At 64.5% G+C, this 215267-nt stretch carries 186 protein-coding genes, 2 tRNA genes, 4 pseudogenes and 1 riboswitch; of the genes and pseudogenes, 113 read left to right on the forward strand and 79 right to left on the reverse strand.

Annotation, left to right across the window (positions count from 1 at the left end; all coding sequences use genetic code 11):
- The 8 genes and pseudogenes from ACMUOY_RS02250 to ACMUOY_RS02285 all read right to left on the reverse strand — a co-directional run.
- Positions 1 to 166 (reverse strand): annotated as a pseudogene (locus ACMUOY_RS02250) (ribonuclease E/G); the annotation flags it as partial.
- 76 nt (positions 167 to 242) lie between these two features.
- Positions 243 to 845, reverse strand: coding sequence for a Maf family protein (locus ACMUOY_RS02255; RefSeq protein ID WP_413890662.1), 603 nt, complete (start codon positions 843 to 845; stop codon positions 243 to 245).
- A 1-nt stretch (position 846) separates the two neighbouring features.
- On the reverse strand, positions 847 to 1314 hold the full coding sequence (gene rlmH / locus ACMUOY_RS02260) for a 23S rRNA (pseudouridine(1915)-N(3))-methyltransferase RlmH (protein WP_413890664.1): 468 nt from the start codon (positions 1312 to 1314) through the stop codon (positions 847 to 849).
- A 12-nt stretch (positions 1315 to 1326) separates the two neighbouring features.
- A complete protein-coding gene (gene rsfS, locus ACMUOY_RS02265; RefSeq protein ID WP_413890666.1) occupies positions 1327 to 2064 on the reverse strand; it encodes a ribosome silencing factor in 738 nt (245 codons plus the stop codon).
- Positions 2061 to 2681, reverse strand: coding sequence for a nicotinate (nicotinamide) nucleotide adenylyltransferase (nadD, locus tag ACMUOY_RS02270; protein ID WP_413890668.1), 621 nt, complete (start codon positions 2679 to 2681; stop codon positions 2061 to 2063). The genes rsfS and nadD overlap by 4 nt, the downstream gene beginning before the upstream one ends.
- Positions 2678 to 3592: an oxygen-dependent coproporphyrinogen oxidase gene (gene hemF, locus ACMUOY_RS02275; protein WP_413890670.1), complete on the reverse strand. Its 915-nt coding sequence runs from the start codon at positions 3590 to 3592 to the stop codon at positions 2678 to 2680. Before hemF ends, nadD begins: the two co-directional genes overlap by 4 nt.
- Positions 3589 to 4884: a phosphoribosylamine--glycine ligase gene (gene purD, locus ACMUOY_RS02280; protein WP_413890672.1), complete on the reverse strand. Its 1296-nt coding sequence runs from the start codon at positions 4882 to 4884 to the stop codon at positions 3589 to 3591. The genes hemF and purD overlap by 4 nt, the downstream gene beginning before the upstream one ends.
- The gene (locus ACMUOY_RS02285; protein ID WP_413890674.1) at positions 4881 to 5606 is read right to left on the reverse strand and encodes a YebC/PmpR family DNA-binding transcriptional regulator; all 726 of its coding nucleotides are present in this window, start codon (positions 5604 to 5606) and stop codon (positions 4881 to 4883) included. The genes purD and ACMUOY_RS02285 overlap by 4 nt, the downstream gene beginning before the upstream one ends.
- Before the next feature lie 72 nt (positions 5607 to 5678).
- Here ACMUOY_RS02285 and ACMUOY_RS02290 point away from each other — a divergent pair, with 72 nt between their 5' ends.
- The 4 genes from ACMUOY_RS02290 to ACMUOY_RS02305 all read left to right on the forward strand — a co-directional run bounded on the left by ACMUOY_RS02290 (position 5679) and on the right by ACMUOY_RS02305 (position 10106).
- Positions 5679 to 7208 carry a helicase HerA-like domain-containing protein gene (locus tag ACMUOY_RS02290; protein WP_413890676.1) on the forward strand — a complete coding sequence of 510 codons (1530 nt, stop codon included), beginning with the start codon at positions 5679 to 5681 and terminating at the stop codon, positions 7206 to 7208.
- 16 nt (positions 7209 to 7224) lie between these two features.
- A complete protein-coding gene (gene upp / locus ACMUOY_RS02295; RefSeq protein ID WP_413890678.1) occupies positions 7225 to 7854 on the forward strand; it encodes a uracil phosphoribosyltransferase in 630 nt (209 codons plus the stop codon).
- 71 nt (positions 7855 to 7925) lie between these two features.
- On the forward strand, positions 7926 to 8822 hold the full coding sequence (locus tag ACMUOY_RS02300) for a 5'-methylthioadenosine/S-adenosylhomocysteine nucleosidase (RefSeq protein ID WP_413891014.1): 897 nt from the start codon (positions 7926 to 7928) through the stop codon (positions 8820 to 8822).
- 21 nt (positions 8823 to 8843) lie between these two features.
- Entirely contained in the window at positions 8844 to 10106 is a 1263-nt protein-coding gene (locus ACMUOY_RS02305) for an amidohydrolase family protein (RefSeq protein WP_413890680.1), read from the forward strand.
- 27 nt (positions 10107 to 10133) lie between these two features.
- Here ACMUOY_RS02305 and ACMUOY_RS02310 read toward each other — a convergent pair whose 3' ends face one another.
- Positions 10134 to 10850 carry a 2-phosphosulfolactate phosphatase gene (locus ACMUOY_RS02310; RefSeq protein ID WP_413890682.1) on the reverse strand — a complete coding sequence of 239 codons (717 nt, stop codon included), beginning with the start codon at positions 10848 to 10850 and terminating at the stop codon, positions 10134 to 10136.
- Positions 10851 to 11138: 288 nt separating this feature from the next.
- On the opposite strand from ACMUOY_RS02310, the gene ACMUOY_RS02315 reads away from it, so the two are divergent.
- The gene (locus ACMUOY_RS02315; RefSeq protein ID WP_413890684.1) at positions 11139 to 11477 is read left to right on the forward strand and encodes a zinc ribbon domain-containing protein YjdM; all 339 of its coding nucleotides are present in this window, start codon (positions 11139 to 11141) and stop codon (positions 11475 to 11477) included.
- 25 nt (positions 11478 to 11502) lie between these two features.
- On the opposite strand, the gene ACMUOY_RS02320 is transcribed toward ACMUOY_RS02315, so the two are convergent.
- Positions 11503 to 11997: a hypothetical protein gene (locus ACMUOY_RS02320; protein ID WP_413890686.1), complete on the reverse strand. Its 495-nt coding sequence runs from the start codon at positions 11995 to 11997 to the stop codon at positions 11503 to 11505.
- A gap of 93 nt (positions 11998 to 12090) precedes the next feature.
- On the opposite strand from ACMUOY_RS02320, the gene ACMUOY_RS02325 reads away from it, so the two are divergent.
- The 3 genes from ACMUOY_RS02325 to ACMUOY_RS02335 are packed head-to-tail and all read left to right on the forward strand — an operon-like array spanning position 12091 to position 13839.
- Positions 12091 to 12801, forward strand: a complete 711-nt coding sequence (locus ACMUOY_RS02325; protein WP_413890688.1) for a YebC/PmpR family DNA-binding transcriptional regulator — start codon at positions 12091 to 12093, stop codon at positions 12799 to 12801.
- Positions 12802 to 12820: 19 nt separating this feature from the next.
- Entirely contained in the window at positions 12821 to 13303 is a 483-nt protein-coding gene (locus ACMUOY_RS02330) for an EVE domain-containing protein (RefSeq protein WP_413890690.1), read from the forward strand.
- Positions 13300 to 13839: a DUF1499 domain-containing protein gene (locus tag ACMUOY_RS02335; protein WP_413890692.1), complete on the forward strand. Its 540-nt coding sequence runs from the start codon at positions 13300 to 13302 to the stop codon at positions 13837 to 13839. Before ACMUOY_RS02330 ends, ACMUOY_RS02335 begins: the two co-directional genes overlap by 4 nt.
- Positions 13840 to 13960: 121 nt before the next feature.
- Here the strand turns inward: ACMUOY_RS02335 and ACMUOY_RS02340 are convergent, their stop codons facing one another.
- The 6 genes from ACMUOY_RS02340 to icd all read right to left on the reverse strand — a co-directional run bounded on the left by ACMUOY_RS02340 (position 13961) and on the right by icd (position 20807).
- Complete coding sequence (locus ACMUOY_RS02340; RefSeq protein ID WP_413890694.1) at positions 13961 to 14302, reverse strand: YciI family protein; 342 nt, start codon at positions 14300 to 14302, stop codon at positions 13961 to 13963.
- A gap of 81 nt (positions 14303 to 14383) precedes the next feature.
- A complete protein-coding gene (locus ACMUOY_RS02345) occupies positions 14384 to 14764 on the reverse strand; it encodes a hypothetical protein (RefSeq protein ID WP_413890696.1) in 381 nt (126 codons plus the stop codon).
- Between the two features lie 148 nt (positions 14765 to 14912).
- The gene (sbcB, locus tag ACMUOY_RS02350) at positions 14913 to 16403 is read right to left on the reverse strand and encodes an exodeoxyribonuclease I (RefSeq protein WP_413890698.1); all 1491 of its coding nucleotides are present in this window, start codon (positions 16401 to 16403) and stop codon (positions 14913 to 14915) included.
- Between the two features lie 202 nt (positions 16404 to 16605).
- Complete coding sequence (gene clpA, locus ACMUOY_RS02355) at positions 16606 to 18939, reverse strand: ATP-dependent Clp protease ATP-binding subunit ClpA (RefSeq protein ID WP_413890700.1); 2334 nt, start codon at positions 18937 to 18939, stop codon at positions 16606 to 16608.
- Positions 18940 to 19002: 63 nt separating this feature from the next.
- Positions 19003 to 19371 carry an ATP-dependent Clp protease adaptor ClpS gene (gene clpS, locus ACMUOY_RS02360; RefSeq protein ID WP_413890702.1) on the reverse strand — a complete coding sequence of 123 codons (369 nt, stop codon included), beginning with the start codon at positions 19369 to 19371 and terminating at the stop codon, positions 19003 to 19005.
- A 176-nt stretch (positions 19372 to 19547) separates the two neighbouring features.
- Positions 19548 to 20807 (reverse strand): NADP-dependent isocitrate dehydrogenase, encoded by a 1260-nt coding sequence (icd, locus tag ACMUOY_RS02365; protein ID WP_413890704.1) that lies wholly within the window; start codon positions 20805 to 20807, stop codon positions 19548 to 19550.
- A gap of 181 nt (positions 20808 to 20988) precedes the next feature.
- On the opposite strand from icd, the gene ACMUOY_RS02370 reads away from it, so the two are divergent.
- A complete protein-coding gene (locus ACMUOY_RS02370) occupies positions 20989 to 21222 on the forward strand; it encodes a hypothetical protein (RefSeq protein ID WP_413890706.1) in 234 nt (77 codons plus the stop codon).
- 92 nt (positions 21223 to 21314) lie between these two features.
- A complete protein-coding gene (locus tag ACMUOY_RS02375; RefSeq protein ID WP_413890708.1) occupies positions 21315 to 21797 on the forward strand; it encodes a DUF192 domain-containing protein in 483 nt (160 codons plus the stop codon).
- A 133-nt stretch (positions 21798 to 21930) separates the two neighbouring features.
- Here the strand turns inward: ACMUOY_RS02375 and ACMUOY_RS02380 are convergent, their stop codons facing one another.
- Together ACMUOY_RS02380 and xseA are read right to left on the reverse strand one after the other, a co-directional pair.
- Positions 21931 to 22512: a superoxide dismutase gene (locus ACMUOY_RS02380; RefSeq protein ID WP_413890710.1), complete on the reverse strand. Its 582-nt coding sequence runs from the start codon at positions 22510 to 22512 to the stop codon at positions 21931 to 21933.
- A 57-nt stretch (positions 22513 to 22569) separates the two neighbouring features.
- Positions 22570 to 23913, reverse strand: a complete 1344-nt coding sequence (gene xseA / locus ACMUOY_RS02385) for an exodeoxyribonuclease VII large subunit (protein ID WP_413891016.1) — start codon at positions 23911 to 23913, stop codon at positions 22570 to 22572.
- A 320-nt stretch (positions 23914 to 24233) separates the two neighbouring features.
- Between xseA and ACMUOY_RS02390 the strand changes: the two genes are divergently transcribed.
- The 6 genes from ACMUOY_RS02390 to adk all read left to right on the forward strand — a co-directional run bounded on the left by ACMUOY_RS02390 (position 24234) and on the right by adk (position 28160).
- Entirely contained in the window at positions 24234 to 24872 is a 639-nt protein-coding gene (locus ACMUOY_RS02390; protein ID WP_413890712.1) for a MotA/TolQ/ExbB proton channel family protein, read from the forward strand.
- A gap of 7 nt (positions 24873 to 24879) precedes the next feature.
- Positions 24880 to 25308, forward strand: coding sequence for an ExbD/TolR family protein (locus ACMUOY_RS02395; RefSeq protein WP_413890714.1), 429 nt, complete (start codon positions 24880 to 24882; stop codon positions 25306 to 25308).
- 32 nt (positions 25309 to 25340) lie between these two features.
- A complete protein-coding gene (lpxK, locus tag ACMUOY_RS02400; protein WP_413890716.1) occupies positions 25341 to 26372 on the forward strand; it encodes a tetraacyldisaccharide 4'-kinase in 1032 nt (343 codons plus the stop codon).
- Positions 26353 to 26562 (forward strand): Trm112 family protein, encoded by a 210-nt coding sequence (locus tag ACMUOY_RS02405; protein WP_413890718.1) that lies wholly within the window; start codon positions 26353 to 26355, stop codon positions 26560 to 26562. Before lpxK ends, ACMUOY_RS02405 begins: the two co-directional genes overlap by 20 nt.
- A gap of 7 nt (positions 26563 to 26569) precedes the next feature.
- Entirely contained in the window at positions 26570 to 27373 is an 804-nt protein-coding gene (gene kdsB, locus ACMUOY_RS02410; protein WP_413890720.1) for a 3-deoxy-manno-octulosonate cytidylyltransferase, read from the forward strand.
- Positions 27374 to 27503: 130 nt separating this feature from the next.
- A complete protein-coding gene (adk, locus tag ACMUOY_RS02415; RefSeq protein ID WP_413890722.1) occupies positions 27504 to 28160 on the forward strand; it encodes an adenylate kinase in 657 nt (218 codons plus the stop codon).
- A gap of 48 nt (positions 28161 to 28208) precedes the next feature.
- On the opposite strand, the gene ACMUOY_RS02420 is transcribed toward adk, so the two are convergent.
- The 3 genes from ACMUOY_RS02420 to ACMUOY_RS02430 are packed head-to-tail and all read right to left on the reverse strand — an operon-like array spanning position 28209 to position 30118.
- A complete protein-coding gene (locus ACMUOY_RS02420) occupies positions 28209 to 28688 on the reverse strand; it encodes a DUF6152 family protein (protein WP_413890724.1) in 480 nt (159 codons plus the stop codon).
- Between the two features lie 16 nt (positions 28689 to 28704).
- Positions 28705 to 29124, reverse strand: coding sequence for a hypothetical protein (locus ACMUOY_RS02425; RefSeq protein WP_413890726.1), 420 nt, complete (start codon positions 29122 to 29124; stop codon positions 28705 to 28707).
- A gap of 4 nt (positions 29125 to 29128) precedes the next feature.
- Entirely contained in the window at positions 29129 to 30118 is a 990-nt protein-coding gene (locus ACMUOY_RS02430; RefSeq protein ID WP_413890728.1) for an asparaginase, read from the reverse strand.
- A gap of 91 nt (positions 30119 to 30209) precedes the next feature.
- Between ACMUOY_RS02430 and lexA the strand changes: the two genes are divergently transcribed.
- The 3 genes from lexA to ACMUOY_RS02445 all read left to right on the forward strand — a co-directional run bounded on the left by lexA (position 30210) and on the right by ACMUOY_RS02445 (position 32550).
- On the forward strand, positions 30210 to 30887 hold the full coding sequence (lexA, locus tag ACMUOY_RS02435) for a transcriptional repressor LexA (protein WP_413891018.1): 678 nt from the start codon (positions 30210 to 30212) through the stop codon (positions 30885 to 30887).
- Between the two features lie 141 nt (positions 30888 to 31028).
- Positions 31029 to 31412: a hypothetical protein gene (locus ACMUOY_RS02440; protein WP_413890730.1), complete on the forward strand. Its 384-nt coding sequence runs from the start codon at positions 31029 to 31031 to the stop codon at positions 31410 to 31412.
- 130 nt (positions 31413 to 31542) lie between these two features.
- A complete protein-coding gene (locus ACMUOY_RS02445; RefSeq protein WP_413890732.1) occupies positions 31543 to 32550 on the forward strand; it encodes a D-2-hydroxyacid dehydrogenase family protein in 1008 nt (335 codons plus the stop codon).
- Positions 32551 to 33332: 782 nt separating this feature from the next.
- On the opposite strand, the gene ACMUOY_RS02450 is transcribed toward ACMUOY_RS02445, so the two are convergent.
- Entirely contained in the window at positions 33333 to 34046 is a 714-nt protein-coding gene (locus ACMUOY_RS02450) for a class I SAM-dependent methyltransferase (RefSeq protein WP_413890734.1), read from the reverse strand.
- Positions 34047 to 34160: 114 nt separating this feature from the next.
- Here ACMUOY_RS02450 and ACMUOY_RS02455 point away from each other — a divergent pair, with 114 nt between their 5' ends.
- Entirely contained in the window at positions 34161 to 34835 is a 675-nt protein-coding gene (locus ACMUOY_RS02455) for a cupin domain-containing protein (RefSeq protein ID WP_413891020.1), read from the forward strand.
- Positions 34836 to 34874: 39 nt separating this feature from the next.
- Here ACMUOY_RS02455 and ACMUOY_RS02460 read toward each other — a convergent pair whose 3' ends face one another.
- The 5 genes and pseudogenes from ACMUOY_RS02460 to ACMUOY_RS02480 all read right to left on the reverse strand — a co-directional run bounded on the left by ACMUOY_RS02460 (position 34875) and on the right by ACMUOY_RS02480 (position 40553).
- Positions 34875 to 36050: a saccharopine dehydrogenase family protein gene (locus tag ACMUOY_RS02460; protein WP_413890736.1), complete on the reverse strand. Its 1176-nt coding sequence runs from the start codon at positions 36048 to 36050 to the stop codon at positions 34875 to 34877.
- A 187-nt stretch (positions 36051 to 36237) separates the two neighbouring features.
- Positions 36238 to 37407, reverse strand: a complete 1170-nt coding sequence (locus ACMUOY_RS02465) for an ABC transporter permease (protein WP_413890738.1) — start codon at positions 37405 to 37407, stop codon at positions 36238 to 36240.
- Positions 37408 to 37498: 91 nt separating this feature from the next.
- Positions 37499 to 38659, reverse strand: a complete 1161-nt coding sequence (locus tag ACMUOY_RS02470) for an ABC transporter permease (RefSeq protein WP_413890740.1) — start codon at positions 38657 to 38659, stop codon at positions 37499 to 37501.
- A gap of 17 nt (positions 38660 to 38676) precedes the next feature.
- Positions 38677 to 39267 (reverse strand): annotated as a pseudogene (locus tag ACMUOY_RS02475) (ABC transporter ATP-binding protein); the annotation flags it as partial.
- A gap of 116 nt (positions 39268 to 39383) precedes the next feature.
- A complete protein-coding gene (locus tag ACMUOY_RS02480; protein ID WP_413890742.1) occupies positions 39384 to 40553 on the reverse strand; it encodes an efflux RND transporter periplasmic adaptor subunit in 1170 nt (389 codons plus the stop codon).
- A gap of 201 nt (positions 40554 to 40754) precedes the next feature.
- Here ACMUOY_RS02480 and ACMUOY_RS02485 point away from each other — a divergent pair, with 201 nt between their 5' ends.
- Both ACMUOY_RS02485 and ACMUOY_RS02490 read left to right on the forward strand, forming a co-directional pair.
- Positions 40755 to 40904 carry a hypothetical protein gene (locus tag ACMUOY_RS02485; protein ID WP_413890744.1) on the forward strand — a complete coding sequence of 50 codons (150 nt, stop codon included), beginning with the start codon at positions 40755 to 40757 and terminating at the stop codon, positions 40902 to 40904.
- On the forward strand, positions 40901 to 41716 hold the full coding sequence (locus ACMUOY_RS02490) for a MipA/OmpV family protein (RefSeq protein ID WP_413890746.1): 816 nt from the start codon (positions 40901 to 40903) through the stop codon (positions 41714 to 41716). Before ACMUOY_RS02485 ends, ACMUOY_RS02490 begins: the two co-directional genes overlap by 4 nt.
- Here the strand turns inward: ACMUOY_RS02490 and ACMUOY_RS02495 are convergent.
- Entirely contained in the window at positions 41704 to 43242 is a 1539-nt protein-coding gene (locus ACMUOY_RS02495) for a wax ester/triacylglycerol synthase family O-acyltransferase (RefSeq protein WP_413890748.1), read from the reverse strand. The two genes, ACMUOY_RS02490 and ACMUOY_RS02495, sit on opposite strands and share 13 nt — an antisense overlap.
- A 209-nt stretch (positions 43243 to 43451) precedes the next feature.
- Between ACMUOY_RS02495 and ACMUOY_RS02500 the strand changes: the two genes are divergently transcribed.
- The gene (locus ACMUOY_RS02500; RefSeq protein ID WP_413890750.1) at positions 43452 to 44852 is read left to right on the forward strand and encodes an NYN domain-containing protein; all 1401 of its coding nucleotides are present in this window, start codon (positions 43452 to 43454) and stop codon (positions 44850 to 44852) included.
- A 44-nt stretch (positions 44853 to 44896) separates the two neighbouring features.
- On the opposite strand, the gene ACMUOY_RS02505 is transcribed toward ACMUOY_RS02500, so the two are convergent.
- The 7 genes from ACMUOY_RS02505 to ACMUOY_RS02535 form a co-directional block, all read right to left on the reverse strand.
- Entirely contained in the window at positions 44897 to 45982 is a 1086-nt protein-coding gene (locus tag ACMUOY_RS02505) for a sodium:calcium antiporter (protein WP_413890752.1), read from the reverse strand.
- 163 nt (positions 45983 to 46145) lie between these two features.
- On the reverse strand, positions 46146 to 46607 hold the full coding sequence (locus ACMUOY_RS02510) for a hypothetical protein (protein ID WP_413890754.1): 462 nt from the start codon (positions 46605 to 46607) through the stop codon (positions 46146 to 46148).
- A 139-nt stretch (positions 46608 to 46746) separates the two neighbouring features.
- On the reverse strand, positions 46747 to 47127 hold the full coding sequence (locus ACMUOY_RS02515) for a hypothetical protein (RefSeq protein WP_413890756.1): 381 nt from the start codon (positions 47125 to 47127) through the stop codon (positions 46747 to 46749).
- A gap of 412 nt (positions 47128 to 47539) precedes the next feature.
- Entirely contained in the window at positions 47540 to 47836 is a 297-nt protein-coding gene (locus tag ACMUOY_RS02520) for a hypothetical protein (RefSeq protein WP_413890758.1), read from the reverse strand.
- 33 nt (positions 47837 to 47869) lie between these two features.
- Positions 47870 to 48070: a hypothetical protein gene (locus tag ACMUOY_RS02525; RefSeq protein WP_413890760.1), complete on the reverse strand. Its 201-nt coding sequence runs from the start codon at positions 48068 to 48070 to the stop codon at positions 47870 to 47872.
- 51 nt (positions 48071 to 48121) lie between these two features.
- Entirely contained in the window at positions 48122 to 49168 is a 1047-nt protein-coding gene (locus ACMUOY_RS02530) for a dienelactone hydrolase family protein (protein WP_413890762.1), read from the reverse strand.
- Between the two features lie 207 nt (positions 49169 to 49375).
- Complete coding sequence (locus tag ACMUOY_RS02535) at positions 49376 to 50587, reverse strand: MFS transporter (RefSeq protein WP_413890764.1); 1212 nt, start codon at positions 50585 to 50587, stop codon at positions 49376 to 49378.
- Between the two features lie 308 nt (positions 50588 to 50895).
- On the opposite strand from ACMUOY_RS02535, the gene gltS reads away from it, so the two are divergent.
- The 3 genes from gltS (at position 50896) to ACMUOY_RS02550 (ending at position 54564) form a co-directional block, all read left to right on the forward strand.
- Positions 50896 to 52098 (forward strand): sodium/glutamate symporter, encoded by a 1203-nt coding sequence (gltS, locus tag ACMUOY_RS02540; protein ID WP_413890766.1) that lies wholly within the window; start codon positions 50896 to 50898, stop codon positions 52096 to 52098.
- A gap of 40 nt (positions 52099 to 52138) precedes the next feature.
- On the forward strand, positions 52139 to 53611 hold the full coding sequence (locus tag ACMUOY_RS02545) for a DASS family sodium-coupled anion symporter (RefSeq protein WP_413890768.1): 1473 nt from the start codon (positions 52139 to 52141) through the stop codon (positions 53609 to 53611).
- Between the two features lie 68 nt (positions 53612 to 53679).
- Positions 53680 to 54564 carry an NUDIX hydrolase gene (locus tag ACMUOY_RS02550; protein WP_413890770.1) on the forward strand — a complete coding sequence of 295 codons (885 nt, stop codon included), beginning with the start codon at positions 53680 to 53682 and terminating at the stop codon, positions 54562 to 54564.
- Between the two features lie 72 nt (positions 54565 to 54636).
- On the opposite strand, the gene ACMUOY_RS02555 is transcribed toward ACMUOY_RS02550, so the two are convergent.
- Positions 54637 to 55635: a glycerophosphodiester phosphodiesterase gene (locus tag ACMUOY_RS02555; protein ID WP_413890772.1), complete on the reverse strand. Its 999-nt coding sequence runs from the start codon at positions 55633 to 55635 to the stop codon at positions 54637 to 54639.
- A 140-nt stretch (positions 55636 to 55775) separates the two neighbouring features.
- Here ACMUOY_RS02555 and ACMUOY_RS02560 point away from each other — a divergent pair, with 140 nt between their 5' ends.
- Positions 55776 to 57362 carry a WS/DGAT/MGAT family O-acyltransferase gene (locus ACMUOY_RS02560; protein ID WP_413890774.1) on the forward strand — a complete coding sequence of 529 codons (1587 nt, stop codon included), beginning with the start codon at positions 55776 to 55778 and terminating at the stop codon, positions 57360 to 57362.
- Positions 57363 to 57366: 4 nt separating this feature from the next.
- On the opposite strand, the gene ACMUOY_RS02565 is transcribed toward ACMUOY_RS02560, so the two are convergent.
- Both ACMUOY_RS02565 and ACMUOY_RS02570 read right to left on the reverse strand, forming a co-directional pair.
- Positions 57367 to 58221 (reverse strand): esterase/lipase family protein, encoded by an 855-nt coding sequence (locus ACMUOY_RS02565; protein ID WP_413890776.1) that lies wholly within the window; start codon positions 58219 to 58221, stop codon positions 57367 to 57369.
- Positions 58222 to 58336: 115 nt separating this feature from the next.
- On the reverse strand, positions 58337 to 59488 hold the full coding sequence (locus ACMUOY_RS02570) for a BamA/TamA family outer membrane protein (RefSeq protein WP_413890778.1): 1152 nt from the start codon (positions 59486 to 59488) through the stop codon (positions 58337 to 58339).
- A 112-nt stretch (positions 59489 to 59600) separates the two neighbouring features.
- Between ACMUOY_RS02570 and ydiK the strand changes: the two genes are divergently transcribed.
- Together ydiK and ACMUOY_RS02580 are read left to right on the forward strand one after the other, a co-directional pair.
- On the forward strand, positions 59601 to 60680 hold the full coding sequence (ydiK, locus tag ACMUOY_RS02575) for an AI-2E family transporter YdiK (RefSeq protein WP_413890780.1): 1080 nt from the start codon (positions 59601 to 59603) through the stop codon (positions 60678 to 60680).
- 4 nt (positions 60681 to 60684) lie between these two features.
- Complete coding sequence (locus ACMUOY_RS02580; RefSeq protein ID WP_413890782.1) at positions 60685 to 60903, forward strand: SlyX family protein; 219 nt, start codon at positions 60685 to 60687, stop codon at positions 60901 to 60903.
- Positions 60904 to 60951: 48 nt separating this feature from the next.
- Here ACMUOY_RS02580 and ACMUOY_RS02585 read toward each other — a convergent pair whose 3' ends face one another.
- Complete coding sequence (locus ACMUOY_RS02585; RefSeq protein WP_413890784.1) at positions 60952 to 61500, reverse strand: hypothetical protein; 549 nt, start codon at positions 61498 to 61500, stop codon at positions 60952 to 60954.
- Positions 61472 to 62212 carry a hypothetical protein gene (locus tag ACMUOY_RS02590; RefSeq protein ID WP_413890785.1) on the reverse strand — a complete coding sequence of 247 codons (741 nt, stop codon included), beginning with the start codon at positions 62210 to 62212 and terminating at the stop codon, positions 61472 to 61474. The genes ACMUOY_RS02585 and ACMUOY_RS02590 overlap by 29 nt, the downstream gene beginning before the upstream one ends.
- Positions 62213 to 62369: 157 nt before the next feature.
- On the opposite strand from ACMUOY_RS02590, the gene ACMUOY_RS02595 reads away from it, so the two are divergent.
- On the forward strand, positions 62370 to 63140 hold the full coding sequence (locus tag ACMUOY_RS02595; RefSeq protein WP_413890787.1) for an alpha/beta fold hydrolase: 771 nt from the start codon (positions 62370 to 62372) through the stop codon (positions 63138 to 63140).
- Between the two features lie 10 nt (positions 63141 to 63150).
- Here the strand turns inward: ACMUOY_RS02595 and ACMUOY_RS02600 are convergent, their stop codons facing one another.
- Positions 63151 to 64608: a pyridoxal phosphate-dependent decarboxylase family protein gene (locus ACMUOY_RS02600; protein WP_413890789.1), complete on the reverse strand. Its 1458-nt coding sequence runs from the start codon at positions 64606 to 64608 to the stop codon at positions 63151 to 63153.
- Positions 64598 to 65227: a DedA family protein gene (locus ACMUOY_RS02605; RefSeq protein WP_413890791.1), complete on the reverse strand. Its 630-nt coding sequence runs from the start codon at positions 65225 to 65227 to the stop codon at positions 64598 to 64600. Before ACMUOY_RS02605 ends, ACMUOY_RS02600 begins: the two co-directional genes overlap by 11 nt.
- Positions 65228 to 65340: 113 nt before the next feature.
- Between ACMUOY_RS02605 and ACMUOY_RS02610 the strand changes: the two genes are divergently transcribed.
- The 5 genes from ACMUOY_RS02610 to ACMUOY_RS02630 all read left to right on the forward strand — a co-directional run bounded on the left by ACMUOY_RS02610 (position 65341) and on the right by ACMUOY_RS02630 (position 72866).
- Positions 65341 to 66756: a bacteriohemerythrin gene (locus ACMUOY_RS02610; protein WP_413890793.1), complete on the forward strand. Its 1416-nt coding sequence runs from the start codon at positions 65341 to 65343 to the stop codon at positions 66754 to 66756.
- Between the two features lie 281 nt (positions 66757 to 67037).
- Positions 67038 to 68660, forward strand: a complete 1623-nt coding sequence (gene ipdC, locus ACMUOY_RS02615; RefSeq protein ID WP_413890795.1) for an indolepyruvate/phenylpyruvate decarboxylase — start codon at positions 67038 to 67040, stop codon at positions 68658 to 68660.
- Between the two features lie 72 nt (positions 68661 to 68732).
- The gene (locus ACMUOY_RS02620; RefSeq protein WP_413890797.1) at positions 68733 to 70232 is read left to right on the forward strand and encodes a sensor histidine kinase; all 1500 of its coding nucleotides are present in this window, start codon (positions 68733 to 68735) and stop codon (positions 70230 to 70232) included.
- Positions 70229 to 70915: a response regulator gene (locus ACMUOY_RS02625; protein ID WP_413890799.1), complete on the forward strand. Its 687-nt coding sequence runs from the start codon at positions 70229 to 70231 to the stop codon at positions 70913 to 70915. Before ACMUOY_RS02620 ends, ACMUOY_RS02625 begins: the two co-directional genes overlap by 4 nt.
- A gap of 73 nt (positions 70916 to 70988) precedes the next feature.
- Positions 70989 to 72866 (forward strand): potassium transporter Kup, encoded by a 1878-nt coding sequence (locus ACMUOY_RS02630; protein ID WP_413890801.1) that lies wholly within the window; start codon positions 70989 to 70991, stop codon positions 72864 to 72866.
- A 12-nt stretch (positions 72867 to 72878) separates the two neighbouring features.
- On the opposite strand, the gene ACMUOY_RS02635 is transcribed toward ACMUOY_RS02630, so the two are convergent.
- Entirely contained in the window at positions 72879 to 74255 is a 1377-nt protein-coding gene (locus ACMUOY_RS02635) for a tryptophanase (protein ID WP_413890803.1), read from the reverse strand.
- 149 nt (positions 74256 to 74404) lie between these two features.
- Between ACMUOY_RS02635 and ACMUOY_RS02640 the strand changes: the two genes are divergently transcribed.
- The gene (locus ACMUOY_RS02640; RefSeq protein WP_413890805.1) at positions 74405 to 76759 is read left to right on the forward strand and encodes a penicillin acylase family protein; all 2355 of its coding nucleotides are present in this window, start codon (positions 74405 to 74407) and stop codon (positions 76757 to 76759) included.
- Between the two features lie 6 nt (positions 76760 to 76765).
- Positions 76766 to 77923: an AI-2E family transporter gene (locus ACMUOY_RS02645; protein WP_413890807.1), complete on the forward strand. Its 1158-nt coding sequence runs from the start codon at positions 76766 to 76768 to the stop codon at positions 77921 to 77923.
- Here the strand turns inward: ACMUOY_RS02645 and ACMUOY_RS02650 are convergent.
- The 8 genes from ACMUOY_RS02650 to ACMUOY_RS02685 form a co-directional block, all read right to left on the reverse strand.
- Positions 77906 to 79162: a beta-ketoacyl-[acyl-carrier-protein] synthase family protein gene (locus tag ACMUOY_RS02650; RefSeq protein ID WP_413890809.1), complete on the reverse strand. Its 1257-nt coding sequence runs from the start codon at positions 79160 to 79162 to the stop codon at positions 77906 to 77908. The two genes, ACMUOY_RS02645 and ACMUOY_RS02650, sit on opposite strands and share 18 nt — an antisense overlap.
- Positions 79159 to 79449, reverse strand: a complete 291-nt coding sequence (locus ACMUOY_RS02655) for an acyl carrier protein (protein ID WP_413890811.1) — start codon at positions 79447 to 79449, stop codon at positions 79159 to 79161. The genes ACMUOY_RS02650 and ACMUOY_RS02655 overlap by 4 nt, the downstream gene beginning before the upstream one ends.
- On the reverse strand, positions 79446 to 80696 hold the full coding sequence (locus ACMUOY_RS02660; protein WP_413890813.1) for an NAD(P)/FAD-dependent oxidoreductase: 1251 nt from the start codon (positions 80694 to 80696) through the stop codon (positions 79446 to 79448). Before ACMUOY_RS02660 ends, ACMUOY_RS02655 begins: the two co-directional genes overlap by 4 nt.
- On the reverse strand, positions 80696 to 81433 hold the full coding sequence (locus ACMUOY_RS02665) for a hypothetical protein (protein ID WP_413890815.1): 738 nt from the start codon (positions 81431 to 81433) through the stop codon (positions 80696 to 80698). The genes ACMUOY_RS02660 and ACMUOY_RS02665 overlap by 1 nt, the downstream gene beginning before the upstream one ends.
- On the reverse strand, positions 81433 to 82539 hold the full coding sequence (locus ACMUOY_RS02670; protein WP_413890817.1) for a 3-oxoacyl-[acyl-carrier-protein] synthase III C-terminal domain-containing protein: 1107 nt from the start codon (positions 82537 to 82539) through the stop codon (positions 81433 to 81435). Before ACMUOY_RS02670 ends, ACMUOY_RS02665 begins: the two co-directional genes overlap by 1 nt.
- Positions 82540 to 82639: 100 nt before the next feature.
- Positions 82640 to 83188: a hypothetical protein gene (locus ACMUOY_RS02675; RefSeq protein WP_413890819.1), complete on the reverse strand. Its 549-nt coding sequence runs from the start codon at positions 83186 to 83188 to the stop codon at positions 82640 to 82642.
- A gap of 210 nt (positions 83189 to 83398) precedes the next feature.
- The gene (locus tag ACMUOY_RS02680) at positions 83399 to 84304 is read right to left on the reverse strand and encodes a YihY/virulence factor BrkB family protein (RefSeq protein WP_413891022.1); all 906 of its coding nucleotides are present in this window, start codon (positions 84302 to 84304) and stop codon (positions 83399 to 83401) included.
- 37 nt (positions 84305 to 84341) lie between these two features.
- Positions 84342 to 84893 (reverse strand): NADPH-dependent FMN reductase, encoded by a 552-nt coding sequence (locus ACMUOY_RS02685; RefSeq protein WP_413890821.1) that lies wholly within the window; start codon positions 84891 to 84893, stop codon positions 84342 to 84344.
- Between the two features lie 399 nt (positions 84894 to 85292).
- Here ACMUOY_RS02685 and ACMUOY_RS02690 point away from each other — a divergent pair, with 399 nt between their 5' ends.
- The 14 genes and pseudogenes from ACMUOY_RS02690 (at position 85293) to ACMUOY_RS02755 (ending at position 98758) form a co-directional block, all read left to right on the forward strand.
- Entirely contained in the window at positions 85293 to 86678 is a 1386-nt protein-coding gene (locus ACMUOY_RS02690; RefSeq protein WP_413890823.1) for a PQQ-dependent sugar dehydrogenase, read from the forward strand.
- A 59-nt stretch (positions 86679 to 86737) separates the two neighbouring features.
- Positions 86738 to 87559, forward strand: coding sequence for an alpha/beta fold hydrolase (locus tag ACMUOY_RS02695; RefSeq protein WP_413890825.1), 822 nt, complete (start codon positions 86738 to 86740; stop codon positions 87557 to 87559).
- Between the two features lie 74 nt (positions 87560 to 87633).
- Positions 87634 to 89829 carry a catalase/peroxidase HPI gene (gene katG / locus ACMUOY_RS02700; protein WP_413890827.1) on the forward strand — a complete coding sequence of 732 codons (2196 nt, stop codon included), beginning with the start codon at positions 87634 to 87636 and terminating at the stop codon, positions 89827 to 89829.
- 53 nt (positions 89830 to 89882) lie between these two features.
- Positions 89883 to 90855, forward strand: a pseudogene (locus ACMUOY_RS02705) (IS5 family transposase).
- 290 nt (positions 90856 to 91145) lie between these two features.
- A tRNA-Pro gene (locus tag ACMUOY_RS02710) sits at positions 91146 to 91222 on the forward strand.
- 40 nt (positions 91223 to 91262) lie between these two features.
- A tRNA-Arg gene (locus ACMUOY_RS02715) sits at positions 91263 to 91339 on the forward strand.
- A gap of 127 nt (positions 91340 to 91466) precedes the next feature.
- The gene (locus ACMUOY_RS02720) at positions 91467 to 91823 is read left to right on the forward strand and encodes a PsiF family protein (RefSeq protein WP_413890829.1); all 357 of its coding nucleotides are present in this window, start codon (positions 91467 to 91469) and stop codon (positions 91821 to 91823) included.
- Positions 91824 to 91932: 109 nt separating this feature from the next.
- Positions 91933 to 93768, forward strand: coding sequence for a PhoX family protein (locus tag ACMUOY_RS02725; RefSeq protein WP_413890831.1), 1836 nt, complete (start codon positions 91933 to 91935; stop codon positions 93766 to 93768).
- A gap of 138 nt (positions 93769 to 93906) precedes the next feature.
- The gene (locus ACMUOY_RS02730; RefSeq protein ID WP_413890833.1) at positions 93907 to 94089 is read left to right on the forward strand and encodes a hypothetical protein; all 183 of its coding nucleotides are present in this window, start codon (positions 93907 to 93909) and stop codon (positions 94087 to 94089) included.
- Between the two features lie 58 nt (positions 94090 to 94147).
- Entirely contained in the window at positions 94148 to 95338 is a 1191-nt protein-coding gene (locus tag ACMUOY_RS02735; protein WP_413890835.1) for an ABC transporter substrate-binding protein, read from the forward strand.
- Positions 95339 to 95406: 68 nt separating this feature from the next.
- On the forward strand, positions 95407 to 96270 hold the full coding sequence (locus tag ACMUOY_RS02740) for a branched-chain amino acid ABC transporter permease (protein WP_413890837.1): 864 nt from the start codon (positions 95407 to 95409) through the stop codon (positions 96268 to 96270).
- Positions 96271 to 96280: 10 nt separating this feature from the next.
- Complete coding sequence (locus ACMUOY_RS02745; protein WP_413890839.1) at positions 96281 to 97279, forward strand: branched-chain amino acid ABC transporter permease; 999 nt, start codon at positions 96281 to 96283, stop codon at positions 97277 to 97279.
- Positions 97272 to 98033, forward strand: a complete 762-nt coding sequence (locus ACMUOY_RS02750; protein WP_413890841.1) for an ABC transporter ATP-binding protein — start codon at positions 97272 to 97274, stop codon at positions 98031 to 98033. The genes ACMUOY_RS02745 and ACMUOY_RS02750 overlap by 8 nt, the downstream gene beginning before the upstream one ends.
- Entirely contained in the window at positions 98033 to 98758 is a 726-nt protein-coding gene (locus ACMUOY_RS02755) for an ABC transporter ATP-binding protein (protein ID WP_413890843.1), read from the forward strand. The genes ACMUOY_RS02750 and ACMUOY_RS02755 overlap by 1 nt, the downstream gene beginning before the upstream one ends.
- 22 nt (positions 98759 to 98780) lie before the next feature.
- Here ACMUOY_RS02755 and ACMUOY_RS02760 read toward each other — a convergent pair whose 3' ends face one another.
- Entirely contained in the window at positions 98781 to 99551 is a 771-nt protein-coding gene (locus ACMUOY_RS02760) for an IclR family transcriptional regulator C-terminal domain-containing protein (protein WP_413890845.1), read from the reverse strand.
- 142 nt (positions 99552 to 99693) lie between these two features.
- Here ACMUOY_RS02760 and pobA point away from each other — a divergent pair, with 142 nt between their 5' ends.
- The 4 genes from pobA to ACMUOY_RS02780 all read left to right on the forward strand — a co-directional run bounded on the left by pobA (position 99694) and on the right by ACMUOY_RS02780 (position 103342).
- The gene (gene pobA / locus ACMUOY_RS02765; RefSeq protein ID WP_413890847.1) at positions 99694 to 100866 is read left to right on the forward strand and encodes a 4-hydroxybenzoate 3-monooxygenase; all 1173 of its coding nucleotides are present in this window, start codon (positions 99694 to 99696) and stop codon (positions 100864 to 100866) included.
- A gap of 146 nt (positions 100867 to 101012) precedes the next feature.
- Positions 101013 to 101951 carry a CoA transferase gene (locus ACMUOY_RS02770; RefSeq protein ID WP_413890849.1) on the forward strand — a complete coding sequence of 313 codons (939 nt, stop codon included), beginning with the start codon at positions 101013 to 101015 and terminating at the stop codon, positions 101949 to 101951.
- Between the two features lie 56 nt (positions 101952 to 102007).
- Positions 102008 to 102637, forward strand: a complete 630-nt coding sequence (locus ACMUOY_RS02775) for a hypothetical protein (RefSeq protein WP_413890851.1) — start codon at positions 102008 to 102010, stop codon at positions 102635 to 102637.
- A 252-nt stretch (positions 102638 to 102889) separates the two neighbouring features.
- Positions 102890 to 103342 carry a hypothetical protein gene (locus ACMUOY_RS02780; RefSeq protein WP_413890853.1) on the forward strand — a complete coding sequence of 151 codons (453 nt, stop codon included), beginning with the start codon at positions 102890 to 102892 and terminating at the stop codon, positions 103340 to 103342.
- A 152-nt stretch (positions 103343 to 103494) separates the two neighbouring features.
- Here ACMUOY_RS02780 and ACMUOY_RS02785 read toward each other — a convergent pair whose 3' ends face one another.
- The 4 genes from ACMUOY_RS02785 to ACMUOY_RS02800 all read right to left on the reverse strand — a co-directional run bounded on the left by ACMUOY_RS02785 (position 103495) and on the right by ACMUOY_RS02800 (position 108842).
- Positions 103495 to 105870, reverse strand: a complete 2376-nt coding sequence (locus tag ACMUOY_RS02785; protein WP_413890855.1) for a YgiQ family radical SAM protein — start codon at positions 105868 to 105870, stop codon at positions 103495 to 103497.
- Positions 105871 to 105949: 79 nt separating this feature from the next.
- Positions 105950 to 106141, reverse strand: a complete 192-nt coding sequence (locus ACMUOY_RS02790; RefSeq protein ID WP_413890857.1) for a DUF2783 domain-containing protein — start codon at positions 106139 to 106141, stop codon at positions 105950 to 105952.
- A gap of 2 nt (positions 106142 to 106143) precedes the next feature.
- Positions 106144 to 107871 carry an FAD-dependent monooxygenase gene (locus ACMUOY_RS02795; RefSeq protein WP_413890859.1) on the reverse strand — a complete coding sequence of 576 codons (1728 nt, stop codon included), beginning with the start codon at positions 107869 to 107871 and terminating at the stop codon, positions 106144 to 106146.
- Between the two features lie 131 nt (positions 107872 to 108002).
- Positions 108003 to 108842: a helix-turn-helix transcriptional regulator gene (locus tag ACMUOY_RS02800; protein ID WP_413890861.1), complete on the reverse strand. Its 840-nt coding sequence runs from the start codon at positions 108840 to 108842 to the stop codon at positions 108003 to 108005.
- Between the two features lie 32 nt (positions 108843 to 108874).
- On the opposite strand from ACMUOY_RS02800, the gene ACMUOY_RS02805 reads away from it, so the two are divergent.
- The gene (locus tag ACMUOY_RS02805; protein WP_413890863.1) at positions 108875 to 109462 is read left to right on the forward strand and encodes a lysophospholipid acyltransferase family protein; all 588 of its coding nucleotides are present in this window, start codon (positions 108875 to 108877) and stop codon (positions 109460 to 109462) included.
- Positions 109463 to 109520: 58 nt separating this feature from the next.
- On the opposite strand, the gene ACMUOY_RS02810 is transcribed toward ACMUOY_RS02805, so the two are convergent.
- Positions 109521 to 110462, reverse strand: a complete 942-nt coding sequence (locus tag ACMUOY_RS02810) for an adenylate/guanylate cyclase domain-containing protein (protein ID WP_413890865.1) — start codon at positions 110460 to 110462, stop codon at positions 109521 to 109523.
- A 219-nt stretch (positions 110463 to 110681) separates the two neighbouring features.
- Here ACMUOY_RS02810 and ACMUOY_RS02815 point away from each other — a divergent pair, with 219 nt between their 5' ends.
- Entirely contained in the window at positions 110682 to 111068 is a 387-nt protein-coding gene (locus ACMUOY_RS02815; protein ID WP_413890867.1) for a hypothetical protein, read from the forward strand.
- Between the two features lie 29 nt (positions 111069 to 111097).
- Here the strand turns inward: ACMUOY_RS02815 and ACMUOY_RS02820 are convergent, their stop codons facing one another.
- The 10 genes and pseudogenes from ACMUOY_RS02820 to ACMUOY_RS02865 all read right to left on the reverse strand — a co-directional run bounded on the left by ACMUOY_RS02820 (position 111098) and on the right by ACMUOY_RS02865 (position 119655).
- Positions 111098 to 112054: an LD-carboxypeptidase gene (locus ACMUOY_RS02820; RefSeq protein ID WP_413890869.1), complete on the reverse strand. Its 957-nt coding sequence runs from the start codon at positions 112052 to 112054 to the stop codon at positions 111098 to 111100.
- Between the two features lie 20 nt (positions 112055 to 112074).
- On the reverse strand, positions 112075 to 113487 hold the full coding sequence (gene tadA / locus ACMUOY_RS02825) for a tRNA adenosine(34) deaminase TadA (protein WP_413890871.1): 1413 nt from the start codon (positions 113485 to 113487) through the stop codon (positions 112075 to 112077).
- Positions 113474 to 113854, reverse strand: a complete 381-nt coding sequence (locus ACMUOY_RS02830) for a hypothetical protein (protein WP_413890873.1) — start codon at positions 113852 to 113854, stop codon at positions 113474 to 113476. Before ACMUOY_RS02830 ends, tadA begins: the two co-directional genes overlap by 14 nt.
- A 96-nt stretch (positions 113855 to 113950) precedes the next feature.
- A complete protein-coding gene (locus ACMUOY_RS02835) occupies positions 113951 to 114193 on the reverse strand; it encodes a hypothetical protein (protein WP_413890875.1) in 243 nt (80 codons plus the stop codon).
- The gene (locus ACMUOY_RS02840; protein WP_413890876.1) at positions 114190 to 114831 is read right to left on the reverse strand and encodes an FMN-binding negative transcriptional regulator; all 642 of its coding nucleotides are present in this window, start codon (positions 114829 to 114831) and stop codon (positions 114190 to 114192) included. Before ACMUOY_RS02840 ends, ACMUOY_RS02835 begins: the two co-directional genes overlap by 4 nt.
- Positions 114832 to 114836: 5 nt before the next feature.
- Entirely contained in the window at positions 114837 to 115214 is a 378-nt protein-coding gene (locus tag ACMUOY_RS02845) for a VOC family protein (RefSeq protein ID WP_413890878.1), read from the reverse strand.
- A gap of 135 nt (positions 115215 to 115349) precedes the next feature.
- Positions 115350 to 115697: pseudogene (locus tag ACMUOY_RS02850) on the reverse strand (phosphoribosyltransferase); the annotation flags it as partial.
- A gap of 352 nt (positions 115698 to 116049) precedes the next feature.
- Positions 116050 to 116382, reverse strand: a complete 333-nt coding sequence (locus ACMUOY_RS02855) for a helix-turn-helix domain-containing protein (protein WP_413890880.1) — start codon at positions 116380 to 116382, stop codon at positions 116050 to 116052.
- Complete coding sequence (locus ACMUOY_RS02860; RefSeq protein WP_413890882.1) at positions 116357 to 116638, reverse strand: BrnT family toxin; 282 nt, start codon at positions 116636 to 116638, stop codon at positions 116357 to 116359. Before ACMUOY_RS02860 ends, ACMUOY_RS02855 begins: the two co-directional genes overlap by 26 nt.
- Positions 116639 to 118998: 2360 nt before the next feature.
- Complete coding sequence (locus ACMUOY_RS02865) at positions 118999 to 119655, reverse strand: hypothetical protein (RefSeq protein ID WP_413891030.1); 657 nt, start codon at positions 119653 to 119655, stop codon at positions 118999 to 119001.
- Here ACMUOY_RS02865 and ACMUOY_RS02870 point away from each other — a divergent pair.
- The 4 genes from ACMUOY_RS02870 (at position 119592) to ACMUOY_RS02885 (ending at position 122933) form a co-directional block, all read left to right on the forward strand.
- A complete protein-coding gene (locus ACMUOY_RS02870) occupies positions 119592 to 119936 on the forward strand; it encodes a DUF5372 family protein (protein WP_413890884.1) in 345 nt (114 codons plus the stop codon). The genes ACMUOY_RS02865 and ACMUOY_RS02870 overlap by 64 nt on opposite strands.
- 180 nt (positions 119937 to 120116) lie before the next feature.
- Positions 120117 to 120569 carry a helix-turn-helix domain-containing protein gene (locus ACMUOY_RS02875; RefSeq protein WP_413890886.1) on the forward strand — a complete coding sequence of 151 codons (453 nt, stop codon included), beginning with the start codon at positions 120117 to 120119 and terminating at the stop codon, positions 120567 to 120569.
- An 11-nt stretch (positions 120570 to 120580) separates the two neighbouring features.
- A complete protein-coding gene (locus ACMUOY_RS02880) occupies positions 120581 to 120856 on the forward strand; it encodes a hypothetical protein (protein ID WP_413890888.1) in 276 nt (91 codons plus the stop codon).
- Complete coding sequence (locus tag ACMUOY_RS02885; protein ID WP_413890890.1) at positions 120846 to 122933, forward strand: recombinase family protein; 2088 nt, start codon at positions 120846 to 120848, stop codon at positions 122931 to 122933. Before ACMUOY_RS02880 ends, ACMUOY_RS02885 begins: the two co-directional genes overlap by 11 nt.
- On the opposite strand, the gene ACMUOY_RS02890 is transcribed toward ACMUOY_RS02885, so the two are convergent.
- Positions 122928 to 123665, reverse strand: coding sequence for an ISNCY family transposase (locus tag ACMUOY_RS02890; RefSeq protein WP_413890892.1), 738 nt, complete (start codon positions 123663 to 123665; stop codon positions 122928 to 122930). The genes ACMUOY_RS02885 and ACMUOY_RS02890 overlap by 6 nt on opposite strands.
- Positions 123666 to 125137: 1472 nt before the next feature.
- Between ACMUOY_RS02890 and ACMUOY_RS02895 the strand changes: the two genes are divergently transcribed.
- The 4 genes from ACMUOY_RS02895 (at position 125138) to ACMUOY_RS02910 (ending at position 131207) form a co-directional block, all read left to right on the forward strand.
- A complete protein-coding gene (locus ACMUOY_RS02895; RefSeq protein ID WP_413890894.1) occupies positions 125138 to 127411 on the forward strand; it encodes a TOMM precursor leader peptide-binding protein in 2274 nt (757 codons plus the stop codon).
- Positions 127412 to 127549: 138 nt separating this feature from the next.
- Positions 127550 to 128815 (forward strand): SagB family peptide dehydrogenase, encoded by a 1266-nt coding sequence (locus tag ACMUOY_RS02900; RefSeq protein WP_413890896.1) that lies wholly within the window; start codon positions 127550 to 127552, stop codon positions 128813 to 128815.
- A 24-nt stretch (positions 128816 to 128839) separates the two neighbouring features.
- The gene (locus ACMUOY_RS02905) at positions 128840 to 130480 is read left to right on the forward strand and encodes a S41 family peptidase (protein ID WP_413890898.1); all 1641 of its coding nucleotides are present in this window, start codon (positions 128840 to 128842) and stop codon (positions 130478 to 130480) included.
- Positions 130481 to 130772: 292 nt separating this feature from the next.
- The gene (locus ACMUOY_RS02910; protein ID WP_413890900.1) at positions 130773 to 131207 is read left to right on the forward strand and encodes a hypothetical protein; all 435 of its coding nucleotides are present in this window, start codon (positions 130773 to 130775) and stop codon (positions 131205 to 131207) included.
- A gap of 166 nt (positions 131208 to 131373) precedes the next feature.
- Here the strand turns inward: ACMUOY_RS02910 and ACMUOY_RS02915 are convergent, their stop codons facing one another.
- From ACMUOY_RS02915 to ACMUOY_RS02940, 6 genes are all read right to left on the reverse strand, one after another.
- On the reverse strand, positions 131374 to 133638 hold the full coding sequence (locus ACMUOY_RS02915) for a hypothetical protein (RefSeq protein ID WP_413890902.1): 2265 nt from the start codon (positions 133636 to 133638) through the stop codon (positions 131374 to 131376).
- 42 nt (positions 133639 to 133680) lie between these two features.
- Positions 133681 to 136323 carry a DEAD/DEAH box helicase gene (locus ACMUOY_RS02920; RefSeq protein ID WP_413890904.1) on the reverse strand — a complete coding sequence of 881 codons (2643 nt, stop codon included), beginning with the start codon at positions 136321 to 136323 and terminating at the stop codon, positions 133681 to 133683.
- Positions 136320 to 143876 carry a sacsin N-terminal ATP-binding-like domain-containing protein gene (locus tag ACMUOY_RS02925; RefSeq protein ID WP_413890906.1) on the reverse strand — a complete coding sequence of 2519 codons (7557 nt, stop codon included), beginning with the start codon at positions 143874 to 143876 and terminating at the stop codon, positions 136320 to 136322. The genes ACMUOY_RS02920 and ACMUOY_RS02925 overlap by 4 nt, the downstream gene beginning before the upstream one ends.
- A gap of 124 nt (positions 143877 to 144000) precedes the next feature.
- On the reverse strand, positions 144001 to 144615 hold the full coding sequence (locus tag ACMUOY_RS02930) for a hypothetical protein (protein WP_413890908.1): 615 nt from the start codon (positions 144613 to 144615) through the stop codon (positions 144001 to 144003).
- Positions 144594 to 144869, reverse strand: coding sequence for a hypothetical protein (locus tag ACMUOY_RS02935; RefSeq protein WP_413890910.1), 276 nt, complete (start codon positions 144867 to 144869; stop codon positions 144594 to 144596). The genes ACMUOY_RS02930 and ACMUOY_RS02935 overlap by 22 nt, the downstream gene beginning before the upstream one ends.
- Complete coding sequence (locus tag ACMUOY_RS02940) at positions 144869 to 145933, reverse strand: hypothetical protein (RefSeq protein WP_413890912.1); 1065 nt, start codon at positions 145931 to 145933, stop codon at positions 144869 to 144871. Before ACMUOY_RS02940 ends, ACMUOY_RS02935 begins: the two co-directional genes overlap by 1 nt.
- A 183-nt stretch (positions 145934 to 146116) precedes the next feature.
- On the opposite strand from ACMUOY_RS02940, the gene ACMUOY_RS02945 reads away from it, so the two are divergent.
- The 3 genes from ACMUOY_RS02945 to ACMUOY_RS02955 are packed head-to-tail and all read left to right on the forward strand — an operon-like array spanning position 146117 to position 149051.
- The gene (locus ACMUOY_RS02945) at positions 146117 to 146734 is read left to right on the forward strand and encodes a hypothetical protein (protein WP_413890914.1); all 618 of its coding nucleotides are present in this window, start codon (positions 146117 to 146119) and stop codon (positions 146732 to 146734) included.
- Between the two features lie 43 nt (positions 146735 to 146777).
- Positions 146778 to 147107 carry a hypothetical protein gene (locus tag ACMUOY_RS02950; protein ID WP_413890916.1) on the forward strand — a complete coding sequence of 110 codons (330 nt, stop codon included), beginning with the start codon at positions 146778 to 146780 and terminating at the stop codon, positions 147105 to 147107.
- Positions 147108 to 147167: 60 nt separating this feature from the next.
- Positions 147168 to 149051, forward strand: coding sequence for a DUF262 domain-containing protein (locus ACMUOY_RS02955; RefSeq protein WP_413890918.1), 1884 nt, complete (start codon positions 147168 to 147170; stop codon positions 149049 to 149051).
- A 15-nt stretch (positions 149052 to 149066) separates the two neighbouring features.
- Here the strand turns inward: ACMUOY_RS02955 and ACMUOY_RS02960 are convergent, their stop codons facing one another.
- From ACMUOY_RS02960 to ACMUOY_RS02975, 4 genes are all read right to left on the reverse strand, one after another.
- Positions 149067 to 149990 (reverse strand): DUF1810 domain-containing protein, encoded by a 924-nt coding sequence (locus ACMUOY_RS02960; RefSeq protein WP_413890920.1) that lies wholly within the window; start codon positions 149988 to 149990, stop codon positions 149067 to 149069.
- A 95-nt stretch (positions 149991 to 150085) separates the two neighbouring features.
- Positions 150086 to 150799 carry a DUF4400 domain-containing protein gene (locus ACMUOY_RS02965; protein WP_413890922.1) on the reverse strand — a complete coding sequence of 238 codons (714 nt, stop codon included), beginning with the start codon at positions 150797 to 150799 and terminating at the stop codon, positions 150086 to 150088.
- Entirely contained in the window at positions 150789 to 152801 is a 2013-nt protein-coding gene (gene traD, locus ACMUOY_RS02970; protein ID WP_413890924.1) for a type IV conjugative transfer system coupling protein TraD, read from the reverse strand. The genes ACMUOY_RS02965 and traD overlap by 11 nt, the downstream gene beginning before the upstream one ends.
- Entirely contained in the window at positions 152801 to 154108 is a 1308-nt protein-coding gene (locus ACMUOY_RS02975; protein WP_413890926.1) for a TraI domain-containing protein, read from the reverse strand. The genes traD and ACMUOY_RS02975 overlap by 1 nt, the downstream gene beginning before the upstream one ends.
- A gap of 302 nt (positions 154109 to 154410) precedes the next feature.
- Here ACMUOY_RS02975 and ACMUOY_RS02980 point away from each other — a divergent pair, with 302 nt between their 5' ends.
- The 45 genes from ACMUOY_RS02980 to ACMUOY_RS03200 all read left to right on the forward strand — a co-directional run bounded on the left by ACMUOY_RS02980 (position 154411) and on the right by ACMUOY_RS03200 (position 214431).
- Positions 154411 to 154923 carry a lytic transglycosylase domain-containing protein gene (locus ACMUOY_RS02980; RefSeq protein ID WP_413890928.1) on the forward strand — a complete coding sequence of 171 codons (513 nt, stop codon included), beginning with the start codon at positions 154411 to 154413 and terminating at the stop codon, positions 154921 to 154923.
- A gap of 74 nt (positions 154924 to 154997) precedes the next feature.
- Positions 154998 to 155294 carry a TraA family conjugative transfer protein gene (gene traA, locus ACMUOY_RS02985; protein ID WP_413890930.1) on the forward strand — a complete coding sequence of 99 codons (297 nt, stop codon included), beginning with the start codon at positions 154998 to 155000 and terminating at the stop codon, positions 155292 to 155294.
- Positions 155295 to 155306: 12 nt separating this feature from the next.
- On the forward strand, positions 155307 to 155597 hold the full coding sequence (gene traL / locus ACMUOY_RS02990; RefSeq protein WP_413890932.1) for a type IV conjugative transfer system protein TraL: 291 nt from the start codon (positions 155307 to 155309) through the stop codon (positions 155595 to 155597).
- Positions 155594 to 156211: a type IV conjugative transfer system protein TraE gene (gene traE / locus ACMUOY_RS02995; protein WP_413890934.1), complete on the forward strand. Its 618-nt coding sequence runs from the start codon at positions 155594 to 155596 to the stop codon at positions 156209 to 156211. Before traL ends, traE begins: the two co-directional genes overlap by 4 nt.
- Positions 156150 to 156869, forward strand: a complete 720-nt coding sequence (locus ACMUOY_RS03000; protein ID WP_413890936.1) for a type-F conjugative transfer system secretin TraK — start codon at positions 156150 to 156152, stop codon at positions 156867 to 156869. Before traE ends, ACMUOY_RS03000 begins: the two co-directional genes overlap by 62 nt.
- Complete coding sequence (locus ACMUOY_RS03005; RefSeq protein WP_413890938.1) at positions 156862 to 158196, forward strand: TrbI/VirB10 family protein; 1335 nt, start codon at positions 156862 to 156864, stop codon at positions 158194 to 158196. Before ACMUOY_RS03000 ends, ACMUOY_RS03005 begins: the two co-directional genes overlap by 8 nt.
- Positions 158189 to 159052 (forward strand): DsbC family protein, encoded by an 864-nt coding sequence (locus tag ACMUOY_RS03010; RefSeq protein ID WP_413890940.1) that lies wholly within the window; start codon positions 158189 to 158191, stop codon positions 159050 to 159052. Before ACMUOY_RS03005 ends, ACMUOY_RS03010 begins: the two co-directional genes overlap by 8 nt.
- A 41-nt stretch (positions 159053 to 159093) precedes the next feature.
- The gene (gene traV / locus ACMUOY_RS03015; RefSeq protein ID WP_413891024.1) at positions 159094 to 159696 is read left to right on the forward strand and encodes a type IV conjugative transfer system lipoprotein TraV; all 603 of its coding nucleotides are present in this window, start codon (positions 159094 to 159096) and stop codon (positions 159694 to 159696) included.
- Positions 159697 to 159698: 2 nt separating this feature from the next.
- Positions 159699 to 162320: a type IV secretion system protein TraC gene (traC, locus tag ACMUOY_RS03020; protein WP_413890942.1), complete on the forward strand. Its 2622-nt coding sequence runs from the start codon at positions 159699 to 159701 to the stop codon at positions 162318 to 162320.
- The gene (locus ACMUOY_RS03025) at positions 162317 to 162703 is read left to right on the forward strand and encodes a hypothetical protein (protein WP_413890944.1); all 387 of its coding nucleotides are present in this window, start codon (positions 162317 to 162319) and stop codon (positions 162701 to 162703) included. Before traC ends, ACMUOY_RS03025 begins: the two co-directional genes overlap by 4 nt.
- Positions 162700 to 163290 carry a S26 family signal peptidase gene (locus ACMUOY_RS03030; protein ID WP_413890946.1) on the forward strand — a complete coding sequence of 197 codons (591 nt, stop codon included), beginning with the start codon at positions 162700 to 162702 and terminating at the stop codon, positions 163288 to 163290. Before ACMUOY_RS03025 ends, ACMUOY_RS03030 begins: the two co-directional genes overlap by 4 nt.
- 4 nt (positions 163291 to 163294) lie before the next feature.
- Positions 163295 to 163972 carry a type-F conjugative transfer system protein TraW gene (gene traW, locus ACMUOY_RS03035; protein WP_413890948.1) on the forward strand — a complete coding sequence of 226 codons (678 nt, stop codon included), beginning with the start codon at positions 163295 to 163297 and terminating at the stop codon, positions 163970 to 163972.
- Positions 163959 to 164996 carry a TraU family protein gene (traU, locus tag ACMUOY_RS03040; RefSeq protein WP_413890950.1) on the forward strand — a complete coding sequence of 346 codons (1038 nt, stop codon included), beginning with the start codon at positions 163959 to 163961 and terminating at the stop codon, positions 164994 to 164996. Before traW ends, traU begins: the two co-directional genes overlap by 14 nt.
- Before the next feature lie 304 nt (positions 164997 to 165300).
- On the forward strand, positions 165301 to 165837 hold the full coding sequence (gene trbC, locus ACMUOY_RS03045; RefSeq protein ID WP_413890952.1) for a type-F conjugative transfer system pilin assembly protein TrbC: 537 nt from the start codon (positions 165301 to 165303) through the stop codon (positions 165835 to 165837).
- A complete protein-coding gene (locus ACMUOY_RS03050; protein WP_413890954.1) occupies positions 165834 to 166805 on the forward strand; it encodes a hypothetical protein in 972 nt (323 codons plus the stop codon). The genes trbC and ACMUOY_RS03050 overlap by 4 nt, the downstream gene beginning before the upstream one ends.
- A complete protein-coding gene (locus ACMUOY_RS03055) occupies positions 166802 to 168046 on the forward strand; it encodes a conjugal transfer protein TraN (protein WP_413890956.1) in 1245 nt (414 codons plus the stop codon). Before ACMUOY_RS03050 ends, ACMUOY_RS03055 begins: the two co-directional genes overlap by 4 nt.
- A gap of 14 nt (positions 168047 to 168060) precedes the next feature.
- Complete coding sequence (locus tag ACMUOY_RS03060) at positions 168061 to 168456, forward strand: hypothetical protein (RefSeq protein WP_413890958.1); 396 nt, start codon at positions 168061 to 168063, stop codon at positions 168454 to 168456.
- Positions 168457 to 168459: 3 nt separating this feature from the next.
- Positions 168460 to 169371, forward strand: a complete 912-nt coding sequence (gene traF, locus ACMUOY_RS03065; protein WP_413890960.1) for a conjugal transfer protein TraF — start codon at positions 168460 to 168462, stop codon at positions 169369 to 169371.
- The gene (locus ACMUOY_RS03070) at positions 169368 to 170813 is read left to right on the forward strand and encodes a conjugal transfer protein TraH (protein ID WP_413890962.1); all 1446 of its coding nucleotides are present in this window, start codon (positions 169368 to 169370) and stop codon (positions 170811 to 170813) included. The genes traF and ACMUOY_RS03070 overlap by 4 nt, the downstream gene beginning before the upstream one ends.
- Positions 170814 to 170876: 63 nt before the next feature.
- A complete protein-coding gene (locus ACMUOY_RS03075; protein WP_413890964.1) occupies positions 170877 to 173783 on the forward strand; it encodes a conjugal transfer protein TraG N-terminal domain-containing protein in 2907 nt (968 codons plus the stop codon).
- A 404-nt stretch (positions 173784 to 174187) separates the two neighbouring features.
- Positions 174188 to 174409: a helix-turn-helix domain-containing protein gene (locus ACMUOY_RS03080; protein ID WP_413891026.1), complete on the forward strand. Its 222-nt coding sequence runs from the start codon at positions 174188 to 174190 to the stop codon at positions 174407 to 174409.
- Positions 174406 to 178692, forward strand: coding sequence for a BREX system serine/threonine kinase PglW (pglW, locus tag ACMUOY_RS03085; RefSeq protein ID WP_413890966.1), 4287 nt, complete (start codon positions 174406 to 174408; stop codon positions 178690 to 178692). The genes ACMUOY_RS03080 and pglW overlap by 4 nt, the downstream gene beginning before the upstream one ends.
- On the forward strand, positions 178689 to 182282 hold the full coding sequence (gene pglX / locus ACMUOY_RS03090) for a BREX-2 system adenine-specific DNA-methyltransferase PglX (RefSeq protein WP_413890968.1): 3594 nt from the start codon (positions 178689 to 178691) through the stop codon (positions 182280 to 182282). The genes pglW and pglX overlap by 4 nt, the downstream gene beginning before the upstream one ends.
- On the forward strand, positions 182279 to 183394 hold the full coding sequence (locus ACMUOY_RS03095) for a hypothetical protein (RefSeq protein WP_413890970.1): 1116 nt from the start codon (positions 182279 to 182281) through the stop codon (positions 183392 to 183394). Before pglX ends, ACMUOY_RS03095 begins: the two co-directional genes overlap by 4 nt.
- Positions 183395 to 183648: 254 nt before the next feature.
- The gene (locus ACMUOY_RS03100; protein WP_413890972.1) at positions 183649 to 184086 is read left to right on the forward strand and encodes a hypothetical protein; all 438 of its coding nucleotides are present in this window, start codon (positions 183649 to 183651) and stop codon (positions 184084 to 184086) included.
- Positions 184087 to 184103: 17 nt separating this feature from the next.
- A complete protein-coding gene (locus ACMUOY_RS03105) occupies positions 184104 to 184772 on the forward strand; it encodes a type II TA system antitoxin MqsA family protein (protein ID WP_413890974.1) in 669 nt (222 codons plus the stop codon).
- Entirely contained in the window at positions 184769 to 185323 is a 555-nt protein-coding gene (locus ACMUOY_RS03110; RefSeq protein WP_413890976.1) for a hypothetical protein, read from the forward strand. Before ACMUOY_RS03105 ends, ACMUOY_RS03110 begins: the two co-directional genes overlap by 4 nt.
- Before the next feature lie 110 nt (positions 185324 to 185433).
- Positions 185434 to 189153, forward strand: a complete 3720-nt coding sequence (locus tag ACMUOY_RS03115) for a phage resistance protein (protein WP_413890978.1) — start codon at positions 185434 to 185436, stop codon at positions 189151 to 189153.
- 73 nt (positions 189154 to 189226) lie between these two features.
- Positions 189227 to 191932 carry a BREX-2 system phosphatase PglZ gene (gene pglZ / locus ACMUOY_RS03120; protein WP_413890980.1) on the forward strand — a complete coding sequence of 902 codons (2706 nt, stop codon included), beginning with the start codon at positions 189227 to 189229 and terminating at the stop codon, positions 191930 to 191932.
- Positions 191929 to 193239 (forward strand): BREX system ATP-binding protein BrxD, encoded by a 1311-nt coding sequence (gene brxD / locus ACMUOY_RS03125; RefSeq protein WP_413890982.1) that lies wholly within the window; start codon positions 191929 to 191931, stop codon positions 193237 to 193239. Before pglZ ends, brxD begins: the two co-directional genes overlap by 4 nt.
- Positions 193236 to 195269: a DEAD/DEAH box helicase gene (locus tag ACMUOY_RS03130; protein ID WP_413890984.1), complete on the forward strand. Its 2034-nt coding sequence runs from the start codon at positions 193236 to 193238 to the stop codon at positions 195267 to 195269. Before brxD ends, ACMUOY_RS03130 begins: the two co-directional genes overlap by 4 nt.
- Positions 195266 to 196240 (forward strand): hypothetical protein, encoded by a 975-nt coding sequence (locus tag ACMUOY_RS03135; protein ID WP_413890986.1) that lies wholly within the window; start codon positions 195266 to 195268, stop codon positions 196238 to 196240. Before ACMUOY_RS03130 ends, ACMUOY_RS03135 begins: the two co-directional genes overlap by 4 nt.
- Positions 196237 to 197217 carry a hypothetical protein gene (locus ACMUOY_RS03140; protein WP_413890988.1) on the forward strand — a complete coding sequence of 327 codons (981 nt, stop codon included), beginning with the start codon at positions 196237 to 196239 and terminating at the stop codon, positions 197215 to 197217. Before ACMUOY_RS03135 ends, ACMUOY_RS03140 begins: the two co-directional genes overlap by 4 nt.
- A 75-nt stretch (positions 197218 to 197292) precedes the next feature.
- Positions 197293 to 197399, forward strand: a riboswitch (SAM-I-IV-variant riboswitch).
- 28 nt (positions 197400 to 197427) lie between these two features.
- The gene (locus tag ACMUOY_RS03145) at positions 197428 to 197856 is read left to right on the forward strand and encodes a DUF3293 domain-containing protein (RefSeq protein ID WP_413890990.1); all 429 of its coding nucleotides are present in this window, start codon (positions 197428 to 197430) and stop codon (positions 197854 to 197856) included.
- Between the two features lie 102 nt (positions 197857 to 197958).
- Positions 197959 to 198180, forward strand: coding sequence for a hypothetical protein (locus ACMUOY_RS03150; RefSeq protein WP_413890992.1), 222 nt, complete (start codon positions 197959 to 197961; stop codon positions 198178 to 198180).
- A 129-nt stretch (positions 198181 to 198309) separates the two neighbouring features.
- On the forward strand, positions 198310 to 199401 hold the full coding sequence (locus ACMUOY_RS03155; protein WP_413890994.1) for an N-formylglutamate amidohydrolase: 1092 nt from the start codon (positions 198310 to 198312) through the stop codon (positions 199399 to 199401).
- Positions 199402 to 199412: 11 nt separating this feature from the next.
- A complete protein-coding gene (locus ACMUOY_RS03160) occupies positions 199413 to 200084 on the forward strand; it encodes a hypothetical protein (RefSeq protein ID WP_413890996.1) in 672 nt (223 codons plus the stop codon).
- 62 nt (positions 200085 to 200146) lie between these two features.
- Complete coding sequence (locus ACMUOY_RS03165; protein ID WP_413890998.1) at positions 200147 to 200695, forward strand: HD domain-containing protein; 549 nt, start codon at positions 200147 to 200149, stop codon at positions 200693 to 200695.
- A 140-nt stretch (positions 200696 to 200835) separates the two neighbouring features.
- A complete protein-coding gene (locus ACMUOY_RS03170; RefSeq protein WP_413891000.1) occupies positions 200836 to 201315 on the forward strand; it encodes a hypothetical protein in 480 nt (159 codons plus the stop codon).
- Between the two features lie 31 nt (positions 201316 to 201346).
- Positions 201347 to 201655, forward strand: coding sequence for a hypothetical protein (locus ACMUOY_RS03175; protein WP_413891002.1), 309 nt, complete (start codon positions 201347 to 201349; stop codon positions 201653 to 201655).
- 17 nt (positions 201656 to 201672) lie between these two features.
- Positions 201673 to 203094, forward strand: a complete 1422-nt coding sequence (locus ACMUOY_RS03180; RefSeq protein ID WP_413891028.1) for a DUF6880 family protein — start codon at positions 201673 to 201675, stop codon at positions 203092 to 203094.
- Positions 203095 to 203274: 180 nt separating this feature from the next.
- Positions 203275 to 203694, forward strand: a complete 420-nt coding sequence (locus ACMUOY_RS03185) for a MerR family transcriptional regulator (RefSeq protein ID WP_413891004.1) — start codon at positions 203275 to 203277, stop codon at positions 203692 to 203694.
- Positions 203691 to 206051 (forward strand): VIT and vWA domain-containing protein, encoded by a 2361-nt coding sequence (locus ACMUOY_RS03190; protein ID WP_413891006.1) that lies wholly within the window; start codon positions 203691 to 203693, stop codon positions 206049 to 206051. Before ACMUOY_RS03185 ends, ACMUOY_RS03190 begins: the two co-directional genes overlap by 4 nt.
- A 974-nt stretch (positions 206052 to 207025) precedes the next feature.
- On the forward strand, positions 207026 to 207892 hold the full coding sequence (locus tag ACMUOY_RS03195; protein ID WP_413891008.1) for a phage integrase N-terminal domain-containing protein: 867 nt from the start codon (positions 207026 to 207028) through the stop codon (positions 207890 to 207892).
- A gap of 485 nt (positions 207893 to 208377) precedes the next feature.
- The gene (locus tag ACMUOY_RS03200) at positions 208378 to 214431 is read left to right on the forward strand and encodes an AAA family ATPase (RefSeq protein ID WP_413891010.1); all 6054 of its coding nucleotides are present in this window, start codon (positions 208378 to 208380) and stop codon (positions 214429 to 214431) included.
- Between the two features lie 197 nt (positions 214432 to 214628).
- Here the strand turns inward: ACMUOY_RS03200 and ACMUOY_RS03205 are convergent, their stop codons facing one another.
- Complete coding sequence (locus ACMUOY_RS03205; protein ID WP_413891012.1) at positions 214629 to 215177, reverse strand: hypothetical protein; 549 nt, start codon at positions 215175 to 215177, stop codon at positions 214629 to 214631.
- Between the last annotated feature and the right edge of the window lie 90 nt (positions 215178 to 215267).

A 215267-nucleotide genomic window follows, 5' to 3' on the forward strand; every position in this document is an offset into this window, starting at 1 on the left:
ACTGCATGCCGGGCAGCACGCGCACAACCTTGCCGAGGTAGACGTTGCCCACCAGCCCGCGCTCCAGCGCGCGCTCGACATGCAGCTCCTGCACCGCACCATGCTCGACCACGGCCACGCGGGTTTCCTGCGGCGACCAATTGATCAGAATTTCCTGCTGAGTCACACGTTGCCCCTGAAAAAGTATCCGGCGCAGATGCGGCGCAACCGCACGGCCAGGTCCGCGCCCGGTTCAAGCCGGATCAGCAATTGAAACCCACCTCACGCAGCAGCGCTGCGGTCTCGAACACCGGCAGCCCCATGATGCCCGAGTAGCTGCCTGAGATCCGCTCGATGAAGGTGGCCGCCCGTCCCTGCACGCCATACGCACCCGCCTTGCCCAGAGGTTCGCCGGTATCGACGTAGGCACGAATCCGTGACGGCGTGAGCGTGCTGAAACGCACCCGGGAATCGCTCAGCGCCTGCCTTCGCTTGCGCCCTGCTTGCACCGCCACCGCCGTCAGCACCCGATGCGTCTTGCCTGAAAGGGCCTGCAACATGTGGCGTGCCTCGGAGGCATCGCCCGGTTTGCCCAGAATGATGCGGCCCAGCGCCACGGTCGTGTCTGAACACAGCACCGGTGCAGGCGCGAGGCCGCGGCGCTTCATCCGTGCCACGGCAGCGTCGAGCTTCAGCGCCGTCACGCGGGCGACGTAGGCCACCGGGCTCTCGCCCGGGTGGACGAGCTCGAGCGCCTCGGCGTCCTCATCTGCGTCGGGCAACAGCAGTTCGTGCTTCACGCCGATCTGCTCCAGCAACTGCCGCCGACGCGGGCTTTGCGACGCAAGATAGATGAAATCGCTCATGTCACTCACGATGGTAGGGATGGCTGGCATTGATTGACCATGCCCGGTACAACTGCTCGATCAGCAGCACACGGGCCATGGCATGGGGCAGCGTCAGGTCCGACAACCGGATGCGTTCGTGGGCCACCTGGCGAAAGGAGGGATCCAGGCCATCCGGGCCGCCGATCACGAGGGCTACATCGTCGGCGCCGAGCTGCCAGGCCTTGAGTTTTGCGGCCAGCGCCACCGTGGTGAGCGCGGTGCCGCGCTCGTCCAGCGCCACGACCCGCGCGCCCCGTGGAATCACCGACTCGATGCGCGCGCGCTCGGCGGCGTACAGCGTTTCGAGGGTCTTGGAGCCGCGGGGCTCGGTCTTGACCGCCTTGAGCTCAACTTTCAACTCGGGCGGGAAGCGCTTGGCGTAATCATCCCAGGCTGTCTGCGCCCAATCGGGCACGCGCTGCCCGACGGCCACGATCAGCAGCTTCATGGTGCGTGAGGATCAGGCCTTGCCGGAAGCTGGCTTCCTAGCGGGAGCCCGCTTGGCCGCAACGTTCTTGGCCGGGGCCTTCTTGGCCGACGCGCGCTTGGCGGCAGCCGGGACCACCACTTTGGTGACTGCTGTTTTTGTAGCAACCGATGGCCGTTTGGCGCTGGGCTTAGCCGCTTTATCTCCGGATTTCACGGTTTCGGGCGCTTTGCGTCGAGTGGAGGCCCCCTCGCCGGCGGTTCGCCGGGCGGCGGGCTTCGCGGGCGCCTTGGCCGGGGTCTTTCCAGCCACTTCTTCCGACGCAGGCGCACCGGTGCGGGCGGTGCGGGTCGCAGCTTTCTTCGGCGCCGGCACTTCGGCCTTGACCAGCGGCCTGGCGGCGCCGAATTTCAGACGCACCGGCTTGTCGCCCCAGATCTCCTCCAGGTTGTAGTAGGTGCGAATGGTGGGCTGCATGACGTGCGCCACCGCGGCACCGCAGTCGACGATGATCCACTCCCCGTTTTCCTCGCCCTCGATGCGCGGCTTGGGAAAGCCGGCCTCGCGGACCTTGTCGCGCACGCTGGCCGCCAGAGCCTTGGTCTGCCGGTTGGACGTTCCGGACGCCACGATGACCCGCTCGAACAAGGGCGAAAGGTGCTCGGTGTCAAACACCTTGATGTCCTGGGCCTTCACGTCCTCCAGCCCATCGACGATGGCGCGCTGCAGTTTCTGGATGTCTTTTTTGCCGGAGGTGCTTGTTTCAGTCATGGAGCGAGGTAGAGGTGGTGTTGGTCAATATAGCGTGCAACGGCTTCGGGAACCAGATGGTCAATCCCGAGGCCGGCCGCGACACGGGCGCGCACGTCGGTGGCGCTGAGGTTCATGAGGGGCAGCCGGAGCGGCTGGAAATGGCCATTTTCAACGGCCGAAACCGGAAATTCTGTGCCAGATTGGACGCTTCCCAGCGTCGATGGGTCACGGGAAGCTATGGAAATTATAGCGGTTTCCAGGATCTCGCGCCAACGGTGCCAGGACGGCAGCGCGGCGGCCTGGTCGCCCCCCACGATCAGGAACAACTGCGCACCGGGGCTTTCGGCCTGCACCTCGGTCAACGTGTCGACGGTGTAGGTGGGGCCGGGGCGCTGCATCTCGCGGGCATCCACCTCGACCCGGTCCATGCCTTCGAACGCCAGCCTGGCCATCGCCAGCCGGTGTGCGGGCTCGCTGAGCACCCGCGCCTTGTGCCAGGCCTGCCCGGTCGGAAAGATCAGCAGCCGGTCCAGCGCCAGCTGCTCCAGCGCCGCCTTCACCAGCGCCACATGGGCGTTGTGCGGCGGATCGAACGCGCTGCCGAAAATGCCGATGCGCGGCCCAGCCCCCGTCAAATCCAGTCCTTGCGCACCAGGAATTGGCGGTACAGGGCGTCCTCGGGCGTTCCGGGCGCGGGGGTGCGGTTGTACGCCCAACTCACCAGCGGCGGCATCGACAGCAGGATGGACTCGCTGCGACCGCCCGATTGCAGGCCAAAGTGCGTACCACGGTCCCAGACCAGGTTGAACTCCACGTAGCGGCCGCGCCGGTACAGCTGGAACTCGCGCTCCCGCTCGCCAGATGCGGTGCCCTGGCGCCGTGCGACGATCGGCAGGTAGGCATCCAGAAACGCGTCGCCGACCGAGCGGATCATGGCAAAACCGCTCTCGAAGCCGCCCTCGGAAAAGTCGTCGAAGAACACGCCACCGATGCCGCGCTGCTCGCCCCGGTGCTTGAGGAAGAAGTACTCGTCGCACCAGGTCTTGAAACGGGGGTATTTGTCCGCGCCGAACGGCGTCAGCGCGTCCCGGCACACGGTGTGGAAATGCACCGCGTCTTCCTCGAAGCCGTAGTAGGGCGTGAGGTCCATGCCCCCACCGAACCAGCACACCGGCGCCTGCCCGCTGGCGGTGGCCGCGATCATGCGCACGTTCATGTGCACCGTGGGCACGTAGGGGTTGCGCGGGTGGAACACCAGCGACACGCCCATGGCCTCGAAGGGTGCGCCCGCGAGCTCCGGGCGGTGCTGCGTGGCCGAAGGCGGCAATCGGGGGCCGCTCACATGCGAGAACCCGCAACCGGCGCGCTCGAACACCGGCCCGCCCTCCAGGATGCGGGTGATGCCGTTGCCTTGCAGCGCCTCGCCCGGGGCCTTGGTCCAGGCATCCTGCACAAATGGCGTGCCGTCGATGGCCTCGATGGCGGTGGTGATGCGGGTCTGCAAGTCCTGCAGGTAGGCCCGTACCGAATCAGTCTGTGTGGTCATTCGTTGCGCCCCATCGCCTTGATGGCCCGATACCCGATGTCTCGTCGGTACTGCATGCCGTCGAAATGAATGCCGCGCGCCACGTCATAGGCCCGCTGCTGCGCCTGCTTCACCGAATCCGCCAGTGCCGTCACGCAGAGCACGCGGCCGCCAGCGCTCAGGATCACGCCGTCTTTCTCCACCGTGCCGGCATGGAACACCATCGCGTCGTCGCTGTCCTTGGGCAGCCCGGTGATGGCGTCGCCCTTGCGCGGGTTCATCGGATAGCCCGCGGCGGCGATCACCACGCCCAGCGCCGGGCGACGGTCCCACTCCAGCTCCATGGTGTCCAACTGGCCGGCGGTCGCCGCCAGCATCACCTCCAGCAGGTCGGTCTTGAGCCGCATCATGATCGGCTGCGTTTCCGGGTCGCCCATGCGGCAGTTGAACTCCAGCGTCTTCGGGTGTCCGGCCGCATCGATCATCAGGCCGGCATACAGGAAGCCGGTGAAGGGGATGCCGTCTTTTTCCATGCCGCGGATCGTCGGCAGGATGATTTCGCGCATGGCGCGTGCGTGCACCTCGGCGGTCACCACCGGTGCGGGCGAATAGGCGCCCATGCCGCCCGTGTTGGGGCCTTCGTCGCCATCGAGCAGGCGCTTGTGGTCCTGGCTGGTGGCCATCGTTGCCACATTCTTGCCGTCGCACATCACGATGAAGCTGGCCTCCTCGCCCTGCAGGAACTCCTCGATCACCACGCGCGCGCCGCCCTCGTTGTGGCTCACGCCCAGGGTGTTGTCTACCAGCATGAAATCGATCGCCTCGTGGGCTTCGGCCAGCGACATCGCGACCACGACACCTTTGCCGGCCGCCAGGCCATCGGCCTTGACCACGATGGGCGCCCCCACGCGATCCACATAGGCATGGGCCGCCGCCGGGTCGGTGAAGGTCTCGTACGCCGCAGTCGGAATGCCGTGGCGCTTCATGAAGGCCTTGGAGAAAGCCTTGGAGCTTTCCAGCTGCGCCGCCGCCTTCGTGGGGCCGAAGATGCGCAGGCCGTGGGCGCGGAACTCGTCCACGATGCCGGCGGCCAGCGGCCCTTCCGGTCCGACCACGGTGACGCCGATCTTTTCGGCCTGCGCCCAGGCCCGAAGAGCCGGGATGTCGGTGATCGGCAGGTTCACCAGATTCGGATCGCGAGCGGTGCCGCCATTGCCGGGGGCCACATAGACCTGCTGGACCTTGTCGGACTGGGCCAGCTTCCAGGCCAGCGCGTGCTCGCGCCCGCCGCCGCCCACCACCAAGACTTTCATTCTGCTATCTCGGCGTTATGGAAGACCTCCTGGACGTCGTCCAGGTCCTCGATCACGTCGATCAGCTTCTGCATGCGTGCCGCATCGTCACCGGTGAGTTCGATCGTGTTTTCCGGGCGCATCGTGACCTCGGCCAGTTCGGGATTGAGGCCCGCGGCTTCCAGGGCGTTCTTGACCGCCTCGAAATCGGCTGGCGACGTCAGCACCTCGATGGCCCCCTCTTCGTCGGCAATCACATCCTCCGCCCCAGCTTCGAGCGCCACGTCCATCACCTTGTCCTCGTCCGTGCCCGGCGCAAAGACCAACTGGCCGCAATGCTTGAACTGGAACGCCACAGAGCCCTCGGTGCCCATGTTGCCGCCGTACTTGCTGAAGGCGTGGCGCACCTCAGCCACGGTGCGCACCCGGTTGTCGGTCATGGTGTCGATGATGATCGCCGCGCCGCCGATGCCGTAGCCCTCGTAGCGGATCTCCTCGTAGCTCACGCCTTCCAGGTTGCCGGTGGCCTTGTCGATGTTGCGCTTGATGGTGTCAGCCGGCATGTTGGCGGCCTTGGCCTTCTCGATCGCCAGGCGCAGCCGGGGGTTGGCCGAGGGGTCGCCGCCGCCGGTGCGGGCCGCCACCATGATTTCACGCACCACGCGGGTCCAGACACGCTGTCGTTTTTCATCCTGTCTGCCCTTGCGATGCTGAATATTTGCCCATTTGCTGTGGCCGGCCATCGGAAATCCTTGTCTATTGATTTAATCTGTCGGCTCTGATTTTACTTTTCCACCCTCAGGAACCCTCCCACCATGGCCGAACCGATGCTGATCGCCAAGAACGCCTCCGCTGAATGCCACCTGCTGCCCGCCCTGGCGAACCGCCATGGCCTGATCACCGGGGCCACCGGCACGGGCAAAACCGTCACCCTGCAGACCTTGGCCGAGAATTTTTCGAAGATCGGGGTGCCGGTGTTCATGGCCGACGTCAAGGGCGACCTGACCGGCATCAGCCAGGCCGGCGCCATCGGCGAAAAGATGGCCGCCATCCTCAAGGATCGCGCGCTGGATACGCCCGAATGCATCGCCTGCCCCGTCACTTTGTGGGATGTGTTTGGCGAGCAGGGCCATCCGGTGCGGGCAACGGTCTCCGACATGGGCCCGTTGCTGCTGGGCCGCATGCTGAACCTCAATGAGACTCAGGCCGGTGTGCTGAATCTGGTCTTCAAGATCGCCGACGACAACGGCCTGCTGCTGCTCGACCTGAAGGACCTGCGCGCCATGTTGCAGTACGTGGGCGACAACGCCTCCGACTTCACCACCCAGTATGGCAACGTGAGCGCCGCCAGCGTCGGCGCGATCCAGCGCGGGCTGTTGCAGATCGAAACCCAGGGCGGCGAGAAGTTCTTCGGCGAGCCGATGCTGAACATCAGCGATTTCATGCAGACCGACAGCAACGGCCATGGCGTGATCAACATCCTGGCCGCCGACAAGCTCATGCACTCGCCGCGCCTGTATGCCACCTTCCTGCTGTGGATGCTGTCCGAACTGTTCGAACAGTTGCCCGAGATCGGCGACCCCGAGAAGCCCAAACTGGTGTTTTTCTTCGACGAGGCCCACCTGCTTTTCACCGACGCGCCCAAGGCGCTGGTCGAGCGCATCGAACTGGTGGTGCGGCTGGTACGCTCCAAGGGCGTGGGCGTGTATTTCGTCACGCAGAACCCGCTGGACATTCCGGACAGCGTCCTGGCGCAGCTGGGCAACCGGGTACAGCACGCCCTGCGCGCCTATACGCCGCGTGACCAGAAGGCCGTCAAGGCGACAGCCGAAACCATGCGGCAAAAGCCCGGCCTGGACATCGCCACCGCCATCACCGAACTGGCCGTGGGCGAGGCCCTGGTGAGCCTGCTGGACACCAAAGGGCGCCCCGGCATCACCGAGCGCGTCTATGTGCTGCCGCCGGGCAGCCAGATCGGGCCGATCACCCCGGCCCAGCGCCAGGAACTGATCGCCGGATCGCTGGTGGCCGGTGTCTACGAGAAGGCCGTGGACCGCGATTCCGCCTATGAAAAACTCAACGCGCGGGCCGCCGCGACCACCGCGGCCCCTGACAACGCGGCACAGGGAATGCCGGGCTCAGCCGGCAAGGCCGACAGCGAAGGCGGCGGCCTGCTGGGCGGCTTGAACGACGTGCTGTTCGGCTCCACCGGCCCGCGCGGCGGACGGCACGACGGGCTGGCCCAGTCCATGGCCAAGTCGGCGGTGCGCACCATGGGCTCCACAGTCGGCCGCGAAATCATCCGCGGGGTGCTGGGCAGCCTCTTCGGCGGCAAGAAACGTTGATCAGGAGAAACCATCGATGAACCATGTTCACCACATCACCCACCCGCTGGTGCAGCACAAGCTGACGCTGATGCGCAAGAAGGACGCGAGCACGAACACCTTTCGCACGCTGCTGAACGAGCTCAGCACCCTGATGGCCTACGAGGTCACCCGCGACATGCCGCTGCACGCCGTGCAGATCGAGACGCCGCTGGAGGCGATGACCAGCCCGATGATCGACGGCAAGAAGCTGGTCTTCGTGCCCATCCTGCGCGCCGGCCTGGGCATCCTGGACGGCATGCTCAACGTCGTGCCGGGTGCGCGCGTGGGCCACATCGGCCTGTACCGCGACCCCGCCACGCTACAGGCCGTGCAGTACTACTTCAAGATGCCCTCCGACATGCACGAGCGTGACGTCATCGTGCTGGACCCGATGCTGGCCACCGGCAATTCGGCCGTGGCCGCGCTGGACCGGATCAGGGCGCTGAAGCCCCGCTCGGTCAAGTTCGTCTGCCTGCTGACCTGCCCCGAAGGCATTGCCACCGTGCACAAGGCGCACCCTGACGTGCCGATCTACACCGCCGCCATCGACCGCGAGCTCAACGACCACGGCTACATCCTGCCCGGCCTGGGCGATGCCGGCGACCGCATCTTCGGCACCACCTGATACCGCCCGCTATCCGAAAGCCCACCATGTCCCCACGGATCCTGCACCGTCTGGCTCGAACGCTGCGCGCCATGGCCGCCGCCTGCTTCCTGGCGCTGTTCCAGGCGGCCGCCTGGGCCGCCCCCTGGCTGGATGAGTTGCCGCGCATCGCCATCATCTCGGCCTTCCCCGCGGAGATGAACCTGCTGCTGGCGCGCGTGCAGGCGCCCCAGCGGCACAGCGTCAACGGGGTGACCTTCACCACGGGGCAGCTGCAAGGCAAGCCTGTGGTGCTGCTGCACAGCGGCATCAGCATGACCAATGCCGCAATGAACACCCAGCTGGTGCTGGACCGGTTCAAGGTCACGCACATCGTCTACAGCGGCATTGCCGGCGGCGTGAATCCCGCGCTGCACATCGGCGACGTGACCGTGCCGCAGCGCTGGGGCCAGTACCTGGAGGTGCTGGTGGCCCGCGAGACGGCGCCGGGCACTTTCACGCCCCCGGTCTGGATGGACGACGTGAAACTGCCGCGCTTTGGCGCCAACCACCCCCGTCCGGTGGAAGTGCGCTCGGCCGCGCAGCCGAAGGAACACAAGAAGTTCTGGTTCGAGGTCGATCCGGCCCTGCTGGCTCTGGCGCGCAGCATCCAGGGCACCGCCCTGGCCGATTGCGACCCGGAGCGCAAGTGCCTGGGCCACAAACCCACCGTGGTGGTCGGCGGCAACGGCGTGTCCGGCCCGGCCTTCGTGGACAACGCCGCGTTTCGCGACTACACCTTCAAGACCTTCGAGGCCAACGTGCTCGACATGGAAACGGCCGCCACGGCCCAGGTCGCCTACAGCAATGGCGTGCCGTATATCGCTTTCCGATCGCTGAGTGATCTGGCCGGCGGCGGCCCGGGCGAGAACGAACTGGAGACTTTCTTCAAGATCGCCGCCGACAACTCGGCGACGGTGCTGTTGGCCTTCCTGGCCGCCTGGAAATAAGCCGAAGCCACAAGGGGCCCCATGCTCGACCTGCTGATCACCCGAGCCAGCCTGCCCGACGGCCGCACCAACATGAGCATCGGCGTGCAGGACGGGCGAATTGCGGATGTGGTCGAGGGCCTGAGCGCCCCCGCACACGAGGTGGTGGATGCCGCCGGCTACCTGCTGAGCCCGCCGTTCTGCGACCCGCACTTCCACATGGACGCCTGCTTGAGCTACGGCCTGCCGCGCGTCAACGAAAGTGGCACCCTGCTCGAAGGCATCGCGCTGTGGGGCGAGCTCAAACCCTTGCTGACCGCCGACGCCCTCATCGAGCGTGCATTGACCTATTGCGACTGGGCGGTGGCCAAGGGCCTGCTGGCCATCCGCAGCCATGTGGACACCAGCGACCCCAGCCTGCTGCCAGTGGAGGCGCTGCTGGAGGTCAAGCGCCGCGTGGCGCCCTACCTCGACCTGCAACTGGTTGCGTTCCCGCAGGATGGGGTGTTGAGAGCCAAGGGCGGCGTCGACAATCTCAAGCGCGCGCTGGCCCTGGGCGTGGACGTGGTGGGCGGCATCCCGCACTTCGAGCGCACCATGAGCGAAGGCGCTGCCAGCGTCAGGCTGCTGTGCGAGCTGGCGGCTGAACAGGGCAAGCTGGTCGACATGCACTGCGACGAGAGCGACGACCCGCTCTCGCGCCATATCGAGACCCTGGCCTTCGAGACGCAGCGCCTGGGCCTGCAGGGCAGGGTCAACGGTTCGCACCTGACCTCCATGCACAGCATGGACAACTACTACGTGAGCAAGCTCATCCCGCTGATCGCCGAAGCGGGGGTGAGCGCCGTGGCCAACCCGCTCATCAACATCACCTTGCAGGGCCGGCACGACAGCTATCCCAAGCGGCGCGGCATGACGCGCGTGCCCGAGCTCCTGGCCGCCGGTGTGACCGTGGCGTTCGGCCACGACTGCGTGATGGACCCTTGGTACAGCCTGGGCAGCGGCGACATGCTGGAGGTGGCGCACATGGGCTTGCACGTGGCCCAGATGACCAGCCAGCAAGGCATGCGCGAATGCTTCAGCGCCGTCACCACCCACGCCGCCAAGGTGATGCACCTGCCAGGCTACGGCCTGGCGCCCGGCAACGACGCGAGCTTTGTGCTGCTGCAGGCCAGGGACCCTATCGAGGCCATCCGTCTGCGGGCGAACCGGCTGAAGGTGTGGCGCAAGGGCAAGCTGCTGGCCGAGACGGCCAAGGTGACGACACGGCTGCAGCTGGCCGGGCGCCCGACATCCACAGGCTGACGGCCCGACGGCGCGTCCATCTGGGCTTCAGCGATCCGGCCGCGGCTCGGGGATTTGCGCGCGGATGACCAGCCTTTCGGCCTCGCGGTGCACCGGCATCGCAAAGCCGAACAGATCGGCCTGGGCCACGAGGTCCAGATCCGCTGTCGGAAGATCAGGCCAGGTGCCGAGTGCAAAACGTTGACCGAAGTCGGACTGCCGAACCCGCTGCGCGAAGGCTTCCGGTCCGGGAGAATCGCCGCCGAGCAAGGCCTGCAGGTAGTCGGCGCAGGCCACGTCTTCGTCGCCGTCGCGATCCGCCCATTCACCCGTGACGACGAAACAGACGTGTCCACCTCCACCTGCGCGAATGGCCTCGGCGGTGGCCCTGGCGCAGACCAGGCTGGCCGCAAAAAGCCGTGGTGCCTCGCGAAAAAGATGAAGGCCCCGCACCCCGGCGGCCGTGCTGAGCACGACGTTCTTTCCCGACAGGTCCGCGCGTGCAAGGGCCGAAGGCGAATTGCCAAAGTCAAAGCCCGGCACCGGCGCACCACCCGCCACCGCCCCCACGGCAACAGCCGGCTCCAGCGCATCGCGCACCGCCCTGCCGGATTCGGGATCCTGCACCGGGTACACCGCCAAAGCCCCCCGCGCCAGCGCGACCGCCGAGGTGGTGAACGAGCGCAGCACATCGATCACCACCACGGTCTCGGCCACCTCGGGCGGACGTTCCAGGCGGTTCAGGAACAGGCGGGAAAAGCGCATGGCCGCAGCATAACGACGGCGGTCAATTCCGTCACGGCTTCCCCGCATCCGGACGCGTAGGACATTCACCTATCGGGGGGCCAAAGCACCTCTTGGGATTTCGGCACTGCATCGGCGAGGAGTGATCCATGGGCAATTTCAGCCGGACGGCCATCATGAGCATCGGTTCACCAGGGCCTGGGCCACGCCCCAAACCGCCTGGCGAGCCCAGGGCCTGCGCCCTGGAACAGCGTCCGCTGCCGCAATAGCCGACAATCCCCCGGCCCGTCCGAACCGGAACCATCGCCCATGTCCACGCTGCCCCCCTGCCCCCAATGCCACTGTGAATACACCTACGAGGACGGTGGCCTCCTGATCTGTCCCGAATGCGCCCACGAATGGGCCCCGGAGGCCGCCCCCGCGCCGCAAGAGGCCCGCGTGTGGAAAGACGCGCATGGCAACGTCCTGCAGGATGGCGATGCGGTCACCCTGGTCAAGGACCTGAAGATCAAGGGCTCCTCGGCCGTGGTGAAGGTGGGCACCAAGGTCAAGAACATCCGCCTGGTTGACGGCGACCACGACATCGACTGCAAGATCGATGGCTTTGGCGCCATGCAGCTCAAGTCGGAATTCGTCAAGAAGGCCTGAGCGGCTGGGGCGCCGCCCCCCGGCGCTAGCGGCGCACCGCCTGCACGCCGAAGCCGGACTCGGCCCAGGTCCCGGCGCTGGCTCGGGTGAGCTTGAACGAGGGCGCCACGCGCGCCTCGGCCAGCAGCGCGCCGGCCGCATCCCAGGCGCGCAGCAGGGCACTGGGGTGCTCGTCATCGGGCTCGATGTCCAGCGTCACACGCAGGCGCTGGCCGTCATCCTGCGCCAGCTCGATCTGCTGGTGCAGCGTGGCGTGCAGCTGCTGCTCGCTTCGCCGCACGAACTCCCGGGCCGTCTTGACCAGGGTGTTGAAGGCGGCGCCATCCAGCGGCTTGGGGTTCTTCTTGTCGCGTCCCATGGTCCAAGGGCCCACCAGAGCCGGCTCGGCCTGGCCGTGCGCGGTCATGGCCACGGCCCAGCCATCGTCGTCCTCGTTCTTGATCACGCGTGCGGTCCAGCCGTTGTCGCGCCACAGGCGAGGCTCGGTGGTCTTTTCTTCGGAGTCTTCAAGGTCGGTCATGCGGTTTCCGGGGGACAAGGCAGCGGGCAGTTTACGATCGATGCCTTCGCGCCGGTCCGCAGGCGCGCATCAACCACTCAAGGAGCCTCCCTCATGGGCGCGCAATGGAAAGCAAAAGGCAAGGCCGCAGCCGCGGATGCCCGGGGCAAACTCTTCGGCCGCCTGGCCAAGGACATCATGGTGGCCGCGCGCGGTGGGGCCGACCCGGCGTCCAACTCGCGGCTTCGGCTGGTGGTGGAGCAGGCGCGCAAGGTCTCCATGCCCAAGGAGACGCTGGAGCGCGCCATCAAGAAGGGTGCCGGCCTCACGGGTGAGACGGTGCACTTCGAGCATGTGATGTACGAAGGCTTTGCCCCGCACCAGGTGCCGCTGATGGTGGAATGCCTGACTGACAACGTCAAACGCACCGCGCCCGAGATGCGCGTGCTGTTCCGCAAGGGCCAGCTCGGTGCCTCGGGCTCCGTGGCGTGGGACTTTGACCATGTCGGCATGATCGAGGCCGAGCCCGCCACCCCGGATGTCGACGCCGAAACCGCCGCCATCGAGGCCGGCGCGCAGGACGTGGAGCCGGCCGACGACGGCGCCACCCTGTTTCTCACCGCGCCGACCGACCTGGACCTCGTCAGCCGCGCCCTGCCCGCCCACGGGTTCACGGTGCTGAGCGCCAAGCTCGGCTACAAGCCGAAGAACCCGGTGGACCCGGCCAACCTGAGCGCCGAGCAGCTCGAAGAGGTCGAAAGCTTCCTGGCCGCCATCGACGCGCACGACGACGTGCAGAACGTCTTCGTGGGCCTGGCCGGATAGGCTCACGGTAGACCCCACCGTGACGAGCTACTGGCTCATGAAGTCCGAGCCCGCCGAGTGCTCGGTGGACGACGCACTGGCCGCGCCGCGCGCCACCGTGCCCTGGGTGGGCGTGCGCAACTACCAGGCGCGCAACTTCATGCGCGACGCGATGCAGCTGGGCGACGGCGTGCTGTTCTACCACTCCAGCTGCGCCGAGCCCGGCATCGTGGGCCTCGCTCAGGTGGCCTCTGCGCCCTACCCCGACCCGACCCAGTTCGACCCCACGTCGCCCTATTTCGATGCCGCTTCCAAGGTCGAGGCCCCCCGCTGGCTGCTGGTGGACGTGCAGGTGCGCCGCAAGACCCGCAACCTCACCCTGCCCGAGCTGCGCGCCACGCCCGGGCTGGAGGAGCTGCTGGTGCTGCGCAAAGGCAACCGGCTGTCGATCACGCCAGTGGAGGCGCGCCACTGGCGGCTGATCCTGCAGCGCCTGGACCTGGACCAGGACGCCGCGCCGTGAAGCCCCGCCTGAGAACCTGGCTGCTGCGGCTGCTGGCCGCGCTGGTGCTGCTGCCCGCGCTGGTGATCGCGGCCGGACAGATGGGCGCCTTGGGCGGCACGCCTCCGACCGACCTGGGTGTAAAGAACGGCCGCCTGAAGCCGCCCTCTGCCACGCCCAACAGCGTCACCAGCCAGGCCGCGCTGTGGCCCGACCACCCCCAGGCCGCCCGCGCCGCCATCGAGCCCCTGCGCTACCGCGGCGACGGCCCCGCCGCCCTGCGCACGTTGGCCACCATCCTGCGTGGCATGGAGCGCACCACCGTCGTCACCGAACGGCCCGGCTACCTCTACGCCCAGGCCCGCACACGCCTGCTGCGCTTCACCGACGACGTGGAATTCAGCCTGGACGAAGCCGCCGGCGTGATCCATGTGCGCTCGGCCAGCCGCATCGGCCATGGCGACCGCGGCGTGAACCGGGCCCGGGTGGAGGCCATCCGCAGCGCCTTCATGGCAAGCCCCGCAGGGCTGCCGGCTGGCGCCGGAGCGGCCCGATAGCTCTATTGAATTGATAGCTTTAACTGACCATTCCACGCTGGGGAATGGCCGATTTGATTCAGTTTTCTGAGCGCTAACACCTGAATCAGGCCGCACGGGCCCCGCCATTTCCGTGCGGCCCTCAGGACTGCGGGTCGAACCCGAAGACGCGCAGTTCCTGGTCACAGCGACAAGCCTTGGCGATGCGCGCCGCCCAGGCGATGGCCTCTTCGCGCGAAGGCAGTTCCAGCACGGTGAAACCGCCGTTGAGCGCGGGTGCCCAAGGATAGCCGCCCATCACAACGGTGCCGTCAGCAGCGACGCGTACAGGCGGAACGGACTCGTCGATTCCACCGGCGTAGACGTAAACACCGGCGGCTTTGGCCTCATCGATCACAGCGCGTGCGTCGCGGCCCACCGCTTCCAATTCGCCATCGGGCACCACCATCGCCGCGCTCGGGAAAGAGATCAGGTACTTGGCCATGGTGCTCCTTTAGCGAAATTGGACTCTGACCGCGATTTCCCCCAAATTGGACTCTGACCCCGATTTCCCCCAATCCTGGCCTCACTGCTGCGGCCTGGGCTTGACACAACGTTGCGGCGTGGCTGCCACGCACTCGCCAGCACAGACCGCGTTGCCGTAACGGTCCACAGATGCTGCACCGCGCAGTTGGTTGGAACAGAAGATGTCACCGCGAAGGTCTTTGGCACAGTAACCAGGACCACAGACCGGGTCTCCGTAGCGATTCAGTTCGATCCCGCCACCGGCGGTGGAGCAGATGATCTCTCCCGTTCGATCCGCCTTGCAGGACGCATCGGGCGCGGGACAAACCATCGTTCCTTCCCGGTTGGGCGTGCAGGTCCTGTCGTTGGCCTGTGTCGGCACGCCGCACAAGACCAGCAGGGAAAGCGAGATCGTCTGAATGAGGGTGCGTCGAGCAAACATGGTCTCCTCTCAAAGGCTTCGAGTTGGGCGGGCGGGTCGCAGGTGGCGGCGTTGCAGGGGACGGCGGCGGCGAAATTGGATTCTGACCCCGAATTCCTCGCCAAAAACAGCCCTTTGAGGCCTTCCCCTGGCCTCCCCAGCCCCCCGCTCACCCCAAATCCGCCCCCAGATGCTCCGCCCAGTCCGCCAGGGCGCTCAGTATGGCTTCCGCGCGCTCGTCGCCGCGCTCCATGGCATCGTCGGCCAGGGTGTCCAGGCGCTCCTGCAGCTGCGCCAGGGTGCGGACGCCGCCCTCACCGGCCAGCAGGCGGGCTTCGCGGTGCTGCTGCCACTGCGCGGCCTCCTCGGAGCTCAGGGTGTCGGGGTGGTTGCGGGCGCGCCAGCGCAGCAGCAGCTCCTGCAACCGCGGGTCGTCAAAGCCGGTGCGCGCGCGGGCCAGCGCCGCAGGGTCCAGGGCGCGCAACTGGGTCAGACGGCGGCGGTCGGCGTTGCCGACGAAGCCGCCGTACAGGTCGTGCTCCGGGTCCACCGGCGCATCCGCCTCGGGGCGGCGGAAGACTTCGGGCCAGATGGCGCTCATGTCGGGCAGGTCGCGGGCGGTGGCGGCGTGGCGCAGGGCCTGCTCCAGGTCCAGCCCCCAGCGTGCTTGCAGCGCGGGCGTCAGCACCTTGAGGTTGCCGACGACCACGGGCGACTTGTTCAGGTGCACGGTTTTCACGGGCAGGCGCGCCACGCCCTCGGGCAGGTCGGCGCTGCGGGTGAACAGGCGCTGGCGCAGCGTGGCCACGTCCAGGCTGGCCAGCTCGGCAGGGTCATGGGCCAGGTCCCAGGCAATCAGCTCGTTCTTGTTGCTGGGGTGGCTGGCCAGCGGCCACATCACGGCCAGGCAGCCGCGCTCCACGCCAAACATGCCCGAGACGTGCAAGAACGGTCTGGCATGCGCTGGGGCGCAGGGCAGGCCCAGCTCCTGGGCCACTCGGTCCTTGCGGTGCAGCGCGAAGCAGAAGTCGAACAGCTTGGGCTGCTTCTCGCGGATCAGGTGAGCCAGCGCCAGTGTGGCCCGCACGTCGGACAACGCATCGTGCGCGCTCTCATGCGCCAGGCCGTTGGCGGCGGTGAGGTGCTCCAGCTTGAAGCTGGGGCCGCCGCCGTCCGGGCGCTGCGGCCAGGTGATGCCCTCGGGGCGCAGCGCCCAGGTGGCGCGAACGAGGTCCAGGATGTCCCACCGGCCGCAGCCGTTTTGCCACTCGCGGGCGTAGGGGTCGATCAGGTTGCGCCAGAACAGGAAGCGCGTGACCTCGTCATCGAAGCGGATGGTGTTGTAGCCCACGCCGATGGTGCCGGGCTCGGCCAGCAGGCGCTCGATGCGCGCGGCAAAGGCGGCCTCGCTCTCGCCTTTGGCCAGGCATTCCTGCGGCGTGATGCCGGTGATGAGGCAGGCGTCGGGGTCTGGCAGGTAGTCGGTGGCGGGCTGGCAATAGGCCATCACCGGCTCGCCGATTTCGCGCAGCTCGGCATCGGTGCGGATGGCCGCAAACTGGGCGGGTCGGTCGCGCCGCACGTCGGTGCCAAAGGTCTCGTAGTCGTGCCAGACGAAGGTGTGGGTGGCGGGGACGGGCTCTGGGTGGGCTGGATTCATGGGTCGGGGGCGGTTGCGCGGCTACTGTAGCCGCAAAACGGGGTCTGCTGGCCATTTCAGGCATCAGATGGGCCATTCCCCAGCGTGGAATAGTCACAAACAGCTATCGTTTCAGGAGTTCATCCGCAGCGCAAAACCCATAAAAAAGGCCGGCAGCGTCACGCTACCGGCCTTCTGGAGGGGATGGCGCCGTGGGCGGCGGTCAGCCCGCCGTGGCCTGCTCGGGCTCGGCAGGCTCCTGGCGGGTGCCCTTGCCTTCTTTCTTGGGCAGCGGATGAATGTCGAGCTGCACCTCGTCCTTGTCGTCGATGTCCACCGTCAGGCGTCCGCCATCGGTGAGGCGGCCGAACAGCAGCTCGTCGGCCAGGGCGCGGCGGATGGTGTCCTGGATCAGGCGCTGCATCGGGCGCGCGCCCATCAGCGGATCGAAGCCCTTCTTGGCCAGGTGCTTGCGCAGCTTGTCGGTGAAGGTGACGTCGACCTTCTTCTCGGCGAGCTGCGTCTCCAGCTGCAGCAGGAACTTGTCGACCACGCGCATGATGACCACTTCGTCCAGCGCCTTGAAGCTCACCATGGCGTCCAGACGGTTGCGGAACTCGGGCGTGAACAGGCGCTTGATGTCGCCCATCTCATCGCCGGCCACGCGCGGGTTGGTAAAGCCGATGGTGGCCTTGTTCATGGTCTCGGCGCCCGCGTTCGTCGTCATGATGATGATGATGTTGCGGAAGTCTGCCTTGCGCCCGTTGTTGTCGGTCAGCGTGCCATGGTCCATCACCTGCAGCAGCACGTTGAAGATGTCCGGATGCGCCTTTTCGATTTCATCGAGGAGCAGCACGGCGTGCGGCTTCTTGGTCACAGCCTCGGTCAGCAGGCCCCCTTGGTCGAAGCCCACGTAGCCGGGCGGCGCGCCAATCAGGCGGCTGACGGCGTGGCGCTCCATGTATTCCGACATGTCGAAGCGCATCAGCTCGATGCCCATGATGTAGGCGAGCTGCTTGGCGGCTTCGGTCTTGCCCACGCCGGTGGGGCCGGAAAACAGGAAGGAGCCGATCGGCTTGTCGGCACGGCCCAGGCCCGAGCGCGCCATCTTGACGGCGCTGGCCAGCACTTCCAGGGCCTTGTCCTGGCCGAAGACGACGCTCTTGAGGTCGCGCTCCAGCGTCTGCAGCTTGCCGCGGTCGTCGTTGGAGACGTTGGCCGGCGGGATGCGGGCGATCTTGGCCACGATCTCTTCGATCTCCGCCTTGCCGATGGTCTTCTTGCGCTTGGACGCGACCAGGATGCGCTGCGCAGCGCCCGCCTCGTCGATGACGTCGATGGCCTTGTCGGGCAAGTGCCGGTCGTTGATGTACTTGGCGCTCAGTTCGGCGGCCGCCTGCAGCGCCGCGTTGGCGTACTTGACGCTGTGGTGCTCCTCGAAGCGCGACTTCAGGCCCTTGAGGATTTCAATGGTCTCGGGCACGGTCGGCTCGACCACGTCCACTTTCTGGAAGCGGCGCGACAGGGCGGCGTCTTTTTCGAAGATGCCGCGGTACTCGGTGAAGGTGGTGGCACCGATGCACTTGAGCGCGCCCGAGCTCAGGGCCGGCTTGAGCAGGTTGGAGGCATCCAGCGTGCCGCCCGAGGCCGCGCCGGCGCCGATCAGCGTATGGATCTCGTCGATGAACAGGATGGCATTGGGCTTGTCCTTGAGGCTCTTGAGCACGCCCTTGAGGCGCTGCTCGAAGTCGCCGCGGTACTTGGTGCCCGCCAGCAGCGCGCCCATGTCGAGCGAAAACACATTGGAATCGGCCAGGATCTCCGGCACGTCCTTCTGCGTGATGCGCCAGGCCAGGCCCTCGGCGATCGCGGTCTTGCCCACGCCGGCCTCACCGACCAGCAACGGGTTGTTCTTGCGGCGGCGGCACAGGATCTGGATCACGCGCTCGACCTCGTACTCGCGCCCGATCAGCGGATCGATCTTGCCGTCCTTGGCCAGCTGGTTCAGGTTCTGGGTGAACTGCTCCAGCGGCGAGGCTTTTTCATTCTTCTCGCCACCGCCCTCCTCGCCCTCGCTGGAAGGCGCAGACTCGGCGCCCTTGGGGGCCTCGGGCGGGTCGCTTTTCTTGATGCCGTGCGCGATGAAGTTCACCACGTCCAGGCGGGTCACTCCCTGCTGGTGCAGGTAATACACGGCATGCGAGTCCTTCTCGCCGAAGATGGCCACCAGCACGTTGGCGCCGGTGACTTCCTTCTTGCCGTTGCCGGTGGACTGCACGTGCATGATGGCGCGCTGGATCACGCGCTGGAAACCCAGCGTGGGCTGGGTGTCCACGTCATCGGTGCCGGCGACCTGGGGCGTGTTGTCCTTGATGAAATTCGTCAGGGACTTGCGCAGGTCGTCGATGTTGGCCGAGCAGGCCCGCAGCACCTCGGCGGCGCTGGGGTTGTCGAGCAAGGCGAGCAGCAGGTGCTCCACGGTGATGAACTCATGGCGCTGCTGGCGAGCCTCCACGAAGGCCATGTGCAAGCTGACTTCCAATTCCTGGGCAATCATGAGATTTCCTTTTGCCTTGCTGTAAAAAAAAGTGATGACCTGGTAATTCGGGATTAAAAACGTTTATTCAACCGGTTCGCTGACACATTGCAGCGGATGACCATGCTGTTTGGCCGCCTCCAGCACCTGATCGACCTTGGTCGCGGCCACATCCCTTGAATAAACGCCGCAGACGCCTTTGCCGTCCAGGTGGATCTTGAGCATGATCTGGGTGGCCGTTTCGCGGTCCTTGCTGAAAAACTCCTGGATCACCAGCACCACGAACTCCATCGGGGTGAAATCGTCGTTGAGCATCACGACCTGGTACATCTTGGGCGGTTTGACCTTCTGGGTGCGCCGCTCCAGCACCACCGAATTGCCGCTGTCCCCCTCGCGCACGGGCGTGGTCGGCGCGGTCGGAAGGGAAGGTTTTTTCGTTGCCATGAAAACCATTCTATAGAGGCGGGGGGCCCGACTGTCGCGCGGGGAAATAGGCAGCGGTTGCCAGCGTGGCGGCTTGTGCCGACGGCTGGCCCGTGAAATGCACAAAGCCCGGGCAAACCGGGCTTTTCGGGGACGGGTGGTTCAACGGCCACCGGGGGCCTTCGGGGCGCAAGGCCCCGCGGGGCTTACATGTGGTCGATCATGACCTGCCCGAATCCCGAGCAGCTGACCTGCGTGGCGCCGTCCATCAGGCGGGCAAAGTCGTAGGTGACTTTCTTGCTGGCAATGGACTTTTCCATCGAGCTGATGATGAGGTCCGCCGCTTCCTTCCAGCCCATGTGGCGCAGCATCATTTCTGCCGACAGGATCTCGGAACCGGGGTTCACATAGTCCTTGCCGGCATACTTCGGCGCCGTGCCGTGGGTGGCCTCGAAACAGGCTACCGAATCGGACAAGTTGGCACCCGGCGCGATGCCGATGCCGCCCACCTGGGCCGCCAGCGCGTCGGAGATGTAGTCGCCGTTCAGGTTCAGCGTAGCGATCACGCTGTATTCGGCGGGCCGCAGCAGGATCTGCTGCAGGAACGCGTCGGCGATCGAGTCCTTGATCGTGATCTCCCTGCCCGTCTTGGGATTGCGGAAACGGCACCACGGGCCGCCATCGATGGGCTCGGCACCGAACTCCTTCTGCGCCAGCGCGTAGGCCCAGTCGCGGAATGCGCCTTCGGTGTATTTCATGATGTTGCCCTTGTGGACGATCGTCACGTTCGGTTTGTCGTTGTCGATGGCGTACTGGATGGCCTTGCGCACCAGGCGCTCGGTGCCCTCCCGCGAGACCGGCTTGATACCAATGCCCGAGGTGGCCGGAAAACGGATCTTGGTCACGCCCATCTCTTCCATCAGGAACTTGATGAGCTTTTTCGCCTTGTCGGACTCCGCCTCGTACTCGATGCCGGCGTAGATATCCTCCGAGTTCTCCCTGAAGATAACCATGTTGGTCTTGTGCGGTTCCTTGACCGGGGACGGCACGCCTTCGAAGTACTGCACCGGGCGCAGGCAGACGTAAAGATCGAGTTCCTGGCGCAGCGCCACGTTCAGGGAACGGATGCCGCCGCCGACCGGCGTGGTCAGCGGACCCTTGATGGACACCACGTATTCACGCAGGGCCGCCAGGGTCTCCTCGGGCAGCCAGACGTCCGGGCCGTACACCTGGGTGGACTTCTCCCCGGCATACACCTCCATCCAGTGGATCCGGCGCTTGCCGCCATAGGCCTTGGCGACCGCGGCATCGACCACCTTGAGCATCACCGGCGTGATGTCCAGCCCCGTGCCGTCGCCCTCGATATAGGGAATGACCGGCTCGTCGGGGACGTTAAGCGACATGTCGGCGTTGACAGTGATCTTCTGGCCCGCCGCGGGCACTTTGATGTGTTGGTACATGGACAATGTCTCCGGACTGGACTGGAACGCCCGCCTGCGAGCGGGCTTTATGAAACTTTGACAATTTTAGCGGCAGAGTTTTTTTTCAAATGGCTGTCAACCGCCTGCCCGATGCCTCCGTTACGGAGGAGTCCTTCCTGGAAATGGGAGGAAAAAAAACTTAATCCAAACTTCCCAAGGAATTGACATGAACAAAGTTCTCGCCGCCCTGATCGCTGGTCTGTTCGCCGCTGGCGCCTTCGCCCAAGCCGCTGCTCCTGCAGCTGCCCCGGCCGCTCCGGCTGCCAAGGCTGCTCCCGCCGCTGATGCCAAGGCTGACGCCAAGCCGGCTGCCAAGGCTGACGCTCCGAAGAAAGAAAAGAAAGCCAAGAAGGAAAAGAAAGCCAAGGCTCCGAAGGCTTCCGCCTCCGCCGCCAAGTAATCTTTCCGGATTGCTTCAAAATGCCCGCCTTGGCGGGCATTTTTCGTTTTCGGGCCTCGCCACGAATGTCCTTTTGATCCGGAGCCTCTGCCATGTCCAACGTCTCACTGTCCCGCCCGCGCACCTTCACCCGATTGTTTGGCGCCCTCGCGCTGGGTCTGGCGCTTGGCACCCCCGCGCTGGCCCAGGATACGCCGCAGCTGAATTTAACCCGGGTGAAACTCGGAGCCGGTATGCACCAGATTGATGCCCAGGTGGCACAGACGCCGGCCCAGCGCCAGACCGGCCTGATGTTCCGCCGCGAGATGCCGCAGCACGAAGGCATGTTGTTCGTGTTCGAGCAACCCGCAACCCAGTGTTTCTGGATGAAGAACACCTTGCTGCCGCTGACGGCGGCCTTCGTCGCGGACGACGGCACCATCGTCAACCTGGCCGACATGAAGCCGCAGACCGAGGATTCGCACTGTTCGACCAAGCCGGTGCGCTATGTGCTGGAAATGAACCAGGGCTGGTTTGCGAAAAAGAACCTCAAGGCCGGCGCCAAGCTGGCCGGCCCCCCTTTCGAGACGCGATAGTCCGCAGCACTCCTGTTTCGCTACAGGTTCCATAGCTGGGAATGACCGTCCGGCGCTGGGACAGTGCCATTTTTCTCCTGATTTCATGAAAAAAGCCGGCTCACGCCGGCTTTTTCCTGCTGCGGCCTTTGCCTCAGGCGAAATTGGCTTCAGCAAATCCCCAGTTGACCAGCTTGTCGAGGAAGGTTTCGACGAACTTCTGGCGCAGGTTGCGGTAGTCGATGTAGTAGGCGTGCTCCCAGACGTCGACGGTCAGCAGGGCCTTGTCGGCGGTCGTCAGCGGCGTGCCCGCCGCGCCGGTGTTGACGATGTCCACGCTGCCATCGGCTTTCTTGACCAGCCAGGTCCAGCCCGAGCCGAAGTTGCCGACGGCCGACTTCACGAAGGCTTCCTTGAACGCGGCGTAGCTGCCCCATTTGGCATTGATCGCAGCGGCCAGGGCGCCGGTGGGCTCGCCGCCGCCTGCGGGCTTCATGCAGTTCCAGAAGAAGGTGTGGTTCCAGATCTGGGCCGAGTTGTTGTAGATGCCGCCGCTGGACGTCTTGATGATCTCTTCGAGGGTCTTGCTCTCGAACTCGGTGCCCTTTTGCAGGTTGTTCAGGTTGACCACGTAGGCGTTGTGGTGCTTGCCGTGGTGAAACTCCAGGGTCTCGCGCGAATAGTGCGGCGCCAGGGCGTCGATCGCATAAGGCAGTGCAGGCAGGGTGTGTTCCATGATGTCCTCGGGGGTTGGATGGTGGCAAAAATCAGCTCAGGGCGCGATTGTAGGAACTTACAGCAGCCGCTGCTGCGTGACGGTCAGATCAACCGTGCCGTCGGAAAGGGTGGCCCGGACCGGCTGCCCGGCAAGCAAGCCCTGCGCGCTGGTGATGGCATGACCTTCGGTGTCGCTGAGCCAGGCATAGCCGCGGCGCAGCACCCGATGCGGATCCACCGTCTGCAAGCGCAGCTCAGCGCGGTCCAGCCGCTCACGCTCGCTCTGCAGATGCCGTTGCACCTTCTGCGGGAATTCCGCCGAGACCCAACGCCAGCTGGCGTTGGTCTGTTCCATTCGGGTGAGCACCGCATGACGCAATTGCTGCGCGTGGCGGCTGAGCTCCAGCCGCTGGCGCGCCACCCGAGTGGACGGCCGGCCCAGCCGGGTCACGGCGAAATCCAGACGCTGGCTTTGTTTGTCGAGCACGCGCTGGCTGGCGCTGGCCATGCGCTCACCGATGAGCGTCAGGGCACCCAGCCAGGTCTCTCGGGGTTGCGCCACCAGTTCTGCGGCCGCAGTGGGTGTGGGCGCCCGCAGGTCCGCCACGAAGTCCGCAATGGTGAAATCGGTCTCGTGCCCAACGCCGCAGACCACAGGGACCGGGCTCTGCGCCAGCGTACGCGCGAGTTGTTCGTCGTTGAAGGCCCATAGGTCTTCGATCGAGCCGCCGCCGCGCACCATCAGGATCACATCGACCGCAGGCGTTGGCGCTGCAACACCGTCCGACCCGCTCGCTCCACCGAGCCGGTACAAAGCCGTCAGCGCGCGCACCAGGTCCGCTGGCGCCCCGGCGCCTTGCACGGCGGCCGGCGACAGCACCACGGGGATGTGTGGCACCCGCCGTTGCAGGGCGGTGACCACATCGTGCAGCGCCGCCGCACCCAGCGAGGTGACCAGGCCGATCGCGCGCGGCATCACCGGCAACGGCCGCTTGCGGCCCGCCTCGAACAGGCCTTCCGCTTCGAGCCGTGCCTTCAGGCGCAGGAATTGTTCGAACAGCGCGCCCTGCCCGGCGCGCTGCAGGCTTTCGACGATCATTTGCAGGTCACCACGCGCCTCATAGACGCCCAGCCGTCCCCGCACCTCGACCAGTTCGCCATCGCGCGGTACAAAGTCGAGCAGGCTGGCGGCCCGGCGGAACATTGCGCAACGGATCTGGCCGGTGTCATCCTTGATCGAAAAATAGCAGTGCCCGCTGGCGGCACGTGAGAAGCCCGAGATTTCGCCGCGAACCGCCACCGGATTGAACCGGGCGTCCAGTGCGTCGGCAACGGCGCGGCACAGCGCGCCAACCTGCCAGATTCGCAGCGCCAAAGCAGGAGTTTCAGGCCCGGACATCAGATTCCATGCGCCCTGCAGGCCAGCGACGTGACCGAACTACTCCACAGAAGCCCGGCAAGGCATCAGCGAATCGGCGGAGCCCCGCAAACGCAGATTTTCCGTAGCAAGTCATTGATTTCAAACGATTATTCACTGCCCAATTTGTGACCAATCCGTGACAAGGACCGATTTCAGCGGCCTCACAAGCCCTCTCGGCCTCGTTCTTCACAAAGTTATCCACAGAAATTGTGGAAGAAAGCAAGGGATGCGTGGACCATTCTGTGTCGTCTGACGCCGGCCTATGGTGGGCCATAATCCGGGCTTCTGGCGAACAGCCTCACACCCGCGGAGAGAGACTCTTGCTTTCGATCATACAAGCTGCAGGCTGGCCCATCTGGCCCCTCGTCGCCTGCTCCATTTTGGCGCTGGCGCTCATCATCGAACGCTTCGTGAGCCTGAAGACCGCGCGCATCGCACCGCCCAAGCTGCTCGATGAAGCACTCGCCGTCTCACGCACCAGCGTGCCGCCCGCCGACGTGGTCAACCAGCTCGAACAGAATTCGGCCCTTGGCGAGGTGCTGGCCAGCGGATTTCGGGCGCTGAATGGCAACCCGCGCTGCAGCGAGGCCGATCTGCGCGCGATCATGGAGGCGTCGGGCCGCACCGTGGCGCACCGGCTGGAGCGCTACCTGGCCGCGCTGGCCACCATTGCCTCGGCGGCGCCCTTGCTGGGCCTGCTGGGCACCGTGATTGGCATGATCGAAATCTTCGGCGCGCAGGCGCCGTCGGCCGGCGCCACGATGGGCGGTGCCAACCCGGTGCAGCTCGCCCACGGCATCTCGGTGGCGCTATACAACACCGCGTTCGGCCTGATCGTGGCGATCCCGTCCCTGATTTTCTGGCGCTACTTCCGGGCCCGCGTGGACGGCTACCTGCTGACCATGGAGCTGGCCTCGGAGCGCTTCGTGCGCCACCTGGAAACGCTGCGCAACCGCTAGGTCCGCCATGAACTTCCGCCCACGGATGAGAGAAGAGCCGGAGATCAACCTGATCCCGTTCATCGATGTGTTGCTGGTGGTGCTGATTTTCCTGATGCTCACCACCACCTACAGCAAGTTCACCGAAATGCAGCTGCGCCTGCCGGTGGCCGACGCCCAGGCGCAGCGCGACTACCCGAAGGAGGTCATCGTGGCGGTCAGCAGCGATGGCCGCTACATGGTCAACAAGGTCGCCGTCGAGGGCCGCAGTGTGGATGCGGTGGCCGGCGCGCTGAACGATGCCGCGCGCGCCGGGCGCGACAGCGTGGTCATCATCAGCGCGGATGCCGCCACCCCGCACCAGAGCGTGATCACCGTCATGGAAGCGGCCCGGCGCTCGGGCCTGTCCCAGATCACCTTTGCGACCCAGTCCTCGGCGCAGGCGGGCGCCCGCTAGCGCACCCGGCCCCGCGTCTGGCGGCCCTTTCGATGTCCAGTCACCGGCCCCCGACGGGTTCCCGCCTGCAGCAGGCGTGGTTGCACCGCGGACCGATGGCCTGGCTGCTGTGGCCGATTTCCCTGCTGATGCGCCTGATCGTCGCCTTGCGCCGGCACGCCTTTGCCTGGGGCCTGCTGCGTTCGGAGCATCCCGGCGTGCCGGTGATCGTGGTGGGCAATGTCGTGGCCGGTGGGGCCGGCAAGACGCCCACCGTGATTGCCGTGGTGCGCCACCTACAGGAATGCGGTCTGCGTCCCGGCGTCATCTCGCGAGGCTACGGCCGCGTCCGCGATGACTGCCGTGAGGTGACCCCGGACAGCACGCCGGAACAGTCCGGTGATGAGCCCCTGCTGGTGCGCCGTTCCACGGCCGCACCGGTCTTCGTCGCACCACAGCGCATGGAGGCCGCCCAGGCGCTGCGCCAGACCTACCCCGAAACGGACGTGATCGTCTGCGACGACGGCCTGCAGCACCTGGCGCTGCGCCGCGATATCGAAATCTGCGTGTTCGACGAGCGCGGTGCGGGCAACGGCTTCCTTTTGCCTGCAGGCCCTTTGCGCGAGCCTTGGCCGCGCCCGGTGGACCTGGTACTCAACACCTTCACGCCGCAGGGCACTGCCCCGCTCGTCCCCGGCTTCACGGCCAGCCGCTCGCTGTCCACTGACGTGCAGCGAGCCGATGGCAAGCGCTTGCCGCTGCACAATCTGCGCGGTCGCCGGTTGGTGGCCGTGGCCGGCATCGCCCGGCCACACGCCTTCTTTGCGATGTTGCGGGCCAGCGGGCTGGAACTCGAGGCGACTGAGGCTCTGCCCGATCACTTTGATTTCAATAGCTGGATTCGACCTTCCGGCGCTGGGATTGAGGTGATTTGCACCGAAAAAGACGCGGTCAAGCTCTGGGCAGCCCATCCGCAGGTCTGGGCGGCGCCGCTGGTACTGACGCCCGAGCCGGCGTTCTTCCAGGCGCTCGATGCGCAACTGGAGGCAAAGCTATCATCGCGCCATGGACACCAAACTTCTTGAACTGCTGGTCTGCCCCGTCACCAAAGGCCCTCTGGACTTCGACCGCGAAAAGCAGGAACTGATTTCCCGCAGCGCCCGTCTGGCCTACCCGGTGCGTGACGGCATCCCCGTGATGCTGGAAAACGAAGCCCGCGTTCTCGGCGACGAGGAACTGGCCGCCCTTCCAGCGCGTACGCCGCTGGTGAGCTGATTCAGCCATGAGTCGGCTGGAGACGAATCGCGACGGTTCGGACACAGAGGCAGAACAGGGTTTCACCGTCCTGATCCCGGCGCGCCTGGCCTCAACGCGGCTGCCTGACAAGCCGCTGGCCGACCTCGGCGGGGCGCCGATGGTCGTGCGTGTGGCGCAGCGCGCGCGACTCAGCGCGGCACGGCGCTGTGTGGTGGCCGCAGACAGCATCGCCATCATCGAGGCCTGCCACCAGCACGGGATTGAGGCGGTACAGACCCGCCCCGACCACCCGTCCGGCAGCGACCGCCTGGCCGAGGCCTGCGAACTGCTGCGCCTGGACGACGACGCCATCGTCGTCAACGTGCAGGGCGACGAACCCCTGATTGAACCCGCGCTGATCGACGCGGTGGCCCGACTGCTGGCGGAGCGCCCAGATGCCAGCATGGGCACTGCGGCCCATCCGATCGCCAGTGTGGCCGACTTCACCAACCCGAATGTCGTGAAGGTGGTTCTGGATGCCCGCCAGCTGGCGCTGTACTTCAGCCGTGCCCCCATTCCGTGGTGGCGCGACGGCTTTGCCCAGGGCATTGCCACCCTGCCCCAACCCGCGCCCCTGCGTCACATTGGCATCTATGCCTACCGGGCCGGTTTTCTGCGGCAGTTCCCGGCATTGCCGCAGGCGCCGATCGAAACGGGAGAAGCACTCGAACAATTACGGGTCTTGTGGCATGGCCACCGCATTGCCGTGCACGTGACCGAGGTGGCCCCGGGGGCGGGCGTGGACACGCCGGCCGATCTGGAGCGGGTGCGCCGCTTTTTCGCCAGCTGAGCGCAGCCTGCGGCCATGGCACCGCCGCGTAAGCCTGAACGAATCCCGTGCGTGCTATTCTCCGCATGAAAAAGCATGGTCAATGGGTCTGTGGCCGTGCCAACGATTTCCAATCTATTCGAGGATTTCCATGAGACTGATTCTGCTGGGCGCGCCGGGCGCGGGCAAAGGCACCCAAGCCACTTTCATCTGCCAGAAATACGGCATTCCCCAGATCTCCACGGGTGACATGCTGCGTGCAGCCGTCAAGGCCGGCACGCCTTTGGGGCTGCAGGCCAAAGCGGTGATGGAATCGGGCGGACTGGTCAGCGATGATCTGATCATCAACCTGGTCAAAGAACGCATCGCCCAGCCCGACTGTGCCAACGGCTTCCTGTTCGACGGGTTCCCACGCACCATTCCCCAGGCCGACGCGATGAAGGCCGCCGGTGTCAAACTGGACTACGTGCTCGAGATCGACGTCCCGTTCGAGGCCATCATCGAACGCATGAGCGGCCGTCGCTCGCACCCGGCCAGCGGCCGGACCTACCATGTCAAGTTCAACCCGCCGAAAACTGCCGGCATGGACGACGTGACCGGCGAGCCGCTGGTGCAACGGCCCGATGACCAGGAAGAAACGGTGAAGAAGCGCCTGGACGTGTACAGTGCCCAGACCCGCCCGCTGGTCGACTACTACGGAAACTGGGCCAAGGCCGAGCCGGCCGCAGCCCCGAAATACCGCGCCATCAGCGGCACCGGCAGCGTGGAAGACATCACCGCCCGGGCGTTCGCTGCACTGGCCAGCTGAGGCCTTCGGCCTTGCGATTGAAAAAGGCCCGAGAGGGCCTTTTCTGCTTCATGCGGGGCTGGAGCGCAGCCCATACGCCCGATCGCCGATGAACAGATACTCGGCGCGCAGGATGGGTTCTCCCTTCTCCTCCTTGAAGATGAAGCCCACGACGGAAAGGGTGTCCCCTACCTTGATTTCGGCCACGTTCCATGCGTTCATGCGCGTGAGCGGCGCCAGTTCGATTTCCCATTTCCGGTCCTTGCGGTTGGGCACTACGGCCTTGGCCAACAACGCCTTGCCATCGACAGGCGCGGTCTGCGCGGGGATGGCACGTTGAGCCAGACCGGCAGGCACCTTCAGCCCGGCGGGAATTTCGAGCTCCAGTTCTGCGTGCGGGTTCTGCCATCGGGACCTGGTGACGCGGCCTTCAAGGTAAATCGGGCGGTCCTGGTCGAAACTGCCCCAGCCGTGATGCGCACGCGCCAACAGGGGCAAGCCCAGTGCGGGTGCCGTCAGCGCGGCGAGCATGAGTTCACGTCGTTTCATGATTGACTCCGATTCATCAATAGGCGATCCAGCGACCCAGCACAATGATGGCGACCCAGATCACGGTGGATACGAACATCTGCAGCCGCGCGAACCCGTCCAATTTATCAAGCGACTGACGCGCATGGAACCAGGCCGCATTGGAACCCGCAACGAATAGCAACAGCATCTTGAGGGTAAATGTGCGATTGGCCAACAGATCCCCGGGCTGGGTGGCAAACATGACAGTGCCCGATAGTGCCGCCAGCGAGAAGCCGATCGCCACAAGGGTCAGGCTCAGGCGGGCCAGCTCCGGCACCGGCAGCGCGGAGCCGCGGCCGAACACGCGCAACTCCAGCAAGACCAGGTTACCGAGCAGCAGTCCGATGCCGATGATGTGGATCACCTCCAAGGCCGGATAGGCCCACGGCCAGGGAAGCGTGATGCCGGTGAACACGGGCTCAGACCGGACTTGCGGCCTGCAGACCCAGCAGCGCCAGCATCAATGTCACGCGCGCCTTTACGGGACTCAGACCGTGTGAATCCGCGATCCGGTCGCCAGAATGGGACAAGACCCGGCCTTTTGCACAACGGGACGCCCGCACGACCTTAACGCCTGCCATCTGGGCGCGGATCAAAGCCGCTTCAAGATCCTGGTGCAGGCTGCCATTGCCCGTGCCCGCGGCCACCAGCCCCTGCACCCCATCGCGGACCAGCATGTCGACCATCGCGCCACTGGCCCCCGCGTAATTCATGACGATCTCGACGCGCGGCCAAGGCATGGAATCGACTATCGATTCAATAGCAAAGAAAGAGCTATCGACGCTGAGATAGGTCGCTTTTTCATCGAATTTCACCCACCGGACCGCATTTTCCTCCACGAAGCCCAGCGGCCCGGCGTCTCCGGAGGAAAACGCGTCCAGGCGGTAGGGGTGGTCCTTCTGGACATCGCGCGCACTGTGGACGACACCGGCGCACACGGCGACGACGCCCATTGCCAGCGGATCGAGCGCAACCGTGACCGCATCCAGGATGTTCTGGGGTCCATCCGGCGCCAGCGCGGTCGCGGGGCGCATGGCGCAGGTGAGGACCACCGGCTTGCCCGGCTGCAGCACCGACTGCAGGAACCAGGCCGTCTCCTCCAGCGTATCGGTCCCGTGGGTGATGACGATGCCTTTGACGGTGCGATCCGCCAGCCAATGGGCGCATCGCAGCGCGAGTTCGCGCCAAATGGCAAAACCCATGTCCTTGCTGTCGACTTGAGCCACCTGCTCGGTCACCAGATTGCCTTCGCCCAGCACCGATGACAAGCTTGCGACCGAGCGGATCAACTGGTCCACACCCACCTGCGCGGCGCGGTAACCGATGTTGTCGCCGGCTTGCGCCGCGGTTCCGGCAATGGTGCCGCCCGTTCCCAGAATCACGATCTTCGAATTGTCCAGCTGCACCATGACTTGCAAACTTTCAAAAACTGGTTAAAAATACAGGTACTGTCTATCCAGACAGCATCGGCCCCGGACTCCAGGAGTTGCCATGATCGACATGTCACCGTTTCCCGCCAAGCTCACCGCCCGCCAGCAGCAGATTCTGGACCTGATCCAGAGCGCCATCGCACGCACCGGTGCGCCCCCCACCCGTGCCGAGATCGCCACCGAACTCGGTTTCAAGTCCGCCAATGCCGCCGAAGAACACCTGCAGGCCCTGGCCCGCAAAGGCGTGATCGAGCTGGTCAGTGGCACCTCTCGCGGCATCCGGCTCAGGAGCGACGCCCTGCGGTCGATCAATGAATCGCGCATGAAACAGTTCTCCCTGCCCCTGCCCAGCCTGGCCCAACTGGCCCTGCCGCTCGTCGGACGGGTTGCCGCCGGTTCGCCGATTCTCGCGCAGGAGCATGTGGACCAGACCTATTACGTGGAAAGCAGCCTGTTCCAGCGTCAGCCCGATTACCTGCTCAAGGTGCGCGGCATGTCCATGCGCGACGCAGGCATCATGGACGGTGACCTGCTGGCGGTGCAGACCACCAAGGAAGCCAAGAATGGGCAGATCGTCGTCGCCCGCATCGGCGACGAGGTCACGGTCAAGCGCTTCCGGCGCAACAAGCACCTGATCGAGCTGCATGCCGAGAACCCGGATTTCGCCACCATCGTGGTGGAGCCTGGCGAGCCTTTCGAGATCGAGGGCCTCGCGGTCGGGCTGATCCGCAACACCATGTTGATGTAGGGCCCGGGCACCGGACCCTACAACCCACACGCCGAGGAAGGTGGCGGGCGTTTGGCACATCTTGCGGTGCCATAACCCTTCAACGGCGCGTTCTCCGCAAATCCTGCCTGTGTTCGACCTCCAACCCTTGAAAGGTTTCACATGGGAATCGCCCTCTTCACCATTTCTGCCCTGTTTGCCCCTTTTCAGGCTTTTTCTACCCGCCTGGCGCCGGCCCGTCGTCGGCCGGCACAGACCGTCGCGCGGCACCCCGCGCATATGGGGATCACTGCACGCCAACCTGCAAACCGGGCATTGCACGCCCTGCCAGTTGCCAGCGACCCGGTGCGCTCGCCCAGCCGAGGCGCCGAACCGGGCGGCCCGGCACTCTGCGCACCTGTCTTGCGCGTGGTGCGCAACATCGAATCAGGCATTCCCGTCGGCAGCACCGGGCGCATGGTGATCTCAGGCCGGATGGCGGATGTCTGTGCCGAGCTCGACCGGCTGGCGGCCATCGAGTCCTCCCGTCTGACCACATTACGCTAGCCCTTTCGACACGCACGCGCCCCGCAGTGCCGGCTCGAATGGCGGCGCGTGCCATCCCGCATCGGTTGTGGACCATCGAATCTGGGGTTGCGCTCCAGATTGAGCGTCTGTCCACGGGCACAATGGCGGCATGAACATTGTGATTCTCGACGACTATCAGGATGCCGTGCGCAAGCTCAAGTGCGCGTCTCGGCTGGACGCCTTTCCGGCCAAGGTCTATACCAACACCGTCAAGGGTATCGGGCAGCTGTCCGTTCGCCTGAAGGATGCGGATGTGATCGTGTTGATTCGCGAGCGCACCGCCATCACTCGCCAACTGGTCGACAAGCTGCCCCGCCTCAAACTCATCGTCCAGACCGGCCGCGTCGGCGCTCACATCGACGTTGCTGCATGCACGGAAAGGGGCATCGCCGTCGCCGAGGGAACGGGCTCACCGGTTGCGCCCGCGGAATTGACCTGGGCCCTGATCATGGCGGCCATGCGCCGCCTGCCCCAGTACATCGGCAATCTCAAACACGGCGCCTGGCAGCAGTCCGGACTGAAGTCGGCTGCGATGCCGCCGAATTTTTCGCTTGGCCAGGTTCTCCGAGGCAAGGTGCTCGGCATCTGGGGTTATGGAAAAATTGGGCAGCTCGTTGCCGGCTACGGCAAGGCTTTCGGCATGCACGTCATGATCTGGGGCAGCGAGACCTCGCGCCTGAAGGCGGCTGGCGACGGGTTTGTACCGGCCGCCACACGTGAGGCCTTTTTTGAGGAATCCGACGTGCTGTCGCTGCACCTTCGCCTGCACGAGGCCACCCAGGGGATCGTCACACTCGACGACCTCTCCCGCATGAAGCCCACCTCCTTGTTCGTCAATACGTCGCGCGCGGAACTGCTGCAGCCCGACGTGCTCATCAGCGCCCTGAACCGGGGACGACCGGGACTGGCCGCCGTTGACGTCTTCGAGACGGAACCGATCCTCCAAGGCCATGCGCTGCTGCGGCTGGAAAGCTGCATCTGCACCCCCCACATCGGCTACGTGGAGCAGGACAGCTACGAGTTGTACTTTGGCGCAGCCTTCGACAACGTCGTGAACTTCATCAAAGGCACTCCCACCAACATCGTCAATCCTGGCGCGCTGCAGGTCCGACGCTGAGATGGCGCACACCCGCCTGCCGGCTGTGCTGCGGCCGCTTATGGCCGGCAACCTGGTGATAGGAACTGGAGCGCAATGGCGATCATTTTGCCTTCTTGGGTTTTGTTGGTGCCGGGCATGCCCCTGGGCCTGTCTGATGGCGAACTGGTTGGGGGCGGTTGGCCCTCGGCATTGTCGGCCTGCTGTTCCTGCTGAGCGCCACGTCGGCTTGGCAGTCCATAACAACAGGCGACAAGCCATGCGTTTTTTTCACAGTCAACAGCGGACCATACCACCCTGTCCCGCGATCTGATGCTCTGCGTCCTCGTTGCAGTCTTACATTCGGCCGGCGCGTTCATTCTGTAGTCATGCTTTGCGGCCTCCGTCAAGTCACGTCTCGGCCTGACTCTGGTACAACTCCGGCTCCTGTTTGCATGGCTGGGCCCGTTCGAGTTTCTTGGTAACGTCTGCTTGTCGTGCAAAATCGACCATGCGTTTGGTCTAGGCTGAGCGATCCGAGCGTGGCCTACATGGTCGATTTCACCCTAACCGCACACCAGGCGATCTTGTCGGTAGGCACCGATACAAAGTAGTCCATCGTCCGCCCCGATAGGCTCTGGCTGTGCTGAACCTTTCAAGGGCAACAGTAACAAGCGAATTCGGCGGCCGGTGCAGCCGTTCCGCCAGGAAGATGTCAAGAAGGCACGGGTGGGCGCGGTGCTGCAGCTGACCAGATCGCAACGCCCGTCGCTGGTTGCAGGCACCGGATCGGTCATTTTCTTCGATAGCAAAGAATGTCTATCCTACGAGGAAAAAGAGCCGAAGTGCCGCTTCCGAAAAAGGTTGACCCGCATCGGCCGCACAAAGTGGGCGCCGTCGGCCGTCATGTGCGGCTCGAAGCGCGCGCGCACGGCGGCCAGGGTGGAGTCGTCGAGGCGGTGATCGAGGTAGGTCACGCCGATCATGCGCTGCTCAAATTCGGCGAAGTCGCGGTAGTGCACCGGCACGTCGAAGAAGGTTTCGTTCACCTGCTCCCACGCGCCCGAGGCGACCGCCCGCTGCAGCGCGGCCAGCGCCGCCGCACGCACCACCTCCTCGTCGTGGAACAGCCGCATTACCTCGTTCAGCGCGCCGGAAAACACCGGCTCAGACACGTACAGCAGCCCGTCCGGGCGCAGCACGCGATGCGCCTCGGCCAGCGCCACGTCCAGGAGATCCAGCGGTACGTGGTGCAGCGACTTCAGCATCAGCGCCAGGTCGAAGCGGCCGGCCTCGAATGGGATCGCCTGCGCGCCTGCCGCCACGAAGTTCAGCCGCGCCTGCGGGTTGGCGAGGTTCTTGGCATGCTGGCGCTCGTCCACCTCCAGCGCGGTGACTTCGCTGGCCGCGAAGCGCTCCAGCAGCTTGCGCGACAGCTGCGCCGCGCCGCAGCCGAGTTCGATGACGCGCGGGTGCTGCGCCAGGTCGACCAGGCCGTCCAGCAGTTCAAGTTCATCAGTGATCCGGGGAATGAACATGGGTTGGGGTTCTCTCTCTGTGGGAGTATCAGGGGACGAATCAGGGGCTTTCGACGGCATCCGCCGGGTGCCAGGCGGGGGCTGTAGGATGCCTTGATGCAAATGGTAGCGCCCCTGAACCTGAATGACGATTTTTCCCGGCGGGTGGTCGCCCCCGTCAGCGACGCCGCATGGGCGCCCTCGCCCCAGCCCGGCGTTGAGCGCCGCATGTTGGACCGCGTCGGCGGCGAAGTGGCGCGCGCCACCAGCGTGGTGCGCTATGCGCCGAACTCGCGCTTCGAGCGGCACGTTCACGGCGGCGGCGAAGAAATCCTGGTGCTCGAAGGCGTGTTTTCGGACGAGGCCGGTGACTACCCGGCAGGCACCTATCTGCGCAACCCGCCCGGCAGCGCGCACGCCCCGTTCTCCCGCGAAGGCTGCGTGCTGTTCGTCAAGCTCTGGCAGTTCGCCCAGGGCGACCTTCAGACCGTGCGCATCGACACCCTGAGCGAGCCCTGGCGCGCCGGCCTGGTCCCGGGGCTCTCCGTGATGCCCCTGCACGAATTCGACGGCGTCAGCACGGCCCTGGTGCGCTGGGCGCCGCAGACGCGCTTCAATACGCACACGCATCCCGGCGGCGAGGAAATCTTCGTGCTGGATGGCCTGTTCCAGGACGAGGCCGGCAACTATCCGGCCGGCACCTGGCTGCGCAGCCCGCGCTGGAGCCGCCACACGCCGTTCACTGGCGCGCAGGGCGCGCTCATCTATGTCAAGGTGGGGCACCTCGGTGCCAAGTTCCTGACCCCCTAGGCAACCACAGCCAAATACCGGTCGGCCGGTGCGCCACCTTCAGGCTGGCTCGACCGAAAAGCTTAGGCCGGCGTTGGCCTGGAGCCGCTCGATCAGGCGCTGGCCCATCGCGGCGGCCGGGGTCCAGATGCCGCCGGGTGTGTCGGCGCATTCCTGCAGCAGGCACACGGCGGCTTCGGTGATCATCTTCGAGGTGGAGCCGTAGCCGGGGTCGCGGTCGCCGGTGACGCCCACGCGCAGCTGGTGGCCGGCGGCGTCTTCGCCCAGGAACAGCACGTCGTAGAAGCCCGCCTCGCGCTCCTCGCGCGAGGGGCCTTCGCCGGGCTTTGGGCCGCCCTCAGCCCCAAGCGATTTGTCGGCCGCCACGGCCTTGGCGAACGCCTCGCCCTTCTCGCCAGCGCCGGTGATGAGCATCTCGTCGTAGACGAAGTCCGCCCCATAGGCCTGGCCCAGCAGGAAGTTGGAGCGGTGCACGTTGCGGGTATTGATGGCTGCCATCACGAAAGGCGCAACCCACAGGCCCAGCGCCTCGTCCAGCATGGGCTTGGCGCCCGAAGGCTGGCGCGGGCCTTCGAAGCCGGGCGTCAGCGAGAACGGGTTGCGCAGCAGGTCCAGCACGTGGGGGTTGGTGGCAGCGGCGGCCATCGTCGCCTTCAGGCTGGCGGCGGTGCCCCCGGAGAAGGTGCCTTTCATCTTGCGCACCCGCCCCCGCACGCGGCTGGCCGGATGGCCGAAGCGGGCCTTCATCTCGTTCTGGAGCATGAACACCCCGAGGTCGAACGGGATCGAATCGAAGCCGCACGAGAACACGATGCGCGCACCGCTGGCCTTGGCCTGTGCCTCGTGGGCGTCGATCATCTGGCGCATCCAGGCCGGCTCGCCGCAGAGGTCGACGTAGTCGACGCCGCTGGCGGCGCAGGCGGCCACCAGCTCGTTGCCATAGAGCTGGTAGGGGCCCACGGTGGTCAGCACCAGGCGGGTCTGCGCCGTCAGCGCCTGCAGGCTGGCCGCGTCGGCGCTGTCGGTGACGACCAGCGGCGTGTCTGCTGGGGCGCCCACTTCGTCGCGCACGGCAGCCAGCTTGGCGGCGCTGCGCCCGCCCATGGCCCAGCGCAGGCCGGAGCCCGCGGGGTAGCGCTGCAGCAGGTACTCCACCACCAGCCGGCCGGTGAAGCCGGTTGCGCCATGGACGACGAGGTCATACGGTTTGGTCATCAGAAAATTCCTTTGTCGGTGGATGCGCCAGCGTTCAGGACGTGCGGGCAGCGGGTCAAGCGGCGCATTGTGGGCCCGCCAACCGTCTCGCCCTTGTCGCCTCGGTAACGACCCAGCCGGCAACGCGGACAAGCGCCGTTGCACCCCAGGCACCGATCGGCCCGCGCCGCAGAACGTTTGCCCCGCCTCAAGCCGCCCGCAGGCCGTCGACGATCTTCAGCCGCGCCGCCCGCCAGGCCGGGATGAAGCCGCCGACGAAGCCCATGGCCAGTGCAAACAGCAGCGTCTGTGCTGCGATCGCCGGGGTCAGGCGGAACTGGAAGGCAATCTCGCTGAAGGTCTGGAAGTTGGTGGTCGAGATGTCCACGGCCTGCATGCCGGAGGCCGCCGCCAGGCCCACCACGCCCCCCACCAGCGACAGCAGCAACGACTCCGCCAGAAAGGCCACCAGCACCGCCCCGCGCCGAAAACCCAGCGCGCGCAGGGTGCCGATCTCGCCCACGCGCTGCGCCACCGCGGCAAACATGGTGATCATGGCTCCGACGATGGCCCCGATCGAAAAGATCACTGACAGGCTCAAGCCCAGGATGCGGATGAAGGTGGCCAGCGCCTCGCTCTGTTCGGCGTAGAACTGGGTCTCGGGCTTGACGTCGAGCTGCAGGCGCGGGTCAGCCTCGATCGCGGCCTTGAGCCCAGCCAGCGCCTCGCGCTGGTTCAGGCGCAGCACCAGCGTCGAATAGACCGGGCGGCGGAAGGCCGCCATCATCTGCTCGGCGTCGCCCCAAATCTCGCTGTCGAAGGCGGTCTTTTTCGAGTCGAACACGCCCACCACCACCCAGTCGCGCTGGGCAAAGCGCAGCGTCTCGCCCAGGGCCGCGCCACGAAAGCCGCTGGCCACGGAGCGCCCCGCGATGATCTCCGAGGTGCCGGGGCGGAACATGCGGCCCTCGATCACGCGCACCTGCGGGCGCAGCTCGAGCCCCAGCGCGGAGGTGCCGCGCACCGTGACGTTGCTGGGCTTGCCGTTGCTGCGCTTGGGCAGATTGATCAGCACCACCGGCTCCTTGCTCACCAGGCGCCGGCCCTCGCCGTTGGTGGCGATGCCGTCCAGGCTCTCCACCATCGCGGCCTTGGCCCGTTCGATGCCGCTGTTGATCTCGGCACCCGCCCCCTTGCGCAGCAGCAGCACGTTGTCGGGCTGCCCGGTGGCCACCAGCGTGGCGCGGATGCCCTCGCCCATCATCAGCACGGTGGCGAACACGAACACCACCAGCGCCATGCCGCCGGCGGTCAGCAGCGTGGTGACGCGGCGCACCCAGAGGTTGCGGGCGATATACGACAACGGTATCGCTTTCATAGACGATCAGTCGCCGCCGGGCCGCCCCAAGGCGACTGCGGCCCCCTTGGGGGGCAGCGATTACACGAAGTGACGAGCGTGGGGGCCATATTCATGCGACGTGACGCAGCCCGTTGACGATGCTGATGCGACTCATCTTCCAGGCCGGCCAGGCGGCGGCCACCAGGCCCACCACGACGCTGGCGGCCAGCTGCAGCGCCATCGTGAGGTCCGACACCAGGAACACCGGAAACAGCGTGCCCACCGACTTCGCAAAGGCCGCCGCGATCGGCAGCGTCAAAGCCATGCCCAGCCCGCCGCCCAGCAGCGCGATCACCAGGCTCTCGCCGAACAGCAGCTTCACGATGAAACCCGGCGGAAAGCCCAGCGCCTTCAGCGTGGCGTATTCCGACAGGCGCTCACGCGCGGTCATGCTCATGGTGTTGGCCATGACGGCCATGATGATGACCACGATCACCAGGCTGACCGCGCTGATCGCCACCAGGATGGTCTCGCTCATCGAGACAAAGCCGAGCTGGAAGGCCTTTTCCGTCTCGGTGAGCGTCTCGCCGAGCGAGTTCTTGAACAGGGTGTCGATGCGCTCCGACACGAGCGGCGCGTTGTCGGGCTGGTCGATGCGCACCACGTAGACCCCCACGTAGTCGACCATGCTGCGGCCCAGGCGCTTGCGCGCGGTCTCCGACAGGTACTGCCAGTGCATCAGCAGCTGCGACTCGTCGGTCTTGGCGTCCACCCCGTCCCAGATGCCGCGCAGGTTGAAGACCCAGGTGCCGGGGTAGATGGTGCCGCGCAGCGGAATCTGGTCGCCCACCTTCCAGGCGTAGGTGTCGGCCAGCTTGCGCCCGACGATCACGCCCTGGCGGTCCAGCAGGAAGGCTTTCTTCTCGTCGTCCTTCAGCACGTACTCGGGGTACAGCGCCAGGTAACTGGGGGCGTCCACCGCAAACTGGGGAAAGAAGTTGCGCTCGGTGATGTACACCCCGCCGAACCAGTTCGACCAGCTGACGCCGGTGACGCCCTCGACGCTGCGCAGCCGGTCGGCATAGCTCAGCGGCAGCGGGAAGGTCAGCGAAATGGAGTTGCGTGTGATCAGCCGCGTGCTGGACGTGCCTTCCACGCCCGCGTACCAGGCGTCGATGATGGTGCGCAGCAGGCCAAAGGCGCAGATCGCCACCACCAGACCGACCATCGTCAGCACCGTGCGCAGCCGGTGGCGAAACGCGTTCTTGAACAGCAGGCGCAGCAGGAACATGGCGCGGGGCTGGCGGTTCAGTGCGGATCGGCCGCCACTTCGGCGTCCGGCACCAGCACCCCTTTTTCAAGGTGGATCAGGCGCCCGGCGCGTGCGGCGGCCTTGGGGTCGTGCGTGACCATCACGATGGTCTTGCCGAGTTCGCGGTGCAGCTCGTCCAGCAGGTCCAGCACCTCGGCGGCGGTCACGCGGTCGAGGTCGCCGGTGGGCTCGTCGGCGACGATCAGCGTCGGGTCGGTCACCAGTGCGCGGGCAATGGCCACGCGCTGCTGCTGGCCGCCGGAGAGCTCGTTGGGGTAATGGTCCATGCGGTCGGTCAGGCGGACCATGGCCAGCGCCGCTTCCACATGGCGGCGGCGCTCGGCGCGGCCCAGCGAGGTCAGCAGCAGCGGCAGCTCGACGTTCTCGAAGGCCGTCAGCACCGGCATCAGGTTGTAGAACTGGAAGATGAAGCCCACGTGCGCGGCGCGCCAGTCGGCCAGTTCACCCTCGCGCAGCTGCGCGATGTTCACGCCGCCGATCTCGATGGTGCCGCCGGTGGGCTGGTCGATGCCGGCGATCAGGTTCAGCAAGGTGCTCTTGCCCGAGCCGCTGGGGCCCATGAGGGCGATGAATTCGGCTTCGTTGACATCGAGGTCCACACCCTCCAGAACGGGAATGAACTGCTCACCGCGCTGGTAGGACTTGCTCAGCGCGCGGATGCGGATGACCGGCGGCGCGGCCGTCATTTGGCAGCAACCGCGATCTTCATGCCACCCGCCAACTTGTCCGGCGGCGACAGCACCACCTTGTCGCCCGACTTCAGCGCGCCGGTGATCTCCAGGTTGTCGCCGATGCGCCGCCCGGGCGTGACGTCCACCGCCTCCACCGTGTCGTCCTTCACGCGCAGCACCTGCTTGCGGCCGTCGCGCTCCACCACCGCCTTGGGGTTGACCGCCAGCAGCGGCTTCTGGTCGGCGTCGGTGGCCGGCTGCGACAGGATGGTGACCTTGGCGCTCATCTCGGGCAGGATGCGCGGGTCGAGCTTCTCGAATCGGATCTTGGTCATCACCGTGGCCTTGGCGCGGTCCACGGTGGGCACGATGCCCACCACGCTGCCGCGAAAACGCGCATCGGGCAGCGCATCGAGCGTGATCTCCACCGGCTGGCCGATCTTCGCCTTCGCCAGGTTGCTCTCCGACACATCGGCTTCCACCTCCAGCGTGCCCATGTCGGCCATGGTGACCACCGCGCCCTGGGCGCCGGCCGCGCTGGAGAACGGCGTGATGATGTCGCCCACATTGGCGCTCTTCACCAGCACCACGCCATCGAAAGGCGCGCGGATCTCGGTGTAGTCCAGGTTCACCTGCTGCACCTTGAGCTGGGCGCGGGCCACGGCCACCGCCGCTTCGGCCGTGGCCATCGCCGCTTGGGTGGCGTTGACGCGGGTCATCGCGGTCTCCACCGTCTGCGGCGACACAAACCCCTTGGCCTGCAGGGCCTGCTGGCGTTTGAGGTCGGCCTCGGCCTGGGTGCGCTCCACCCCCGCCTGCGCCAGCGCCGCGCGCACATCGCTGGCATCGAGCCGCGCCAGCACATCGCCCTGCTTCACCAGGCTGCCTTCGCGCACGTTGAGCACTTCGAGCCGCCCTGTGGCCTTGCTGGCCACGGCGGCCCGGCGCTGCGCCACCACGTAGCCCGAGGCCGTGAGCTGGGCGTACTGCTGCGACGGATACGTGGTGACCACCGAGGTCACCTGCACCTCGGTCTTGCCCGGTCGCAGCACGAAGGCGCCCACCGCCACCACGGCCAGCGCGGCACCCACCCACAGACCCCAGCGCCGCCGCTTGGGCCCGCCAGGCGCGGTGCGCTGGATGCTGAGTTGCTTGAGAGAGGGGGTTGAGGTGTCGGTCATGGGGTGCGTTTGAAGAAGACAGCCAGCACAGGAAAGGCGCATTCCGGTGCCAAGGTGCGATTATGAAGTTCCCCTTCCGCGCCGGTGGCCCGTGCGGTATTGCCAAAGTCCTCCTCCACCGCAGGACAAAGGGTTCGGAATAACTTCCATTTTGATAGCTAATTGCGACCAATTGGCGCTGGGCAAATGCAGAAACGGACCATGAACCAGGCCGTAGCCGCCTTCCGAATGAAAAAAGGCACCGTCGTGGGCGCTGCTCAGCTTCGCAATTGGCCGTTTATGATCGCCATCGCGCCTGACGCCTCCGCCGCGGGGTGCGTTCCCCTTTCCATCACCGAGCCACCAAGATGAAACCAGCGTTTGCCCCCCGCCGTCTGCTCCCGTCCGCCGCCCTGCTCGCCTGTCTGGCTGCTGCGACACCCGCCGCCTTCGGGCAGGCCTTCGATGTGGTGCGCAATTTCGGCGCCGCGCCCGGTGAAGATGGCCGCTGGGTCGGCATCGCCTTCGTGGCCGGACGGGCCTACCAGGGCTCGGAGGAAGCCCGCAACCTGCTGTTGCCGCAGCTGGAATACCAATGGGCCAATGGCTGGTTTGCCGGCACCTCCAACGGCATCGGCTACAACTTCTCGAAAGACCAGGCCATCGACTATGGCCTGCGTGCCACGCTGGATTTCGGTCGCAGCGAGAGCCGCTCGCCCGCACTGGCGGGCATGGGCGACGTCAACCTGCGAGGCGAGTTGGGCGCGTTCTTCAACTACTCGTTCAGCCGCGAACTCGTGGCCACGTCATCGCTTCGCTATGGCGCCGGCAACTCCAGCAACGGGGCCTTGCTGAACCTGGGCGCGACCTACTCGACCGCCGTTGCCCCCAACTGGCGCATGGGTGCTGGTGTCTCGGGCACCTGGGCGAACCAGGCCTACATGGAGTCCTACTTCGGTGTGACCGAAGCCCAATCAACCACCAGCGGCTACGCTCCGTACACCCCCTCGGCGGGCCTGCGAGACCTGCGTGCCAGCCTCTCGGCCACCTACCTGATGAGCCCGCGCATGGTGATCACCGCGGCCGTGAGCTACGACATGCTGCAAGGCAGCGCCAAGGACAGCCCGCTGTCCCTGCAGCCCAACGTCTTCTCAGGTGTCGTCGCGCTGACCTACGGCTTCTGAGCGCCGACGCGCCGTGTGCGGCCGCTCGCTGCCCGCACCGATGCGGTCCCGGACTGCGCGCGTGTTGTGGCTTTCACGGCCTTTTTGACACTGTCCACCTTCGGTGGTGGCGCTGGCTTGCGCGGCGTCGCCGCCGGAGTGCGCCCCACCAGTTCGTCCAGCGCCGCCAGAAGGGCCGCCGTCAGCTCGCGCGCGTCGGGCACAGCGCTGCGTGCCGTCGTGAAGCCGAATCCCATTGCGCCCGCATAACTCATCACCGTGAGGTTCAGCCCCACGCCGTGCTCCGGGATGGACAGCGGCCAGTAAGTGGCCATGCGCGCACCGCTCGCGTACAGCGGCACTTGCGGCCCCGGCACGTTGGAGATCACCACATTGGCCACCGGCGGCATCGCCCCGGCCAGCCCCGAGCGGCCGTAGAGGGAGGCCAGCCCGTGCAGCACCCAAGGCACGCCGATGGACGGAAAGTCGGTCGGGATGACGCCCTTGGCCCGTTGGGCCATCGCCTTCACGGCACCGGCTGCGTCGCGGATCGCCAGCAGGCGCTTGACCGGATCAGCGATGTGGGTGTTCAGGTTGACCAGGCTCAGCGTGGCCTGCGTGGTGTATTCGGTGTTGCCCGCCGCGCGCAGCGATATCGGCATCGAGGCGATCAGCGGCCTTTTCGGAATGCCTCCATGTGCCGCCAGGTAGCGCCGCAGCGCGCCGCTGCACAGCGCCATGACCACGTCGTTGAGCTTGGCCTCGTGGGCAACCGCCAGTTGCTTGAGGGTGGCCATCGGAATGGAGACGGCAGCAAAGCCCCGTTCCCCGGTGATCGGCCCGTTCAGCGGCGTCTTCGGGCCAAACGAGAAGTTCTGGCCCAGTCGGCCCTTGGCTTGCGCCGGTGCCCGGGAGCCGAACATTCCGGTCAGCGCCTTCACCACGTCGGGCAGGTGGCGCACCAGCTTGATGTACTGGCCCACATCGTGCCGCAAAGCGGCTGCGGCCAGCTCACCCATGCCGGGATGCTCGGCGTGCAGCGGCGCACCCTTTTCGATCACTCGGGGCTGGGGCGTGACGTCGAACAGCGCCTGCGCCAGCATCACGCCGGCCTGGCCGTCCAGCACCGCATGGTGGACCTTGACGTAGTAGCCCACCAGCCCCGACTGCAGCCCGTCGATGATGTAGAGCCGCCACAGCGGCTGGCTGCGGTCCAGCAGCTCGGAGTGCAGCGCGCCGACACAGTCCTCCAGCTGCGCCTGAGTGCCGGGCGCGGGTAGCTTCAGGTGTTGCAGGTGGTAGCCGAGATCGACCCGCGCCTGCGTGATCCAGGCCGGGTTGGCAAACTGCAGCGGCATCGCCGCCAGCTTGCGGGTGAACACCGGCACCAGGCTCAGGCGCTTGCGGATCTCCCGCTTCACATCCGCGAAGAAGTTGCCCTTGTAGCCAGCCGGAAGCTCGAACAGGCTCAGGGAGCCAACGTGCATCGGCGTCTCGGGGGTCTCCAGGTGCAGAAAGGCACCGTCGACGCCACTCAGGGTTTTCATGATGGGTCTCCTCTGTTCCGGTCCGGATGCCGCGCCCGCGGCGCAGCACCATGCCCCGCCAGTGTGCGCCGCCGCACCGCCGGCGAACCCCGGTTGCGTCAAGATTTGTGCAGATTGCCCGACAACCCCCGGCCCGGGGTGCCGCCCGGCGGCGCTGCAGCCGCCGCGCACGTGGGATGATCCAGCTTTAAGCCCCAACGGAAACCGACATGGCCTCATCTCCCGACACCCTCAGCATGGCGCTCTTCTGCGACTTCGAGAACGTCGCCCTCGGCGTGCGCGACGCCAAGTACGAAAAGTTCGACATCAAGCCCGTGCTGGAGCGCCTGCTGCTCAAGGGCAGCATCGTCGTCAAGAAGGCCTACTGTGACTGGGACCGCTACAAGGCCTTCAAGGCCACCATGCACGAGGCCAACTTCGAACTGATCGAAATTCCGCATGTGCGCCAGTCCGGCAAGAACTCGGCCGACATCCGCCTGGTGGTGGACGCGCTGGACCTGTGCTACACCAAGAGCCACGTCAACACTTTCGTCATCATCAGCGGCGACTCGGACTTCTCGCCGCTGGTCTCCAAGCTGCGTGAGAACGCCAAACAGGTGATCGGCGTGGGCGTGAAGAATTCCACCAGCGACCTGCTGATCGCCAACTGCGACGAATTCATCTTCTACGACGACCTGGTGCGGGAGAAGCAGCGCGCCACCGCCCGGCGCCAGCCTGCCGACGAGCAGCCCGCGCCACGCCGCGCGCCCGAGGAAGAGCGCGCCCGCCGCGAAGACCAGGAGCGCCGCCGCCTGGCGGGCGTGGAAATTGCCGTGGAAACCTTCGAGGCGCTGGTGGCGGAGCGCGGCGACAGCGGCAAGATCTGGGCCTCGGTGCTGAAGGAAGCCATCAAGCGCCGCAACCCCGGCTTCAGCGAGGGCGCCTACGGGTTCCGCAGCTTCGGCAACCTGCTGGAGGAAGCCCAGGCCCTGCGCCTGCTGGCGTTCGGGCGCGACGAAAAGTCCGGCGCCTATGTATTCCGCCACAGCGGTCCGAACAGCCCTACGGCTGGCACAAGCCCGAGCCAGCCCCCAGCCGCGCCCCCGCGCGCCGAGGGGCCGGCGGAACGCCCGCCCTCGCGCTACTTCCAGCAGGAACCCGCCGCAGCCACGCCAGCGCCCGCCAGCACCACCGATCCTGTACCGGACGGCGGCGAACGGGATGATAGGACCGAGCGAGGAGATCGCGGCGAGCGCGGCCGCCGAGGCCGCCGGCGCGATGCGACGCCTGCGGACATTGCGGCTGCGGCCATGAATGACGACGCCAACGCGGCTGCCGACGCCACCGACTCGCCTGCCGCACCGGAGCCGGACGCGGGCGCGCAGCAGGAGCCCCCAACGAACCAAGGCGAACCGCGCCGCCGCAGCCGGGGCGGCCGCAAATCGGCTGGGCGGGCGGCAGCGCCGGACGACGCGTCCTTGAATGCAGATCCCTTCGCGCCGTCGCAAACGGTTGCAGCAGAGCCGCAAGCCGCGGCGGCGGAGAGCGGAGCAGCGACCGAACCCCTCGGCAAACCAGTTGCCCGTCTGCGCCGTCCGCGCAAGGCGGCATCCAAGCCTGAAAACAGCTGAGTCCGACAGTCCAGCCGACCACGCTGTCGGAAGAACGAATGCGCTTACCGCTGCCGGACTGGAGCCGGACGGCGGATCACCATCGCCACCAGCGTCACCAACGTCAGGGGCACGACGAAGCCCAGCATCAGGCCTGAGAAGGCTGGCAGCGCGTCGTGTTGCTGAGCGGCCAGGATCAGGTAAGCCACGTAGGCCCCGTAGTAGCCGAGAAAGACACCGCCCTCCCACCGTGCAATCTCGCGCCCGGTCATGAAAACCGGCAGGCAGGCCAGCGCGACCGCCAGCATGACCCAGACGTCGAAGGCCAGCAACGACGGCGCAATGACCAGGCCCAGGTCGCCCGATACCAGCCCTGACAGTCCGAGGCAGCCCAGGATGTTGAACGTGTTGCTGCCGACCACGTTGCCGACCGCGATGTCGCGTTCGCCCTTGATGGCTGCGGTGATGCTGGTGGCCACCTCGGGCATGCTGGTGCCGGCGGCCACGATGGTCAGACCGATAACGAGGTCGCTCACGCCCAAGGCCTTGGCGAAACTGACCGAGGCCCGGACCAGGTAGTCCGAGCCGAACACCAGCGCTGCCAGGCCGACGGCGATCAGACCGACCTGTACCACCCAGTGACTGTCCCAGGCGCCGGCCTGCGCAGGCTGGACGGACTCGGCGAACTCGTCCTTGGCGGCCTGGGTCTCGCGGCGCGACTGCACAACGAGGAAAACGGTGTAGGCCGCGAGCAGCGCAAACAGCGAGCCACCTTCGAGGAACGAAAGCTTGCCGTCCAACGTGAAGGCCAGCAGCATCAGGCTCGCACCCAACATGATCGGCACCTCCTGCCGAATCAATTGAATGTTGACCACCAGCGGGGCGATCAAGGCGCTGATGCCCAGAATGAACAGCACATTGAAGATGTTGCTGCCCACCACGTTGCCGATGGCGATGTCGGTCTTGCCGTCGAGTACGGCACCGACGCTCACCGCGACCTCAGGTGCGCTGGTGCCGAAAGCGACGATGGTCAGTCCCACGACGAGCGGGCTGATGCCGAATGACAAAGCCAGCTTGGACGCGCCGCGCACCAGCACGTTGGCGCCCAGGACCAACAGGATCAGGCCACCTAGAAACAGGAGCATGTTCATGATCGGGCACTATAGCTGCTAATATCTGCCCTGCGCAGACCGGCCCGCCCATGGGACCGTTCAGGGGTCAGCCTCTTCGCCGCGCCGGTGCGCCCCGACTAGGTCGAAAGTTCCGCGTAGCGTGCAGCCAACGCATCGCGTCAGCGGGACAAGCGCCTTCCATCTATGCGGCCAACAGCGGACGCGGCTTGACCCTGGAACCGCCACCGCGGCGGCGCCACATTGCAGCCAGCAGGTTCAACCCCACCCCCAGAAGGACCAGCAGCGCGCCGCCGAGGCCCCAGATCACCCAGGTCACCACGGTCAGGCCACCGGCCAACGCCGGCACAGCCTGAAGCAGCCACTCGGCAAAAGGCGCGAGGCTCGACAGCAGCGAAGTCATCGCCTGGACGATCTCCGGCGGAACCCAGGGGGACAACCACTGCGGCAGGCGAAGTCCTTCGACGCCCCATGCGGAGCCGGTCAACACCCCGGCATTCGAGAGCGCCCATACGGCGACCGCATGCACCGCCCAGGCCACCAGAGACCAAAATGCCAACAGGCCGAATACCCCAAACCAGATGAGTCCGTAGAGCATGATCGTTTCCTTATCGTTGAGCCGCAGCAGCCGATAGTGTGAAGCCATTTTGCTCTATAAAAAGTAGAATAAAACTGCTTCATATTTCTGTTTTTCCGATGTTAAATTCGTGTGCTGACCGGCCGGCACGGGCCCTGCCTTTGAGCGCTTGCAGGTCGCTCCTCGCATCGCAGCGCCTCAGGGGCGCCTAGCTTTCACACATGTAAGACCATTTCGTACGAAGCCCGTCTGCGCTGAGTCCGAAGTCCTCGATGTAGGCCGATTCATCAACCTCGTTGCCGTTTTCGTCATAGGCCCGGTCGACGCCACCCGTCAGGTCCTTGCCGTCCTGATCGAAGATCGGCACCCTGCCGAACACGTCGAAAGGGCCTTCCACGGTGGTTCCGACCGGGGCGTTGATCCAACCCCTAACCAGGACAAAGCCTGCTGGCGTGGAGATGGAGACGCACTTGCGGTTGACCGCTGAAATCGTGCCTTTTGCGGCATGCGCCGGGCCGAGGGGCATCAGTCCGGCCAGTGCAGCGAATGCGCAAAGAGCAGCCAGCTTCGGGTTGCTACGGGTCTTCATGAGCAGAGTGTAGCGGGGACAAATCATTCCTGAATTCATAGCAGCTAACTGGCATTCCGCAATGGGAACCTGCCAAGAAAGCGTCGAACTGCCGAAACAAGGCCCGCGCGACCGTTGGCATAGCGTCTTCGCTCCGTATCCACCCACTTTTCGGCGACGGCCAGATCCAACCGTCAAGGGTAGGTTGCGGTCTTTATGTTTGTTTGTCCATCATTTGTGCGGCGGCAGCCAACACTTGGGCCAAACCAAAGTGTGCCTGGAGTCCGCCATCTGCCGTCATTCAAAGCCAAATGCTTGCGGGTGGCCCGACCAATACGCCGGAATATCCGTCCGTCCCCCGCGAAGGTTCCCAAGCACCTGTTTCTGTCCGATCCGGGCACCGCCAGGAGCAGTCAGGCCATTTAAGGCTGAATCAGTCTTTGGCCTTGAGTAGACAAAAGTCGCGCGGCGCATTCTGGCTTCGCGTGAGCGAACGTTCCTTTAGTAAATCCAGGATGGACCTGTCGCCGAGCAGCATGGACAACAGCATCGCGGAGAAGCAGGCCTCTTCCAAGGGCAGCAACTTCGTCGACGTCTCATCGGATCCTGCATGGCAAATCGCCTCAGCGGTCGCCGCGGCGCACACCTGGCTGGCGGCATACAGTCGCCGCACGCGAGGAAACAGGTGAAGGCCACGCACGCCGGCCGCGGTGCTGATCACGACATGCATGCCAGCTAGGTCAGAACCGGCCAGCGCGGAAGGCTAGTTGCCAAAATGAAAACCAGGGACCGGGTCGCCCCTGTCCAAAGCCCCAACAGTCACCACGCGATCGAATCTCGCGCAAATGCCTTGTGCCGCCGTGGGCACCTCGACCAGATAGATCGCCAAAGCCCCTTGCGCCAGCGCCACCGCCTCGGTGGACTGGTGGTCGGGCCGGTTCAGAGACCGTCTGGAAAATTCCATGATCCATCGATCAGGAAGTGCGGGTCAATCCGGCACCCGTTCACGCCCTGCTCACGCCTTGAAAGACTTCTTCAGGAAATCAAGCACCGCCTTGGCGGCCGCCTCGCGGGCCTTGCGGTCGCCCTCCATGGTCGCACCCTTGTCAGCGCACAACTCCCGGTTGATGGCCTGCAGCTTCTCTGCTGCCAGCGCCTCGCCGTTGCGTCGGTCACGCATCTTCAGTTCGACGATGTCGAATTCCAGCGGGCACCCCTCCTTGTTTTTCGTGCTCGACGGAAGGCTGATTCGCCGGCCGTTGTCCACGTCGAACTTGTGCCGCGCGCCGGCCAGCACCACAAATTCGGTCGGTGTGCCGGCCTCTGCAATCCGTCGCGCATAGCTTTGGCAGTCGCTCATGTACGCATAGTCATCGGCGTCACCGTGAACAAACAGCATGGGTTCCGGGCTGAAGACGCCTGCCTTGGGCGTCACCGCCACCGCGCCGGTGCAGCCGCCGCTGTAAAGCGCCACATGCGCAGCAAACCGCAATCCGGCTGGCGCGGCACCGTTGATGATGCGCACCACCCCGCTGCGAACAGCCGTGATGCCGCCGCGAGAGAAGCCCATCACCGCGATGCGTTTGGGGTCGATGCGCGGATGGCTGGCCAGCAGGCCCAGGGCCGCGAAGGCATCCGCGGTGTCTGCCGCAAACGGCACGAGACTCTGGTCGTCAGCCGTCGACTTGACGCCGCGCGGGCCGAAGACATCGATCACGAACGCTGCGATGCCCTGTTCATTCAGCAGCCGGGCCCAGAAGCTGATCTGCTCCGGGTAAATGCCGCCAGATCCATGCACCAGAACCACCGCCGGCAACTTCACGTCGGCCGGAAGGTTGGCCGGCAGGACAAGTTCGCCCTGCGCGGTCGCGGCAGGCCGCGGCCGGTTGCGCTGCAGCAGATCCATGACGGTTGCCGGCGTGCTCGACGCATAGCTGTAGACCCCGTTGCCCGGGGCAGCACTGAAATCCGTCACCGGTGTGACCGTCTGGGCGAGAGCGGTCGCACCGACGAGGAGTGCGCCGACCCCCACGGTCAGGATTCGAATCAGGCAGGACTTCATGGTCAGGTTCCTTCCGCGCAGACATCGCATCCGTCAAATCGATGCGCCCCCATTGTGCGCGTCGCCGATCGAACTGACCACCCCACTCAAGCCGATGCGCAAGCCGACCTTGGCGAACGAGGGCGACCGGGCTGGACCCAGGGCAAGGACACGTTGGCGCATCGAACAGATCGGCGCGTCCAGCCACTTCGACGGGACAGACGCGGTTCACACCATGCGGTCGCGCCGCGCCAGCGCGGGAAACAGCCGCAGCCACAGCGTGGCAACCAGCACCGTCCCCACGCCACCCATCACCACCGAGCCCACCGGGCCGAACAGCGCGGCCGTGGCACCGGACTCGAACTCGCCGAGCTGGTTGGACGCGCCAATGAAGATCGAATTGACCGCGGCCACGCGCCCGCGCATGGCGTCCGGCGTCTCCAGCTGCACCAGCGTCTGGCGCGTCACCACGCTGATGTTGTCCGCTGCGCCGGTGACCGCCAGCGCCAGCAGAGACAGAAAGAAATGCTCCGATACGCCGAACACCACGGTGGCCAGGCCAAATCCCGCGACAGCGGCCAGCAGCTTGTGTCCGACATGGCGCTGCAGTGGCCAGCGCGCCAGCACCAGCGACATGGCGAGCGCGCCCACGGCGGGCGCGGCGCGCAAGAGGCCCAGGCCCTGCGGCCCGGTGTGCAGGATGTCGCGGGCATAGATCGGCAGCAGCGCCGTGGCGCCGCCGAGCAGCACCGCAAACAAGTCCAGCGAGGTGGCGCCCAGCAGCAGCTTGTGGCGCCAGACAAACTCCACGCCCGCCAGCACGGTGCGCCAGGTGGCTGAATCGGTGGCCGGCTGGTGGCGATAGTGCACGGCCAGCGCCAGCGCGCAAGACAGCACCAGCAACCCGGCACAGGTCAGGTACACGGTGGAGGCGCCCTGGGTGTAGAGCAGCCCGCCCAACGCAGGGCCGCCGATGACCGCGACCTGTACACCGCTGGAGCTGACCGCCACGGCACGCGCCAGCAGGGCCTGGGGCACCAGCAGGGGCGTGAGCGCCTGCTGCGCGGGCATCTGGAGGGCACGGGCCAAGCCCAGCACGATCGAAATGCCAAAAATCAGCCCGCGCGTGGCGAATCCCCCCTGTGTGGCCGCCACCAGCAGCAGGGCCAGCGCCGCCTGAACCGCCATGCAGGCAGCAAAGATGCGGCCGCGGTGCAATCGGTCCGCCAGGTGCCCAGCCGGCAAGGTCATCAACAGGGCGGGCAGAAACTGGAACAGGCCGACCAGCCCCAGGTCCCAGGCGCTGCCGGTGATGTCGTAGAGGTGCCAGGACACGGCCACCAGCAGCATCTGGTTCGCCGCGATCCCACCCAGCCGGGCCAGCCAGAAGCGCATGAAAGAGCGGATCTCCAGCAGCTGGTTCAGCGAGGCGTCGGGCATTGGCGCACTGTAGCAGTGCACCCGGGCCTGCACGCCCTTCCACCTGCGCAGTGCCGACCGAGTTCAACTGTTTGATTCAGATCACACAAGCCGCTGGTGGGGGCCGTGATGAACCCAGTCGCACGACGGGGCTCGCTCCAATAAATATAGCTACAAATGACCATTCGGCAACGGGATGATGCCAACGAGTTATTGAATTCAAGACTGTGGACGCCTTCAGAGAGTTCCTGAAGCGTTTCACGGGCAGGTGTGCGCCGCGCACGGGATGCGGCGTATATTTCTGTCAACACCGGTGAGGGCCTGTATCCATGTTGATTGAACTCGATGTTTTTGGCACATTAACCGCGGCTTCCCTGGTGCTGCTGGCCGGTCGCAAGCTGGTGGCCAGCTGGGGGGTGCTCAACACCTACAGCATCCCCGAGCCGGTGGTCGGCGGTCTGGTTGTCGCCCTGCTGATGTGGCTGCTGCACAGCACAGCCGGTGTCCAGGTGAATTTCGACAAGACGCTCGGCCCGCCGCTGATGCTGGCTTTTTTCGCCTGCATCGGCCTGAACGCCGACCTGCCCAGCCTGCTGCGCGGCGGCCGCCCTCTGGTGGTGTTTCTGGCGGTGGTTCTGGGCTTTCTCGTGCTCCAGAACCTGACCGGCGTGGGACTTGCCGTACTGCTGGGCCAGTCGCCGCTGGTCGGCCTGCTGGCCGGGTCGATCTCGCTGTCGGGCGGACATGGCACCGGGGCCGCCTGGGGCGCGGTGTTCGTGGAGCGTTACCACCTGGCGGGCGCCAAAGAGATCGCCATCGCCTCGGCCACGTTCGGACTGGTGCTCGGCGGCGTGATCGGCGGGCCGGTGGCGCGCCACCTGCTGGCCAAGGTGCGCAAGACGCCCGGCGCGGCTGGCTCACATCAGGAACCCACCCTTTTCGAGCATCCGGCGGAGGTGCGCCTGATCACGGCGCCCGCGTTGATAGAGACCTTGGCGCTGATCTCGGTCTGCCTGCTGGCAGGCCAGCACATCGCGCGCGCACTGGCCGGCACGTTCCTGGAGCTGCCCGCCTTCGTCTGCGTGCTGTTCGTGGGCGTGGTGCTGCGCAACGGCCTGGCCGCCGCCGGCAAGTACACCGTGTTCGAGCGTGCCGTCTCGGTGCTGGGCAACGTCTCGCTGGCGCTGTTCCTGGCGCTGGCGCTGATGTCGATGCGACTATGGGAGCTTTCCAGCCTGGCGCTGCCGATGCTGGGCCTGCTGCTGGGCCAGACGGTGCTGATGGCGGCCTATGCCATCTTCGTCACCTTCCCGGTCATGGGTCGCAACTACGACGCTGCGGTCATCGCCGCCGGCCACTGCGGGTTCGGACTCGGTGCCACGCCGACGGCCATTGCCAACATGCAGGCGGTGACCGACCGCTTCGGCAACTCGCCGCTGGCCTTCCTGGTCGTGCCGATGGTCGGCGCCTTTTTCATCGACCTAGCCAATGCGCTGGTGATCAAGCTGTTCCTGCTGCTGCCGCTGCATTGACCCCGACGCACCCGTTCTTCCGCTCCTGTCAGGAAACATCATGAACAAGCTCACGTTCCCCAAGCCGCTTCCAACCGCCATCTCCGTTGGCCTGGCACTGCTGATCTGGTTCGTGATCCCGGTGCCGGAGAAGGTCACGCCCGAGGCCTGGCACCTGCTGGCGCTGTTCACCGGCACCATCGCCGCCATCATCGGCAAGGCCTTGCCGATCGGCGCCGTTTCGGTGATCGCGATTGCGCTCGTGGCCATCACCGAGGTCACCCGCCCCGGCAAGCCCGAAGGAGCCATCGCCGATGCGCTCAGCGGCTTTGCCAACCCGCTGATCTGGCTGATCGCCATTGCGGTCATGATCGCCGTCGCTCTGACCAAGACCGGGCTGGGCACACGGATCGGCTATCACTTCATCGCGATGTTCGGCAAGAAGTCGGTGGGCGTGGCCTATGGGCTGGTGCTGTCGGAGCTGGTGATTGCGCCGGTCACGCCCAGCAACACAGCGCGCGGCGGCGCCATCATCCACCCGATCATGCGATCCATCGCGGACGGATTCGGCTCCAGCCCGGAACTGGGCACCCAAAAGAAGATCGGCCGCTACCTGGCACTGGTCAACTACAACACCAATCCGATCACCTCGGCCATGTTCATCACGGCCACCGCGCCGAATCCGCTGATCGTGGACCTGATCGCCAAGGCCACCAATTCTTCCATCCAGATCACGTGGGCCCAATGGGCGCTGGCCGCCCTGCTACCGGGGCTGTGCATGCTGCTGTTGATGCCCCTGGTGCTGTACCTGTTCTTTCCGCCCGAGATCAAGAACACGCCGGACGCCAAGGGCATGGCGCTGGATGCTCTGCAGAAGCTGGGGCCCATGAAGGCCGCCGAGTACGTCACGCTCGGTGTGTTGGCGCTGATGCTGCTGATGTGGGCCGGTGTACCAGCGCTGCTGCTGGGCCCGGAGATGGACCTGAACGCCACCACCACCGCGATGATCGGCCTGTCGCTGCTGATCCTCACCGGCGTGCTGGAGTGGGAGGACATCCTGAAGGCCAAGAGCGCCTGGGACACGCTGGTCTGGTTCGCGGCGCTGGTGATGATGGCCACCTTCCTGGGCAAACTGGGCCTGATCGCCTGGTTCTCGCAATCGATCCAGACCGGTATCACGGGCTTGGGACTGGGCTGGGTGGGTGCGACGGTGATTCTGGTGGGCATCTATTTCTATTCGCACTACTTCTTTGCCAGCACCACGGCCCACATCACCGCGATGTTCGGCGCCTTCTTCGCCGCCGGCGTGGCGCTGGGCGCGCCGCCGATGCTGCTGGCGCTGTTGCTGGCGTTCTCGTCCTCGCTGATGATGTCTCTGACCCACTACGGCACCGGCACCGCGCCCATCATCTTCGGCTCCGGCTACACCACGCTGAACGAATGGTGGGCCGCCGGCGCCATCCTGAGCGTGGTCAACCTGTTGGTGCTGGTGCTGGTGGGCAGCGTCTGGTGGAAGCTGCTGGGCTACATCTGAAATCCCAGTCGGCGCCCCGGCGCCGCAGGTGACAGCCGGGCGTCCGCGCGCGCGCGAGAATGCGGCGCATGGTCATCGAAATCAACTCGGACGAGGTTCTGACGGCGCCGGTGGCGTCCGCCACAGTGATGGTGCTGCGCGACAGCCCGAACGGCCCCGAGGTGCTGATGATGCGCCGGCACGGCAATTCCAGCGTGCTGGGCGGCGCACATGTTTTCCCGGGCGGCAAGCTCGACCCGCAAGATCTGCAGGTGGACCCCGCCCTGCTCGACCAGCCCCCGGCGCGCCTGCGCGATGCCTTGGGCGAACCCGATCTGGATGAACCCCTGGCCGCCGGGCTGCACCTGGCGGCGCTGCGCGAAACCCTGGAGGAATGCGGCCTGCTCCTGGCCGATCGCATCGACCCCGAAGCCTTGCGCGAAGCCGAAACCCGCTTGCGCGCCGGCGAAGGCTTCGTACCCACGCTGACCGCGCTCGGCCTGCCGCTGCAGACCGCACGCCTGGCGCCGTGGTCGCGCTGGATCACGCCGCGGGTGCCTTCGGTGACACGAAGCCGCTTCGACACCCGCTTCTTTCTGGCCGAAGCCCCCGCCGACCAGGATGCCCGCCACGACGATCACGAAGCCACCGAGACCCTCTGGGTGCTGCCCGCTGCCGGCCTGCGCCAGTACTGGGAGGGCGCCATCGACCTGGCCCCGCCGCAGATCATGAGCCTGTGCCAGCTGGCCCGTTTCAACAGCGTGGCGGCGCTGATGGCTGCCGCCCGCAGCCGGCGGCCCCCGCTCGTCGAGCCCGAGGCTTTCGACGTGGAGGGCGAGCGTGTGATCTGCTACCCCGGCGACCCGCGCCACAGCGTGGCCGAGCGCGCCTGGCCCGGCCCCACGCGCCTGGCCTACCGGAACCGCCGGTTCGAGCCGGCCGGAGGCCTGGCCGATCTGCTGCCACCGGCCTGACGCAAGGCGCTCCTGTTTATGGAGCAACCGAAGACCTCCCGACGCTGGGATGGGCCTGAAATCGTTCGATTTTCAGTTCTTCAGCGCCGTCGGAAGCGCCAGCGCACGCTGGCGCATCGCCGCGCGGCCTCGGTCAGGGTAATCGGTGATGATCCCGTCCACACCCCAGCCGATCAGCCGGTCCAGGTCGGCCGGGCTGTTGACGGTCCACGGAATCACCTGCAGGCCCAGTGCCTGCGCGCCCTGGACGGCGTCCGCGTCCAGGTCGGTGAAGGCGGGTGACCAGATGGTGCAACCGGCTGCCTTGACCAGGTGGGCCACCGAGGGGTAGTCCGCCAGCCGCCGCCCTGCCGTCCAGCTGCCATCGGCCAGGGTGTTGAAATTGCGGCCCTGCGTGGTCAGGCACGCGGTGCGCAAGCCCGGCTCGCGCTGGTGGACGAGCGCCAGGGTGCGCCAGTCGAAGCTCTGCACGATCACGCGCCGGGTCATGCCGGCGTCGCGGATGGTGGCCAGCAGCACCTCGACAAAGGCCTCGGGTGTCACCGTGTCGTCGGGCCGGTTCGGGTAGACCTTGGTTTCGATGTTGAACTGCACGTCCGTGGCGCCGAGCGCCTTCACCAGCGCAAAGACCGACGCCAGCGTCGGAATCCGCTGGCCGTCGCGCGGGGCCTGCTCGGGAAACGGGCGCCCGTAGGCATGGGCCGGGTTGAGGCGCCCCACGTCATAGGCCTGGACCTGCGCCAGCGTCAGCGACCGGATCAGCGGGCCGCGCACGCTCAGCCACTGGCCCTGGGCATCGCGGGCGATCGCCTCGAACAGGGCCGGCTCATGCGACACCACGGCCACGCCGTCGGCGGTGATGGCCACGTCCAGCTCCAGCGTGCTGACGCCGATTTTCAGCGCCCGCTCGAAGGCGGCCAGTGTGTTTTCCGGCGCCAGGCCGCGCGCGCCGCGGTGGCCCTGCAGGTCAACGGCCCGGCAGGCCGGCAACCATGCCATCAGGCCGGCCAGCACACCGACGACCAGCCAGGGGCTTGACCGGCTCCTGAACAACGAAACGGGTTTAGTCATGCCGCCAGTGTTGCCGAAGTCGGGCGGAACAGCAAAGCGCGGGCCTTGGGCCGCCGGTGCGCTGTCGCCTGCTTGCCAGCAATCGGCGCCGTGTTCGGCGACACTTCAGGGTTATTGCCCGAAACCGAAGGAAGCTGTCAATGAACCACCTCAGCGGCATGGACGCCATGTTCCTGCACATCGAATCGCCCGAGATGCCGATGCACATCGGCTCGCTCAACGTGCTCGATCTGCCCCCTGGCTACACCGGCGACTTCTATGAAGACGCCAAGAAGATGATGAGCGAGCGGCTGCACCTGGCGGCCGTGTTCACGCGCAAGCTGGAACTGATGCCCTTCGATCTGGCCGACCCGATCTGGGTGGAAGACGAAGACATCGACATCGATTACCACGTGCGCCATGTCACGCTGCCCAAGCCCGGCACCAACCGGCAGTTGCAGCAATATGTCGCGCGGCTGCATTCCTCGCTGCTGGACCGCAGCCGCCCGCTGTGGGAGGTGTTCATCATCGACGGTCTCAAGAGCGGCCAGGTGGCGCTGTACACCAAGGTGCACCATGCGGGCATCGACGGCCAGGCCGGCGTGGCCGTGGCCAAGGCGATCTTCGACCTGGCGCCCACCGGCCGGGTCATCAAGCCGCCGCGCCCGCGCGCGCGCCACAACCGCTACCAACTGGGCATCGCGGAGCTGGCCAGCGCCGCCGCCCGCAACGCGGTGCGGCAGTACGCCAAGCTGATCCGCATGGCGCCCTCGATGGCGCGCGCCGTGCGCGACGTGGTGGTGCCCGAGAAGGACGAACACGGCAAGCGCCAATGGAGCCTGCCCGACGTGAAGGTGTTCGCGCCGCGCACGCTGCTCAACACCGCCATCACCAACCAGCGCTCCTTTGCCGGGCGCATGATTCCGCTGGCCGAGACCAAGTTCATCGCCAAGACCTTTGGCGTGACCCTCAATGACGTGGTGATGGGCACCACGGCCGGCGCCCTGCGCCGCTACCTGCGCGAATACGACGACCTGCCCGACAAGCCGCTGGTGGCCGCTGTGCCGGTGAGCCTGCGCGCGCAGGGCGACGAATCGGCCAACAACCAGGTCAGCATGCTGCGCATGTCGCTGGGCACCGACGTGGCCGATCCGGTGGAGCGGCTGAAGGTCATCCACGAATCCTCGGATGCCGGCAAGGCGATGATGAGCCGGGTCAAGACGGTCATTCCCAGTGACTTCCCGATGCTCGGCTCGCCCTGGCTGGTCTCGGGCATCGCCTCGCTCCTGGGCCGCTCGCGCCTGGCCAACGTGGTGCCGCCCTTTGCCAACCTGATCATCTCCAACGTGGCCGGCATCCCTGTGCCGCTGTACTACGCCGGCGCCAGCGTGGCCTGCTACTACCCGGTCTCGATTCCGGCGCACAGCATGGCACTGAACGTCACCGTGCAAAGCTACAACGGCCGTCTGGACTACGGCCTGATCGCCTGCCGCCGCACGCTGCCCGACGTCAACGACCTGGGGGACTACCTGCTCGCCGAACACCAGACCCTGCTGGCGCGTGCGCAGGCGCACGAGAAGGAAAGCGAGAACGTGAAGGCACCCGCCCCCGCGATGATCGAATCGGCGCCGCCGGCCACAACCGTGACGCGCAGCCGCGGCAAGACCGAACGCAAGCTGAAGCTGGTGGCCGACACGGCCGCGGCGCCGCGCAAGCGCGCCGCCGCCCGCACCCGCCGCGCCGGCTAGGCGCTCAGGCCTGCGCGCCCGGGCGGGCAGAGCGCAACGCGTCGAACGGCCAGCCGCGGCCCGCCCGGACTTTCTTTGGCGCCGGGAGATGGTCGTTCGTTCCGTACAGCAGGCGCTGGACACCGCGGGGCTCGAAGGGTTTCCAGTCGTTTTCCGGCTGGGCCAGCCGCTCGGCGATCAGGTACAGCGCGTTCGGGCTGCTGAACATGCCAATGTGGCTGCCGCCACGCAGGTTGATGCTTTCGCCGTCCGGGCGGCCCTCCTCGATCGAGCAGGGCCAGGCCACCACGCCATCAAGCTTGCTGAAGATCGAGGTGGTGGGCACCGGCGGCTTGACGCGCATCTCCAGGTGCCGGTTGAAATCCAGGTCTTCGAAGCGGTCGCCCGACAGCCATTCGTACAGATGCGTGCCGGTGGAGGCCAGCGGATGCCCGGTGAAGGGCGAACCCAGCGTGATGACCTGGCGCACCAAGGCCGGGTCATGGCGGGCGATCTCACGGGCAAACACACCGCCCAGACTCTGGCCGATCACGCTGACCTTCTGTCCGTGTTCGTCAAACACCGCCTTCATGCGCTGGTGCATGAGCGCCAGGTCCTCGTCCTTGAGCCCCTTGTTGCGCCCCAGCCCCCAGGGATAGGTCACGTAGCCGAGGTCGTCCAGAAACCTGCGCAGCAGGATCGTCGAGATATCGGAGGCGCCCAGGCCCGGAATCACCAGCACGGGATGGCCGTCGCCGCGCGGCGTGATGGCCTGCAGCGGCTTGAAGAAGGTCAGGCCGGCCCAGAACTCCCAGAACGCCCGCTGCTCGAAGGCCAGCAGCCAGGGCGACGGCGGTTCGATGTCCGGGAACTGGGTCATGGACGCCCTGAGTCTCGTCATGCGTGACGGGCGCTTTGGGCGTGATGGGTTCTTTGTTCGTGGCACGGCGGGTCTCCTTCAATATCTGGTGTCTGAAATGGGGGGGTGTGCTGGATTAGCGCCAAGGGCTTCCGACCTGAATGTAAAACGCCCGACCCTGCGGGCCTGTCGCGAAGTCGATCCCGGCGTGCAGGCCAAGCTTCCTGGCAATGAGGTAGCGGAAGCCGGCGCCTACGGTGCTGACGGTTTCGGTCTGGCTGAAGGTGTCCCGCTTGCCCCACGCACGACCGGCGCCGGTAAAGCCCAGCAGCGACCAGCGGGGCGTGGCCTGCCACCAGAGCTCGACCTCGGCCACGGCGGCGTTGTTGTCCTGGTAGCGCACGGCGGGAGTGCCCCGCAGGTTGACGAAGGGTTTGGCAAAGAAAGGAATGTCGCCGCGCGAGGTCTGCACGTCGCCGCGCAATGCGAGGATGAACGGCTTGCCCATCGGAATCCAGTCAAAGCCCCGCAAGTTGACCTGCTGGTAGCTCGACGTGCCTCCTAACTGCGGACTGGCCGCCACCAGTTCGGCCTCGACAAAGTGTCCGTCGGTCGGGGTGAAGATGTTGTCACGGGTGTCATGAGACCCCACCAGGCTCAGCCGGCCGATGCGCACCTCTCGCAAGGGGCGCCCGTCCAGGTCGGCCGGCCAGCCGTCGCCGAACGCGGGGTTCACTTTCAGCCACGCGTACCGCGGACCGAAAAACCAGTCGGTCTCGCCGGCGCGGGCCTGCAACTGCTGCATCAGGCCGACGCCATCCAGTTGGTAGGCTCGCGCCTTGTTCAGCAGGCCATAGTAGTCCAGCCGCGCATCCACCTTGCCCAGGGCGCCGAGGTAGCGGTAACGGTCCGCCTGCCAGGTGTGACGGTGGCCGATGAACGCGCCACGGGTTCCATTCTCGGTACCCAGCGCCCCCACTGCGGTGATGTTGGGCGGGACGGCCTTGCCGGTTTCACCCAGGCTGGTCTTGAGCGCATCGCCCAGCGGTTTGTCAAAGAAAATGCCCACCAATCCGCCACCGTAGCCCACCGCTGGCTCGGTGATGACGATCGGCACCGGCAGGATGCCCCGATGCTCCAGCAGGTGTTCGCTGAGATCAAGCATGCCATCGCCGGGGTCGGTCAGGCGCACCGGCAGCCATTGGGCGAGGCTGCCCGTGCAGACGAGGCTGATGGCGCACAACAGGGCGCGAAGAGCGTTCTTGCCTGGGCTTTTGTGGGGGAACATGGTCACGGTTCTGCAACTACGATGCGATTTTGCGCCCGCCGCCCCGTGCCAGCCTTGGCATGACCCCCTACACTTGACCCCAATCCCCTCGAAAAAACCCGAAAACTGCCCCATGCAAGAAAAACCACCTGCCGACCTGGTCCGCACGACGCTGGGCGTGCTGTTCCTGGGCGGCCTGATCCTCTCCTCGTTCTGGATCCTGCGTCCCTTCATTGGCGCCGTCATCTGGGCCACCATGCTGGTGGTCGCCACCTGGCCAGTCATGAAGTGGTTCGAGGCGCGGCTCTGGCGCCGCCGCAGCCTGGCGGTGCTGGTGATGTCCTTGCTGCTGCTGCTGCTCTTCTTCGTGCCGCTGACGCTGGCCATCGGCACCATCGTCAGCCATTCGGACGAGATCGTCGAACGGGGCAAGTCCCTCGCCACCTCGCCGGTTCCGCACCCGCCGCAATGGGTCGCCCAGCTGCCGTTTGTCGGCGAAAAGATCGCCAAGGCCTGGGAAGACGCCATCGCAGCGGGCGCCTCCGGATTGATTGCCAAACTGATGCCCTACGCCGACAACATCGCCAAGTGGCTGGTTTCGCAAGCGGGCAGCATCGGATTCTTGCTGCTTCAGTTTCTGCTCACCGTCATCATCTCGGCCCTGATGTACGCCGGCGGTGAATCGGCAGCACTGGCGGTGCACCGTTTCGGTCGCCGCCTGGCCGGACACAGCGGTGAAAACGCCGTCACGCTGGCCGGTCAGGCCATTCGCGGCGTGGCGCTGGGGGTGGGCGTGACCGCGGTCGTTCAGGCAGGGCTGGGCGGCGTCGGGCTGGCAATTGCCGGCATCCCCTTTGCCGGCTTGCTGACGGCGGTGATGCTGATGCTGTGCATCGCCCAGGTCGGGCCCGCGTTGGTTATGTTCCCGGCCGTGGCCTGGGTCTACTGGACGGGAGAAAACGGCTGGGGCACCTTTTTGCTGCTCTGGGCGCTGGTCGTTTCCACCATGGACAACTTCCTGCGGCCGGCCCTGATCAAGCGTGGCGCCGATCTTCCGCTTCTGCTGATCTTTGCCGGCGTGATCGGCGGCCTGATCGGATTCGGCCTGGTGGGCATCTTCGTCGGACCGGTGCTGCTGGCGGTGGCCTACACGCTGCTCGACTCGTGGGTGGGCGACGGCAACGCGCCGCGCCCGACGACCGAAGGCAGTTGACCTCATGGATTCCCTGGACGAAGCCGCACGGCGCCTCACCGAACTGGAAATCAAGGCCAGCTTCACCGAAGACCTGCTGGATCAGCTGAATCAGGTCATCGTGCGCCAACAGCAGCAGATCGACACCCTCGTCCGCGAGATCGGCCACTTGCGCCAGCAAATTCCGGAGGGCGACGGCGCCGCCTTTCGCAGCCTGCGTGACGAACGGCCACCGCACTACTGAGAATCGCTGGGCGCCCGCCGGGTGGTGACCGCGTCGACGAACCGCGGCTCAGGCGAGCTTGCGCCGCAGGGCGCGACCAAAGTCATTCACGAAATGCGCCACCAGCGCGCGCAGAGGGCTCAGGCCCGGCTCCGGCGGAAGGCCGGCGCCCAGGCGCTCGATCTGGTGGTAATACCAGCCTGCCTGCGCCTGGTTGTTCAGGGCGCGCAGGGCACTGGCCGGGCTGTTGGGTCCCCAGAATCCCCGGCCCAGCACCAGACGGTCTTCGGGCACGGGCAGGCGATCCAACCGGCCGGAGAACATCCGTGCCGGGAAGTCTGGATCCAGACAGAACGGGCGGGCCAGGCCGATCATGTCGGTGTGCCCGCCCGCCAGCGCGGCCTCCATGCCCGCGCGGGTGCGAAACCCGCCCGTGACCATGACGGGCATGCGCGCCACGGCCTTGATGGACTTGGCATATTCCAGAAACATGGCCTCGCGCTCGCGCGTGCTGTCGCGGATTTCGCTGGCCGGCTGCGGCTTGAAGAACTCAAGCTGCTCGTAGGTGCCGCCCGAAACTTCGAGCAGGTCAATGTCCGCATCGTTCAGCCACTGCACAACCTGGATGCTTTCGTCCAGGGTGAAGCCGCCCTTTGACGAAGTCGGAGGAATTCAGCTTGACGGAAATCGGATAGGCCGGGCCCACCCGCGCACGCACGGCACGGATCACTTCGAGCAACAGGCGGGCCCGGTTGGCCAGTGAGCCTCCCCAGTGATCCTGCCGCCGATTGGTCCGGGGCGACAGGAACTGCGACAGCAGATAACCATGTGCCGAATGCACCTGGACGCCATCGAGGCCGGCCGCCTTGACCAGCGCCGCGGTCTGGGCAAAGCGCCCGATGATGTCCTGGATGTCGACCTCGGTCGCCGCGCGCGGCTTGCCGAAATTGCCCGCCATGTCGAGTTGGATCTCCGAGGGCGCCAGCGGCGTCAGGTTGGCGAGCCGCGGGCATTGGCGGCCCGGGTGGCTGATCTGAGCCCAGAGCTGGCTGCCGGCCTCGCGCACGGTCTGCGCCCAGGCGCGCAGTTGCGCCAAGCCGCTGTCGTCTTCCAGCACCACGTTGCCGGACCGCTCGAGGTAACGCCGGTCGATCATGAGATTGCCGCTCAGCAGGATCGCCGCCCCGCCGCGCGCCCAGGTCGAATACAGGCGCCGGTGTGCCGCCGTGGCCCGGTCGTGCGCATCAGCCAAGCCTTCGGTCATGGCTGCCTTGCAGATGCGGTTGGCGACGGTGTGGCCGCAAGGCAGGGTCAGGGGTTCTTCAATCAAGCGCACGCTCCGGTTCTGCGGAACTTCGGGTTCAAGGCCAGTGTAGCGGCGACAACCGGCGGCAGGCGTGAAAGAATGCCGTCATCGCCGCGCGGCTGGCCTGGGTGCCTGCCGAAGCATCCCAAACTCCGAACCTGCACAACCCGAAGGAAATGCCATGTTTCTCAAGACCAGCGACGCCGAACTGCTCGTCACATCGTACGGAGACTCACCTCGAACGATCGTCGCGCATGGCGGCTGGGTGGGCAGTGGCGAGTTGTGGGCCGCGCCTTTCGAGCGTCTGAGCCAGTCGTGGCGAACCGTCACCTACGATCATCGCGGCACGGGCGCCACGCGGCACAGCGCACCGGCCATCACCTTCGACCTGCTGGTCGGCGACCTGTTCCGTGTGCTCGATGCACTGAACATCGACACCTGCGTGCTGGCCGCTGAATCCATGGGGGCCATGGTCGCCCTGGAGGCGGCACTGCGGCACCCGGAGCGATTCACCGGGCTGGTGATCGTCGGCGGGCGCTATTCCGGCGCACGCACCCCGGCACGTGATCGGCTCGTCGCTGGCTGCAGGGCGGATTTCCGCGCGACGATGGAGGCCTTTGTCAACGCCTGCACGCCCGAGGCCGATTGTGAGGCCGAGCGCGCCTGGGGCAAGCTGATCGTGAATCGATCCAATGCGGTGGAAGCGGTCCAGCTGATGGAATGCGTCGATGGGGTTGACCTCGAGTCCCGGCTGGCATCCATCACCTTGCCCACGCTGGTCCTGCACGGCCGGCAGGATGTCATTGCGCCTTTGGCATCGTCGGAACGACTGGTCGAACTCGTTGCGGGCTCGAAACTGGTGGTGGCCGAAGATGCAGGCCATGTCCCGACCGTGACGCGGCCGAATTGGGTGGCCAGCGAGATCAATGCGTTCTTCGCCACCCCGGCCTGAAAGACCGGCATCAGGCCTGACGGCGCTGCTTCCAGGTCACGTACAGAGCCGCCAGGCGCTCGACCAGGGCATCCAGGGTTCCGGGGTGGGCGCCTCCCGCCACACCGGACCCTGAAGCCGCGTGCAGGTCCATCTGAGCGCCACCGGCCTTGTACATGCCCGCGAACATCTCCAGCACGCGGTTCTTCACCATGCCGCGCAAGGGGATGTGGGCCATCATGCCGTAGGTGGCGGCGCTGCCGGCCTGGGCCAGCTCGGGATGGGCCTTGACGGTGGCCACGGATTCTCTAAGGTCGCACAGGTAGGCGTCCATGACCTCGAGGTGTTGCGCGGTGATCATCGCGTGCAGGCCGTCCGGGTTCTGCAGGCGGTTGATCTGCCAGCCCTTTGCGTCCATCTGGTCACCCACGGCGTAGATGTTGACGTCCGGGTCGATTGAGCCGTAGCCCAGCAGCGGCCCGCTGGGCTCGCCCATCACATACAGCCCGGGAATCTGCCCGATGCCTTTTCGCATCCGGTCGAAGGCCTTGATGGTGCGTCGCGCCAGATCGCGGTAGCCGGACTTGCCCATGTGCTGCATGGCGGCCCACGCCGCCGCGTAGGCGCCCCCGGGCCGGGTGCCCAGCAGCGCCGGCGAGGCGAAGACGCCACCGGGCCAGTCCTGGTAGACGAACATCTGGTGCTTGAGGATGTCCAGGTTGCGGTAGGTGATGGTCGAGGCCCCCTTGGCCGCATAGCCGTACTTGTGCAGGTCGGCCGATATCGACGTGACGCCGGGCACGCGGTAGTCCCACAATGGCAGCTTGCGCCCGTTCATGGCCATGAAGGGCAGGATGAAACCGCCCACGCAGGCGTCCACGTGCAGGGGAACGCCGTGCTTCAGCGCCAGTTCACCAAACGCCTCGATCGGGTCGATCGTGCCGTGCGGGTACTCGGGCGCAGAGCCGAGGATCATCACGGTGTTGCGGTTGATCAGCCGCTCAAGCTGGGTCACATCCGCGCGAAGATGCTTGTCCAGCGGCAACAGACGAACCTTCACGTCGAAGTACTCCGATGCCTTGAACCAGGCCACATGGGCGGTCACCGGCAGGATCATTTCAGGCCGGCTCACGCCCCGCACCTGGCGGGCCCTGTCGCGGTAGGTCTTCACGGCGAGCAGGCAACTCTCAGTGCCGCCCGAGGTCACCACCCCGCACACCTCGGGCGTTCCGTGCAGCAGCGCCGCGGTGGCTTCGATGATCTCGTTCTCGAAACGCTTCAGGCTCTTGAACACGGTCGGGTTCAGGCCGTTGGCACCCGCGAACGCGCTGTACGCTTCGCCCAGGAACGCCGCATAGTCCTCGTCCTGGTAGTAGGCCAGACTCCACAAGCGGCCGTGCCGGTAGTCGGGATCGGCGCTGGAAAAAGTCTTCAGGTCCGCCAGGACCTCGGCTGCGGGCCGCCCCCTGGCGGGCAGTTTATGGGCCATTTCGTGCACCCCCCTTATCCATGCGCCTGCGTTGCCAGCCGCGCAGCATCCAGGCTGCCAGCAACAGCAGCACGGCCACCACAATGACGCCCTGAAATCGCTCGACGAGCGCCATGATCTCCTGCCAACGCCCGCCCACGTAGCGAACGCCGTACACCAGCAGCGGCAATTCGATCAGGGCGGCGGCGCCGTCAAAGATGAACAGATGCCGGTAGGGCAGTTTCAGCGAACCGGCCGCAAAAAAGAGCGCCGTCCGGATGCCCGGCAGAAAGCGGATCACAAAGATGTAGAACGGCCCGCCCCTGCGCACACGTTCCTGCAGCGAGAGCAATCGACCTTCAGGAACGATGCGGGAGACCGGCCCCGACCGCAACAGGCGCGCGCCATAGCGATGCCCCCAATGAAACACGAGCGCGTCGCCAGCGATCAAGCCCACCCAGGCCACCGCCATCAAGGGCACGGGATCCATCACGCCGGTGAGCGTGAGCGCCGACGCGATCAGCAGCACGATGTCTTCGTTCATCGGCGCGCCGATGCCGCAGGCCACCAGCAGACCCAGCACCAGTGCGTAGGCCGGCAGCCCCTGCAAGGTCTGCAAATACTGAAGGGAGGCTTCCATGGGCAAATTGTAGGGAGTCGCCCGGTGGGCGCCCCGCGGCTTGTGGCGTACAGTCGCATCGGGCAGCGGCCCTGCCGCCCCGAAAAACTTCAGACCGTCTGCGGAACTTCGCCATGAATGAAAACGAGCTGACCCACGCCATCGCCCGGGAACACGTCAACCTGGCTTCGGGACTGCTGTCCATGATGGTGCCGCAGAGCGCGGGCACCGGGGTGGGCCTCAAGGGGCTGGACGGTCGCTACCAGATCGTCAACCCGATTCTGGAAACCCTCGCTGGCCTGCCCGTCGGCGCCATGACCGGCAAGACCGACCCCGAGCTATTCGCACCCGATATCGCCGCCCGGCTCCACCAGGGCGACCAGGACATCGCCACCGGAGCAGTCAGCTTCAACACGGAACTGGACTTCGCGGTCAACGGCGAACCCACGCATTGCCAGTGCCTGAAGTTCCCGGTGGCCGGTGCGGACGGCACGCTGCTGATGATTGGCACCGTGCTGCTGCCCGTGGCGGGCCAGGATGCCGTCGAAGGCATGCTGCAATCGCTCGAGCGCCTGCAACAGACCAACAGCGAGCTGCTGAAGTCGCTGGCCTCCGTCGACCGCCAGGCCCGCATGGACAAGCTGACAGGCGCCTGGAACCGCCGGCGCCTGGAAGAAGCCGTGGCCAACGAGATGGAGCGCCTGCACCGCTACGACCACCCGCTGAGCCTGCTGCTCGTCAGTCTCGACGGCTTCCAGCAGCTCAATGCCGAGCTCGGAACCCAGGCGGGGGACCGCGTCCTGTTCGAAACCGCGATCGTGCTGCAGGCCAGTCTGCGCGCCACCGACGCCCTCGCGCGCTGGTCCGACGACCAGTTTGCCGTGTTGTGCCCCAACACCACCCAATCCACCGCCACTGTGCTGGCCGGGCAACTCCGGGAGAAAGTGGCGGCTGCACGTTTCACCGCGGCCAACACCCTCACACTCAGCATCGGCGTGGCCGAATGCGGCCGGGAAGAGACGCCTGACCAGTGGTTCGACCGTGCCGATGCCGCGATGTTCAAGGCGCGCGTCACCGGCCGCAACCGTGTCCAGCCGGCGGCCGAAATACCCGGTCGCGCCAGCGTCGGCGAAAACGTCGCCGCGAGCTTCGTGCAGCTGTCCTGGCGCCCCGCCTACGACTGTGGCAACGCCGTCATCGACGCCCAGCACCGCGGCCTTTTCAAGGACGCCAACGAGCTGCTGGCCGCCATCCTGGAACACCGGCCCAAGGATGAGGTGGCCACGCTGATCGACAACCTGATCAACCACGTGGTCCAGCACTTCCAGGACGAGGAGGTGCTGATCAACGCCGCCGGATTCCCCGGCGCGGATGAACACGCCGCCATCCACCGCGTCCTGGTGGACAAGGCCGCCGACGTGACCAACCGCTTCCACGCCGGCACGCTCGCCGTCGGCGAGTTGTTCCAGTTCCTGGCGCACGACGTGGTGGCGCGGCACATGCTGGGGGCGGACAGGGAGTTCTTCCCGTTCCTGCGGGCATCGACCTGAACCGGCACCGAATACTCCTGATTTGATAGCTATTCATGACCATTCCACGCTGGGGCGAGGCCAACTTCGTTCTTGATATGCCGCTATGGCGGCGTCAAAGGCCTGTGACGGGCCGCTGAAGCACCGGCGCCTCCGCCCTTGCGACGAAAATCCGGTCGCCTGCCAACGGTTCCTGCAGAAATCCTGCGTCAAAGCACCCGAATGAGCCGAAAAACGATCGCACCCTGCACCCGGTGCGCAGCACAATGCCCGCATTGCCTGAAAAACCGGAGCTGGCCTGCATGAACCTCATCGAATCCCTGCTGCACGCGCTCAAAGACCATGGCGCGCGCCAGATCTTTGGCATTCCCGGCGACTTCGCCCTGCCCTACTTCCGCATCATCGAAGAGTCCAAGATCCTGCCGCTGTACACGCTGTCGCACGAGCCCGGCGTGGGCTTCGCGGCCGACGCGTCGGCGCGCATCAACGGCAGCCTGGGCGTGGCGGCCGTCACCTATGGCGCCGGGGCGCTGAACATGATCAATTCAATCGCGGCGGCCTTTGCCGAAAAGTCGCCCCTGGTGGTGCTCTCGGGCGGGCCGGGCAAGGGGGAATCGCGCTCCGGGCTGTTGCTGCACCACCAGGCCAAGACGCTGGACTCGCAGTTCCAGATCTTCAAGGAAATCACCTGCGACCAGGTGCGCCTGGACGACGCCGCGCGCGCGCCGGCCGACATCGCGCGCGTGCTGGCCAGCTGCCTGCGCCGCTCGGAGCCGGTCTACATCGAGATCCCGCGCGACATGGTGAACGAGTCCTGCGCGCCGGTGGTGCCCGATGCCGCCCAGCCGGTGGACCCGGATGCGCTGGCCGCCTGCGTGGACGAGATCCTGGCGCGGCTGGCCAGCGCCCGCTCGCCGGTGCTGATGGCCGGCGTGGAGGTGCGCCGCTACGGGCTGGAGGCCCAGGTGGCGCAGCTGGCGCGCCGGCTCGGCGTGCCGGTGGTGACCAGCTTCATGGGCCGCGGCCTGCTGGCCGACCAGGAGGTGCCCCTGCTGGGCACCTACATGGGCGTGGCGGGCTTTCCCGAGGTCACCGAACTCGTGGAGGGCTCGGACGGCCTGTTCCTGCTCGGCGAGATCATCTGCGACACCAACTTCGCCGTCTCGCAGACCAAGATCGACATGCGCAAGACGATCCAGGCGCTGGATGGCCGCGTCACCATCGGCTACCACACCTATTCCCAGCTGCCGCTGGCCGCGGTCGTCGAACGCATGCTGGCGTGCCTGGGCACGGGTGACAAGCCGCTGGCCGTGACGCCCCCCGCCTTCCCGCACGGGCTGGTGGCCGATGACGCCGCCATCACCCCGAGCGACATCGCCACCGCCGTCAACGACCTGATGGCCGCGCACGGCCGCCTGCCGATCGCCTCCGACATGGGCGACTGCCTGTTCACCGCCATGGAAATCCAGCACACCGCGCTGGTGGCGCCCGGCTACTACGCCACGATGGGCTTCGGCGTGCCGGCCGGGCTGGGCCTGCAGGCCGCCACGAACGAGCGGCCGCTGATCCTGGTGGGCGACGGCGCGTTCCAGATGACCGGCTGGGAACTGGGCAACTGCCGCCGCTACGGCTGGGACCCGATCGTGCTGGTGTTCAACAACGCCAGCTGGGAGATGCTGCGCACCTTCCAGCCCGAGTCCGGCTTCAACGACCTGGGCCACTGGGGCTTTGCCGAGATGGCCGCCGGCATGGGCGGCGACGGCGTGCGCGTTAACACGCGCGCCGAGCTGAAAGCCGCGCTGGACCGCGCCCTGGCCACGCGTGGGCGTTTCCAGCTGATCGACATCACCATCCCCAGCGGCGTGCTGTCGCAGACGCTGGCGCGCTTCGTGGCCGGCGTGAAGCGGCTGAACGCGCCCAAATAGGCGCGCCAGCCAGACGCCCGAGCGGCGTCCCTGATGCAATCCTGATGCGGCCGGTGATACGCTGAGCCCATCATGATCGAGAGCACGCCGCAACCGCCCCTCCCTGCACCAGCTCACCGCTGGGCCGTCGTCAGCCTGCTGCTGGGCCTGGCCACCACGTGCGGGTTCGCTCTGGAGCCGCATGTCTCGCTGACCAGCCTGGCCATGGTCTATGTGCTGGCGGTCGCCGTGGCGGCCTACAAGCTGGACTGGATCGGCTCCTCGGTCTGCGCGGTCGCGGCCGTCACCGCCTTGAACTTCTTTTTCGTGCCCCCGCGCTGGACCTTCGAGGTGGAGAGCCAGGAGCATTTCATCGCGCTGGGCGCCATGCTGGTGGTGGCCCTGGCGATCAGCCACCTCGCCACCGGGCTGCGGCGCGAAACCGACCTCGCGCGGCTGAACGAACAGCGCGCGCGCCAGCTGCAGGCCCTGGCCACCGAGCTGGCCAACGCCGCGTCACACGACCAGGTGCTGGCGCTGGGCCGCACGGCGCTCGAAACCGGTTTTGCCGGGCCGTGCTTGCTGGCCCTGACGCTGGAGGACGGCCGCCTCGATCTGCCCGCCGACGTGGACGCAATGGTGCACGACGGCATGGTGGCCTGCGTCCGCGAAGCGGCCGTGCTGGGGCCGGGCACCGGGCGCTGGCCCGGCCTGGACGCCTGGTTCCTTCCGCTGGGCGAAAAGGGCCATGTGGCCGGTGCCGCCTGCGTGCGCCCCGCACCGGCCGCCGACGAGGCCGGGCGTGAGCACGCGCAGGCCCTGTGCGCCCTGCTCGGGCAGGCCCTGTGGCGGCTGCGCCTGAACGCGGACATGCTGCGTGCCCAGGGCGAGGCGCATCACCAGCAGCTGCAAAGCACGTTTCTGGCGGCCATCTCGCACGACCTGCGCACGCCGCTGGCGGCCATCGTCGGCGCCGCCTCGTCGTTGCTGACCCAGCGCGACAAGCTGGCCCCGCCCGAGCAGGAGCGGCTGCTGCGCAGCATCGCCAGCGAGGCTGCCTACCTCTCCACCGTCACTGAAAACACGCTGCAGCTCGTGCGCCTGAGCGGCCCTGCGCAGTCCCTGCGGCGCGACTGGGAAAGCCTGGAAGAAATCGTGGGCGCGGTGCTGGCGCGCGTGCGCCAGCGCGACCCTGGGCGGCGCATCAAGTCCAGCGTGCCCGAAGGGCTGCCACTGATCAAGGGCGACCCGGTGCTGCTGGCGCAGCTGATCGCCAACCTGCTGGACAACGCGCTGACTTACAGCGAGGGGCCGATCGAGCTGAGCGTGAGCGCCCATGTCCAGGCGCTGGAGGTGAGCGTGAAGGACCGCGGCCCGGGCCTGAGCGACGCCCAGCAGGCCAGCCTGTTTGCGCCCCATGTGCGCGGCGACCATCCGGGCGTGCGCGGCGCCGGCCTAGGCCTGGCCGTGTGCAAGGCCATCGCCGAGGCGCATGGCGCGCGCCTCACGCACCGGCACCGCAGCGGCGGGGGCAGCCGGTTTTCGCTGCTGTTGCCGGTGGAAAGCGCGCAACCGGCCCGGGAGGTGGCATGACGCTGCGCGTGCTGGTGGTCGAGGACGACCGCGAGATCCGCTCCCTGATGCAGTCCTCGCTGTCCGTCGAGGGCTTTGAGGTGCAGACGGCCGTCACGCTGAGCGAGGCCGAGGCGCTGTGGCGCCACAGCCCGCCGGACGTCATCGTGCTCGACCTCGGTCTGCCCGACGGCGACGGCCTGGAGCTGGTCAAGACTGTGCGCGCGCAGCGTTCCACGCCCATCATCGTGGTGTCTGCCCGCCACCAGGAGGCGCAGAAGATCCTCCTGCTGGACGCTGGCGCCGACGACTACCTGACCAAGCCCTTCAGCGTGGCTGAGTTGCTGGCGCGCATCCGGGTGGCCCTGCGCCACCGCGGCACGGCGCTGACACCCGCCGTGACCGAGCATCGGTTGGACGACCTGCACGTCGACCTGGCGGCTCACCGGGTGGCGCGAGACGGCCAGCCGGTGCACCTGACGCCAACCGAGTTCAAGCTGCTGGCGCGCCTCGTGCGCAGTGCCGGGCGCGTGGTGACGCACCGCCAGCTGCTCGCCGACGTCTGGGGGCCGGAGTTCACCGAGCACACCCACTACCTGCGGCTGTACATGGGCCAGCTGCGCGCGAAGATCGAGCGCGACCCGGCCGAGCCGCGCCACCTGCTGACCGAAACCGGCGTCGGTTACCGGCTGGCGGCGGAGTGACTCCGCCGTTCCTTATGCGTTCCTGATGGGCCCGGCGCGACAGTGGCGCCCTGTTCCACCACCACGGATTGACATGAGCAAGACAGCCAGCCGGGAGAGCTTTGCTGCCCTCGCCCTCGGCGCGATGGGCGTGGTGTACGGCGACATCGGCACCAGCCCGCTGTACACCATGAAGGAGGTCTTCAGCCCCGCCACCGGCATTCCCCTTGACGCCACGCACCTGATCGGCGCGGTGTCGGTCATCTTCTGGGGCCTGATGCTGGTGGTGACGCTGAAATACGTGCTGCTTATCCTGCGCGCTGACAACCGGGGCGAAGGCGGCATCATGGCGTTGACCGCACTGGCCGCCGAAGCCGCCGGCAGCACGCGCCGGCGCCGCACGGCCCTGCTGCTGGCCGGTGTGCTCGGCGCGGCCCTGTTTTATGGCGACAGCGTGATCACGCCGGCCATTTCGGTGCTCAGCGCGGTGGAGGGGCTGGAGGTTGCCACCCCGGCGCTGAAGGCCTATGTGATTCCGATCTCGGTGGCCGTGCTCATCGGCCTGTTTGCGGTGCAGCGCCACGGCACCGCGGTGGTCGGCAAGCTGTTCGGCCCCGTGATCCTGGTGTGGTTCGCGGTGCTGGCGTTTTTCGGGTTTCTGGAAATCGTCCGCCAGCCGGCCATCCTGGCGGCGCTCAACCCGCTCAACGGCCTGGCCTTCCTGCACGCGCGGGGCTGGCAGGTGTTTGCCGCCGTGGGCGCCATCGTGTTGGCCTTCACCGGGGCCGAGGCGCTGTATGCCGACATGGGGCACTTCGGCAAGAAACCGATCCAGCTGGCCTGGACCGGCCTGGTGCTGCCGGCCCTGGCCATCAACTACATGGGCCAGGGCGCGCTGCTGATGCGTGACCCGTCTGCCCTGGAGAACCCCTTCTACCGCCTGTTCCCGCAAAGCTGGCTCATCCCCGCCGTGGTGCTGGCCACGCTGGCCACGGTGATCGCGTCGCAGGCCGTGATTTCGGGAGCCTATTCCATGACCCGCCAGGCGATTCAGCTTGGGCTGCTGCCGCGCATGCGGGTGCAGTTCACCTCGGCCAAGGAGGCCGGCCAGATCTACATGCCCGAGGTGAACTGGCTGCTGCTGGTGGCCGTGCTGCTGGCGGTGCTGGGCTTTGGCAGCTCCTCGGCGCTGGCCTCGGCCTACGGCATTGCGGTGACCGTGACCATGCTGATCACCACCGGGCTCACTTTCTTCGTCGTGCGCCACGCCTGGCGTTACCCGCTTCCGGTGGCCCTGGCCGCCACCGGGGTGTTCCTGGCGCTGGATACGTTGCTGGTGGTGTCGTGCGCGCTCAAGTTCCTGCAAGGTGGCTGGTTCCCGCTGGTGCTGGGCGCCGCGCTGTTCACCGTCATGGCCACCTGGCGTCGTGGGCGCGAGCTGCTGATCGAAACCATGCGCCGCGACGACCCCGAGCTGCTGCCCTTCATCCACGCGCTGAACGAAGACCGCACCCACCGCGTGCCGCGCACGGCCGTCTACGCCGTGGCCAACCCGGACACCGTGCCCCAGGCGCTGATGCACAACCTCAAGCACAACCAGGTGCTGCACGAGCACAACCTGATCCTGACGGTGGTCTTCCACGAGGTACCGTGGATTCCGTTCGAGCAGCGGGTGCAAGTCACGCCGCTGGCGCCGGGCTTCTGGCGCGTGCAGGTGAACTACGGCTTCATCAACACGCCCGACATTCCCAAGGCGCTCGAGCTCTGCCGCGCGCAGGGCGTGCCGGTCAATCTGTTCGAGACCTCCTACTTCCTGAGCCGCGAGATCGTCGTGCCCACCCGCAACGCGGGCATGGCGCACTGGCGCGAGGCGCTGTTCGCCGTCATGTCACGCAACGCGGGCAGCGTGGCCGACTTCTTCCGCCTGCCGCACAACTGCGTGATCGAACTGGGCACGCGGGTGCAGATCTGAGGGACGCCACGCTCAGCCATCCACCCAGGCGCACTCGCACGTGAAGTGCCGCAGAAAGGGCGGCTGCTTGGTGATGCGCACGCCGCGGATGCCGGCGGCCTGCTGCTTGACCTCGTCGATGACCTCGGCGGCGTAGTCGAAGTGCGACTGGGTGTACATGCGCCGCGGGAACGCCAGGCGCACCAGCTCCATGCTGTGGTAGGTCTCGGTGCCGTCGTCCAGGCGCTTGCCGAACATGACCGAGCCGATCTCCACGCCGCGGATGCCGCCTTCCAGATACAGCGCATTGCACAGGGCCCATCCCGGATAGTGCGCCACGGGCATGTCGGGCAGCACCGTCTTCGCATCGATGTACACCGCGTGGCCGCCCGTCGGACGCACGAAGCCCACGCCCGCCGCCTCCAGCCGTTCGCCCAGGTACTCGGCGGTGCGCAGGCGGTAGCGCAGGTAGTCCTCGTCCATGCCCTCTTCCAGCCCCACGGCCAGTGCCTCCAGGTCGCGGCCGGCCAGGCCGCCGTAGGTGGGGAAGCCCTCGGTCAGGATCAGCACATTGCGCACCGCGTCCATCCATTCTTCGCTGCGCAACACGATGAAGCCGCCGATGTTGACCATGCCGTCTTTCTTGGCGCTCATGGTGGCACCGTCGGCGTAGGAGAACATTTCCTTGACGATGCCGCGGATCGGCGTTTTCTCATAGCCCGGCTCGCGCATCTTGATGAACATGGCGTTCTCCGAGAAGCGGCACACATCCATGATGAAGGGCTTGCCGTGCTGCTTCAGCAGCGCCGCGTAGGCGCGGATGTTGGCCATGGACACGGGCTGGCCGCCGCCGGTGTTGTTGGTCACGGTGATCATGCCGAAGGGGATGCGATCCCCCTGCTCCTTCAGCAGCGCCTCCACGCGTGCCAGGTCGATGTTGCCCTTGAACGGATGGATCAGCGACGGCTGCAGACCCTCGGCGATGACCAGGTCGCGGGCATCGACGCCGAGGTATTCGAGATTGGCGCGCGTAGTGTCGAAGTGGCAGTTGTTGGGCACCACGTCACCCTGCTTGCAGACCGCGGTGAACAACACCTTCTCGGCCGCGCGCCCCTGGTGCGTCGGCACGAAAAAGTTCATGCCGGTGATCTTCTGAATCACGGCCTCCAGCCGGTAGAAGCTGCGCGCGCCGGCGTAGCTCTCGTCCCCTTCCATGATGGCGCCCCACTGACGGCTGGACATGGAACCGGTGCCGGAATCGGTCAGCCAGTCGATCAGCACATCCTCGGCGCGTAGCTTGAAGACGTTGAGGTGGGCGGCCTCCAGAAGTTGTTCGCGCTCGGCGCGGCTGGTCATGCGGATGGGTTCGATGCTCTTGATGCGGAAGGGTTCGATCAGGGTCTTGGGCATGATGGTCTGGCCGTATTTCTTGTGAGGTGGGCGAAGTTAGCACCGGAAAAACCATCGTGGTGTCGGTCATTTCCAACAGTCGGAAAAGAAATTTTCGGCCGCCAAGGGGTTACATTGACCAGTTGCATTGCACACAAAAGGAGACATTGATGAGACCACTCACTGCCACCCTGGCCCCCTTGGCCGCCGCCGCCCTGCTCGCCGCCTGCGCCACCGGGCCCACAGGTCCCGACGCCCGCACCGCCACCATCCAGCGCACCGCCAACGGCGTGCCGCACATCAGCGCCACCGACCCCGAGACCCTGGCCTACGCCATGGCCTACGCCTACGCGCAGGACAACGTCTGCATGACCGCCGACCAGCTGGTCACCGTGCGCGGCGAGCGTGCCCGCTGGTTCGGCGGCGCCACCCCGGGCCTGCTGGCACGGCGCATGTTCCCGAACGAGCAGATCGACCTGTTCATCGCCGCCCACATGGACGATACAGCCCTCGAGCGCGCCTGGGCGGGTGCCAGTGCCGAATCGCAGGCCATGGCGCGCGGTACGGTGGCCGGCTACAACCGCTACCTCGCCGACCAGGCCGGCAAGCTGCCCGCCGCCTGCAACAGCCAGCCCTGGGTCAAGCCCATGACGTTGGCCGAGTTCCGCCGCCAAGGCGAACTCACTGCCGTGCAGGCCGCCACGGCAGCCTTGGCCGACGCCGTGCTGGGCGCCCGCCCGCCGGCGCCAACGGCCGCCACCTCATCCACTGCGCCGGAACGCGTCGATCTGGCCGACGCCGCCGAAGCCATGCGCGAGGCTGGCCTGCTCGATTCCCCGCTCGGCTCCAACGCATGGGCCTTTGGCAAGGACACCACGGCCAACGGCAGCGGCCTGCTGTTGGGCAACCCGCATTTCCCGTGGGCCGGCGTGAACCGCTTCTGGCAGGTGCACCTGACCATCCCCGGCAACCTGGACGTCATGGGCGTGGGCATCGGCAGCTTCCCGGGTGTGACCATCGGCTTCAACAAGGACGTGGCCTGGTCGCACACGGTCTCCACCGGCAAGCGCTTCACGCTGCACGAGCTGACGCTGGTGCCGGGCAATCCCACCAGCTACCTGATCGACGGGAAGCCGGAGAAGATGACGTCGCGCACCGTCAGCGTGCCGGCGCGCGCTGCCGACGGCAGCCTGCAGACGAAGTCGGCCACGCTCTGGTCCACCCGCTGGGGCCCGGTGGTGGTGCTTCCCCGCGCCGGACTGAATTGGACAGCCAGCACCGCCTACGCACTCAAGGACGCCAACCTGGGCAACGTGCGTGCCACCGACGCCGCGCTGGGCTTTGCGCGCGCGCGCAACGTGCAGGACGTGCGCGAGGCCATGAAGAACATTGGGACGCCCTGGGTCAACACCCTCGCTGCGGATCGCAACGGCAACACCCTGTACGCCGACGTTTCGGTGGTGCCCGATGTCGATGCGGCGCAACTGCAGCGCTGTGCGCCCAGCAGGCCCGCCGCTGCGCTGTTGCCGGCTGCCGGCCTGGTCGTGCTGGACGGCTCGAAGAGCGCCTGCGACTGGCAGCGGGACCCCAGCTCGCCGGTGCCGGGACTGATTCCCATCGGCCGCATGCCGACCGCCATCCGGACCGACTGGGTACACAACAGCAACGACGGGTTCCTCTACACCCACCCGGCGCAGAAGTGGAGCGGCATCTCTCCGCTGGTCGGTGACGCCAGCGTCACCCGGCCCCGCACCCGCGCCGGTCTGCTGGAGATCCCGGACATGCTGGCCCGCGGAAAGGCCACGCCGCAGGCCGTTCAAGCACAGTTGTTCGCCGACCGCAACTTCATGGGCCACGTCACCATGCCGGACCTGCTGGCCGCCTGCACCGCCAACCCGCCTGCCAGCGCCGAGGCCCGCGACGGTTGCGCCGCCCTGCGCGGCTGGGACCGCACCAGCAGCCTGGACGCCCGCGGCGCCCACCTGTTCCGCGAGTTCTGGCGCACCGCGCGGCTGATCCCGGGCGTTTACCGCGTGCCTTTCGACCCGGCGCAACCCGTGGCCACCCCGGCTGGCCTGAAGATGGACGACCCGGCCATCGCCGCCAAGGTCTGGGAATCGCTGACGCAGGCCGTGAAGAACGTGCGAACCGCCGGCTTCGCACTCGACGCCACGCTGGGCAGCGTCCAGCGCCCGCTGATCACGAGCGAGCCGATTCCGCTGCACGGCGGTGACGAATTCGAGGGCGTGCTGAACAACCTGGGCAACCAGTTCAACCCCGGCATCACGCCCAAGGGCCTGCTGATCGACTACGGCACCAGCTACGTGCAGACCGTCACCTTCGACGCGCGCGGCCCGGTGGCGCAGGGCATCCTGACCTACGGCCAGTCCACCAACCCCGCCTCGCCGCACGCCACCGACCAGCTCTGGCTGTTCTCGCGCAAGCAATGGCCGGTGCTGCCTTTCCACCCGGAGGATGTCGAGAAAGCCCGCGTCGGCGAGGTGCTGCGGCTGACCCGGCCGTGATACCCGATGAGCCATCCTGAAGGCAACCAGACGGCCTGGGCCGAGAACCGCGCGCGATGGCCGCTCCTGATTCTGGTCACGCTCGCCCTCGGCTGGATCCTGGAGCCGCTCTCCGGCACGATCCTGTGGAGCGCGATCATCGCCTTGCTGTTCGCACCGGTCTATCGCGGTCTGCTGGCCCGGATGCAACGGCGGCGCACGCTGGCAGCACTGGTCACCCTGACCATCGTGATCGTGATCGTCATCGTTCCCTTTGCGCTGCTCACGGCCTCTCTGGCCAACGAGGCGGCCACGGTCTACAAGCACATCGAGTCGGGCGAATGGAATGTGGCGCTCTACTTCCACCGGATCTTCGATGCCCTGCCAGACCCGGTGATGGCCCTGCTGGACCGCTTCGGCATGGCCGACTTCCCGACCTTGCAGCGCCGCCTGACGGCCGCGCTGGCGCAAGGCAGCCAGTTCATCGCCAAGAATGCCCTGAGCATCGGGCAGAACAGCTTTGGCTTCGTGGCCAGCCTGTTCATCATGCTGTACCTGGCGTTCTTCCTGATTCGCGACGGCGAGGGTGTGGCACGGGCCATCCGGCAGGCGATTCCACTGGCGCCCGCGCACAAGCGCGAACTGCTGGCCAAGTTCGCCACCGTGATCCGGGCCACCGTGAAGGGCGGACTGCTCGTGGCCGCGATCCAGGGGGCGCTGGGCGGCGTCGCATTCTGGTTCCTCGGGGTCAATGCGGCCCTGCTGTGGGCCGTGCTGATGGCTTTCCTGTCCCTGTTGCCCGCGGTGGGCGCAGCGCTGGTGTGGGGACCCGTGGCCATCTACCTTTTCATGACGGGCGCCATCTGGCAGAGCGTGGCACTGCTGGCCTGGGGCGTGCTGGTCATCGGCCTGATCGACAACCTGCTGCGCCCCGTTCTCGTCGGCAAGGACACCGGCATGCCTGATTACGTGGTCATGATCACGACCGTGGGGGGCATGGCGGTCTTCGGCATCAACGGGTTTGTCATCGGGCCGGCGATTGCCGCCATGTTCTTCGCGGTCTGGCACATCGAGGTCGCCACGCGCTCCGGTGTCCCGGCGGGCACGCCGGGCACGGACGGGACGCCCGTCGATGTGCCGCCTGGCGCGCCCAATGAACCGGCAGAATCAGGACCACCCCGATGACGGGGCGCGCGATGCCGAACCCAGCACCAGCACCGCATTCGTGCCACCGAAGGCAAACGAGTTCGACAACATCGTGTGCACCGTGAGGCCTTCGCGCGCGGCGTTGGCCACGCAATCGAGATCACACAGCGGGTCAGGCGCCTGCAGGTGCATGGTTGGCAAGGCGACGCCTTCCTGCATGGCCAGCAGGGACAGCACGCATTCAAGCGCCGCGGTGGCCCCCAGGAGGTGGCCGTGCATGGACTTGGTCGCACTGATGGGCACCTGATAGGCCCGCTGGCCAAGAACGGCCTTGATGGCGGCCGTCTCGACCGCATCATTCGCCGGTGTGCCGGTGCCATGGGCGTTGATGGCATCGATTGCCGAGGCCTCGATCGACGCCGATTGAAGCGCCGCCACCATCGCGGCAACCTGGCCTTCCACGCTGGGCCGGGTGATGTGGCCGACATCGGTGGCCAACCCGCACCCCAGGATCTCGCCATGAATCGGCGCACCCCGGGCCACGGCATGGTCCCAGGACTCCAGCACGAGCATGGCGGCGCCCTCGCCCAGCACCATGCCGCTGCGGTTCGCCGAAAACGGTTTGCACGAGCAAGACGGATCGACCGGATCCACGGCGGCCAGTGTGTGCAAGGCCTCCCACGCTTTCAGCGAGCCAAAGGTCAAGGGCGCCTCGGCGCCCCCGGCAATCGCCACGTCCAGCGCCCCATGGGCCACCCGCAGCCAGGCTTCACCGATCGCCACCGCCGACGAGGAACAGGCCGTTGAATAGGTCAGGGCAGGCCCGCGCAGGTCGTGTTCAATCCCGATCCAGGCCGCGGGCGCGTTGTGCATGCCCATCAGCACCGTGAACGGTTTGATCCGGTCCGAGCGGTCGCCATACAGCGTCTTGTACCCGTCGTCGCTGGTCTGGGAGGCGCCCATGCCGGTGCCCAAAAAGACACCGACCCGGCCACGATCGGCCTGTGGAAAGTCCGCTCGGGCATCGGCAACGGCCTGGCTGGCGGCCACCAGCGCGAACTGGCTGACGCGGTCGAGCATGCGAAGCTTCGGGGGCTCGAAGTGGTCCGCGCCGTTGAAGGATGCCGTGGCTGCCAGCGGTGCCGTCAGGCGATCGGTGAACGAGGCCTGCAGGCAATGAACGCCCGAGTGGCCGGCCCGCGCCTGCGCAAAGGCTTGCGATGCGCCGTTGCCCAGCGGCGAGACGACCCCCATGCCGGTGACCGCCACCCGCCTCATGCGGAGGGACGGGCCGGTTGCTCCAAGCCCATGCCGGTCGCCACGCCGGCCAGCGGCTTCGCGATGAGTTCGTCCAGGTAGCGAACCACATCACCCACCGTCTCCAGATCCACGGCTTCCGGTGGCAGCGTGATCCTGAGCTCGTCTTCGACGTTGAACAACAGCTCCGCCAGACCCAGAGAGTCGATCCCCAGGTCCTCCAGGGGCGCGGTCAGCGCCAGGGCTTCCGGCTGCAGCTGGTAGTCCCGCACCAGAATCGCGCACAGCTGTTCATAGGTTGTCGTCATGAGGTTCCCCTTGGATAGGTTGTTTGCATCGGCGTAAAAGGTGCCGGCACGCTGCGGGTCTTGCCGCCCCACCGGGCGCCCAGTGTCAGGACGGCGGGCCAGCCACTGACCACGGCGACAAGCGCCGCAGCGCCCCGCGGACGCATCGCCAGCTGCGCGAACGCCGAGGCCAGCCGCAGGCGCCGCGCGAAATGGTGGCGCCACTGCATGCAATAGCGGCGGCTGACCTCGCGCTGCCACGCCACGGCTGACAGTTCCGAGCGCCGCTCGCTGCGCAGCAGCTGTGCGCACAGCAGCGAGGCGGACTGCAGTGCCATGCTCATGCCCTCGCCGATGATCGGATGGGCCTCGCCGGCGGCATTGCCAATGCGCAGCAGCCCATCGGTGGCGCTCAGGCGAACGCCGGGGTCCAGGGGACCCGCCGACAGCCACGGCCCATCGCGAGAGGCCGGCCGCAAGGCCCGCTGCACGCCCCCACACGCCCGCCGCAGCATGGCTTCCACCACGTCCCCGGCCGCGCTGCCCGGCGACGCGGCCCGCCAGGCCTCCAGTCGATCACGCCGGACACAGCAGGCCACCGTGGTCACGCCGCCATCCGCCACCACCATGCCCCCGTAGCCGCCATCAAAACAGAGCACCGGCAGCAGGCCCTCCTGCAGCGCAGCACCGCGGAAGTTGGCCTTGAAGGCCAGCAGGTCGGCACCGCTGCGCTGGCCGCGCCGGTGCGGTCGCTCGGAAGGCAGCGACTCCCACGAGCCATGCGCGGCAATGGCCACGGGCGAGTGCAAGCTCAGGCTTGCGCCGGCATCCGCACCGCGGAGTTCGCAACGCCAGGCACCCGCGCCGCCTTCGAGGGCTTTGACGGTCCACGGCTGGAACACCTGGGCGCCAGCGGCCAGTGCCTCTTCCAGCAACAGGGTGTCAAGCGTTTCACGACCGAGCGCCCGGCCCCAGGCATAGCCCGGGTGTTCAGCGGCTGGCAGGTCGGCGGTGAGGGTGTGTTCACCGCACATCAGCGCGACCTGGCGCAGCTCCGGCCCCGCGGCGTCCTCGAACGCCGCGCCGATCCCCAACGCGTCGAGCAGTGGCCGGTTGCTGGCGGCCATGCACTCGCCACACACCTTGCGGCGGGGAAAGGCCTGCTTTTCCACCAGGGCCACCGACCAGCCGGCGCGTGCCAGCCAGATGGCCGCAGCCGATCCGGCGGGTCCGGCCCCGATGATGACGGCGTCAAAGCTGGTTTCCATCAGGTCACCTCGATCGGCTCGGCGCGGAAACAATGACTGAACAGGCCCGCCGAGGACTCCTGCGTCTGCCAGACATCCCCGACATCCGGCCACAAGGTTGTAAGCTCGTTGCCGCGAAAACCGGCCCTCACGCTCAGCACGGCGTCTACACGCGTCACCGGGCCTGCGCCAATGGCACCAACCAGGTGACTGCCGGCGAGTGCCACGCGTGCGCGGCGCGGCTCGCAGGCAAAGAAGCGTTCGCCCCGTGCCGCAATCGCGGCGAGCAACGCAGTGAGCCGACTCCCTTCAAAGTGATGCAGGAACAGGTTGGTCACGATCAGGTCCCAATGGGGCGCCTTGTCGCCGGATGCCTGGCTTTCGACAGGCCGGGCCAACCAATCGAAGACATCGGTGATGTCGGTCGAGACCGTCCATCCCAAGGCCGTGAAGCCGCGCAAGGTTTCGGGCGCAAGCAACGCCTGTGCATCAAGCAGCGTCAATTCGATCTTCGGCCAGCGCGCTGCGAGCGAACGCGCCACGCCGAGCATCAGGCTGCCGTCGCCAGCGCCAAGCTCAAGTACGCGCCGTAGCGGCATTTTTTGCCACGACGATGTCATGTCCTTCAAGGCGCGCACCACAACGGAACGTGTCCCCATGGCTCGGTGGACGCGCCGCAGGTCGCGGCGCGAGCGCAACGCGGCCGGATCGTCACTGGCCAGGCCGTCGAGCACTTCGGGGGCGACGATGCGGTTCATCACCGGCTCACCCGCAACAAGGCGCCATGGCAGCTGAATCCCGCGCCAAACGAGGACAGCCACCACCAGCCATCGGCTACATCGTCAGCCAGGGCTGCCTGCAGCACGAAATAGACAAACGCGCTGGACAGGTTGCCGTACTCTCGCAGCATGGCCGCGCTGTGCCGCAGCGCCTGCGGGTCAAGCCCGACTTCACGCTCCACGGCAAGCAACACGTCGCGCCCGCCGGCATGCAGGATCCAGGCACGCAGATCCGTCGTCTGCAGACCCGCGCGGCCCAGCACGGTATCGAGCACCTCGTGCGCGGCCTGGGCGGCCAGCCCCGGCACGGCGCGCGTCAGGATGTTGCGCAACATGCCGTCGCGCTGCTCGAACATCAGTGCCTTGCGTTGTCCGGGGTCGGTCCGAGTCGTGCTGTCAACCCACTCAATACGACGGGCGCCGGGTCGGGCCTGGCGCGACAGGACGGCCGCACCGGCACCGTCTCCGAACAGGCAGGCACTGATCAGAACACCCGGATCGTTGTCAAGGTACATGGCCGCACTGCTGACTTCGACACAGATCGACAGCACATGCTCGCAGGCGCCAGAGCCCAGCAATGCGCGGCCGAGCGAAAAATTCGGCAGCGCGGCGGCGCAGCCCTGCCCCACCAGGTCAAACCCCTGCACGTCACGCCGAAGGCCAAGACGCTCGATGACATGGCCTGAAAGCCCCGGACGCAGGTAGCCGGTGCACGTGCTGATGACCACGGCGCCGATGTCACCGGGTGTCAGCCCGGCGTCGGCCAGCGCGCGTTGGCCGGCATCCGCCGCCAGCGCGGGCGCATGGGCCAGAAAGCGCTGGCTCAACGTGTTGGGGTCGATCGTGAAGACCTCCGCCAGCGAGCCCACGGCCAGCCGCCGGGCCTCGATGCCATTGTCTCGCTGCAACACCGTGCGCGCGACGAAATGCGCGCGCGCATCGAGCCGGCCATACCAGTCGGACTGTTCAAATGCGTCCAGGCATTCGGCCTTGGTGTAACGAGCGGGCGGGGTGGCGGTACCCACGCCACGAAAGTACATGGAGGATGGCGCGGCCATGGCCCCTGGAGATTGCGTGAGGTGCATCGGAAAAAGCCTTGTCAAGAAGCCAGCCGGTCGGGAAAAGAGGTCAGCCTCAGACGCACGAGAGCGCGGTCGTCAAGGCAGTGGCTGGCCAGGAGGGCACCTAGGCGGCGACCACGTCTCTGACATCGCCGACCGATGCCCCGATGACCTCCCGGGCGATCGCGGTCTCCTGCGCCGTGCGGGTCTCGGCGACCAGCACGATCTGACCTTGTGAAACCGCATCGCGCACCATGTCGGACAGCCAGCTGTCCTTCATGTCATCGCCGGATGCGCCCGCGGCCCGAGGATCGGCCGTTGCACCGGCCGTGGCGCCGACCACGCCGCCGATCGCCGCACCCCATCCCAGCATTGCCAGCGGCGCGATCAGCGGACTGGCGATGAACAGCGTCACGTTCGCCGCCACCAGCGCAACCTCCGCCAGGGCGCCCAGGCCGGTACCCACCGCGGTTCCGATGGCGCCGTCCACCAGCACGTCTTTCAGCACAGCGTTGCTGTCTCCTTTCGGCATCGGCGCGGACGGTACCTCGTCGGTTTCATAGATACGCAACTGTGCGGGTGGCAGGCCCCGCACGACCAGTTCGTCCCGCGTGGCCCTCGCCTCGTCGCAAACAGCAAAGAAGCCTGAAACATGGTGGCTGGTCTGATTCACGGGGTACCCCTTGATGGAGCCGGTCCGCGACCAGCCATGCCTGAATCTAGGGCCCGATCCCCGTCGGGTCTGTGCAGTGCCGCACGTCTTGCGCCGGGGCTCGCCCGCGCACAGACGCGCAACCGGCGCCCCCTGAGGTCAACGTTGCTGCGTGCGGTCCCTGTCCGGATGGACGCAGACGGACATTTCATTGAAGGCTTGTCATGACGGTCATCCCAGCGCCCCGGGCAGACCCGCACGGGATGGGCCCGGGAGTTCTGCGGGCTTGCGGGAACCGAAGGCGTTGGCATAAGCCCAGGTGAACTCCGCGCCGATCAGGAAAATCTGCGCCGAGTAGTACACCCACAGCAACACCACCACCAGCGAGCCGGCGGCACCAAAGCCCGAGACCACCCCGCTGCGCCCGAGGTAGACGCCGATGAGCGACTTGCCCAAAGTGAAGAGCACGGCAGTAAACAACGCGCCGATCCACACATCTTTCCATTGCACGCGCACGCGCGGCATGACCTTGTAGATCAACGCAAAGGTGACCGCCACCAGCACAAAGCCACCGATGGCGCTGGCGGCCGAGGCCACCGCGAGCCAGCCGCCGAAGACCGGCTCCAGCCATCGCCCCATAAGCGCCAGGGTGGCGCTGACGACCAGCGACACGGTCAGCAGGAAGCCGATCGCCAGAATCATGCCGAACGAGAGCAGGCGCGCGCGAACCAGGCTGAACCAGCCTCCGGGCCGCGACGGCGTGGGTGCCCGCCAGATGCGGTCCAGCGCGTCCTGCAGTTCGCTGAACACCGTGGTCGCCCCTACAAACAGGAGCACCGCGCCGAGCACCGTGGCAGCAACCCCCTCGGCCGGTTTGTGCACACTGGCCAGCAGGCCCTGCACGGCCTGTGCGCCCCCTTCGCCCATCAGCGAACGCAGCTGCGCCGAAATCTCGCCGCGTGCGGCATCCTCGCCGAAGACCAGCCCGGCCACCGCAATCACGATCAACAGCAGGGGCGCCAGCGAGAACAGCGTGTAATAGGCCAGCGCGGCGCCCATGCTCAAGGCGTAGTCGTCGAGCCAGGAGCGACTCATCTGCCTGAGCATGATCCACCATGCATCCAGGCTCAACGGCATGGAACCAGCCACGGCTGCTTGTCCTTCGGCGTGTCCGTCAGGCCGCGTGCTTCTTCACCCAGGTGACATAGCGGTCCATCCAGCTTTGCAGGAACTTCCGGCTGTCGTCACCCAGGCTCCCGTCCGCCTTGAAAAGCTCTTCCGTCGCCTTGATAAAGACTTCGGGCTGGCCCAGGGTCGGAACATCCAGGTACGACAGGATGTTGCGCAGGTGCTGCTGGGCCATGGCCGTGCCCATCGCGCCGACGGAAACGCCCATCACGCCGGCCGGCTTGCCGGTCCAGGCACTTTTGCCGTACGGGCGCGAGGCGTGGTCCAGCGCATTCTTGAGGACGCCAGGGATGGAGCGGTTGTATTCGGCGGTGACAAACAGCAGGCCCTGGGCGGCGGTGATCTCGGCCTTCATTCGCTTCACGGAATCCGCCTGGTTGGCGTCATCGTCCTGGTTGTAGAGCGGCAGGTCACCGATCTCCACGTGCCTGAACGAAAAGTCCGGCGGCGCCAGCAAGGCCACGGCACTGGCCAGCTTGCGGTTGAAGGAATCGCGACGAAGGCTGCCGACGAGGACGGCAATCTGGAACTGGGACATGGATCTCTCCTGCACATCAATAGGGCACCGTGGCGCCGGGACCCGAATCCTGTCGCGCAAACCGCCGAAGCGCTGTGCGATGGCGCACACAGGGCCTCTCAGAAGATCCTGCTTTGATAGCATGAAATGACCATTTTACGATGGGAAATAGCCAATCTACCCCTGAAAATCGGATCCGAGCCGATGGCCGCGATGCAGAAGGCACCGCAGCACCTGCTGCCGACACACCAAGGACCGTGCGCGGCCCCCCGGCGCATTCGCGCCATGTTCGCCAGGGCACAGATCGGCGCGGCAACCCGCCCTACGCTGGCGGATCGCCCGGTGAGGCCCGAGCACACCATCGGTCCCGCCCGTCTGCCCGCTTTCCACGACCCGCCCATCCGTTCCCGAGGACCGCCCATGCCCGCTCCGACCGCCGCCAGATTGGCCACAGGCTTCCCCCGCCCGGGCCGCGGCCGTCCACATGCAGCCGCCTGCGCCCTGGGCCTGCTGCTCCTGGCCCTCGGGGGCTGCGGCGAGATGGCCACGCTGTCGGTTGCCGACGGCACCGGGCCCCGCCCGACCCTGCCGGCCCCCACGTCCAGGCTGATTCCCACCGTGAACATCGCGCCGGCGGTGGGCTGGCCGCCCGGCGCCACGCCCGAGCTTGCGCCGGGCACCCGGGTCAATGCCTTTGCCGCCGGTCTGGCCCATCCGCGCTGGCTGCTGGTGCTGCCCAATGGCGATGTGCTGGTGGCCGAGACCAACGCGCCGCCCAAGCCCGACGACGCGACCGGCATCAAGGGCTGGATCATGGGCCTGGTGATGGCACGCGCCGGGGCGGCCGTCCCCAGCGCCAACCGGATCACCCTGCTGCGCGACACCGACGGCGACGGGGTGGCGGATCGGCGCTCGGCGTTCCTGGAGGGGCTGCACTCGCCCTTTGGCATGGCGCTGGTGGGCAGCACCCTGTATGTCGCCAACTCCGACGCGGTGCTGGCATTCCCGTATGCCACGGGCGACCTGCGCATCACGGTGCCGGGCCGGCGCGTGATCGAATTGCCGGCCGGGCCGATCAACCACCACTGGACGAAAAGCCTGATCGCCAGCCCGGACGGCACCAGGCTTTACGTGACGGTGGGCTCGAACAGCAACGTGGCCGAACGCGGCATGGCGGTGGAGGCCGAACGCGCCGCCATCTGGGAGGTCGACCTGCGCAGCGGGGCCCATCGCCTGTTTGCCACCGGCCTGCGCAACCCGAACGGCATGGCTTGGGAGCCGACCACCGGCGCCTTGTGGACCGTGGTGAACGAGCGCGACGAGCTGGGCAGCGACCTGGTGCCTGACTACCTGACCTCGGTGCGCGACGGCGGCTTCTATGGGTGGCCGTACAGCTATTTCGGCCAGCACATCGATGCCCGGGTGACGCCACAGCAACCCGAGCTGGTGGCAAAAGCACTCGTGCCCGACTACGCGCTGGGGCCACACACCGCCTCGCTCGGCCTGGCTTCGTCCACCGGCACGACGCTGCCACCACCCTTTGCCCACGGCATGTTCATCGGGCAGCACGGCTCGTGGAACCGCCAGCCGCACAGCGGCTACCAGGTGGTGTTCGTGCCGTTTGCCCGCGGCCAGCCTGCGGGCCCGCCCGTCGCGCTGCTGACCGGCTTTCTCAGCGCACAGGGCAGCGCCTATGGGCGCCCGGTCGGCGTGGCGCTGGACCGGCAAGGCGCTCTGCTGGTGGCTGACGACGTGGGCAATGTGATCTGGCGCGTCAGCGCCACACGGCCGGCTTCCGCCCCCTGAGCGACAACCCCTTTCGTGCCACACCCAACGATTTCACTCCCCCAACAAGGACCCGCATCATGCACCACATCACCACCCCGGACAACACCCGCCTGTACTTCAAGGACTGGGGCGCCGGCCGCCCGGTCATCCTGATCCACGGCTGGCCGCTGTCGGCCGACAGCTGGGACGACCAGGCCCTGGCCATCGCCGAGGCCGGCCACCGCGTCATTGCCTACGACCGGCGCGGCTTTGGCCGGTCGTCGCAGCCCTGGAGCGGCTACGACTACAACACCCTGTCCGACGACCTGGCCGAGGTGATCCGGCAGACCGGCGCGACCGACGCCACGCTGATCGGCTTTTCGATGGGCGGCGGCGAAGTCGCCCGCTATATGTCGCGCCACAACGGCCAGTCGGTGATCAAGGCGGCGCTGGTGTCGTCGGTGCTGCCGTTCCGGCTGCAGACGGCCGACAACCCGGGCGGCACCGAGCAAGGCGCCTTCGACCAGACGGCGCAGGCCCTGCGGGACGACCGGGCCCGCTTCTTCACCGGCTTCTTCGAGAAATTCTTCGGCGTCAGCGCCACTGCGTGGCCGGTGAGCGACGAACTGCTGCAATGGGCGCGCGGCGTCGCGATGCAGGCCAGCCTGCGGGCCACGCTCGAATGCCTGAAGTCGTTCTCCAGCACCGACTTCCGGGGCGACCTGCCGGCCTTCACCATGCCCACGCTGCTCATTCACGGCACCGCGGACCAGACAGTGCCGATCGACGCCTCGGCACGCGCCGCCCTGCCGGGTCTCGCCCACGGCGCCCTGATCGAGTACGAGGGCGCGCCCCACGGCCTGTTCGCCACCGACAAGGCGCGGCTGACCCGCGACCTGCTGGCCTTCCTGGCTGACTGAGGCCGGCGTGCGCCGGCCCCTTCCGCGCGTGACTGAGCCGCGCCGTCCCTTTCAAACCGCCTGAGGAACACCCCATGTCCGATGAATCCCGTTGCCCCTTCCCCGGCGCAGCCCGCCCCCAAAGCCTGGCTGACGCCCCGACCAATGCAGGCTGGTGGCCGAACCAGCTGAAGCTCGACAGCCTGCGCCCACACGGCGGCTCGAACCCGTTGGGCCCGGCGTTCAACTACGCCGAGGCCTTCCAGCGCCTGGACCTGGACACCGTGATCCGCGACCTGCACGCCCTGATGACCGACTCGCAGGCCTGGTGGCCGGCGGACTATGGCCACTACGGCCCGTACTTCATCCGCATGGCCTGGCACAGCGCCGGCACCTACCGCATCGCCGATGGCCGCGGCGGTGCGGGCTCCGGGGCGCAGCGGTTTGCGCCGCTGAACAGCTGGCCCGACAACGTGAGCCTGGACAAGGCGCGCCGCCTGATCTGGCCGATCAAGCAGAAGTACGGCCGCAACCTGTCCTGGGCCGACCTCATCGTGCTGACCGGCACCGTGGCGCTGGAATCGATGGGCCTGAAGACCTTCGGCTTCGCCGGCGGTCGCGCCGACATCTGGGAACCCGAAGACGATGTCTACTGGGGCTCCGAACGCGAGTGGCTGGGTGATGAGCGCCACAGCGGCGAGCGCCAGCTGGACAACCCGCTGGCCGCGGTGCAGATGGGCCTGATCTACGTGAACCCGGAAGGGCCCAATGGCCACCCCGACCCGCTCGGCTCCGCGCGCGACGTGCGGGAGACCTTCGCACGCATGGCCATGAACGACGAGGAGACCGTGGCCCTCACCGCCGGCGGACACACCTTCGGCAAATGCCATGGCGCCGCCGACCCGCGCCAATACGTCGGCCCGGAACCCGAGCGCGCCGGCATCGAGGAGCAAGGGCTCGGCTGGAAGAGCAGCTTTGGCAGCGGCTGCGGCGCCGACGCCATCGGCAGCGGCCTGGAAGGTGCCTGGACGCCCAGCCCGATCCGGTGGGACAACAGCTACTTCGAAACCCTGTTCGGCCACGAATGGGTCCTGACGAAAAGCCCGGCCGGCGCGCACCAGTGGACGCCCGCCGACCCCGCCGCAAAAGACCTGGTACCAGACGCCCAGGATCCGGCGCGCCGACACGCCCCGATGATGAGCACCGCCGACATGGGCCTGCGCATGGACCCGGTCTATGAGCCAATCTCACGCCGTTTCATGGCCAACCCGCCCTCACTGGCTGACGCGTTCGCACGCGCCTGGTTCAAGCTGACGCACCGCGACATGGGCCCGCGCACCCGCTACCTCGGGCCGCTGGTACCCAAGGAAGAGTTGATCTGGCAGGACCCGATCCCCGCGGTGGACCATCCGCTGGTGGATGCGCACGACCTCCCCGTCCTGAAAACCCGACTCCTCGCCAGCGGCCTGACCATTGCCCAGCTCGTGAGGACGGCCTGGGCGTCGGCGGCGACCTTTCGCGGCAGCGACAAGCGCGGCGGCGCCAATGGTGCACGCATCCGCCTGGCGCCGCAGAAAGACTGGGCGGTCAACCAGCCGGCCGAGCTGGCTGCCATCCTGCAGACGCTGCAAGCCATCCGGAACGACTTCAACGCGGCCCAGTCCGGCGGCAAGAAGATCTCGCTGGCCGACCTGATCGTGCTGGGCGGTGGTGCCGCGGTCGAGGCCGCGGCGAAGCAGGCGGGGGTCGAGGTGACGGTGCCCTTCTCGCCCGGGCGCATGGACACCTCACAGGCGCAAACCGACGTGGCCTCGTTTGCCGTGCTGGAGCCCACTGCCGACGGGTTCCGCAACTACCTGCAGCCTGGCCTCGACGGGTCGCCCGGCGAGCGGCTGGTGAACCGCGCCGCCCTGCTGACCCTGAGCGCGCCCGAGATGACCGTGCTGCTCGGTGGCCTGCGCGCCCTGGGCGCCAACGCCGGGCAGTCCCCGCACGGCGTGTTCACCCACCGCCCCGACACCCTGAGCAACGACTTCTTCGTCAACCTGCTCGACATGGGCACGGCCTGGCAGCCGTCGGCCACCACGTCAGGCGTGTACGAGGGGCGCGCCCGGACCACGGGCGAGCTGCGCTGGACGGGCACAGCGGTGGATCTGATCTTCGGCTCCAACGCCCAGCTGCGCGCGGTGGCGGAGGTCTACGCGAGCGACGACGCGCTGCCGCTGTTCGTGCAGGACTTTGTCGCCGCCTGGGCGAAGGTGATGAACCTGGACCGCTTCGATCTGCCGTGACTTAAGGCAACGCTGAATAGGTCCATGCTCAGGGGGTCGAGCGTGGTATGGCGATGAAACTACAGAACCTGGCGATGGCCACCGATCAACGTTCGGCATATGAGCACTACCGCAAGCCCACACGGCGCGACGAAGTCCCCAATACTATGAATGCCATCGTACCGTGGGCAGCACTTTGCGAGTTCATGAAGCCCCATTACCCAAGGCCGGCAACGGGCGCCCGCCCATCGGTCTGGAGCGCCTGTTGCGCATCCACTTCATCCAGCACTGGTTCACCCTGGCGCACCTGGCATGCGAGGAGGCGCTCTACGGCGGCTCCAGCCTGCACCGCTTCGTGGGAATCGATCTGGGCCGCGAGCCCATGCCCGATGGCACAACCTTGCTAAAGTCCTGTCGACTGCTCAATGAGCACAAACTGGGCGAAGCCCGGTTTGCCAAAATCGGGCAGGAGTTGCAGGCGCGAAGCTCCAAGGTCAACACCGGCACCATCGTGGATGCCACCATCATCGACGCCCCAAGCTCCGCCAAGAACGCCGACAAGGCAAGGGATCCCGAGATGCACCAGATCCGCAAGGGTTAACAATGGTATTTCGGCATGTAATTGCATATTGGTGCGGACAGTCAATTGGGCATGCCGCACAGCACCGTTTTCACGGCCGCCAACGTACATGACAAACACCCGATGCCTGACTTGTTGCACGGCAACGAGACAAGGGTCTACGGTGACTCGGCGTATGCCAGCCAGAAGGTGCTAAACGAGGGCAAGGCGCCCTAGGCACGGGACTTCACGAATCAGCGTGCCCGGCGAGGCGGCATCGTTGATGAAGCGGTGCGGGCAAAGAACCGCAACAAGTCGCGCATCCGCTCGCGGATGGGGCACGGGTTCGGCGTGGTAAAGCGGTTGTAGGGCTTTGGCAAAGTGCGCTACCGCGGTCTTGCCAAGAACGCGATGCGTGCGTTTACGCCTTGGCGTTGGCCAACCTATACCTTGGCCGACACCGATTGATGGCAGAGGTACGCCCATAAGGGAGGCAAACAGGCCGAAAGGATGGAAGCCAGACCCGATAGCCCTTCGGAGATGCCGGTCTGAGGCGCTTTTTAGTCGAATCAGGTCGTCATGAATCCGAACAGTGGTTTTGACGGGGCTTGTTCGGCATACCCCTGACACCATGGGCCGGGACACGACCTCATGTTGCGTGTGACCGCCATCTACATGTATCCAACTGCAAGCGAACAACTCCCTGTGGCGTCACCCGACACAACTGGTAAAGACACTCGGACTTCAGACCCGCTACGGGGTAGAATAACAGGCTTGTCGGAGCGTAGCGCAGTCTGGTAGCGCATCTGGTTTGGGACCAGAGGGTCGTAGGTTCGAATCCTATCGCTCCGACCATCGAATCAACAAAGGCCCGCTCAGTGGGCCTTTCAACCATCTGCCCGTAGCTCAACTGGATAGAGCAACGGCCTTCTAAGCCGTAGGTCGGGGGTTCGAGTCCCTCCGGGCAGGCCAACTGCACCCGTTGCGCGACAAGTGGATGCCCAACGCGCCGGGCATACAGTGCACGACCCCAGCCATTGCCAACATAGAATGCCGCAGGCGCCGGATGGGCCTGCGCCACTTTCCCAGGAGCCTTCTCATGCAAAAGATTCTGATTGCCATCGCTGCAACCCTGTTCGTCACCGGCGCGGCCCACGCCGCTGAAACCTGCGAGGCGCAGGCCACGGCGAAGAAACTGGCCGGCGCCGCCAAGACTTCGTTCATGAAGAAGTGCGAAGGCGATGCCAAGGCCTCGGACGCAGCCGCAGCCTGCGAGGCCCAGGCGAAAGAGAAGAAACTGGCTGGAGCGGCCAGCACCAGCTTCCTGAAGAAGTGCGAAGCCGATGCAAAGACCACCACTGCCGCCACTGCCTGCGAGGCACAAGCCGCTGAGAAGAAGCTCGCCGGCGCGGCCAAGACCAGCTTCGTGAAAAAGTGCGCCGCTGACGCCAAGTAAACGCTTCGGCAGGTCGGGCTCCGCACTGGTTCCGGCGGTGCCCCACCGCACCCTGACCGGGACGCGTGGTGCCTGCTCTATTGCATGCATCCCGCATTGAGCCACACCTATGGAACACGTTCGCCAGCATCCGGATCGACGATTGGTCCTCCAGTCGGCCATGGCGGCCGTGGTGGCCATGATGGGCCCGGTCGGGTATGCCGGAACATCGAGACCGCCCCTGGGTTTCACGGCAGTGCCCGCGTCACTGCGGGATGCTGTGGTCGTGCCACCGGAGTACGAATACCACGTGCTCTACCGTTGGGGCGACCCCACCGGCATCGGCTCCTCGCTGCCGGCTTTCAGGCCGGATGCCTCCAACACGGCGGACGATCAGGCCTTGCAAGCCGGCATGCACCACGATGGCATGCATTTTTTCCCGCTGGGAAGTGACGGGCGCCGCGCCTTGCTGGTGCTCAATCACGAATACACCGATGAGCACCAGCTTCACGCCGACGGCGCAGCCCCCCTGACCGCGGCCAAGGTGCGCAAGTCCCAGCACGCGGTTGGCGTCTCCGTGATTGAGATCGAACGTTTGCCCTCCGGCTGGCGCCAGGTGCTGCCCTCGGGCTACGCACGCCGCATCCATGCGCGCACCCCCATGCACATCGCCGGGCCGGCGGCGGGCAGCGCGCTCCTGCAGACAGCCGCCGATCCGAGCGGCCGGGAGGTACTGGGAACCCTGGCCAACTGCGCCATGGGCGTCACGCCATGGGGCACTTACCTGACCTGCGAAGAGAATTTCCACGGCTACTTTGGTGCCGACAAAAGCCGGGGCGGAACCAGCGACGCTGCGGCCCGACGTTATGGCACGACGCCGGGCGGCCAGTGGGTGGACTGGTACCGGTTCGATGAGAGTTTTGACGTGCTGAAGCATCCGAACGAGTCCCATCGATTCGGCTGGGTGGTCGAAATCGACCCGATGGATCCGGCCTCCACGCCCATCAAGCGCACGGCACTGGGCCGCAAGTGCACGGAAAGCGCCACCTGCACGCTGACGCGCGATGGCCGCGTCGCGGTCTACATGGGCGACGACGCACGATTCGAATTCATCTACAAGTTCGTCAGTCGCGACCGGGTGCGCCCCGGCGGCTATGCAGCGAATCGTGACCTGCTCGACCACGGAACCCTGTACGCCGCCCGCTTCGATGCCAGCGGCCAGGGTGCCTGGCTTGAACTGACGAACGGCGATAACGGCCATGCTGATCAGGCGGAAGTGCTCGTTCACGCACGCCTGGGCGCCAGTGCGCGCGGAGCGACGCCGATGGACCGACCCGAATGGGTAGCCATCCATCCCCGCACTGCAGAGGTGTTTGTCAGTCTGACCAACAACAGCCAGCGCGGCGCGCCGGGACGCCCGGCAGTGGACGCGGCCAATCCGCGCGCCAACAACCTGGGTGGCCACATCATGCGCTGGACCGAGGCCGGCGCAGACGCAGCCGCGACCACTTTCACCTGGAGCCACTTCGTTCTGGCCGGTGACCCGGCCGTACCTGGCACCGATGCGCGCTACCCTTCCCCCCAGGCCGATGCGTTCGGCGCGCCCGACGGCTTGCATTTCGACAGCGCGGGCCTGCTCTGGATCCAGACCGACATGAGTGGACAAGCCATCGGCAAGGGCACCTACGCGAACCTGGGCAACAACGCCCTGCTCTGCGCCGACCTGGCCACGGGCTCGATCAAAAGATTCCTGACCGGCCCCAACGGAAGCGAAATCACGGGGTGCGTGGTCACCCCGGATCGCTCAACGCTGTTCGTGAACATCCAGCACCCCGGCGAAACCAGCGATTCGGGTGGAGCGCGCGCCAACAGCGCGTGGCCTGATGGATCAGAACCGGGATCCGCCCGTCCCCGCTCCGCGATCGTGGCGGTGCGCCGGCGCAACGGAGGGGCCGTCGGCACTTGATTTCAAGCTAAATTTGCCATTTCCCAGCGTCGGATGGACCGAAATAGCTATCATACTTATAGCAAAAAATTTGTCCCGACTTGCACTATATTTCACATATAGTACGAGTCAGCACTTTATTGCTTTTTTTCAGCCTGCATGAAGCTTCATATCCTGGTGGGCAGCGTCACCCACATCGCCGCATCCGTCGCACAGGCCATTCAGTTGGACAGCGCGGATCGGGCCGCCGCCATCGATGTGCCAGAAGGACAAGGCGTGGCGTGGGCCCGACATGGGCTCCCGGCGGCCGTCCCGGCTTTCAACACCTCGGGTAAGCCATAGGGTGCGGAACCACCGATTTCCGATAAATTACTTTAAGCCTAAACAAAAGGAGACTTCCATGTCCAGTTCCCGCCGCCTCGTCCTGTCCCGCAGCGCGACCCTGATCGCCGCCGCATCCACCGGTCTTCTGCTGCCCGAGATCGTGCGTGCCCAAGGCGCCAAGGTCCGCATCGGCCTCATGCTGCCCTACACGGGCACCTTCGCCCAACTGGGTGTGGCCATCGAGAACGGCCTTCGCCTGGCCATCGACGAACAGGGCGGCAAGCTGGGCGGCCGCGAAATCGAATGGTTCAAGGTCGACGACGAATCCGATCCGTCCAAAGGCGTGGAAAACGCGACCAAGCTGGTGCAGCGCGACAAGGTGGACGTGATCATCGGCACCGTGCATTCGGGCGTACAGATGGGCATCCACAAGGTGGCCCGCGACACCGGCGTGCTGACCCTGATCCCCAACGCCGGGGTACATGCCGCCACACGTGCGCTGTGCGCGCCCAACGTCTTCCGCACCAGCTTCACCAACAGCCAGCCGACACTGGCGCTGGGCAAGGTTCTGGTGGACAAAGGCCTGAAGAAGGCCGTCTGGATCACCTGGAAATACGCAGCGGGCGACGAAGCCTTCGAGGGCTTCAAGGAGAGCTACACCAAGGCCGGCGGCACCATCGTCAAGGAACTCGGCCTGCCCTTCCCCAACGTGGAGTTCCAGGCCTTGCTGACCGAGATCGCCGCGATCAAGCCCGACGTCGTGGTCTGCTTCTTTGCCGGCGGCGGCGCGGCCAAGTTCATCAAGGACTACGCAGCAGCCGGCCTGAAAGGCAAGATTCCGCTGTATGGCTCCGGCTTCCTGACCGAGGGCGTGCTGGACGCCGCGGGGCCGGCCGCCGATGGCATTGTCACGACCATGCACTACAGCGACTCGCTCGACACCGCGCGCAACAAGAAATTCCGCCTCGACTACGCCAAGACCTACAAGAGCCAGCCCGACGTGTATGCGGTGCAGGGCTACGACACGGGCTTGCTGCTGATCCAGGGCGCCAACGCCGTCAAGGGCGACCTCAATGCCAAGCCGGCGCTCTACAAGGCCATGGAGGGTGCCGTCATTGACAGCCCGCGCGGCAAGTGGACCATGAGCAAGGCCCACAACCCGGTGCAGGACATCTACCTGCGCGTGGTCGAGAACAAGGAAAACAAGGTCATTGGTGTCGCAGCCAAGGCGCTCTCCGATTCGGGCGCCGGCTGCAAGATGGGCTGAGGCACGACCCGACAGCTCTAGTGGAACTGAAGCGGCGGACTTTCTCCGCCGTTTTTCTTGACCCCCCGATGGACTTCGCCAATCTCCTCATCCAGATCCTGAACAGTGTCCAGTACGGCCTGGTGCTTTTCATGCTGGCCGCCGGTCTGACCCTGATCTTCGGCATCATGGGCGTGGTCAACCTGGCGCATGGCAGCTTCTACATGCTGGGCGCGTATCTGGCGTATTCGCTCTCCGGCTTGTTCGGCAGCCTGACGCTGGCCATCCTGGGCGGCGCGGTGCTGTCGGTCGTGTTCGGCCTGGCGCTCGAATGGCTGCTGTTTCGCCACTTCTACCAGCGCGACCACCTGGACCAGGTGCTGCTGACCTTCGGCCTGATCTACATCTTTGAAGAAGTGCGCTCCATGCTTTGGGGCGACGACGTGCACGGCGTGCCGATCCCGGACTTCCTGGGGGCCTCGATCCCGCTGACCGACACCCTGTCCTATCCCGTGTACCGGCTCTTCATGTCCGGTGTGTGCATCGTGCTGGCCATCGGCCTGTACCTGCTGATCTCGAAAACACGGCTGGGCATGAAGATCCGCGCCGGCGCGTTCAACCGCGACATGACCGAGTCGCTGGGCATCAACATCAAGCTGATCCACGCCATCGTCTTCGCACTCGGCGTGGCGCTCGCGACCGTGGCCGGCATGGTCGCGGCGCCGATTTCCAGCGTCTACCCCAACATGGGCTCGCAGGTGCTGATCATGTGCTTCGTAGTGGTGGTGATCGGCGGCATCGGCTCGGTGCGCGGCGCGCTCATCTCCGCCCTGCTGGTCGGCCTGGTTGACACCTTCGGCAAGGTGCTGTTGCCACAGGTCTCGGGCATGCTGGTCTACATGCTGATGGCGGCCGTGCTGCTCTGGAAGCCTGAGGGCCTGTTCAAGCAATAACCGGATCAAGATGAGCAGCCCGAAAGCCAACCTCGAAGTCCTGCCGCGCAGCATCCAGTTCGTGCTCGGGCTGGGCGCGGTCGCGCTGCTGGCCTTCCCCTTCGTGGGCACCGAGTTCTACACGCAGATGGTCACGCGGATGATGATCCTGGGCATCTTCGCCATGAGCCTGGATCTGCTGCAGGGCGTGACTGGCCTGGTGTCGCTGGGCCATGCGGCTTACTTCGGCCTGGCGGGTTACGCGCTGGCGTTCCTCACGCCGCAGGGCGAGGCCGTCAGCCTGTGGTGGACCCTGCCGGTGGCGGTGCTGGTCTCGGGGCTGGCTGCGCTGGTGATCGGCTTCTTCGTGGTGCGCACCCACGGCATCTACTTCATCATGGTGACGATGGCGTTCGCCCAGATGATCTTCTTCCTGTTCTTCGACAACAAGGCGCTGGGCGGCTCGGACGGCCTCTACATCAACTTCAAACCCGACGCCACGCTGTTCGACCTGGAGAACAAGCGCGTGTTCTATTACTTCACGCTGGCCTGCCTGCTGGGCGTCTATGCGTTTCTGCGCCGCCTGCTCTGGAGCCCGTTCGGCCGTGCCCTGGCCGGAATTCGCGTCAACGAGCACCGCATGCGCGCCATGGGTTTCGGCACCTTTGGCTACAAGCTGACTGCCTTCACGCTGGCCGGTGCGCTGGCCGGGCTGGCCGGCTACCTGTGGGGCGCACAGACCGGCTACGTGAACCCCGAACTCATGGGTTTCCACATGAGCGCACACGCCATCATGATGGTGATCCTCGGCGGCATGGGCAATTTTGCGGGCGCGATCGTCGGCGCCTTTGCTTTCGAATACGTGCTGCACGCGCTGAAAGATCTGCCCGCCATCGGTGCCTTCAACACCGGCAAGCACTGGCAACTCTGGATGGGCCTTTTCATCGTGGCCGTCGTCATCCTGGCGCCGCGTGGCTTGCTGGGCCTGGTTGAACGCTTCCTGAACCGCAAGGAGGACCGCGATGAGTGAGGTCCTCCTTTCAGCGACAAGACTGACCAAACGCTTCGGCGGTCTGGCGGCGGTCAATGAAGTGTCGGTGGACCTGTGGCGCGACCGCATCCATGCGGTGATCGGCCCCAATGGCGCCGGCAAGTCCACACTGACCAACCTGTTGTCCGGCGACCTGCCAACCACTTCAGGCCAGATCACGCTGGCCGGGCGCGACGTGACCGGCTGGTCACCCGAGAGAATCTCGCGCCAGGGACTGGGCCGCAGCTACCAGAAGACCAACATCTTTGCGCCCTTCACCGTCTGGGAAAACGTGCGCCTCGCCGCCCAGTCGCGCGATGCGCAACAGCCCTGGAACCCGCTGCGCTGGCTTCAGATTGCCGGCAAGTCCGCCACGGCGCTGGCGCGCGCCACCCGTGCCATCGAACTCGCCGGGCTGGAAAGCCGGCGCAACGTGATCGCCGGCGCCAGCAGCCACGGTGAGCAACGCCAGTTGGAGATCGCCATGACCCTGGCCACCGAGCCGCAGGTGCTGCTGCTCGATGAACCGCTGGCCGGCATGGGCGTGGCCGAGGCCGAGCGCATGGTCGAGTTGCTGCTCAAGCTGAAAAAGGATCACGCCATGCTGCTGGTCGAGCACGACATGGATGCCATCTTCGCGCTGGCCGACCATCTGACGGTGATGGTCAACGGCCAGGTCATCGCCAGCGGCTCGCCTGCTGCGGTGCGCGCCGACCGTGGCGTGCAGGCGGCCTACCTCGGGGAAGAACACTGATGGCCGTTGCAACCGCCGACCTGCCGATCCGCGCCACCGGCCTCCACACGTACTACGGTGCCAGCCACATCCTGCGCGGCGTGGACTTCACCGTGCAGCGCGGCGAGACCATCGGCCTGATGGGCCGCAATGGCATGGGCAAGAGCACCCTGCTGAAATCCATCATGGGCCTGGTCAAGCCCCGCGCCGGCGCGGTCGAAATCATGGGGCGCAACATGACCGGGCGCCCGCCGTACGAGGTGGCCCAACTCGGCATCGCCTATGTGCCCGAAGGCCGGGGCATCTTCGGCAACCTGAGCGTGGTCGAGAACCTGAAAATGGCCGCGCGCGCCGGCACCCGAGGCCAGCGCGACTGGACCTACGAGCGCGTGCTCGAGACCTTCCCTCGACTGAAAGAGCGCCTGGGGCACGGCGGCCAGCAACTCAGTGGCGGCGAGCAGCAGATGCTCACCATCGGGCGCGCGCTCATGACCAACCCCGACGTGCTGATTCTGGACGAAGCCACCGAAGGCCTGGCCCCGCTGATCGCGCGCGAAATCTGGCGCATCTGCGGCCTGATCCGTGAAAGCGGCATCAGCAGCGTCATCGTCGACAAGAATTGGAAACACGTCACCCAGATCACCGACCGCAACGTCATCCTGGTCAAGGGCGAGGTGGTGTTCGAAGGCACATCCAACACCTTGCTGGCCCAGCCCGAGTTGCTGGCTCAGCACCTGGGCGTCTGAACGCCCCGGCGCCCTCGCGGGTTCAAACCAGCGGACGCAACTCCCGCGCCGCGTCCAGCAACAGCGGCAGCAGGTCGCGCCGAATCGCAGCAGTTTCCAGCCGCGCGGGCGGTGCCACCACGTTCAACGCCGCCACCGTCTTGCCCTGCATGTTGCGCACCGGCACGGCCAGGGCGTGGATGCCGAGTTCATGCTCTTCACTGGCCACGCACCAGTCATCTCGGCGAGCCTGCTCGATCAGCGCGCGAAAGGCCGCTGGCTCCACGACGGTGCGGGGCGTCAGGCGCGGCAGGGCCCGGTCGCCGCCCTCCCCGGCCATCCAGGCTTCAAACTCCGCCGGTGGCAGCGAAGCCAGCAGCACGCGCCCGGTGGAGGTGGCGTGCGCCGGCAGCCGGGCGCCCAGATGCAGGCCGTAGGCCAGCAGCCGCAACTGCCCGCTGCGTGCCACGATCACCACCTCCGCGCCGTCCAGCACCACGGCTGAGAAGGATTCCTGCGTTTGCGCCGCCAGCCGGTTCAGCGTGGGCTGCAGCACCCGCGGCAAGCGCGCCGACGCCAGGTAGCTGCCGGAAAACCGCAACACCTTGGGCGCCAGCCAGAAATGGCTGCCGTCGGTCTCCAGATAGCCCAGGTGCGCCAGCGTGAGCAGGTGGCGACGCGCCGCGGCGCGGGTGAGGCCCGCGCGTTGCGCGGCCAGCGTGGCGTTCAGACGCTGGCGTTCGGTGTCGAAACTCTCCAGCACCGCCAGCCCTTTGGCCATGCCTTCGATGAAGTCGGCCTTCGCGATGTCCATGGCATTGCTCCACATCAAGTCTTGCGCGGTGATCGCGCACTGCGCACGATGATCGCACAAACACCACACGGGCCGGTGGCGCTGGAGCGGCGGCGTCCGTACAGTTGGGCCCACCCCTTTCAACACCCACAGGAGACACCCCATGCGCACCCAGGTAGCCATCATCGGCGGCGGCCCATCCGGCCTCATGCTCTCGCAACTCTTGCATCTCAAGGGCATCGACACCATCGTGCTGGAACGCCAAAGCCGCGAATACGTGCTCTCGCGCATCCGCGCCGGCGTGCTGGAGCATGGTTTCGCCGAACTGATGCGGGAGGCCCAGTGCGGCGAGCGCATGGACCGCGAGGGCGAGATCCATGAAGGCTTTTTCATCGCCGACAACGGCGCGATGCGCCGCGTGGACCTGCACAAATACAGCGGAGGCAGTTCGGTGGTGGTCTACGGCCAGACCGAACTGACGCGCGACCTGTACGAAGCCCGCGACAAGATGAACGGCGTGGTCATTCACAACGCGGAAGACGTTCAGCCACACGACCTCAAGAGTGCCACCCCCTATGTCACCTACCGCATGGGCGACGAGATCGTGCGCATAGACTGCGACTACGTCATTGGTGCCGACGGCTTCCACGGCGTGAGCCGCAAATCGATCCCGCGTGACGTGCTCAAGGAGTACGAGAAGGTGTACCCCTTCGGCTGGCTGGGCGTGCTCTCGCGCACCAAGCCGGTGTCGCCCGAGCTGATCTACGCCCGGCACGAGCGCGGCTTTGCGCTGTGCTCGCTGCGCTCGCAGGTGCTGAGCCGCTACTACATCCAGGTGCCCCTGAGCGAAACGGTTGAGGACTGGTCCGACGAGGCCTTCTGGGCCGAACTCAAGCGCCGCCTGCCCGCGGACGTGGCCGCGCGCCTGATCACCGGGCCCTCGATCGAGAAGTCGATTGCCCCGCTGCGCTCCTTCGTCGCCGAGCCGATGCGCTACGGCAACCTGTTCCTGGCGGGCGACGCCGCCCACATCGTGCCGCCCACCGGCGCGCGCGGGCTTAACAGCGCCGCTTCCGACATCTATTACCTGTACCACGCCATGCTGGCGCACTACCAGGACGGTGACGACACCGGCCTGGAGAACTACTCTGCCAAGGCCCTGGCCCGCGTTTGGAAGGCGCAACGTTTCTCTTGGTGGATGACCACGATGCTGCATACCTTCCCGGACAACATCGCTTACGACCACAAACTGCAGGACACCGAGCTGGCCTACCTGTTCTCCTCCGAGAGGGCCCAGGGCTCGCTGGCGGAGAACTACGTCGGCCTGCCGTTCTGATCGACGCGCCCAGTGCTGCCACGCCCGCAATGAGGCCATGCTGTCGCCCTGGCGCTGGCCTTGCGCCTGTTCTTTGAGGTAAATTCAACAGTGCCCAGCGTCCGCTGGTCTGTTTCAGCTATTTATTTCATAGTAACGAGAGACTCATGGCCACCGCTTCGACCGTACCCCCAAGCCCCGCTGCTGCGCCCCCCCTCAAGCCCCTGCGCGGCGTGCGGGTGCTCAGCCTGGCACTGAACCTGCCCGGCCCGGGCGCGCTGATGCGCCTGCGCGCCATGGGAGCCACCTGCACCAAGGCCGAGCCGCCCGCGCCCAGAAACATGCCGGCTGGCACCTCCGGCGACCCCATGGGCCAATACAACAAGGGCGCCTACACCACGCTGCACGCCGGCATCAAGGTCATCAGCGTTGACCTGAAGACCGACAAGGGCCAGGCCGCGCTGCACAAGGCGCTGGAGCGCACCGACGTGCTGCTGTCGTCCTTTCGCCCCTCCGCGCTTGAGAAGCTCGGCCTGGGCTGGAAGACACTGCACAAACGCCACCCGGCGCTGAGCCACGTCGCCATCGTCGGCGCGCCTGGCGCCCGCGCCGAAGAACCCGGCCATGACCTCACCTACCTCGCCGACAACGGCCTGGTGACCGGGCTGGACCTGCCCGCCACCCTGTTTGCCGACATGGGCGGCGCGCTGATGGCCAGCGAGGCGGTGCTCAAGGCGGTGCTGGCCCAGCGGCTGGGCAAGACCGGCAAGGGCAGCTTTCAGGAGGTCGCCCTGTCGGAAGCCGCCGCCTGGCTGGCCCTGCCGCGGCACTGGGGTCTGACCCTGCCGGGCGGCGCGGTCGGCGGCGCGCATGCAGGGTACAAGGTCTATCCCTGCAAGGACGGCCGCGTCGCCGTGGCCGCTCTCGAGCCCCACTTCGCGGCCGCGCTGTGCGCCGCGGCCGGCGTGCCCATGGCCAGCCTGATGACCCTGTTTGCCCCCGCCACGCATGCCGCGATAGCCGCATTCCTGCTCACGCAGACCTGCAAGCAGCTTGACAGGCTCGGTGTGGAGAAGGACATCCCGCTGCACACGATGGGTGGATGACCGGAGGGCCTTTGTCGCACGGCCAGCCGACGCGGTCGCATCACCTAAAATGCGCCATGCGTATCAAAACCCTCCTTCTCGTCGCCCTGCTTTCCGCCGCCTTTGGCGTGCAGGCCCAATCCACCCCCGCCAAGAAAGAACTCGCGGCGCGCATCGTCAAGCTGCAGATGCCCGGCATCGAGGGCCTGGCGCGCAACTTGGCTGAGCAGCCGGCCGCGGCCCTGCTGGAGCGTGCGGGGCAGATCCTGCAGGCACGCGTGCCCCCCGATCGCCAGGAGGCCGTCGGCAAGGAAATCCAGGCCGATGTGAAGAAATACGTCGATGAGGCCGTTCCCATCGTGCGGGACCGCGCGGCGAAACTCGCGCCCACCACGGTCGGCGCCGTGCTCGAAGAGAAGTTCACCGAGGACGAACTGCGCCAGGTGATTTCGGTCATGGAAAACCCGGCCTGGCTCAAGTTCCAGCAACTGGGCCCCGACATGCAGAAACCGCTCATGGAAAAGCTCATCGCGGACTCCCGCGCCCAGATCGAGCCGAAGATCAAGGCGCTGGAGCAGTCCATCGCCAAACGCCTGGGCATCCAGGAAGGCGCCGGTGCGGGCGCGAGCTCGGGCGCACCGGCCACGGGCAGCGCGGTCAACCCGGCCGGCCCGTTCAAGGGCAGCAAACCGCCGGCGACGAAGTAAATCGCCAGTTGCCCGGCAGGTTTGTCCACGGGCCCAACGATCAGGAGGGCATGCTGCACAGCGGCATGCCTTTTTTCTTTTGGGTGGATGGAGCCTGCCAAAGATGCCCACAGGGTTGTCGGATTCATCCATTGAGCCGCATGTGACCCCTCTGGCAGAGGCTTGATATTGCTGGCGAGCGACGTAAGATGGCGAACCGGCGGGCGCCTCTGGTGCTCCGGTTTTTGTCAGTCCTTCCGCTAGCCGGTCATCGTGGAAGATTTTCTGTATCCCGTGCGCAGCGCCATGATGCTTCAACCGAACCAGTTTGCCTTGTTCTTCACCGTTGCCTTGCTGGCGATCACGGCCTACTTCTTGTTGGGGTCGGTCCCCTTGCTGATACTGAAGCACGACAACCCGGTGGACTCCCGTTTCATCCGCTCGTTCTACATTACCTATTTCCGGATGGCCTTTGTCGCCGCAGTGGGTACCGCGGCGAGCTATGCCCTGGCGTCGCGAACCGGTTTTGCCGTCGGTGCCGCGGCGATCGCCACGCTGACCCTGGTTCTTCGCGCCCGACTGATTCCCCGGATGGACCGGCTGGGGATCCAGATCCAGGGGCAGGACGCCATCGCCATCCCGGAATTCCGCAGGATTCACAAGTCGGCGATTTTGATCAACACCGTTCAGCTCGGCGCCATCCTCGGGAGTCTGGGCTCGTTCTGATGGGTCCGCGGGGCGGATCGCGCCGCCAGCACCGGACCGGCCCCAGGACGCGAGGGCTACAGAGGCTCAAACGCTATCCTTTCAATAGCTTACAATGACCTTCCGACGCTGGAAAGTGGCCAAAAAAGCCCCCAAACCTGAAATAAACGCCTTCAACGCCCTTTGCGCTTGCCGCCACCCACCGGGCTGCCGGGACGGGTGCCCCCCGAGGCTCGGGGCGGCAGGCCGGTGTGCTGGGTCAGCAGGCGCCCTTTGACGGGCTCGGACTTGGGCGGTGCCACGCTTGAGTTCTTGCGCCGGGGGCTTTGGTAGGCACCGTCGTTCAAGGGCTGCCAGGTCGGAATCAGGTGCTGCTTGCCGTTTCCGATCAGGTCGGCGCGGCCCATGGCCTTCAGCGCGTCGCGCAGCAGCGGCCAGTTGGCGGGGTCGTGGTAACGCAGGAAGGCCTTGTGCAGGCGACGGCGCTTTTCGCCCCGCACCACGTCCACCTTCTCGCCGCGCTCATCGCGGTGCACGCCCTTGAGCGGGTTCAGGCCCGTGTGGTACATCGCCGTGGCGGTGGCCATGGGGCTGGGGTAGAAGGTCTGGACCTGGTCGGCGCGAAAGCCATTCTTCTTCAGCCAGACCGCCAGGTTCATCATGTCTTCATCGGTGGTGCCGGGGTGGGCGGCGATGAAATACGGGATCAGGAACTGTTTCTTGCCGGCCTCAAGGCTGAACTTGTCGAACAGCGTCTTGAACTTGTCGTAGGTGCCGATGCCCGGCTTCATCATCTTCGTCAGCGGGCCTTGCTCGGTGTGCTCGGGCGCGATCTTCAGGTAACCGCCGACGTGGTGCTGCACCAGTTCCTTGACGTACTCGGGGCTTTGCACGGCCAGGTCGTAGCGCAGGCCGGAACCGATCAGGATCTTCTTCACGCCCTTCAAGGCGCGCGCCCGGCGGTACATGTGGATCAGCGGGCCGTGGTCGGTGGTGAGGTTCTGGCAGATGCCGGGGTAGACGCAGCTCGGCTTGCGGCAGGCGGCTTCGATCTCGGGGCTGCGGCAGCCCAGGCGGTACATGTTGGCCGTGGGGCCGCCGAGGTCGGAGATGGTGCCGGTGAAGCCCTTGACCTTGTCGCGGATCTCCTCGATCTCGTGGATCACCGAGTCTTCGCTGCGGCTCTGGATGATGCGGCCTTCGTGCTCGGTGATCGAGCAGAAGGTGCAGCCGCCGAAGCAGCCGCGCATGATGTTCACGGAAAAACGGATCATCTCCCACGCCGGGATCTTGGTCGCGCCGTCATGGCTGCCGGCCTCGTCCGCGTAGCTGGGGTGCGGGCTGCGCGCGTAGGGCAGGTCGAACACATGGTCCATCTCGGCCGTGGTCAGCGGGATCGGTGGCGGGGTGATCCACACGTCGCGCGCCGTCGTGCCCTCGCCGTGTGCCTGCACCAGCGCACGGGCGTTGCCGGGGTTGGTCTCCAGGTGCAGCACGCGGTTGGCGTGCGCGTACAGCACCGGATCCGCCTTGACCTGCTCGTAGCTCGGCAGGCGGATCACGCTGCGGTCACGTGGCGGCACCTTGACGCTGCCCTTGCCATACAAGGCCGGGTTGGGCACAAAAGTCAGCGGCTGGACAGCACTTTTTGAACCCAATTGGCCACTTCCCAGCGTCTTTTGGTCATTGTCTGCTATTGAAACAGAAGTATCCTCGCGCTCGCAAGTGCTGCCCTGCTGTGCCGCCTGCTCGCTCGTCGTCTGGTACGGGTTGATATGCGACTCGACGCGGCCGGGCTCGTCCACCTGGCTGGAGTCGATCTCGAACCAGTCATGGCGGCTTTCGTCATCCGTGCGGCGCACGAAGGCGGTGCCGCGCACATCGGTGATCTTTTGCACCGGCTCCTTGGCCGCCAGCCGGTGGGCGATCTCGACCAGCGCGCGCTCGGCGTTGCCGTAGAGCAGCAGGTCGCACTTGGCGTCCACCACGATGGAGCGACGCACCTTGTCGCTCCAGTAGTCGTAGTGTGCGATGCGGCGCAGGCTGCCTTCGATGCCACCCAGGATCAGCGGCACGTCGTTATAGGCCTCGCGGCAGCGCTGGCTGTAGACGATGGCTGCGCGATCCGGTCGCTTGCCGCCCACGTCGCCGGGCGTGTAGGCGTCGTCGCTGCGGATCTTGCGGTCCGCGGTGTAGCGGTTGATCATCGAATCCATGTTCCCGGCGGTCACGCCCCAGAACAGGTTGGGTTTGCCCAGGGCCTTGAAGGCTTCGGCGCTGTGCCAGTTGGGCTGGGCGATGATGCCGACGCGAAAGCCCTGCGCCTCCAGCACCCGGCCGATCACGGCCATGCCGAAGCTGGGGTGGTCCACATAGGCGTCGCCCGTGACCAGGATGACGTCACAGCTGTCCCAGCTGAGTCTGTCCATCTCCGCGCGGCTCATCGGCAGGAACGGGGCCGTGCCGAAGCGCTTCGCCCAGTAGGGGCGGTAGCTGCTGATCGGCTTGGCGGCGCGCGCGAAGAAGGAGACGTCGATGGGGGCGTTCATGCGGTAAGGATGCGCTGAAAACGCGGTGTCCGGAGAGAGAGAGCTCCGAATTTTACGTTTTCAGCCCTGCCGCGAGCCCTCAAAGGTCTTTAAGCGCGGCGGCGACCTGGGCCTCGAACGCAGCGACATCGCCCAGCGCATTGGCGTTCAGCAGCGCCAGCTTGACCAGGAACAGCTCGGACTTGTCGGGTCCCGCCGCGTCGATGGCCGTGGCCAATGCGTCATAGACCTGCTCCAGGTGGGGCACGGAAAGGCTAGCGGAAGTGGACATGGTCAGACGCCTTTCTGGACTGAAACGGTTGTTGAAGCAGTGCCGCCCAGCGCGGTTGTAAGCGCGGATTGCAAACGGCCAGCGTCCAGGCTCATCCAGCGGGCACAGATGTGCTGGTCCGGGCGCAGCAGGTAGGCCGCGCCGCTGGCCCGCACGCCGTAGCGGGCGCGAAAGTGGCCGTCGGCATCGGCCAGTATCAGGTCGGCACCGGCCACCGGCTCGGCAGCGCCCACGGCGACCACGCGCAGCGGCACGCCCTTCAACCGGATTTCGGCGACCACCTTCTGCAGCGCATCGGGAATGGCCGGGCCTTCCGTGAAATACAACAGGTCAAAGCCGCCGCCCAGGTGATCCAGCAGGTAGTCGTCGGCCCCCAGGCGGATGTTCTGCGGCGGTGCGCCGTGGCCGGGGCCGACCTTGAACAGGAGGTTGTCGTCGCCCGAGCTGTTCAGCGGGGACTGCGTGTACTCGTGCGGCCGCGAGGTGCGCCAATGGTAGAGCGGTCCGACGAAGGGTTGGCTCAAGGAGAGCGACAGCACCGCGTCGCGCAGCAGGCGAAAACCCCGCGTCGGCGGCGTCATGAAGCGGGTGCTCTTGCCCGCTTCGTCGATGATTTCCCAGGCCGCGGCCACGCGCTCGCTGCTGTAGCTCTGCAGCAGCGACTCGGGCGCCACGCCCCGGGCGACAAAGGCCAGGCGCCAGGCCAGGCCCTGGGCGTCCTGCCAGCCGGTGTTGGCGCCGCGCACGCCGAAGATCGGCAGCATGTGCGCCGCATCGCCGGTGAACAGCACGCGGCCGTTCACGTAGTTGGGCAGCGTCAGGGCGCGCGCGGAATAGACCGAGCACCAGTCCATCTCCCAGGGCGTGCCGCCGTGGCCGATCATCGCCAGCTGGGCGTCGATGCGCGCCTTGAGTGAACCGGGGGCGAGCGCCTGCTCGGGCGTCTCGTCGGGCGGCAGCTGGTAGTCCACGCGCCAGATGCCGTGGGGTTCACGGTGCATCAGGATGGTGTTGCCGGGGTTCCAGTCGGGGTCGAAAAAGGCCAGGCGCTCGGTGGGCAGCGGCAGGTCGATGCGGATGTCGGCGATCACGAAGCGGCCCTCGTACGAGGCGCCTTCGAGCTTCAGGTCCATCATCGCGCGAATGCCGGAGCGCGCGCCATCGGAGGCCACCAGCCAGTCGGATTCCAGCAAGTAGGAGCCTTCGGGCGTATCCACCTCGACCCGGACGAAGCTGTCTTTGGGGTCCACGCGGGTCACGCGGTTGCCCCAGCGCATATCGATCAGCGGGTGCGCCAGCACGGCCTCGGTCAGGTACTGCTCCAGGTACTGCTGCTGCAGGTTGATCATCGGGAAGAAGCGGTCGTCCGGATCGTGCGGTGCCTCCATGCGGTACACGCGCTGGCCGCGGTAGAACGAATTGCCAAAGCGCCAGGGCAGGCCGTTGGCCGTGATGGGCGCGTCCACGCCGACCTGCTGCAGGATTTCCATGGAGCGGCGCGTGAAGACGATGGCGCGGCTGCCCTCGGAGACCTGCAGCTCGGATTCGAGCAGCACGCAGGGCACGCCCAGGCGCGCCAGCTCCAGCGCGGCAAACAGGCCGATCGGGCCGGCGCCGACGATGACGACTTTCTTGCGATCCTGCGGCGGGTGCTTTGAGGCCAGCCACGGCGCGTGGACCTGGTAGCGGTAGTAGATCGAGCGCCGGGGCTCGGCATGGGGTTCGTGCATGTTTCTGTGTCTCCGAAGGGTGGGACGGGCGCTTCCGGGACCCGCCGTCAGGGATGCCCAGTGTAGGAGCGCCCTGCGGCACGCCTGTCCCCAAACAGGAACATCGGCAGTGGACGGCGGCCCCGTTGCCGTCAGGTCGATGCGTCCGGCGCGAGCAGCACGCCAAACAGCTCACGCTGGCCGGAGATGCCCAGTTTGCGATAGACGCGCTTGAGGTAGGTCTGCGCGCTGGACACTTCGATGCCCATGCGCTCGGCAATGCCTTCCGTGGCCAGACCCGCCAGCAGGCCGCGGACCACGTCAAGGTCACGCTTGGTCAACGCTGGACAGCGCGCGCGCAACCGCGCCAGCATCAGTTCGGCGAGGTCATCGTTCAAGGTCTGCCCGGCGTGGTGCAGGCGCACGGCCTGAACCAGCAACGGCGCAAAGGCTTCGATCACCGCAATGGCCGCGTCGTCGAAAGGGCCGTGCTCGACGCCCCGGTAGAAATTCACGGACATCCAACGCTCGCCCTGGTACAGCGCCAGGATCGCCAGCCGCTCGGCCACCTGAGGTAGCTCGTAGCAGATGGCGCGGTACTGCGGGTGCGCGATGTCGTTCGCCGTCTGCCGGTGCAGCAGGATATGCGGGTTGGCCGCGCCAGCGCGCCGGGCTGCCAGGGACTCGGCCGCCATCACCTGCACGCTGCCGTCCATCGGATAGAAGCGGGTCACGTAGTCCTGTGAAATGGCGGGGAGTGCGGCCGTCCTTGCGCGGTCACCGATCGCCACGATGCGCGGGCGACCGCCGCCTTCGTAAGAAAAGATCGCACACTGGGCCAGCGGAACCCGGCTGCCAACCAGGCGCAACAGCTGCTCGGCCACGGCGTGGCGGCCGGACAGGCCGAGCTTGCGCAAAAGGCCTGTGACCTGCGTCAACGGAAGATCGATCTCCGCACCCATATGAGGCGCCAGCGCCCAGTAGCTGCCCATGTCGGCCCGAATGTAACGTACAGTCGCTGCCCATGCATCGCACCATCTTCACGACCCCGGTGGTCAACACCCTGCTGCGGGGCCTGTCCCTCACGATTCTCAAGCTGACCGGATGGCGCGTGGAAGGCAGCCTGCCGCCCGACTGCCCCAAGTGCGTGGTGATCGCCGCGCCGCACACCAGCAACTGGGATCTGCCCAACACCCTCATCGCCGGCTTTGCGCTTCGGATGAACCTGTACTGGATGGGCAAGCGCAGCATCTTCGCGCCGCCGTTCGGTGCGCTCATGCATTGGCTCGGCGGCATCGCGGTCAATCGCGAAAAGTCCACCAACCTGGTGGCTGCGTCGGTCGATGCCATCCGGGCCGCCGATGGCCCGCTGCAGCTGGTGGTGCCGCCCGAGGGCACGCGCAGCAAGGTGCGCTACTGGAAGACGGGCTTCTATCACATCGCCCACGGCGCCGGCGTGCCGATCGTGCTGTCCTACATGGACTACGCCCGCAAGATCTCGGGCCTGGGCCCGGTGTTCCATCCGACCGGCGACATCGACCGTGACATGGAGACCATCAAGGCCTTCTACGCGCCGTTCAAGGGCAAGAACCCCGACCAGTCCGGCCATTGAACCAGGCCACGCGCAGCAGCGAGCAGGAATCAGGGCGAAAGGCTCCCCCGGATGGCGATCAGGCCTTGCGCTGATACAAGAGCGACACGGCACCGTTGCTCAGAGAAAAGCTTACGGTGGGCGCAGTGAAGTCGGTGAACGGTGCGCCCATTGAGATTTCACCCTTTTCCAGCAGCACGCAGGCACTGCGGCGCAAGGTCAGGTCGCCGCTGCCGCCTGCAAACCGAACCCAGGTGCCATAGCTGCTCAGGTCGGTCAGCACAAAGTTGTTGTCCACCCAGTCGATGCGCGCATGGCGGCGCGAGACGCGCGGGTCGTTCACGGCGAACTCGGCATCCGACAGGCGCCCGAGGTGGATCGGCAGCTGGTATGCGGGAAAAGCCGCGTTCACATCCAGCCAGGTGAGGTTGATCCGGCTCAGAGCCTTTTCTGGCGCCTCGGGTCCGCCCAAGGGCGCCGGCAAGGTCAGCAGATCGGTGTTTTCGGCCCCGTCCCAGTGGATCTGGCACACCTCGCGCGCCTCGGCCATGCCGCGGATGGCGACAGGCCCCAGTGCCCGTACCCGTACGCCCGAGGCCAGGGACGCTGCATCGGTCACCTGCGTGGTGGCCCAGATCTCGCTGGGCGCGGCCATGTCGCACAGGCGCGCGGCCAGGTTGACCGCTTCGCCATAACAATCGCCGTCCACCCGTACGATGTTGCCGCTGGCCATGCCAACCTTGATCTGCATCACCAGCTTGGGGGGCCACTGGGCAATCCGCTCGCGATGCTCGCGCTGCAGAGCCACCATCGCCGCGATCGCATCGGACACCTGTTCGAACACCGCAAGCACCCCGTCTCCCAGCGTCTTCACCACGTCTCCGTGGTGGGACTCACAGGCCTGCGCCATCAACTGGGTGAGTCGAGTGACCGCCAGTGTCGCCTTCTGGTTGCCAAGGGCTTCGAAGACGCCCGTGCTGCCGGTGAGATCCGCAAAGATGACGGTGTGAAAGGTGCCCATGAAGAAGTATTGCCGGCTCGAAGCCCTCTGCCACAACCGGCAAGCTCACGGCCGGTTGAAATGAGAGTATGCAGCATGGATCAGAAAGAGTCCGCGCGGGTTCCCGGGCCGCGACGCGGGCGGCGCACACCGGCTCTGCTTCATGCTCCCGTTGCGATAGCGCCACGAATAGCTTGTCTTTGCACGGCAGCCCGCATATGGTGCAGGCAGGTCAACAGCGTGAAGCTCAGCTTCATCTCCATGCGCACCCGCAAACTGAACCTGAAAAGTACGTTCTTCAACCTGCTCGGCTACGTCGGCGGGGCGAAGGCCACGCACACGCCCCTTCAACTCGAACACCTGCGCCTGGCCATGCTCGAAACCCTGGGTGAATCCGGTTCGGCAGCCCACGCGCGGGTCGCGCGTCAGTTGCGTTTTGCCGATGATGTGCAAGCCCTCTGGTACGCCCGCAGCGAACTGATGGCCGCCTTGGCCGAGCAACACGGTGAAGCCCGTGCGCGCCAGGAACTGGAACGCCTGGGTGCCTTGTTCACCGGGCTCCTGCCTGCCGGCATGACGGCCGGAGCGACACGCACGGGGCTGAACGGCACCTCAATGGGCGATTGACCCGGTGGCAGGCTGGTGGTGCGCCTGACCTACAGATGCCCCCACACCACCAGCGCGTCGCGTCCTTCCACCAGCAGATCCACTTTCCCGCCGACCGGCAGCAGCACCTTGGTCGGCACATGGCCAAACGGCAAGCCGGTGAGCACCGGCACCTTGAGCTGGCTGCGCAGCCAGGCGACCACGGTGGCCAGCTTGTAGCCCTTGTCGTGCGGCGCCAGCCGGATGCCGGTGAACTGGCCGAACACGATGGCTTTCTGCCGCGCCAGCACGCCGGCCTGCAGCAGCTGCGTCAGCATGCGCTCGATGCGAAACGGGTGCTCGTTGACGTCCTCGATGAACAGCACCCCGCCTTTGACCTCGGGCCAGTACGGCGTGCCCAGCAGGGCGACCAGCACCGAAAGGTTGCCACCCCACAAAACCGCATTCTTCATGACCAATTGGCCATTCCCCATCGTCTCTCGGTCTTTTTTCGCTACTATTTCAGGAGTATTTGGCACTCGCTCCAGCGGCAGACGCCAGCCGGCGCCCTCCCCCTGGTCCTGCACCAGATCGTCAAAGCAGGCTTCCATGATGTCGTCCGGCTCGCCCTCGACGCCGAAATCCTCGCCCAGCGCCGGCCCCGCCCAGCTGATGGCGCCCGTCTTCGCCAGCAAGGCCAGCTGAAAGGCGGTGAAGTCGCTCAGCCCGACAAACTGGGTGCCGCCCTCGATCGCCTTGGCAACCTTCTTGTAGGCAATGCCTGGCAGGATGCGGGTGAGGCCGTAGCCGCCGCGCGAGGTCAGCGCCACATCGGCGCCACTGGCCGCCGCGCGGTGAATCGCCGCGATCCGCGTCACGTCATCGCCCGCAAAGCGCATATGTACCGCCAGCGCGGCCTCGTCCACCTCCACCTCATGGCCCAGCGCCGCCAGCCGCTTCACACCGCGGCGGAACGCCGCCTTGTTGCGCACCGCGCTGGACGGAGAAAAAATGTAGATGTGGGCCATAAATGGGGGTCAGATTCCAATTACCGGATTGCGAAATGGGCGAGCGCCGCCGTCGCGATGGTCTCGCCGTGCTCCTGCACGAAATGTCCCGCCTGCGGAAGGATCATTGGCTCGGGGCAACCCCGGATCACCTGCTGCAGAGCGCGCATCACCGGCTCGCCAAGCACAGGGTCCTGGGCGCCGACCGCCATCAGGGTCTGGCCGGACCACTCGTCGCGCCAGAAATCCCGCGCGGCGCGCGAGATCGCGGCGCCATCGGCGTCCATCGCGTCCGGCACCATCGGCGGGAAGGCCCGCAGCGCGGCGCGATAGCCCCGGTCCGGGAAGGGCGCGTTGTAAGCAGCGCACTCATCAACGCTCATCTGCGGGTTGCCACGCCCGAACAAGCGGCCGACGTCGAACTCCGGATTCCTGGCACACATGTCGCGCCAGGCGATGAAGCCCGGCGAGAGCGGCGCATCGCCCATGGCCAAGGTAGTGTTCATGACCAGCAAGCCGCTGTAGCGCTGCGGTGCCGCCATCGGCAGGGTCAGCCCCAGCAGGCCGCCCCAATCCTGCACGACCAGCACCACGTTCTTCAGGTCGAGCCGCTCGATGAACTCCAGCAGCACCTGGCGGTGCCAGGAGAAGGTGTGGAAACTGTCCTTCTTCGGCTTGTCGCTTTTGCCGAAGCCGATCAGGTCGGGCGCAACCACGCGGTCGCCCTGCGCGGCAAACACGGGAATCATCTTGCGGTACAGGTAGCTCCAGGCCGGGTTGCCATGCAGGCAGAGCCAGGTCACCGGGGCGTCGGCCGGGCCTTCATCAAGGTAGTGCAGGCGCAATCCAGCGAGGCTGGGCAGGTCGTTGAGGTAGTGCGGCGCCCAGGGGTATCCAGGCAGACTGGCAAAGCAGTCCTCGGGCGTGCGCAGGGCGTCGTCGCGCAGGGGATGGGCAGGTGTCACACGTCGCTCCTTGAAGAAGGTGGTCAACAAAGCGCCGCACGCTGCGGCCAGATCGACATCCGCAAGTGCGTCCACCCGGGTCTGGTGGTTCAACTGCGGCTCGCCAAACAGGTTGAGCACCGAGCCCGCCGCGCCGGTCTTGGGATCAGGTGCCCCAAAGACCACCCGCTCCAGGCGCGCGTGCAACATGGCACCGCTGCACATCGCACAGGGCTCCAAAGTGACATACAGCGTACAGCCCGCCAGCCGGTAGTTGCCCAGGTGGCGGGCTGCCGCCCGCAGTGCGACGATCTCGGCGTGTGCACTGGGATCGTGCAAACCGATCGGTGCATTGCGACCGGTGCCGATCACCACCCCGTCCTTGACCACGACCGCGCCTACCGGCACCTCGCCGGCCGTTGCGGCGGCGAGCGCCTCGGCCAGCGCCAGGCGCATCCAGCGTGCATCGGCGCCCGCAGAAACCGCCGGCAGCGCTTCAGTGGGATCCATCTGCAGCCCTTGCGACATCGTCGTCACCGTCTTCTTCCACGTGAAAGGTGTGCAGGAATCGGTGGACGACCGGCGCCGCCATGACACCCACGCCGATCAGCGCCACGAACCCGCTGAACAGCGCGTACGAGCCGGCAAAAAGCTTGCCTGGATCGGTCTGTGGCGCGCTGACAGGCCCCATGCCAGAGAGGATCATCGATGCACTGAGGAAGGCGTCAAGCCATGGCTGGCCTTCCAGCAGGTGATAGCCCGCCATGCCCATCGCAAGCGAGAAGGCAATCATGCACAACGCCAGCAACCCGGCACCCAGCAGACGGTGCTGGTAAGCGCGCCGAGAGATCAGTGGCTGGCGGAAATGCTCAAACATCAATTTTTCCAGCACTTCTTCACAGGAAGAAAGCCGCCCAGAAACCATGGACGGCGGGGCGAACGGTTCTTGCTCTGAAGCCTCGCGCAGCGCGGGTCATTTTTCATCCGGCATGGGCCGGGGTTGCTGCATGAGCCCTTCGACGGCCTGCTTGTATTGCTGCTGCACCTGCTGGCTTTGTTCACGCACCGTGGCCGCCGGCGCGGGCGCCGCGCTGCCGGGAACGGCTGGCGCCAGCGCGGGCACACGCTGCGAAGTGCTGTCGAGCTGCTTTTTCACCACCACGCCCACGATGGCCAGCGCCAGCAGCAGCCCCGCCAGACCGAAAACGCCCTTCATGTCGAACCTCCTTTGTCGGCCGGCGGCACCATGCCCAGCCGGTCCATCCAGCGCCCGAGCGCCTGCTCTTGCTCGCCGCCGCCGGCATAGGCCTGGCGCATGCCCGCGTAGGCCTCCGGGCGGTGCTGGTTCAGCTTGAGCTTGCACTGAAGCCGTGTCACCGCGAGCTCGAAAGCCACGATGCCGGCCAGCATCTTGTGGGCAAACTCATCGCCCAGCGCACGCCACTGCGCCGCATAGGGCGGCTCATGGTCGCCGATGAGCTTTTTCAGCAACGCGTCCTTGGCGGCGGGCTGCTCGATCAGCGTCGCCTGCACCGTGCAGTGCACAGCCAGGTAGTTCCAGGTGGGCACCCGGGCCAGGTCCGGGTACACCTGGGGGGACATATAGGCATGCGGCCCGAGAAACGTGACCACGGCCTGAGGCCGCGCCTGCAGGTAGCGCCAGTGGGGATTGGGCCTGGCGCAATGGCCGAGCAGCACCCACTGCTCGCCCCGTTCCTCAAGATGCAAGGGCAAATGGGTGACGAACGGCAGGCCCTCGTCGTCGGCACTGATCAGGCTGGCGAAGGGGTACTCGCGGATCAGCTCGGCGGCAAAACGGTCGTCCTTGGCGGCAAACTGGGGGGGCAAGTACATGGGATTCAGCCTGGGATGATGGTGAAAGCGCAGAGCTTGTTGCCGTCGAGGTCGCGAAAGTACGCCGCGTAGAAATTGCCTTCTCGCAGGCCCGGCGCGCCCTCGTCGCGCCCGCCCAGCGCGATCGCCTTGGCGTGCATCGCATTCACCGCCTCGCGGGTGCCGAAGGTCAACGCCACCATGCTGCCGTTGCCCACCGTCGCGCTCTGGCCGTCATAGGGCCTGAGCACCGCGAAGCTGGGTTTGTCCCAGGACGGGCCCCAGGCCATGCCCCGCTCGCCGAAATCGATGAGACGCTGCACGCCCACTTCCTTGAAGAGTTCGTCATAGAAGGCGACGGCTTGCGCCATTTGGTTGGTTCCGACCGTGGTGTATCCGATCATGGTGCTGCTCCCGAAAACGTGTCTCACCGAACGCCGCATTCTGCCAGTGGAACCGCCAGAGGCCGCACAGATGTCTCGCGATGCGGCACCCGTGCGCCGGCCACGTGCGCCCGGCTGCCGCGCGACACCACGGCATCAACTGGTGGACGCATCCCCTGGCAGGGCCGTCCTCGCACCCTGGCTGGCCCCGAGTACGGCAGTGACCTGATCATCCTCCACCTGATCGAAATGGCGATAAAACTGCCCGACCGCTTGAAATTTTTCCGGCGTGTGCAGGCACACCACCTCGTCGGCGTAGGCGCCAATCTTTTCCACCACATCGGAGGGCGCCACAGGAACGGCGCAGATCAGCCTTGCAGGATGGCGCCCACGCAGCGAGTGCAGCGCGGCGATCATGGTCGATCCGGTGGCCAGGCCATCGTCCACCACGATGACGACGCGCCCTGCCGGATTGACCGGTTCGCGGCCGGGCGTATAACAGGCACAATGGCAGCTCAGATCGGCATCATTCCCACTCGATCATCAACGAGCCGCCTAATCTGTTGATTTGACACTGGTTCCGAGTTGTGTGGTCGACATTTGCCGTCATTTTTACCGTCAAAGTGTCAGACACCAGCATTGGCGCGGGTCTGCAGGCGATTCTGCCGAAAATGACCTTTCGAGATCTATCGACCTCTATTGGCGCTCACGACGACTACAGACGCCGTCGACGCGCGTCCGAACCGGTCCGGGAAGCGCCCACAAAGCAGCCTCGGCATCAAACGCCCTAAGTTCTTGTCCCGCCTAACTTTTTGACGAAATTTTTTACCGTCAGTGAATCGCCACGCCAGCAGTCTCACCCCAGCGCCATTAAGGAAGCTTCTGGCGCCTTGTCCAGCACTCTGAGCAAGGCCCTCGCCGCTCCAGTTGGGCTGCGTTTACCCTGCTCCCAGTTGCGTATCGTGTCCAGCGATACATCAATGCGGCGCGAAAACTCCAATTGCGTCAGCCCAAGGCGCTTTCGGACACGTTGCGCAAACAGCGCCGCGTCTTGGGCGGCTGCGGCATCATCGATCTTCTGTTGCGCATTGAGCTCCGCTTCAGAGGTCGCCTCCAGTTTGCGCACGTTCGCTCGTCCGGCCGGCATCCGCGGGACGGCAGTGTCAAGTTTGAAACGCACCGTTTTCATAGTCATTCACCTCACGCAGATTGGCCTTGCGAGCCGAAATGATGCGGATCGCAACGCCGCGCATCGTAAACACCACATGGAATACCCGCTCCTGAACCTGACCCAACATCTGCAAGCGCTCCTCGCCGTATTCGTGCCGCTGATCGGCGCGAATCACTCTGTCTGGATCCAGGAAAGCGTGGGCCACGTATGCAAAGTCAAAACCCCGATGCTCAAAGCACTGGTTGCTTTTGGCTTCATCCCATTCGAAATTCATTGCGCCAATTGTAGGCCATTGAACTACCCGAACCAGGGCAAAGGGGTCGGCAAGATAGCCCCCCTACTCCCATTCGATCATCAACTAGCAGTCTAAGTCATTGATTTGTAAGGTACTGACCACTATAACTGGGATTTCTACCGTCATTTTTACCGTCAATTTGTCAGACGCCAGCATTGACGCGGGTTTCCGGGCCGTTCGGCGAAAGCTGACCCTTCGGGATCTATCGACATCTATCGACTCCAACGACGAGGTCGGATAACGTCAGCGACGCCGCAGCGTTGGCCAGTGCGATTACCATGGAGGGCTGCGATCAAACGCCTTAAGCTATTGTCTGGAATGACTTTTTCGCCCATTTTTTTACCGTCTGGATACCGCACGAGAGATATTTACGCCATCGCCGACTGCAACTGGAACGCCTTGACCTGCTGGTTGCCCGAGAGACGGACCACAGGAGGTGACCCGATGGCAGCTAGTGCGCAATCGGAGTCAAAAATGTCGCCGCGCGGCAGCCGCCGCCGGCGCTGCCGCCACATATTGACAAACCAAGCATGTCATTTGCATACTGCCTATTGACTGCTGTAGGAGGGTGTTAGTGAGGTTTATCGAGTTCGTAGTTTGGGTTATCGCAGGGATGGTCATCTGCTCGGCCGCGGCGGCGGTTACTGTGGCTGAAAAGAATGAGGCGCTGAATCCGCCCAAGATCAGTGGCCCACCGAATGCGTGCACGGTCACATTGGCCTTCAAGCCGGCCATCAGCGAAGGGTTTGACGACAAGCACGGGTTCTTAGTCATTGCGCAGCCCAACGGAAGCAAACTCGAGGTCCGAGGAGGGCCATCGCACCGAGGTCCCTCGAGCCCCGGAATGGGACCCGTCGGGAATCCTTTCAATTGCGGCGTCACAACCGATTGGGGCGTGGTCGCGCCCTACGTGGGTCCCCATGGAAAGCTCGGTACGAACCCCCAGGGCCAGAACGTGTTCTCTCCGGACGGCAACGTGGCAGCGCCTGCAGGCGTCACAGTCATCACTACCAGCGCTGACAACAAGAAGACCTGCCAGATCGCAGCTTGTGTCATGACGGTGGTGAGTGCTGCGGGAAAGAGCTGCAAACCGTATACCGTGGGCGTCGGGGCACTCCGAAACTCAAACACCATCATTTCGTTCGCGCTTGCAGCGTGCGGTGTTTCGAACCCACTGCCTCAAGGTATCGAAGCGACGGGATGGGGCACGACCTGGGGCCCTTAGTAGCCGAAATATTTGACGGGCGCCTGAGCCGCTATGGCGCGGCACTTGGCACCTGCGCGCACTCGACCTTCACGCTGCCGTTGGCCGCGTCCATCGGCACATTCCCAGCAGTCGCCCCTGCGACTGATCGATACCAAAATGCCGCAGGCGGCCAGCAACTTGCGGTGGCCGCCAACTGCGAGCCAGTGTCGGATTGGGTTAGTCCCACTGGCTGATTGCGCCAGCCCAGCGCGTTGCGCCGTAGGCATCGGGGCGCTCATCGCCCGACCGACGAACTTGTGGATGAACAGGATGAGGATCAGCGCCACGTATAGCCAGCCCGAGGCGGTCGGTCGGCACGTATGTGAGAACGGGCAGCCACTTCTGGTTCGGGGCCTTGGCCACGAAATTTCGGGCCCGCACCCTGGCAGCCACCGAATGCGCGTTTGGAGTTGTTGGTGAAGACCGGAAACCGCAGGCGCTTTGAGCATTGAAGATCGTACTCGCGCATCAGGCAGCCGACGCACTTCTCGTTCACCGGTCGGCCCAGTGGGCTGCCGACCTCGCGCCTCACACGCCGTCTGTCGGCCATAGCAACCGCGATGCGAACGCTGCTGACGCCGACTCTCGTCGGTCATCTGGGCATCGGTCAGTGCGCCTTTCGACGCCAGTCGGACCACCAATGCGGCGTGCGCGCCGCGTGGCGGGATGCCGCGCGACTCGCACGTCTGCGTGACGCTGTAGGAATCGCGGTGCCCCTCGATCCACGCCTACTTCAAATCGACTCATTGGCAAATAAGTGCACCGCCGTCTTTCTGTAGCTTCAGGCGGGAGTTCTCCTGCCGCACTAGGCCCGCACCTCATGCCCAGGTTCAACCGGTAGCCTCATCAGCAATATCTGACCCGCCTTGCCTTGCCGACCCATTGTTCAAGCCCCTATTCAAGCCTCTGTCAACGCCAAATTGAAATGTCCCCTTTTGTGCCAGATTGAAATGTCCCCTTTCGGGTTGTTCGTTTTGAACAAGGTTTTGGCAAGCGTAAGCGCGTCAGGCCGAAGGCGAAGAATCGGGGAGCGGTGGGTAACTGAGGGACCGGCGTACTCGCCGGCTGTCCACACCCGTGTGGTGTGGGCAGCTCAGTTATCCACGGCGGGCGCGGGTGCCCGGTGCGCGCGAAGAGCGACGACACCCATGCCCTTGGTTTGCGGAGACTTCGTGGACGCGTTATGCGAAGCCACCTGCTCCTTTAGTTTGCGTAGCCGTGCAGCCTCTTTGGTCAGCACCTCATCAACCCGTGCATTGATCATCTTGTCGTCGGCAACGCGAGTAGCACTCAGGTGCTGATGCCGCTCGAACGTCTTGAAGGGCAATGCCTCGGTGCCCCACAGAAGTTCGAGTTCACCGTCCAGGTGCTCGAGGATCTTGACCGCTTGTCCTCGCAGCGCGTAGCGAGGCTGATCGGGCTTGGTGAGGACCACCAGCATGCGACCCTTGAACTGGCAAGTGAGCGTCTTGGACAGCACGCGCGCGTAGTGGTGGGCGCACACACGAGCCAGATCGCGTGCATCGCCATCGAAGGCTCGGTGGGCATTGGCGCTGTCCGCTGCCAAGCGCGCAAAGCGAGCGTTGTGCTTGATCAAGTACGTGGGTAGCCAGGCATTGGCGGTCTCGATGGTGTTGATCCTGGCCAGGCGCAGTGCCTTGACCAGGCGATCCTGCAGAGTCTGAAATGCGCGCTCCACCCGGCCCTTCTCGTAGGACGAGAACTGCACGCCATGCAGGCGATCGAGCATCCGTAGAGTTCGAGGTCACGCACCCGTTCCACCCTTGGCGTGGCCGACGCTTCGTCCTGGCCACGCGTAAGCAGAACTGGGGCGAGGACCGGGTGACGTTCTTCGACGATCAGGGGCGACTGCGCTCGCTGCTCGCGTCCTGGACCAACGTTGATGAACCTGACGCGTTCACTCAATGCTCTGCCGGCCGCTCATGGCTGCGCGTGGACGATCTCCTGCATCTGCGAGCGCTGGTCGAAGAGATCGCCAAGGGTCAGCGGACACGGCGGCGCACGCGTTAAGCAAATTACGCCGCATGTGTAAAGCACGATACGCCGCATGTCAAGTTGGATTGCCTCCTTGTCTTCCGGCTATTCTCTTTGTAACTAGTGTAAAGACACTCGCCATCGTTCGAAAAATGGCGCTTGACATGAACGCATATGCGGCATATTGTGATTTACACATTAACCGCCTTGCCACCCATGACCAAACGCCCGACCAAGATCGATCGACTGCGCGAGATGGGCATGCTCAATCCGCAACCCGAGCGCGTGCGCGCACCGTGGTTCGAAGTGGCAGGCTTCTTCGACGCCAACGACCTGCTGCAGGTGAAGTACGAGATGCTGCGTCATGCCCGCCAGGGCGGCGTCACCAAGGCCGAGGCTGCCGAGCTGTTCGGCGTGTCGCGGCCAACCTTCTACCAGGCCGAAGCCGCCTTCGATCAAGCCGGCCTGGCGGGGCTGCTGCCTCGGCCGCGTGGACCCAAGTCGGCACACAAGCTCACACCCGAGGTGATGAGCCTGATCCACGATCTTCACCGCGAAGGCGCGCCGATTCAGGCGCGTGCGCTGGCGCAAGTGGTGCAACAGCGACTGGGTGTCATGGTGCACCCTCGCAGCATCGAGCGCGCGCTTGCGCGCAAAAAAAAACGCTGACGCACCGGCACGTGGCGCCACCTCTGCCGGCGCACGCCACCGAAGCCTACGAAGAGCTGCGCGAGCAAGTCGTGCACGGACAGGCGCGGCCCGACGGACTGGGTGCCGTCGTGTTCCATGGCATGTGGTGCGGCCTGAGCGTGCTGCTGCAGGCGCCGCCAACGACACCGTTGCCCTCGGCGAGCGCTTCGCACTCGCCATCCCCGGTGACGCACGACCCCCAACTCGTGCGCCTGCTTGCCAACATGGTGCTGCTGACGCAGTCGAAGGAGGAATATGCCTACTGATCACGCCCTGAAGATCGGCGCAGACCACCTGCGCCGGGACGCATTCCTGTACGTGCGCCAGTCGTCGCTGCGCCAGGTGTTCGAGAACACCGAGAGCACCAAGCGCCAATACGCGCTGCGCGACCGCGCGGTGGCCCTGGGTTGGCCGATCGATCGCATCCACGTCATCGACAGCGACCAAGGTGTGTCCGGCGCACAGGCCGCGGGCCGCGACGGCTTCCAGCACCTGGTGACCGAAGTCGCCATGGGACACGCCGGCATCGTGCTCGGCCTGGAAGTCTCGCGACTGGCGCGCAACAACGCCGACTGGCATCGGTTGCTGGAGCTGGCGGCGCTGTCGCGCACGCTGATCAGTGATGAAGACGGTGTGTACGACCCGGCGCACTTCAACGACCGGCTGTTGCTTGGCCTGAAGGGCACGATGAGCGAGGCCGAGTTGCATGTGCTGAAGTCGCGGCTGCAAGGCGGCATCCTCAACAAGGCCCGTCGCGGTGAGCTCGAGATTGCTCTGCCAGTGGGACTGGTGTATGGGCCCGACGGACGCGTGTGCCTCGATCCCGATCGGCAGATCCAGGACACCGTGCGGCTGCTGTTTGACACGTTCCGCGAGACCGGCTCAGCCTGCGCCGTGCTGCGCCGCATGCGCGCGCAGCACATCCTGTTCCCGCGGCGCATTACCCGCGGCATCGGCAAGGGTGAGGTCCTGTGGGGCGAGTTGGACCACTCTCGGGTGCTGGAGATCCTGCACAACCCACGCTACGCCGGTGCCTTCGTCTATGGACGCAGGCGCACCTCCTACAACGCCGACCTGAAGCAGGTGCAATTGCAGCTCAAGCGCGAGGACTGGCAGGTGCTGATACGCGATGCCCACCCAGGCTACATCTCGTGGGACGAGTTCGAACGCAACGAGCTCACGTTGCAACGCAACGCCGTGGGCTTCTCGACGAACCTTCGCGGTGGTGCACCCCGCGAAGGCAGCGCCTTGCTGCAAGGCCGCGTGCTGTGCGGGCGCTGTGGTTCGAGAATGCGTGTGCGATACGATGCTCGAGAAGGGAAACAGCGGCCTTACTACTGCTGCAACGAAGACACGGTGCGGCGCGCCGCGAGCAGGAACTGCCAGTGGGTGCAGGGCGCCGAGATCGACGCGGCGATCAGCGCATTGCTGCTGCAGACGGTGGCGCCGGCGGCCATCGACGTGGCCTTGGCCGTACAGGACGAGATCGCACAGCGCGTGGAGCAGGCCGCCTCAATGCGAGCTGCACAGCTGCAGCGCTGTCGCTACGAAGCCGAACTCGCACGGCGCCGCTACGTGAAGGTCGATCCCGACAACCGGCTGGTGGCCGATGCGCTGGAGGCCGAGTGGAACGAGCGGCTGCGTCAGCTCGACACCCTTCAGCGCGAACACGAACGTCAGCAGCAGGCTGACCAGACGCTGTCGGACGAGCCAGCGCGCCGGCGAGTCGTCGAGCTCGCACAGGACTTCCCTCGGGTGTGGAACGATCCCAGAACCAGCGCCTTGCAACGCAAGAAGATGCTCGCGTTGATGATCGAGGACGTCACACTGATCAGCGGCCTGCAGGTTGCCGTGCACATCCGATGGCGCGGCGGCAAGACGCAGTCGCTTACCGTCGACAAGCCCAGACCGATCGCGCTGGTACGCAAGACACGGCCCGAGGTCGTGCAGCTGATCGACGAGTTGCTGGAGACGTGCACCGATCGCGAGGTCGCCCGACGGCTGAACGACCTTGGCCATCACAACTGGCGCGGCGACTCCTTTACGGCAAAGAAGGTCCGGCTGGTGCGCATCACCTACGGATTGAAGAGCCGGTTCCAGCGGCTGCGCGAACGCGGCATGCTCACCAGCGGTGAACTCGCCCGCCGCTTCGGCGTGTGCCCGACGACGGTGAACCACCTCGGACGGCAAGGCATCCTGAAGCGGCACATGTACGATAGCGACCATCGCTACCTGTACGAGCCGCCCGGCGACGTGACCCTCGTCAAGGGTGCCGGCAGCCGCTACGGCGGGCGGGCGCCCCAGCTAATTCCTGTTCCATCAACCGCACAAGGTGCACTATGAAGTCAACGCCTTGGCCTGGGGCGAGTAGGCCAGGATGGACTCGATATTGAGTTCACCTACGGCGCGCTCGAACTGCGTGGGCGTGGGGTCCTCAGGGTCGTGTTTGGTAAAGATGCTGTGCCGGTCGCTGTACAGCGCCAGCGGGCGGCCGTGAACAGCCACATAGCGCTGCAAGCTGTGCAGGTACGCATTGGTGGACTCCACGGGATAGAAGCACGCCTGCAGCAACGCGCCGGTGGCATCATCGATGAAGGCGATGAGACAGCATTTGCCCGCGCGCTCCTCGAACCAGGCATGTGGGCTGCCGTCAATCTGGACCAGCTCGCCCAGGCGGCTGCGCCGCTCTCGCGGGCTGTGAATGCGCCGCGCGCGCGAGCGCTTGGCCTTCCACAATCCAGCGTCCATCATCCAACCGCGCAGCGTCTCCCTACTGCCCGTGTAGCCGTGCTGGGCCGCCAGGTACTCGCACGCCAGAGTGGGTCCAAAGTCGGCGTAGTGCTCGCGCACCAGGCCGACAAACCGCTCTTGCACGGCTGACGAAATCCGTCGGTTGCTCGCAACACCCCAGCGCCTGGATACAACCCCTTGGGCTCCGTCCAGGCGTACTGCGCGTGCCAAACGCTTGACCTGACGCACCGAGATGCCCAGCCACAGAGCAGCATCTGACTGGCCCATCGTGCGTTCAACGACTTGTTGGATCACCGCGTACCGGTCAGCTTCCTTCAAACTCATCTGTACCACCTCGACCATGATCGCCCCTAAATACCAAAGGGGACATTTGAATCTGGCTAAAAGGGGACATTACGACTTTGCGCTGTCACCCTATTCAAGCCTCTTGCACAAAACAATTGAGGCAGGCACAATTTCTTATCGGAAGATGACGGGGAGGCTTAATTCGTTGCTGCGAGACAATAGCTAGGCACGTTGCGCGGCACCTGTCGCCATGGTGGTGACTAGGTTCTGCGCTGCGATTGCCTGTAACGCTATCTTCCGAGAGTTTTCGCAAAGTGGCTAACCGACCATGCGAGTTGATTGTTTGCCGAAGAAGGTCATGTAGAAAAACCGGTCGAATTGCCGCAATCATAGTAATCAACCCACAACGTTCTGGGAGGTACAAAAAATGGCGGAGAAGGCGACTGGTAAGGTTGAGGCAGCGAGTGGCAAGGCAGACTTGGAGCTGGCCTGGACGAGGATTCTCGCTCGTGCAATCACAGACTTAGTTTTTCGCGAGTCGGTTAGGAAGGATCCAGCCGCGGCGCTGAAGGATGCAGGGGTAATTGCCCCCGATCTCGCCGAGGCAATCAAGAGCTTGAGCCCGAAGTTCGACGACGCGATGAAACTCGCAGAGGTCTTAGGGTCGACCTCCAATGCGACGCCAGGCCCGGTGACGGGTGGCTGCATCGGCAGCGTTGGCACCTATGGCGGGACACTTGGCACTGCGGGATGCGCAGGGGCCGCACAGGGCCCCTCATCGGGAGGGTGTGCCGGAACGTTTGGTACCGGCGGTGGTGGAACGTTCGGCACCATTGGGTCGATCAGCGCAGCACAGGGCGCGCAGGGTCCGGCCACGGGTGGCTGCATCGGCAGCATCGGTAGCTATGGCGGCACGCTCGGTACGGCTGGTACTGCGGGCGCCGCGCAAGGTCCCGTTGCGGGAGGCACGACCGGCGCCTGTTTCGTACCTCCTGGCGGGTGTTTAGGTACATTTGGTTCCGCTGGTGCCGCGCAAGGTCCTGTGGCGGGTGGCTGCATCGGCAGTATCGGCACCTACGGGGGCACGCTCGGTACAGCAGGTACTGCGGGTGCTGCACAAGGGGCCGTTGCTTGCGGCACGTTTGCCTGCACCGCGGCGTGCCCCTGTGGCCCGGGATTCCCTCCTTTCTTCGGCGACGCTGGAGCGACCATTAGCGCCACAAGGGTCGGAGGGGGCCCCGTCGCCGGCGCATCAAGTGGAACGTATGCGACGTTTTCCGTAACGACGCCTCGTATGGCCTAGACCATTCGATATCGGGTACGAAAGTGCGTGGCGCAATAGCCACCTTCGTCTCTGGTGTTTGGGCTTCAAGCGGCCGCCGCATCTGGCTTAAACGCACCACTCCCAGCGGGAGGTGGAAGGCCCGTGTCGCTCGGGAAGACGAGGCGCCGGCGCGCACGATGCAAGTATCCGTGGCTACTCTTGCCGCACCTGCGCTGATGGCGCATCAATGGATAGCGAGATGCTAAATAGCCCACTGCAATTGCAATTTAGACCAAACTTACAGTTGCTTCCCCTGGGGGATGGCGGCTACTGCGTTGTGTCCGAGTACGACACCTACCTTCTACACGGGACACCGCTGGACGCGGTGATTCCCCTTATCGACGGAACTCGCTCCTATGCCCAGATAGTTCATGCAGCGTTACCCCTAATCGGCGTCCGAGAAGCTGAAGCAGCGATTAGCACGCTCGCAACTGCTGGCTATCTGGAGGTCAAGGATCCATTCGCTCCTTCTGGCGTCGCCTCGTTCTGCGCCGAACTCGCGACGACTGTTGCCGAAGCCCGAGCCAGACTTCAAGAGAGCCAAGTTCGCTTGCTGAACTATTCTTCCGCGAACTCTGACGAACTGTTTGATCTGCTGAAACACTCGGGGATAGTCGTCGGCGACACCGGGGCCGCGTTAACGCTGATTCTCTGTGACGACTATCGTGATCCACGCCTTCAAGAATGGAACGACGTAAGTCTGCGGACCAGTCAAAATTGGCTGCTGGCAAAGCCTGGGGGGCACAACTACTGGATCGGGCCACACTTCATTCCCTCGGCCGGCGGACCGTGCTGGGAATGTCTCGATCATCGTCTCTCTCTGAATCGAGCCGCTGTCCGCTTGGGTGAGATGCGATCTGGAAATAGAGGAGTCTTACGACTCAACACAAATCCGATAGCCTCCTCAGCAACTCAGGGATACGGTGCCGTCGTAAACCAAGTGCTCCGTATTCTCATCAACCGCCCAAACCCGCTACTCGCTACGCAACTTTATGTATCTGATACGTTGAACCTTGGTGCCTCATGGCATGTCGTCGTCAAGCGACCCGAATGTCCCGCGTGCGGATCACCGGCCATCAAGGTGCCGAATAGCTGGCAAGACGGTCAAGCGTCGAGTTCCGCATCATCTGAGTTTGGAGGCGTTCGGAGCTCAAGTGCAGAGGCAACGTATCGCCGATTCATTCATCATGTTAGCCCTTTGACCGGAATTGTTAGGGCGCTCGAACCGTCCCCCTATAACGATTCCACTCCACTTCGCGTGTACTCTGCGGGGCACAATTTCGCGCTCGGCGGCGATACGCCGGCTGTACTAAAGGATAGCCTCCGGATGTTCAGTTCTGGAAAGGGCAGAACGGACATCGAAGCACGGACGAGCGCACTCTGCGAAGCCTTAGAGCGCTACAGCGGACTCTTTCAAGGGACAGAAGAGCGTCGGTTCGCCTCCTTCAGAGATCTTGGGCAGTCCGCGATCGATCCGACAACTTGTATGCTGTTCAGCGACCAACAATACTCAGATCGTAAAGAGTGGAACGAACGTGGTTCCCGGTTTCAAGTAATTCCATCACGATTCGATCCGAGTGCGAGTATAGATTGGTCTCCAGTGCAGTTATTCGGTGAAGATACGATCCGCTACTTACCTACATCGTATCTCTACTACGGGTATCCGTACCAAGCAGAGACGTTCTTTTGCTGGGCAGATTCGAATGGGTGCGCTGCTGGCGCAACCTTTGACGATGCATGTCTCCAAGGCCTTCTCGAACTAGTTGAGAGAGATGCAGTCGCGATCTGGTGGTACAACCGATTGCGGGTCGCTGGCGTAGATCTCGATGCTCTAGGTGACCCGTACTATCATGGAATACAGGCTTACTACAAGAAGATAGGTAGAGAATTTTGGGTACTCAATCTTACCCATGATCTCGGCATCCCAGTATTTTGCGCAATCAACCGTCGAATCGCGGGACCGACAGAGGATATTGTTTTGGGATTTGGCGCGCACCTGGATCCAAAGATCGCACTTAGTCGCGCAGTGACAGAAATGAATCAGTTTATGCCAGCTGTGCTAAACGTGAACGACACAGGACAAACCTTGTACAGCTTCTTCGATCAAGACGCACTACATTGGTGGACATCTGCAACCCTAGAGAATCAGCCATACATCGCCGCAATGTGCCTAGACCCACTGGTTGATTGTTTCGCGAACACAGCGCCAATCCAGGGTGGATCGGGCGAATTGTTGCGCCAACTCGTAGAGCGACTTCGCTCAAGAGGCTTGCAGGTCTTAGTGCTCGATCAGACACGTGCAGAAGTTGGTCTACCAGTAGTCAAGATGATCGTGCCTGGATTGCGCCATTTCTGGGCGCGGTTCGCCCCGGGTAGGCTCTTCGACGTTCCGGTTGAGCAAGGAAGCATTGAGTCGCGAACACCGGAATACAAACTGAACCCGATACCAATGTTTGTTTAATACCAGGCGCGCCCGAGAATTATGTGGTTACACCTAGCAAACGGCCACGCGCCTCCTGCGCTACACCAAGATCCAACTGCGAGTGTTGGGGAGGCCGCTCGACGATCGATCGAACGTGCCTTAGTGCCGATTTCCGACGTGGCCAATCTGCCCGCTTCCGTCTTCTCGCTGGAGAAGGCCGCACTGGAACGATACGGGCATATGGGGCCGGTCATGCTGCACGCGTATCTGGGCGTGCTTGCCTCGAATCGGCTGCTTCACGTCTCCGCAGACGAGACAGACGCCAGCGTCACGTTCATCCCCTACGCAGCGTCAGTATGGGAAGAACTGTTCCGCAAGAAGGATTTTTCAGGTAGGTCACTATCCCGATTCGCGCTACTCCGACCCTCCAGTGAAGCGGGGCATCTGCTGTTTGAATGCCCGCGGGCGCATGGTCATTTCGTTATTCGATCGTGCGAGCAAGTCAAGAACGTTGGAGAGATCTTGCTTGCGCGCAGAGCTTGTGCACCTGAAGCGTCGCCGGAACGCAAGATCGATGGTGGACAAGCTTTGTTACTGGCCGGAATGCAGGCGGCCGGATTCATGGTTGATGCGGAAGATTCCGAAAGTACTTTGGGGTTGCCCAGAGAGCTTCCGCAATGGGAGTTTCACGACCTCTACTTGCACAGTAGAAGCCGGCTAGGACGGCAATCGGATCAGATCGGCGGGACGTACCGGATGGCGCCTCTTCAGCCGCCTGATCCAATTGCAGTCTTTCGGCGCGACCACATTGCAAGCATCGCACTTCCTATTCCTTCGCCGGACTCGCTTCGTCAGTTGACAGTAGGCGAAGTTATGGATTCACGATGCTCAGTGCGAAAACACGCGGCCGGCGGCCTATCAATTTCCCAACTGGGCTCCTTCCTGCACTCATGCTTTTTCGTGCGAGGAATGTGGAAAAGCGGAGAAATTGAGTTCACCAGGCGCCCCTATCCGAGCGGAGGGGCGAGCTACGATCTCGAAGTTTACTTGCTGGTGAGTCGGGTCGCTGGGCTTGCTGTAGGAACATATCACTACGATCCCGTTCACCATGCCTTAGGCATGTTGACACCTGACAACGAACTTATGCGCGCCATGTTGGACGACTCGTATAGGGCATCCGCAGAGACCTGCTACCCGGACGTGCTTCTTGTGCTCGCGTCGCGCTTTCGCCGGGTTAGCTGGAAGTACTCTGGCATGGCGTATGCCACGATTCTAAAGAATCTAGGCGTGGTCTACGGAACCATGTACACGGTGGCGACTGCACTCGGTTTAGCTCCCTGTGCATTAGGTTTAGGGGATAGCGATAAGTTTTCTCGACTCACCGGCATCGACTACTACGAAGAAGGGTCGGTTGGCGAGTTCATGCTTGGCGCATTGAACTAATCATCGGGAATCAAGGAGGTTGAGATGGCCAACAATGTGAAATCTGCGGGTTTCAGCTCTGGTGCACGACTCCCAATGTACTTGAGTCATGTCCGATCGCTTGAGAGTGGACTGACAGAAGAGGAAATGAAGTGTGCAGTTGGCGCCGTTCGAACTGCACTGTCAGAGCTCTACGTGCACCTCCCGCAAAAAAGAAGCGCGCACGGCACGGATCCGGTGCAAGAATTGAATGTTTTGGAAGACCTTGTCGGTCACTTTCGCAGTGACAGAGAGTTTTTCAGTCAAGTCCACCAAACTGTGCATCGACTATTCGACCGTCATACCGGCCTTGTACTTCCATCTCCATGGAGAGGTCTTGTTGCTTTCTTGCCGGTACATGTTGAATCTTGCTGGGATCAATCCCGGCGAAAGCTGATCGTAACTAAAGTGATCGCAGGCTCGGATGCAGATGGCCATCTTGCGCCAGGCAATGAGATTACACACTGGAACGGGACGCCGATCAGCGCATATATCGAAAAGCTGAGTTGGATGACCGACGGTGCAAATCCGTCGGCACGGATCGCCCTCGCCTTGCGAAGCCTGACAGTCAGGCCCCTAGGCTACTTCGCAATGCCCGATGAAGATTGGGTATCGCTCAGTATCTGGGACGGACGGTCAGCGGGTACCGTAGTTCTCCCTTGGTTAGTGTATGCGTTGTCAGACTATCAACGAATCGAGCGCCAAGCAGATATCCATGGGGGTTTCTCAATATTTAGTGGAATAGATCAAGCCACAGCATCAGTCAATGCAAGCCTCAGGGATCTCTTCATAGCATCGTCCCCAGAGCGTGCCGCCACCCTTTTTGCTCTCGACAAGGCTGAGGAGAGCAACCTTAACCCGCTTCAAGAGAACTTGACTTTTAACATTGTGAAGTATGGCGACAAGGCCTACGGCTACATAAGGATCTATTCTTTCGAGTATGGAGATTCGGTTGGTTTTCTAACAAAGTTCGCGCGAATACTCGCCCTGCTACCGGATAGAGTTATCCTGGATATACGGGGCAATCCCGGCGGGACGATTCCTTCAGGCGAAATTATTCTCCAGCTCTTCAGCAAGCAAGACGTCGAGTTTAGTTCGCTTCAGTTTCGCAACACTACTGTGTGTCGGGCGATTGCAAATTCAGTCGACTACTTCTCAGAGTGGCGTTCATCGATGAATCTGACTGTGGACACGGGGGAGCAATTCTCTCAAGCCATTGCGATTACGAAGCGGGAGTACTTTCCTTCGATTCAACAGTCGCGAGTTCCCAAGGTAGTATTGATTGTTGATGCCCTGTCGTACAGCACTTCGGACTATTTTGCGGCCGGATTCGCGGACAATCGGTTGGGACCGATAATTGGTACAGATAGCGTGACCGGAGCGGGTGGTGCGAATGTCTGGGGTTACAGACAAGCACTTGAATTCGCCGCTCAAGCTGGAATCAGCTCCCTCGCGCCATTGCCTAGGGATATGGAGTTCAACTTATCGGTCCGGCGCTCGCTGAGGGTCAAAGCAAGCAACGGGCTGCCGCTGGAGGGTTTGGGAGCTTCTGTCAACCACCGTTACAGGATGACAGAAAGAGACGTGACTCAAAGCAACGATGACCTGGTCCGCTACGCGGCTAGCGTTCTGGATACAGTCACGTAGGTCACTATTATGCCGGACTCAGACAAGGAGAAGTTACTTGCCCGCTTCGAATGAGTACCCCTGCAAGACGGTCGGATGCGTAGATCATGTGCGGTATATTGAATCGATCGTAATTGCCTCGGGCGGCAAGTTAGGTCGTCCTGAGCAGACGAGGATCTATCTTACGTGTCCGAAGGAGCACGAGAACGTCTATTTGATCAGCCCTAAAGGTGAAATCATTGGATAACGAAGGTTTCCAACTTTTGTCGTGCACAGTACGAGTTCGTCAGTTATTTTCCCTGAGGAGTTCCTGATGCCAGCGCCGAAGATCAACGATCAGTATTGGTTCGACATGTCCGAGCGACTTGTCTCTTCAGCGAGAGAAACTCGAGACAACGCTGCGCAAAAGTTGCAAACGTTTGCGGGATGGGCCTGGGGTGCCTTCATCGCCGCGACCGCCTTCGGAGCGGGCGCTGGGAAGACAAGCCTGTCTGAGGGGCAGGCGATCTTTATGGCAATAGCTGGTGGACTGCTGGTAACACTTTACTGGGTGGCGGGCTGGGCTCAAATGCCGGATGTGCTGCAGTTCGATCCACGTTCACCGGACGAAATCAAGGCGGCATACCAAGAGGACCTTCGGCGAAGGGTGATTCGGCTGCGAATCGCGATGTTTGTCGCGGTAATTGCAACTGCAGCGATCGTTCTGTCCTTCTTTCTTGTTGTTCTAGGTGCGCAGTCTGCGAAGTGAAGTCATACCCGCGAAGACTGCTCATCGAACTGCCCAAGGCCAGCTCAGCCGACGACTACGACGCCTTGCTGCCCTGGTCCATCGGCATCGCCGCAAACCGATCACCACCAACACGCGGCGCAATCACGTCCAGCTCTCACTGGCAAGAACGCGGTCTATTGACCGCTTACGACGGACTGGACCGATGTTGCGTTCGAACGGGTAGGTCCCAAACTGCCTCCGTCTCGATCACCTCAATGAAACGCTCTGCGCTGAACCCGTCAGGATACAAAGTCCAGGCGGAGCGACTCGTATCGGCTTCAAGGGACTGGTCCGCTCGGTAGTCCCCAGCGAGCAGACCTTCGGGGTCGTTCAGGAGGTGACGATCATCGCGAAGTGCGATCAACAGCTCTTCGACTGAGATCTTCAGAAAGCCAGCGAAGCGTTGGTGGTCGCATTCGATCGATGTGTCGACGATCCAACCGTGATGGCGAGTTGGGATCCGATCATTGTTCAGGTCGAGCAAGGCGCGAAGCTCAGGATCCGAGGCGATTGACCGCAACACCGCTTCGACCTTGCGGCGAACCTGATGGCCTGCCTTGCGAAGCGTGCTTGTGGCGTGCAGCCATGCCTCCCGCTGAGATCGTCGCAAGAACGTCGACTTCACCTCGATGACGAACAGATGTTGGCCGAGGGTAGCGATCAGGTCCACCTCGCCAGGATCGTCCACGCCGCGCGGCGGCTTCCAGTTGAGCAGCGTCTTGAATCCACGCGTCTCGAAAAGCTGTGCCAAGTCTGCCTCAATCCTTCGCGCCTCGTCCTGAGCTTGCCCGCGTCGAGCACCGAGTCGCCTTAGATTGTTGATCGCAGCCGAGCTGTTGTTCTGCAGTCCGACGATCCATGGCAACTGAACCAGCGTCGCTCCAAACTTGAGAACCGGTCGCTCGAACAGATGGGGCTGAAGACCAGGTTCATTGCGCTGGAGGCGTTCTGCCATCGCGACCATGTCGTAAGTCCAGAAGTCCAGGATTGCGGATGCCGTTCGGGCGTTGCCTTTGGGCTCAGCTGCCGTGACGGTCCACCCAGTGAGGTTGGACACCTTCGAGTCCCGATCCGACCAGGTGAGCGGCAGCCGGTTCTGCAGCCCTTCGCGTAGGCCGTCCATGGTCAGACGCTGCAGCGCTGCGATCCAGCCCCCTGATCCATCAAGGCGATCCGCAAAGGCTGTCAGGAAGTCCCGCTGGAAGAAGGCCGACATCAAATCCAGCGACAGTAGCGCCCAGAAGAGATCGACTGTGTCTCCGGACTCAGAAGTCACCTCGTCGGCGACACCATATGCCTCACGCAAGCGAAGCTGCGCTTGCAGCGCTCGCAACCAGGCCAAACGATTGGCGTCAGCATTCTCCGGGCGACCAATCTCCCACCTGCCCGGATCGGACGCAACGTACTCGACGAACGCTTCTAGCGCACGATGGAACCAGTAACCATGCAGGCGTTCAAGCTTCCGCCCGTCGTTCTGCCACGCCACTCGCGCGGCCGGATCCACCTCGACGATCTCGAGCCGATCGCCCCGCCGCTCGAACCGAACGCCGTCGTCGTAGCAGAACGCTTCGGCCGATCTGGAGATGAACTCGTTCAACTCGATCTGCGCGTCCATCAGCGTGTGAAAGGCGCGCAGATTCCTGACGGCCTGGCTGGAGCTCGCTATACCGGATTCGAACAATATCGGGCGAAGATGCCGTGCGACCGACCTCCCAATGCTGTCGTCGGTCAGCTTCAGAGTCACGATGTCGGCGCCCGCAAGTTTCCACGCGAGCAGATCGCTGAGAGCATCCCACGCGAGTTGGAGATCAGCGCCTGCGGGGGGTATGGGTGACTTTGCCTTGAAGTCCCTTGGAATCAGAACTTCGAACGCATAGAGGCTCGCGTAGATCAAGAGGTCGAAGACAGACAACTCCGCCAGCCGCGCCTTCTGCGCCTCCACGGCCGCGACCCGTTCGCGATGCGCCAGCGCAAACAGGTCGAGCACGCGGCACAGCTCGGCCACGGCCTCGCTTTCGGACGCAGCTTGGTCCAGTTCAGCTCGTCGCAGAGAGTGTGATTTCAGGACGAGCGCGGAGTACCTGACCGCGCGAGTCAACGCATCAGGCGCTTCGCGCGCCACGCGAGTCACCAATCCTTCAGCAGCGACAGGCTCTTGGCCGAGGTATCGCGCCAAGGCGAGAATCATTGCCTCCGAGTTCCACGAGTCTGGCTGGCACTCCTTCACCACACTGCTGAACCAGAAGTGGTTGTCGCGATCCCTCTTCGTGAGCTTTTTCTTGCCGACCGGCAACGGCCTCCCGTCCAGGTAGGCGCCCGCGACTCGCTCGACCGCGACCTCAGGCGGGGCACCGTCACCGATTGAGCAGCTAAACAGATGGTCGAAGTAGTTCGAAGAGCGTGTGAGCATAGGAGGATGCCTGCCAACCTGGCATCTGAACCGAAGGGCGCTTCATTTGGCGGTGGGCCAGACCAAGGCAGACTCTTTCACGACCCTGGATCCGAACTGGAGATCCACGGTATCCAGCAAGTCGTTGAGCGCAGACATTGCCGATCTTCGCCAACTCGTGAGGGCTTCAGTGTCAAACGCTCCATCCGGCGACTCTGATTTGAGGTTGCAGCGGTTCAGTGAACGAAGCACCTCCCAGTCGCGAAGCAGCCTGAAGCTGCCTACGGCGCCGGTGATCCCGACGATTGCTCGCCGCGACTGTGTCGCCACATCGGTCACTCTGCTCGACACGTCGACCACCATCATCGGATCGTCAAGGCCATCGACGGCACAAACCGTTCCAGCGAGACGCTCCGCCTGATGCAGTGCCTTCTCAAGTAGCGGATGCCCTATGCCCATCAAGTCCGCCTGAATCGGCGCTTTCCGATCGAAGACCAGGTTGTCATAGGACTTGCGAATCGCGTGGCTGGTGAGCCAGTCCTCGGGAGTTCTAAAGGACAGCGCGGCGCCTTCCACCTTCGGTCGGCGGCGGTTCAGGGTCAGAACGTTCTGGAAGAACGGCATGAGGTCTGGCAGATCAACCGGCGGGACGTCCTTCAGATCCGATAGGTCGAAGCTCTCCGCATGGCCTATGAGGTCGCGAACCGTCTGTATCGCCGACTCTCCACCAAGCGTTCCAGTGGTGTTGTCAAACCACGCGTCCAGCTTCTCACGCTTAACGCTGATCGCACCGGAGAAGAGGTCGTCGAACAGGCCCTCGCCACTCATGCCCAAGACGAGCTGCATCAGATCCTCAGGCTCGTCCATCGCGGACCCGAGCGCACGCATGATGCTGTTGAGTTTTTGCTCAAGCTTCTGCCAGATCATGGCTTCGACCGTGTCCGGGTTCCTGAGAGACACCACTTCGACTGGGCGCAGCTGCCCGTAGCGGTTGAGTCGGCCGACACGTTGGTGCAGCCGCATGGGGTTCCAGGGCAAGTCGACGTGAATCAATGCACTGCACCGCTCCTGCAAGTCGATGCCCTCACCGCCAGCCTCCGTCGACACCAGGAATCGAATGCGACCGGCATTGAAGGCATCGCACATGTCTTCACGGCGTCCCGCCAACTGGGTCAGGCGACCGTCTGGCAGCCTGATGCCTTCCAGACGGTCGTCCCCATTCATGAATCCCACCGCGCCTTGGCCAAACTCCGCCATCAAGGCACTGATGACAAGCGCCTGGGTCCGCTTGTACTCGGTGAAGAGCAACACGGGCTCATTGCCAAACCGTTGCTTGATGACCTCGATGATTCGGACGATGCGTGTCTCTGAAGTCACCTGATCCGCTGCGGCAATGAGGTCGGAAAGGTATCGACCCTCATCCTCCATCAGGCGAAGTCGAGCTTGCTTCTCGTCCCGTAGCCAGCGTTGCAAGGCCTGCTGGGCCTCGTCCCCATCACCTTCATCAATGGCTGCAAGCTCCGACTTGGACTTTGCGGCCTCCGCCCCGAGACGTTTGATCCGCGTCTGCAGCGCGGCTACAACCGCCGCAATGGAACTCGAAGCGAGCTTCTGAAGCGCAATGAGCACAAGCATCACTTGCCCCCCCTCAGTTCGACTGAGGGACGTCGCATATGCCTTGCCCGCCAGGATGAACTCGGACATCAGTTCATAGAAGGTCTCTTCCGGTGGCGAGTAGGTGAATGTCTCGGGGTGCTGGACCACTGGCTTGAACAGCCGCTGACCCTTCATGTCAGTTGCCTTCTGTTTGGCGTTCCGGATCAGGAATCTTGGAAGGGCCTGGAGCATTCCGCCTTCGTTCTTCTTGGGGCCGAACACGTCGGCATCGAGCAGACTCATCAGCGACCAGAACCCAAAGTTCTTCCCTCGATGCGGCGTGCCCGTGAAAAGCACGCAGGAGGTCACCTTGCCAGCCCTGTTCAGCTTTTCAACCAGCTCGAAGCCGAGTGTCTTTCCGGTTTCCTCGTCAGCGTTGAGGTGATGGGCCTCGTCGATGACCACCATGTCCCAGACAGGCGCATCGAGCAGGCGATCGTGCCGGCCGTTGCGGTCCGCGCGCAGGGTCGGCAATGAGGCGACGACGATCTGGTGAATACCCCAGAAGTCGGTTCGATCTGTGTCCAGATCCGTGTGATACGTCGCCGCCCGGATGTCGAACATCCGCTTCAGTCGCATCTGCCACTGCCCAACCAGCTTGGCCGGGCAAAAAATCAACACCCGCTGGACCTTCCTACTGGCAAGCAATGGCCAGAGCAGCAGACCGGCTTCGATGGTCTTTCCCATGCCGACGTCGTCAGCAATCAGCAGACGCATCGGCCAAGAACGTAGTGCACGGTGGCAAACCCAAAGCTGATGTGGAAGCAGCGAAATACGCGACCTCGTAAACACGCCCCAAGCCGCATTGACCGATGTGATCACCTCGGCCTGGACTCGCGCGGCCACTTCAAGCGAAGGCGCCAACTGCCCTTTTGTCAGCGCTTCGGATACTGAGGCGACCGGCGTCAACTCCTTTGTGAAGACCTGCTCGATGCCGTGAGCAAATCGTACGACGGTCGTGTCGCCATCCGTGAGCAGAACGGTGCCTTGTCCGTGCCGTGCGTGAAGCACCAAGGCATTCGCCTGGTAGGTCTTGCCGTTGGTCGTCACAGTTGCTCCTCCTGCTCTGCGGTTTCGTCGGACTCCACGAACGATCCGTGCTCTGCCCATCGCTCAGCTTCGCGGCGCGCCGCCTCGTTGGTCGCTACGAGTTGAAGCGGAATGTCATAAGCCCCCGAGAAACATGCCGCCTCCTCGCCCAGCTCTGATACCAGGACACGGTAGATGTCGCTGCTGGACCTGAGATCGGTGTGCCCAAGTCGAGCCATCAGCTCAAGCACCGCACTTCTTGGAGCAAAGGCAAGCTCGCGCGCAACATCCGAGGACAGGACCTCGAGACGAAGCAACTCACGAATGACCAGGTGCTGACCCAGCCGAAGCATGCCGCTCAAGGTGGGCGCCTCGATACCGGAGCCACTGAGGCTGGGGTCCGACGCTGGCGACAGCAGAAATTTGGCCAGCTTCGAGTCGCGGCGATCCAGCGTCTGAAACAGATGAACGTAGGTGTCGAGCCATCGGGCGATCCGATACAGCCTTGGAAAGCTGTCCATCCACAGCTCGAAGAGCGTGTCCGTCTGCTGCCCCTCACCGTAGGCCCGAAGAATACCCATCCAAGCCTCTGCGCCGACGTCGGGATGCACTTCGCAGATCGTCTGCCACCAGCCCTTGCTACCCAGAAAATCGAGGAATCCACGATGCTGCTGGTCCGTGACGCGACCGTAGCGGCGGAACAAACCCATGCTGAACAGCGTCATCCAAGCAGTTCTATCGTGAGGCTCCTCCTCTTTGAGTGCGTTTCGATCGACGCTCGCTGGCCAGAACTTGCGGTCGAACTCCGCCAGCCACTTCATGCCGTTCTCAGACCACCAGCCATGAATCGAGGCCAGGTCGAGACTCGGCGACAGGTCCGGAAAGTCTGCCTCGTAGGTTGCCGCCAGCCCGAGTTTGGTCAGCAGTAGTCGCCTCTCTTCTGTTGACAACCCACCCAAGGCAATTGAATCCTCTTTCAACGCGAACAGCCATCCGCCCAGGTGACTCCGCGCTCGAAGTAGTTCGATGACCGGCCCGTAAATATTGCGCGCCAGCCACGTGGCGGCCGCGGACTGCGCGTCATCGCCATTGGCGGACATACACCAGCCCGCGAGCATGGATGGGTCATCGCTCCAGACGGGCAGGTATTGCTCGACGAAACGAAATGCCGGGGAATCAGCCACGTAGTCGTGGTGCAGAACAGCCTCGTCCGGCGCGAATCTGCTCAGGAGTTGGGACTCTGGACCATGCCCTCGAATCAACGCCTTTGCGGGAACCCAGGTGCCGGCACGGGAGCGCAGCGAAAGGGAAGCCATCTCGGCGCGCCACCTGTAGGGCTCGCCAAGATTGCTCGGCCAGACACGAATGACCTCGGCCAGGTTGGCTACCTCGTCCGGTGGCAAGTGACCGCAATCGAAAGCCCCCACGACCTGAGCCAAGCCGAGTGAGGGAATGCTCTCTTCCTCTGCCAAACCGGAGCGCTGCAGCCACCCACGAACCTGTTCGGCGCACCATCCTTCAACGGGGAACTTGTCGACGAAAAGTTCCCACCGGAGCAACGCAGGGGCGACATTCGCCAGGTAGGTCAGATTGACCGACAAGCAGAGACTTTCGACCTCTGCCAAGGCCGCATCGTCCCCTTTCAGGCCGTTTGGAATCCGACCCGTACGATCAACGACATTGCGGACAACGCTACAGGCGAAGGTGTCGAGCAGCCGCACGTCCATCGCTGAATCCTGCTCAGGAGGCTCTCCAAGGAGCTTCTCCCACAGACCGTACCAGAAGCCGGCCGGCGAAACCGACTGCGCACAGCCCATCTCGGCGGCCAGGACAGACCAGTTTGATTCCGACTCGGTTTGCAAGTCAATCAGGACCGGTGAGACTTCGTTCGCGAGTGTCTTCGTCAGGGTCGTGTTGATGATGGTGGCAGACTTTCCGAGCGCCAGCGTCGCGCGCCCCGTGTCGATCTGAAAGGGCGCGTTCAACAGAACGCCACGGGCAGCCGTTCCGCGGGTCGGCGCTGTCACCCAGGTCGCTGGAACAGCAGGTTGGGCTTTGCGGTCGAATTCCTCGATACCGCCTGCTCCAATCCGGAGAACGACACTGCCCGAAGCGGCTCTGAACACAAGGATCCCGGAGTGGACGCGCCCGCCGTCGACGGGAAGCGCCACAGATCCGGTCTCGATCTGCCTGCCGCTGCCCAGCCGAACGATCCGGGGTTGCCAGGTGTGAGGCTCCTCACCCACCACGACACAACGAAGCTTGCGCGCGAAGACCGGCAGAAGCCCAGCAAGCCCGGCGAAACGCTCCGTCACCTCAGAAGCAGCACCCCGCGAATCGAGTGGCAATTCGATCAGCGTTCCACGCAGCGCGCGCTGACTGGGTGTCTGCACCGCTTGCTGGAACTGTTTCGTTGCCGGACTCGCCTTCCACTTGCGAGGAAGGCATCCCGCCACCACGTCAAAGCACAGGTCACCGCTCCAGACGCGAGGTGTGCTCGATGCGAGCAGCACGCTCTTGAATCCAAGTCCGAACTTTCCGGTGACACCCTCGTCTTCGTCCTTCGCCGACGCCCCCAGCATCAACATGCGTTCGAGGTCGTTCGCGAACTCCGCTTTGTAGCTGGCCAGACGACCAGCGTAGTTGATAGGGCGACCCCAGTGGGCGAAGCGGATCATCCGGTCCGACGACTGCATGACGAAGCGGCCGATGGCCTCCGCGTCGAACTCCAGGCGACCGTCGGCCTTCTGCAGTTGCTGCATCTCGATGACTGCGTCATCAGCGTTCTGAAAAACCTCGAACGGGATACTGGCCACCTCGTACTGGTTGTGCGTGACCCGAGCCTTGATGCCAGCAAGTACAGCGCCCTGTACTTCTTCGTCAGATTCGACCAGCGCGGCAAGGTCCGCGAGCGCACTTTCAAGATTTGCCATTGCGCCAGCGCTGCTACGGCCGGCCCGCTTGGCGCTGGCGGCACCGCGTCTGGCTTCGTCCAGGCTAGCCAGCGCCTTCGCTAACTTCCTGTTCTTTCCTATACCAGGCAATGAACGCAAGGACTGCGGAAGCCCTTCCAGAATCAGGCCACGAGCCACGTCTAACGTGACCTGATCCGCCTCGTCGGCAAGAGCAAACAGCTCGGACAGATTGGCGTGCTGCTGGTTATAGAGAACCTTGAGCAGTGATTCTCCCGTCCGCATCAGGATGTCTCGCTGCTGCTGGGGCTCTTTGTCCAGGAGCGCAGTCGCCGGGCGCATATGCACCCGACAGGTGAACCCCTGCCAGCGGTCCGTCATGACGAACAAGGTCTGAAGCTCATCGACAGGTGCCATCCGAACCTGAACTGCGGCGCCAGTCAACGACTTCGCGCTGACGTGGTTGCCGCTCAAAACAGCCAGGCGGATCGTCAGCGTCCTGAGCGCTTGCAGCAGCGTCCGGTTGCCCATCCACTTGACCCGCCGGTCAAAGCCGTCCTCGTGGCCTGGGTCTCGCCAACCAAGTTTGGCGAGATAGTCCTCGTATGCGATGGGGTCGAGCCAACTCTTCGCAAGAGAGGCGACCCGCTCTCCGAAGAGACCGATCACGGCACCCACGGCAGGCTTGACGCTGCTGGACACCAAAGGCTCGAAGTACTCCTCAAGCGACTGCAGCAGTTGCTCCTGAGCAGCGCCGCCCTCTTCACCCGGCATGTCAGCCGGCTCGAGCGTTGGCGTCGAACGGTTGTCGACAGCGATGCCGCCCAAGGATTCGAACTGCCTGTCGTTCACGACAAGCTCCGGCATCACGCCATGCACGCCAGCCACGAGTTCGGCGGCGGGCACCCAGGTTCCGGCCTTGCTCAGCAACCGGAGTTCCGAAAGCGACTTGCGGAGTTCTGGCTCGGGAGCGCTGGCGCGCCACTCGCTCAAGTAAATGCAGAAGACCTCGCACACGGGCGCACTCAGTCCCAGCTCGGGAATCTGGGTCAACGTCTTCTGGCAGATGTCCGCAGAGAGCTGTTTGGCAACCTCGGGAACCAGATGCTTCTCGACCGCATCAATCGAGGTTGCGACCGTCGCCCTCTCAAGAATTCCCCAGGCGGGCAGCAGTTCGATGGAGACCAAAGTGGACATGTATTGCTGCACGTCACGATAGCCGAAGCGTGCTGCCCGACCAATCGAGAGGCCGGCCTCAGACATCAACTGCCCCAGAACCGGTAACGCTTCGTCCTCACTGCTGACTTGAGCCAACAGTGCCGGGAAGGCGGGGTGAGCCCGGAGTTCGGTGGACAAGTCGTCCGGGCCGGCGTATGCATAGTCACATCGGCGTGCGAGGCCTCTGATTTCAGCGTCGAGATTGCTGATGCGGATGAGACTGTTCAACGCGATTGCTTCACCGGTTTCCAGCGGCAACCATGCCGTTTCACTCCAGGCCTGCGGCAGTCGATCAGCAAGAGTTCGATGTACGCCCAACAGGTCCATCAGGTAGCGCCAATGCTGCACAGGGCTCGCTGCTTTCAAGACGACTGACGCGGCGGTCGTCGCGCCCCAGGTCCGCAGGAAGCGGTTCTGCTGCCGCAAATGGTCGGCATCGACGGATGGTTCGATGAACCGAACGCCAATACTCAGGCCATCAGGGAGCTCAGGATCCCGACCCAAGAAGCATTCACCCTGCACCGCACCGCGGTGACCGCTGAAGTCGCGGTGAAGCGGCAGGCGCATCCAAGCGTGTTCCTCCACCACCCGTCCGAGCAACAGATCGATCTCCTCGGAAGTGAATTCAGTCGCGTCGACCCGGCTGAAATCGTTGCACACGCGAAGTCGATTGAGCACGGAGGTCTCATCTACGGCCTTGACGTTGAGTGGCTGAGCACACTTGTCCGGTATGGAACTGCACAGGCTGTCGGTCAGCACGCGCCACGGCGCCTCATCGACCATTCTCCATAGCCTGACCCAGGGTGACTTCTGACCGACCGGATCCTTCCACAGCACATCGCTACCTAGATAGTGGTCCGGCGATCCGTGCAGCAGGTATCGAACGCCTCGGATGACGATTGGATCGTCGAGTTTCGCGGGTGCGACCAGCGTGAGGAGGTCGGCGCGCTGCAAGTTGTCGCCAAGCGGTGGCGGCGTCGCCTGTGCACCCGCTGCACGCAACACAGCCTCGGGATCTTCCGAGCTGGGTATCCTGCCAAGGCCATCGTCTCTCACCCCATCGACATACGACGCGACGGTCGAGCGAACCACGAACACTCGGATCTCGGGGAGGGCGCGAGCCAGTTTCTGGACGAATCCCAAAGGCCGATTGGGATCGGAAACCTTGAAGACCCAGCCTCGGCCATGGGACTCGGTCAATTCCGCCAGGGATACGCCCTCGATGTCGCCATCCTCACCTTTGTAGGCACGAAGCACCTTGAGGCGGCTGCACTGGCGCAGTAGCGATATCTGCTTAGTCTCGTCGCCAGCTGCTCGGATGACGCGCTCTGAAGCATCAAGAAGCTGAGCCTTGGTAACGCCGCCTGAGTGCGATTCGCTCAAGTCGTGCCGCGTCATGGCATCCAGCCAGGCACCGAGGTCTGCATCACTTGTGATCGCAGTAACGCCGTCCGGACCGAGATCGCCAGGTACCGGCAGCGCGCGGGTCGAAGCGCTCAAGAGCGTTCGATAGAGTGCCTCAGGTATTGCCCCTTTGGCCGCATGATCCTGCGGACCGAACGCAAATATTCGGTCGGGCGACAACAGTTGAACGATGCGCTTGAAAAGCTTCCTGTGCTGGCGGACGTCGACCAAACGTACCGCCTGCAGGCACGTTCGCAAGAGGGCGACCAATGCATCTTGGATGTCGCCAGTACGGACGTACCGTGCAGCCTCCATCTCCAGGAAGTTGGCGAGATATTCGAGGTCCGTCCCGCTCTTCAGTATCTGCGCATCGATGCCCTTCAAAGCACGAATCAGAAGACCCGGCTCCCAGGTCGCGTGGCCGATCGCAAGACTGGGGGCCGCGGCATCAGCAAACGCATACCCGTTCAAAACTGCCAGGCCAGGCAGCGCTCGCCACGGTCTCTCTGCATCGTGCAGGGGTGGAGCTGGCAAGGACAACACCGGTTCAATGGCCGGCTCGACGAGCTCCCAACGCGACCCAGACTTCGTCAGCCGTCGAATCCAGGCAAAGCGCTTGCATATGAATTGCTGAAACGTCGGATAAAACGCGACGCGCGACCCCGCATCGCCCGCCGCAGCGCACTCCACGATGGCGCGGGTCAGCGCGGCGGTCTCGTCGTCTTTCAGGCTAGCTGATTTGACGTACTCCGAGAGTCCCGGGAGAAACTCCGGCAGCACGGCTTGCTGCGCCAATGACTGGTTCCATTGCCTCAGCACCACATGCTGCGAGGGGCTTTCTGGCAAGACCTCGCAGGGCTTGTCCAAAGCGTCCATGTCGGCGATACCCCGACGACCCGCGTCGACAAAGAATTGCCCGTGCAGGACGATTCGATACTCCCGGGAAGACCCTGGTATCCAGGCTTCGTAGCTGAAGCGCTGCTCCTCGGCCGGAAGGAAAACGGCCCACTGCAGGTCCAGTCGCCCGGCACGCTTGTCTGCATGAGCAAACATCACGGCTGCTTCGGCGACCGCCTTGTCGGGTCTCGGCTCGCGGGTCCCAGCCTCCGTGATGACCATAGACGTCGGCCAGCTCTTGGCCGCACGCAGCGCGCCGAAAGGCAGAACGGCACCTGGCACGCGCTGGCGAACCAGGAAGTGCATGTGCTCAGAGCGCGGGCGATCATCCCTGACAGTGCCGGAGATCTGACAGTCGTCAGTCTCGTGATCCAGCCGTTGATCCGAAGGGTGCGACTCCAGAGTCACCGTGAACGGTTCACGCATGTCCGCCCCGGCAAACCTCACCTGTTTCAGATTTCTCAGAAGCGGCAACAGTCCCCCGATGCGTTGATCGGTGCGGGGGTCTGAGAAGAAGTCGAGGTCCTCTGCGGGGTTCTCACCGGGATACCGCTCGATGATTGCCGCCATGGGTCGTTCGCCTGATCGGGGAACATGCGACTGCTGACGCAGAGGAACCCACAACAGGAACCAATCTCGGCCGCTGGATGCCTCGGGCTGTGCTCGCGCCACCGCCTCCAGGCAGCCCAAGTCTTGGTCTGTGACGGTCTCCCACTGCTGGTGCATCTCCGAGCAGTCATAGTCTTCAGCTCGCCACGGGTTCAGAAAGTCTTGACTGAGTTCTCCCCCATGGCTTGCCAAGTAGAAGAAGCTCTCACAGAGGTGGAAGACGCTCTTCATGCCGAGACCGAACTTTCCGATCGCCCCGGAATCACCCGCCTTGGCGTTCAGTCCAAACGAGCGAATTGCGCGGCGATCGCTTGCCTTGAACCTCCCGTCATTCAGCACCCAAAGAGCCGGGCCCTTGAGCAACATGTGGTCGGCTGCCGCACCATGACCAGGGTGAAACCCGAACGCCAGGGACTTTGCTCCCGCGTCGTCTGCGTTCTGCACGAGTTCCTTCAGGATCGGGAAGCCGCTCCTGTAGCGATCGCGCAGATTGATCGCAATCTGATTGACGTAGTCGGTGGTGAATCCAGTCACTTCTTATGTCCTCCGGAATGCTCCCGACTACGCATGGAGATCTTTCCGCCGGACGGCAAAACCAACGGGCTTGATTTCGACAAGCAAGGCACACCAGCCTCAGCCAGGTTGAGTGGCGGCCGGCTCATATCGTGTCTTCTTCCGAGTCCGTCGGCAGCCATTCGCACAGCGTCGAGCCGGGGACCAACGAGACGCAGATGCCCGAGGTCTTTCCAACGGGCACGCGAGGAGGCCAGTCCAGTAGGTCCAGGTCCATGCCCGCAAAGTAGTCCGCCAATGGCTGCGCTGCGGCCTGGCCGAACGTGTCAAACCATTCGCCAAGGTCAGCGACGACCAGTACCCCAATGGTGCTCGCGTGAGCGTGGGTGGCAGTCTTCACCGCGGCACGCAGTTGCTCCAGGCCAGTCTTCAAGCTGCTCTTACTTGCACTCGCCTTGACTTCCAGGGGCACCGTGACCCCGTTGCCAGTCTCGAAAACGCCATCGAGCTCGCGAAACCGGACAACGTAGCGGTTGCGCAGGTCCACCTGCTCCCACCGCAGGACTCTGAACCGGGTTGCCGAAAGCTGTAGCTGCATTTGCTGCCGAACGCGCTCCTCCACGAGCTGCGTGAGTTCCAGCCTAGAGTCGGGTGTCTTGGTTCCCGAGTTCACATTGGCCAGAAATGTGTGGTGCGCCATGTGACAGCGGTAGCTCTCTGCATCCAGAGGTAGCAGCATTACGCCCTTGATCGATGCCATTTGCCCTCCAGCGAGTGGTACACGTCGGTGTCTGCCAGTAGCTGCAAATCGATGACGATTTCAACGTCCAGCGTGCCGGCGTGCGCAGGCACGTCAGGTGGAATTTGGGGCACAAGATAGCGCGGCGTCAGACCTCCGACCAGGAAGACCGACTCCTTCCTGGGCCCAAGCCCGCGCAACAGCGTGACGAGGACACGCTCGCAGTCCACTGTGTATACATCGCTGTATCTGCCGAAGTGCAAAGGTTTGACCATCAGAAGCCGATCCTTGTCCGGCGCAGGTGCGCGGCCAGTTCCTTGGCGCGCCCCTCGGCGCGCACCAGGTCCAGGTAGGTCTGGATCGGGCTGGCCAACCAGACACCGTCCACGCGCTGCCTGAACAGCAGATCACCTGGCGACTTGGTGTCGATGACGACCAGATTCGCGCCCTCACTGACTGGGCGGGCGCCCAGCTCTCCCAGCGCCGCTTCGGTGGTCGAACCGACCGGCAAGCGGATGCGAACCTGCGAGACGTTCGACAGAAAAGGGGCGTAGCGCTGGGCAGCCGCTTCGTGGGTGACCGCGTAGTCGATCCCATGCGAAGAACACACACCGTCGAGTCCTGCGGCCAGGGCGTCGACCTTCATGGAAGGAACGAAGAACCTGCGCATCGCCTCAGCCGGTTGCTGTCTCAGGCTCGCGGCCCAGGCATCCAGCAATGCCGCAGGCTGACTCACGCGCCGCTGCTTGCCCGGCCCCTGACCCCGTGAATCCAGCCAGTCGAGTCGTTCCAGTTCGGTCAAGACCATCGACACGGTCGACGGGGATGCCGAGACGTCCTCGGCCAGTTCGGTCACACCCAACCAGTCCTCGCGGCGCATCAGCAGGCCATGCAACACGTGAGCGCGACGCCCGGAAAATAGCGAACGGATGGCCCGGGAGGTCGACTTCGATGGCGGCTTGTCAACGAAGAAGAGCGCACCCGGTGCCGGAAGGTACAAGCTGCCCCCGGCGTCGAAATACCCGACCCGCTCCGCTTTCAGCAGGTCCTTGGCGCCCGGAGAGATCGATTCGGCCGCGAGCAGCGGCAAGGTGCCGTCTGCGCCGGCATCGCCAGTGCCCCGCGACGCTGCATCCCGAATCTGCCAAAGTGCCTGCCGGACATCCCGCGGATAGAGCGCCTTTCGGATCCCGACCAGCAGTGCCAAGGGACGCCCGGCAACCCGAATCGAGACTGAAACGTCGTTCACCGCGGCCTGCCCGCCAGCGTCGACTTGGCACGCGAAATCAGCCGTCACGTCCGGGAGGGCCCGCAAGGCTTCCAGGAGTTCGGCGATCAACGCGCTCTCGACTTCAGGTGTGTTCACGACCATGCCTCATGGGTTATTCGCTGTACAGCGAATGAAAGAACTGTATAGAATATTCCGAAGTAAGGCAATATTTGCTGCACAGCAAAATTGACTTCGGATCAGATTTGTCGACCCAAACCCCGTCACGACACCTTCGAAGGGAGTGCACCGACCATGTCCTCCAGCAAGCCGCCAAAGACCGGTGAACGGGCTGCCGACGTCCCCGGCCTGCAAACTCTGCTGGCCGTCCCGCTGGGCGGGAGACGGGACGCCGTGGCCAAGGACGTTCGCCGACGTGCACCGCAGTTCAGCGCTATCCCCGCCCATGATCTGGCAGATGCTCTGGACGTACCGGAGCACTGGCGCCCGGGCAGCGAATGGTCGTTCACTCGCTATGTGCCGATCGTCAGCGTCGAGGAACATGCCCGGTACAACTCCCCGGCATCCGAACTCGTCTACTTGATCGAAGAGGCCGTATCGGCCGAGCGGTTCCAGCAACTTCTGAAGCATTCCGAGTCGCTCGACGAATCCGACGACCCGAGCTTTGCGTTCCTGACCAAGGGCGAACGCAGCCGTCTGGAGGATGCAATCGCCGAGAAGCAGATGGAAGCCAACGAGTCGAACGGCATGAACTGCATCGCAAGATGCTCGGTTGAGAGCGACTCTGGGGCGGTTCTGGAATTCGAAGGAGACGTCGAGGACGACGGGGCCTGCATCAATCTGCGTACGCCCTACGACAAGCGTGCCAAGCGATTCACAGACCTCTCTCGTTGTCTCACGTCGGGCTGGTAGTAGTCTTCGAGTTCGAAATCCGTATCGACAGAGCAGCGCAGCCATGAACCCAGCGACTCCGATATCGCCAGCCAAGGGCAAGCGGCCGAGCGACATCTTCAACGGTGCCACCGTCAAGCGGAAGTTCGTCGAGGAAGTGCTCGACATCATCCGCAAGACCGCCACCTCGCATCAGACATTCATCGAGGGAACGATGGTTTCGTCGTCCGAGCGAAACGAGTGGACGCTGCCCACCGGCAAGGCAGTGAAAACCGCTCCGTTCTGGGGTCGCCCAAGTTCCCTTTACGTCGACGATGAAGAGGCTCGTGCGCGGATCATGCAAGCCATGGGGATCGACCTTCGCAAAAACCACACCTATCGAAAGTACTGCTGATGCGATCGCCAACGGAACCGAAATCCACGCGTCCTTCGCGACGCAAGAGAGGAAGCTGAAATGGATTCGCGAACCTTCACCGTCCAACAAATCTACCAGGACCGTCGGCAATACCGCGTCCCCTTCTACCAGCGTCCCTATGTCTGGAATCGCGATGACCAGTGGGGAAGGCTATGGGAGGACATCCGCGACAAGGCCGACGCAAGATTGGAAGGAGGCAAGGCTGTGCCGCATTTCATGGGCGCTGTGGTGCTGGAACCGCAGAAGAAAGCGGGCCTAATGGGAGTAGAGAGGCATCACATCATCGACGGGCAGCAGCGGCTGACGACGTTGCAGTACGTTCTGACGGCACTGATTCACACCCTTCGCGCAGCAAAGCATGAAAAGTTGCTGCCGTTGATCGAGGCATGCCTCGCGAACTCGAATCCAGAAACGATGGAGGACGAGGCGATCGAGCGGTTCAAGCTCTGGCCGACTTTCCGAGACCGCAAGCAGTACGAGCTGGCGATGAAGGCCGATTCGCTCGATGCGCTGCGAGCCAGGTTCCCCGCGAGCTTCACTCAGACTGGGAGCCTACGCAAGATCGGCGTCACTCATCCACCCGCGCTCGAGGCAATCGTGTTCTTCCATGAGGCGATGCTCGAGTGGGTTCTCGACAAGACAGAATCGGACCCGGCCACCCGCGCGATGGCGCTGGCCTCCGCTGTTCTGACTGACCTGTCGATCGTGTGCATCTCCCTGGGCGACGATGACGATGCCCAGGTGATCTTCGAAACCTTGAACGGCCACGGCGCCGAGTTACACGCAACCGATCTGATTCGCAACTTCATCTTCATGCGAGCAGGTACAGACGCCGACGACCTGTATAACAATTTGTGGAGCCAGTTCGAAGCCCCGCTATGGTCCGAGCTGCAGTCCCGAGGCCGCCTCAACCGACCTCGGCTCGAATGGTTCGTTCAGACCGCCGTCCAGGCGCAGACCGGCGACGAGATAGACATCGGGCGCCTCTATGCAGGTTACCGCCGGCTGGTCGATGCGACTGCGGGACTCGGGGACGCTGCAGCCCAGCTTTCGATGCTCAACCGCTATGGAGAGCAATACAAAGCGCTCGTCACAGGTGCGGGCGCCCAACCGATCGCTGTTTTCGGTCGGCGCGTGGCCGTCTGGGACGCGTCACCCGCTCATGCGCTGGCACTGCGCGTCGCGGTATCTATGCTCACCATAGATGAGCAGCAGGAAATCTTCAGCTGCGTCGAGTCCTACTTGGTCCGACGGGCCGTATGCGGCCTGTCACGCAAGAACTACAACAAGGTCTTCGCGCAACAACTGAAGCTGCTGATGGAGGGAGAGTTGAGCGCCGCATCGTTCCGTGCGGCGCTTTCAGTGTCGAGCGGCGATGCCTCGCGTTGGCCGAGCAACGAGGAATTCCGTCGGCAATGGCTGGACGGCGCCGTCTTCCCTGGTCGCCTCGACGCCGCAAAACTCCGCTCGGTCTTCCACCGACTGGAGACCGCCATGCGCTCCGAGCTCAGCGAAGAACGGGTGCCACTGTCCATGGAGGCTCTGGACATCGATCACATCATGCCGCAGTCCTGGTACAGCCACTGGCCGCTTCCAGACGGCTCGAACGTGTCGATGGACGAGGCCAACGCTGCTGCGCCGCTGAGGTTCATGGGCGAGGGCCTGGAACCCAAGACGCTGGCTATCCATCGCCGCCAGGACGCCTTGCCGCGCATCGGCAACCTCACGCTCGTTCACTATGGCGTCAACCGCTCTCTGCAGAACCACGCTTTCGACGCGAAACGCAAAGCCATGTTCGAACATTCGAACCTGCAATTGAACCGGCGCTTGATGCAGCGTGACTCCTGGGATGAAGCTGCGATCGCCGACCGGGGGGAAGAGCTCGTCAAGATCGCGATGCAGATCTGGCCTGGTCCGGTGTAATCACCGCAGGGGGATTCAGAAATCCTGCTCTTCCAGGATCCGGAGCGTTTTCTCGTCCGCCCGACCACTGAAGTACTTGGACAGGAGCTGTTCAAAGATGAATCGCGGGTTTCTCGCGAGTTCGTGATCGAACATCGCCTTCGCCTGCTGGTCGCTGCTCGAACCTTGGGCACTTGAGTCCACTTGAGGGGATTGGAACGCCGGCTTGTCATCCGTAGTACGGCGAAGTTGGGACGCTGAAGCCTTAGCAAACAAAGTCAGGCAGGAGCGGAGCTTGAGCGCGTCGACGCTCCCGAAGATGTCGCGGGCAGAGCTTCCCTCGAGCGCCCACAGTACGCTCATGCAGTCCATGAGCCTGGTACCGAGCAAGGCATGGTCCAGATAGTCGCGCGCCTCATCGAGCGAATCGATTCCGAACTTGCGCGACATGCCACTCGTGCCGAGCCCTCGAATCTGCGGAAAGATGAACCACATCCAATGGGTCGACTTCTGACCAGAGCGCAGCTCTGAAAGTGCGACATCGAACACTTGTTCCTGCGCTTTCACGAACCTCTCCAGACCCTCTCGGACGCGTCGACGCGCCGGACGATGGACGAACTCCTCGGGCGGGACGTGCCAGTACTCGCCGCTGGAATACACCGGGCGGTGGCTCCGTGCAGACTCCCGAAGCGGAAACGATGGCTCGCCAGCAATCTCGCGGAACCCAGTATCCTCATCCAGAGGGGTGAAGCCGTTGAAACGGAGAGCTCGCTCACAATCGTCGCGAGATTCGAACAGTAGGCGGTCGAAAACCGACGAGAGATCGTCAAAGAACACAGCCTCGGCCTTGCCGTCGTGTTGATTGACGACGGTGCACCAGTTCTGCTGGAGCATCCCCGTCACCTTGAACCAGAGCGGCCCAGCGGGCACCGCGAGTGTGGTTTCGTCCCGAGTTCTCATGCGTCCTCCCCCTGAGCCGGCTGCCGTTGCGGATTCAGCAATCGTTTACAAAGCCTGCTCTTCGTGAGACTCACCGATCATCGGTGGTCAGGCCACTACAGATGCTTTTTGTAGTACGCCCACTGAGCACGTGCCAGCATTGTCGAGCCGACCGCCATTCCGGCGATGACCGGAGCCCAGGCGATCGTTCCCGGCCACACCAAGATGACCACCCCGCCCAGCCCCAGCACCGCCATCTGCAGGTACTTCGCCCGGTGGTATAGGCTGGCCGACTCCCGCCCTCCGCAGGACCTTCGAATCGCACGCTCGGTCAGTCCATCCACCGCACCAACCGCGTACAGCAGCAGCAGCAATGGCAGGAAGCGAATGAGGATCGCGAATCGCACACCCAGCAACTGCGTTCCGACCATCGCGGTCTCGATGGCCTCGCGATTGGCCAGGTAGCTGCGACGGACCACCGTGTCCGGGATCGACAAGGCCGATGGTTCGGCGAAGCGCAGCCCCATGTCATGGATGCCGGTGGCCTCGAACATCAACCCATACAGAAAATTCGCCGGCCCGGTGATCTCTCCAGCCTCCCGGCCCTGCCGTGCCGCCAGCGCGATGCCGTGCCCGAGATCGGCGGCCAGCAGACCGCGCAACCGGTCCAAGCCATCCGGCCACACCCGCGACACGAACACCCAGTCGATGCTCCAGGCGACTAACAGGATCGCTACCAATCCCAGCGTCAACGAGAACACCAACTTCAGAGGGCTCAGCAGGACACCAGCCAAGGGACCATCATGGAAGGACGTGTTCTTACTCCCCATGACTGGACTCCACTTCCTGGGCCTCCTCCTGATCGTACTCCGGCCGATTCCAAGGCCCATCCAGTCGGCTGCGCAGCGCCTGCCCGATCGCTGCCAGGCCCTCGGGCATCAGCGGGTCGTGTTCGGCACTGGGCAGCGGCATCCGGATCTTGTGCAACTGGCCACCATGGATCAATGCAAAGGCTTGGCCCTTGGGCAACTGCACCAGATCGGTCGGCTCCAGCATGCGCAAGCTCTCCGGGGCGATACGGTCCTCGTTGCGGCTGGCGAAGTCGGTGAACTCGCCAGGGTCGTTGGTATCCGATACCGACGACGACACGATGGTCGACACCACGTGGACCTGTGGCAGTTGGTCGGTCAGCAGTTCGGCCGTGTCTACTTCCTTTACGCGCAACATGATCAGCGTGTTGAAGTTGCCGGCGATCTGGCCGGCTTTGGCGTGCGAGCCGATGCGTGCTTCCACGTCCGACCAGGTTTGCGTGTAGGCGGTCACCTGAAATCCGGCGCCACCGGCCTTGTTCAGCAGCGGGATGAACTCGTCGCCTATCAACTCGTTGAACTCGTCGGCATGGATGGCGATCCGCCGCGGGCGAATCTCGCCCGGCAGTCCGCGCCCTGGCCCGAACTTGTAGAGGCTGCCGGCCACGCTGGTGAGATCCGCGAACATGGAATTGCCCACTGCGCCCGCCACCTCGTAGTCGGACAGCGCGTCGAGCCCGACATAGACGATCCCACCCAGATTGATCACCGAGGTCCAGTCGAATACTGGCCGCCAGTCGGTCGGATCCTCGAGCGTCGGCGACAGCAACGCTGCCGTGCGACCGGTGGTGAGCTTTTCCATCAAGGGCAGCAGCGACGCCACCAGCTTGTCGAAATGGCTCTTCTCGTAGTTCAGCGTCGATGCTAACGCATGGGCGATCGGATCGTAGAGCTTGCGGCGGCGCGCGTACTCGACCAGGCTGACCGCGCGCGCACCGCGTGACTGCAGGCCCTTGTCCAGGCTCTTCTTGTCGATCGCCATGGCCTGCAATGCCTCACGCCAGCCGGCGGCTGCCGGCTCGTGGTCGAACCAGTGCTCGAAGTAGTCGACTAGCAAGGGCTCGACATCGGAGGCGTAGCGGTTGATCTCCTGGTAATCGGGCTTGCGGCCCAAGGCCACCAGCGCACGCGCCATTACATTGACGAATCGCCAGACGAACTCCTTGAAGGCGGCTGACTGACCTTCCGAGGGCAACTGGCCGGCGATACGCGTCGCCACCTCGGTGATGCGCGAGAAGCTGCCCACCGGGTTGTAGCGCGCCGAGATCTCCGGGTGTCCCAGGTGAAACATGAAGAACTCGTCCGAGCGCCCTGCCCGCTTGGCCTCGGCATAGACGCGGCGCAGCAGGTTGATGTCGCCCTTGGGGTCAAACACGATCACCACCTCGCCGCGGCGGATGTCCTGGGTGATCAGCAATTCCGCCAGACGAGTCTTGCCCACGCGCGTGGTGCCAAGCACCAGCGTGTGGCCGACCCGGTCGGCGATGTCCATCCAGATATCAGCCTCGACGGGCTCGACACCATGGATCGCCGGATCGCCGCCCAGGCCGGGGGGCGCCGCTGCCGGCCAACGAAGCCGCGCCAATAACCCTGCAAGGAAACCTGGCTGCAACAACGGCTGGTTCTCTGGACGCCGAGCTTCGAACAGGCGCTGCGTATGACGCTGGTCCCACTGGAAACCCCGCCCCAAAAACAGCCGCTCGGCCGACCACGGGATCTCGGTCGAGGTCACATCGTAGCGGCGCTGACGCCTCAGATTGGCACGGTAGCGCAGGTTTCGCACGCCAGCCGTGCCTCGCCACGCGGCATGCCCCATCAATGCACCGGCCAGCAGCCAGTCCCAGGGGCGGCTCAACAAGAACAGTCCCGGATCCCAGACCACCACGCCCGCGCCGAGCGCCGATACACAAGACGCGCGAAGTTCATACGCCGGGCGCAGCAGAGATTCGAGCGGATAGGCCATCAAGCAGAAGGACTTGAGCCATCCACCACGCGCACCAGCGTCGAATCGATGGCCGGCAGCGGCTGGATGAATCGCTGCGGATCGCAAATCACGACGCCGTTAATCCGGGTGCTACCGCCGCCAGATCGCTTGCGCTCATACCAATGAAAATTCACGCCCCCCTCGGCGCGCAGGTGCCAGCCTGCTTGCAAGACCTCACGCTGCACGCGTTTGGCGCTATCGGCAGCGGCCTCACGACCCTCAACTTGTTGTTTGGCGAACTCCCGGAATATTCGTGGTGAAGCCAGCAACAAACCTTCCACCACCACGTGCACAGCGGCATCCGGCGTGTTGACCGGCAACGCCCCTCCGATAGTTCCCCGGCTCAGCCACGCAATGAACTGCCCCGCGAGTGCGGCTTCTTCAGGCGCCACCGCCTCCAGAAACTCGGGCGAATCCGCGGCAGGGAGGTTCTGCGCTGCCGGGACTCTCGCTTCTGCGACTGGTTTCGCTGCGGGCATCTCCGACGCATGACTCACCACCGGTGGTGGTGCCGACACCCGTGCTGGCACATCACGCGCCACCAATTCGCCGATCACTCCAGCCGGATCCGCATGGCCACTCAGGCACGCGCGCAGTTCAGCCATCAACGCAAGATCCTCGCCGAGCCAGTCGTGGATAAGAGCGGGCACGCACCGCTCGAACAGCCGCAACGCCATGGCCGGGTCGACCTCGTCCGACACCACCCCGGGCGCCAAGGATTCGATCCGGTAGCCAAGCGCACCGCTGGCCCGCATAGAACCCGCCATCGGATTCCACGCGTGAGGAATGCCAGTGCCCAGCTCCATCCACACACGCATCCCCACACAGACGTGCGGCAGATCTCGCAGCAGCGCCGCCACGAACACCGCATAGGTCCATCTGTGCGCCTGTGCCCCGATTACCTCGGGCGCCTCGCCGCGCGGCAGGATCTGTCCGCGTCGGCGATCAAGCGTCCGAAGCGTCGTCGCGAGCGCCCGGTGCAGTTGTCCACCAGCCTGCCCAAAGCGGCTCGACTCCAACACAGGCAGCATCTGGACGAACTCGGCATGGACATCGATCAGCGGCCGCGCTGCCAGCGCAAAGACCTCCGAGGGGAAGGCCAGTTTGATGCGCAGGGCCGGAATTGCGTTCCCAAACCCCAGACCATCGATCAGCGCCTGCGCCTCAAACACCGGCCGTTCGGCGCCCAGCACTGAAGGCGTCGCACGCGACCCGGTCGGCATCCGTATGCGGTCGTCGATCTCGCCACCAAAAGCTGGCTCGTGCCTATCGTCAATCTGCGTCATCCGGCCAGTATTGGGCGCGTGCGGGCAGCCATCAAAGGCGACCAAGGCCAACGCGAAGCACTGATTCGGCCTTGACATCGTTCTCGCGCGGTGGGTTTGAACCCTTCCCACCCCTGCCTCCCGACGCAACTCTGCCAGGAACCCACTTCGATCCACTGGACCCGCAGGTTTGCAAGGGGGAATCGAGGCATTTTCCGGGGCCTGATTCTCCCCGATTCAACCGCCTTGCCTGCCTACGATGCCCTCCATACGCGCAGCGCCGTGAACGGCCAACGCAGGTTCCAACGTTTGAGGAGATCCTGTTGCCCAAGTCGATGAACAGCAGCCCCCAGGTGGGATGGGGTGTGGCGATCTGCCTGATCGCGGCATTCCCCGCTCACGCGTGCTGGGAGCAGGCCGCAGAACGCTACAGCGTCAGCCCAGAGCTGCTGTACGCGATCGCGCGCACCGAATCCGGCCTCGATCCGCAAGCCGTCGGACTCAACCGCAACGGTTCGCGCGACATCGGTCTCATGCAGATCAACTCCGCCTGGCTGCCCAAACTCACCACGCACGGCATCGCGGAACGCGACTTGTTCGATCCCTGCACCAGCATCCATGTGGGAGCCTGGATCCTCGCCGGCAACGTCCAGCGGCTGGGCTACACCTGGGAAGCCATCGGCGCCTACAACGCCACGAACCCCGCACTGCGCCGCGCCTACGCCGAGCGGGTCTACCGCCAGGTGGCTGCGACCAGAGCGCGATCACAGCCTGGACAACCCACCATTGCATCAACCAGACCGCTACCCGTGGCGGTCACGGCGAGCACGCAATAGCGGCTGCGAACGCCCGCATCCATCTCCCGACCGCTCTCCCTGCACTCACTGCATCTACCCAGAAAGGACTTCCCATGAAACCATCCCGCCGCATCGCCTTCATCACACCGATGGCGATTCTCCTGGCGCTCGGCGCCACCTCGGCCTTCGCCGGCACCACCGGCGCCGAGTTCCAGACCATGTACACAACGCTGCTGGACTGGGCTACCGGCTATCTGGGCAAGGCGATAGCCGTGGCCGCCTTCATCCTGGGCGCGGGCATCGGCGTGGCGCGGTCCTCGCCGATTCCGGCCCTGGTTGGCGTCGTGTTCGCGCTGTTCATGGTCTACGTGCCGAACATCATCGACTCGATCATGACGGCGACGATCTGAAGCGCTGCAGCCATGAACGACGCCTCGCTCGATATCCCGCGCCGGCTCAACGATGCACCCCGCATGTTCTGGTGGGAGATCGACGTCGCCCTGATCTTCCTGGGGGCAGTGCTGGCCGGCTTGCTGGCCGGCTTCTTCATGACCGGCTGCGCCCTGGGCGTGCTACTGGCCTTGAGTTTCGCCAAAGCCAAGTCGGGCGAGCATCCAGCCTTTGCGCTTCACCTTCTGTACTGGCACCTTCCCTCGATCATCTCGGGGCTCAGGCGCACGCCGCCCTCCTACCAACGGGAGTTGATGGGATGAGGCTGGAATGGCTGCGCGCAGACATCGCAAGTGCCCGGCGCGCCACGACGTATCTGGCAGTGCTGCTCACCGGCTCGCTGCTCGTCAACGTCGTGCTGGCCTTATTGACAGTGCGCATGTCCAACCGTGAACGGGTGGTGTTGGTGCCTCCCACCATCAACAAGACCTTCTGGGTCGAGTCCGAGCGGGTCAGCGCCGAGTACCTGCAGCAAATGGCGTACTTCCTGATGCAGCTCACGCTTGACGTCACGCCCCAGAGCGTGGACCACCAGGCCAGCGTGCTGATGCAGTACGCCGCCCCCGCATCCTACGGCGAACTGCGAACGGCCATGACCGCAACCGCCGATCGCCTCAAACGCGACGGTGCCTCGACGATCTTCAGCGCACGCGACCTGATCGTCGACGAGGCCACCCAACGCGTGGGCATACGCGGGCAACTCACCACATTCATCAGCGACCGCCGCGTGTCCGAAGTCTCGAAGGCCTATGCCATCGAGCTGCAGTACGCCGGCGGCCGCGTCTTTCTCAAGGCATTTCGCGAGACCCATCCCAATGATCCCCTGGAAACCAAGCCTTCTGCTACCTCCACTGCTGCTGCCGCTGCTAATCGGTAATCCCGCCCACGCGCTCCAGATCGTGGATGCGCAAGACGGGCAGACCGTGCTCGGCAAGGTCTCGCGCAAGGAGATCACCCGCATCGCATTCGAGCGCGGACGGGTGCGCAAAGTCACCGGAAATGCCGGCGAGTTTGTGCTGGAGAAGGACGACGAGAAGGGCCAGATCTTCGTGCGGCCCACGGATCCACAAAGCACCAAGCCGATCAACCTGTTCCTCACCTCAGACCGCGGCACCGTCGCGCTGCTGCTTCAGCCTGTCGACACCCCGAGCGACACGATCATGATTCGCGAGCCGCGTGAACGCAGCACGGGGCCCACACGCGTGGAGGCCAGTGGCCGTCATGTCCGCACCCTCAAGAACCTGCTTCTCGCGCTCGCGGACGACGCCCTGCCCGACGACATGCAAGCCCTGGAGCCGGCGCGCGATGTCGCCTTGTGGTCGGGGACACGTCTCACCCTGCAGCGGGTACTGCTGGGCACCGGCGTGGTGGGTGAGAAGTACCAGTTGACCAACGTCGCCGACACCACGATGGAAATAGCTGAGACCGCACTATTCAAGTCCGGCGTGATGGCGGTCAGCGTGGAGCGGCCCAGCCTGCGCCCGGGTGAGGCGACAAACGTTTTTGTGATCCGGGAGCGGCGCAGCGATGACTGAAACCGTCTCCAACTCGGTGACCGTCAAGCGCCGCCAGTACCTGCTGCTGGGCGGAATCGGCGCGTCAATCGTCATCGGCGCGTTGTTCTCGATATCACTCACCAGTTCCAAGCCCGACTCCGAGCGCAAATCGAAACTGAAGTCGACCAACATCCTGGCGCCCGGTGGCCAGGTCGACCCGCGCGATGCCTGGCGGGGACAGGCCGACGCACAACTGCGTGCCATCGAACAGAAGTCGCGCGAACTGACTCAACGTGACAAGGAGATGGAGGGCCGCAGCCTCGAGATGATCGAGCGGCTGCGCAAGCTGGAGGCCAATGGTCTCACTTCCCTGCCCCCACCCCCAGTCGCAGCGCCTGCCACCCGCCCAAACTTTGGGCCCGACGCAGCCAATGAGTCCCAAGTCGGCAGCGGGCTACGCACTCTCCCGCAGCTACCACCACCTCCACCCCCTGCGCCCTACCGCGCCGGCAGCGTCAACCCGTTGCCAGCGCCTGGCTCTAGCGGCATGCCAACCAGCGCACCGTCGGCAATCGTCAGCATCACGCTGGCCGACCCGGCGCCGGCGACGAAGTCCGCGGCCGACTCCGCGGTCAAGGGTGCTGCGCAACGCGACACGCGACGCTACATCCCGAGCGGCGCCTTCACCCGGGCTCTGCTGCTCGGAGGTCTGGACGCGCCCACCGGTGGGCAGGCCCAGCGCAATCCACAGCCGGTGCTGCTGCGCCTGATGGACAACGCGGTGCTTCCGAACCAGTTCCGCTCCAAGATCAAGGAGTGCTTTGTCGTGGGCGCCGGCTACGGCGATGTCAGCTCCGAGCGCGCCTATATCCGCACCGAGTCACTGTCGTGTATCACGCGGGACGGAACGGCCATCGATGTCCCGATCAAGGGTTATATCGCCGGAGAAGACGGCAAGGCCGGCATGCGCGGGCGCCTGGTGTCCAAGCAGGGCCAGATTCTGGCCAATGCGCTGCTGGCTGGAGTCGCCAGCGGCATCGGGCAGGCGTTCACGCAGAGTTCGACCACGATGTCGATCTCGCCGCTGGGCACGACCAGCACTATCGAGCCCGGCAAGCAGATTGAGGCCGGCATTGGCACTGGCGTAGGCAAGGCGTTGGACCGTCTCGCCCAGTACTACATCACGCTGGCCGAGAAGGTTCTTCCGGTCGTCGAGATCGACGCCGGACGCACCGTCGACGTCGTGATCACCCAGGGCATCGCCCTGCAAGGGCCACTGGACGCCGCCACGCAGGACTTTGATGCCTATCCGCGACTCGCGGCACGCGCCAACCAACTCAGGAGAACTGAAGATGAAGATGAATGAACCCCACATTCGGGCCACCCGTGGCCTGCGCGCCCACCTGTTTTCTCCCGTTGTAGCCGGCCTGCTGGCAGCCGCGATTGCGTTACCCTGCGCCGCGCAACCGGCTGGCTCCACAGTGCCATTGGCGCCAATGGAGCAGCTCGCACCGACAACGCCCGACACCAGGGCCGCCACTGGCGCGATCGGCACTCGCCTGCAGGCGCTGTACCCGTCCACCCGCTTTGGTGCCATCAACCCCACGCCCTGGCCGGGGGTGTTCGAGGTCACGATGGGCGCCAACCTGGCCTATGTCGACGGGAGCGGGCAGTACTTCCTGTTCGGTCACCTCTACGACATGAAAGCGCAGCGTGACCTGACTGCCGAGCGCAAGGACACATTCGCACGAATCGACTTCGACGCGCTGCCGCTCTCGGATGCGATGAAGGAGGTACGCGGCAACGGCGCGCGCGTATTGGCGATCTTCAGTGATCCGGACTGTCCCTATTGCCAGAAGCTGGAGGCCGACATTCGCAATCTCACCAACGTCACGATCTACACCTTCCTGATGCCACTGGTATCCCTGCACCCGGCGGCGCACAGCAAGGCCGTCTCGGTTTGGTGCGCCACGGATCGCACCGCCGCCTGGCACGCCATGATGTGGCGCGGCGAATCCGTTCCCCAGGCCGACTGCCCGCATCCGGTGGATCGCAACGTCGCTCTGGGCGAGCGGCTGGGAATCAACGGCACACCGACGCTGATCGCCTTGGATGGCCGGATGCTGCCGGGCGCAGCCAGCAAGGAGCAGATCGAGGCCTGGCTGATGCGATCGGCAGTCAGCGCCCAGGGCGGCGCCAAGGCAGAGGTCATGCCCCGATGAACCCGGGCGCAAGGGTCACCGCCATGGGCGTGACGACGGCGATGGCGATCGTCCTCGCCGGATGCGCTTCCTCGCTGTCGGGCCTTGGGAGCACAGAGAGTTATGCCTGCAAGGCGCCTGTCGGCGCCCAGTGCACGTCCGTCTCTGGCAATTACGCCAACTCCAGCGCCGACACCGGAGCAAATTCGGGCGCCAACGCCAACCCCTTTGCCACCCGAGCCATGCATGAAACACAGCGACCACCGCAAGGACTCCTTGCCACCGAATCCGTCCCCGCCACGCTTCGTAAGACGCGGCCCTCAGCACCAGCGGACGCCTCACCAGGCCCCGCGTCTAGCACCCCGGCCGGAGCCGCAGCCAGTACCTCGGTCAATGTCGCGGCGTCCCGCGCCGCCGCGAAGCTTCGTTCGTCCCCTCGCGTACTGCGGCTGTGGGTCGCGCCCTGGGAAGACCGTGATGGCGATCTGCACGATGCGTCCTTCGTGCACGTCGTGATCGACACGGGGCGCTGGCTGATCGACCGGGTCCGCCCGGCGCCGAGCTCAAAGCTTGACGTCACCACGCCGCCACTCGTACCACCCTCCGCGCCTGATCCGGCTCCCGACGCAAGGTCAGCGGCCGACCCCTCACCCACCGAGCCTTGAGCATGCTGCGCAACTTGATCAACGATCTCGAATCGGCCCTGAGCAATGCCCGCGCCGCAGATCTGCTGCCGCTCTCTGGCACCGGTCGGGCGCAGGGCCCGGGCGACAGCGCCAGTCTGTCGCAATGGTTGCCCTACCGGGCCTACCTCGAAGACCAGCAGGTTTTCATCAACCGGGATGCGCTGGGCTTTTGCCTGGAGGTTCGCCCCCAATCGGGCGCCGACGAGGACATGGCCCGGGTGCTCACCGCGCTGTATGCCTCATCGCCTGTCGGCACCGGCATCCAGTTCCACCTGCTGGCCAGTCCGGACATCCGCGGCACGCTCGGCCGCTATGCCGACCTGCGACTGCCCGACGAGGTCGTGCCGGAATTCGAAGCCCATGGGCAAAGGTGGGGACGGCCGGGCCGTCACGGCAATATCCACCGCACCATGGCACGGCGTCGCGTCGGGCACTACCTGGCAGGCGCCCGCCATTCTCTGCTGCCCAACCAAAGCTACCTGCTGCGCAATTTCCGGCTGATCCTCAGCGTCTCGCTGCCCGGCAGCCCGGAGAACCTGAGTCGCATCGATGAGCTACTGTTGATGCGCGACGGGCACCGCGCCACATTGCACGCGGCGGGCTTCCCGTCCCGGTCCTGGACGGCGGGCGAACTGATCAACTGGGTCTCCGCTCTCGTCGATCCGCATCGCCAGGCTGGAGAAGGCATCGCCCTCACCTACGACCCGGGCCGGGAGCTGCGCGATCAAATGATCGACCGCTCGACGCAGCTCGACATCGGTCGGACCGGTATCGACATCAGCAACCCGGCCGCACAAGAAAATTGCGAGCTGCGCCTGCTGTCGGTTCGTTCGTGTCCGGCACGCTTTGCGCTGTGGAACATGGGCAGCCTGATCGGTGATCTCTACCAGGCCACGCTCCAGTACCCGTGCCCTTTCATGATCACGCTCGGCGTGCATGTGCTCGACCCCGAGGCCACGCGCAACTGGGCGTATCTCAAGTCCGCGCGCGCCACCACCAACGCGACGAGCTATATGGCGCGCTTCCTGCCCGACATGCAGGAGCGCAAGTTGGACTGGGACATCGTTCTCAAGGCCATGGACGACGGCAAGCAACTCGTCAGCCTGCAGCACCAGGTGGCGCTCTTTGCTCCCAGGCTCGAGATGGCACGGGCCGAGCAGTCGGCAAGGTCCATCTTCCGTGCGCGCGGATTCGAGCTCTCGCGCGACACCATGATGATGACCCAGGGCCTCATTGGCTCGCTACCGATGACGATGTCACCGCCCTTCCATGCGGACCTCGCCCGCATGAAACGCGTGACCACCAAGACTTCGGCCAACGCGGTGCACCTGGCACCCCTCATCGCGGAGTGGCAGGGCACCGGTACGCCGGTGCTGCTGCTGGGTGGTCGCCGCGGCCAGCTGATGCAGATCGATGTCTACGACAACCCGGCGGGCAACTACAACGTCGCCATCGCCGGCACCTCGGGCTCCGGCAAGTCGCTGCTGCTCAACGAGATCGCCGCATCGTATCTGGGAACCGACGCCCGCGTCTGGATCATCGACGTGGGCCGCTCATACGAGAAGGCGTGCCGCAACTTCGGTGGCAGCTTCATCGAGTTCACCGAAAACGCCGGCCTGTCGCTGAACCCTTTCAGCTTCGTCGACGATATCGACGAAGACATGGAACTGCTGCAGCCCCTGCTCGCACAGATGGTTTCGCCGCGCGAACCCCTGGAAGGTTTCCAGTACTCCACGCTGGGCGCGGCCATCAAGAAGGTCTGGAAGACACGAGGTCGCGAGATGACCGTCACCGACATCCACAACCTGCTGGCCACCGGCCGGCTCGACGACACCATCTACAAAGGCAGCGACAACGGCAACGGCAACGACATCGACAGCCCAGCCCCTGCCGTCGAAGGCGACCGGCGCCTGAAGGACCTTGCCGCCATGCTGCAGCCGTACACGCTCGAGGGCACCTACGGAAAGTATTTTGATTCGCACGCCACGGTCGATTTCAGCAGCGACTTCATCGTGCTCGAACTCGAGGAGCTCAAGGCCAAGAAAGACCTGCAAACCGTGGTGTTGCTGATCATGATGTACCGCATCACCCGCGAGATGTACTTCTCGCGTGACCGCAAGAAGATCGTGATCATTGACGAGGCCTGGGACCTGCTCTCGGGCGGGGCGACTGCCGAGTTCATCGAGGCCGGCTACCGCCGCGCACGCAAGTACAAGGGGGCCTTCATGTCGGCCACCCAGGGCGTGGACGACTACTACCGCAACCCGGCAGCCAAGGCTGCGCTGGACAACTCCGACTGGATGTTCCTGCTGCGCCAAAAGCCCGAGTCTGTCGAGATGATGGACAAGCTCGGGCAGGTCACCATGGACGACGCGATGAAGCGGCTCCTGCAGTCGCTGCGCACCGAACACGGCGCGTTCTCCGAAGTCTTCATCCACTCCCCGGCCGGCAACGGCGTCGGGCGCCTGATCGTCGACCCCTACAGCCTGCTGCTCTTCAGCAGCCGGGCCGAGGACTTCAGTGCCATCAACGCCAAGCGTGCCGCCGGCATGACGGTGTCCCAGGCCATCGAGGCGGTGCTAATCGACAGGGGACAGGCATGACCCGATTCGACGCATTGCGACTGATCGTGATCAACGCAATAGTGAGCCTATTGATTGTCGGTGGCGCCTTATCGTGGTCACAGTGGATGCAGCGCTCTCAGAAGGCGACATTCGGAACACTGGATGTGGCAGAGCTCTATCGGCTCAAGGAGAGCCAGGTTGCCGCGGTTCTCGTCAAACGCGATATCGGAGATCTGGAGCGTGCCATGGCGATCCAGCGCGCGGCGGTCTTTGGGGCCGAACTCAGCAAGCTCATCGAGGCGCTGCCCCAGGAATGCGGCTGCCTAGTCCTGATGCGCGGTGCGGTGTTGGGCTCCGGCGCCCAACTCGTCGATCTGACACCCGATGTGCGCCGCCGGCTCGGCTTGGAGGTACGGCCATGAGCAGGTTTTCGCGGACCCTGTTCGCAGGGCGGACCACAAGCCGGATCGACGCGGTTTGTATCGTCAAAGCGCAGGCACTCTGGCGGAGCTTCGACCGTTCGCTGTTCTTCGAGCGGTTGATGCGACACCTTCAACGCTGGAGCCTCGTCTATCTGACCTGCGCCGTGGCGATCTTGTGGTTCGATACGCACTACACGGTCGCGCTGAACGTCACCGAAAGCCTTCCCCATCGGCTCTTTCTGATCCACCGCAGCGAGATGCCAAAGCGCGGCGATCTTGTTGCCTTTCGCTGGATGGGCGGGGGGCCCTACCCGGTTGGCGCAACCTTCATCAAGGTGGTCGCCGGCATGCCCGGCGACGCGGTGACCCAGGTGGACCATGACTACTTCGTCAACGGCTACCCCGTGGGTCGGGCCAAGCGAATGAGCAGGCAAGGGGTCGAACTCGAACCCGGCCCGACCGGCACGCTGCCCGCTGGCGCCTACTACATGCGCGCGCCGCACCCGGACAGCCTGGACTCCCGCTACGCACTCACCGGCTGGGTGTCGCAAACCCAGATCATCGGACGGGCCCATGCGCTGTTCTGAAGCCATGCACACACTGCAAACGTCGGCGCGGCCAGACCAGCCACGGCGAACCTTCGCGCTCGGCAGCCACCTGCGCATGGCGATCGCGGCGATCACCCTGCTCGCCAGCTTGTGCGCGCACGCACGCGACCTTGGCGTGATCGGGCCGGTCTACGCCATCTCTGAGCCCAGCCTGATCGAAGTGATCCAGGCCAAGCTGCGCGAGATGGATGCCAGCGGCGGCTTGGCCCGCCTGCAGCGCGAAAGCCAGGCACGCATCCGGCGCGAGGTCGAGCAACCCGCACCCGTTGCCGGCATCACCCGCGCCACGCGGGCACGGAGTTTTCATTTCGATCCGAGCATCGAGGTGCCCTACCCCATCCTTGATGCCGATGGCCGGGTCATCGTGGCGCCCGGCACCCGCGTCAACCCGCTCGACACCGTGTCGCTGTCGCGTCCGCTGCTGTTCATAGATGCGCGCGACAGCGCCCAGCTCGAGCGCGCGCAGCGAGAACTCGGCGCGCACAAGGGCCAGGTGAAGCTGATCCTGACCGGCGGCTCCTACCTCGACCTGATGCGCCGCTGGAAGCTGGCGGTGTTCTACGACCAGCAGGGCCGCCTCAGCACCCAGCTCGGGATCCGCCATGTGCCCGCGCTCGTCACGCAGGACGGCAACAGGCTGCGCATCGATGAACTCCTGTAACTCCACATCGACCCGTTTGCTGCGCCGGCTCATCGCCACTGTTGCGGTGCTGGCCGGCCTGCTGGGGCTGGCCACGTCGGCCCAAGCTGGACCGACCTGCCACGGCCAATTCATGAACCCGATCACCGACATCTGCTGGAGCTGCATGTTCCCACTGACCCTCGGATCAAGCACCCTGATCTCGGACGGCCAGCCGGACATCAGCAATCCCTCCTCGCCGGTATGCTTTTGCAAGAACCCACCGCGCATCGGCGTGTCGATCGGCTTCTGGGAGCCGGTGCGACTGGTCGATGTCACGCGCACACCGTTTTGCATGGTCGGACTTGGTGGTCTACAACTGGACCCCGGCATCGAAGTTCCACGTGGAGCGCAAGTCGGGCACGACAGCAAGACCAGATCGAGCTTCTACCAGGTGCACTGGTACGCCAACCCGATCCTAAGCTGGCTCGAAGTGCTGCTCGACTTCCCGTGTCTGGAGGAAGGCTCTCTCGATCTGGCCTACCTGACCGAGGTCGACCCGCTGTGGGCCGACGACGAACTCTCCGCGATCCTGAACCCCGAGGCGGTGCTCTTTGCCAACGTGGTTGCCAAGGCGGCCTGCGCTGCCGACTGTGTTGCGGCCAGCGCCGGCATGCCGATAGCAAGTCTCTTCTGGTGTGCCGGCTGCCAGGGGTCGATCTATCCGATGACCGGCCATGTCACCACCCACATCGGCGGCGTTCAGGCCTCCGTACTGCTGACCCAGCGCATGACGGCCAAGATGCACCGGCAGTTCACCACTTTTAGCGGCGCCGGCAGCCAGGGTCTGTGCGGCTACTACCCGCTGCCGATCATGGACAAGACCCACTACAAGCTGCAAATGGTCTATCCGGTGCCCGCCACCTCCAAGGAAAGCGGCCAGTGCTGCCAACCCTACGGCCGCACCACCATGATCTGGGGGGCGGGCAAGGAATACCCGGTCAGTGGCGAAGATTTCTCGTATCAGATCTTTCGCAAAAGGAACTGCTGTGCCGGCGCCTATTGAAAACTCTGGTGACCGCTGGCGCTGGCTTGTTGCGGCCGTCCTCGCAACGGCTGTCTTCGTCCCGTGCGTCGGGCGCGCACAGCCGAGGCCCATCTCGCCATCTCCGCCGTCCTTACCCTCGTCCGCGTCAACTCCGTCACCGCAGTCGCCTCGGTGGCCGGGCCCGGACGATATGGCGCGGGCCCTCAAGGCCCAACCCCTTCCCCCACCCGCTCGCCTGGCCACCCAGCCTCCGCGCGAGATGCCCCGCATCGCACCCACCGCGCCCGACTTACCGGCACTGGGCAATATCGATATCGCAGCCATGGCAAGGCAAGGCGCGGCAATCGGCGCGCCGCCCCAGGACGCAAACGGCACCAGCGCGCTGCGCATCTTCATCACGCTTGACATGCCGCGCGCCAGCCTGCGGCGCCTGGTCGACCAGGCCGATCGCTCGGGAGCCACCCTGGTGCTGCGCGGACTCAAGGCCCAATCGATGCGCCAGACCCTGGCAGCGGTGAGCGAGCTGATCCAGTCTCGGCGCGTGTCGTGGGTCATCGACCCGGACGCCTTCACACGCTTCTCTGTCAGCGCCGCACCGACTTTCGTGCTGACATTGACCGACGAACCCGTGGCGGGTACGTCAGGCGGTGGCACAGTGCCCGACCTGCCCCAATGCGGCAAAAGCGGTGGAAGCAGTGGAAGTGGCGGAACTGGTTGCACAACGCCTGCGGCCACAGCTGCCTACCTTTCGATCTCGGGTGACGTCAGCCTGGACTATGCGCTGGACGCGATCGTGCGGCGCAGCCCCGAGGCAGCGCCCCGCGTCAGCTCGATTCTTCAAAGGCTGCGCAAGTCATGATCCATCGAATCGTCACAGCCCTGCTGATCGCCGTATCAAGCCTGTCGGTGCAGGCCCAGTCCCTGCTTGACGCCTTCAACCAGGGCGCGGCACTCGGCCGCAGCGGCAACAGCGCGGCGCGTTCCCAGATAAACGGAGACACCCTGCAGTCCGGCGTGCCCGGCTACACCGCCGACCCGCCGCAAACCTCCTACTTCGGCAGCCCAGGCATCGCGGCACCTGCTGCCGCTGCGGCAAACGCATGTACCGGCCCGGGAGACAGCGGGGACCCCACCGCGCAGGCCTGCAACGCGGTCAACTTCTCGCAGACCAACCCTACCCGTCGTCCGATGTTCAGCATCACGCGATCCGATCCACTTCTGCTTGGTGCCAAGACCATCACCGCCGATCCACAAGCCATCGCCGGCAGTATCGCCGGCACCTACAGCGGCTGCACAGTACAGACCACCACCACGCCGGACCGGTTCGAGACCGCGCTGTGCCATCAGTACCGGACGATGGAAACGCTGTCCTGCGACAAGGTGCTGATCGTGACTCCGATGCAGACACCGGGCTGCTCGGACGGGCAGTTCCTGACCCGTGTCACCGCCGATCCCTGCCCGTCCTGCGTCGACTACCTGGCCTTCGATTTCAGCTGCGGGTCTGACAGCTACCTGATGCATGCCTTCACCATTGCCAAGAGCAGCGGTCAGGTCTACATGGAGCTCGGTTCGCAATACGTGCCCGGCACGCTCAACACGCAGATCCCCAAGACCCCCGGCCCGTCGCAGGTCGACGGCTACCTCTGCTACCAGACCCATTACAGCCAGTCCTGCTCGGGAGCGAACTGCTCCATCGGCGCCTGGTTCTCCAACCCCTGCCAACGCACCAGTTACTTCGGCACAAGCACCTTCGCGATGCCGACGACGGTGACGTTCACCGACACCTGGGACAACCAGTGCGCGGCGCTGGAGGCTCGCACCCAATGACCGCCATCTGGCCAACACAAAACGCATGCGACCGATGGCTGCCGGCCTTCGCGGCGCTCGCGGCGCTCGCGGCCGTCATACTGCTCGCCAGCCCTTCGCCGTCGCATGCTGCCGATTGTGTCAAGAACTCGGAGGTCTGCGTCGAGGGGCCGGCAACCCGCAACATCGGCGGCCATTTGGTCTATCGCGACTGCTGGCGCACCACTTCCGAATTCAGCTGCCTATCGCAGAACTCGACCGACGACTGCCAGCCACTGGTTGAAAGGGGCTGCAGCCAGGTGGGGTCAAACTGTGTGGATACCAACGCGCAGGGCGCCTGCATGGTCTTCGAGCAGACCTGGCAGTGCCGGGTGGCCAGCGGCGCCACCTCCACAGTGACGAACTGCGGCAGCCAGCAGTTCTGCATCGATGGCCAGTGCTTTGACACATCGCACGCGCCAGATGCCGACTTCGCCCGCGCCATTGCAGGGCTGGAAGTGCAGCGCGAAGCCGGCCAGTACATCGACCCCAACACCCTGGTCGTCTTCCAGGGCTACGACAACCGGTGCCGCAAGAAACTCTTCGGCCTGGTCAACTGCTGCAAGGGCGGCGGCTCTGGCGGTTCCTCGTTCTCCAACATGAGCCTGATCGCAGGCGCCGCCAGCCAGGTGGCCGGCGCCGTGGGATCGAGCTACACCTTTGATGCATTGTTTACCTCGGACGCACCGGATGTCGTGATCCAGGGTTTCGAGGCCTTGTTTGGCGCCGGTGGCGGCTCCTCGGCGCTGGCCGGTCTGATGGCCGGTGACCTGTCGGTCAGCTCCTTCATCGAAACCCTGGTGCCCGGGCCCTGGTCGCTTGCCATGCTGGCGATCCAGCTCTCGGGCCTGCTGTCGTGCGATCAGGCCGAGCAAATCCTGGCCATGAAGAAGGACAACCGGCTGTGCCACAGCGTAGGTAGCTATTGCTCGGCCAGGATTCCGATCATCCGTACCTGCATCCAGACGACGCAGACCTACTGCTGCTTCAACTCCAGGCTCGCCCGCATCCTGAACGAGCAAGGGCGCGCCCAGCTCGTGCGCAGCTGGGGCGGCGCGAAGAGCCCCGACTGCAGCGGCTTTACCGTCGCCCAGCTCCAGTCCCTGGACTTCTCGCGCATGGACCTCACCGAGTTCTATGCCGAGATCGCTCCCAAGATGCTCGATGTCGGGGCCTTGCGCCAGAAAGCCCAGCAGCGCGTCGACAGCTACTTCGCCCCCTGAACGAGGTGCGCCCAATGACTTGCCATCGCCCCAACCACGTCAACCGGACGCTATCGACGGCAATGGCAGTGCTCGCCATCGCGTGCGGGACCATGCAGCCCGCAGTTGCCTCCACCGTCGAGCGAATCGCCGTTACCGAGATCAAGCCGCTGCTGATGCGGGCCGCCGAGAGCGGCGAAGCGTATGGCGTCCTGTCCGGCACAGGAGCCATCTACCTGAAGCGCAAGTTCGACGCGACGAGCCCGATCGAGATCGACGTGCGGCGTCTGCGCGCGCTGCCCCAAACCGGATGTGGTCGCCTGGAAGTGACGACACGTCAAAGCGCCGTTCTGGTTGGCGACGCACGCCAGGACCAGGAACTGGTCTACCAACTGAGCTTTTGCGCCGACGGGCGGTTTCCCCAGGAGTGATCGATGGCCAAAGCTCTCTTGCTCAAAGCATTCAATCAGAATCCGCTAATCACGAGCTGGCTGGCGCTCTGCCTTGCGATGACCGGCGGCGCGACGGCCGCCCAAACCACCGCGTTGCCGGACGACGACATCACGGCCGTGGATGCCGTGCCCCTTTCCGATGCTTCGGACGCAGTCACAACCTACTGGCGCCAACACCGCGAAGGCTGGTTCTGGTACCGCGATCCAGCGCCAGGAAAGCCCCGTCCCCACGCGACTACCCCGAAGAAACCCAAGGACTTGAGCGACTTCGAAGCGCTGCAGCAACGCCTGGAAGACCTCAAACGGGTGGCAGTCATGAACCCGAGCGACGCCAATCTGCTGGCCTATATGAGCCTGCAGCGCTTGGTGATGGACAAATCCCAGACCTTTGCCGACCGCTGGCAGCGCCTGGTCTGGAGCGTGCCCGATCTGGATTACGCCATGACCGGTCGGCCAACCAACGCCATGGCGATCAATGTCTTCGACGATCAGCAGCGGGTCCGTGACGCACAGACCGTACGTGGCTTGGCTGCCACCCACGGACTCATCTTCGTGTTCCGCAGCGACTGCCCGTTCTGTCACCGCTTCGCGCCCATATTGAAACGCTTCGAGCAGGAGTTCGGCATGACGGTGCTGGCTGTGAGCATGGACGGCGGAACCCTGCCCGACTATCCCAATGCCCGTCCCGACAACGGCATCGCCAGCCGATTGAACGCGCGCTCGGTACCCGCCCTGTACCTGACAAATCCGTCCAAGCGCGAGATTCGCCCCATCGGCTTCGGCTTGATGTCGGACTCAGAGCTTCTGGAGCGCATCGCCACCCTGGCAAGGGATGCACGTGACGAAGGCAACCGCCTTGACGACCAGCCAAACCCCGGGAGAACGCTGCGATGACTACTCAAAAGATGCGCCTGATTGCCAGCCTGCTTTCGTTGACACTGGCTGTCACGCCGATCGCCGCCCTGCCAGCCAATCTCAACTCCGAGATGCAGGCTATGTTCGACGACCTCGGAGCACTGGGCAACGTGACCACCCCGGGCGCCTTCCGCGGCCAGGCGATGAATCTATATACCGGCGGCAGCCTGATGATGCGCGCGCCCGGGCGCAACTACCCGCTGATCAATACCCAGCTGCCCAGCATGCGTGCCGGCTGCGGCGGCATCGACATCTATGGCGGTGCGTTCTCTTTCATCAACAAGCAGCAGTTCATCGCCCTCTTGCGCAACATCGGCTCCAACGCGGTGGGTTACGCCTTCAAGCTGGCCCTGCAGTCGATCTCGCCCGACATCGACAAGCTGCTCACCGAACTGCAGGACCAGATGAACAAGATCAACGCCATGAACATCAACTCCTGCGAAGCCGCGCAGGCACTTGTCAACGGCGTGGTGGGCGAATTCGACAGCTCGGTACAAAGCGGCTGCGCCAACATCTCGCAGTACCTGGGCAGCGTGACCGACCGCGCCGAGGCACGCCTGACCTGCGCCACCAACGCGCCCTCGGTCGTCAAAACCGCCGCCAACTCCGCCGATCCGAACGTGCGCAACGTCACTTTCGTCAAGGGCAACGTCACCTGGCTGGCACTGAACCAGGTGGGCGGCAACATCAGCCAGCAGGAGCGCGAGCTGATCATGAGCCTGATCGGCACCGTCATCCTCACACCACCGGACGACGATGGAAACGGCGCCAGCCCGCGTTATGCCGAGCCCACCATCACCGGCTTGCGCGACCTGCTGCTTGGCCGTGCCGATTCAACAACCCAAGGCAACGTCGATGTCGACGTCTATGTCTGCGACGAACCCGCCGAGTGCATGAACCCGGTACGCACGACCGTCTCGGTCAAACCGTTCACGCAACTGGTGACCGAGCGGCTGCGCCGCATGTCCGACAACATCGTCACGCGCAGCGCGCAAAGCGCCGCCGACATCGGCTTCATCAACAACACCAGCGAGCCGGTCTACCGCATGCTGGCCATTGCCAACGCGGTGCCGGGGTCCGGCACCGCAGAGACGCTGATCGAGACCTACAAGGATGTGATCGCCCTGGACTACGCCGAGACTTTTCTGAGCCGCTCGCTCACCCAGGCCATGGCCGCCTTGTCGCAGGCGCTGCGGCGCACCGAGATCGAGCAGAAGTATCTGGACGACATCCGAACCAGTGCCCAGCAGACAAGAAGCCAGCTCCTCGCAGAAAAGCAGACTGCCTATGCCAAGGTGCGCTCGGTGTCGTCGATGACGCAGGACCTGCAGACCCTGGAGCGCCAGCTCTGGAGCGCCATGCCGCCGGCCGTCAAGGCGATGCTGGACTTCAGCGCCAACGCCGGGGCACGGGGCTCCTGAAGCGGGCACCGGCTCTGTGCACGGATGTTCGACCTGAATGTTCGCGATAAGTGATCGAAGTAAATGTTCGAGATTTATGCCTACGGCAATGTCGACACCCTGACCGGGGTGTTCAACGCCATCGCCGCAATCATGGGCGGCGCGGACTATCTGGGTCTGATCAAGACGGTGGCGATCACCGGCGTGCTGGTTGCCGCCTTCGCAGGCCTGTTTACGCCGGGGCGCTTCGCAGGCTGGGCCTGGTTCATCGGCTTCATGTTTGTCTACAACGCAATGTTCCTGCCCAAAGTCGATGTGGTGGTAGTCGACAAGCTCGGCAGCCAGCCGCCGGTTGCGGTGGGCAACGTTCCGATCGGTGTGGCCTTCTTCGGCCACTACACCAGCCGGGTCGGCGACGTCTTGACCCGGTTCTTCGAGACCGCCTTCCAGGTGATCCCGGACACCAATGCGCAGTTGCCCGCCGAGCTGGCGTACCAGAAGAACGGTGTGATGTTCGGCAACCGGCTGATCCAGGCCACCCGCGCAGCCACCATCGGCGACCCACAGCTGCGCACCGACCTCATCGCTTTTGTGTACAACTGCACCGTCTACGATCTGCAGGACGGCACGATCGACCCCGCCGCCTTTGCGCAGAGCACCGATATCTGGTCGCTGATGGGCAATCCCAATCCGGCCCGCTTCTCGACCTGGAGCACTCCGGTGCAGGTCGACACCTGTCCCAACGTCTACACCCAGCTCGCCAACCGCTTGCCGGCAGAGATCGCCAGCGCCCGGGCTCTGCTCGCGTTCCAGCTCAACCCCTCGATGGACCCGATGCTGGCCCCCGGCGTGATCGACGGCCAGATAGAGCAGGCCTACACCAAGACCCGGATCGCCACCGCGGCCCAGGGCGCCGGCGACCTGCTGCGTCAGAACATCATGATCAACCTGGTGCAGGACACCAACAGCCTGGCCGGTCTGAAGCTCAATGACCCGGCGGCAACTATGCTCGCCACCGCCCGTGCGAACGCCACCGCATCCACCAACGCATCCTTCCTGACCATGGGGCGCATCGCCGCCCAGGCGCTGCCCATGGTGCGCAATGTGATCGAGGCGGTGGTCTATGCCGTCTTCCCGTTTGTCTTCCTGCTGTTCCTGCTCGCACAAGGGCGCGGCCTGGCGCTGGCAATCAAAAGCTTCGTGATGAGCCTGGTGTGGATCCAGCTCTGGCCGCCGCTCTATGCCATCCTGAACTACGTCGGCACGTTGGCGAGCGCCAGAAACCTCGCGGCCGCCGCCACAATGGGCTCGGGCACCCAGGGCCTCACCCTGGACACTGCGGCCAGCATCTACCAGGGCGCCATCTCCGACCAGGCGATCGCCGGCTACATGGTTGCGGCGATTCCCATCATCGCCACCGCCATCATCAAGGGCGGCGAAGTCGCATTCCAGGCCATCACCGCCTCCAGCGCATTCCAGTCGGCCGCATCCAGCGAAGCCGCCGGCGCCACCAAAGGCCTGGTCACGCAAAACGCTGTCTCGATCGACCAGCAGCAACTCGCCCCGAATCGCACCTCCGCCTTCATGTCCAGCAGCACCGACGCCCACGGCACCACCATCCAGGGCAGCGGGCCAGACGCAGGCGTATTCCGCTACCAGGCCACCCTCAGCCGCCTGGCCAGCACGTTCACCGTCACCGAACGCCAGGCCACGGCGCTGGGCGAGAGCGCGCGTGAGGCTGAAACCTTCGCCACCACACAACGCGAAGCCATGCAGCACAGCCAGGCCACCGCACTGACACGGGCCTTGGGCATCCAGGACAGCTACGAGAAATCGCAGCAGCGCACGGGGGCGACCAGCATCTCCGAGGGTGGGTCGACCAGCACGCAGTTCCAAGCCCTCAATTCAGTGGCACGCGACGTCAACCGTCGACTGGGCCTCTCCGACGACTCGACTGTCGGCAAGACTATTGCCGCGTCAGCCTCCATCGGCGCGAAGATCCCGTTGACCCAAATTGGAGCCGATGCCAAGGCCGAGGGTCGAGCCGTCGACCAGCAGATTCTTCAGAGCGCCTACGATTTCGCCCGCAAGGCAGCCGAAAACACGCAATTCTCGCAAGCCAGCGCCCTGGTCAAGGATTTCCGGTCTTCGGACGCCTACCAGTGGGCGCGTGGAAACCGCACGATCGCGACCGACGGCTACGACTCGTCATCGCGCGAAGCCAGCGAACGGCAATCCTCCAGCGACAGCGCCCATGGCCGTGCCAAGGAACTGGCCCGGACCGCACAGTTCATGCGCGAATGGGGCAGCGGCACCCAGACCGACTTCACCAACTACGCCGCCCAGCGCTTGGCCGAGCGCGGCCTGCTGCGAGAAGAGGACCCGATCAATCTGCAGCGGGCAGTTACAGAGATCGCCTACTCATATGCCCAAGGCGGCAGAACCGCCAGCGGCTATGTCCCCACCGACAGCCCTCTTGGCCCAAGCCAGCCTATGCCCGAGGCGATGGGCTGGTCGTCTCCATTGCGCGATCAGTACGACAGCCAGGTCCGTGGGGGAAACGGCAGCGCGATCAGCGAACAGGTCACTCGCAACGACGCCGACATCCGGGCCCGTCAATCCCGCTCGGGTTTGCAGCCAGGCAAGGTGGTCGAAAACGACCTGTCAGGCAACGTCAAGCAGAGTCATCGGGAAGCAGCAGGCGACATCGACAGGGGGCGCCGGCAGGTGTCGGAGGCCGCCGGCACGCTCAGTGAGAATTACAGCGCTTCCGTTCGCGCCGGCAAGGTCAGTCCGAACCATGGTGGCAACCGAGCTGTCTGGGACACGGTCGGTGCAAATGCCGTTCCCCCTGAGATTGGCACTTCGCCCAAACCGGAGCCGAGCGGCGAATGGCACTTTGGAAGAGACGGCGTGCCGGTCGCGGGCCCAGAGCCAAAGCCCGTGGATTCTGCCAGCCCGCCCAGGCCCGGACGTAAATCCAAGCGCTGAACTACTCGTCGATGCGCGACCGGCCGGCACCGATGTCAAGGCTGCCGAGTCCGTTTCTAGTTTGATGACCAGCATAGTCATCCAATGATCGAATCGCATGCCGGGTCGGCTGGTCGCCGGTGAGCGCATCGTGTAAGGACCTCGACCGAGATTCGTCCTCTGCCGGCAGCCCCACAGCCACAGCCGCATGGACCTGCGTCCACACGCTGGTGAGGAATCCAGACCATTTAGCAGTAAACGAGTTGGTGTCAGCATTCATAACGCAATCGTAAACGATCGGGGTCGAAATGGGGTGGCGGCCGCACGACCCCAAAAACCACATTCTGGAGGTCTCATGCAATTGGGGTTGTGCGTTGCAGCGCATTTTGTTATTCTACGCATCACCCCACCCAACTAACATGGCCATGATCCGCTGCAATCTCTCCACCCTGATGGGGCGAGACAAGCTCCGCATCTCTGATGTCGTGCGAGAAACCGGGCTCAATCGCAGCACGATCACAGCGCTCTACAAAGAGACCGCCACGCGGGTCGATCTGCCGGCGATTGACCTGCTGTGCCGCCTCTTCCGCTGCCAGGTGGGCGATCTCTTTGAGCACCAGCCAGAAGCCATCGAGGAACTTCCATGAGCCTCAGCGCCGCCCGTTGGCACGTCATCGCAGAGTCAAACTTTGCGTGGGAGCGTGAAGCTTTGGACTGGCTGCGCAGCAACCTGCCCGACCGCGATTCCTGGCACGTCTGGACGAATTTTGAGTTCATCGACGATGAAGGCAAGGTCAGCGAGGTCGATGCACTGGTGCTCTCCCCGGCTGGCCTGTTCCTGGTCGAGATCAAGAGCCGTCCCGGCGTTTTGCGCGGCGATGCGCACAGCTGGACCTGGACCACCGACGGGCGGTCCAATACTTACGACAACCCGGTCATCCTGGCCAATCGCAAGGCCAAGCGGCTGGCCAGCTTGCTGCGCCGGCAGTCCGCGATCACTAAGGCGAAGTTTCGCCTTCCCTTCGTCGAACCGGCGATTTTTCTGTCGTCCAGCAGCCTGTCCTGCCAGCTGGAAGGCCTGGCCAGGACGGCCACCTTCCAGCACGGGCGGCCGGGCACTGTGGACGACCCCGGCATCGTCGGCGCCCTGGCCAATGGCATCACCAACCGGGCGACCACGTCGGTGGACGCCGCCCAGGCGCGTGCCATCGCCCGCGGCCTGGCTGAGGCGGGCATCCGCCCCTCCAACAAGCACCGGCAGGTGGGTGACTACCGGCTCACCAGGCTGCTGGCCGACGGCGAGGGCTTTCAGGACTGGGAAGCCAGCCACGTCAGCATTGACACGGTGCACCGGCGCGTGCGCATCTACACGGTGGCCACCGCGTCCAGCCCCGAGATCCGAGCCACGCGGGTTCGCCAGGCGCGCCGTGAATTCGAGATCCTCGAAGGCATCGACCATCCCGGCATCCTGAAGGTCAAGGACTACAAGGAAACCGAACTCGGGCCCGCACTGATCTTCGATCACGACCCGAAGGCCGTGCGCTTGGACCACCTGCTGCGCGAGCGCGGCAAGACCCTCACCGTTACCCAGCGGCTTCAGTTGGTCCGCGACATCGCGGAAACGCTCAAGTACGCGCACTCCAAGCGCCTATATCACCGCGCGCTGGGGCCGCAAAGCATCCTCGTCAATGACCTGGACGGCGGCGTTTTGCACGTCCGGCTGATGAACTGGCAAACGGCCTCGCGCAACGTCGGCGATCTGGCCTCGCCGAATACCGTGCACCGCACCACCGGCACCCGCCACGTCGAGGACTATGTCGAAGACCCAGGGCTGATCTACCTGGCGCCCGAAACCACCCGGGCCGACCCGGCGCAAGGCCCCAGCCTCGATGTCTTCTCGCTCGGTTGCATCGCCTACTATCTCTTCAGCGGCCAGCCGCCGGCCGAGTCGGTGCTGGATCTGGCTGAGAAGCTGCGGGTCGGCCAAGGTCTGCGCCTGTCCGACACCATGGACGGGTGCGGCGCTCGGCAGCAAGAGTTGATCCAGTTCGCCACCTATCCCGACCTGCTGGCGCGCTACGACTCCATCCAGGGTTTCCTCGACGACCTGGACCGGGTTGAAGATGAACTGACCACCCCCGATCCGGAAGCCACCGTCGACCCCAGCATCGCCAGCACCGGCGACCGGCTGGAAGGCGGCTTCACCGTCGTCAAGCGCGTGGGACGCGGCTCGTCCAGCGACGCCTTGCTGGTGCGCAGGGACGGCAGCGAAGAAGAGCACATCCTCAAGGTGGCCTGCGACATCGCGCACAACGACCGCCTGGTTGCCGAAGGCGAAGTGCTTGCCCGTCTGCACCACCAGAACATCGTCGCGCACCGCGAAACGCTCACCATCGCCGGCCGCACCGCCCTGCTGCTCAAGAGCGCAGGTGAGAAAACTCTTGCCGAAACGCTCAAGGAAGCCCGCGAACAGGGTCGCCTGTCACTCGACATGCTGCAGCGCTTTGGCGAAGAACTGATCGAGGCGGTCGACCATCTCGAAGCAGTGGGAGTCGCGCATCGGGACATCAAGCCCGAAAATATTGGAATCACCAAGAACCGCACCGGCAAGCTGCAACTCGTGCTGTTCGACTTCTCTCTGTGTCGAACGCCGGCTGACAATATCACGGCCGGTACGCACCCCTACCTCGACCCATTTCTGTCGATGCGCCGGCCACCGCGTTGGGATCTGTACGCCGAAAGGTTTGCGCTCGCCGTCACCTTGTACGAGATGGCGGTGGGCCAGCCTCCCGTCTGGGGCGACGGCCACACCTCGCCGACCATGCTCGATGTCGAGGCCAGCATCGAAAGCGATGTCTTCGACCCGGTCACCCGCGAGGGCTTCACCACCTTCTTTGCCAAGGCGCTCAGGCGCGACTACAAGGAACGCTTCGACAACGCCGAAGAAATGTTGCGCGCCTGGCGCGCCATCTTCACGGCTAGGCAAACCGTACATCCCGGCCAAGCGGGTGACAGCACTGCCGACAGTGGCTTCGGCGCGATCGCGCTGACTGCAACCCCGCTCACTACCATGGCTGAGCTGGGCTACAGCCTGGAAGCCCAGGACGTGCTGGAACGCATGGGCATCCACAACGCGCGTGAACTGCTCGCGGTGGATCGCATCCGCTTTCGCTACCTGCGCGGTGTGGGCGACAAGATCCGCAAGGAGATCCGACTCAATGCGAAAGATCTGGCGCGCCGCCGTCCGGACCTGACCCAGGGCCGCGCTGCGGCGCACGACGACGAAGATGCCGACGGCGCCGTCAGCATCAACGAGCTCGCAGCGCAATTGCTGCCGCGCCGACCGGCCGGCGACGACCGCCCGGAAGAAGCCGCACTCGCCCACTACCTGGGGCTCGACGATGCCGTGAAGGCTGGTGTGTGGCCCAGCCTGGGCGATTCCGCGCAGGCCGGCGAAGTGGACCGCACTACCCTCACCGCCACCCTGATCAAGGCCCGCGAGCGCTGGCTGAAGAACCCCGCCTTCACTGAACTGCGCCAGCAAATCGATTTACTGCTGCGCAGCCAGGGCCAGGTGATGAGCGCGTCGGAAGGCGCCATGGCCTTGCTGGCCCTGCGCGGCTGTGCGGCGCAAGACGACGTCGAGCGCCTGCGCCAGGCCACCGCGGTGTTGCGGGCCGCGGTGGAAGCCGAAGCCCACCTTGACCAGCCGCGCTTCGAGGCCTTCGACCATCAGCCGTCCATGCTGATCGCCAGCGCGTCGGCTTGGGCAGACTACGCGCGCCAGCTGGGCGCCGCGGCCGATGCCTGCGCGTTGGCCGACCCGCTGCTGCCGCCTTCGCGCGTGCTTGAAACGCTGGAAGGCGTGCCGCTGCCTCAATCGTCAGCCGCAACGCAGGCCGCCGGCGCCCTGCCAATCGGCCCGCTCACACCCACACGGCTGCTGCGCCTGGCCGCCTCGGCATCGCGCAAAGCGGCAGTGTCCAGCCGGCAGGAGATTTATCCGCGTGGCATGGCACCGTTGCAAGCCCTCAAGCAGTCACTGGGTGCGCTGGTGGGGGCGCCTGAGCTGACCGTGGCAGACATTCAGGGGCGCGTGCAGGGTCGCTACCCCGAAGCGGCCGGCCTGCCCCACCGCCCCGAGCTCGATCGCCTGCTAGAAGAGTCTTGCGCACCGCTGGCCTGGGACGCCACCGCGGCAGATGGTCGTGGCGCATTCCGCCTGGCCACACTGGGGCGGGCGCAAACCGCCGGAACCACCACGCAGTTCTCGCGCCACGCCACGCTGCTCACGGCCCACGCATCGGGCGACAACGATGTGGTCCAGGCCGCCGCAGTGGAAGACCGCCTGGTGCGCGGTATGCAGCAAGGTGGCATGCTCGTGCTCACCGTTCACCCGCGCATCGCCCGCCATGCCGAGGCTGAGCTGCTCCATCGCTTCGGCACGCCGGGCGTGCTGCCTGCTCCGCTTCAGCGAGTCAACTTCGACGCGCTGCTGTTGGCCGCCCTGCGCGACCAGGCCAAGACGGCTGGTGTCGACTGGAACGTCGTGCTTCAAGCCGACGCCGCCGACCGCGGCAGCCGCCACTGGATCAACCTGCAGCGCCTGGTTCAACGCACCCTGCCAGCACTCCGGTCTGCGCTGCTCAACAGCCCTGCGCCTGTGTTGCTGGTCAGCGCCGGCCTGCTGGCCAGGTACGACCTGATGGGACTGATCACCGAGTTGGAAGAGAACGCCGGCCGCCCGGCCCACACCCACGGCGTGTGGCTGCTGCTGCCCACCAGCCACCAAGGCCTACCGGTCATCGACGGCGTGGCGGTGCCGATGGTGAACAACATCCACAACACCCGTGCCTTGGTTTTGCCGCAGGCCTGGATCGAAAACAAGCACCGCGCAAAGACCGCGACCCCAGGAAGAGCCACCACGTGATCAACGCCCCCCAACTCCTTGCCGATCTCACCCGGCTGCTCAAGCGCCTGGAAGAAGACCTGCTGCGTCGCATCGACGAAGTCGCTGAGCTCAAGACCAGCCTGCAAGTCGAGTGGCAGGCCGCACGCGACGCCGACCGCACAGCCGAGACCTTCGAGACCTGGGTCGACCAGATCATCACCCAGGCCGGCGTGCATTGGCTGCTGTCTTGCGTGTTCTTGCGCTTCATCGAAGACAACAAGCTGGTTGACCGGCCCTGGCTGGGTGGCACGCCTGAATCGGGCAACCTGGCGCTGGCGCGCGATCGCCACGAGGCCTACTTCCGCGCCAACCCGCTGCACAGCGACCGTGAGTATCTCCTAGCCTCATTCCGTGATGCCGGCACGCTGCCAGGCCTGCACACCTTCTTTGACGCTCTCCACAACCCGGTCTTCAGGCTCGGCATCAGCGGCGATGCGGCCATGGCTGTGCGCCAGTTCTGGCAGCAGGTGGACCCGAACACCGGCGCGCTGGCGCACGACTTCACCGACCCGACCTGGAACACCCGCTTCCTGGGCGACCTGTACCAGGACCTGAGCGAGGCCACCCGCAAGCGCTACGCACTGCTGCAGACGCCCGAGTTCGTCGAAGAGTTCATCCTCGACCGCACGCTGACGCCCGCCATCCGCGAGTTCGGCTACCGCACGGCGAGCTTGATCGACCCCACCTGCGGCTCGGGCCACTTCTTGTTGAGTGCATTCCAGCGCTTCGTGGATGAATGGCAGCGCGCCGAGCCCTCGCGCAACCGGCGCGACATCGCCCAGAAGGCGCTGGACGCCGTGGCGGGTGTGGACCTGAACCCGTTTGCAGTCGCGATTTCGCGCTTTCGGCTGTTGGTCGCGGCGCTGCTGGCCAGCGACGTGCGCAAGCTGAGCGAGGCGCCGGACTTCCGCATCCATGTGGCCATCGGCGACAGCCTGTTGCATGGCAAGCGCTTCGGCATGACAGCCACGGATGGCATGTTCGAGGGAGCAGAGCATTACGCCGGAACGGGCTTAGCGCATGCCTACGCCAGTGAAGACTTGACAAACGTGAAGCGCATTCTCGGTCGGCAATACCACGCCGTCGTTGGCAATCCGCCATACATCGTAGTGAAGGACGCAGCACTCAACGCAGCATATCGCCAGCGATATGTGAGCTGTCACAAGAAATACTCGCTCGGCTGCCCGTTCACGGAACGTTTCTTCGACTTGGCAGTGACAGGTGGCGGAGTGACAGCGCCAGCTGGATACGTTGGCCTGATCACTACCAACAGCTTCATGAAGCGCGAATTCGGGTCAAAGCTTATTGAAGATGTACTACCCCGATTGGATTTGTCTCATGTGATTGACAGTTCAGGCGCTTGGATTCCAGGGCACAACCGAGATGGGACGGCGACCGTGATGCTTTTTGGACGCCATCGACCGCCAATCGAATCCAACCCTGTTCGTACCGTGATGGGTATCAAGAGCGAGCCGAGTACGCCGAGCATTCCCGCTCAAGGACGGGTGTGGAGCGCAATCGTCCAGCAAGTTGATCAAGCAGGTAGTGAATCTGAATTTGTTAGCGTCGCTGAAACACCAAGGGCGTTGTTTTCGAAGCACCCTTGGAGCATTGGCGGGGGTGGCGCGGGAGACTTGCTGGCTCAGATCGACGATGCAAGTGTCCTGCGAATGAGTGAGGTCAGCACATCAATTGGGAGAACGACTCATACCGGCGAGGACAACGTCTTCGTGTTTAACAGCGCGTGGGCCGCGCGGGTTGGCGCCGTCGAATTTACCGTCCCCTTGGTCGAGGGGGAACACGTCAGGGATCACTTTCTGGCAACTGATGCAGAGACGATTTTTCCCTACGACCAAGAGACAGCGGTTGTCCTAGATGCGTTTCCATCAGGAATCTCGAAGCACTTCTGGCGATTCCGCCGGCTGATGAAGGAACGGAAGGACTTTGGAAACTTCATCGAGGATCGAGGGCTGCGCTGGTATGAACATTCGATGTTCTTCCCTGAGCGGTTCAGAACGCGACAGGGGATAGCCTTCGCGGACATCGCCACCCACAACCACTTTGTCCTCGACCGGGGCGTAAAGGTATTCAACCGTACTGCACCCGTCATAAAGCTGCCGGCGGGCAGGAGCGAAAGCGAGTACCTTGGACTGCTCGGTTTGCTGAACTCTTCGGTGGCGTGTTTCTGGCTGAAGCAGGTTTGTTTTCCCAAGGACGGCCAGGGCCAGATGTGGGAGGAGCGTTTCGCCTTCAACGCCACCAACGTCGCCGAGTTTCCTTTGTGCAAGGGCAGGCCGCTGGCCAGTGCCAGCCGCATGGACGCGCTGGTCCACCAGCTCAGCGCGCTTCAGCCCGCAACCCTGCTGGCCACCACCCCAGCGCCCACCCGCGCCAGTCTGGATGCGGCGCACACTCGCGCCACACAGGTCCGGCAGCACATGATTGGCGAGCAGGAAGAGTTGGATTGGCACTGCTACCGTCTGTACGAGCTGCTACCGGCAGGCGTCTCGGTTGAGGACGTAGAGCACAGCACACCCGTTGAAGTGGATCTCGGCGAGCGGGCCTTCGAGATCGTGCTGGCCCGTCGAGTCGCCGCCGGTAAGGAAACCAGCAACTGGTTCGAGCGCCATGGGTCGACACCCACCACCGAGATTCCGGAACGCTGGCCTGAAACCTATCGGCGGGTCGTGCAGCGACGCATTGAGCTGATCGAACGTGATCCCACGCTGCGTCTCTTGGAGCAGCCGCTCTGCAAGCGGCGTTGGAATTCACCCAAGTGGGCTGACCTGGAGCAGTCAGCGCTGCGCGACTGGCTGCTTGCCCGGCTGGAGTCGAAGTCGCTCTGGGTTGCCAGCACCGACCAACCGCCGCAAATCAACACCACCAGCCGGCTGGCTGACACGGTGCAGCGCGACGCCGAGTTCATGCAGATCGCCGCGCTGTATGCAGGCCACGCCGATTTCGACGTAGCACAACTGGTGGCTGGCTTGGTCACGGCAGAGTCCGTTCCCTTCCTGCCTGCCCTGCGCTACTCCGACACGGGCCTTCGCAAGCGCGCGCAATGGGAAGACACCTGGGCACTGCAGCGGCGCGAAGATAAGGGTGAGAGCGTCGGCAGCATTCCCGTCCCGCCCAAGTACAAGAAGGAAGACTTTCTCAAGGTCACGTTCTGGGATCTGCGTGGTGGGCTGGACGTAGCCAAGGAGCGCTGGGTCAGTTACCCCGGTTGCGAACGTGGCGCCGATGGCAGCCTGCCCATCGCATGGGCCGGCTGGGACCATCTCCAGCAAGCCACCGCACTGGCCGCCTACTACCTCGAAATGAAGGAAAGCGAAGGCTGGGAGGCAGCACGCCTGCAACCCCTGCTGGCAGGCCTGCTGGAACTGGTGCCCTGGCTGGAGCAATGGCACAACGAGGTGGACCCGGTCTACGGCGAGCGCATGGGCGCGTACTACAAGGGCTTCGTGTCCGAGGAAGCGCGCTCGCATGGCTTCACGCTGGACGACCTGCGGGCCTGGAAACCGGTGGCGGTCTCGTCCCGGCGTGGTCGCAAGAAAGCGGCGACATGACACTGGCGCCGACGATGGTCCAGATGACGTACACGCACTTGTGTGCGTGGCGCGTCATCGGCGGCATTGGCATGCCGCCTGATTCAAATACGGTAGCACTGGCGGCGGGTGAAGGCTGGTCCTATTCACTGATCAGCGACGTCGACACGGCATGCGCGGTCACCGACCGCGGCGCGGCTCTCGGGTTTCTGGTTTTGCAGGGCATCTTCGCTCCTGCCAAGGTTGGATCCTTGGAGGAACGCCTTGCCGAATCAATCCAAGACATCCAAGAAACTCGACGAAAGAAGACCGGCTCGTATCCCGTTCTATTTTTCCAAGCGTCGGGGCCGGTTGACGTTACCTTGAACAATGCTACCAAACAGCGTGATGAATTTGTGCTGACCTTTGACGCTTTCGACAAAGCGGCCATTCGTCAGAAGTTTGTTCAGCAACATCGCGCGATGCAACTGGCTCTGGCGCTGGCGTCAAAAATGCGAGTGCGTTTTGACGAGGCCACCGCAGGAACCTACTGCACGAATACAGACGGACAGACGGTCTACAGCTTGACCTTCTCAGGCGGTACGGCTGACCTGATTGTTGCTTCGCCGCTCGACCCTGATGCAGCAAAGACAGTTGCCCAACGGTTTGATTCTCTGAGCACCGGCACTGATCTTGATTCGGCAGTACGGTTGTATGCCGACATGGCGATCTATGGACGCGAGCCATTCCGTGCTTTTCTTTCGGGTTGGACGGCGCTTGAGATATTGATCAACAAGACCTTCAAGGAACACGAAGAACACTTCTTCAGAAGCTTGGATATGCCCCATCAGCCAGAAATGTCCATAAAGTTCCTCGCCGGCGTCCGAAAGACAATGGAAGGAAAACATGGCTTGGTAGATCGGTTCACGTTGGTGTCTTCAGTACTGTTGCCCACACAAGTCGCAGAGGCAGCGGAGGCGGACCTGGCCACCTTCAAACGCATCAAGAAACTGCGGGACGAGATTGCCCACGGATCAACCATCGATGAAGACGGATTGCCCATCGATGAGCTGAGCCAGCTCCTTCTGAAATACCTCGCGGCACGCACCGAGCGTGTCACAAGCGCGGTGGCTACCCCAGCCAGCTCAACCTAACGAGGACCGAGATGTTAGACCGCAACGCCCTTGTCACCCAGCTGCATGCACGATCGCCCACCGCAGCGATCATTCCTGTCCCATACCAGGGAGAGGTTATCTCGGTCCAGCGCATCAGGCCGGACAAACCGTGGCGAAATGCTCTCGTCGCTATTTTGTCTGTAGGACAAGGGTCTCAAACTGGCGGAACTCAGGGAGCAAATCATTAACGTGGTCTGTTTTAGGGATAAACCCCAAGTACCCAAGGATTTATCATGGTGATAAACTACCCTTCGAACTTGTGGTTGAGCGACGTCGGTGGGTCGATCCCGTCAGACGCAGGTCAGCGTCGGCGTATCAGCGGTGGCCCGCTGCTTGATCTGAAGGCTTTGCAGGAAATCATCGCGTCCGGACAATTGAGCGTGGACAACATCTGGCCCGCCACTCGTCGATGCCGGAACAGTTTGGAGGACTACAGGTGGAGCTTCGATACCGTCTTGGAGATTTTCAGCTGTTTGCTGCCAGAGGACTACAAGAACTCCGAATGGTGCGGTGTCGATGGAAACCGCACCGTACCCTGCGACGTTTATCGGGTCTGCTTTGATGATGTGCGCCGAAAGCGCAATCCGAACGCCTGCGAGGTGTACTTAAAGTTCTCGATCGACGACGCAGGCGCCCTCACTTTGGTCCTGGTTCAGTCGCATTTTTCATGAATATGTTGGAGGCTCACATGTCTACCGCCAGAAAACAAGGGGCTGTTGAAGTGCAAGTGCATCGGGCTTGCCCCGCATGCCGCAATGGACATCTGCACGAAAGGACGAGCGAACGTGTTTTCAACCCACACGGGAAGGCCTTGGCCGTGTCCTTGCTGACGTCGATTTGTGACCAATGCGGCGCTGAAGCCACCAGCGCTTCGCAGCATGACGAGAACCTGCGCCGATTGGCGGCGCGCAAGGCGCACTATGGGGAGCTGTTGATGGGTGAAGAAATCCACGCACTTCGCCGCCGTTATGGATTGACCCAACAGCAGGCTTCGCGGATCTTTGGCAAAGGAAAGATTGCGTTCTCGCGGTACGAAAACGAGACCACCTACCCAGACGAAAGCACAACGCGTCTGTTGGCCTTGGCGATTGCGAAGCCTGAGACGATCAAGTGGCTGGCAGACAGGAGTGGTGTCAACGTGCCGCTTTGGAAAGAACGCTGCGAAGACGAACAGCGCGTAAAGCTGCGAGTCCTTCCGAGGCCCAAAGCTCAGACCACCAAGCAGCGAATCGACTTCTTCTCTCCAAGCGACGGATCGCATGTTCCTGCGAACTGGAGCAGCATTGCCAAGACGAAGACGCAAGTCGTTCGCACAACGACTCTCGCGACTTGGGTCCCTGAGGAGATGGCCGCGTGAAGCCGAGCCCGATTCAGCTGTTACAGCTGTTCTTTAAGCATGTGCGCGTTGAGATCGATCCGGAACATATCCTGTCGGAGCCCCCGAATCCGCTGACTTCGGCGTTCGTCTTCGACGGGATCAGAATCCAGACAGAGTTCGGAATCGGCGAGATCGACCCGGATCATGAGCGCGGACGCATGTTTCTGACGACACTGCGTGTGATCGTGGACAACAAGTCGCTTCCGAAGGTTAAGGAGCAGAAGTTCTCACCGTACAAGATTGACATCGCGGTTGATGGTGTCGTAGCAATACCCAAGGGTGCAGAGCAATTGGCCCCGCCGGAAGATCTGGCAGCCGTGAACGGCGCATCGCTCCTTTGGTCAGCCGTTCGCGAGCAAGTGCTCTCATTGACCGCGCGCATGCCGGCTGGGTCAGTGATGCTGCCAACTGTTCACTTTCATGACCTTAAGCAGAAGTCATCTGAAATTGCAGACCACGCCGCTGGCGCGCAGGCGAAACAAGCAAATGCAGAAAATCCAAAGCGTCCATCCCTCAAGCGCATCCGATGAGCGGGATGGAAGCAGTGCTCAAACAAACGTTTTGAGCAGCTAAGAGGAAACAGATCTACGCTGATACGCCCACTTAGATAGGTGGGCGTTCGCACAAAGAGGCACTGAGAATGACACTGCTGCGAGACTTGATTTCTATTCCCGAGCGGGTGCACCAGGGCGACTTCGTCCTTCAACTGTCCAAGGGCGTCACCGAGCCCGAGCAGACGCTGCGTGACTACGTCGTCACACCGCAGTTGGTGGATGCCTTCAGCAATGCCATGGGCTTCATCCAGCAGGCGGTGCAGACAGGTGGCAGCAAGGCTGCTTACTTGCACGGCAGTTTCGGCTCGGGGAAGAGCCACTTCATGGCGGTGCTAAACCTGCTGCTGGCCGGCAACACGCAGGCCCGCGCCACGCCAGAGCTGGCCGACGTGGTGGCGCGCCACAGCTGGACTGAAGGGCGCAAGTTCCTGCTGGTGCCGTACCACATGATCGGCGCGCGCGACATGGAGTCGGCCATCCTCGGCCAATACGCCGACTTCGTGCGCAAGAAGCGCCCCGACGCGCCGGTACCCGGCTTCTACCTGGCAGAAGGCCTGTTCAAGGATGCCCGCGACCTGCGCGCGCAGATCGGTGACGGGCCCTTCTTCACCAAGCTCAACGAAGGCGCTACCGGTGGTGGAGGTGGTGGCGGCGGTGGTGGCGGTTGGGGCGAGTTCGACAGCGGCTGGGACGCGGTGAGCTTTGAAGCCGCCATGCTGGAGCCACCCAACGGCGAAGAGCGCTCGCGGCTGGTTGGCGACCTGATCACGCAGTTCTTCTCGGCCTACCGCACGCTGGCGGGCAGCGGTGAGTCGTTCGTGTCGCTGGACGACGGTCTGAGCATCATGAGCCGGCACGCCAAGACGCTGGGCTATGACGCGGTCATCCTGTTCCTGGACGAGTTGGTGCTGTGGCTGGCCAGCCATGCGGCCGACGTCAACTTCGTCAGCCGTGAAGGCACCAAGCTGGTCAAGCTAGTGGAGGCCACCAACGCCGACCGACCCATCCCGCTGGTCAGCTTTGTGGCGCGGCAGCGTGACCTGCGCGACCTGGTGGGTGAAAACCTGGCGGGCTCGGTGCAGGTGCAGTTCAGCGACGTGCTCAAGCACTGGGAGGCGCGCTTCCACCGCATCACGCTGGAAGACCGCAACCTGCCCGCCATTGCCGAGCGGCGCGTGCTGCGCCCGATCGACGAAGCGGCACGGCAGACGCTGCAGGGCACCTTCGACGACGTGATGAAGATGCGCAAGGACGTGCTCGACACCTTGCTCACCACCACGGCCGACCGCGACATGTTCCGCAAGGTCTACCCGTTCACGCCGGCATTGGTGCAGACCTTGATTGCCGTGTCGGCCGCGCTGCAGCGCGAGCGCACGGCCTTGAAACTGATGCTTCAGTTGCTGGTGGACCGGCGCGCCGATCTGGAGCTGGGCCAACTGATCCCCGTGGGGGATTTGTACGACGCGATTGCCGAGGGCGACGAGCCGTTCTCCGAGGGCATGCGCCTGCACTTCGAGAACGCCAAGCGCCTGTACAACCATCGGCTGCTGCCCATGCTGGAGCGGCAGCACAGCGTGACCTGGGAGGCCATCAAGCTCGGCCAGGCCGACGCCACCGCTGCCAAGAACCTGCGCAACGACGCGCGCCTGCTGAAAACGCTGCTGCTGGGCGCTTTGGTGCCCGAGGTGGAGTCACTGAAGGGCCTGACCGCGCAGCGCCTGGCGGCGCTGAACCACGGCACGTTCCGCTCCCCCATTCCGGGCCGCGAGGCGCAGGACGTGCTGCGCAAGTGCCGCGACTGGGCCAGCGAGATCGGCGAGATCAAGATCACCGAAGACCAGAATCCGATCATCTCGATCCAGGTGACGGGCGTGGACATCGAGCCGATCCTGCGGGCGGCCGAGGCGAACGACAACGCCGGCAACCGGCGCAAACGGATCCGGGAGGCGCTGTTCAAGGAACTCGAGATTCCGGACACCGGTGGCCTGTTCACCACCTACGAATTCAACTGGCGCGGCACCCGGCGCGAAGTGGAGCTGCTGTACGAGAACGTGCGCGAGATGACAGACGACCGGCTGCGCGGCCGCTCGGGCGCCTGGACGGTGGTGCTGGACTTTCCGTTTGACGATGCGAACTTCGGCCCCGCCGATGATCTGGCCCGCCTGGCGGAGTACCGCGGCGGCGACACCAAGACGCTGGTGTGGTTACCCTCGTTCCTGAGCAACAAGGCGCTGGCCGACCTGGGGCGGCTGGTGGTGCTGGACTACATCCTGCAGGGCGAGCGCTTTGACAACTACGCCGCCCACCTGTCGTTCGTCGACCGCGTGCAAGCCAAGGCCCTGGCGCGCAACCAGTTGGACCAGTTGCGCATCAAGCTGCGGTCGCAGCTGGAAGTGGCCTACGGCATCAGCACCGAACCGCGAGATGCGGTGAGCAACCCGCTGACGGCGGACCAGCAGTTCAAGTCTCTGGACCCGACGCTGTCGCCGCGGCCACCTGTAGGGGCGGAGTTCAAGTCGGCTTTCGAGAGCCTGCTGGGACAACTGTTTGCCCACCAGTACCCGGCCCACCCGGAGTTCGACACCGAGATCAAGCCCAGCGTCATCAAGAAGGTGTGGCCTGAAGTGCAGAAGGCCATCGAAGCGCCTGGCCAACGCGGGCTGGTGCAGGACTCCGCGACCCGCAAGCTGGTGCGTGCGGTGGTCAACCCAAGCCAGTTGGGACAGATGGGTGAGACGCATTTGCTGATCGAGCCGCACTGGCAATCGCGCTTTTCGCAAAGCCATGCGCGCGACGGCGGCGGCGCCATCACCGTGGCCAAGCTGCGGCAGTGGATCGACACTCCTGCGCCGATGGGCCTGCCCATCGAACTGCAGAACTTGATCATCCTGGCCTTTGCGGCGTCGACCAACCGCCGCTTCACGATGCGCGGCGGGCCGCACGAGCCCACGATCGACAGCCTGCCCGATGAGCTGGAGCTCAAGGAGCAGGCGTTGCCGAACACGGCAGACTGGGAGACCGCGCTTCTGCGGGCGTCCAGCCTGTTCGGGCTGACGCTCGGCCAAACGCTCAATGCGGCCAATGTCGGCAAGCTTGTGGATGAAGTTCGGCAGAAGGCGGCAGACAAGCGTGAGGCGGTGACCCGTCTGGTGTCGCAGGTGCGCGACCGTTCGGCGCGCTATGCGCCCGGCATCACCGGGGCACGCCAGCAGTCCGCAGAGTCTGCCCAGGCGCTCCTGGCCGCACTGGCACAAGCGGCAGAGGGCGACGTGGTGACGACGCTGGCCAATGCGAGCCTGCAGACGTCCGAGGCAGCGGTCAGCCGCAGCCTGGGGCAAGCGCAGGTCTGCGCCGATGCATTGGGCAGTGGAAACTGGCAATTATTCGATGTGGTTCGCGACCTGATGGACCACCGTCGCGACGCGGCGTTGCTGATCATGAACCGCCTGACCGAGGCGCTGACCAGTGACGAACATGTGGTGGCTTTGAAGCCGCGGCTTGAAGAGCTGGCACGGGATGCGATGCGTCTGCTGGCTGCCGCAGCACCCACACCAGCCCCAGTGACGCCGCCACCTTTCGCACCAACGCCGCCCGGCGTGGGCACGACGCCGGTGCCGTCGCCCGTGGTGATGCCTCCTGCCCCGCCCGCTAACGGGCCGGAGGTGGTGGACGAGAAGCAGCAGTTGCACCTGAGTGGCGCCGCTGCGGTAACCGCGCTGGACGACCTGAAGACGCTGGTCACCAGTGAACGCGACCTCGAGCTGACGCTGAGCTGGCGGGTGCAGCGCAAGGGCACGAAGCTATGAGCGCGCTGGGCCGCTCCCAAGCGCGAATGCTCCCCCTCGGGGGGACGACCCCGCAGGCGTCCAGGGGGCAGACATGAGCTTGTCGACGCCGCAAATCGCGGCCCAACTCGAACGCGTGCTGGCCAGCGATCCGGCCGCAGTTGCCGTTGCGATCCGGGCCAACGCGAAGCAGCCCTGGCCCGAATCCTTGAAGCAGCAGGGGCGGAATTTCCAGCTTCGGTGGTGCGACTCGTCCCTGGCCATTCGCGAAGCCTTGTGCGATGTCGAGCAGCATGACCCGTTGACCACCGGTCTGGTGGTGATCACGCCGCTGGCCACCCACGAGGTGGCCGAAGACATTGCCGCCCGTCTGGCCAGGGCGCGGGTGTTTCAACCCGAGGGCTGGGACATCGTTCGACAGTTGTTCCAGGCCAAGGAAACCGACGCGCGCCTGGGGCGCTATGTGTGGATGCCGCAGACCTTGATCGACGGCGCGTCGCAGGGCACTTACCCGCCCGTGGCCAACGGCTTCCTCGACCTTGAAACTGCATGGCGGGAAGTACTGCATCGGCTCCTGGGCATTGAAGCCGCGCGCCCCGACGCGGTGGCGCTGCTGCTCTGGGCGATGGACCCGGCCGCCGACCCCAGGCTTGCCCAGTTGCCAGCGCCGGCCCGCATCGACGTGATTTGCTGGATGGGCGAGACGGCGGGAGTTGCCGGGGAGATGGTTCTGGGCTGCGTGGACGCGGGTCGAACGATCGATGCATTGCCACTGGGCCTGGTCTGCGGCGTGGTCTTCGCCCAGGATGGTGAGGGCCAAGTCGGCCTCGGCCAGGCAGCGATCCGCCTTGAGCGCTTCGTCAACGGCAAGCACGTCGGCGTTGCCGAGGGGCGCGCTTGGGCGCGCGCGGCAGAGCAAGTCGTTCGACTGACTGGGCTGGACGCGTCTCGTGCTGTTCTCGACCGTGCCGACGCACTGCTGCGCGACCTGCGCGTCATCGACTTTGCGCACCTCAGCGACGTGCTGCCGGCGGCGCTGGATCAGCGACTGGAAGACTTTGCGTTGGCACTGACCGCCCATGTGGCGGAGCCCTCGGAAGCCAATCTTGCCCAGGTTGAGCTGCAGGCCGACCGCGCGCTCCGGCACACCTTGGTAGCCGCTCAGAAGCCCCGCATGGAACGCGTCGAGATGGCGCGCCGATTGGCACGCTGGTTGATGAACGACACGCCAACCGCTTCAACCTTGCAGGCTGCGGTGGCCTGGCAGTCTGACCAAGGCGCCTTCGTCGACTGGGCGCGCTTTCGGCTGTTGGGAGGCGACGAGCTGCCGGACCTGTCACAGGCCTACAGCGCATGCCGCGAAGCGGTCATCGCGCGCCGGAACGCTTTCGCCAAGCCATTCGCACAGGCGCTGGTGCAATGGAACGCCCAGAAGCCGGCGCCTGAGGGTCGGATCATCCCGCTCGAGTCGGTGCTGGAGCATGTGCTGGCACCGATCGCCGCCGCCCACCCCACCCTGCTGCTGGTGATGGATGGTTTGAGCACCAGCATCTTCCGGGAGTTGTTCGCCCGGATTGCCGGCCAAGGCTGGGCCGAGATGGTGCCTTCCAGCCTGGGACAGCCGCTGGCTGGTGTGGCTGCACTGCCAACGATCACCGAGGTCAGCCGCGCCAGCCTGCTGTCTGGGCGTCTGACCGTCGGCGCTTCAGCGCAGGAGAAGACCGGCTTCGCAACGAACGCTGCCCTGCTGGCGCACAGCCGCGCGGACGCGCCGCCCAGGCTGTTCCACAAGGGCGACCTGGCGGATGCGACCAACCTGGCGCCCGAGGTGCGCGCCGCGATTGCGAGCACCCAGCAGCGTGTGGTGGGCGTGGTCTACAACGCCGTGGACGACCACTTGAGCGGCCCAGATCAGTTGCATCAACGCTGGGCACTGGAGGACCTGCGGCTGCTGCTGCCGTTGCTGCGCGAAGCGCGCGAGGCGCGCCGGGTGGTGGTGATCACGGCCGACCATGGGCATCTGCTCGAAGACGCCACCACGCAGTTGCCCGGTGGCGAGAGCGACCGCTGGCGCCCGGGCAAGAACGCCGATTCGCCCAACGAATTGGCGGTCAGCGGAGGGCGGGTGGTCACCTCTGACGGATCGAATACGGTGGTGTGCCTGTGGGGCGAGAGCACACGGTATGCGGGTCGCAAGAACGGGTATCACGGTGGGCTGTCGCCCCAGGAAGTCACGGTGCCCTTGAGCGTGATCGTACCGCTCGGATTCAACCTTGCCAGCTGGACCGCGGCACCGCCGGCTCAGCCCGAGTGGTGGGAACTGCCGCCCTTACCGATGTCGTCGGGCGTGCAACCAGCAGCCGCCGCAACACCGAAACCAATGCGGCGCAAACCGACCGCGCAGCAAGGGCAGCCACAGCTGTTCGAGCCAGTCGACCTGCCGTCACCGGAGGCTTCAACACCGCCCGTGGCTTTGGATTGGATCGGCGCAGTGCTGGGCAGCCCGATCTATGCGTCTCAGCGGCAGTTGGCCGCGCGCGTGGCGCCGCCCGACGATATGATGCGACTGCTCCTGACGTCCTTGTCCGAGCGGGGTGGCAAACTGTCCAGGGCAGCCCTGGCGCACCGTCTGTCATTGCCTGAGGTTCGGATCGGTGGCTTGCTCAGCGCAGTCAGGCGGTTGTTGAATGTCGACCAGGCGTCGGTGCTGACCGTCGACGAAACCGCGGGTACGGTTGAGCTCAACGTAGTCTTGCTGCACCAGCAATTCCGGCTGCCCGGCCAGGGAGGCCAACGATGATCAGTTCCGCACGCCGGGAAGACATCGTGAGCGCCCTGCGACGTGGCACGGTACCGAGCAGCGGGCTGGATGCGCTGGCCGTCGGGATCGATACGTTCGCGCCGACCCTTGACGACGAGCTCGAATCGGTCAGCGCTGGCCGTGGCGGCTTCAAGGCGGTACGTGGTGAGTACGGCACCGGCAAGACCTTCTTTGGCCGCTGGCTGCAGGAACGGGCTCGCGCGCGCGGCTTCGCAGCCACTGAAGTGCAGATCAATGAGACCGAGACACCGCTGCACCGCCTGGAGACGGTTTACCGCCGCCTGGTCGAACACTTGGGCACGGCCGATACAGCCAGTGGCGCATTTCGGGGTGTGATCGACGGCTGGTTCTATGCCCTGGAGCAGGATGTGCTGGCAGACGCTTCGGTGGACGCCAGCGAAGCGGAGGGGCTTCTGCTGCACACGAACGCGCTGATGGAGGCCAGGCTCGGCGCCATCAGCAAGACGGCGCCGGCCTTCTCTGCAGTGCTGCGAACCTATCGCCGCGCCCTGGCAGCCGGGGACGGCATGTTGGCGGATGGGCTCATCAGTTGGCTGGCAGGACAGCCGAACGTGGCCGCGAGCATAAAGCGTGCGGCGGGCATCAAGGGTGACCTCGATCACTTCGGCGCCACCAACTTTCTCGTCGGCCTGCTGACCATCCTGCGCGACAGCGGCTTCTCTGGCCTGGTGATGGTGCTCGACGAGGTGGAAACGCTGCAGCGCATGCGTACCGACACCCGAGAAAAGGGGCTGAACGCATTGCGTCAGTGGATCGACGAGATCGACGCCGGCCGCTATCCGGGGCTGTACCTGGTGATCACGGGAACGCCCGCGTTCTATGACGGCCCGCAAGGGGTGCAGAGGCTCGCCCCGCTGGCGCAACGGCTGCATGTGGACTTCGGCACCGATCGGCGATTCGACAACCCGAGAGCGGTCCAGATCCGGCTGGCGGCATTCGACCACACCTCGCTGCTGGCGGTTGGACGCCGGGTACGTGACATCTATGCGGATGGTCGTCCCAACGAACAGCGCCTTCGGTCGGTGGTGGACGACAGCTATCTGGACGCCCTTGCACGCGCGGTGGCCGGCGGGCTGGGTGGCAAGGTCGGTGTCGCACCCCGGCTGTTCCTCAAGAAGCTGGTGTCGGATGTGCTGGACCGCGTGGATCTGCACGAAGACTTCGACCCCCGCAAGCACTACACCCTCACGCTGGCCGAGACCGAGATGTCCGCGACGGAGCGGGCTGCGGCGAGTGCGGCGTCCGTGGACGATATCGAGCTGTGAACGAGTTCGAGCAGCTGCACCCATCGCTGCAGTACCACGTCGTCAACACGCTGAGCTGGAGCACGCTGCGACCGACGCAACTGGCAGCCATTGCGCCCATTCATGCGGGCTCACACTGTTTGCTGCTCGCCCCGACCGCCGGAGGCAAAACGGAAGCCGCTGCGATTCCGATGCTGTCGAGGATGCTGACCGAGGCTTGGCCCGGCACGAGCGTGTTGTACATCTGCCCGATCAAGGCGCTGCTGAACAACCTGGAGCATCGGCTCACCCACTACGCTGGGCTGGTGGGTCGGCGTGTGGAGGTGTGGCACGGCGACATCTCGCAGTCCCGCAAGAACCGGGCACTTCGAGATGCCCCCGACATCCTGTTGACGACACCCGAATCCATCGAGGCCATGCTGATTTCGGTGCGGGTCGATCGTCCAACATGGTTCGGCAACCTGCGTGCCGTGATCGTCGATGAACTGCATGCGTTCGCGGCGGATGACCGAGGGTGGCACATGCGATCTGTGCTTCATCGGCTGGACCAGTATCTGGAACGACCGCTGCAACGCATCGGTCTGTCGGCAACGGTCAGCAACCCCACAGAGTTGCTGGCGTGGTTCGCACCCAGTGGAAACCGTAACGTGGTGGGCAGTGCATCGGTGAGCACGGAGGCCGATGTCACGATCGATCATGTGGCGTCTCTCGAAAACGCAGCCACCGTGATCTCGCGTCTGCATCGCGGTGAGAAGCGGCTGGTCTTCTGCGACTCACGAAGCAGCGCCGAGCAGTTGAGCAGCATGCTGCGCGCTAAGGAGATGCGCACCTTCGTAAGCCACGCCTCCCTCAGCGTTTCCGAACGCAGGCAAGCCGAGGCGGCATTCACGGAGGAGAAGGATTGCGTCATCGTCGCCACCTCGACGCTGGAATTGGGCATTGATGTCGGTGACCTTGACCGCGTGATCCAGATCGATTCGCCGTCGAGCGTGTCGTCGTTCCTGCAGCGTATGGGCAGAACCGGCCGACGTGCAGGCGCCCTGCGAAACTGCCTGTTCCTGACGACCAATGACGACGCGTTCATGCTGGCCCTGGGTGTCACCAAGAAGTGGTCGGAAGCCTGGGTCGAAGCGGCGGTGCCACCGGCCGAGCCCTGGCCCATCCTCGCGCAGCAAGCACTCGTTCTGGTGTTGGAGCGCGGCGAGGTTCCAACGATGGAAGTGGTCCAGCTGCTTCACGGATCATTTCCCGAGCTGGCGACTGACGACATCACGGCGTTGGTCGAGCACCTGGTGGAGAAGCAGTTTCTTGACCGCTCCGAGGGCGTGGTCAGGGTGGGACCTGAGACCGAGCGCGTGTATGCGCGCGGCCACTACCGCGACCTGCTTGCCTCGTTCAGCGGATCCATGCTGCTGACCGGTCGGCATGGATCGAGCGAAGTGGGCTACATCGATCCCACCGTTCTGACGGGTGAACAGGACAACCGGCTCCTGTTGCTGGCCGGTCGCAGCTGGCGTGTCACCGAGGTGGAGTGGTCCAAACGAATCGTTTGGCTGGAGCCGGCGCGGGAAGGCGGCAAGGCGCGCTGGATAGGCGGGGCGCGCAGCCTGGGCCGCGATGTTTGCCAGGCCATTCGAACGGTGCTCGCCACAGGCGCGCCACCAATCGTCACCTTGTCGCAGCGTGCGCGGGCGGCCCTTAGTTCGCTAGCCGACGAGCTGCCCATGTCTCTGGGAACGCACTTCGTGATGGCGCGGTCTGATGCTGCACCGGTACGTACCTGGACCTTTGCCGGCACGCGGGCCAACCGCACCTGGGCGCACCAGGCTTCGGTCGGTGGTCAGAAGGTTCGATTCGATGCCATGAGTGTTCACGCACCAGCATCGCTGCTGGCCGATGCAGTGCCGGGGCAGTTGACCTTGACAGACGCTGAGATTTCCACCTTCGCCGAGTCGGTCAAGTTCGCCGAATGCGTGCCACGAGGTCTGCTCACCCGCACGATTGTTGCGAGGAACTTCGAATCACCGATTCGATGGGAACCGACACCATGAGCGCCGCTCGCCTCTCCCAGGATGACTACCCGGAAGTCGGAGCTCGAAGGCGCGGTCACATCCTCGTGTGCCATGGCGACGACAGCCCGGATCAGTGGATCGCTTGGCTAGAACCCATTCAGTCTCGTTTCAAGGAACTGCATGGGCTGTCTGAGGAATTTGGTTTCGCCTTGGACGCCGGTGAAGGATCGGGACGCCTGGGCAGCGTTGGAGAATTTCTTGAGCTGATCGACGTCGACGTCCGGTCGAACCCGTGGGAAGGCTCGCTCATCAGCGGCGTCTACCGATTCGGTTGGGTCAAGGTTGGTACGGTTCGGGCAGTGAGGAAGAAGGCCGCAGAACTGCTGAAGGCGCTTCAGCGCCAGGTTGACAGCGAGGTTCGGCGCAAGATCCTCGAAGAGCTCGCCGGCATCAAGGACATCGACCAACTGATCGAGCGTACGGCAGCAGATCGTGATGAGCTACGACGCCAGATCGTTGAATCGAAGTCGGCCCTTTCCAAGGCCCAAGAGGACCTTCGACTGACCCGGGATCGATTGCAGCAACTGGAGGTCTCCGACTCCAAGCAGATCGATGAATCGTGCCTTCGCATGGCTGGAGCGATCCTGCGGCGGGCGCCCTGTCGAATGGTTGCTGGTCCGCTGGTTCTGTGGGACGACAACGTCGTCTACGCGATCACGTCTCGTGGCGGAGTAACTTTGCCTGCCAACTCCACCCCAGCCCTCCTCCTCGGAGATTTGAAAGCCGCCGAGTACCCAGTTGTTCGCGTCGAGGAGAAGACGGTCATCGGCGGGTGGACAAGTGGCCCGATCTACCGAAAGGGAACGCCACGCATCACCGGATGGGCAAGCGTGTGGTCTGACCGGGAGCGAAAGGAGCGCGTCTTTTTGGTCATCCCGAAAGACAGCGAGATGAAGGTCCACGAGATTCACCAGGCGCTTGCATCGGGTTCTTCGGGAGCGTCGAAGTGAGAGAGAACGTCACCATGGAATGCGGTCACTCGCCCGCCCCGGGGATGGATTGGAATGTCACCGTTTCCTTCGTGGGCAACGCCAAGATGTACCGAGTATGGAGTCGGTCAGATGAGGATCAGAACCGCGTTCTACTGAAGCAGGCCGCTGGGCCGCTGACCTGGCGCCGCATGGTTGCCGACATCAAGGAACTCGATGAAATCGGCCTCGGAGGCGACCTGCTCAGCGACATACAGGTCAGCGGGCTGACGGGTTGGCAATCGTCCCTGCTGAAGATGGCCTGGTGCAAGTTTGAGGGGCCTGCGGAGCGTCAGCTGGAATTTCTGCTCGACCTTCCAGACGAAACCATCGCCCTTTTCGAGGAGAAGCTCGGAGATCTCACCGATCCTGTTGTACTCGCGGCGCTCGACGAAGTGATCGAAGCCAAGGAAGAACTGCAGATCTCGATGACGCAAGTCGATCAAGCGATCAACGAAACCACCAAGGCAATGCGCAAGGGGCTGGACCCGTGGGTGCGATCGATGTCCGATTGGTTTCAGGCGTACGAGGTGTTTGACTTGGGGCCGGGGGTGTCGATGGAGGTAGCTCGACGCAGCACCACCGCTGAAACACTTGCGATCGCGACGACCATGCAAAGTCCGCTTGCTGTCGAGGTTGCACGAGTGCTGCTGGTCAATTGGTCGAAGGCAGAGCCAAAGCCGGTTCAGGAGGGCAACGTCGGGGGCATCCGATTCCGGTCGACGATTCCTTTCCTACAGTGGCTGGTGCAGCGGCTGGAGCCCGGCGCACTGGCATCAGTCGCTGCCCATGCGGATGGTCACGAGCTCAATGCGATGGAGGCGCTGGATGCCCACATCGCTGCCGAGATCAACAGGCTGCGGACATCACGCGGCGGTGGCGCACTCGGTCACGGTGTGCGTGGCGGGATCGTCGCCAGCTGGGAGCGGCTGCGGCGACAAGTCTTCGGGTCCGGCTGATCGTCGCTGTGATGGGCATGTCTTCAACCCGGGCGCAATCGATCGAGCGCCAGGCCTCGGAAATGCAGTAAAATTTTGTCACATTTGGAATTGGGTCGACGCCCATGCCAACCTGCCTTCCCGGGCAAGGTGGAAACGCGAAAGCGGATGTGGCTCCTACTGGAGCAACGAAGCGGGTACAGCGTCGGCCCTCCCACAACGGAGGGTTTTTTGTTGTTCGAATCAATCATCGACGCTGGCACCGTGCAGGCCTTTCGGGAGACCGAGTACAGGGTGCATGGCGACGAACCGTTCACCCTGAGGGTGGGCGAAACCTGCTCGGCGTTGGCCACCGCGCACAAGCGCCACCGCGTCGAATGCAGCGCGTACGTCACGGCCTGCAACCCGTTCAGCCAGATCCTTGACGACGAAGCCAATGCCGAACGGCATGCCGCCCTGGGACGCGAAATCAGCCAACGCAGCCTTGCCAGCATCGAGGGGATCGGCCAGCACCCGTCCAATCAGTGGCCTGGTGAAGCGAGCCATCTGATCTTCGGCTTGACCTTGGAGGCGGCCAAGGCACTGGGGATACGGCTGGAGCAGAACGCGATCGTCTGGGCGGGCGGCGACGCCGTACCGCAACTGATCTTGCTGCGATGAAATCACGGGCTGGTCAGCCCACCTTCAAGGTGAACGACCGGGGGGATTTGATCCAGATTGCCGTCCCCGACACATGTCAAAGCGGCTAAACAGGAGAAGTACATGCGTTCACTCATCCAGGCCACCCCGGCCTACGAGCTCTCGATCGACATCACCACCTCGGCGCACGGCCACAGCCTCAGGCTGATCAGCTTTGTACCAACGGCCCGCCGCCCTGAGGATCAGGTCAAGTTCCAGGGCGTGTTCACCACCGCGGAGCTCAAGTCACTTCACGACGCGTTGAACCAAGCGCTGGCCCCGGAAGCTGACAGGCTCATCCAGTGAGCTTGTCGATGCACAGAATGATTTTCAGCACCCGTGGGTTGGTCAAGGTGCGCCGCGCTGGCGCATCTAAGCACAGGAGTTGCCCTGCTGAACGGCCGAGCACGGGCAGGTTTTGATCGGGGAGAAACCATGTTTTGGAACAAGAAGGATGAACCCAGCCCACTCGGCGTGCCGCTCGGCGATCTGATGGTGATGCTGCAACCTACGTCGATCAAGGGAAGCCTGAAAGGCAATACCCTCACGGCCCGCCATGAGCACTACACGATTCGCCTCGAGGTTGTGCCGCCCGAAACCCGAGAGTCGGAGAACGGGCCGATCCGCGCGGTGGTGCGCATGATCACCGAGTTGCCCAAGCCTACCCCTGTGGCGAGGGCACGGGATGCACGTTCACTTCGACGGATTGGAATGACGACGCAAAGACGAGCAACCCGAATGAACATGCGCGATAAGTGTCCGCCGTGGGTGATTTTTCATGTGCCTCACGATTCGATGCTTGTTCCATCTGAGGTGAGGCGCCAGATCACCTTGACCGATGGCGAGCTGGACGAAGAGTTAATCAAGATGACCGATCACTTGACCCTGCTTCTGTTCGCCTCGGGGGCCCCGGAAGCTCAGGTCATCCGAGCTCCCGCCAGCCGATTGGTGGTGGACGTAGAGCGATTCGCGGACGACCGGCGCGAGCCCATGGCAGACCGTGGAATGGGCGCCGTCTATTCCGTGACCTCAAGCCTGAAACCGTTGCGGCGACCGTTACTCGATGGCGAACGCGACGCCTTGATGCTGGCGTACTACCGTCCTCATCTCGCCCGGCTCGAAGCCGCCGTGTCGACGGCTATCGACCTTCACGGGCGCTGCCTGGTGATCGATTGCCACAGCTTTCCGAGCCTGGCGCTACCGTACGAACTCGCCGATCCGGCTGTAGCGAGGCCGGGCATCTGCATCGGCACTGACGCTTCCCATACCAGTCGCGAATTGGCCATCGCCTTCGTCGCAGCCTTCCAGCGCGAAGGATGGAGCGTGGACCTGAACCAACCGTTTGCGGGGGCCTTGGTACCTGGAAGCCGGTACGGGCAAGACCGCCGCGTCAACGCCGTCATGGTCGAGATCAACCGTCAGCTCTACCTTCGCGAATCAGATGCGACACCGCTACCCGCGTTTGCAACCGTCGCGGAACGCGTCAGAAACCGTTGCATGGCGGCCATCGCAGCCTGCAACACATAGGGAAACAAGTCATGGCAAAGAGCAAGAAGGCGGCGGCGCAACTCAAAGTAGCCGCGGAGCCCATCACCGAGTTCGAAGTGACAGAGGGCAGCACGCTGCGCATGGCCGACTACATCGAAGCAGAAACCCGTGCCGAGTTCTATGAAGACGTGGCAAACTGGTGGGAGGGCTCGCCACAGGACCTGTCTGACGCGATGGACGAATGCCAGCCGTTGGCATGGGCCGTGAACTCGATCTACTCTGACTTTCGGGATGAGATCGTGGCGGACATCGGGGCCGCGGAGACCGACGCAAAACAGAACAAACACCGCATTGCCGTCCTCAAGGAAAGGCTCAAGAAGCTGCCGGAGGAGCCTGAAGAGGGTGCCAGCGCCTGGCTCCTTGGGCTCACCACGTCCGAGTTCGAGGCGAACGTCGTTCCTCAAATTCAGGAATGGTTCTCAGAACCACCGGAATGGAGCTTCGAGGACGACTATCTGCCGCAGACGGGCACGGCGCAGGGCGCGGCTCTGGAATTCTTTCGCAGCATGGACGCCAATTCTGTGGACCTGCTGGGTGTGGACATTGTCGAAGGCGAACATCCTGGCAGCACCTACTACGCGGCCGAACTGCGCGGAGACATCGAAGCTGCCAACCGTGCTGCCGAAGCGGCAGGACTGCGGGTTCGGTTCGTCAAAGGATGAAGACAAGCGTGCCGACCAGGGCGGTCGCCACTCGGGCCCAGTTCGTGAATCTGGAGAGACCTATGGAATCAAGTGGAAGCCAGCTCGGCTCATTCGTGAAGGCAGTCGCATTCGCTGCAGAAAAACATCGGAACCAAAGGCGCAAAGATGCGGACGCCTCCCCGTACATCAACCACCCGATCGCACTGGCCAACGTGCTGGCCAACGAGGGAGGTGTCTCGGACGCAACTGTGCTTTGCGCCGCCGTCCTTCACGACACCATAGAAGACACCGAAACGACCGAGAACGAACTGACGACGGCATTCGGCAATCACGTTTCGTCGGTCGTTCTGGAAGTCACGGACGACAAGTCGCTCGAGAAGCATGTTCGCAAACAGCGACAGATCGAGCACGCATCTCACCTTTCTAACGAGGCCAAGTTGGTAAAACTGGCCGACAAGATATGCAACCTGCGGGACATACTGGCATCGCCTCCAGCGAGTTGGTCCACGGAGCGAAAGCAAGCGTACTTCGACTGGGCCAGCAAGGTAGTCGCCGGGGTACGCGGAGTACATCCCAACCTTGAAGCAGTCTTCGATGGGCTGGTTGCACGCCATGCCGAACTTCGCTGACCGCCGCCGCAATCCGTTGCTGCCAACGGATTGCTGGCTACGCTGCGTCGCGCAGCCCATCGCTGTTTGGGCGATCCGTGAGCACCGGGGGGACGCGAATCCTGTTCAGCAGATCGAGCCGACTCTTGCGGGGCTTGAACATGCATATCGATGAGCTCCGGGAGTTCCAACGACAGGGCGTCACACAAGACGTTTTCGGCCTTGTGATGACTTGTCGTCGCAGGTTTCTCAACGCCGCCCAACTGCTTGAACTACGCAGTGACGCGATCAGCAAGCTGGCGACGTTCGGCGTGGATGCCCCGGTCGATGTCTGGCCACTGCTCGGTCCATTCAATGTGCTGACAGAGCGGTACGCGACGCAGTTGTTCTCGCCGCAGGAGAGCCTCCTTCAGGTGCCGAGCGAGAAGCAGGACGAGAAATGGGGCATCTACTTTCATCATATCCTTGTCCCCCAGCTCATCGCCAGCGACGAGGTCGTTCGAAACGTCTTGCGCGCGGTGCGGGCGCTACCCAGCCGGCATCCTGAGCAGGCGGCTGTCGCACTGGGTCAGCACTTCGCAGAGATGACGTTGCCGGAGACGAGGCCGCCTTGGGCGCCCGAGGACGCGGTCGACTATTGATGCACCCAACAGGAAGCGAAGAGAAAACACCGTGTACGTTATTGACGCCAAGCACTACCTCGACGACAAGGGCAACATCGGGCCCGAGAAAGGCCCCGCCCGCAAGATGGCCGACTTCATCACCTCGGTGGTCGCCCATGCGTCCGACTTCGACCGACCGGAAAGCACGCCCGGACCCGTCTGCTTCAAGTGCCGCAAGCGCGACAACCGCCGCGTGGACACCGGCATGACTGACGACGAAACGGTTGTCTGGCACTGCCCCGCTTGCGGCACCGAGGGACGTATCTCGAATTGGCAGGGGACGTTCTGGGACCTCAACCACGGCACGCCATCCGACTGACTTTCGCCACCGTGACCATGCCACCCAAGCCGGCCGACGATCTTGAAGCTTTCCTGAAGCGCCAGGACCCGTCGATGCTGGTGGGTGTTCTGGTCGAACTGGCCAATGACAACGAGGTTGTGCAGGCGCGGCTGGCGCGGCTGCAACTGGCCGACCGGCCGAACAAGCTCGCGGCCGGCTTTCGCAAGACGCTGACCGCCTGGCGTCGTTCGTCCAAGTTTTTCAGCTACCGCGAGGCGGGCGAGTTCGGGCGCACGCTGGAAGCCTGGCTCGAACAGGTCGATCTCGAGCTGTCGCCGAAGGATCCCGCTGCCGCACTGGCGCTGTTCGAATCGTTCATCGAGGCCGACGGCGCCTTCTTCGAGCGTGCCGACGATTCCAACGGCTGCATCGGCGACGCGGTGCGGGCCGCGTGTCGGCATTGGCTGCAAGCCGCCGCGCGCTGCGAATCGCCCGCAAGCGAATGGCCGGGCCGGCTCGTGAAGCTGGTCAGCGACGACCAATACGGAGCCCGCGAAGAGCTGCTGCGCCGTGCGGAACTGCTGCTCGACGAGACGGCGCTGCGCGAACTGGTGGCGCAATTCGAGTCCCGCATGGCAAGCGCCCTCGCCGCCCCGGCAAGCAGTGACGGTCCGCCGCACGAGGTGTTCAAGATTTCCGCAGCGCTGTCGCTGCTGGCCGAAGCCTTGCATGACCCGGACGTCAAGGTGCGCGCCGTGCTGAGCTACAGCCCGCAGCCCAACGCGGTGCAGCAAAAGGCCTTCGCCGAGGCCTACCTCGAGGTCGACCGTCCGACCGACGCGTTGACATGGCTTCAAGGGCATTGGGGGCACATGGAAGACACCCGGCAGAACTTGGAGTCGGACGCACTGGGCCGCCTCGGCCGGTATGGCGAAAGCGCCCCCATACGGCAGCGCCTGTTCGAACGATCGATCTCCGTCTTCGACCTGCACCGCTGGCTTGAACACCTGCCCGAAGCGTCCAGGCACGAGGCAATGGAGCGAGCCCGTCAGCTTGCACTGGGCCACGACGACCCGGCAACGGCAGCCACGCTGCTGCTGGACATCGGCGCCGATGAAGCGGCCGAGGCGACGCTGCTGGCCGAGCCAAACCGCATACGCGGCGACAACTATGGTGCGCTGGTGCCGCTGGCACAGGCGTTGAAGACCCATCAGCGCTTGCGCGGCGAAGCCGTCATCTACAGGGCGCTTCTCACAGCCATCCTGACCCGAGCCTATGCCCGCGCCTATGGGCACGCTGCCCGCTACTGGGCGCGGCTACAGGAGATCGCGGCCACAGGCGTTGGATTGCTTCCGCTGGAGTCGCACGAGGCCTTCGAGGCCGCGATCCGGTCGCGGCACGCACGCAAGTCAGCGTTCTGGGCGCACGTGAACGGAAAGCGCAGCGACCACGCCGACGAGGACGAACGTGACGGCTAAGCCTAGCAGATCGGCGATCAAAAGCGCTTATCCACGGCCGCGCGATCGGCGCCTCTCACGCAAGACTCGCGCGGCGGTGGGTAAGCCGCCTGACTCGATATCAGCTACAGAGCATTGACTGGTTAGCAAATATTTACACGACAGTTGACAATGACAGTAAGACTGTCTAGTATTGCCGCCATGGACGAACCAAAGACATTCACGCTGAACGACATCTCGGCTCTTGCCGAACTGCCCCGTCGCACCGTCCGGTACTACATCCAGTCCGGTCTGATCGATCCCCCGAAGGGAGTCGGCAAGGGTGCCTCTTACACGCAGGGTCACGTCGAGCAGCTTCTAACGGTACGCAAGTGGCAACTGGCCGGACTGTCTTTGGAGCGGATCGGTGAAGTCATGAGGCAGCAATCCGCTGGCCCGCTGCCGCCGACCCCTCGGCGCGCCGGGACCGTCGAGGTCTGGAGCCACCTTGTCGTCGCAGACGGCATCGAGCTCACACTGGAACCTGGCCGAGCCGGCCTGAGCCCGGAGCAGGTCCGGGCATTCTTTCGCACCGTGACACAGGCATACGAGCAAATCCACTCAACCGAGGACAAAAAATGAACCAACTGACATCCGCCTTGACCGGCTTGGGAGGCGAGCGAGTCGCTTTGTGCGATGTCACTGTCTGTGCAGTCCTGCAAGACCTGCTCGCGGAGGTCACGGTATCGCAGACCTACCGCAATGACGAGCGCGTCAACATTGAGGCTGTCTACACCTTTCCCCTTCCTCTGGATGCCGTCCTGCTCGACCTGGAGGTCGAAATTGGCGGGCAGCTACTGAAAGGGGTGGTCGTCGAGAAGAAGGCCGCCGAAGAGAAGTACGAGGACGCGGTCGCGGCGGGCGATGCGGCTGTGATGCTGGAATCGATCGAGCCTGGCCTCTACACAATGAACGTCGGCAACTTGCTGCCTCAGGAGACGGCGAAGATCACGTTCAGCTACGCGATCCTCTACCGCTGGGCGGGCGACCGGCTGCGGTTCTTCCTGCCTACGACGATCGCGCCGCGCTTCGGCGAATCGCACCATCTGCCGCACCAGGCCCCGGAGGCGTCCCTGATGGTGGAGAACCAGTTCTCCTTTCGCCTGGAGATCTCCGGAAGCCTGCGGGACGCCCAGTTCGTCTGCCCATCGCACGCAGTCGAACTCGAGAAGTCCTCGGACAAAGTCGTGCTCTCGCTCAAGCAGCCCAAAGCGGTCATGGACCGCGACTTCATCTTGAACGTGAAAGCACCACAGACAACGCGCAGCTTTGCGCTGTGTGGTCAGGACGGCGACGGTCTGGCGGCCGTGGCGAGCTTTCAGCCGTTCTTCCCGGGATTGCAGGCGCCGCGACCACTCAACCTTGCCATCGTGATCGATTGCTCCGGCTCCATGCAGGGCGACTCGATGGAGCAGGCCAAGCAGGCGCTCGATGGCATCCTCGACGGATTGCAGCCGCACGATCGCGTCAACCTGATCGCGTTCGGCAGCTCGACCAAGGTGTTCTCCGAACGGCCGCTGGCATGCAACAAGACCAACCTGGCCAAGGCAAAGCGGTTTGCCAAGGCGCTCGATGCAAACATGGGCGGAACCGACATCGGCACGGCACTGATCGAGGCCTATTCGGTAGTTGGCGGATCAGAATCCGCCGACATCTTTCTGGTGACCGACGGTGAAGTCTCGCTGTGGGAACCCGTCGTCGATGCAGCAAAGAAGTCCGGAAACCGGATCTTCACAGTGGGCGTTGGCAGCGCGGTCTCGGAGGCTTTCGTTCGCCAGCTCGCTGCCGACACCGGGGGCGAATGCGAACTCGTATCCCCACGCGAAGGCATGGCGGACCGCGTTGTCCGCCATTTCGAGCGCATGCGCGCGCCTCGCGCCAAGCGGGTCATCGTTCGATGGCCACAGGGCGCCACGCACATTGCGCCTTCGCGGATCGGAGCGGTGTTTGAGGGAGACACGGTGGTTGCCTGCGCGCGCTTCGATCATCCGCCGCCCCATGGCAGCGCGATTCTTGAAGTCGAGACAGACAACGGCGACGTGTTCCGCCAGGAGCTGGCGTTTCCGACGGCGACACCCTCCATCTCCCCGGACGGCATATCCATGGTGGCTCGCGTGACAGCTGCCGCGCGGCTGACGGAACTCGATGATGTCGCCGGCCTGGAGACTGCGCTGCGCTACCGTCTCGTGAGCCCGTGGACCAACTGGCTGGTCATTGCGCTCCAAACGGAAGAAGACAAGGCCCAGGATATCCCTGCCCTGCGAAAAGTGCCGCAAACGTTGGCGGCCGGCTGGGGTGGGGTCGGTGGCGTCGTCGCGTTCTGCAGCGTGGATGCGTTCGAAGCCCCAACAATGATGAATTCCCTCAGGTTCGACATGGGGGAAAAGCTCGCTTTCGAACTCTCAGAGGTCAAACCCGCACTGCGCGTCCCGCCCGTCGATCTGCCGGAGTCCTATCGCCGATTGCTCGGACTCATCGATGCGCAAACGTCTCGCCTCGAACTTGCCGGTGCGCTCGATCTGCTCACCGAATCCGGTCTTGTGGCCGAGTTCGATGACCTCTTCCGACACGCGGCCGATCTGGATCTCAGCGTCGACGTCATCGCCGCGATTGTCCTGGCCCGGCTTCTGAGTGGTCCAATGGGCGAGTTCCTGTCCGGCGAGGCGCAAGTGGCATTGGCATCGCTGCAGGAGAGCGCCAAGGAAGCGACCGGCGCGATGAAGGAGATGGCGAGGCACGGAATCGCCCTCGTGCGCAAGACTCAGGAGCCGGCTGCACGCGAGTTGCTGCGGTGTCGGGCCGAAGATGAAGCACTGGCGCGATTCGCGCGCATTGGAGAACTGCTCGACCAACTCGAGGACGCGATCCGAAGGTCGACCGATCGGACGCAAGCGTACCGAGATAGTCGCGCTCGTCGTACGGGAGGCGCGATCGCGTAGCAGGCAAGAGGAGAAGACTTATCCACGGCCGCGCGATCGGCGCCTTTCACGCAAGACTCGCGCGGCGGTGGGTAAGCCCCCTGGCTCAGCGTCTGTGGGAAATGCTGTCCGCAATGCTGACAGTCCAGACGCAGTCGCACTGCCGATCGGGCAGAAGGAAGCAGCCGCGACGGATACTGCTGTTGCAATCCGAATGAAGTTAGCGCAGCATCGGCCCAGTTCAATTCCCCACTGGCTGAGTCAGCCCGGTTGATGCCCGTTACTGCATCGCCCATGCCCGCTCACGCGGGCGCCCAAGCCGGCCTCATCTCCTGAAACCCGGCAGCCGAAAGGCTGGAGATACTTGTCACCCATCGGGCACGACATGCGCCCGCCCTGCCCCAGCCGGCATCACAGCCGGTCCCGAGGGTCAACTGCGCCATCGATCCGGCCTTCCGGACCGAAGCGGCGCCAACCGAAGCCAAGCTGCTGCAACTTCGCCACCGCCCAGCCCCAGGCCGAACCCTGCGCCAACCGCGTCGTCACTACGCGGCGCCAGCCAGTAGTGACGACGCGCGAAATGCCCCAGCCGACAACGACTTACAGTAGTTGCCGCAACTGACGGCCCCCAGTGACGTGCTCGCCGCGCGTCGAAACCGCAGACCGTGCAACGCGATCTGCACAGGCCCGCTACCAGCGGACCATGTCAGCCGAAGCGCCCTTGGCGCACCCAGAGCCTGGGATTCGATGGCTCAACCCGATGAACCGACTTGCAGCAGCAAGCGACATCGACGCCAATGCCGCGTGCCGCGGCGGCCACCAGATAGACCACGGCTCAAAGCGGGAGTGGTGTCCCGTGTCCCTTGTAGTTCCCGCAACGCTCAGGCGTTAGGGACGGACAGAAACACTTACCTGACCACTACACACCAGCGACGACAAGCAGATACCCCAGGGCAACCAACAGCCAGAAGGAACCGAAAGCAGAAAGTCAACGAATGCGGAATCTCAACTATGAACTCAAGCTGATGTGCCGGCGCAACCGCGACGGCAGCTTTGCAACCCAACGCGATCGCGAGCGCGTACTCGACCAGGTGGCAGGCCAGCTTCAGGAACTCGGCTACCGGCACATGGTTGCAGCAAGCCTGAAGCCCAAGCATGTCGAAGCTCTGGTCGAGCGATGGCAAGCCGAGGGTCTCGCGATTGGCACCATCAAGAACCGGATGGCCGAACTACGCTGGTGGGCCGAGAAGATCGGTAAACAAAACGTCATCGCGCGAGATAACGATCACTACGGCATCGGCAATCGACGGTACGTCACCAATGTCAGCAAGGCGCGCGAATTGTCCGGCACCGAGCTGGGCCGGATCACCGACCCGTACACGTCGATGTCGCTGCGGCTTCAGGCGGCATTCGGCCTGCGACGAGAGGAGTCGATCAAAATTCGGCCGGAATGGGCCGACCGGGGCAACAAGCTTGCGCTGAAGGACACCTGGACCAAAGGCGGCCGCGCCAGGGAAATCCCCATCCGTAACGACGAACAGCGGCAGGTGCTCGATGACGCTAAATCACTCGCCGGCAGGGGCAGCCTCATTCCGGCTGACCGAAACTACGTCGAGCAGTTGCGGCGTTTCGAACACCAGTGTGCAGCAGCAGGTATGCACCGCATGCATGGACATCGACATCAGTACGCTCAGGCCCGATACAGAGAACTCACTGGATGGGTCGCACCCGCAGCAGGTGGGCCGCGGTCGCATGACCTGACAGCAGGGCAGCGCGAGCTGGACCGGGAAGCCCGGCTTACGATCAGTGCGGAGCTGGGGCATGAGCGCGAGCAGATATCGTCTGTTTACTTAGGGAGGTAGTTTGGTTCCATCGTCCAACTGAAGCGAGGGGGTGGGTCGTTTTCCTCTTATGACCCAAAAGCCTGGCCGACTGCTTCTGCCCACTGCTGACACTGGCATCGCGGATCTCGATGCCGCGAAGCGGTCGCTCAACGCCGGAGCTGACCGGAACACACCACTGGCGGCGAAGCCGCCGCATGCAGGTGTGTTTACGTGTCGAGCGACCTGTTAACCCCGCGGCCGGTTGTGGCCACATCAGCCGCTCGATTCAAGCGGCTCGGCAGCTACCTCCGGAGTTGCTGCGGCTCAGCGCAGAAGGCTGCAGCTAACGCTTATCCGGCCGCCCGAGCAGCGCACAAAAGGTCCCGGCCGCGCTGCCAGCTGGCACGGCTCGACGATGGCCAGGTCGCCACCGACGGTATAGCCCGCCTATGCGATTCGTTGAGACAATGGCGACCTACCCTCGGTACGCCAAGGCATCAATAAACAAAACAGACGTCTACCGCATGGCCAGCCTAAAGGTCTCAAAGACTAACGATCCAGCCAAAAAATCCGCGGCCTCACCGCCAGCCGAGGGCGAGCGTCGTGCCGTTCGCGGCTATATGGCTCAGTATGGCAAGGCCGGTGCGGCGATCTACGGCGAACTTGAGCGAGGGGAGATGCTGTGGGTAGGCTTGGCTGACCGCAAGGCTGGCATCGCCGACGATCTAGTCCTAGGGTTCGACGGGCTGGTGGTCGGCCACCAGTTCAAGGCGTCAAAGTTTCCGGCGCCGTTCACCATGACAACGCTTCTCATGGGCGCGGACGGCCTGCTGAAGCCGCTCATCAATGCCTGGCAACTTCTTTCCAAGGACAACCCAGAGGCACGAGTAGAAATCCGCTTGGTGACGACGGACTTTCCGTCGACCACCGACAAGCCTGGTGACTCAACGCCCACTCACAGCGCCGCGTTTATCGACCAGTTTGAGCGGTTCCCCAACCGGACGCTGGCAGAGTGGCGCGCGGCCGGTTGGGGCACCCTGGTCGACCAGTTGCGGGCTGCATCGGGTCTGGACGAGGTCGAGTTTGAGAAGTTTCTGCACGCTTTGCGCGTGCTGCATGGTGCAGCCGCCGACTTTGTGCAGATCCACAAGCTCAGCGCAGAGCAATCGCGCCTGGCGGCGGAAATAGCCAGCGTCCTTCCAAATCTCGTTGCCGACGGTCGAGACAAGGACAGATGGACACGCGCCGAGCTGCTTCTGGAACTGGGCTGGCCGGACCCGGCCAAGACCAAGTACGTGCATAGGTTCCCGCTCGGCGCCTATGTCCAGCGCAACCGCGACACCGAAGTCGCGCTTCTGCACACCGTTCGAGGGGTCGATCGCGGCTACGTCGCGCTGTTGGGCCCCCCGGGCTCCGGAAAGTCGACGCTTCTTCAGATGGCACTCGCTGCGGAGCCAGACCTCCGCCTGGTGCGTTATCTGGCGTTTGTGCCCGGCGTCGCCCAGGGTGTGGGCCGCGGGGAAGCCGAAACCTTCCTGGAAGACATTGGCGCACAGCTTCGAAACAGCGGGCTGCGTGGCATCCGCCTTCGAGACAACTCGCTGCATGAGCGACGCGAACAGTTCGGCGCGCTGCTTGCACAGGCGGGCGAGCGCTATGCGAAGGAGCAGATTCGTACGCTCATCGTGGTTGACGGCCTTGACCACATCCCGCGGGAGGAGCGCCCGGCGCAATCTCTGCTCACCGAATTCCCCCTGCCAGCTGCCATTCCCGCGGGTGTCACGTTCGTGCTGGGCTCGCAGCGCCTGGACCTTGCCCACCTCAAGCCTGCCGTGCAGGAGCAGGCCGCAAAGCCTGACCGGCAAGTGACGATGCGTCCGCTTGGACGCGACGCCGTCGCACTAATGGCCGACGCGCTCGGCCTTGATCCGGCCATCCCCCGCGCACGTCTACATGAGCTCAGTCATGGGCACCCATTGGCGACCCGGTACCTGATTCAGGCGCTCCTCCGGGCCGATGACGCCAGGCGTGCTCAGCTTCTCGCTGGCGGCATGGAGTTCGACGGGGATATCGAGTCCGTCTACGAAGCCGCCTGGCGAGAGATTGCGAACGACCGCGACGCGACCGACTTCCTCGGCTATATCGCCCGTGCGGAAGCGCCAATCGCGCTCCCGTTGCTCGCCACCGTCCTGGACGAACATGCGATTGAGCGGGCGCTTGCCGTGGCCCGTCACCTGCTGCTGGACACAGCGCAAGGCTGGCGCGTCTTTCACAACAGCTTCCGGCTCTTCGTCATATCCAAGCCTCGGATGCGGCTCGGCAGCGTGGATGCTGAACACTCCCGGCGCGTTTACCGCCAGCTGGCAATGCTGGCTCAGAACGCGCCGGACAGCTCGCCGCAGCGCTGGCTCGAATTGCGCTACCGGGCACGCGCCGGCGACGCGGATGACGTGTTGGCGTTGGCGACGCCTCTTCGCTTCCGGGAGCAGTTAGCCCGAGGACGATCCAGCTCGGACATTCAGGACGACATTCGACTTTCGTTGCTCGCTGCACGGCCGACCCTGGATGCAACGGCGCTCACGCGTCTTCTCCTTTGCCGCGATGAAGTGTCTCGGCGCACCAACGCGCTGGAGTACGCCGACCGGCTGCCTTTGGCCATGCTGGCCGTCGGAGACATCGATTCCGCGTTCGCCTTCGTGCAAGAGTTCCCCAAGAGGGGATACGAAGTCGTGGACGCCTTGCTGGGACGGGGAGAGTTCGATCGATCGAAGGAACTGTTCGAGCATCTCGAGCCGCTGTCGCAGCTGCACACCAGCAGGTTCCAACACCACGGGAGGGACCACAACCTTCACGAGTTCCAGGAGTGGGCTAGGCGCGCCCATCACTTTCGGGATTTCGAGCAGATCCAGCAAGCGATTGAGCGCCTTGTCGTCGACGGGCTTGAGAAGGTACCCGGGCATCAACCCGACAAATCAGAAGCGGCCCATGGCGCCCACCTTCGTCTGGAAGTCGCGCGCGCCGTTCTTAAGGGCCAGGCTGTCACGAAGGCTGAGGATGTGTGCAACCAGCTGGGCATAGACCCAAAGGAGCTCCCCGCGCTGAAGGTGCATGCCGGGCTGGCTATCCGAAGCACTGGCGACACGGAGCGCGCCACTCAGCTGTTCGAGGAGGCGTCGAAGCAGCCGGACTTCGACGCATTGCCTAATGGCTGGCGTCGTGCCATCGTGCTCTCAGCAGCCAAGGCCGGACGGACAGACCTCGCCACCGCGCTGTTCGACAAGCTTGTCGCACCGATGATTTCGATGGGCGACAACGAAGTCAACTCCGCCGGCCCTGGCGACCTGGCAGCTGCGGTAATGGAGCATGCGCAGCTGTGCACCATGCTTGGCAAGCCTTTGCCTCCCGCGATCGACTCAAAGCACGAAATCCTTAGGCCACTGCAGAAGCATGCAACCAAGACAGGCATCCTGCTAGGGCGGGTCGCCGCAAATCTGCCAATCTCAGCCGGCGACGTTCAATCGGTCACGCGCAATGCGCTGGGCTACGCCCTGCGACTGACACCTCGCGGCGGCAGCGACTTCTATCAGACCAGTCAAGTGCTTACGGCCGTGCCATTGCTCGCGCGCGCACTGTTGAAGGTCGCTGCTTCCTGCGGTGAGACCGAGTTCCGAGCCGTGCTCCGAGAAGTCGACGGCGCAATAGCTACGTCTACGCAGAAAGGCACCGAGCATCTTCGCCGGGAAGTGGCGGTTGCGACCTTCCGCATCGACGGCGAGGGAGCGGGCGCAGCAGCCCGGCTTGAGGCGCTGGCTGCCGAACTACATGGAGATACGCCCAGCGAGCACCTGGACGGACTGGCAGACCTGGCCATCTCCTTTGCTGCGATCGGAGAGACCGACCGGGCGCGGCAATTGCTGGCCACAGTGCCGGACCACTGCCTAGGCTATGCACTGGCGGCCCGCAAGGACCCGCAGTACGCGATCTGGCGGGATATCTTGATTCTGGCCAACACAGCCGACCCAGCCGGCAGAGCGGAGCGCGTTTCGCATCTGATGCGACAGGTCGACGGGATGAAGGAGACGGAAGGCGCCAACGCGGCCCATCGCCTGACGATGGTGCTGATTGATGAGGCCATGCAGGTCGATGCCAGGTTCGGATATGACACCGCGCAGGGGCTGGCGGCCTGGAAGCTGATTTCCTTGCCAAACCGCGTCGACCTGGTGATGACAGGCCTGGTGCGTCGCCGGCCAGACCTGCTCTGGACATGCGTCGACGTGTGGTGTGGCCTGTGCTTGCCGTTCTACATGGAGCCTCACTATCGCGATCCCTTCCATGTTGGCGCCTTCATCGACGCCGCCGCGGAGGCAGCGGGTCCGGGCGAGATTGCGCGGCTTGTCGACGCACTTCTCGGCCCTATCGAGATCACCAGCCGTGCACACGAACGGGCGGCACTCCTCGAGCGGCTGCGCACCGCCGCCATCAAGCACGGCTACGCCGACGGCAGGCTTGAAGCAGCCCTGGCTCGTTGGAAGGCAGAGGCACCGGCGCCGAGACATTCCTACACGCCTCAAACGTACGATTCGGCCGAAACCCTGGAGCAGCTGCAGTCCCAGTTCGAGGCAGGTCCTGCGCCGGACTACAGTGCTTCTTCCCGCTTCGTTGACTTGGCGGACTCCGCACCCCTGGACATGGTCCGAGCGATGTACGAACGATGGGAGGTGCTCCAGGCTGACACGAAGTGTCGTTTCATGTTGGTCACGCGCCTGGTCGAAGCCGGCGACCTGCAGCAAGCCCGGAAGCTCATGGATGAGTACCCGAGCACCGACGACCGCTGGAGCTCCTGGAGCCAATGGATGGGCGGTGGCAAGTTCAGGTACTTCAAGGCCCGCAAGCTCCTCGATGGCGCAGCGGCGCATGGCCCTGCCTTTGAGTGCCTGATCGACTCCATCACGGCCGGCGAAGAGAACACCGTTTCGCTGCTGACGGAGATTGACGAAGTTCTGCCCGTTGTCAGTGCCGCGCAGGACTGGCCGGCAATCTGGTCATTGCTCGCTGAGCAGATGGCGTTCACCCGCGAGCACCAGCTTGGCAGCCCGTTCAAACCCGGGGAAGAGCCGTTAAGCGACGAGGAGCTCCTCGCGGACCTGGTTCACTTTGGCCTGCGGCTGCCGGTTGTCGAAGCTCAGCGGCATGCGCGCGACTGCTTGCTGCGTCTGTCCGAAAGGGTCAAATTTGGCGGGGCGGTGGCCGAACTGACCGTACGGCGGCTCCTGACCGGCGAGTCCGACGCGCCGTTGCAAGGCCTCCTCGCTCTGCTGGCCATGCCGCATGACCGACTGGCAAGCGCCCTGGGCGATGCCGTGACGCCGCTCGTGGGCCATCGAGATATCGCTATCGCCGAGGCGGCCCTGCTCCTGGCGCGCCGCTGGGGCCTGGCCGTTTCAGCCACGCAGGAGCCGCTTCCCTTCTTCTACCAGCTTGAGATGGAAGGATCGCTGGTGCTCGACACCTCGTTGGTGGATCCGCGCACCGGCGCCATGCGCATTGAATCCGCGCCAGGATGGACCCAACTGCTGCGACCCATCGCCAGGGCGCTTGCAGAGATCGTAGGCGTCGACGAGTTGACCATCAGGAGGCGCGCGGCAGAGTTCGTCCAGGAGTGGGGCGGCATCGAGGCGTTCGGCGCCCTTGCGGTCGGGCGTCTTGAGGCAGAGCTCCGCTCGATGGATATGCAGATCACCTATCTCAAGCCGCACATGGCGGTTGGCGTGGTCGCGCTTCGCCACGTCGCAGGTGAGGTGCGACGTGCTGGACTGCTGCCTGACGGCGCCCTGCCGCTTTTCCTTGAGATCCTGAACGCACCGATTCCGCCGCACCCGCTCTTGCAAGCGCAGGTCCGGCCGCAGGAATTTGCCAGACCGCTGGTGGCTCGTGATTCCAGTTGGGGCGAGGCCAGCCGGCTCTGGATCCCTCGGGTCGACATGGACGTCTCGCCGTGGTCGCCAAAGGCGGACGAGGTCGTGTTGGCGGAGGTATCGAGATTCAAGGTTTTCAAGCCAAGACAAGCCGAGTTCCTCCAACACCGATTCCGCGCACCGCAGGCGCAGATCGACAGTGACGATTTCGCGGACGGCTACGCCAAGCTGCCCGCCATCGTCTGGCGGGGAAACTATGTAGCGCACGATACGACTCCGGCGGGAACATTGGTCAGGCGTGTCGCAAGCTCAGCTGGGACCGACCTGTATGGACCGAAGTATTTGCTGACCATCTGCCCAAACTGGCTGCGTCAGCTGCGCTGGCGGCCGCACGAAGCGAACCCCTGCATCTACGTGGACGCCGGCGGCACCGTCGTGGCGAGACTCGCCTGGTGGCGGGATGCCGGTCCCGTGGACATTGATGTCGAGTCGATTTGGGGCGAAGGCTGCTATCTGGCGCTCACACCGGAAGGCCTAAGCCAGTTCAAGTTGGCGGGCGGACGGGCGACCATCAACAGCTTCGCCAGCAGAGAGGTACAAGCGCACGGCGGCTCTGGCGAGGCAAATGGCCGCAAAACGGCAAGGCTCAGCTACTCCGTCTAAGGCGAGCTACTTCGCCGGCAGAATCCGTATCCGCCCTAACTATCCTGCGCGGACAAATTGGCTCGAAAAGTCGAGGAGGTTAGAGACATGCCGGCCAGAACTGTGCTCAAAGCGCAAGTCCGCCGGATAGGACGCGTGCGACCTGCCGCCTGATTTGGGAAGCGAGATTTATCACGGCGTCGGATAGTGCGTGGGGTTCAGGCTGCAGCAATGAACGGCAGTTCATGAACCATCTTCTCAAGCCGCCCGGCAAACAGCTGCCGACGTGCTTCGTCGTGTTTAATGTCTTGAATAGTTGCCACGACTCCGCGACCAAACGCATCGACGAGACCGCGAATAGATAACATAACTAGATTTTCTACATCGGCCTTCTCGGCAACTTCCGGAAGGAATTCGTCGCCGTAACCAATTTGGCGTTTGACCTGTCCCGCCTTGTGCAGGTCAGCCTCGCTGCTGTATGTGTGAACCATTGCGCACCGTGCTGCATAGAGTTCGAGCCCAGGTACGGCAAGGGTTGGTTGCCGCTCGGCATTGCGGAATCGCAGGTACCGCTCGGTCCAAGCAACGAAGTCAGTCCGAGTCACTTTTTCCTTTTCGGCTGGCATCGTCAAGTGCGCCATCGCGTCGATGCCAATGTAGACCAGAATCAGGGTGGCTCTGTATGACTTCCGGTCCCAAGCATCGTTGATGTCCTTGATGATTCCGTTCATAAGGACGTTGTAGAGAGATTCATCCGCGTTTGCCATCAAGCCTCCTGCTTATTGAGACTTACATAATTCATGACATCACCAGAGCGTAGCCTGCATCCAGCAAGCGGCAATGATGGACGGACGCTT

Source organism: Candidatus Skiveiella danica, from assembly GCF_022705245.1.
Taxonomy (GTDB): Bacteria; Pseudomonadota; Gammaproteobacteria; order Burkholderiales; family Burkholderiaceae_C; genus Skiveiella; species Skiveiella danica.

Bases quoted from the DNA above. Each gene is read 5' to 3' on its own strand.
- ACMUOY_RS02285 (WP_413890674.1), bottom strand. From the start codon at position 5,606: ATGGCCGGCCACAGCAAATGGGCAAATATTCAGCATCGCAAGGGCAGA.
- ACMUOY_RS02290 (WP_413890676.1), top strand. From the start codon at position 5,679: ATGGCCGAACCGATGCTGATCGCCAAGAACGCCTCCGCTGAATGCCAC.
- ACMUOY_RS02730 (WP_413890833.1), top strand. From the start codon at position 93,907: ATGAAGCTTCATATCCTGGTGGGCAGCGTCACCCACATCGCCGCATCC.
- ACMUOY_RS03160 (WP_413890996.1), top strand. From the start codon at position 199,413: ATGGCAAAGAGCAAGAAGGCGGCGGCGCAACTCAAAGTAGCCGCGGAG.
- trbC (WP_413890952.1), top strand. From the start codon at position 165,301: ATGGCAAGGCAAGGCGCGGCAATCGGCGCGCCGCCCCAGGACGCAAAC.
- ACMUOY_RS03030 (WP_413890946.1), top strand. From the start codon at position 162,700: ATGAGCAGGTTTTCGCGGACCCTGTTCGCAGGGCGGACCACAAGCCGG.
- ACMUOY_RS02320 (WP_413890686.1), bottom strand. From the start codon at position 11,997: ATGACCGACCTTGAAGACTCCGAAGAAAAGACCACCGAGCCTCGCCTG.
- ACMUOY_RS03080 (WP_413891026.1), top strand. From the start codon at position 174,188: ATGATCCGCTGCAATCTCTCCACCCTGATGGGGCGAGACAAGCTCCGC.
- ACMUOY_RS03075 (WP_413890964.1), top strand. From the start codon at position 170,877: ATGTTCGAGATTTATGCCTACGGCAATGTCGACACCCTGACCGGGGTG.
- ACMUOY_RS02440 (WP_413890730.1), top strand. From the start codon at position 31,029: ATGGGAATCGCCCTCTTCACCATTTCTGCCCTGTTTGCCCCTTTTCAG.
- ACMUOY_RS03050 (WP_413890954.1), top strand. From the start codon at position 165,834: ATGATCCATCGAATCGTCACAGCCCTGCTGATCGCCGTATCAAGCCTG.
- ACMUOY_RS02965 (WP_413890922.1), bottom strand. From the start codon at position 150,799: ATGGGGAGTAAGAACACGTCCTTCCATGATGGTCCCTTGGCTGGTGTC.
- ACMUOY_RS03010 (WP_413890940.1), top strand. From the start codon at position 158,189: ATGAATGAACCCCACATTCGGGCCACCCGTGGCCTGCGCGCCCACCTG.
- ACMUOY_RS03180 (WP_413891028.1), top strand. From the start codon at position 201,673: ATGCCACCCAAGCCGGCCGACGATCTTGAAGCTTTCCTGAAGCGCCAG.
- ACMUOY_RS02255 (WP_413890662.1), bottom strand. From the start codon at position 845: ATGAGCGATTTCATCTATCTTGCGTCGCAAAGCCCGCGTCGGCGGCAG.
- ACMUOY_RS02750 (WP_413890841.1), top strand. From the start codon at position 97,272: ATGAGTGAGGTCCTCCTTTCAGCGACAAGACTGACCAAACGCTTCGGC.
- ACMUOY_RS02910 (WP_413890900.1), top strand. From the start codon at position 130,773: ATGCCAGCGCCGAAGATCAACGATCAGTATTGGTTCGACATGTCCGAG.
- ACMUOY_RS03105 (WP_413890974.1), top strand. From the start codon at position 184,104: ATGTCTACCGCCAGAAAACAAGGGGCTGTTGAAGTGCAAGTGCATCGG.
- ACMUOY_RS02690 (WP_413890823.1), top strand. From the start codon at position 85,293: ATGCCCGCTCCGACCGCCGCCAGATTGGCCACAGGCTTCCCCCGCCCG.
- ACMUOY_RS02840 (WP_413890876.1), bottom strand. From the start codon at position 114,831: ATGTACTTGCCCCCCCAGTTTGCCGCCAAGGACGACCGTTTTGCCGCC.
- ACMUOY_RS02580 (WP_413890782.1), top strand. From the start codon at position 60,685: ATGGATTCCCTGGACGAAGCCGCACGGCGCCTCACCGAACTGGAAATC.
- sbcB (WP_413890698.1), bottom strand. From the start codon at position 16,403: ATGAATCCAGCCCACCCAGAGCCCGTCCCCGCCACCCACACCTTCGTC.
- ACMUOY_RS02600 (WP_413890789.1), bottom strand. From the start codon at position 64,608: ATGGCCCATAAACTGCCCGCCAGGGGGCGGCCCGCAGCCGAGGTCCTG.
- ACMUOY_RS02570 (WP_413890778.1), bottom strand. From the start codon at position 59,488: ATGTTCCCCCACAAAAGCCCAGGCAAGAACGCTCTTCGCGCCCTGTTG.
- traL (WP_413890932.1), top strand. From the start codon at position 155,307: ATGAACGACGCCTCGCTCGATATCCCGCGCCGGCTCAACGATGCACCC.
- traD (WP_413890924.1), bottom strand. From the start codon at position 152,801: ATGGCCTATCCGCTCGAATCTCTGCTGCGCCCGGCGTATGAACTTCGC.
- ACMUOY_RS02720 (WP_413890829.1), top strand. From the start codon at position 91,467: ATGCAAAAGATTCTGATTGCCATCGCTGCAACCCTGTTCGTCACCGGC.
- ACMUOY_RS02520 (WP_413890758.1), bottom strand. From the start codon at position 47,836: ATGCATGTCGTGATCAGCACCGCGGCCGGCGTGCGTGGCCTTCACCTG.
- ACMUOY_RS02915 (WP_413890902.1), bottom strand. From the start codon at position 133,638: ATGCTCACACGCTCTTCGAACTACTTCGACCATCTGTTTAGCTGCTCA.
- ACMUOY_RS02470 (WP_413890740.1), bottom strand. From the start codon at position 38,659: ATGTTCCTGCTGCGCCTGCTGTTCAAGAACGCGTTTCGCCACCGGCTG.
- ACMUOY_RS03060 (WP_413890958.1), top strand. From the start codon at position 168,061: ATGACTTGCCATCGCCCCAACCACGTCAACCGGACGCTATCGACGGCA.
- ACMUOY_RS02870 (WP_413890884.1), top strand. From the start codon at position 119,592: ATGCGCGCTCCACCCGGCCCTTCTCGTAGGACGAGAACTGCACGCCAT.
- ACMUOY_RS02315 (WP_413890684.1), top strand. From the start codon at position 11,139: ATGTCCACGCTGCCCCCCTGCCCCCAATGCCACTGTGAATACACCTAC.
- ACMUOY_RS02485 (WP_413890744.1), top strand. From the start codon at position 40,755: ATGAACCAGGCCGTAGCCGCCTTCCGAATGAAAAAAGGCACCGTCGTG.
- traW (WP_413890948.1), top strand. From the start codon at position 163,295: ATGCACACACTGCAAACGTCGGCGCGGCCAGACCAGCCACGGCGAACC.
- ACMUOY_RS02445 (WP_413890732.1), top strand. From the start codon at position 31,543: ATGAACATTGTGATTCTCGACGACTATCAGGATGCCGTGCGCAAGCTC.
- ACMUOY_RS02745 (WP_413890839.1), top strand. From the start codon at position 96,281: ATGAGCAGCCCGAAAGCCAACCTCGAAGTCCTGCCGCGCAGCATCCAG.
- rlmH (WP_413890664.1), bottom strand. From the start codon at position 1,314: ATGAAGCTGCTGATCGTGGCCGTCGGGCAGCGCGTGCCCGATTGGGCG.
- ACMUOY_RS02650 (WP_413890809.1), bottom strand. From the start codon at position 79,162: ATGAGGCGGGTGGCGGTCACCGGCATGGGGGTCGTCTCGCCGCTGGGC.
- ACMUOY_RS02845 (WP_413890878.1), bottom strand. From the start codon at position 115,214: ATGATCGGATACACCACGGTCGGAACCAACCAAATGGCGCAAGCCGTC.
- ACMUOY_RS02895 (WP_413890894.1), top strand. From the start codon at position 125,138: ATGGATAGCGAGATGCTAAATAGCCCACTGCAATTGCAATTTAGACCA.
- ACMUOY_RS02800 (WP_413890861.1), bottom strand. From the start codon at position 108,842: ATGGGCAGCTACTGGGCGCTGGCGCCTCATATGGGTGCGGAGATCGAT.
- ACMUOY_RS02665 (WP_413890815.1), bottom strand. From the start codon at position 81,433: ATGAACCGCATCGTCGCCCCCGAAGTGCTCGACGGCCTGGCCAGTGAC.
- ACMUOY_RS02830 (WP_413890873.1), bottom strand. From the start codon at position 113,854: ATGTTTGAGCATTTCCGCCAGCCACTGATCTCTCGGCGCGCTTACCAG.
- ACMUOY_RS03155 (WP_413890994.1), top strand. From the start codon at position 198,310: ATGTTTTGGAACAAGAAGGATGAACCCAGCCCACTCGGCGTGCCGCTC.
- ACMUOY_RS02945 (WP_413890914.1), top strand. From the start codon at position 146,117: ATGTCCTCCAGCAAGCCGCCAAAGACCGGTGAACGGGCTGCCGACGTC.
- lpxK (WP_413890716.1), top strand. From the start codon at position 25,341: ATGTCCAGTCACCGGCCCCCGACGGGTTCCCGCCTGCAGCAGGCGTGG.
- lexA (WP_413891018.1), top strand. From the start codon at position 30,210: ATGTCACCGTTTCCCGCCAAGCTCACCGCCCGCCAGCAGCAGATTCTG.
- traC (WP_413890942.1), top strand. From the start codon at position 159,699: ATGCTGCGCAACTTGATCAACGATCTCGAATCGGCCCTGAGCAATGCC.
- ACMUOY_RS02905 (WP_413890898.1), top strand. From the start codon at position 128,840: ATGGCCAACAATGTGAAATCTGCGGGTTTCAGCTCTGGTGCACGACTC.
- ACMUOY_RS02405 (WP_413890718.1), top strand. From the start codon at position 26,353: ATGGACACCAAACTTCTTGAACTGCTGGTCTGCCCCGTCACCAAAGGC.
- ACMUOY_RS02680 (WP_413891022.1), bottom strand. From the start codon at position 84,304: ATGCCGTTGAGCCTGGATGCATGGTGGATCATGCTCAGGCAGATGAGT.
- ACMUOY_RS02555 (WP_413890772.1), bottom strand. From the start codon at position 55,635: ATGACTAAACCCGTTTCGTTGTTCAGGAGCCGGTCAAGCCCCTGGCTG.
- ACMUOY_RS03000 (WP_413890936.1), top strand. From the start codon at position 156,150: ATGATCCCCTGGAAACCAAGCCTTCTGCTACCTCCACTGCTGCTGCCG.
- ACMUOY_RS02595 (WP_413890787.1), top strand. From the start codon at position 62,370: ATGTTTCTCAAGACCAGCGACGCCGAACTGCTCGTCACATCGTACGGA.
- ACMUOY_RS02735 (WP_413890835.1), top strand. From the start codon at position 94,148: ATGTCCAGTTCCCGCCGCCTCGTCCTGTCCCGCAGCGCGACCCTGATC.
- ACMUOY_RS02610 (WP_413890793.1), top strand. From the start codon at position 65,341: ATGAATGAAAACGAGCTGACCCACGCCATCGCCCGGGAACACGTCAAC.
- ACMUOY_RS03190 (WP_413891006.1), top strand. From the start codon at position 203,691: ATGAACCAACTGACATCCGCCTTGACCGGCTTGGGAGGCGAGCGAGTC.
- ACMUOY_RS02490 (WP_413890746.1), top strand. From the start codon at position 40,901: ATGAAACCAGCGTTTGCCCCCCGCCGTCTGCTCCCGTCCGCCGCCCTG.
- ACMUOY_RS02875 (WP_413890886.1), top strand. From the start codon at position 120,117: ATGACCAAACGCCCGACCAAGATCGATCGACTGCGCGAGATGGGCATG.
- ACMUOY_RS02375 (WP_413890708.1), top strand. From the start codon at position 21,315: ATGTCCAACGTCTCACTGTCCCGCCCGCGCACCTTCACCCGATTGTTT.
- ACMUOY_RS02860 (WP_413890882.1), bottom strand. From the start codon at position 116,638: ATGAATTTCGAATGGGATGAAGCCAAAAGCAACCAGTGCTTTGAGCAT.
- traU (WP_413890950.1), top strand. From the start codon at position 163,959: ATGAACTCCTGTAACTCCACATCGACCCGTTTGCTGCGCCGGCTCATC.
- ACMUOY_RS02300 (WP_413891014.1), top strand. From the start codon at position 7,926: ATGGCCGCCGCCTGCTTCCTGGCGCTGTTCCAGGCGGCCGCCTGGGCC.
- ACMUOY_RS02525 (WP_413890760.1), bottom strand. From the start codon at position 48,070: ATGGAATTTTCCAGACGGTCTCTGAACCGGCCCGACCACCAGTCCACC.
- ACMUOY_RS02310 (WP_413890682.1), bottom strand. From the start codon at position 10,850: ATGCGCTTTTCCCGCCTGTTCCTGAACCGCCTGGAACGTCCGCCCGAG.
- rsfS (WP_413890666.1), bottom strand. From the start codon at position 2,064: ATGACTGAAACAAGCACCTCCGGCAAAAAAGACATCCAGAAACTGCAG.
- ACMUOY_RS02795 (WP_413890859.1), bottom strand. From the start codon at position 107,871: ATGCACGAACCCCATGCCGAGCCCCGGCGCTCGATCTACTACCGCTAC.
- pobA (WP_413890847.1), top strand. From the start codon at position 99,694: ATGCGCACCCAGGTAGCCATCATCGGCGGCGGCCCATCCGGCCTCATG.
- gltS (WP_413890766.1), top strand. From the start codon at position 50,896: ATGTTGATTGAACTCGATGTTTTTGGCACATTAACCGCGGCTTCCCTG.
- ACMUOY_RS02820 (WP_413890869.1), bottom strand. From the start codon at position 112,054: ATGGCCCACATCTACATTTTTTCTCCGTCCAGCGCGGTGCGCAACAAG.
- ACMUOY_RS02975 (WP_413890926.1), bottom strand. From the start codon at position 154,108: ATGACGCAGATTGACGATAGGCACGAGCCAGCTTTTGGTGGCGAGATC.
- traA (WP_413890930.1), top strand. From the start codon at position 154,998: ATGAAACCATCCCGCCGCATCGCCTTCATCACACCGATGGCGATTCTC.
- ACMUOY_RS03185 (WP_413891004.1), top strand. From the start codon at position 203,275: ATGGACGAACCAAAGACATTCACGCTGAACGACATCTCGGCTCTTGCC.
- ACMUOY_RS02955 (WP_413890918.1), top strand. From the start codon at position 147,168: ATGGATTCGCGAACCTTCACCGTCCAACAAATCTACCAGGACCGTCGG.
- ACMUOY_RS02640 (WP_413890805.1), top strand. From the start codon at position 74,405: ATGAGACCACTCACTGCCACCCTGGCCCCCTTGGCCGCCGCCGCCCTG.
- pglZ (WP_413890980.1), top strand. From the start codon at position 189,227: ATGAGCTTGTCGACGCCGCAAATCGCGGCCCAACTCGAACGCGTGCTG.
- traF (WP_413890960.1), top strand. From the start codon at position 168,460: ATGGCCAAAGCTCTCTTGCTCAAAGCATTCAATCAGAATCCGCTAATC.
- ACMUOY_RS02630 (WP_413890801.1), top strand. From the start codon at position 70,989: ATGAGCAAGACAGCCAGCCGGGAGAGCTTTGCTGCCCTCGCCCTCGGC.
- ydiK (WP_413890780.1), top strand. From the start codon at position 59,601: ATGCAAGAAAAACCACCTGCCGACCTGGTCCGCACGACGCTGGGCGTG.
- ACMUOY_RS02465 (WP_413890738.1), bottom strand. From the start codon at position 37,407: ATGAAAGCGATACCGTTGTCGTATATCGCCCGCAACCTCTGGGTGCGC.
- ACMUOY_RS02660 (WP_413890813.1), bottom strand. From the start codon at position 80,696: ATGGAAACCAGCTTTGACGCCGTCATCATCGGGGCCGGACCCGCCGGA.
- ACMUOY_RS02460 (WP_413890736.1), bottom strand. From the start codon at position 36,050: ATGACCAAACCGTATGACCTCGTCGTCCATGGCGCAACCGGCTTCACC.
- ACMUOY_RS03025 (WP_413890944.1), top strand. From the start codon at position 162,317: ATGACCCGATTCGACGCATTGCGACTGATCGTGATCAACGCAATAGTG.
- clpS (WP_413890702.1), bottom strand. From the start codon at position 19,371: ATGGTTTTCATGGCAACGAAAAAACCTTCCCTTCCGACCGCGCCGACC.
- ACMUOY_RS02625 (WP_413890799.1), top strand. From the start codon at position 70,229: ATGACGCTGCGCGTGCTGGTGGTCGAGGACGACCGCGAGATCCGCTCC.
- ACMUOY_RS03095 (WP_413890970.1), top strand. From the start codon at position 182,279: ATGACACTGGCGCCGACGATGGTCCAGATGACGTACACGCACTTGTGT.
- ACMUOY_RS02810 (WP_413890865.1), bottom strand. From the start codon at position 110,462: ATGGGCACCTTTCACACCGTCATCTTTGCGGATCTCACCGGCAGCACG.
- ACMUOY_RS02890 (WP_413890892.1), bottom strand. From the start codon at position 123,665: ATGAGTTTGAAGGAAGCTGACCGGTACGCGGTGATCCAACAAGTCGTT.
- purD (WP_413890672.1), bottom strand. From the start codon at position 4,884: ATGAAAGTCTTGGTGGTGGGCGGCGGCGGGCGCGAGCACGCGCTGGCC.
- brxD (WP_413890982.1), top strand. From the start codon at position 191,929: ATGATCAGTTCCGCACGCCGGGAAGACATCGTGAGCGCCCTGCGACGT.
- ACMUOY_RS02420 (WP_413890724.1), bottom strand. From the start codon at position 28,688: ATGAAACGACGTGAACTCATGCTCGCCGCGCTGACGGCACCCGCACTG.
- ACMUOY_RS02725 (WP_413890831.1), top strand. From the start codon at position 91,933: ATGGAACACGTTCGCCAGCATCCGGATCGACGATTGGTCCTCCAGTCG.
- kdsB (WP_413890720.1), top strand. From the start codon at position 26,570: ATGAGTCGGCTGGAGACGAATCGCGACGGTTCGGACACAGAGGCAGAA.
- ACMUOY_RS02635 (WP_413890803.1), bottom strand. From the start codon at position 74,255: ATGCCCAAGACCCTGATCGAACCCTTCCGCATCAAGAGCATCGAACCC.
- ACMUOY_RS03200 (WP_413891010.1), top strand. From the start codon at position 208,378: ATGGCCAGCCTAAAGGTCTCAAAGACTAACGATCCAGCCAAAAAATCC.
- ACMUOY_RS02505 (WP_413890752.1), bottom strand. From the start codon at position 45,982: ATGAACATGCTCCTGTTTCTAGGTGGCCTGATCCTGTTGGTCCTGGGC.
- traE (WP_413890934.1), top strand. From the start codon at position 155,594: ATGAGGCTGGAATGGCTGCGCGCAGACATCGCAAGTGCCCGGCGCGCC.
- ACMUOY_RS02530 (WP_413890762.1), bottom strand. From the start codon at position 49,168: ATGAAGTCCTGCCTGATTCGAATCCTGACCGTGGGGGTCGGCGCACTC.
- ACMUOY_RS02695 (WP_413890825.1), top strand. From the start codon at position 86,738: ATGCACCACATCACCACCCCGGACAACACCCGCCTGTACTTCAAGGAC.
- pglW (WP_413890966.1), top strand. From the start codon at position 174,406: ATGAGCCTCAGCGCCGCCCGTTGGCACGTCATCGCAGAGTCAAACTTT.
- adk (WP_413890722.1), top strand. From the start codon at position 27,504: ATGAGACTGATTCTGCTGGGCGCGCCGGGCGCGGGCAAAGGCACCCAA.
- ACMUOY_RS02835 (WP_413890875.1), bottom strand. From the start codon at position 114,193: ATGAAGGGCGTTTTCGGTCTGGCGGGGCTGCTGCTGGCGCTGGCCATC.
- ipdC (WP_413890795.1), top strand. From the start codon at position 67,038: ATGAACCTCATCGAATCCCTGCTGCACGCGCTCAAAGACCATGGCGCG.
- upp (WP_413890678.1), top strand. From the start codon at position 7,225: ATGAACCATGTTCACCACATCACCCACCCGCTGGTGCAGCACAAGCTG.
- ACMUOY_RS03005 (WP_413890938.1), top strand. From the start codon at position 156,862: ATGACTGAAACCGTCTCCAACTCGGTGACCGTCAAGCGCCGCCAGTAC.
- ACMUOY_RS02770 (WP_413890849.1), top strand. From the start codon at position 101,013: ATGGCCACCGCTTCGACCGTACCCCCAAGCCCCGCTGCTGCGCCCCCC.
- ACMUOY_RS03115 (WP_413890978.1), top strand. From the start codon at position 185,434: ATGACACTGCTGCGAGACTTGATTTCTATTCCCGAGCGGGTGCACCAG.
- traV (WP_413891024.1), top strand. From the start codon at position 159,094: ATGGCGATCGTCCTCGCCGGATGCGCTTCCTCGCTGTCGGGCCTTGGG.
- ACMUOY_RS02775 (WP_413890851.1), top strand. From the start codon at position 102,008: ATGCGTATCAAAACCCTCCTTCTCGTCGCCCTGCTTTCCGCCGCCTTT.
- ACMUOY_RS02885 (WP_413890890.1), top strand. From the start codon at position 120,846: ATGCCTACTGATCACGCCCTGAAGATCGGCGCAGACCACCTGCGCCGG.
- katG (WP_413890827.1), top strand. From the start codon at position 87,634: ATGTCCGATGAATCCCGTTGCCCCTTCCCCGGCGCAGCCCGCCCCCAA.
- ACMUOY_RS03195 (WP_413891008.1), top strand. From the start codon at position 207,026: ATGCGGAATCTCAACTATGAACTCAAGCTGATGTGCCGGCGCAACCGC.
- ACMUOY_RS02495 (WP_413890748.1), bottom strand. From the start codon at position 43,242: ATGAAAACCCTGAGTGGCGTCGACGGTGCCTTTCTGCACCTGGAGACC.
- ACMUOY_RS02785 (WP_413890855.1), bottom strand. From the start codon at position 105,870: ATGAACGCCCCCATCGACGTCTCCTTCTTCGCGCGCGCCGCCAAGCCG.
- ACMUOY_RS03150 (WP_413890992.1), top strand. From the start codon at position 197,959: ATGCGTTCACTCATCCAGGCCACCCCGGCCTACGAGCTCTCGATCGAC.
- ACMUOY_RS02760 (WP_413890845.1), bottom strand. From the start codon at position 99,551: ATGGACATCGCGAAGGCCGACTTCATCGAAGGCATGGCCAAAGGGCTG.
- ACMUOY_RS02325 (WP_413890688.1), top strand. From the start codon at position 12,091: ATGGGCGCGCAATGGAAAGCAAAAGGCAAGGCCGCAGCCGCGGATGCC.
- ACMUOY_RS02855 (WP_413890880.1), bottom strand. From the start codon at position 116,382: ATGAAAACGGTGCGTTTCAAACTTGACACTGCCGTCCCGCGGATGCCG.
- ACMUOY_RS03100 (WP_413890972.1), top strand. From the start codon at position 183,649: ATGGTGATAAACTACCCTTCGAACTTGTGGTTGAGCGACGTCGGTGGG.
- ACMUOY_RS02370 (WP_413890706.1), top strand. From the start codon at position 20,989: ATGAACAAAGTTCTCGCCGCCCTGATCGCTGGTCTGTTCGCCGCTGGC.
- ACMUOY_RS02755 (WP_413890843.1), top strand. From the start codon at position 98,033: ATGGCCGTTGCAACCGCCGACCTGCCGATCCGCGCCACCGGCCTCCAC.
- ACMUOY_RS02805 (WP_413890863.1), top strand. From the start codon at position 108,875: ATGCATCGCACCATCTTCACGACCCCGGTGGTCAACACCCTGCTGCGG.
- ACMUOY_RS02620 (WP_413890797.1), top strand. From the start codon at position 68,733: ATGATCGAGAGCACGCCGCAACCGCCCCTCCCTGCACCAGCTCACCGC.
- ACMUOY_RS02305 (WP_413890680.1), top strand. From the start codon at position 8,844: ATGCTCGACCTGCTGATCACCCGAGCCAGCCTGCCCGACGGCCGCACC.
- ACMUOY_RS02655 (WP_413890811.1), bottom strand. From the start codon at position 79,449: ATGACGACAACCTATGAACAGCTGTGCGCGATTCTGGTGCGGGACTAC.
- ACMUOY_RS02500 (WP_413890750.1), top strand. From the start codon at position 43,452: ATGGCCTCATCTCCCGACACCCTCAGCATGGCGCTCTTCTGCGACTTC.
- ACMUOY_RS02450 (WP_413890734.1), bottom strand. From the start codon at position 34,046: ATGTTCATTCCCCGGATCACTGATGAACTTGAACTGCTGGACGGCCTG.
- ACMUOY_RS02395 (WP_413890714.1), top strand. From the start codon at position 24,880: ATGAACTTCCGCCCACGGATGAGAGAAGAGCCGGAGATCAACCTGATC.
- ACMUOY_RS03205 (WP_413891012.1), bottom strand. From the start codon at position 215,177: ATGGCAAACGCGGATGAATCTCTCTACAACGTCCTTATGAACGGAATC.
- ACMUOY_RS03055 (WP_413890956.1), top strand. From the start codon at position 166,802: ATGACCGCCATCTGGCCAACACAAAACGCATGCGACCGATGGCTGCCG.
- ACMUOY_RS02685 (WP_413890821.1), bottom strand. From the start codon at position 84,893: ATGTCCCAGTTCCAGATTGCCGTCCTCGTCGGCAGCCTTCGTCGCGAT.
- ACMUOY_RS02670 (WP_413890817.1), bottom strand. From the start codon at position 82,539: ATGCACCTCACGCAATCTCCAGGGGCCATGGCCGCGCCATCCTCCATG.
- ACMUOY_RS02510 (WP_413890754.1), bottom strand. From the start codon at position 46,607: ATGGCTTCACACTATCGGCTGCTGCGGCTCAACGATAAGGAAACGATC.
- ACMUOY_RS02645 (WP_413890807.1), top strand. From the start codon at position 76,766: ATGAGCCATCCTGAAGGCAACCAGACGGCCTGGGCCGAGAACCGCGCG.
- ACMUOY_RS02740 (WP_413890837.1), top strand. From the start codon at position 95,407: ATGGACTTCGCCAATCTCCTCATCCAGATCCTGAACAGTGTCCAGTAC.
- ACMUOY_RS02935 (WP_413890910.1), bottom strand. From the start codon at position 144,869: ATGGTCAAACCTTTGCACTTCGGCAGATACAGCGATGTATACACAGTG.
- ACMUOY_RS03170 (WP_413891000.1), top strand. From the start codon at position 200,836: ATGCATATCGATGAGCTCCGGGAGTTCCAACGACAGGGCGTCACACAA.
- ACMUOY_RS02550 (WP_413890770.1), top strand. From the start codon at position 53,680: ATGGTCATCGAAATCAACTCGGACGAGGTTCTGACGGCGCCGGTGGCG.
- ACMUOY_RS03070 (WP_413890962.1), top strand. From the start codon at position 169,368: ATGACTACTCAAAAGATGCGCCTGATTGCCAGCCTGCTTTCGTTGACA.
- ACMUOY_RS02865 (WP_413891030.1), bottom strand. From the start codon at position 119,655: ATGCTCGATCGCCTGCATGGCGTGCAGTTCTCGTCCTACGAGAAGGGC.
- ACMUOY_RS02960 (WP_413890920.1), bottom strand. From the start codon at position 149,990: ATGAGAACTCGGGACGAAACCACACTCGCGGTGCCCGCTGGGCCGCTC.
- ACMUOY_RS03135 (WP_413890986.1), top strand. From the start codon at position 195,266: ATGAGCGCCGCTCGCCTCTCCCAGGATGACTACCCGGAAGTCGGAGCT.
- ACMUOY_RS02950 (WP_413890916.1), top strand. From the start codon at position 146,778: ATGAACCCAGCGACTCCGATATCGCCAGCCAAGGGCAAGCGGCCGAGC.
- ACMUOY_RS02515 (WP_413890756.1), bottom strand. From the start codon at position 47,127: ATGAAGACCCGTAGCAACCCGAAGCTGGCTGCTCTTTGCGCATTCGCT.
- ACMUOY_RS02930 (WP_413890908.1), bottom strand. From the start codon at position 144,615: ATGGCATCGATCAAGGGCGTAATGCTGCTACCTCTGGATGCAGAGAGC.
- ACMUOY_RS02340 (WP_413890694.1), bottom strand. From the start codon at position 14,302: ATGGCCAAGTACCTGATCTCTTTCCCGAGCGCGGCGATGGTGGTGCCC.
- ACMUOY_RS03165 (WP_413890998.1), top strand. From the start codon at position 200,147: ATGGAATCAAGTGGAAGCCAGCTCGGCTCATTCGTGAAGGCAGTCGCA.
- ACMUOY_RS02605 (WP_413890791.1), bottom strand. From the start codon at position 65,227: ATGGAAGCCTCCCTTCAGTATTTGCAGACCTTGCAGGGGCTGCCGGCC.
- ACMUOY_RS02560 (WP_413890774.1), top strand. From the start codon at position 55,776: ATGAACCACCTCAGCGGCATGGACGCCATGTTCCTGCACATCGAATCG.
- tadA (WP_413890871.1), bottom strand. From the start codon at position 113,487: ATGGATCCCACTGAAGCGCTGCCGGCGGTTTCTGCGGGCGCCGATGCA.
- ACMUOY_RS02790 (WP_413890857.1), bottom strand. From the start codon at position 106,141: ATGTCCACTTCCGCTAGCCTTTCCGTGCCCCACCTGGAGCAGGTCTAT.
- clpA (WP_413890700.1), bottom strand. From the start codon at position 18,939: ATGATTGCCCAGGAATTGGAAGTCAGCTTGCACATGGCCTTCGTGGAG.
- ACMUOY_RS02545 (WP_413890768.1), top strand. From the start codon at position 52,139: ATGAACAAGCTCACGTTCCCCAAGCCGCTTCCAACCGCCATCTCCGTT.
- ACMUOY_RS02480 (WP_413890742.1), bottom strand. From the start codon at position 40,553: ATGACCGACACCTCAACCCCCTCTCTCAAGCAACTCAGCATCCAGCGC.
- ACMUOY_RS02535 (WP_413890764.1), bottom strand. From the start codon at position 50,587: ATGCCCGACGCCTCGCTGAACCAGCTGCTGGAGATCCGCTCTTTCATG.
- ACMUOY_RS02380 (WP_413890710.1), bottom strand. From the start codon at position 22,512: ATGGAACACACCCTGCCTGCACTGCCTTATGCGATCGACGCCCTGGCG.
- ACMUOY_RS02565 (WP_413890776.1), bottom strand. From the start codon at position 58,221: ATGACCCAGTTCCCGGACATCGAACCGCCGTCGCCCTGGCTGCTGGCC.
- hemF (WP_413890670.1), bottom strand. From the start codon at position 3,592: ATGACCACACAGACTGATTCGGTACGGGCCTACCTGCAGGACTTGCAG.
- ACMUOY_RS02345 (WP_413890696.1), bottom strand. From the start codon at position 14,764: ATGTTTGCTCGACGCACCCTCATTCAGACGATCTCGCTTTCCCTGCTG.
- ACMUOY_RS02430 (WP_413890728.1), bottom strand. From the start codon at position 30,118: ATGGTGCAGCTGGACAATTCGAAGATCGTGATTCTGGGAACGGGCGGC.